This is a genomic window from Deltaproteobacteria bacterium (assembly GCA_016180855.1).
Taxonomy (GTDB): Bacteria; UBA10199; UBA10199; order JACPAL01; family JACPAL01; genus JACPAL01.
Genome location: JACPAL010000010.1, coordinates 1 through 207442, shown reverse-complemented (window position 1 = coordinate 207442; position 207442 = coordinate 1). Strand labels below are relative to the sequence as shown.

Sequence of the window (207442 nt, the reverse complement as noted above, 5' to 3'; positions counted from 1 at the left end):
GGACAGGGGGGCGATGTGACGTTTACGGGGACATTCACGCCACCGACGGCGGGTGCTGTGGGGGGAGAATGTACGACTGAGAGGCCGTGTGCCTCCGGGAGCGGATTGGTCTGTGTGCAGGGGAGATGTGTGACACCGGGGTCAGGTGCCGGGTCTGAGATCTGCGGGGATCTGCTCTGCAACGGCTCGGAGTCACCGACGAACTGTCCGTCGGATTGCGGGAGTGTTGCCGGGGGAGGTGGTTATTGTGGTGACGGGACCTGTCAGGCGGCCAGAGGGGAGACAACAACGACCTGTGCGAGTGATTGTTCTTCGCAACAGCAACAACAGCAATCTGTTAATCTTCCGTCGACCTTTACGGTGACGAGGGGTGCCATATCTGCCAGCACATGTAGTTTCTTAGATGTTAGTGATGCCGGCGGTACTGATTCAATGACTATTTCGAGTCAGTCAGGAAGTGGCTTTTCGGCTTCATTGCCAATTTCCGATCCCTTGTTTGAATCCTATAATGTAACAGTGCCTTTAATGGGGATCATTGATACCACCACCGGTGGTGGCACCAAGTCATCGATGACTTGGTCTGTCTCAACCAGCAGATCTTATACAAGCGGTGCCGGTTGTACCTTTACCTATGTACAAGGTCTTCAAGGGAATCTCTCCCCATTTAGTTGTACTGCCTTCGTGGAGACATTGACGGTTGCTGCGGAGGACGAGCTAAACGACTGTGACGGTGTGCCGGGGATTGGTATTGGTGATAACGAGCTCGGTACCTCCTGTACGGTGACCTATGGGAGCGCAACCTGCAGCCAGTAGTCTCTCACCCATTCTAGTGTTCGAGGAGACCTGTTAGCTTTTCATTTGACTCCCTTTAGGCTTAAGGGCTAATCACTGCGTCGATCAAAAGTGGCTTACCCAACAACAACTTACAAAGAATCCGGCGTTGATATCGACATCGCTGACCTTTTTATCCAGCGGATTAAACCGCTCGTCAAAAAGACCGAACGCCCCGGCGTCTTGGGGGGGATTGGCCACTTCGCCGGACTCTTCGTCCCTGATCTCAAAAAATATAACAACCCTGTCCTTTGTGCCTCAACCGATGGCGTCGGGACGAAGCTCAAGGTCGCTATTGAGATGAAGAGCCTGAAGGGATTAGGCCAGGACCTCGTCGCGATGAACGCCAACGATATCCTCTGTCTTGGGGCTGATCCGCTCTTCTTCCTTGACTACTATGCGACAGGTCATCTGGACCCCGACGAAGCAGTGCAAGTGGTTCAGGGGATGACTGAGGCCTGCCGCACGATCGGCTGTTCTGTTCTGGGCGGTGAGACCGCCGAGATGCCGTCCGTCTACCAAAAGGGGGACTTTGACCTCGCCGGATTTATCGTCGGTATTGTAAACAGGGGGAACATTATCGATGGAAGCCAAATCGCCCCCGGAGATGAACTGATCGGACTCGCCTCCTCCGGTCCCCATTCGAACGGTTTTTCGCTTATCCGTAAAATCATTGCCGATCGGAAATTGTCACTTAAAAAAACCTACCCTCCCCTCACACGACCGCTCGGTGACGTTCTGCTTGAACCGACACGACTCTACGGGCCGCTTCTGGAATCATTTAAAAACGAATTTGCCCTGAAAGGGATCGTCCATATTACGGGCGGCGGGCTCGAAAATATTGTCCGCATTCTCCCGCACGGGTGTCAGGTCATTGTTGAGAGAAAGGCCTGGCCAACTCCACCAATCTTCGACCTCCTCAAGGAATGGGGAAATCTCACCGATCAGGAGATGGAGCGCGTCTTAAATCTTGGCATCGGTCTCGTAATGATCGTCTCCCCTGCCGATGTTGATCCAATTCTTTTAAAACTCCGTGGACAAGGTGAAAAGGCCTGGAGGATCGGGCGTATCGCCTCTCGTCCGAGCAACGAATCGGCCCTGAAGGTCCATCGATGAACGTCGCCGTCCTGATCTCAGGCGAAGGGACCAACCTGCAGGCGATTCTTGATTATGAGAAAGAGTGGCATCAACACAGCCCCTGTCCCTTTCATGTAGCCCTCGTGCTGAGCAATCGAAAAGAGGCTCTCGGTTTGAGAAGGGCCTCCGATTACAAAGTGCCGACGGTCGTCGTTGATCCCAAGGAGTTTCAAAGTCGTGAATCGTTCGATGAGGCGCTCATCCATCATCTCGAACAACATCAAATCAAGCTGGTCGTACTGGCTGGTTTCATGAGAATCCTGACTCCGTTGTTTGTCCGAAAATATTATGGGCGTCTTTTGAATATCCACCCCGCCCTCCTCCCTCAATTTCCGGGGACCGATGCGATCCAGAACGCCCTCAAGGCGGGGGTCAAAAAGACCGGCGCGACCGTCCACTTTGTCGATGAGGGGGTCGACACGGGCCCCATCATCAAACAGGAAGTGGTCCCGGTTGAACAAAACGATTCCCTCGAAACGCTCTCACAAAAAATTCACTCGGTTGAACACCGGCTCTACCCCGAGGTGATTCGTCTTTTTGGAGAGGGAAAAATTCACTTGAGAGGACGAAACGTAAGGGTTGACGCTTGAGAACACACAAGCTACTAAAGCGGACGTAAAAGGAGTTTCTCTTATGAATCGGAAGTTTGCTTTTCTCGTAACCGTTGTCGTTTTTTCCCTTGCAGCAAGAATCACGGAGGCCCGACAAGGTTTTTCAATCGGTCTGGGACCGATTGGCAATATCTTCCTCGTTGACACCATCCCCGTCCTGGACCCAGGCATCGGTGGCCATATGTTCTTTCAATACCGGTTTCACGAGCAGGTCGCCTTCCAGACCTCTTTTCTCATGACAACGCAGGATGGTGACGAAGACCCGAACAGCGCTGGCAAAAATGATACCGGTATTCTCTTCCTCGGCATGCCCGTGATGGACATCAAATTTTATCTGCTCCAGGGAGAACCACGGTTTGACCCCTATTTGGGTACCGGACTTGGCATCTACTGGCTGACCGAAGGCCGTTTTCAGGCGAACAATACCGGAGGGGTCGGATTGGGGACACAGATTGATGTCGGCTTTGATTATTACCTGACCGAAATCATCTCGTTTGGTTTTGAAGGGGTATTCCGCTCGGTGGCCTTGATCACCGATCTCGGAACGCCCTCTGCCAGCGGGGCTGAATTCCCCTACAGCCTGACGGGAAATGTAGCTTTTCACTTTTAATAAGGAGGCACTATGTTGAAATTAACTTACTTCGGCCATTCCAACTTCCTTGTGGAAGGAAGCAAGGGGAAGATAATCATCGATCCGTTTTTCCGCGGCAACCCGCATGTTCGTGTCAGTCCTAATGAAATTATCTGCAACGCCGTGCTCGTCACCCACGCTCACCAGGATCATCTGGGAGATGCCGTAGAAATCTCCAAGAAGAACCACGCCCCCATTATAGGGGTCTATGAGCTTGTGCAAAACTGCCTGAAGCAGGAGGCGTCCGGCCATGGAATGAACATTGGCGGGAGCTTCCGATTCGAGTTTGGTGAGGTCACCTTGACACCGGCCCTTCACAGTTCCGGGTGCGCCGATGGCACTTACGGCGGCTCTCCCTGCGGTTTTGTCATCAAAATGGACCACCGTACCCTCTATCACGCAGGCGACACCGGTCTCTCCCTTGAGATGAATTTGATTGCCGAAATGCATAATATTGACGTCGCGATCCTCCCGATCGGCGATAACTACACCATGGGACCGGCTGATGCGGCAAAGGCGGTCGAACTTCTAAAACCAAAACTCGTGATTCCAATGCATTACAACACCTTTCCGGAGATCAAGCAGGATCCGGCCGACTTTGAGGACAAGGTGGGCGATTTGGCACGAGTCAAAGTTATGGGGTTTGGAGAAACGTTCGAGTTACAGTAATTCTTGGAACTTTATGTCCCTTAACTTCTGTGACCTGCTCGTCCTGGGTGGTGATCTCTCCGGGGTCATCGCCGCAACCCTGCTCGCCAAACGGGGAATGAATGTTCTCTTGATCGACGAGGAAGCGGACAATCCACACACCGCCAATCTGATCACGGCACTTGACTCAAGAGTCTTCAAAAGCCTCATCAGCAAGCTCATGATTCCAGAGTCCAGAATTCAGGTCGTGCAGGAGAACCGGGTGACCTGTCAATTAATTTATCCGCGACACCGTGTTGACCTTTCCTCTTCACGGGACCAACTCCTGAAGGAAATTGACCGCGAATTTTCAACAGAAAGGACCGTGTTCCTCGATTTTCTGACGGAGGTCGATTCTCTCCGGGAAAAGCATCTTGAGGCACTACTGGGCTTTCTTCCCATCGTAACCCACAAGGAGAAAAAGCAATTTTCCCAATGGGTACAGCAGATCCCGGATCAAACACTCAAAAACCTCTGGCAAAACATGTCTCCGGAACTTCAGTCTCTCTTGAAGCTCCAACTGCGTTTTCTTTCACGAGGCCCCCTGATCGAACCGCTCACCCTCCAACTGCTTCTTTATCTTTCTCCCGAAGGGTGCACCACCTTCTCAATTCGCGGCGGATTGAAAGAACTCAAAAAAATCTTCTTTGAACGGCTCGACTACTTCGGAGGAATGGTCCATCCACTGGCCGGCGATCAGTTTGAAATCCTGGCCAAGGGGCGGGAGATCCGCGCGGTCAAGATGGAGCGCCATGGTTTTCCGACCCGTTGCCGGTTCCTTCTGGGAAATATTGACTGTCAGAATTTTTACCGGCATCTCCCAACAAACCTCTGGTCCTTCCTTCCCAAACGAAGGGCCGAAAAGCTTGTTCCGGCCGAAGAGCAGTTCTTCATACAGTTTGAAGTAGAAAAAGAGGTTCTCCCTGAACCAATGAAGGAAAATCTGGTGATCATTGAGGACCCCGAAAAACCTTTGGAAGAACTGAATTACCTGGAATTGAACCTCTCACCTCGTTCACGAGTTGAGGGGGAGACCCTCCTCCTGACGGTCGGCTATCGGTTCTCCGGACAGAAAGAGAAGGGAAGGGATTTCTTTGAGTCCCTTCATCTCGAAATAGAGAAAAAACTTCGCGACCTCATTCCGTTTGCCGGTTCTTCGCTTCGTCGTATATTTCCGATGGCCGAATCAGAGGGCACACTCTTCCCCGACCAGGATAATTTCTCGCTCTTTCAGAGGCAGGCCTGCCAAAAGAGGATTTATCCTGCTTCGTCCGCCTCTCCCTTCCTGACACTTCCGTTCAAGAATGGAATTCTGCTCGGCCCTAACCTGCTCGATTGGATGGGAATGGAGGGGAAAATTCTGGGCGCGATGAAAGGGGTCGATCTGATCTGGGAGAAGGAATCAAAAATCAAGAAACATTGAACGTCTTGCGGTGGATCGGAGTGAGTCCGTAATTTCGGATCGCCTCCCGATGTTGGAGGGTCCCGTATCCTTTGTGTTTTTCAAAACCATATTGGGGATATTGTTTTGCAATCTCCCTCATCCACTGGTCTCGGCTTACCTTGGCAAGGATTGAGGCGGCGGCAATCACACGGCTTCTGGCATCCCCATGTACGAGTGATTCCTGGGGACAGCCAACAAGAAGTGGATGACGCCCATCAATTAAAAGATACTCGGGCTGACTTTTCAAGGTGACAACGGCCTTCTCCATGGCACGAAGAGAGGCCTGATGAATGTTGATCCGATCGATCTCGTCGGAGGAGAGAGAGGCAACCGACCAGGCGATCGCCTGTTCCATAATCTGCGGAGCTAAAAACTCCCTTTTGGCCGGTGTCAATTTTTTGGAATCATTCACTCCGGGGAGATCGGCCTCTTTTGGCAGAACGACAGCCGCGGCAAAGACAGGGCCGGCAAGACAACCGCGCCCCACCTCATCAACACCCGCAATCCGTAGCCAGCCGTGGGCGTAATACTCAAGATCCTTCTGAAGGAGAGCCTTCCACGACGCCTGATGCAATGGGACCCTCTTTTTCCTTAATTCTTGCCTTACGTCCTGAGCGGTCTCTTAAATAATAAAGTTTTGCTCGACGAACCTTTCCCTGGGTCATCACTTCAATCCTTTGAACAAGAGGAGAGTGGAGCGGGAAGATCCTCTCCACACCAACTCCATAAGAAACCTTTCTGACGGTAAATGTTGCCTCCCGGCCATGTCCCTTTCGCGCGAGAACAACACCCTCAAAGACCTGGATCCTCTCCTTCTCCCCCTCTTTGATCTTGCAGTGGACGCGAACCGTGTCTCCAGGTCGAAACTCCGGGAGCCCTTTTTTAAGCCCCTCCTGGCGAATTTTATCCATCAAATTCATAGGATGGCGCGTGTATCAAACGTCCCCACAAAAGACAAGGCTTAAAAAATGGGTAAGTCCACTATTTATTAACCTTTTTTAGCTAGCAATTATTTCTCTACAAAGACGAAAAGCGAATGAACAAGGTCAATCCATTAAGGAGGATACCATGACACCTAAATCTGTTTTTTCAGCAGTGGGATTTGCGATCACCCTAACTGGTTGCCTCATGAGGGATGTCAAAAAGGGGGAACAACGAGGGCTCAACTCCCCTCCAGTTGGGAAAAAAGCAACCGCTGGTTTTGAAGATTGTTCGGGACTCCCTACGGCAATCTGTGCCCAGACCCGTAATATAGAGAGCATGAGGGACCATGAATCTCGTGGTGTCAATTTAAGACTTACAGACAAAAAAACCTTTGAATTATGTGTTGAGTTGGAGCCCGAGGAAGGAGTCGCAGGGGGCACATACTGTGATCCAGTGACTCATGAGGATTTTGATGCCTATTTGTCACCTTTAAAAGATGTGATGGACCCTGATAAGACCGTGGAGGGTTACGGTTGCGTCATTGGTGAATGGCCGGTTCGTCAAAGAATTCAAATTAATATCAACGATTATGGAAGGGTTCAACTCTGTGGAAACTATCCGACGGGCGGCATTATCCCTGGGTGGGCGGAATATTGTGAGGATGTCAGCGAGCGAAATCCAGAAGCTGCCAAAGCAATGCACCAACAGATTTCAGGAATGATTGTTTATGCCGAGACTTGTCTTGAGAAGATGATAAGACACGACGCATGCCTCCAAGCAGAATCTCTATATAGAAAATCGGGCCCACCTCAATATTTGTTTTTCAGTAAATAGCACTTCGATTCCTAAATTCCACAAACGTCTACTCAACACGTTGCCTGATCAAGCATACACTTCTTTCCGATCTCCAATGGTGATCACCAGTACCGTTCTTTTTTCATGATAACATTCATAAAGGATGCGGTAGTCGCCATGACGAAGCGAATAAATTCCCTTCTTATCTCCATGCAGGGCCTTGCCTAGATAAGGGTCATGTGCCAACGCGTCTATTTTTAGCTCGATCTGTTTTATAATCTTTGGCTGAGACTTGGCAAGCTTCTTGAGATCCATGATCGCACCACGATCAAGAACAATCTCATAAGGAGAGGACACTCTGTTTTACCTTTTTCCATGAGATCGCCTTATTTTTTGCGAAATTTCGCCGGGCCTGTCTGATGCGGCGACTGAGCTGTGGCGTTTTAAGGTAACCGGCTTCTGCCAACAATTCTTGATATTCTTCCAAGGGGACAAGCACGACTGGTCGGTTAATAGTAATGGCACGATGTTGCATATGGATCAAATTAAACCAGATTCGTCAGTTTGATACAACCTTTTTCTCCTTGTGGGGGGTGGTACCCTAGGATCTCCCCGCGTATTCCTGCCGGTAGATCTGAATGAGTGAGAGAAACAGCGCCAACACGAGAGGCCCGAGAAAGACACCAATAAAACCGTAGTAGCTTAAGCCCCCCAGAATCGAGAAAAACAGGAAGACCGTGGGAAGCTTTGTCCTCTCACCAATGAAATACGGCTTGAGAAAATTATCGACCATGCTGATCACGAGAGTCCCCCAAAGAAAAAGGATCAATGCCTTGCCCCAGGAGCCTTCCATATAAAGGTAGAGGGAGGATGGAATCCAGATCATCGCCGCCCCCCCGAGGGGAACAAAGGCCAAAAAGGCAATAAGAAGCCCAAGGAAAAGAGGGTAAGGAACCCCCAAGATCCAAAAGGCAAGCCCGGAAAGGATCCCCTGCGTAATACCGGTCAAACCGACCCCCCGCACCACAGCGGAAAGGGTCTCTTCAATCCGACCCAGCACCGTCTCCTTGTGTTCGGAAGACATCGGGATCAGATCCTTGAAGACGTTCAGCATCGCCTCTCCATCCCTCAAAAAGAAAAAGAGGACAAAAACAGTAACGAGATAATCAAAAAGAAAAACGAGAAAATTCTTGGCCCCCTCCTGCATCTGTCTCACAATAATATTGGTCAAATTCTCAAAAAACCTAACCACGAGCGGAACAATCTCCACATTCAAAGCAGAAAGCTTTTCTTTGATCTGAAGAAAAAAACCGCCCACGGGCGATTCAAGAAGCTGCTGGATCTGTTCTTCATAACGGAGATCGCGAACCGAAGAGGCAATCCTCCCATAAAAATCGAGCGCCTCTCCAGCCAAGGTCCCGGAAAACAAAATCATCGGACCGGTGGTGATGCCGACCACCAGAAGGGTCATAATGAGGGAAGCCCAGTTTCGCCTCCCCCGAAAGAGCTTCAAAAAGAGACGATAGAGGGGATAAACCACAATGGCGAGAATGACCGCCCACAACATTGGAATGAGAACGAGATCAAAAATATGGACCAGATGGAGGGAGATCAGCGTCAGGAGTCCGAAGAAGACAACAATAGGGATCGTTTTTGGGTTCATGCCGGATTTTCCTTTTGCCTTACCAGAAAGAAGAACAAAAGAGAAGCAATAACCAGCGCAACGGCCGCCGTTCCAAATCCAAATCGATAGCCCCAACGGGCAATCAGAAAGCCGGAGAGTATCGGACCGGAAGCATGACCCGCATCCATGATCGTTCCAAAGACCCCGTGGGCCGCCCCATAATGTTCCTTCTGACAGACGTCCGTAATAAGAGCCGTTGTGGCAGAGGTCACAAAGGCAATCGTCATCCCAAAACAGACGACCAAAGCCGCCAGTGCCGCAAACGAGGTCTCCAGGGGAATCCTCCAGAGGACAAGCGCACCCGAGAAAAGCCCGATGATGATTTGCGGGTGACGCCCGAAACGATCAGAGATCCACCCCATCCCCGGCTTCATGAGAATAAGAGAGCCGGTCTGCAGACCGTAAAAAAGGCCTATTTGCCAATCCTCCAAATGAATCGACTTGGCGTAAATCGGGAGAAAGGCATCGACCGCTCCCAAGGCAAGGTACTGGATCGCCTCCGCAAGACTTGTCACCAACACGACACGATTTTGCCCCACCTCATAAAATCCGCGGAGCAGACGATTCCACAGTTCCTTCCAGTGAACGAAATCCTTTCGATCCGAAGGCCAACGAAGCGCAATGCCAAGTGCAAGGAGCCCCGCCAGAAGGCTTGCCGCAAAAGGGAACAGAAAACCTCCCCAAAAGAGGAGAAACCCGCCCAGCGAGCGACCCGCCATCGTCCCCAAATTGGTCATGGCGGTGTAGGATGAAAGTCGATTTCCACGTTGCTCCGGAGAGACAATATCCGAGACAAAGGCACGACCAACCGGACCCATCGTCGCAGTGCCCAAACCATGAAACAGGCGGAGGATGATAAGGGTCCCTGCCGAGTCGGCAAAAAAATAGAATCCCGGCAAACCGGCAGCAATCAGACAGGCAAAGACCATTAACGCCTTCCGGCCCAAGGCATCGGACAGTCCCCCCGCCAGAAATTTGCCGAACATCCCGGTGAGTGTCGAGGCGGCAACAACAAATCCGATTGCCTCCGGAGGTAACCCCAACTTCTGTGCATAGAGAGGAATGACCGGAAACCTGGAAAGATCGTAGGCGAGCCAGAAGAGAAAGCCTTGAAGGCAAATCTGAAAATAGCGATGCTTCACATCAAGTCCGTCTGATCCAATCCATGTCCTTCCGGATCGGCATGGATGGTGACATGCACATTCCCCATCTCGCGGCGAATCTCCCCAGCAATTCTCTCTTCCAGTTCATGAACCTGAAGAAAGGTGAGATCGCTCTTCATATCCAGATGAAACTGTAAAAATATCTTTGAGGAGGCCTGGCGCGATTTGAAATTATGTATCCCCACAATCTCCGGTTTGTATCTCATCACAATCTCCGTCACCTTTTGCCGAATCGAGGGATCAACCTCACGATCCATCAGTTCATCAACCGCCCGACGACCGAGGCAATGGGCCAGATAGCCGACGTAACAGGCCATGAGAAGACTGATCAGGGGATCCAGAAACCACCAGCCGGTCGTACGAATGAGAAGGAAAGAGACAAGAATTCCCCCGTAGGCATAAAGATCCATCGCGTAGTGAAGGGCATCTGTCTTGAGAACAACCGAACCGGTCTGGGCCGCCCGACGGTTCAAACGCCAGGTGAGCCAGAGACTGACCGCCGCCGAGACGAAAATAACAACCATTCCCCCTTCCAGATGGTCCGGCCTCACCCCCCTTAAGAGACGTTTTCCGGCCGAATAGACCAGAAAAATAACCGAACCTCCGATCAGGAGCGATTGAAACAGCGCCGCGATCGCCTCGGCCTTGCCATGACCAAATTTATGATCCTCATCCGCCGGACGCTCCGCCACCATCAGGGAAAAGAGATTGACGCTGGAGACAAAAAAATCGGCGAGCGAGTCGAGTGCCGAGGCAAAAAGCGCGAGGGCCCCGGTCCACCAGGCAGCAACCCCTTTGCCGATCGCAAGACTCAAAGCAGCAGCACAAGCGATTGACTTCGTCGGCGGCTCCTCGACGTACCACAGCAAGTACGCCTGCGTCGCGCCTCCTCGTCTGCCTCGGATCTTTCTCATTATTTTTGGAAGGCATCATCTTTCTATTACTTATGTGTAAGTCAGTAACTTACTCAAGGAAAAGTCTGACCGTTTCATAAAAAGCGGGGTCAACCTTCTTGACCCGACCGGCCATCTTTTTAATAGGAAGGGACGTTATCTTATCCCCCCGAATCACCGCCATCCGTCCAAATTCCCTTCGGTGAAGGGATTCAACCGCGTGAGCACCCAAGCGCGTCGCCAGAACGCGGTCAAAGGCGGTCGGTGTCCCACCCCGTTGAATGTGCCCGAGAACCGTAACCCTCACCTCGGAATCCATTCTCTTTCGGATCTCACTGGCCAGAAGTTCTCCAATGCCCCCCAGTTTCACATCACCATACTCGTCACGACTCAACGGGGTTCTGAGAATTTGTCCGTTTTCCAATTTGATCTGGGCATCCTCCGCCACAACAACAATCGAAAAATTGCATCCCCGCCGGGCCCGCTTCCCGATAATGGAACAAAGTGTCTTCATGGGGAAAACTTTCTCGGGGATCAAAACGGCATCCGCCCCTCCGGCAATGCCGGCGTAAGCGGCAATCCAGCCGGCATGACGCCCCATGACCTCGATAATCATAACCCGCTGATGGGACTCAGCGGTCGTGTGCAGACGATCGATCGCATTGGTGGCAATCTGAACGGCTGTATCAAAACCGATGGTGTAGTCAGTCCCCTGGGCATCATTGTCGATCGTCTTCGGAATTCCAAAGACAGGAATACCGGCCTTTGAAAGGGCCGCCGCGACATTGAGCGTCCCCTCCCCTCCTATAAAGACAAGCGCGTCAAACCGCCGTTGTTTGAAATTTTTAAGGCACCGCTTGAGACCGTTTTTGACCTTGAACGGGTTGACCCGTGATGAACCGAGGATCGTCCCGCCAAGCGGAAGGATGTTGGAGGTCCCATCAACCGTCAAGCGGATGACGTCGTTTTCGAGAAGCCCTTTCCAACCATGACGGATCCCGTAAACATCATCTCTTAAAGAAACCGCCCGGCGAACGACCGCACGAATGGCGGCGTTGAGCCCCGAACAGTCCCCCCCTCCAGTTAAAACCGCTATCTTCATAAGAGAGGGGGGTTTAGCAAAAATGTGGCACAAGTAAAAGAATATATGCTAGAGAGCCTTTCCTTAAAGGAGGATTTCAGAAACTCCCTTTAGACAAGGACGACGACGAATAAAGGAGTTTATGAAAGCCGACAATTATGGCCATGAAAATAAAGATTGGCGTCATGGGTTCCGCCACCGAAAAACTGACCCATAAACAGAAACAGAAGGCAATCGAGCTGGGACAGGCGATTGCCGACAAGGATTGCATTGTCATTACGGGGGCCTGCCCTGGTCTCCCCCATCTCGCTGCCAAGGGGGCCAAACAGAAGGGGGGGCTTGTGATCGGAATCTCCCCGGGTCTTTCTCTGGTCGAACATGTTCACAAATACGACGCCCCAACCAAGCACCACGATATCCTTATCTATACCGGCTCGGGTCTCATGGGACGGGAGGTCGTCAATATCCGCTCCTCCGACGTTGTCATCATTATTGGTGGAAGATCAGGAACCCTTGGGGAGTTTGCCATCGCCTATGATGAAGGGAAACTGATCGGCGTCCTTCAGGATACAGGTGGTATAGCGGATCAGATCGATGTCCTCCTCGACATTTGCCGTATCAAGGACACCGGTGCCAAGGTGATTACGGATACAGATCCCAAGAAGCTCGTTGCCCGATTGACAAAACTCTATCAAAAGGAGTTCAAGCGGCACGGGTCAATCTTCGATGATTATGAATCCAAGTCCTACCTGAGGGGCTGAACTTAAGGAATCGCTACAGGCGGGGAGAGTGAAGGGGGATTTGCGGGAGGAGGAGCTGGAGTCACGGCATCATCGGCCTCTTCTGGAGAGGGCAATTCTGGAGGGGAGACCTCCGGTGGTGTTACCTCCGATGGAACAGGGGGCAAAGCAGATGGCCGACTCTCAACCTCAGGGGCGGTTGAAAGAGCAGAAGGGATCTTTGTTTTTTCAAACCGACACCCCGTTACGGCCAAAATCAGAGAAAGAGAGGAAAGGAAAAGCAGGACCCTCATGGGCCCTCGCGGTATCCCGCGATTGACAAAGAATCAAGAGGAATTTTAAGCAGGAAGACCATGCCATCATTCACCGAAGGAATCGGTCGTTTTATCAAGATACTCGTAACCTTGTTCGGCCTCGCTGCATTTTGTCTCCTGACAGCAGCCGTTCTTATCTACCTCCACTATTCAAGGGATCTTCCTAAAATAGGCAACGTCACGGAATACCGCCCCCCTGTGGTCAGCGAGGTTTACGCCAAGGATGGGACAAAAATCGGGGAGTTCTGGAAAGAATGCCGATTTTTGGTCCCGTATGATCAGATTCCAAAACGGATTGTCGATGCCTTTGTCGCCAGCGAGGATGAAAGATTCTGGGAACACGGCGGTGTGGACCTTAAAAGTATCTTTCGGGCCTTTGTAGAAAATCTCCGGGCGGGCCATGTCGTTCAGGGGGGATCAACCATCACCCAGCAGGTCACACGCTCTCTCCTCCTGACGCGCGAGAAGTCGGTCGAAAGAAAAATCAAGGAGGCGCTTCTGGCAACCCAGCTTGAACAGAGTCTCAACAAGGAACAGATTCTCTACCTTTACTTAAACCAGATTTTCTTGGGAAACAGGGCCTACGGAGTCGTGGCGGCCGCCCGCAATTACTTTCATAAAACCCTGGCGGAACTGAACCTTGCAGAGATCGCTCTCATCGCCGGTCTGCCGTCGGCCCCTACAAATTTTTCGCCCCTCAACAACCAGGAACAGGCGAGAAAACGCCAAATTCATGTGCTCAGCCAGATGTATGAGAATGGTTACATCACCCGCACAGAGAGAGACGAGGCGCTCAGAGCAACACTCACGATCTATCGTCATGGAATAGACAAGGATTTTAACCTTCGGCAGGCCCCTTATTTCGTGGAGTTTATCCGCCAATGGATCATTGAAAAATATGGCGAAGAGTCCCTCTATCAGAGAGGCCTTCAGATCCAGACGTCGATTCGTCTGGAGTCGACACGTGCCGCTGAGCAAGCTCTGCGCCGTGGGTTAGAGCGAGTAGACCAGACAAAAGAGTTTCGGGGCCCACTGGACAGACTGAAAGAAAGTGAAATCGTCCCGTTTGCCGAAAAAGTCCAGGAAGAGATCCTGGCCGAAGGAGAGGACTTCTTTCTCTTCCCTGCCTCTGAAACGGAGGAGACTCAAAGGACTGTTCTTCAAGAGGGGCGTCTCTACCAAGGCGTTATCATCGGTCGGCAATCTGATGGTTCGATCGAAGTCTTGGTGGGACTTACGTCAGGGAAAATCTTCCCTCGTCAGGCAGGACGCGTCCAAAGCGTGAGAAAAGGGGAAGTCTACTGGCTTCGCAAGGAGGGGGATCATTTTCTCGTCGATCAGGAGCCGGAGATTGAAGGGGCCCTCTACTCTCTCAATCCTTTAACGGGCGAAATCGAGGCGATGGTTGGTGGCTACAGCTATAAAAGAAGTGAGTTTAACCGTGCCACACAGGCACTGAGGCAGCCGGGATCGGCCTTCAAGCCGATCGTCTACGCCGCCGCACTCGACAAGGGATACACCCCACAAACCGTGATCGTCGATGCCCCCGTCGTTTATCAGATCGGACAGGACGAATACTGGAACCCCAAAAATTATGGTGAGAAATACAGTGGTCCCATGTCGCTACGAACCGCCCTCACCCACTCAATTAACGTTATTGCCGTGAAAGTCTTGAACGAGATTGGTACCCATTATGCCGTCGCCTACGCACGTAAGCTCGGAATCACAACCCCGCTCGTCAAGTACCTCTCGTCGGCCCTCGGCTCCAATGACCTCACGCTCCAGGAACTGACGCTCGCGTATGGTACTTTTGTGGCAGGAGGGGTCAATCCTCAGGTGATCCCGATTCTGAAAATAACCGACGGGTCTGGAAACATCCTCCTGGAGAACAAGCCCCGCGAAGTGACACCTGAAATCCTGTTTAATCAAAAATCGGACGGCGATCCGGAACTGATTCGTGATGAACTGATCCGGCAAGCGGAGCCCTGGATTGAAAAAGATGAGATTGAACTCTCATCGGCAGAGAAAAAGATCCTGTACGGGGGTAGCATTCCGAGCGGCCACGTGCTGACCCCACAAACCGCCTTTATCATGCTCCATATGATGCAGGAGGTCGTTCAAAGAGGGACCGGGGCACGAGCCAGGGAGCTCGAACGCCCTGTCGCGGGAAAGACAGGAACGACCAACAACGAAACGGATGCCTGGTTTATCGCCGCAATCCCTGAATTAATTACCGGGGTCTGGATTGGCTACGACAGCAAGATAAAGATCGGCGAGAAGATGACGGGTGGGGTCATTGCCGCGCCGGTCTGGCTCGACTATATGAAGCAGGTCGCACCCCGATTTCCTATTCGGGAGTTTCATGTACCGTCTTTCGTGGATCTCTCACGCGCCGCGTTTGTCAAGAAAGCCCCCTCCCCCGAATCTCCTGTCTCACAAGAGAAGAAAAAGGGGGACCGAGCCGTCGATTTTCTGTTTGAGGATTTGTAAAGACGGCCTTAAGAGCGCTGGCTCTTTGGGGTGACATCAAAACCAAAGAAATCGTTACTGCCGCTATCAACAAATATCCAAGAAATCATGGTCAAGGGTAATCCAAGGACGAAAAAGAGCGTTTGCCAACCGTCATCTTCACCTCTTGCACGACGAACCCCATAGGCGAGATTCCAGAGAATGAACCACACACCAACCATAGCCGATGAAGTTCCTCTGTTAGATGATTGCCCTACTCGTAGGGTCGTTCTATATACCGGCCTACTTCTAAGGACTGCGGCAGCAACAAGACCGCTGCCCAAGGCTATAGAGGTACCGAAAAGGGCCCTGAAATCAAAATAAGTGTCTGAAGAGTACGACCCCCCTTCTACCGCTATGCCATTCCGCACTGTCTCTAAACCATTGGAATCTGAATTCCGATCCAAGGCCCAGATCCTTTGAGTAATTCCGTTAATAGCCATTTGAAACTCCTCTCTCTATTTGAAATTCAGAAAGATTATCGCCCCCCCCCCCGGAAATGTTTCTTCATTTTTTATGAAATTTTTATGGCTGTTTTGGGAGCTTTTTAGGTGAGGCTCCCTTCTGAAATACCTTTTTCGCCTGACTTACAAACTCTTCACAGTTTTGCTGCGCCAAGTCAGCCTCGTGGCGATCCGGCTCATCAGGAAATCCGTAGTCCCCTTCCAGCCTCACCTCAAAGAGATCGCTCAATACCTGATTGGTTTCCTGAGGAAAGATCCCTGTTTTAATATACTCTTCACGAAAGAGGTGGAGATTGCCCGAATGGGTACGCGCCTCCTTCCCTTTTTGCATAAGAAGGGCCTGAGTCGCATAAAAAGCCGAGTAATAAAAACGGTTAATAGCTCCCCGATAATCACTCATATCCAAAAGTGCCTTGGCAGAACGAAGTGCCTCTTCGGATTGGTTCATGCGGTAATGGGCCAACTTTTTTTCTTTTTCATCCATAGAGAGGAATCCCCTCCCTCTTGATTTTCTCGACTAAGAGAAAAGTTTTGAACGAAGGCTCTTCCCACTCTTGTTTAGACAAAATAAGAATCTGCAACAAAACCTCCTCTTCCAGACTGATCTGGCGAGCTTTTTCTAAAATTGCTTTCTTAAGAAAAGGCGGGCGAGAATGAAGAACCAGGAGCAGATCAATATCTGAATTCTCCCTAAAATCTCCACGAGCTTTGGACCCATACAAAATAACCTTCTCAACACCATTTTCTTTCCGAATCTCCTCAATAAACTTAAGCGTCGATTCTGCCTCACGGCCTGAGAGATGACGAAACAACGGGGAGGAGACAGGGGGCAAGCGATGAACAGGAGGTGGTTTCTTGATCCACTCTTCCAGTTGTTCCCGATGAAAACGCCAACTCCTCCCCAACTTGGAGGCTGGGACCTCCCCACGACGAACCTTCCGATAAAGCGTTATCGGTGCCACCCTTAGAAACCTGGCGGCCTCTTTGATCGTCATTATATTACTAGTCATACAAGTACTTTAATTGATCTTTATTGATCTTTCAAGATCTTTATAGCGCTATTTTTTCAAGACAAGCCTCGACGCTCTGGGCCAACCCCTCAAGGCTGTAACCACCCTCCAAGACCATCACGAGTCGGCCATTACAAGACTGCCTGGCAACCTCTAATATCTTGGAAGTCATCTCGGCAAATCCGGCAGCCGTGACATTCATACCACCGAGTGGATCGAGCCGATGGGCATCGTAGCCTGCAGAGATCAAAACAAGGTCTGGATGATAGTCCATGGAAGAAGGAATAATCTCTTTGTCAAAGGTGGTCAGATACTCCTCATCCCCCTCACTCCCACGAAAAGTGCAGTTGAGTGTGTACCCCTTCCCCTTTCCCTCCCCTTCCTCCTTCCGCGCACCGGTTCCCGGATAAAAAGGATATCGATGGGTTGAGATGTAGAAGACATCGTTCCGATTGTAAAAAGACCACTGCGTGCCATTGCCGTGATGCACATCGTAGTCGATGATCAACACCTTCTGGATTCCCGGTTTGCGAAGCGCATATTCGGCTGCAATGGCAACATTATTAAAAAGACAAAATCCCATTGCGCGTGCCCGTTCGGCGTGATGACCGGGAGGACGGACAAAGGCGAAGGCGTTTCGGGGAGGGAGTAAATGTGGGGATACCACCCAATCGACCGCCGTCAACATCCCCCCCACCGCCAGACAGGCTGCCTCCCAGGAGCTTGGGGAGACCAGCGTGTCGGGGTCAAGCTGCATCTCATGCCCAGCGGTTTTCTCTATTTTTTGGACGTACTCAAAGTCATGAACGAGTGAAATCTCTTCCCGAGTCGCCATCCGGGGTTCGAGGCGAGTCAGCAATTTTCCAACCGGCTTTTCATCCAGAACTTTTTTGATCGCCCTCAACCGCTCCGGTCGCTCCGGGTGCCAAAGGCCCGTATGGTGCAACAGGTAGCGTTCATCCCAAATGACAGCCGTTTCATTCACCCGGCCCATAATATACAGGCAAGGACGTATTGCAATACGCCCCTTCTTCCCTGTATAGAGCGGTTATGTTCGGTCTCGGAACAGGAGAACTGCTCGTCGTTTTGGCACTGGCTCTTATTTTTATCGGACCGGAGAAAATCCCGTCAATCGCTACACAGCTGGGACGGGCCATCCGTAAATTCAGACAATCGATCGACGAGATCAAATCGGATCTAAAAGATGTCTGAGAAGAAACTATCACTGACGGCGCATTTAATCGAGCTCCGAATCCGCCTGATCCGCTCTTTCATTGCCTTGGGAGCCGGCGTGGCCGGTTCCCTCTACTTCTCCAAAGAGATATTCAGCTGGCTGCAAAAACCGCTTCTTGATGTTCTGCCCTCCAACTCCTCTTTCATTACAACCAATCCGGTCGAGCCGATGATCATTTATCTCAAGGTCTCGCTCCTGGCGGGTCTTTTTTTAAGCTCCCCCTTTATTTTCTACCAGCTGTGGCGGTTTATCTCTCCGGGGCTTTTCCCGGGTGAAAAAAAAATCGCCTTCTCGTTCGTCCTTTTTTCAACCCTGTTTTTTGTCGGAGGAGCCCTCTTCGGCTACTTTGTGATCTTTCCAATCGGATTCCAGTTTTTTGTTGCACTTCTGGTGGGGACCGACATCCAGCTCCTCCCCCACATGAGGGAATACCTCGGATTCATCTCCAAAATGCTTTTGACCTTCGGACTCGTCTTTGAAATGCCGGTGCTTCTGACCCTTCTCGCCCGCATGGGACTCGTAACACGCGACCAACTGAAAAAGGCACGACGTTATGTCATCGTCTTGAGCTTCCTGATCGCCGGTCTCCTGACTCCCGGACCCGACGTCTTCTCCCAGCTCTTGCTCGCCCTGCCCCTGCTCGTCGGTGACGAATTTATTTACTCAGGACTAGTGCTGAGCGAGTAATTTTGTTGATTTTTTTGGCTTTGTATATACGTCATAGTCATTACGAGTCGAAGTATTTAGACTACAACATTTTCTTTATAGACTCCAAAAACCTTTCTCAATCGATCCGATATCTCACCAACGGTTGCCTTGGCCTTGACAGATTCGATCATCAAAGGGATCAAGTTATCATTCCCCTTGGCCGCCGTCTCGATCGCCTTTAAAGCTTGCTCTGCCTTTTTGGGATCTCGATCCGATCGAAACCGGGCAAGCTCCTTTTTCTTACGTTCTTCCAGTTGGGAGTCAATCCGCAGGATTTTAGGGGACTCCTCCTGTTCCAGACGAAACTGATTCACCCCCACCACAATCTGTTTCTTCTCTTCCACCTCCTTCTGGCAAAGATAGGCGGCATCCTGGATCTGCTTCTGGATAAAGCCGGTTTCAATCGCCCGAAGTGTTCCACCGATCGCATCGACCTTCCTCATCAACGCCAGTGCCTCTTTTTCAATCCGATCCGTCATCGCTTCAATCGCATAAGAACCGGCAACCGGATCTGCTGAATTTGCAATCCCCGATTCATGAGCCAGAATCTGCTGGGTCCGGAGGGCGATTCGCGCCGACTCTTCTGTGGGAAGTGCCAACGCCTCATCAAAAGAATTGGTATGGAGTGACTGGGTCCCTCCCAAAACGGCCGCCATCGCCTGAAGGGTCACACGAACGATATTATTGTGGGGCTGTTGAGCGGTAAGCGAACAACCAGCCGTTTGCGAATGAAACTTGAGCTTGCAGGATTCCTCCTTTTGCGCATTGAACTTCTCACGGACCAACCTGGCCCACAAGCGGCGGGCGGCCCGAAACTTTGCGATCTCTTCCAAAAAATCGTTATGAACCCCAAAAAAGAAGGAGATCTGCGGGGCAATATCATCCACAACCAGTCCCGCTTGCGTCGCTGCCCGAAGGTAAACGAGCCCATTCTGAAGCGTAAAGGCAACCTCCTGAACGGCAGTACAGCCAGCCTCCCGCATGTGGTAACCGGAAACACTGATCGCATTCCATTTGGGGGCCTGCTTCTGACAAAAGGTAAAAAGATCCGTAATAATACGGAGCGACGGGGAGGCGGGGTAGATGTAGGTCCCCCGCGCAATGTATTCCTTTAAAATATCATTTTGAACCGTCCCGCGCAGTTTGTCCCAGGAAATCCCGCGTCGATCCGCCACGGCCAGATAGAGGGCCAGAAGAATTGAGGCGGTTGCATTGATCGTCATAGAGGTGGAAACCTGGTCCAGAGGAATGCCGTCCAGGAGACGCCCCATGTCATCAACGGTATCAATTGCAACTCCGACTCGCCCAACCTCTCCACGTGCCATCAGATGATCCGAGTCATACCCCATCTGAGTTGGAAGATCGAAGGCGACCGAAAGTCCGGTCTGTCCATGGTCCAGAAGATACTTGAACCTCTGATTCGTCTCTTCCGCAGTCCCAAACCCGGCATACTGACGCATCGTCCAAAAACGCCCCCGGTACATCGTCTTGTGAATTCCACGGGTAAAGGGGAACTGTCCCGGATCATTCAGATCATTTTTGTAGTCCGTCATTCTCGGCTCCCAGGAGTTCATTCAATCCTCGCCAATACTTGCCCTGATTCAACACGGTCCCCAACAACCACATGAATTTTGACCACCCGACCGGATCGGGACGAAACAAGTTCGTTCTCCATCTTCATCGCTTCAACAACCAAGACCCCCTCCCCACTCCTGACCTCTTCCCCTTCCTTTTTTTTGATACCGATCACGCGTCCCGGCATCGGGGAAATAATCTCTGCAGACCCATTGGGCTCCTCACCATTTCCCTTTCCGGGAGAGTCACCCAAAAAGACAGGGATCGAGTGCCCCCCCACCTCGACGAGATACCCTTTTTTTCCGGATCTTACAAAAACTTCATAAGACAGGCCGTGAACCAGCAGAGAATAATGGCCAGGCCCCAACACCCGATAATCTTTCTCCTTCGTCATCGGAGCCCCTCACGCCGGCCTTCCCTCTTCCAGAAAGATTCCGGTTCAACCAAACCTGAACCAAGGGAGCGGGAGTGAGTTGCTTCATGCCGATGGATTTCAACAGAGAGCCGTGCAATCTCTTCGTAACCGGAATGGATCTCTTTTTTGAGCTCCCCCATCGATCTCTCCACAAATCCGGTATCGTAACGCCCCTTCTGAAAAACAGGATGAGACAAAAGCGCCTCATGAAAAAGGAGATTCGTCTTTACCCCAACGATCTGATATTCCCGGAGCGCCCTCTGCATCCGCAGAACGGCTTCATGACGATCGTTACCCCAGGTAATCAATTTGGCAATCATGGGGTCGTAATAAACGGAGATCTCGGATCCGGAATGAACGGCCGAGTCAACACGCACACCCGGTCCTTCCGGGTTTCTTAAATGGGTAATCTTGCCCGGAGACGGCATGAAATTGTTGTCGGGATCCTCGGCATAAATGCGACATTCCATGGAATGAATCCCCCTCGTCAGGGGGAGAGAGGTGAGGGCTTTTCCCGCAGCGACCTGTATTTGACTCCTCACGAGATCAATTCCCGTTACCTGTTCCGTCACGGGGTGTTCGACCTGAAGACGGGCATTCATCTCCAAAAAATAAAATTTCTGATTCTTATCGACTAAAAACTCGAGTGTTCCGGCATTTTCATACCTTGCCGCCCGGGCCAGTTTGACTGCCGCCTGGAAAAGCTTCTTTCGGGTCGCTGGTGTCACAAACGGTGAAGGAGACTCCTCAATGATCTTCTGGTGACGCCTCTGAATCGAGCATTCCCGCTCACCCAGAATAAAAACATTTCCCTTCCTGTCACCCAGGATCTGCACCTCAATATGGTGGGGCTCCTGAATATATTTTTCCAGATAGAGCGCCGGATCACCGAATGACTGTCTCGCCTCCGAAGAAGCAAGCTGAAAGGCCGATGTTATTTCGCCCGGCGCACTCACCTTTCTCATCCCCTTCCCCCCCCCACCCGCACGAGCCTTGAGCAACACGGGATATCCAAATTGTTCGGCAACCGTTTTTGCCTCTTCCGAATCCTTGAGTGGTTTCACCATCCCGGGAACCGTCGGAACCCGAACCTTGGCGGCCACCTGACGTGCTGCGATCTTGTCCCCGAGCATCCTCATGGAGCTGCCGGAGGGACCGATAAATTGTACGCCCGCCTTTTTACAGGCATCCGAGAAATCGGCATTCTCCGACAGAAAACCATAGCCGGGATGGATCGCCTCAGCTCCCGTTCTTCTCGCAACCTCCAGGATCTTCTCTTGTCTTAAATAGCTTTCAGAGGCCGGGGCCGGTCCCAAAAGATACGCCTCATCCGCCATCCGAACATGGAGTGCCTCGCGATCAATCTCGGAGAAAACCGCAACGGTTGATACTCCCAACTCACGACAGGCCCGGATAATTCGGACGGCAATCTCTCCCCGATTGGCAATGAGAATTTTTTTAAACACCGTTGGCTGTTCTAATCCGAGGCAGGTCGCTTTCGCAACCTGTTTGAAATGGGAATCTTTGATAACTCAAATTTTAGGGTGCCTCGAAAAACGGCCCAGATGCAAGGCGCCCGCAAGACCGCGACCGGAGCGTACTTTCAGGTACGTGAGGACGCGGATGAAGCGGGCAACACAGCAGATGGGTAGTTTTTAGAGGTGCCTAAATGACCTAAAACATGTTGCCATCCTGAGGCCACGGTAATAAGAGAGCCTCTCATGAAACGACCAAAAATCGCCTTGATTGGCGCCGGTCAGATCGGCGGTATCCTTGCACAATTAGCCGTTCAACGAGAATTGGGAGACGTTGTCCTCTTTGACGTCGTCGAGGGAGTTCCTCAAGGGAAGGCACTCGACCTCCAGGAGAGTGGTCCGGTCGACGGATTTGATGCCACCCTCCTTGGGACCAATGACTACAAGGACACCCAAGGGGCCGATGTCGTTATTGTGACGGCCGGACTTCCGAGAAAGCCGGGCATGAGCCGGGACGATCTCCTGACAAAAAATGTGGAGATCATGAAGAGCGTCGCCGCCAATATCAAGGAGTACTGTGGGAACGCCTTTGTCATTGTGATCTCCAATCCGCTCGATGCGATGGTCTACACAATGAAAAAGATCACCGGTTTTCCAAAGAATCGTGTCGTCGGGATGGCGGGTGTCCTGGATTCTTCACGTTTTCGAACTTTTGCGGCAATGGAGCTCGGAGTTTCCGTAGAGGATGTGACGGCCCTTGTCCTGGGGGGACACGGGGACGATATGGTTCCCCTTCCCCGCTATTGCACGGTCAACGGAATTCCGATTACCGAGATCCTTTCTCGAGAGAAGATAGAGGCGATCATCAAGAGAACCCAGATGGCGGGGGGAGAGATCGTCAATCTCTTAAAGACCGGTAGCGCCTTCTTTTCACCGGCCGCCTCGGCAATCAGCATGGCGGAATCCTACTTGAGAGATAAAAAAAGGGTACTCGCCTGTGCCGCCTTCCTGGAGGGTGAATACGGCGTGCAGGGTTATTACATGGGAGTCCCCGCCGTGATCGGCCGTGGTGGTGTCGAGCGGATCATCGAGATTAAACTGACCCCTGAAGAGAAGAAAATGTTTGACGCTAGTGTGGATCATGTGAAAAAGCTCGTCTCTCAGATTGTACTTTAACAAATGGTTCATCAACAATCTTTCCTGTTAAAGAGACTGATGTCGATTACCGGTATGTTGCCGGTCGGTGGTTTCCTGTTGCAACATCTCTTCTCAAACTCCTACGCCTTCATCTCTCCTGAGGCCTATAACGAGCATACCCGTTTTCTGGTCAGCCTGCCGATGGTTGTTCTTCTGGAGATCGGGATGATCTATCTACCGATTTTTTTGCATGCCGCCTTCGGGGTCGCCATCATTTACAGGGGACAGAATAATTTTGCGCAGTACAGCTATTTCCGCAACTGGATGTTCTTCCTGCAACGTTTGACCGGGATTCTCGCGTTAGTCTTCATTGCAACTCACTCCTATACGACCCGGATCAAGACAGGCCTTGCCGGAGAGGAGATGACTTTTGATACGATGACCCATATTCTGCAAAGGCCCGGCTGGTTCTGGTTTTATTGTGCTGGCGTTATTTCCGCCGTATTCCATTTTTCGAATGGCCTCTGGAGTTTTCTGGTCACCTGGGGCATTACAATCGGTCAAAAGGCACAACGAGTTAGTTCCGCGTTGACTATGGGGCTTTTTGTGCTGCTCACAATTTGGGGGATCAGCATTTTGTTACAATTTGTATGAGCAGACCTAAAATCATCATTGTTGGTGGCGGACTCGCAGGTCTCTCAGCCACCATTAAAGTGGCCGAGGCCGGATTTCCAGTTCAGCTCTTCTCCGTCGTCCCGGTTCGTCGCTCCCACTCGGTCTGCGCCCAGGGGGGAATCAATGCCGCTGTCAATACCAAGGGGGAGGGAGACTCTACCTGGCAGCATTTTGACGACTCAATTTATGGTGGCGATTTTCTCGCCAACCAGACCCCTGTCAAGAACATGTGCGAGGCGGCGCCTGGAATCATCTACATGCTCGATCGAATGGGGGTCATGTTCAACCGAACCCCGGAAGGTCTGATTGATTTCCGCCGTTTTGGCGGGACGCTTTTCAATCGGACCGCCTTCGCCGGGGCCACAACCGGCCAGCAACTTCTTTATGCCCTGGATGAACAGGTTCGCCGCTTTGAGGCCGAAGGGAAGGTGGAAAAATTTGAAGGATGGGAATTCCTGTCCCCTATTATGGACGACTCGCTCGTTTGTCGTGGCATGGTTGCAATCAACCTCAATACAATGGAGGTTCGTTCCTTTCGGGGCGATGCTGTTGTGATCTGCACAGGCGGGCCGGGGAGCCTCTTTGGCCGCTCCACCAATTCGACCATCTGTACGGGAAGTGCCGCCTCCATCTGCTATCAGAAGGGGGCGATCTATGCGAATGGCGAATTTGTGCAGGTCCATCCTACGGCGATCCCCGGAGAGGACAAGCTTCGCCTCATGTCAGAATCGATTCGGGGCGAGGGAGGCCGAATCTGGACCTACAAGGATGGAAAGCCGTGGTATTTTCTCGAAGAGTGGTATCCCAAGTACGGCAATCTGGTTCCACGCGATGTCGCCACACGTGCGATTTTCAAGGTCGTCTACGACCTGAAGCTCGGAGTCGATGGCAAACCCCAGGTCTATCTTGATGTCTCCCATCTCGATCCGGAGATGCTTCGCCGCAAGCTGGAGGGAGTTCTTGAAATTTACGAAAAATTTGTTGGTGACAACCCCAAGAAGGTGCCGATGCGGGTCTTTCCGGCCTATCACTATTCGATGGGAGGACTCTGGATTGATTTTGACCAGATGACGAATATCCCCGGCCTCTTCGCCGCCGGCGAGTCTGAATATCAGTATCATGGCGCCAATCGACTCGGCGCCAATTCCCTTATCTCCTGCATCTTTGGGGGGCTCATAACAGGTCCAAGTGTTGTCCGCTATATCAAGGGGCTTTCAAAATTCTCCGAGATCCTTGATGAAGACCTTTTCAAGAGAGCCACGCAAACAGAAAATGAAATGAATGAGTCCCTTTTAAAAAGGGAAAACGGCATCAACCCACACGCACTTCATGAAGAATTGGGTAACTGGATGACCGAAAACGTCACGGTTGTGCGGTACAATGACCGCCTGAGAAAGACGGACGAAAAGATCCAGGAGTTGCTGGAGAAATACCAGAAGATCTCCCTGCCAGACCGGGGTTCTTGGGCCAACAAGGAACTGCTCTTTGCAAGACAACTCTATAATATGCTACTTCTGGCCCGGGTTGTCACATTGGGGGCCTGGCGACGGAATGAGAGTCGTGGATCCCATTACAAACCGGACTTTCCGGACCGGGAGGATATGAATTGGCTCAAGACGACGAAGGCAAAGTTTGTCGGTGCCAATCAGGAGCCACAGTTTTCGTACGAAGAGGTTGACACCCAGTATATCAAACCGCGCCCGCGGCGGTACGACGCCTCTTCTTAAACAGGAATCGACGATGCCATCAACTATTTCACTCAGAATCAAAAGACGTGACGAGCCAGATTCAGAACCTTATTGGGAGGAGTTTGAGCTCCCGTACCGTGCCGGCATGAACATCATCTCTTGCCTCATGGAGATCCAAAAAAAGCCAATCAATACGAAGGGGGAAAAGACGACGCCGATCGTATGGGATGACTCCTGCCTGGAAGAGGTCTGCGGTTCCTGCACCATGGTGATCAATGGCCGCGCCCGTCAGGCCTGCTCCACACTGATCGACCGCCTTTCACAACCGATCACGATCGAACCGATGACCAAATTCCCCTCCATAAGAGACCTGCGTGTGGATCGTCAAAAGATGTTTGAAAACCTGAAGAGGGTAAAGGCCTGGATCCCGATCGACGGGACCCACAACATTGGCCCGGGTCCCCGAATGAATCCGGCCGATCAACAGATCGCCTATGAGCTTTCCCGCTGCATGACCTGCGGCTGCTGTCTGGAGGTCTGCCCCCAATTCAACGATAAATCGGATTTCATCGGTGCCGCCCCGATCTCCCAGGTCCGCCTCTTCAATATGCACCCGACCGGCAAGATGTACGCCGATGAACGACTCGATGCGATCATGGGAGGGGGAGGCCTGGAGGACTGCGGCAACGCCCAGATGTGCGTGGAGGCCTGTCCCAAAAACATCTCTTTGACCACTTCCATTGGTGAGATGGAGAAAGAGGCCACCAAGAGGATGTTTAAGAAATTATTGGGGAGTTAACTGCAAGAATTCTGAAGGAGTACTGATCTTCCTGTAAAATATTCGCCCCCTTGCAATGAGTTTCTCATCAAAAGTGATCAGGGGTATATTTCTCTTCTGAGCTAGTGCAAGATAGCAGCAATCGGCAATTCCCCGATAAGACAAACGGAGCGATAGGCGGACGGCGTTTCGAACAATCTCGGACTGCCATTCAAAAATCATCGGGTATTGAAAAAATAGATCAAGGGCATCCGCCATTTCTTCGTCACTGACAGCCCCCTCGGCCCTCTTCCGATAAAATGCGGTCCCTACTTCAAAAAGGACAACTTCCGGTTCAAACAACGGAATTTCATTTTCAAGAAGAACATTGATTAATTGCACAGCAATCTGATGATGCCTTTCCCTTTTGATAAGGGCGGCAACAAAAACATTGGCGTCGACACAAAGTTCATGAGAGGCGTTCATTCATACTCCTCACGAATGGATTGCATCAAATCAACCGCGGAAAACGGTTTGGAATCCGGATGGTTTTTATCAATACGATCGGCCAATTCCCGACATTTTCGAATCCACGGATGTTCTCGCTCCACTCTCTTTGCTTCCAACCCCTTCCAGTCATCAAACCTGACAATGACGGCGACTGGCTTTCCATGCTTTTCAACCAGAACGGGCTCTCTCTTGCGAACAACATGGTTCAGATAATCCCCAAATCTGTTTTTCATCTCTGTCGCTGTCACTGTTTTCCTGGGCGAGTGCATAAAGGGATACTCCTACAATTTAGCTAAAACTTCAATATTAAAATTAATTTTAGCTAATTTTTTACAAAAACCAACACCAAAAACCAACACAAGGAAATTTTATAGAAACCTTTGCTCCGCCCTCTCCGACAATCGTCCTACATGAGTTCTAGCCCCAACCTTCCTCTTCCGTTAACCGGATCCTATCACTATGAACCGGGTGCGGGGGAGTATGCCATTACGAACGGGCTTCTCTTAGCCAATCCCGCCGCAACAGGACGTCAGTACCTAAGTTCATACGAGGCGTGGCAAGATCAATACGCCCAACGGTTCACCACCTTTTCAGGAGGTGGCGAACTCCTTGCCACAACCGTCGTGCTCAATCTCTTCACACGGTCTCTTGCACCGATCCAGTCCAGACTCTTTGGAAAGAATTGTTCTGTCAAAAATGCCGGTGGGTTTTTAGGCAGTTTATTTCTTGCAGGAGCCACGTCAATGGCGATGGCTGGTTATCGTAGGATCAAGGATCAATCAGAACGCCCCCTGGCAAAAGATTGGGTAACAAGCTTTCTTTACTCCTGTCCCTCAACGATTTTGGGAATGGGGCTTCTGCGCCGTTACAGTTTCGGCGCCACTTTTCTGCAGGACATCTGTCTCCAACCTTTTCAGGCAATCCTGTCGATTGGAACGGGGATCAGCCTCGAAATGACCGGGATGGAAGAAACAGCCGACCTGACCGTATTCGAACGACTCAAGATGGAGCTGGGGGAGGGACTCCTCTATATGATGGTCGGCCGACAGACCGGTGTGCTGACACAACGATTCCTTCCCGTGACAAATCAACAGGCAGTGCCAGAAGTCCCCGAAGGTCTTGTTAAAGTCCTACCGCATGGGGGTATTACCGTTCAGACAAGTGGCGGCCTATGGCAGTTCGGCCTCCAGATGTGGAGCAACAAAGACGTCCTCGATCTTTATCTTAAGAATGGGGGTAGGGATATTCCGAAGGAGAGAATCCCCCACCTTGTTCCATTGAATTGTGTCGTGGATCTCGATTTTGTGCCCAAGACAGTCGGGCTCCTGGCGGCCGATTTTCCCCAATACAACTTTTATGTGACGAACGGGACCACATTCAACTTTGTCGCCCCTGATGCGGGGACAGCCAAGCGTCTCGAAACCCTTCTTGATCTGGCCCACGATGGGCCGGCAGACCCCGCGCTTACCCAAAAAATCCGGAATGAGTATCCCCCGGATGCCGTGGGGATCCCTGATTCCCTCCGTGAGATGAAAGAAGGTTTTCGGGCCGCTCCCGCCGCGGCACGGAGAAGCATTAGATCCTTTAATGCCGAGGGTCTCTTCTCAAAAGATGGAGTCATCATAAAAAAAGTAGCCCCGCTCATTTATGACATTACCGATCAGGGGGAATTTCTCGGACGACTTGATCTTCGGAAGTTCCTCCCTCCTACCGCCCAACCTTCACCTCAGGCAAGATGGCGCGACGAAGCGCTGCAAGCGGCAAGACAGAAGGTTCTTCTGGAGGGACGACCAGTTCTGTGGCCGCTCGGAACCGGACATGGTTTTGCATTAGGAGAGAACACGAGCGGTTTTATGATCTGGAATCGCGGCCGTGTCATTCTCGTTGATCCCCCCTCAAATACGATGGAGTACTTCGCACAGAACGGCCTGCCCCTGGAGGCAATCGAAGGGGTTATCCTGACCCATGGACATACAGACCACTATGGCCCGGCAGTCCCGGAGTTGTTACGTTCCCTTCCCAAAATCAAGGTCTACACAACACCAACGATCTTTGAGATGCTCCAGGAACAATATCAACTCGCCCTGGGAGGACGTCAGGAGGGACTTACTCAATGGAACTTTGTCCCGCTCCTGCCGCAGAGATTTACGGAGATCAATGGACTTCATTTCCGAGCCGATTATGCCTTCCATGTCATCCCAACGATCGGTTTTGACATCTACACCAAACCAGATTTGAAAGCAGGAAGACCGATCGTCTGTTTTTCAGGAGATACCTACGCCGATCCAGAAGGGATCTGGCAGCATACTCAACCAAAAGACAACAAGCCTCCTGTCATGAACCGGGAAAGGGCCGAACAGATCATCCGACATATAAAGGCATTGCGCGATAGTATCAGAACCTCCCCACCGCTCGTTGTTCTTCTGGAAGGAGGAATTGCACCGATCCACACCCCACCGGAGGGGACCCGAAAACTTCTGGATCAGCTTGGGAGCGAGGGAATAGATACTTCCAATGTCTTTGTCTACCACATCGGGCAGAAAGCGGCCGACGATGCCAAAGTGCCCAAATGGCAGGAAGGGCACAAGGGTCTCATTGATCTTTCAGGTCATCTGCCGGACTTTGAACCTCTGTCTCCAAATCGAGTGGTACGTCAGACCATCGACCGACTCCCAATCCTTGATTTTCTTCCCCCTTCTCTCAAAGAGGAGCTCCTTCAGGCCGGAAAATTACGTCAGATTGGGCTAGGAGAACCTCTCATGAGGGAAGGAGAAGAGGGAAGGAAGTTCTATATCCTTCTGGATGGTGAAGTGGAGGTCAGCCAGGGTCTCAAGGTGATTGCCGTGAGGCCAAACGGCTTCTTCGGCGAAGGAGCGATTGTTGGTGAAAGAAGGAATGCCGACGTCTACCCCAGTATGCAGTCGCTTTTCCTGGAGGTCGATTGTCAGGACCTCACTCCCTACACCTTGGATTTCTTGCGAAGGAAGTTTCTCCAAAAGTGGCAGACCCAGAAGGAGGCATTCACCGCCCTTCAGAAATCTCCCCTTGGGACTCTCTCCCCTCCCCTTCAGGATCTTTTCTTCTCCGTCGGTGAACTCCTCACGGTTCCAAAGGGGAAAAACCTGATCCGCCGTGGGGCGGTCGATCGGGATGTTTATGTCGTCCTCTCAGGGGAGTTCGACGTTCGCCATGGCTGGGGTTTTTCAATCAATCGTCATCGTCAGGGTGGGATGTTTGGAGAAATGGCACTTGTCAACAACACCCCTCGATCCGCCACCGTGACGGCCCTAACGGAGGCGAGGGTTCTGCGCCTGCCAGCATCTGAACTTGAACCACTAATGGAACGGTACCCTGGCGTTGCAATCGCCCTGCGGCGCATTGCTGATTCGCGGTCCTAAAAAATACCAAAACAAATCCCGAAAATAGCCGAAAAGGTTAGTGACGACCCATGGCGGACTTTTCTATTCATCCAACCTACCTCCGGAGACGGGGGCTTGAGCTCTCCTCGGGTTCCCTCTTCTCCCGTGGGAGCGATCCCAATACAATCAACGCAGAGGATTCCATCACCCTTTATGATGAGTTTGGGCACAGCCTGGTTGCAGACAAACCAGAACTCCTCCAACAATTGCAGGCATTCCTGGTCACCGGCGAACTCTCAAAGGAAAGGCTCGTGACAGATTCCATTGCCGGCCAGGACCTGCTAAGCGTTGATGCTGGAACCATATTGATCCTTCCAACCGAGGGTCTTTACCACTCCCGCCATGGTTACCGTCAATATCGAGTCGAAAGAGAGGACGGCCTCGTAGAATTTTTTGATCTTGTGAGGGGACCGAAGGATGAGGGGTATCACTGGTCTGTCACTTTGCGTGTCACCTCTCCAAACGGAAAGACGGTCCGCCAGAAAGATTTCTATTTGACGGCGGCGGATCAATCCCATTCGATGGGAAGACTGGAGACAGAATGGCAGATCGGTAACACCCCCTACCTCCGTGTTATCGACAGCTGGATCGTGCCACCCGGTCAGGACCCATTATCCCATAGTCTCAGAATCAGCGATTCGAACCAACTCCGTACTGCTCCAACAGAAAAGACATTTTCGTACCAGCATCCGGAACAGCGCCACGCGTTTTACAGGAGTATCGATCAGTTTCTGGCACGCCATAAAATTGTCATAGGGAACAGATTCGTCATGATCGATGGAAAAACGATCACCCTTCAGACGGCTCAGGGGACCGTTTCGATCCGTGAGGCCGAGGTCCTTGACAACCTGCTCGGAGCCGCCTCCATTGCACCATTCGTCCATCTTGCCCCTTATGAATCGATCCGGTTCTACCTTGGTAGTGCCCAGGAGCTTGAAATGCTCGCCGAGTCCAATGGAATTGGCGACTTGTGTAAAGATGTCATCGAAGAGCGTTTTGTCGAAGATGAAAATGCTGATGGCTTGCATTGCACAGATGACAGAGCGATTTTCCTTCTGAGCCATCCGGCAAAGTACGATGCTGGCACGAAGAGCACACACAGTACAACGATTTCGCATGAGCTCGCCCATGCCCTTTATTACAGCAATCCTCTACTGCCCGATGCAATGCCACACCTTTTTCTTCGCTATGCAGAGAAGGCGCTCGATGAGGCGGGCGTCACAGATAATCAAAAAGACCTCACGTTTTTGAGGAAAATTATCATAAATCCGGATCTCCGGACGAACGAGCTCTCCAAGGACGACTCAAAGGAGCTTGACCGGCTCTGGAATCACTATCGGCTGGCCGACTACTTTCCGTCAGAATACAGCCTCTCGGATGAAATAGAATTTTTTGCCGAGCTCGTTGGAAAACAGACGCCATGGCATGGCCTGGGCGTCGATCCGCCTTATTATGACGGATGGCTCCGATCGATCGACGCGATGTCAGACGGAGGGGCTGCCGCTTTTCTGGAGGAAATAGAAATTCAGTATCCAGATCCCCCCACGCTTCATTGGAAAATGGAGAGGGATCCGTTCTATCCGTTTTCGAAAACCGGTATCGCCCTGTTCTGCCTCTCAGGAATTCTGACTCTACTGGGCTGTGCGATTCGAGTCCATTACCGCATTTTTTTCGTCCGCGGAAGGCCACACCTCTTTCCGATCTCTGCACTGCGATGGACGGGTGGTATCGGGATGGTCGCCGGACTTGCTCTCATGATTTCTACGGCGATCTTAAATCGTTAAAAAAACTTGTCGGGGTTCTCGATGATTCCTCGAAGATAATTGGCCATTCGCGAACCGGTCAGTCCATCAATAAAGCGATGATCGAAGGTGAAGCTCAGATCAAGCACGGGACGAACGACGAGCTGACCCTCTATAACCCACGGTTGATCCTTCACCTCACCGGCACAGACAATGATCGGAACACGAGATAACGGAACGAGAGGCGCAAAACCGGACGGAACCCGGAGCATCCCGACGCTTGTCACCATCGCCGAACCGAATGGATCGCGTGGAAGTCCAAGACGCGGAAAGGCGAGCCCCAGATCAAAGGTCAAAAAGACCATGAGCTTGACGGCCCAGGTAAGGAGGAGCGGTGGGAGCAGATCAAGCATCCTCAAGGTCGAGCGAAATTGGGGATCGTTCCCCGTACGGATGCTCTCACTCTTCTTCTTAAGCTCCCGTGCGATCTGCTGGAGGCTCTTTTCATCACAATTCTCCACCTTGGCGGCTGAAAGATCCGGTTTCTCTGCCCTCCCTTTCTGTTCAATAGCGACCTGCAGACTGATATCGACGGTCTTTCGGATATAAATCCTTCTCCATCGGATGATCCCGTTTAAATCCGGAAAACTGCGCAGGGCAAGCGCCACCGCCTTGGCAACGAGATGTGTTACCGTAATCTTGATATCGGAGTCCTTGTTGATCTTCTCCAGATAGGCACGACAGGCGGTGAAATCGATTGGTAGCTGCCCATAGACGGTTGGATCGTTGGGGGCACGCCAAGTAGCAATCGAGAGTTTTCTCCAACTGCTTAGGTTTTTTAGTCTCTCAAAGTTTTTGAGCCCCATGGAATCGCTCCTCATACTGCATTTCCGGAAATCGATGCAACCGGATAAACATTTCCGAATCCGGAAAACAGGTTCTGATCGGAAGAGAGACAACCGGGCATCGGGTTTTAAAGATAGCCCTTTATTTCAAAGAGGTTGGTGGGGAAAGAGACCACTGGCATCCTGTTTGCTACAGAGTCAGGCAGGAGGGTTTCAAGATGAGTAGTATTATCATTGCCGATGACAACAAGATACTGGTCTACGGGCTCCAGCGTTTCCTCGAGAAAATAGGGTATGAGGTCAAATGCGCCTTTGACGGAGAGGAATTTCTGTTTATGTGCAAGGGGAAGAGTTTCGATGCGGCCATCGTTGATTACAAGATGCCCCGTCTCGATGGTCTCAAGGCAATCAAACATCTTAAGGATTTTTCACCTGACACAAAAGTGATATTGATTACCGGTTTTGTCGACTCCCTCGATCTGGAGGAGGCAATGCGGCTCGGCATCTACGACTGTCTCATCAAGCCGTTCGGTCTGGACGAGCTCCATCGCTCGATCGACAAGGCGCTTCATGATGAGGTCTCCCTTGACGAGTGGAGGAAGAGGTCCCTCGTCGGAGAAGATATGATCCCGGCTTGACTTGGACACCACCTACCTACCTAGGAATGTTTGCTAAAGTCCTGGTTGTTTTGTATAATTTTCAAATGTTTAAGTTTTCGATTCTGTTTTTTGTAACGCTCCACTTGTTTCTTGCTACACCATTGATTGCCCAAGAAAGAACCCAATATAACCACCGCGTTCTCTTTCGTTATCGTCCACACTTTTCACCAAGGCCCGTTTGGATTTCGCCCACCGAAAAAGATGAAACACAAATCATCACTTTCGATGCCCCCGGTTCCCTTCCAAAATATTATTTTACCTTGTTTGATGGCGATGGCTATATCCAGGGAAGGGAAGCAATCAACACGAACGATTCGAATGAACGCTCTTCCTATACCATTGAAGCCTTCCTTTCTCCCAGACGCGTCGACAACCTACGACCCATTTTTACAAACATTTCTGGCGAAACGGGATTTGCATTGATGATTAAAAATGGATCTTTGGTTGGACAAACGTGGTTACGATCAGTCTATTTTGGAGGCCGCCAACTCTTCACAATAACAGGCGATCTCATCAAGTTAGATCAGTGGCAGCGGGTTGCTTTGCGATGTAAAGAAACAAATGATCAATTTTCTTGCCAGCTTTTTATCAATGGGGAACAGGTCGCCGAGGAAAACAAGGGCGGATTTTGGAAAGTACGACAGAGCAAGAACAAACCTCTTGTGGGCAAAAATTGGCAGGGAGACTATTATGAGGGTTATCTCTATTCCCTCACCGTTCGCAACTATGCGGCAGGAATCGACAACTATTTAAAACTCAACCTGATGCCTCAAGACAATTCCCCCCATCAAGGAATGCCCTCTTATCACGACTATCTTTCAAACACGGAACTCCTCGATCACCGCCTCAGCAAAACAATCAGCAAATATGGCAACGAAGAAAAAGTCAGAAAAAGATTACCACTCCCACTCTTAAATTATCATTATATTCCCCAAGGAATCGACAAAGTGGGGGATTCTTTTTATCTCTCCTTTTATTATAAAAATGTCGCCGATGAAGAAGAGCGTCAACCCTCTCTCATTGCAAAAATGGATCAGGAAGGAAAATTAAATCATGTTTATGCCCTCTATGAAACACCCGATGTCGGTTACTTTGGGCATGTTGGGGGAGTGGCTTGGCATGAGGAGGCCTTTTACATCCCCGACAGAGGAGAGATACACCGCTTTCCCATAACCCGGGGCAAAATAAACAAAAACGGATGGGGATTTACGGAGCTTTACAAAGATGCCGATTCCTTCAGCACAGACAATTTTTTTTCATTCTTATCGATCAGCGAAGATCACTTGCATCAACCGATTCTCTGGACAGGGAAGTTTGATGAAGAAAACCCAGTGCAAATATTTGGCTACCGTTTTGAATCGGGCGGAGGATTAAATCCAAACCCCCTTTATATTTTTAAAGGACCACGACAAACATTTAAAATTCAGGGGGTCGCTCTCAAAAACGCAGATGGAGATAAATATGAGTTTTATGTTACCACAAGTTATGGGGATAATCCGAGCCACATCGTTCGATTAACCTATAATGGTCCCAACGACAGAGGTTTTCCACAAAGCGAAATAATTTATGAAGGCCCTGCTGGACTTGAAAATCTGGATTACGACGCCAACTCCGATTGGGTTTGGACCTTATCCGAGTCGGGGGCAAAATATTATCAAAAAAGAACAAGCCCGGCCCCTTGGTACGATCTTTATCCTTTTTTCTTTGCCATTAGAGACTAAATACATGTAGCTGACCTAATTCTGGTTGCACCACGGCTCCCTTATTTGCTAGAAGCCTGCCTTAATGAAAATTCACGAATATCAGGGGAAGGAGCTTCTCAAAAAGTTCGGCGTCCCGGTTCCTGAAGGCCAAGCCGCCTTTTCAATCGATGAGGCGCTCCGGATTGCCAAGCGTCTCCCGCTTCCTCTCGTCGTCAAGGCCCAGATTCACGCCGGCGGACGAGGCAAGGGAGGTGGAGTCAAGGTAGCAAAAACCGAGGAAGAGGCCGTATCACACATAAGAAATATTTTTGGGATGAAGCTCGTCACGCACCAGACAGGACCGGAGGGGAAAATTGTCAAACGCCTCCTCATTGAGAGAGGCTGTCAGATCAAAAGGGAATTGTATCTAGGGGCCGTCTTGGATCGCGTGACGTCGCGGGTCACCCTCATGGCGAGCTCGGACGGGGGCGTTGAAATCGAAGAGGTCGCCGAGAAGAGTCCTGAAAAGATCCTCAAGATCGCCGTCGACCCCCTGACGGGAGTCGACGAAAAAGAGGCGGAAAGGATCGCCCAAAAACTGGGGTTTGATAGGACACTGACCAGACAATTTCTCCCATTTGTTAAATCATTGTATCAGGCCTATTTGCAGTCTGACTGTTCTCTCCTGGAAATTAATCCGCTGGTTGTGACGGAAGAGGGTGAACTGCTGGCACTGGACGCAAAAATTAATTTTGATGACAACGCCCTTTTCCGCCACCCTGAATTTGAATCGTGGCGTGATCTGGAGGAAGAGGATCCGAAGGAGGTCGAGGCCAAAAAGCATGGGCTTTCCTACATCAGCTTGAACGGTACGATCGGTTGCATGGTCAACGGGGCCGGACTTGCGATGGCCACAATGGATATCATCAAGCTCGCAGGGGGAGAGCCGGCCAATTTTCTTGATGTCGGAGGCGGAGCGACTGCCGAGCAAGTCACGAACGCCTTCAAGATTATTTTGGCCGACCCAAAGGTGAAGGCGATTCTTGTCAATATCTTCGGCGGCATTATGAAATGCGATACGATCGCCCAAGGGATTGTAGCGGCCGCCAAAGAGGTCCACTTGAAGGTTCCGGTCGTTGTAAGACTCCAGGGGACTAATGTCGATCTCGGGAAGAAAATTCTCGCGGATTCCGGTCTGGCCCTCATTGCGGAGGACCATCTTGGAAAAGCTGCGGAAAAAGTGGTCAAGATGGTGCATTAAAAACGATGTCCATTCTCATTAATAAAAATACGAAGGCCCTCACCCAGGGAATCACGGGTACTACGGCACAGTTTCACACGCGGCAGTGTATCGCTTACGGAACAAGGGTCGTTGCCGGCGTGGTCCCCGGCAAAGGGGGACAGGAGTTTGAGGGGATACCGATCTTCAATTCGGTCCGGGAGGCGAAGGAAAAGACGGGGGCAACCACTTCCGTTGTGTATGTCCCCCCAAAGTTCGCCGCCACAGCAATTCAGGAGGCCGTGGAGGCCGAACTCGATCTCGTCGTCTGTATTACAGAAGGAATCCCGGTGCTCGACATGGTGCGGATCAAGAGAAACATGATGGGGGGAAAAACTCGACTCATTGGCCCCAATTGCCCTGGTATCATTACACCGGGCGAATGCAAGATCGGGATCATGCCAGGCCACATTCATAAACCGGGAAAGGTGGGGGTTGTTTCACGTTCAGGAACCCTCACCTATGAAGCAGTCGACCAGGTTACGAGAATGGGGCTCGGGCAGTCGACTTGTATCGGAATCGGGGGAGATCCTGTCCCCGGGACCAGTTTTGTCGACTGCCTGAAACTCTTCAATGAAGATCCGATGACCGAGGCGATCGTGATGATCGGTGAGATTGGAGGGAACGCTGAAGAAGAGGCGGCCGATTACATCAAAAGAGCTGTCAAAAAGCCGGTCGTCTCTTTTATCGCCGGAATGACGGCCCCTCCGGGAAAGCGAATGGGTCACGCCGGAGCGATCATTGCCGGCGGTAAGGGAACCGCAAAGGAAAAGGTAAAAGCACTTGAGTTAGCGGGGGTTCGTGTGGCAAGAAGTCTCGTAGAGATCGCACCCTGTCTTAAGGAGATTTATCGTGCCTAAAGAAAGAACGCTGTCGATTATCAAGCCGGATGGCGTTGGCAAAAACCTCATCGGGGAATGCTTGAAACGTTTTGAAAAGGTGGAGTTAAAGATTGTCGCCGCCCGAATGATCCATCTCACAAAAAATCAGGCCCAGGAGTTCTATGCCGTTCATCGGGGAAGGCCGTTTTACGAATCTCTTGTAAAATATATGACCTCAGGACCTGTCTTTGTTTCAGTCCTTGAGGGGGACAACGCCATTACCAAAAACCGGGAGGTCATGGGGGCAACCGATCCGCAGAAGGCGGCCCCGGGGACGATTCGGCGCGATTTTGCAACAAGCATCGACGCAAATGTCGTTCACGGGTCGGATGGACCGGAAACGGCAAAGGTTGAAATCAGATTTTTCTTTCCAGATCTCTAACCAACAAAGGGGGAATAACTATATGGTACACTGTCCTTGGAAGGCCCGTCTCGAAGCACTCGGGTTGCTCACCTTAAGAGTTCTCATTGGCTATGGTATTGCCCTGCACGGTTGGGGCAAGATCAACGGGGATATGCAGGGATTTGCCGATGGCGTGGTGACGGCAAAGCTGGGGCTCCCCTTCCCCCTCGTTTTCGCCTGGGCCGCCGCGTTGAGCGAAGGGGTCGGAGGTGTTCTTCTCGCCTTGGGCCTTTTCACACGCCTTGCTTCCTTCCTGATCCTTTTCACGATGGGGACCGCCTTCTTTGTCTTTCATGCGACCGATCCATGGGACCACAAAGAGATGGCATTCCTCTACGGCGGAACCGCCCTCTCGCTGTTGCTCACAGGCGCCGGTTGCTATTCCATTGATGCACTGATTTTTTGCCGCAAGAAAGATAAAGAGGCCTGCTGCTCCTGATCTAAACTACTTCGGCCTGCCAGTCAGAAATGAAGCTCCCCGCAAGACGGCGGGGTTTTCTGGCGGAGGCGGATAAAAATTAATTTGTTAAATATACAAATTTATTGTATATATATAATATGTTTGATTTATTGGTTAAATCAGCCGTCCGGCGGAAGATAATAGCCTTATTTACGATAAATTCGTCCTATGAATTTTACCCCCAACAGGTTGCAACTGAGATCAAAGAATCCCCGTATGCAGTCGGGCTTGAGCTGAAATATCTCACAAAGGGTGGTCTTCTCGAAAAGGTCGAGAGGACAGGGACCGCCTTCTATCGCTGGAATCAAAAATATCCTTTCACCGTAGAAATAAAATCAATCATCGAAAAGATGCGAGAGGATAAAAATCCCGAAGTTCTGATGATATCGGATCTTAAAAGACGGGAGGAGATTGAAAGAAATGTGAAACAGGTCCTCGACGATCTGAAGAAATATTACGATCCGGAAAAGGTAATTCTCTTCGGTTCTGCAGCAACCGACCATGTGGGGCCTAATTCGGATATCGATATGGTGGTCATCAAGGAGACCTCTCTTAGCTACTTTAAGAGAGTTGATCAATTGGTCGATCTTCTCAATTATGATATCGACATCGATTTCCTTGTTTATACACCCGACGAGTTTGCCAAGGCAGTCAAAGAAAGACCATTTTTTCGTGATGAAATTGTAAAGAGAGGGAAAATACTCTATGAAAAAGCTGCATGAGGAATGGTTTGACTATGCGAGAGACGATCTGGCGTTTGCAAAAGCAGGTCTCCGAGATGGTTTCTTCTCTCATGTTTGTGTTCTATCGCAGCAGGCCGTTGAGAAGGCGATGAAAGGATATCTTGTCTATCAAGACAAAAGCTATCCTAAGGATCATGGGTTAATCCGTCTCTTGAAACTCATGCAGGTGGACTGGCTGGATGAGCATATCGGTACTCTAAAAAAACTTTCGGAATATTATGTCCCATTAAAATATCCGGATGCCGCAGGGGCCTTACGGGGTGTCTCTCCTGATAAAAAATTGGCGGAAAGTTCACTGAACTCGGCGGAAGGGATTGTTGGATTGATCGAATCAAAAACCGCTTAATTCCACTAACCCATCCTATTCCTGGGATGTTCGTTGCGAGGTCGAGCGAAAGGCCAGGGGGCAAGGCCGCAGGGTCAAAAAGCCCGGAGGCATAGCCGTGCGCTATGTCGAGGACTTTTTGACCCGAGAACGCAGTCCCATGGCCTTGTAGCCAGCCGCAGTAGAAGATCTCAGGAATAGGATGGGCTAAAGCCAGCCCTGCTTGCGATACCACGCCGCGGTCTCCTGAAGTCCTTCGGCCAGTGGATGGGTCGGCCTATAACCAAGAATTCGCCGGGCCTTGCCGATATCCAAAATCCAGTTTCCTTTGAAAAAATTTTTTATGTTGGTGAGGTTGATCGGGATTATCTGACCGGTCAGCCGCATGAAAATTTCACCACACCCCCCCAGAAGATAGCCCATCGACTTGGGAAGCCTCAGTTTGAAAACGCCTCGGGGCCGGACGGCCGCCGAAACCTGATCCACAATCTCTTCCCAACTGTAATTCTCACCGTCTCCAATAAAAAAAGTCTCGCCGGTTGATTGTGGGCTTTCAGCGGCCAACAGAATCCCTTGAACGACATCGTCCGAGTGCACAAGGTTCAGCCTTCGCTCGCCTCCTCGCGGGAGAATAATAAAACCTCGCGTTGCCATCTTAAAATAGTGGTAAATCTGGGTGTCACGCGGACCATAAATGCCAGGAGGGCGGATAATCGTGACCGGTAGCCTGTCACAATAGCTCATCGCTATTTTTTCGGCCTTGAGCTTGCTCTTCCCATAATCGGTGACCGGACGACAGTCATCTGTCTCGTTGAGTGGCCTCCCATTCTGTGCGGGACCGGAGGCGGCCAAACTCGTCACCACAACAACCTTCCCCACCTTGGGGTTGACTTGAAGCAACGACTCGAGGACGTTCCGGGTCCCCTCGGCATTAACCTTGTCATAGTCAGAGGGCCTTGCTGCCCGGATGACACCGGCCAAATGAAAGCAGAGATCGACCTCTTTAAGACCTTCCCGGAGGGCCGCAAGATCGCCAACAACATCACCGTAATAAAGATTGATCTTTTTCCCCGAAAGCCAGCGGAGATTGGACGACTTGCGGACCAAGGCATGAACCTCCCATCCCTTCTCGAGGAGCCGGTCAATGAGATGACTCCCCAAGAAACCGGTCGCGCCGGTGACAAATGCCTTCTTTGGTATCATTTAAAGACCTTGGTCGGACCGTACTGACGCCGGAATAGCTTGCTTTGGGCATGGGAGCTCTGCATCGTCTGGCGATAGGTGTCCAGAATGTTGTGGGTATCGGCACACTGCACACAGAGCCATTTCCTGGCGAGGCTTTTGTTTTGATGTTCGTAATACTCAACATCGGGCGAGTTCTTTCCGCACGCCTCACAGTCGGTCCGGATATGATGGAGATGTTTGCGCTCAATAAATCCGACGGACTTGGGCTTGGCCGATGAATGGACTCTCGCAGGGACCTTGGCCTTCTGAATCCTGTCGGCCTGTTCCTTTTTGACCAAACCAGCTTTAATAAGGGCTTGTTGAAGGGTTGTTGTCATAACGTTTTCTCGTAGATGCGATAGGTTTTATATCGTTCTCCTCCCATAAATTCGATACCCGTGTTGATCTTTTCGTTATCTTCCAATGTCCAAGAGAGCTCACACTCTTTAAGCCCCAGTTTTTTGCCACGCCGGTGCATCTCAACATAGAGGAGGACAGAAAGACCACCGAGGACGGAACCACGAAACTCCTTCTTAACTCCAAGCGCGATGAGCCGATAGCCGCTGATTTTTTTCCGCTTCACCCGGTAGAGGAGTTTCAATAGACCCAACGGGAAGAGCTTCCCATCGAGATCCCGAATCGCTTGATTAATGTTAGGAAGAGATAATGAGATTGCGGCCGGTTTCCCATCGACCTCGGCAATCAACGCCATCGTCGGCTCAAGAATCAATTTAAAATCCTGCGCCGCCTTTTTGAGCTCCGCCTCGGTCATCGGAACAAACCCCCAGTTTTGAGACCAGGCGGAGTTAAAAACATCCATGATAATCCGAACATCCCGTTCGAGGTGTCCTGGATCGACCTCTCGCACGACAAGCCCCGGATGTTTCCGTACCTCTTCGGCAATCGCGAGCGGCATTTCGGGAATCGGATTCCTCCCGTCGTATTTCCAACAGTAGAGATCCTTCACCTTCCCCAAGCCGGCCTGTTCCGCCAGGGCAGGATAATAGGGGGTACTGTGGGCTGTAAGGATAAAAGGTGCATATTGAAAACCGTCGACCAAAAAACCGCACTCATCCATTGAGGAAAAACTAAAAGGGCCACGAACCTTTGTCATCCCCTTCTCTTTGAGCCAGCCTTCGCATTTTTTGATCAAGGCGACCGCAATTTCGGGATCATTTTCGGACTCAAAGAATCCAAAAAAACCGGTTTTCTCCTTATGAATCTGGTTGAAGAGGTGATCAATCTGCACAGAAGTCCTGCCAACTAGCTCGCCGTTTTTGTAGGCCAAAAAAAGCTGGACATCCGCATGTTCAAAAAAGGGATTCTTTTTTGGATTTAAAAAATCGAGCCTCTCTTGAATCAAAGGAGGAATCCACGCGGGGTCCGACTCATAAATCCGCCACGGTAGCTTAATAAACTCCTTGAGCTGTCTCTTGCTGACGACAGGCTCAACGTGAACCGATTTCATAATTCTGGGCGACCTTTCTGAAAATATCGAGCGCCTGATGGAGATGGTCCCGTGTATGAGTGGCAAGACAGCTGACCCGTAACAGCTCCCGCCCCTTGGCAACCGCGGGATAGAGGACCGGATTGGTATAAACACCCAGGTCCATCAATTCCTTCCAGATCATGAACGTCTTGATGCTATCTCCTATGATAACAGGAACAACCGCTGACGCCGCCTGACCAGTTTCGTAGCCGATCTCATCCAGGCCTCTCTTCAAGAAGGAGCTATTTTTCCGGACCTGATCGGCCCGCTCCGGTTCATTTTCCAAGATCTCAAGCGCCACCAACGCCGCAGCGGTGCAAGAAGGGGCGAGTGATGCGGAAAAAATCATGGGACGACCGAAATGCTTTATGAAGTCGATCGTCTTTTTGTCCGAGGCGACAAAACCGCCGATCGAGGCCAGTGATTTACTGAAGGTCCCGACCAAAAGATCGACCTCATCCTGAACACCATAATAATGTGTCGTCCCTTTTCCCCCCGGTCCCATCACACCAAGACCGTGGGCATCATCGACGGCGATCCTGATCTTGTATTTTCTGGCTAAACGGACCAGATCCGGCAGTGGAGCCAGATCCCCCTCCATACTGTAAACACCATCGACGACGAGCAAGGCACCACGATCGGGAGGGATGTCGGATAAAACCCGCTCGGCATCGATACAATCGTTATGTTTAAAAAGAATGCTTTCACCCTGCATCAAACGACACCCGTCGTGAACCGAGGCGTGGGCATACTTATCGACAACGGCGACCGACTCCCTGTTAATCAAGGCGGTCAGCATCCCGAGGTTCGCCTGATAGCCGGTGGCAAAGACAAGCGCCGATTCCTTGCCAAAAAACTCGGCCAGTCGTCCCTCGAGTTCCTCGTGGAGTTTAAGGGTCCCGTTCAAAAAGCGTGAACCGGTCATGCTCGTCCCGTACTGTCGAACCGCCTGGACCGCCGCCTCACGCACCTTGGGATGGGTCGTGAGTCCCAGATAATTATTGGAGCCGAACATGAGGATCTGTCGCCCTTCATAGCGCGCAATCGGGCCCTGATTCTCATCCAATGCCTGAAAATAGGGATAGAAACCGGTCGCTACGGTCTGCTCGTACAGTTCCCAGGAATGTGCCTTTTCGAGCACATCCCGTCCCCCCTTTTCAAGCTGGGAGGTCCAGGAGGATACCGCTGATTCAAAATCGTCTGACATGAACGGGAGGCGTCTACATGGAATTTATATGGATTTCAAGGGGTGATCCTCCTCCTCGATCCTGCCTAACAATCTCAGAAGTCCATCCAGGATCGTAAGGGGATGTGGCGGACAACCTGGGATATAGAGATCAACCGGCACTGTCCCGTCCGCCCCATTTAAGACCTCAGGACTCCCCTCAAACGGTCCACCGCTGATCGCGCAGGCCCCGACCGCAATCACAATCTTCGGATCCGGCACCGCCTCGTAGCTCTTCATCAAGGCAAGCGTCATGTTTTTCGTAACAGGTCCCGTAATCACAAGTCCGTCGGCATGACGGGGCGAGGCGACAAACTGGATCCCGAATCGGGAGAGATCGAAAACGACATTATTCAAGGCCTGGAGCTCCAGATCGCAGCCGTTGCAGCTTCCGGCGCAGACCTCCCGGAGCTTGAGAGATCGCCCAAAGAGTTTTCGCATCTTTTGATCCAAGGCCTGGGCAAGCTTTATCTCCTCTCCGGTCAAGAGAAGATCCGTTTTGTTTCCGATCGCCATCCGATGGTCCTGAGAGTAAGTGATCGCCCCTTCAGGACAGGCCAACACACACTCCTGACAAAAGAGGCATCGGCCAAGATCGAGCCGGAGCGGAGAGGCCAAAATGGCACTTGTGGGACAGACCTCGGCACACCGCCGGCAGCCGTCCTCACATCTCTTCGGATCAATAACCGGTCTCCCGCGAAACGGCTCCGGCAGCAACTCTCTTGGAGGAAAGGGTTGCGTCCTGTACCTTTGTTTCCACCGATTTTTAAGAAGGTCCCACACTTTTTTCTTCTCTCCTACAAATCGTGCCCGGCGTACGAAAGATTGAAGCTCTTGTTACAAAGTGGAAAGTCGGAGATCTGTCCGTCACGCATTGCAAGAGAGAGCCCCATCCAGTTGTGAAACGATGGATCGACAATCTTGTAACGATCAATCTCCCCTCGGGCATCGGTCATCGCAATATGGGCAATTTCGCCACGCCACCCCTCGATCAAACTGACAACCAGGGAAGAGGCTTGCAACCCCTCACAGAGATGAAAAATCTTGTCAGGGGGAAGCGCTTTGAGCGCCTCCTCAAGAAACTCCAACGACCGCTTGCCCTCCAGAGACCGGATCCTTGCCCGTGCATAGACATCCCCTGAGGTAAGCCGGACGGGAGGGATGTAGTGGAAACGATACGCCCCGGTTGGATAGTCGTGCCTAATGTCACGTATGAGATTGCTTGCCCGTGCGGCAGGACCGACCAGACCGAGAGACTGAGCGATCTCGCGGGTCACCACGCCGGTATGCTCGAGACGCGCGAGGACCGATGAGGTCGAAAAAAAGAGATCGGCCACCTCGCGAATTTCGCGCGATGTCACGGCGAGTCGTCGTTGAAAATCCACCCGTTTTTTTTCAGAAAGATCCGTGAGGACCCCACCCGGTCGAATAAACGAGCGGCCGTATCGGTTTCCGGTGAGTTCCATGAGGAGATTTAAGAATTCTCCGCGAAGCCTTCCAAAATAGGCCGAGGCAGGGAGAAAACCGATATCCGCCCCCAAGGCTCCCAGATCGCCAATGTGATTAGAGAGTCTTTCCAATTCGAGCACCACAACGCGAAGCCACTTGGCCCTTTGAGGAACCGACCTGCCGGCAAGCGCCTCAATGGCGTGGGCGTAGGTCAAGGCATGACCAACTACCGTGTCTCCCGCAACCGATTCGGCGAGGACAGCACGCCGAGTCGGTTTTGATTTCGGAAGAAGCTTTTCAACACCGCGATGCTGGTATCCAAGCCGAATTTCAAGGTGCAGGACCTTTTCCCCGTGGCATTGAAAACGAAAGTGTCCCGGTTCGATGATCCCGGCATGCACCGGCCCAACGGCCACCTCATGGATCTCCTCTCCCGCAATTTCGTAAAAAGGATACGCCCCTTCGGGGCCGGTTTCATGTTTTCGGACCGGCTTCCGCCAAGGGTGACCCTCTGGCAGGATCCCCTCTTCCTCAAAGAGCTCCCTTTCAAAGAGATGCGCCTCGGGGAGCTCCGGGGTAAGCGAAGCATAACTCCTGTTAGGACCAAGGTCCGTCGCACCGACTCGGAGCTCTCCATGCTGATCAATTCCCACGACCCCAAAGAGCCGCGAGACCTTTCCTGCCGGGGCAGAGAAGAGGGCGATGAGTCTCCCTTTGGACTCACGACAGATTTTAAGGATTTCATTCCGCCAGGAATCAAGGTCCATCACGGGGATCTCTTGAATAGAGAGTGGGAGGGCATTCTGAAGGCTTGAAAACCGGTTCATGAGACACCCCGAATAAGACGGGCCGCTTCCCTGAGAATCACGACGACCGGTTGCGGAAGATAGAGACCAAAAAGGAGCACGAAGGCGGCGAGAAACGCCGGCGAAAAGAGCATCGACCAAGGAACGGTTTTAACAGGCAGTTCCCGTCGATCCCCTTGAACCATGGCGAAGAGAATCCTCGAGAAGGAGACAAAGATAATTCCCAAAAAGAGAAGGTAGAGGCCCATAGCGACAAAATGCCCTCGGGCAAGGCCGGCCTTGAGGATCAAGAATTCACTCACGAAGAGACTGAACGGGGGTGTTCCGATAATCGCCAACCCGCCGAAGACCCAAAGGAAGCCGGTAGGCGGGATTGTTTTCAGAAGACCATGAACATCGGAGGCAATCTTTGTCCGATAGAGAATGAGGATCTGTCCCGCAACCAGAAACAAAAGCGCCTTTGTCAGAGAATGATTGACCGCATGGAGGAGACCCGCAAAATCGGCCCCGATCCCAACCGCAAGGGCGAGGATCCCCATATGCTCGATGCTGGAGTAGGCGAGCATCCGCTTGTAATCACGCTGACCGCTGATGAAGAGGGCGGCAACAAAAAGTGAAATGAGACCCAGGAGGATAAGGAGTTTTTGGGCAAACTCCGCGAGCCCTGCGGCTATCAAGATTTGATAAAAGCGCAGGATCCCCAGGAAGGCACAATTCAAGAGGGCCCCCGAGAGAAGGGCCGAGACGGGTGACGGCGCCTCACTATGGGCGTCCGGGAGCCAGTTGTGCAAGGGGGCAAGCCCCACCTTCGTCCCGAATCCGACGAGAACCAGGAGAAAACCGATCCGGAGCCAACGAGGGTCCATGGATCCTGCCTGGGCAGAGAGTGAAGAGACGAAGAGATGGATCCCCGTCCCCTTCGCTGCGACGGCCGTAAAGAAGATCCCCAAGAACGCCAGGGCAATACCAACGGAACAGATGAGGAGATACTTCCAGGCTGCCTCCAGGGCCTGGTGGTGACGATGGTAATAGATAAGCGGTGCCGAGGCGAGTGTTGTCGCCTCGATCGCAACCCACAAGAGGCCTATGTGTGAGGTCACAGTCACAAGCGTCATCGCTGCCAGAAAGAAGAACATGCACGGAACAAAGAGATGACTTACACCCTCTCGTGGCACTTCATGCTCATGATGAAAATAGCCTTGGGCATAAAGGGCAACGAGAAAAAAAAGAAGACTCGTGATCGACAGGAAAAGGAGACCGAGTGAATCGACGGTGATAAACAGCTCCCCCAACGCTTGAGGTTCTGAAAGATGAAGGGCGGCGGTGCCGACGAGATGAAAGACCGCCCCTCCCAGAAGTATTCGACGGCGAAGCCTCCTCTGTTCCTCTTTTCTAAAAAAGAGGATCCCAAACCCCAAAAATACCGGAATGCTGACCAATGAAATGGCAATCATTCGGTATCCCTCAGGGTCGCCAAGGCCCCCGTATCAATATGGTCGAACGTCCGGTTGATGTGATAAATCATAATCCCCATCACGAAGACCCCCACCAGGAGATCCAGGAGAACCCCCAGCTCGACGGTCATCGGAAACTCGGCAACGAGCGTCATCCCGAAGAGAAAAATCCCGTTGTCCAGCACGAGGAACCCGATCACCTGGCTGATCGCCTTGGTTCGCGAGATGAGGAGGAAGAGACCGATCAGGACAATCGAGAGCGCTGCAGGAATAAAAAGGGGCGAAAAAGGGGGGGCAAGATGCGGGAGGGCGTTCAGGCTTGAAAAGGCGGCCACCATGATTCCCCCTCCCCCCAAAAGAGAAAGGTGGAGACTGACGATCGGCTCCGCCTCCTCACGGATGGTCGCCTCGCGGATGGAACGGAAGAGAAGGGATGGAATCACCATCGCCTTGATGATGAGGGTTCCACCGAAGAGAAAAAGGGCATGAGGGTCGTTCCACCCCTTCACAAAGATCGGAAGAACCGAAAGCAAGGCCCCTTGAAACGCAACGGCGCGGATGCAGGCCGAAAGTCGGGAGATGCCGAGAATAAAAAAGGCGGAGAGGAGAACCCCAATCAAGATCCAGTTCATCCGATCCCCTTTCCAAAAAGCATCACGAGCAGGGCCAGAGCAGTAACGACAAAATTGGCGATGAGAAGTTGTGGAATCTTTATCAATCGAAGACGCGCAACCGCTGCCTCGACAACACCGATTCCAATCGCCACACCCGTCACCTTAAGAAGGAGCGCGCCGATCGCTAAAGGGCCAAGATAGCCGACAGGAGGCCAAAGGATCTGGGATACAAAAACCATAAAGAGGAAGAGCTTCACCGAAGCGCCGTAGAGAATCAGCCCCAGGTCTGGTCCCGAGTAATCCAAAATCATGACCTCGTGAATCATTGTGAGTTCCAGATGGGTCGTCGGATCATCGATCGGCATCCTGGAATTTTCCGTCAAGAGGGTGAAAAAAAAAGTCCCGAAAAGGAGAAAGATCACCGGGGCCACCAGGAGGCGGGAGGAGGTTGCCTCAAAGAGGCCATTTAAGGAAACCGTCCCGTGCAAGATCGACAAGACGAGGAGTCCCAAAAAGAAGGAGAGTTCCGACAACGCCCCAAAGGCCGCCTCGCGACTGGCCCCCATCCCTTCAAAGCTTGAACCAACATCCTGCGCCGCCAGGATCGTAAAGAAACGACCAACCGCAAGCAGATAGGCAAAAAGAATCAGATCTCCTTCGAAGTGAAGAGGTGCCTCTCCCACGATCGGGAGAAGAAGTCCCGCAACCAGAAGGGAGGCAAGGATTGCCACGGGGGCGATACGGAGGAGCCAAGAGGCACTCCGGCTCACAACGGCCCCCTTCCGAAGGAGTTTTGCAAGATCATAATACGCCTGCAAGAGAGGGGGTCCTTTCCGTCCTGCAAAAAACGCCTTCGTCTTCGCAATCACCCCCAGGAAGAATGGAGGGGTCCCCGTTAAGATCAGAAGAGGGGTGATGAGAGAGAAAAATTCAGATTCCAAACCAGACCTCCCACAGGATCAAAAAAATCAGGGCGCCAAAAATCAGGACAAGATAATTTTGAACATGACTGCCCTGAAGTGCCCTCAAGGCCGAAAAGAGATCGGAAATCTTTTGAAACAACGGACGAAAGATCCCATGCTCCGCAAGGTCCTCAACCTGTTGTTCAAAACAGGTCTCTTTTGGAAAAAGTCCTCTCGGCCTCTCACAACGTGTCTCAACTCTCAAAATCGGTTTGAAAAAGTTCATCAGCGGCTCAACCAGGGAGGCACCGGTGTACTGCATTCGAGCAGAGGGAAGGGCAAAACCGCAATCCCACGTGACCGATTTGCGAACAGCCCTCGTCCGGAAAATCAAGGCACGAATCACCCAAAGAATCAGGAAAAGACCAAGAAGGAGGATAAAAATTCTGCTGAGGGAGAGGAGAGGCACGACAACCTCATGGGCTGGGTCGAGAATCAGGGGATCAAGGGTTGCCGTGGTCTGCTCAATAAGCGGCCAGATGAGGTTGGAAAAGAGCCCCAAAATGCCACAGAGGAGGGCCAACATCCCCATGGCGATTCTTTCAGAGAGGGTCGCTTCTTGAACCTCATTAATTTTTGTCCCCCTCGGTTCCCCCAAAAAAACAACACCAAAGGCCTTCGAAAAACAGACGATGGCCAATCCTCCCGCAAAGGCGATCCCAATAACGGCGGCAACCGATAAAAAGAATGGCAGGTGAGAGAGCGTTGAAAGCCCATGAAAGCCCCCCCAATAAATCAACCATTCACTCACAAAACCATTGAGGGGTGGAAGACCGCAGAGAGCCACAGCCCCCATGAAAAAAGTGGTGCCCGTCACCGGCATTTTTTTCAAGAGTCCGCCCAACCGTTCAAGGATTCGTGAGTGGGTAGCGTGGATAACACTTCCTGCCCCAAAAAAAAGGAGTCCCTTGAAAAGGGCATGATTCCAGACGTGGAACAGGGCCCCACCGAAACCGAGAAGCATGATCAGTGAATTCTTTTCGGCCATACCGATGACTCCGAGTCCCATCCCGACCATGATGATCCCAATGTTCTCAATGCTGGAGTAGGCTAGCAAGCGCTTCAGATCCTTTTGCACCAAGGCATGGAGGATACCGAGAAAAGCGGAGAAGAGTCCGAGCAGGATCAAGACACTTCCCCACCAGACCGGCGGAGTCCCAAGGAAAGTCAAGACTCTTAAGAGCCCATAGATCCCCGTCTTGATCATGACACCGGACATCAGAGCGGAGATGTAACTGGGTGCCGCCGAATGAGCATGCGGGAGCCAGACGTGAAAGGGAAAAATTCCCGCCTTCGTACCAAAACCGATCAAGGCAAAGAAAAAAAGGAGGCTGGTGAAGAAGGGGGAAGGAAAAGCACGATCGACAAAACTGTCGAAGGCAAACGATCCCGTCTTTTTACAGAGAAGGATGAAAAACGCCATCAGAAAGGCGGTCGCCAGGTGAGTGGCAATCAAATAGATCCATCCCGCATGGCGGGCCCCACGCAGACCATGCTCGGCCGTGACAAGAAAGAAAGAGGCAAGAGACATCACTTCCCAAACAATGAGGAAAAAAAATCCATCGCGGACCGCCACGACGGTTGCCATTGAGGCAACCAGAAGCGGAAAAAACGGGAGACTCGGCAGTAAAGATTCCTGGTCCTCGAGATACCCCCAGGCATAAAGTGCAGCGAGAAGCGAAAGCCCAAAAACAGCAACGAGAAAATAGGCGCTTAAGGGATCAATGCCTAAAGCGAGCGTCAGCGCCGGAAGAGGTGACCCCAGGCTGATCGTTTCCGATTCTCCCCGGACGAGGGCCCGCAGGGAGAAGATCAGGCCGATCATCGATCCAGCAAAGACACCCGCACACCCAAAGAACTTCCGCACCGTTTTTCCCCCCGCAGCAAAGGAGAAAACCGAGGCACAGAGCAGAAGACCGACGGCGACCAGAAATAAAGTCATCGTTTCGGCTCCTTCGGAAGATTCGCCTCCACCGCGTTGATTTTTGTGAGAAGCCTCTCCTGTGACTCTCGCTGAATCATCATTCCCAGAACAACCGGATCGTGGATAATAAAGGCTATCTTGGATAAAAGTCTTAGGTGATCCCGGATCGTTGGGGAGAGGAGGAGAAAAAAGGTATGGACAGGCGCCCCATCAATCGCCTCAAAATTGATCGGTTTCTCCAAAAAACAGACGGAGACCGACGGCACTTTGATCGGCAAGACAATCGGGTCTTTCACATGAGGGATTGCAATGCCTTGGCCGATCCCGGTCGACGAGAGACTCTCCCGAGCAAGCAGAAGCGATGCCAAATCCTCCGCGGTCAATCCCAAGGGGAGTTTGGGGAGACGGGCGATCGAACAAATCACCTCTTCCCGGGTCTTGCCCGACACCTGATAGTGGATTCCACCCTGGACGATTGCTTGAGAAAGCGACACCTCACCCCGCTCGAATTCCTCCTGAAACGCCTCCGGTGGAATCGCGATCCGTTGGCTTCGCGCCCATTCCAAAAGTGTGGAACGACTAAAGCGATACTGATCGTGGACCTTGTAGGTCGGAAGCTCCTTCTCCTTGATCCAGCGGTAAATTGTCTTTTCGGAGACCTGAAAGAGTCGCACCAGATCTCGCACACTCAGATCCATAAATAGTTCCCTTTGAATCTTCGAAAACGGGCCTGGAGGATATACATTTCTTGCTTGATTTATCAATCTAATAATGAGCATATGAGAATATATCCTCTTGTGCTTATAGTTATAGGGTTATTGATAGTTCAAGGGAGGTAGCCCGTGAGAACGCTTTCGAATGAGACCCTCGATCAAGTCGCCACTTTTTTAAGGAGCCTGGGGGAACCGACACGACTGAAAATCTTGCGGTTTCTCCACGACGGCGAAAAGACCGTCTCCGAGATCATCCAGGAGACCGGGGCGAGTCAGTCGAATGTCTCAAAACATTTGGGAATCCTGACCACCGCGCACATCTTGGCTTCCAGGAAGGAAGGGACATCCATCTATTACAAGATCGCAGATTTCAACATTACCGCCATTTGCGACACTGTCTGCCGAAGCATTGCCGAAAGAATCAGGCAGGCAAGAACCACACTGAAGAACATTGAAAAGGGAGTCGCTTAAACGCAAGAAGATCTGCACTAGCCCATCGCCTCTGCAACTAATTCAATCACATCCCTGGTCTGAACCTGCTCTTCAAGATGCTTGTCTCTCGTCGCATCCCGAAGCATCGTGATACAGAAAGGACAGGCGCTCGCAATAACATGGGGACTCGCCTCTTGAAGATCCTCTAAGCGCTGGTGATTGACACGCTTGCCGACCCTCTCTTCCATCCACATCCGACCACCTCCGGCACCACAACATCGGCCATTGGAGCGGGAGAGAGGCGCCTCGACAACTTCAGCGCCGGGAATTGATTTCAAAATCTCACGAGGGGCGTCGTAAACCCCATTGTAACGCCCCAGATAGCAGGAGTCGTGGTAGGTGACTCGTTGAGGAAGCGGTGAGACCGGCCGGACCCTCCCCTCACGAATCAACTGATAGACAAAATCGGTGTGATGGATCACTTCATAATTTCCACCGAACTGCGGGTATTCATTTCCAAGGGTGTTGAAACAGTGGGGACAGGCCGTCAGGATCTTCTTCACCTTGTATCGGTTCATCATCTCAATGTTTTGTTTGGCCAGCGTCTGAAAGAGGTACTCATTGCCGATCCGGCGGGCCGGATCCCCGGTACAACACTCCTCCTTTCCTAAAATTGCGAAGTCAACATGTGCCTTCTGCAAAATTTTAACAAAGGCGGTGGCAATCCGTTTGTTCCGATCATCAAAAGAGCCGGCACAGCCGACAAAATAGAGATACTCGGCATCCGGCTTCTCGGCAAATATTTTGACACCAAGACCCTTGCACCATTCCGCACGATCATCGGCCGCCAAGCCCCAGGGGTTCGAATGAGTCTCCATATTTCTGAACGTATTCTGAACCTCGGTCGGCATGACTCCCTGAGTGAGAACCATGTGCCGACGCGTCCCAACAATTCGATCAACAAACTCAATCCCGACCGGACAGGCCTCTTCACAGGCCCGGCAGGTGGTGCAGGACCAGAAAACCTCAGGATCAATAAGATGGGGCGAGAGAAATTTTTCTCCTTCCGGCCCCTCAGGTCCCTTCCTTAATTCCCTCCTCTCATCAATATTAAGCTGCTTGGGACTGAGAATCTTTCCCGTGTTGGTCGCAGGACAAACTGAGGAACACCGTCCACACTCCGTACAGGTCGCGACATCCAACATATCTTTCCAGGTGAGATCCTCAAGCTTGCCCATCCCAAAAGAGGTCGCATTCGGATCCTCGAGATTAAGATTTCTAAGCTGACCCAGAGGCGTTGTCCTCATGAAAAAGACATTCGGGAGGAAGGTCAGGATATGAAAATGCTTGCCATACGGGAGATAGTTCAAGAAGGCGAGGACCAGGATAATATGAAAAAAATAGGCCGCCGTCTGCAGGGCACCCGTTGTCCCATCAATGGCAAAATCACTGACCATGAGTAACGCAATCGCGACGAGGATAATGAGCCCCTCCGCAGAAAGAGTCAGACGCCCCGGTTTAACAAACCATCTCCGATAGGCCGCATAACCGACCGCCAGCAACACAAGCCCTTCAACAACAGGGAGAGAGAGAATATAAAACCGCCCGGCCACTGATTCCAGAAACGATCGCCCGAAGTCGGCCTCAAACCCGATTCCAAAAAGCAGGATTGTCCGAAGCGCTATGACTAAAAATCCCCAAAAGATAATGGCATGCATGAGCCCTGCCCTGAAATCCCCACGGATCATCTTGGTTTGGGCAAAGGCAATCGTCAGGAGATTCCAGAAACGTCTCCTGAAATCGTTCCATCGAGAATCCGGTTTCGCTTTGCGAAAAATCGTACCCCACCGATAGAGGGTCGTGCCGAAAAGGCCCAGCGCAACGATTAAGAGGAGACCGGTCGTCAGAGGAAACATGAGAAAGGCGATATAAAAAAACCCCTTGAAAAATCAATTAATTTTATCTAGGTTCCGACCCCCTATGCAAAAGACCACCTTGACTAAAAAGGAAGAGGTTACAAGAAATTGGGTTCTGATCGATCTGGCCAACAAAGAGCTCGGCCGTGCCGCAACGAGGATCGCCAACCTCCTCCGTGGCAAACACAAGGTGACCTATACACCGCATCAGGACACAGGTGACTTTGTAATCGCGATCAATGCCGCCTCTGTCAAACTGACCGGGAACAAGGAAAAGGACAAGGTTTATTACCACCATACGGGCTATATTGGGGGTATCAAGGGGATCACGGCAGGGGAGCTTCGCAGAAAGAATCCTGCCAAGATGATTGAGAAAGCCGTTTCGGGGATGCTTCCCCATAATAAAACCAGAAAACATCTACTTAAAAAATTGCATGTCTACGCCGGTTCGGAACATCCTCACCTGGCACAACAACCAAAACCTCTGGAGATTTAAGCTATGGTCACGGCAAGGGCCCCGAAACATTTCAGCGCTGTCGGAAAAAGAAAAACCTCTATTGCAAGAATATTCCTAAAACCTGGTGAGGGGAAGATCGCCGTGAATGATCGCGAGCTCCCGAACTATTTCGGGCGAGAAACACTGCGCATGATTGTCAACCAGCCCTTTGAAGTGACGGGGACGGCCGGAAAATTCGACGTACAGGCAAACCTGAACGGTGGCGGACCCTCCGGTCAGGCCGAGGCACTCCGGCATGCGATCTCTCGCGCCCTGCTGTTCGTCAACGCAGACTATCGTAAACCGCTCCGTCGAGCCGGGCTTCTCACGCGGGATGCCCGTGAGGTTGAGCGGAAGAAGTATGGCCATCGGGGTGCCCGTCGCAGACCACAGTATTCCAAGAGATAAAAGTGAAAAAAATCCGTGTCGGAATCGTCGGAGCGACCGGATATACCGGGGAGGAGCTCCTGCGGATCCTCTCCCATCATCCGGATGTTGAGATTATCAAGGCGACCTCGCAGAGTCTTGCGGGGAAAAAGATCTCTGCTATTTTCCCCGACCTAAAAATCGACCTTGCCTTCGAACCGCTTCAGGATGACCCGATCAGCCGCAATGGTCTTTTCGTTTTTAGTTGCCTCCCCCACAAAGAGGCGATGAGCCACATCCCACTCTGGATTAAAAACGGTCTCAAGGTTGTCGACCTCTCCGCCGACTTTCGATTTAACGATGTTTCCATTTATGAAAAATGGTACCAAAAACATTCCACTCCCGACTTGCTTAAGAAATCTGTGTACGGACTCCCGGAGTTCCATCGGGAGGAGATTCGCAACGCCTCCCTTGTTGGCAATCCCGGTTGCTATCCAACGGGAGCCCTTTTGGGCATTCTTCCCCTCCTGAAGGAAGGGATCGTCAGCCCGGATGGCATTGTGATCGACTCTAAATCGGGGATGAGTGGCGCGGGCAGAAAAACGGTTGAGGAAAAACTAAAATTTGAGGCGAATGAGTCGGTCCATGCCTATAACATTGGAAAACATCGCCACACACCAGAAATCGAGCAGGAACTCTCTCTCGCCGCCAAAAAACCTGTTTCAGTTGTTTTTACCCCGCATCTCATCCCGATGCATCGGGGAATTCTTTCCACCATTTATCTCAAACCAACGAGCAAAACGGATACCCAAAAGATCCTGAAGGCCTTCCAATCCTATTATCAAAACGAGCCGTTTGTGAAGGTTCTCCCGGAAGGTTATTTTCCAAAAACCAAAGAGGTGACCGGAACGAATGCCTGCCACATCGGCGCCCTTCATCATTCCCCAACGGGCCAGATCATTGTGGTCACCGCCATCGATAACCTTATCAAAGGGGCGTCGGGTCAGGCGGTGCAAAATATGAATTTGATGTGCGGGCTTGAGGAGACAATCGGGTTAACTTAATGAATCACGACTATCGGTTTGTGACCCATTGGCGAATTCGAGGTAATTGCCATGAGGTTTTTTCCATCCTGAGGGATGGGGCCCATTACGCCCGATGGTGGCGACCCGCGTATCAGGAGTCAAAACAACTTTCAGATAAAAAAGTGAGCTCAAAAGTTCGAGCGAAACTTCCCTATACATTGCAGTTTATAACCGAACTGGTTCGGGAAAATGCCCCTTGGGAGTTGGAAATACACGCCTCTGGCGAACTGGTCGGCACAGGTCGATGGACCCTTTCTCAACACGGTCCGCATGCGGAGATTGAATTTCACTGGAATGTTCGGGCTGAAAAACCGTTGGTGAGGTGGCTTTCCCCTTTTTTAAAATCCCTCTTTCGCTGGAATCATAACTGGGTCATGAGTACCGGAGAACAAGCCCTCCAGGCCGAGGTTGACAAACGGAATCTTTCATTTTTTTAGTCTCTTTTGATCACGAACTGCCTGCAATAGCGCTTTTGTCTCGGGAGAGAGCGGTTTACGCTTTTCATAATCAAGAAGTAATTGAATCAGTTTTTTTTGAAGACCAACAATCTGCTGATAAGCCGTACGGACATTGGCTTTTGAGTTGTCCAGAAGGAAATGACACGCCTCTTCCCGTAGCGTCGCTCCCTGCAGACTGACTAGCATGCCTTCGACGTTCATCCCTCCATCGACACGAAGACCCATTTTGACTATTTCCCCCACATCAATCTCACCCTGTCGATCAAAGCACCAGACCAAATCATATAAATCTTTCTCGGAGCAGCGGGTCAAAAGACAGGCAACCTTCATCGAAAAAAGGGTCGGTAGATCGACAACAAAAACACCATCCTCCGTTCTGATCGCCCTGCCTACTCGATGAAGATTCTCATCAAGAACAATATCCACCGTAAAGAAATAGGCCTCCAATTCCAAATGAGCCTTGTAAAAATTGGGGGTCGATGTCTCCTTTTTGAAAACAACCCCTCGCCTTTTCAAATTTTTCACGGCCAAGACAGCCGATCGGTGTGCATCGGTATCCATGGCAAATAAATCCAAATCGTCCGATCTTCTATGTTCGGCATAATAACCGGCGAGGGCGGTTCCTCCCACAAGCCAAAGTCCTTCTCCTGACTCTGAAAAAATCGTCTTTAAGGCGATCTGAAGTGGTTGAGGCGTTGTCTTCTTAGAAATAGTTCGACGAGGAATAATCTCTTCTAGAGATAAAGAGGCCACAACACCTCCAACTGTTTTCTACGAACAGGATGAATAAACCGCCTATATCGATCAAAGAGAGAAATCGCCTTCTTCCCAATAATTTTCGAGGCCTCATAAAATCCAACTTGTTGAACCAAACGAGCAATAGCTGAAGGACGATCCTGGATAAGTGCAAAAATAAAATCCTCCATAGAGGGATAGAGACGGTCCCATAAAAATTCAGTTTGATAAGGAGCGAGATTTGCGGTCGGCTTCAAGAGGTTTTCAGCAGGAATCCCCAGACTGGAGGCAAGTCGAAAAAGAGTTCGGCTCTCGACATTGACCCGCCCCTCTGGATTGACCTCCCTAAACCACTTCGTCACCGCCGCCGGGGAGAGACCCGCCAGACGCGCCACATCCGCCCTGGAGAGATTTTTTGACTTCATTATATTATTAAGTACTTGTAAATACATAATATTTATATAAATTTGTTAACTATAGTAAACAAATTTAACATAAACGTCAAGTGAATGCGGGGGTGTTCCAAGTCATACGGAACAGATAGTTGAGCATTTGTGGCAAGCTCTCCATCCCCTTCATATGAACATAAAGGCTTCTTAAGTTTATTCCTCGTTAAAAAGTTGAAAACCGGTCAACCGGCTAGTACCTGTCACAGAGCAGGTCAGTGCATTATTATTTGTGAGATCGACCTGACAGAGCACGTAACGGTTATCCGAAAAGCGGAGTCCGTCGAACATGACGATTTGATGATTATTCGAATTGAGGTAGTTTAAATTGTAGACCTCAATATCCTCATCACCCAGAAGATCCGTCTCCATTTCCGTAGTCGTCTCAAAAAGAACCAGTCGGTTGGTTGATTCACTATCCACCCCTGCCAAGAGAAGACTTGTCAGGACACTCTGGGAAGCCGTCACCTGAGTCACCGACGTGACCGGTTCTACAACCTCCGGATAATATTGCACGAGGACTCCCTGGGCCGCTGTGCCTCCGGCAATAGCGTAAACACGATCATTGATCGTTCGATGAATCGCCTTCACATAACTGCCACACCACCCCCCAAAACCATACCGGGACGAAACTTCGTTGCAGTCGTAGTATCTCGGTTCTTGTAATCCATTGATGTCGAGCGTCATCCAATTCGTATTGTCCAGGAGGCTATCGGCGGTTAGATACCTGGCAACACCATAAATCGGAGCCGCCCAAATCCCCATATAGACGTTCCCATCAGGGAAGAGACTCATGAAATTAGCGGTTGCCGAGGTAAAAATATTTTCCAAGGAATTGGCTGGAGAAATTTTTCTGATCCACAGAGCCGCGGTCGATGTCGTTTTGCCGGTAATAAAAACGGTTCCATCCGATAAGACGAGAAAGTCTTCGACTGAAATATTGTCATTGATCAGATCCGTAATCGTTCCAGCCAGATTTTTCCTGAGAACAAGTCTCCCGTCCGCTGACCCGAACATGTAATAAACGGCCCCTTCACCATCAAACTGAATCGGGTCATGTTTGTAGAAAAGCCCCGTATTCCAAATAAAATTCGAAATAGAAGAATCAACGCAAGTTGCCTCGTTGGTTTCACCATCGACCCGAATCAGAATACAGGAATCAACAGGGGTCGACAGAAGGAGATAAACTTGATTGTTGGCTGCCACCATGAAGTTCTTGACGTTCACAGAACCCGAGCTCACCGCATCACTCAAGGAATTATCCTGGTTGACTCGTTTCAGATTGGAAGAGGTGCCTTGGTTATCCGTCAGTCGCAGGGAACTGCTATTGGACGAATCAACAACAACTAACCCGATCGCTCCAGCCAAATTAAAAGAGAGAGGATTCCCCGCTGAAGTACTCCCCTCGACATCACCACCTCCAGGATTGCCGGCCGAGGTACTTCCCCCTGGACTATTCTCCCCCTCTGCTCCATCAGAGGAGGCACCACCGGAACTTGATGAGCCACTGCCGGAACTCGATGAGCCACCTGAATTACCAGAGGACTCGCTCGAATCAGTATCAGTACAGCCTGTTATGAGTGTCATCGACAGGACCGATACGACCAACAATAAGCTAAATCTCTTCATGGCTCTCTCCTTCTGCTCGTGGCAAAATTAAACAGTTGAAAGTTAAGCTGATAGATGCCCTCGACCGTTTCTGTCCCATTCTCGGCAATCAGCTTTTGAACATCCCGGTGAAACTGGCGCGCCATCTCCTTCACCTGAAAAAACTGCTTTTTTGAAAGGGACATCGTCAGCGCGGAAATTTCACGATTCTCTGCAGGTTGCTGAAGACTTTTCATTCCATGCTCCATCATCGACTGGTGAAACTTCAGGAGGGCCGCCGAAGTGACATCCTCATCCGTCTTCAAGTTGGGATCTGCCTGACAAAGCCGCCCATTCGATTCCCGAACCAGCATCTTCATCCGTTGAAGTTTTTCGAGCGCCTCCCGAGCCTCATCAACGGTCAAAAGTGAGGAAAGTTTTTTTGAAATCCAGATCGGGTTTTCCTGAAAGTCAGGGAGCAGAACCAGTTCACGAATGACCGGATAGTACCATTTAGAGAAATAATCATACTGGTCCGGGTCGAGCTTTTTCGATGAACGATATTCGCGAAACGAAACCATCTTCTCAAACGCCCCTATTTTCTCTTGGGGGTCACGAACCTGATCAAAATGTACTAATGCCTCAAAAAAATGTGTCTCACGACGATTAAGACCCAATGCCCGCGCGACGCGTTGTGTACTGGAATAGCTAAGATTCTTTCTGCTAGTAATCACTTGGTACAAGAAGTTAGACGTAGCCAGGCCAACCCTTTTGGCAAAACTCCGATACGAAAAACGGCCTGGGTTATTCTTCTTTTCTGACTCGTAGTAATCCTTTAATAATTTCCGGTAGTTAGTATAAGAATAAACTTCAATACGTCCGTTAGAATTTTGGCCTGTGTCTTTCATTGCCTAGATTATCGTAGGAGGTGGATCCCAAAGTTGCTTGTTTCGAAGGGTATTTTTTAAGTTTTCGTGTACCTAGGGTATACAGTACAGATTAAAACCATCAAATAGCAGACTCTGACGGGTTAGTGCGTCGCCCGATAGTACGGATTCTTTCCACCTGCATGATCAGTCTCGTCACGAACCGCAATAATCTCCGGCATGACCTGTTTGATGCGGGCCTCAATCCCCTGCTTGACGGTCGTATCGACCATCCCGCACCCCTGACAACCGCCACCGAATTTTAAATAAACAACGTTCTCTTTCACATCGAGCAGCTGGGCACGACCCCCGTGGGAGGCCAAGGCAGGATTGATCTCGTTATTAAGGATCTCGTAGACCTTCTTGGCCTGCGGGTTGGAGAGATCAGGGCCACCTGTCCCCGGCATTGAAGAGGGACCTTGCTTTATTTCAACGGTAAAACCGGCGGCCGCACCAGTATCGAGGAAATCAACCGTCGCCCCCTCAAGGAGCATGGCCGTCCGACCATCGGCAATAATCTTGATCCCATCCGTATCGATGACCTGATCACCAGGAGACGATTTGTTGAACGGCTCCAGGGCAAATCCAAACTGCCCCCCCTGTGACCGAACCCGAACTCCCCATTCATAGAGGCTCTTGTCTTTCATGAAGAATTTGATCTTATCGCGGGCCCTTTCGGTCATGTTAATCATCGGTGTCTCCTGTTTTGTCCTAAATGTAGCGATTCTTGCCTGGCATTGTCAATCGAGCTGAAAAATGCCGAGCAATCGCCTCCATCAATGCCGGTATATGCGAACGCCTCGGCTCTATCTTCACATTTAATTGATGTTCCCGTGCCGTTGTCGCCGTCACAGGACCGATCACAGCGACCGGAATCTTGCAGACTTCCTTGCGAAGCCTCTTTCCAGCCATTTTCATGAAGTTATCAATGGTCGATGAACTCGCGAACGTCATCAGATCGATCTTCCGCTCTTCGATCAATTGATGAAGAGGAATATCGCCCCAGCTTCTTCGAGAAGGGACACCTGTACGATACGCCTCCACCCAATCAACTTTAGCTCCCAACCGCGTGAGCTCTTGGATCAATATCTCACGCCCCTGCCTGGCACGCGGGATCAGGATCCTTTTGCCCCAAATTTTCTTCTTGCCAAAGATTTTGATGACCCCTTCCGCTTGATACTCTCCAGCAATCGAATCAACGAGTACTCCCTTCCCCTCAATTTCACGCGCCGTCGCAGGACCAATCGCCGCTATCTTGATCCCTACAAGATCACGAATATCTCTTCCCTTCTCTTTAAGCCTTTGGAAGAAGGATCGAACTGCATTGGCACTCGTAAAAATCAGCCAATCGTAATCGGAAAGCCGAGAGATCGCCCGATCAATCCCCCTCCAGCTTGAGGGAGGTCTGATCTCGATGGTAGGAATCTCATAAACGAGCGCCCCTAACGCCTCCAATCCCACCGCCAGCTCGTTCGCCTGCTCACGGGCCCGTGTAACGAGGATCCGTTTCCCCAAAAGGGGTCTCTTGTCAAACCACCGGAGTTTATTTCGTAAGGCCACAATGCTTCCTATAATGATAATCGCCGGAGGATCAATATTCTCCCTTTTGACCTTTTCGGCAATCGTCTTCAAAATCCCTACAACAACCCTCTGGTAGGGCAATGTTCCCCACTGAACAACCGCTACCGGCATTGAGGGGGAGAGGCCGGCCTCCACCAGTTTTTGGGTTATTACGGGCAATGTCTTGACACCCATCAAAAAAACAATCGTTTCTATTTTACAAAGAGAGTCCCAATCCAGATTCAGGATCTCTTTCTCATCAGACTCATGCCCGGTAACAAACACAACCGTTGAGGCATAATCACGATGGGTCATCGGAATACCGGCATAGGCAGGGGCTGCAATCGGTGAAGTGATTCCTGGAACAATTTCAAACGATATCTGATGGTCAGCCAGGGCGAGAGCCTCCTCCCCTCCACGACCAAAGACAAACGGGTCCCCCCCTTTCAGACGAACCACCACCTTCCCCGATAGCGCCTTGCGGATCATGAGTCGGTTGATCGACTCCTGTTTAAGTCTCCCCTCCTTTTTTCCCTTGCCGACGAAGATCAGGCGAGCCTTTTTCGGAGCGAGGGTCAAAAGGCGCTCATTGGCAAGATAATCATAAAGGACAACGTCCGCCTTGCGGAGCACCTCGGCTCCTCTCAAGGTGATGAGCCCTGGATCGCCAGGTCCCGCCCCCACCAAGTAAACCAGTCCCGTCTGAAACTTCATTTTTTTAGATAATTGGCGGAGGAGCGGAGAATTTCCCTGCCGCCTTGTGAAAAGAGGGATTTGGCCAATGCCTCTCCTAGCGAGACCGCCTCACGAAAATTCCCCTCGACCCGATCACGGATCAGATCGCGTCCATCGGGCGTGGCAACCATTCCGGTCAACTTTAACGTCATCCCGTTGATCTCGGCATATCCCGCAATCGGGGCACGACAATCTCCCCCCAAGGCCTTGAGAAAGCTCCTCTCGGCTGTAAGACAGGTCACCGTTTCAGGGTCATTTAAGAAGTCAACCAACCTCATAATTTCAGGATCACCCGCCCTTGTCTCCACCCCGATTGCCCCCTGCCCCACTCCGGGGAGCATGAGTGTTGTTGGAAGATACTCGGTTATTCTCTTGGTCATTCCGAGACGTGTCAGACCGGCCGCCGCAAGGATGATGGCTGATAGGTTCTGGGTTCCGAGTTTTCGGAGCCTTGTCTCCAGATTCCCCCGAAGAGGAATCACCTCAAAATCTGGCCGAAAATTCTTGATTTGTGCCTGCCTGCGCAAAGAACTCGTACCGACCTTTGCCTTTTTAGGAAGATGGAGCAGCGAATCATACTTTTTCGATACAAAGGAATCCCTCGGATCCTCCCGTTTCAGAATCGCGGCAATCTGAAAGTCAGAGTGGAGGTCAGCGGGGACATCCTTCATACTGTGGACAGCGAGATCTATCTCTTTAGTCCTCAAGGCCTCTTCTAATTCCTTTAAAAACAATGACTTGCCACCAAACTCAAAAAGGGGCTTGTTTTGTATCCTGTCACCGGTTGTTTTGATAACTTTTATGGTTATTTTTAAGCTAACATCATGTTTTTCAATTATGTTTTTAACATGCGTTGCCTGCCAAAGCGCTAGTTGACTCCCCCGACTCCCAATCACAATATTTTTCTTGGCCGCCATTGACTTGGGTCCCTTGTTGAAGGTATCACATCAACGAGTCAAGTCAAGGAAAGTACTTGAAAGACGAATTTATTCACTCAGGACTAGTGCTGAGCGAGTAATTTGATTGATTTTTTTGGCTTTTCAGATACGTCATGGTAATTACGAGTCGAAGTACTAAGAAATCCTTAAACAAAAAATGTCACCCGAAACAGGCATTGATCTAACGAGCGAAGAGCGCAAAAAGGTTGTCACGCTCGAAAAAGGTTCCCTCCAGCGGCTTCTCGGAATCCCATCCCTTTTTGCCATTGGTTATGGAGATGTCGGCTCTTCAATCTACTATGCCTTAGGTGTCACGACCCTCTATGCCCTTGGGGCCGCGCCGTTAGCCCTCGCACTGGCAGGCATTGTCTTCTTCTGCACCGTATTAACCTATTCGGAAATGGCAGCCGCCATGCCGGAATCGGGTGGCTCCTGCAGTTACGCACGAAGGGCCTTCAATGACCTTGTCTCTTTTATCGCGGGATGGGCCCTCCTGCTCGACTACATCGTCACAATAGCGATTTCGGCTTACAGTATAGGCCCCTACCTCAGTCACTTCTTCCCCATCTTAAAGTCATCCATTGGCAACATCCCGTTCGCTTTGATTATGATCGGAATTCTCCTTTCCCTGAATCTTGTCGGAATCCGTGAATCAGCAAGGATCTCGCTGGGCCTTTGTCTCTTTGATATTCTAACCCAGCTTTCGGTTATCTTTATTGGGGCTATTACCATTCTGAACCTCCCTTATCTCTGGGAGCATATGCGAATTGGTGTTGCAGAGGTCGATTGGTCTCCGACCTTGCCCCAGTTCATGAAGGGTGTTGGAATGGCGATGGTCGCCTACATCGGCATTGAATCAATCGCTCAATTGGCAGGGGAGACAAAAAATCCTGGGAGAAATGTCCCCCGCTCCATGATGCTTACGATGATAACGTTGTTTGTGATGTATTTTGGTGTTTCGTTAGTCGCCCTCTCAGCGATCCATCCCAAAACACTTTCTACAACCTATCTTGAGGACCCTATTGCAGGAATCGCAGCGGCCCTGCCAATTGGAGGACAGATCCTGGGACCGTGGGTGGCGATTCTGGGTGCCACGATCCTTTTTGTTGCAGCCAATGCGGGGCTTGTGGGTGCCTCAAGACTCACATTTGCCATGGGGGAAACCTTCCAGCTCCCACGTATTTTTTACCGGCTTCATCATCGATTCAAAACCCCTTATGTCTCTCTCATCACTTTTGCTGTCCTCTCCTCTCTCATCATTCTTGTCGCACAAAAGCTGACCTTTATTGCAGAACTTTATAATTTTGGTGCCATGCTTGCTTTCTCTCTCGCCCATCTCTCCATGCTGAGCTTAAGAATCCGGGAACCTGAAATGAACCGCCCCTATAAGGTCAGAGGAAACATCCGGATCTCAAAATATGAGATCCCTGTAACCGCCGTCATCGGATTCCTGGGAACCCTTGCTGTCTGGATTGATGTGATTTTTACAAAACCAGCCGGCCGAGATTTGGGCTTTCTCTGGATGGCCCTGGGAATTACCGCCTACCTTTCTTACCGCCGTAAAAAACATCTCCCGGCCAGTGAGAGGCTGGAGTTTGAAAAAATTGTGATGCCGGAATACCAGCACGTCCCGATTAAAAAGATTATTGTTCCAACCCTGGGTGGAATCTCCACAGAAACAGTGCAACATGCAGCAAAAATTGCCCTTCAGCATGATGCCCATTTGACGGCCTTGTACGTCATCGAAATCCCGACGACACTCCCTCTCGACACCTTTTTCCCGGAAAAACTGGCCAGTGCAGACAACGCTCTCGAACGAGCCCAGGCGATCGCCAGCGAATTTGGTCTCGTCAACGTGGAGACCCATGTCCTTCAGTCCCGGGAAGCTGGTGCTGCGATTGTAGAGGCCGCCCGTGAAGGTCAATATGACCTGATTGTCATGGGGATCCGATCTCAAAAGGGAAAGACAACAACCACTCTGGGAAGAACCGTTGATCATGTTGTGAAGAATGCCCCTTGCCGTGTCTGGCTCTGCATGAACTAATGTCGCGTCCCCAAATCACCATCAACCGTCATGGCCAGGATAGAATCGAGCAAGGCCATCCGTGGGTCTTCAAGTCAGACATCACACATGTTCAGAACACCTCAACGGGGGCCATCGTTGACATCACCACTCCAAAAGGACGTTTCCTGGGAAGAGGCTACTTCAACCCCGCCTCGCAAATCACGGTCCGACTTCTGACGCGCAGAAAAGAAGAGGTTGACCGTGATTTTTTTCGAACCAGACTCTGCAAAGCAATTGCACGCCGAAACCCGGCTGCCCCTTCAACACGCCTGGTTTTTGGTGAAGCCGATTTTCTACCGGGCTTAATTATTGATCGATATGGGGATGCCATTGTCCTTCAAACATTAACCCTGGGGATGGATCGTTTGAAGGAAACCTGGATTGAGCTAATCGAGGAACAGCTCCACCCGAAAGCGATCATTGAGCGAAACGATGTTGCTGTGCGCGAAAAAGAGGGCTTGTTGTTACAAAAAGGCATCCTGAAGGGAAATCTTCCAGACAACCTTGTCGTTAACCAAAACGGGTATTCCTTCAGGGTCGACCCGCTGGAAGGTCAGAAAACGGGATTGTACCTCGATCAAGAAGAAAATCACCTGGCCGCAAATCGGTATGCCCGTGGAAGAGTTCTGGATCTCTTTTGTTACCAGGGAGGTTTTTCGATCCACTCTGCCTCTCAAGCTGATGAGATTATTGCTGTCGACTCTTCAGAATCTTCTCTAAAAATACTCGGAGAGAACTTGGCCCTCAATCAGATTCAAAATGTTCACACATTGGGGGCGAATGTCTTCGACTATCTTCGCTCCTGCCAAAATCAGGGTGAGCCGTTCGATATGATTCTCCTCGACCCTCCCCCCTTCGTTTCAAGCAGGAAGGCAATCCAGAGTGCCACTCGGGGCTATAAGGAGATTAATCTCCGTGCGATGAAGCTTCTTAAACCGGGTGGCATCCTCGTCACCTGTTCCTGTTCTCAAAATTTCACTCAAGATATGTTTTATGAGATGCTTCTCTCGGCCTCAAAGGACACTTACCGCGAAATACAACTGTTGGAGAAAAGGGGGGCTGCCTCAGACCACCCCGTACTTTTTAGTTTTCCGGAATCGGCCTATCTACAGTGCTGGATTGTCAGGGTTATTTAGTTCTTCCAATGCCATTAAAATTATAGTAAGATCAGTGGGTTAGGATATAATAGTTATGCCGGATAAATTATCGGACCAGGAAACTACTCATAGAATCAATGAGTCCCTCCTCACGGAGGCAACAAAAATCAAGCAAGAGAGGTCTCTCCTTGAAGAGAGGATTAGAAAGCTCGAGGCGACAAAAAGTGGGGTGAGTGAGTCGGTCTACCGGCGCGTCCAGAGCGACTATCTGAAGAAAATCGACCAGTACAGTCAGAAGTTTCAAGAGCTCCGAAAAGATCTCGATGCTGAAATTATCGTTTTGGCGGAGAAGAAACTCAAACTTACCGAAAACCTGAACCTTCATAAGGAGAAAATTGAAGAGGCGAAACTTCGTCATGAATTGGGAGAATTTACAAAAGAAGAGTACCAAAAGGTTGCAAATGAAGGAGGTCAGGAGGTCAAGCGGCTTGAAGGGGCCTTGGATCTCCTGAATAAGAGCCTGACGAGATTTGAAGGCGTGCTCAAGGGAGAAGAGTGGACCGAAAAGGCCTCTCGACCAGTCGTAGCTCAAAAGCCGGCTCCCCCGCCTCCACCACCTCCTGCTGCCTCACCTCCTCCAGCCTCCAAGGCCACAACCGCTCCCTCCCGTCCCCAACCCGTTCCCATCGTAGAAGCCGTAACCGGCTCCACGCATGACGAGACCGTCAAGCAATCACCGATGGAGACAACCTCAAAGATTCCGATCGACGCCACCCCACCTAGCGTTCCAAAACTGGTTATTGTCGACAATGGACACTCAGGACAGGCAATCAATGTCGATCACCAGATTACGATCGGTCGCTCCCCCGCTAATGATATCGTCCTGAAGGAAGCGAAGGTCTCGCGCCAGCATGCGCAGGTTCAGATTTTGGGGAATAAATACGTCTTGCTCGACCTCGAGTCCTCCAACGGTACATTCGTCGGCGGCAAAAAGATCACCGAGCATGTCTTGCAACCAAACGACGAGATCCGAATCGGGAAGACGACACTCGTGTTTAAGGTTTGAAGGCATTTTCTACGCAACCACCCTTTGTACCAACCGAAGATAACCTCGCTCTTAAAAAGTAAAAAGAAGGAGGTCATCCCATGATTTCAGAACCGATGCTTCAGGCACTCCACGAGGTGAGGTCTAAAGGGGTCACGCTTGAGGAGATTGATGAGGTCGCAAGATCATACCAGCAGGATCGCAACACCTTTAGTGTGGGTGATAGGGCCTATATCTATAGGGTATTAAAACATTACAGTTGCCCGGAGCAAGGGATGACAGCCTCCTGTCACGCGCTGTTGCAAGAGACCCACAAACCGGGAGGACGGCTGCAGGAGTTAAGGGTCGCCTCTGAACAGGTTGAAAGACAGGCCTCACTGAAGAGATCGGAGGCAGTGGAAAAGGCGGGCAATCTTCTAAAGGGTGGCCTCTGGTTTCTCTCAGGAATTTCAACAGTCGCTGGTGGGCTCTTTTTCCCTCGTGGAAAGATTCAAGGGGGAATTATCATCGGAGGCGGATTGATGATGGCCTACAGCCTGATTGCCTCGATACACTATTCAATTTCCAGTCATTAACCCTATCCCCCCAGAAAACATGACTGTCATTCCACAGTACGCTTAAGGTCGCTCGCTCATGGGCGCCTTGCCTAAAGAAACTTCTGACTCAGAAAATCAATTTAGTTGCCAGGCACCTGAATTTTGGTTCCTAAGAGCAATGCTTCATAGGAAGAGGCGGAAAGACGGTTGCCCGATCTTTGTAGGCCAGGTATGTTATTGCACCAGCTAAGGCGGCAGGCCCTAGAAGTATAGCGATAGGTCTAATGAGACCAGGCCAGGAGGAGACCGCAAATCGTTCATTCAATCCCAAAACTCTCCGCACTAATTGGTGAAATCGGCCGGTATTGGGAAAACTGCCAAGCAGTAGCGTAACAAGTGAGGCCATTAGTGGGATCTCAAAAGCAAGGAAATGCTGGTTTGTGAAAATTCGGTCGGTTGCACTGCCGACCTCGTTCAAAGTGGTCCAGATATTTCTATGGTGCTCATAAAAAGAAACGTCCATTAATCCTCTTTGAAAAGGAGGGATCCTGATTTCTCCGTTTTTTGAATTAGTTTCTGAACTGACGGAGAGTTTGATGTCAGGAAATTCTCTCTTATATTCATCCAGAAAAGCAGCGTGCATATTTTCTAAACGTTCTTTCTTCCTGGAATCAGGCAACTGAGGGTCTACGAGTACCTTGTTGGCAGATTCTCTAAGGGAACAAGTTGTCTGTGACATGGATGGCTTCTCCTTGCTTGGCTCTTCGCCCCCCCTAATGTAGGTTGCGAGTTAATTTTTAAAAATGTTGATAAGTTATATTATCATATGATAAATATTATTATCATATGAGCCCCACCACCCCCTTTGATGAAGTTCTGGGAAACTTAAGCAAGGTACGTATTTTGAGGCACTTGGCCGCCGGTTACCGGGAAGAGACCGGTCGTAGGCTCGCCAAGGTTGCTCAAGTTTCCCAGCCTGCCATCCTGCGCCCCCTTCAAGAACTAGTCGAACAAGGTATCCTGGAGAAGAAGGTTCGAGGGAGAAGCCATGTCTTCACCTTAAATCGCAGGAACCTCCTGGTTGAAAAAGGAGTTCTTCCGTTATTTGACCTGGAAGGAAATCTCTTTCAGGAACTGGGGAAGCTTCTTCGGACTACGTTTGGGGAGACGAACATTGATTCTGCCCTGATCTATGGCAGTGTCGCCAGGGGAGAGGCGACGCAAGGAAGCGATTGGGATATTCTCCTGCTCTGCTCCAACCCCAAAAAGGTTCAAGAGATTGACAAGACTCTTCCGAAATATCTCATAGAGTGGTCCCTCTTGTTTTCGACGCCGCTGGATATCAAGACAATGACAACCGCCGAATACAAAAAAAAATTCAAGTCGGATGACAAACTGGCAAAAAAAATCTATGACGACTTTCTGGTGAGCCGGATACCGAATCCGTTGTTCGGCAAATCTCTGACGGAGATTCTTGGAAGCAGATGACACGCATAAATGTGACTGACACTATTTCCCCGATAGCATGACTGTCACATATTCAAGTGGCCTGAGGGCTAATGCGCCTCTGCCCAGTTCTTTCCGGCCCCCACATCTACCTTGAGTGGAACTTGGAGCAAGACCACGCCTTCCATCTTCTCTCTCACCATCGCTGAAAAAGAGTTGATCTCCTTCTCCGGCACTTCAAAGACGAGCTCGTCATGAACCTGGATCAACATCTTTGCCTTGGGAAAATTCATTTCGATCTCTTCCTGAACCAGGATCATCGCCTTTTTGATAATGTCAGCCGCCGTCCCCTGAAAAACAGTGTTAAAGGCGGTCCGTTCGGCAAATGAGCGAACATTCTGATTAGAGCTGTCAATATCCGGGATCGGGCGAAGTCGCCCAAAGAGGGTCCTGACCCTTTTGCTCTTTCTTACCTCCGACAAGACCTCTTCCTTATAGGAGGTAACCCGTGCGTAACGGGCGAAGTAGTTATCGATATATCTCTTCGCCTCCTCCGGTGAAATCTCCAGCTGTTGGGAGAGTCCGTAAGCGGACTGCCCGTAGAGGACCGCAAAGTTGACTGTCTTCCCAACCGACCGCATTTCTTCCGAAACCTCTTTTTCGCTTACCCCATAAATCTGCGCCGCTGTCGCCCGATGGATATCCTGATTCTTCCGGAACGCCTCAAGCAGAATCGGATCTTGAGAGATATGCGCCAAAATCCTTAATTCAATTTGAGAGTAATCAGCGGAAAGGATCCGGTAACCGTCCTCCGCAATAAACGCCTCCCGAATGCGCCGACCTTCCTCCGTCCGAATCGGGATATTTTGGAGGTTCGGTTCAGAAGAGGAAAGCCGTCCCGTCGCCGCCACCGTCTGATTAAATGAGGCATGGATCCGTCCGGTTTCAGGATTGACCATCTCGGGCAAGGCATCAAGGTAGGTCGACTTCAGCTTCGACATCGCCCGGTAATCCAGTAGAAGCCTTGGAACCTCATGCCGCTGTGCAAGTTCCGTAAGAACATCAATGTCGGTCGAGTAACCTGTTTTCGTCTTTCGAATGACAGGCAGTTTCAGTTTTTGAAAGAGCACTTCCTGCAGTTGCTTGGTTGAATTAAGATTAAACTCCATCTGGGCCTGTTGATGAATCTCCTTTTCCAAAGAGGCCATTTTTTTTTCATAGTCCGAAGATATTTTCTTCAAATGGACCGAATCAATTTTGACCCCGCTCATCTCCATCTTGGTCAGAACCGTAACCAGAGGCATCTCAACAGTCCTAAAAAGCTCTTCAACCTTCTCCTCCTTTAATTTCGGCTGAAAAAGTTTAGTGAGCCGGTAACAGAGATCGGCATCCTCACAGGAGTAATCACAGGCGGCCCCGAGCGAAACCTCCGAAAAGCTCTTCTGCTTCTTGCCCGTCCCCACGACCTCTTCAAAACGGATTGTTTTGTGCCCAAGATAAGCTTGGGAGAGGGCATCGAGATTATGACTCCCATCCGGCACAAGGAGATAAGAGGCGACCATCGTATCAAACTGCAGGCCTTGAATCTCCACGCCATGGCGCTTCAGAATCGTGTAATCATATTTGGCATTCTGCGCATATTTGGGGATCGATCGGTTCTCAAGCAACGGCTTGAGATACGGTTTTACAATCTCCCAATGGAGTTGGTGAGTTGCCTCAATATGCCCTACGGGGAGGTAGTAGGCCTCTCCCTGATGTGGTGAAAACGAGAGGCCGACCAGAAACGCCTTCATCGGATCAAGTTCGGAGGTCTCCGTATCCAGGGCAAAACCGCCACTCTTTTCCAGAACCAAAACCATTTTCTTTAAGTCCTCCTCCCGAATAATCAAATGATAATCATCTCGGGAGAGGGTCTTCTGCGGCGCCAGTTCAGAGAGAAAACGTTGAAATTCGAGCTCCGTAAACAGTTCCTTCAACGCCTCCGAATCCGGCGCCTTGAGTTCAAAATCCTTAAAATCATATTCAACAGGGGCATCCGTCACGATCGTTGCGAGCTCTTTAAACAGTCGCGCCTCTTTCTCATTCTCCCTGATTTTTTCACCCAACTTGCCCGAGATCTTCGAGCTGTTTTTAAGGAGATTTTCCAGCGAACCGTATTCTTGAAGGAGCTTGATCGCCGTCTTCTCCCCCACCCCCGGAACACCAGGGATATTGTCCGAGGAATCACCAGCGAGCCCCAAAACATCGGGCACCCTTTCCGGTTGCACCCCAAACCGTTCCTTCACCTCCGGAATACCGATCCGCTTCTCTTTCATGCTGTCAAAAATGGAGATCTTCTCATCAACCAGTTGCATCATGTCCTTGTCACCCGTCACAATGACCGTCTGTAATTTCCTGCGACCCATCTTTTTGGCGATCGTACCAATCAGATCATCCGCCTCATAATTGGGAAGCTCGAGGGCCGGGAGATTCAACGCCTTCACAATTTTTCTAAAATAGGGAAACTGCGGAATCAGGTCCGGGGGTGGTTCCGCGCGGTTTGCCTTGTAGGCTGCATATTTTTCATTCCGCCAAGTCTTTCTGGCGACATCAAAGACGCAGGCGATATGATCCGGCTTCTCCTCTCGAATCAGCTTGAGGAGCATCGATGTAAAACCGTACAGCGCGTTAGTCGGAAGTCCTTTCGAAGTCGATAGTGACCGAATCGCATAATAGGCACGAAAGATGTAGCCGGAGGCATCAATCAGATAAAGGCGGTCCATTGGCAGCTCCCTGCTACTTCTTTCTCACCGCATAGGCAAAGAGGGAAAGCGCCAGGAGGACTGCAAATCCACCAACCCATACGGGAGGACCGGATTCGTCCCAGACAGAAACAGGAATATTGAGCCCGCTAAAGATCAAGGCCGCCACAATGATTCCCATGAGCGATTCTCCTGCAATCAGCCCTGAGGCGATGAGGATCCCACGACTCCCCTCGTTCGAAGAGCTATTTTTGAGCAAGGCGTGAAGAAGCCCTCCTACAAAGATCGTCGTCGAAAGCTGTAGTGGGAGATAAATCCCGATCGCCACGGCCATCACATAAGTCCTAAAAGAGCAGTTCCTTTTCTTTAGGTTATTGTCGAGCAGGATGAAGAAGACTGCAAGCCCCATCCCGATATAAACAAACGTCATCGGAAGGTTTCCACCGTCCAGAAAAAGCGCCTCCGACAGTTTCGCAAAAAGGGTTGCTTGAGGAGCAACAAGAGGCTTGATCCCTTCCCTTGCCGCTACTCCGATCCCATAAGAGGAATGCAAGACGGTCAGAACGGGTGCAATGACAAAGGCGGGGACAATCGCGCCGACGACCTCTCCAATCTGTAGCTTCCACGGTGTTGAACCAACGATCTGCCCCGTCTTCAGATCCTGGCTGATGTCCCCGGCAGAAGAGCAGGCACCGCAGGCGACACCGGCAATCCCTAAGGCAGCGAGGACCCCCAGAGAGCCCTTGATCCCAACCAGATGGAGAAAAAAGGCGGCAAAGAGCAGTGAACAGATTGTCATTCCGGAGATCGGGAGATTGGAGCTACCGACCAAACCGACCAGATAACTCGCCACCGCCACAAAGAAGAAGGTTACTATCACAATCAGGACCGTCGCAAAAAGACCAACCCCCAGACTCCCCGTCAGATAGTGATAAAGACCGAAGATCAGCAGGATTGTGATGAGCAGCAGGGGAAGCATGATGCGTCGACTCAAATCCTGATCCGTTCGGGCCACGACTTCTCCAAGGATCTTCTTTCCAAAAATCCGTTTCATCCCTTTGCGAAGCCCTCCACGAACAGACCAAATCGTCCAGAGGCCGCCAACGGCCATCGCTCCAACCCCCATATACCGAATCTGGTTCTTCCAGAGACTCCATGAAGAAGAAAGCAGGTCCCCATCGGGGATACCAACAATCATTGAATAGAGAGGAATTGCAATAACCCAACTGATGACGCCTCCCAAAAACTGGAGGGTCGCCACATTGGGACCGATGATATATCCAACCGAAAGGAGCGCCAGAGAACTCTCTCCTCCAAAATAGAAAAGAGACCGACCGATCCTGAAGGCGGTTTCAAATCCACCTTGAAGAAGCGCTACGCCGGAGGAGAAAAATTTGTAAAGGGCGGATGCGAGGATCGCAATCGTGATAATTCGACCTCCTTTCCCTCCTTCACCAGCTTTTAGTATTTCGGCACAAGCCGTTCCTTCCGGAAAGGTGAGTTCGGGCTCTTCAACGATAATCGCCCGACGGAGCGGAATCATAAAAAGGATTCCCAGAAGTCCGCCGGTCATCGCAATCAATGTCGTCGGCCAAAAATGAAACTCGTGCCACGACTGGGTCAAGACGAGTGCCGGAACGGTGAAGATCACACCGCCCGCTATTGTCTCGCCGCTTGCTGCAATCGTCTGAACAAGATTATTTTCAAGGGCCGTCCCCGTCTTGAAGAGCCCTCGCAGGATCGCCATCGAGATGACTGCGGCGGGAATCGATGCCGAGACTGTCAGACCGGCATACAACCCCAGGTAAGCGTTGGCCGCCGCCAGAATCACTCCGAGAACGGCCCCCAGGAGAACAGCACGGAAGGTAAACTCGCGCGGTGAAGAATTGGTCATAGAATTTTCCCCCTTTGTCAGATCGACAGAGGAGCTTTTAGCGGTTGGGGCTGATTTGTCAAAAAAGATTTTTAAGATCTACTCGGAAAATTTATGCCACTGGTAAGCGCCAAACAGGATCGCGCCCCCCAACAGGGCGAGGGATAAGTGGGCACGCCCTCTCCGAACCTCTCTTAGGACATCAAGTCGATAAGCAATCTCGTCGATCGTAACTCCGCTAAAAATCCGATACGCGCGACGAGATAGCGGTGAACTAAACCTCCTAAAGGCCCTGCTGTCAGCATCAGGGGTCTTGCCGATGAATCTCGCACACCCTCTCAAGAAAAATTGGTCGAAATCGGGTCGACAGACCCTCGCCTGTATCTTCGCAAAGAGAGGGAGATGCTGATATTGTCTCAGGTCCAATAGCATCTGCTCGGCCCGTGTAAATCTGCCTGAAAGGCGATTGCAGGCATCGGAAAGCCACCAGGCGTATCTCCAACTTCTCCCCTCTGCCTTAGGCAACGCTGAAGAAAGCAGCTCCCCGCCATCATAAAGGAATCGGGACCTTGTTTCTGCCGCCTCACCGAACGCGTCGTTAAAATTTTCCAGTCTTTCCGCCAGTCGACGAATCTCCAGCTCTGTCTCTTCCAGGTGCTCAATAAGCGGACCTAACTCCCCTGCCCCGGAGATCCGGTCAATAAAGGAGGAACAAATAGAGCCGATGCTCATGTGATGGTTATCGGCTGTAATTCCAGATTGTTGCTATTCCCACTCCAGCGCCCGGCGGCCATAGATATAGAGGAGGCCAGCGACGAGGATTCCCAGAAAAAGGGCCATTTCGACAAAAACGAACATCCCCAAACCGGAGCGGATGAACTCCTTGTAGAGCACCGCCCACGGATAAAGAAAAACAACCTCAACATCAAAAACGATGAAGAGCATCGCCACGAGATAAAATTTTACGGAGAAACGACGGCGCGGCTCATCAATCGGGTCAACACCGCATTCATAAGGGAGTTCCTTGGTCGCCTTCCTCTTTCGAGGCCCAAGCGCCTGGGAGAGGAGGATAAAACCGCCTCCAATGAGTAACGCAAAGGCAAAGAGGAGGAGGAGTGAAAAATAGGGATTCATTTAAAATAGCAGAGTGGCCGATCGGGCCGAGAGGTTGGCTAACCCATTCCAAAAAAGCCCAAGGTAAAGTGTCAAAAAGGCAAGTCCGGCAAGGGCCACACCGTGGCGAAGAACAGGCATCGGAAAGGGGCGGGAGTCCAACGCCTCATCAAAAAACATGAGCTTCACGACCCTGACATAATAGTAGAGTGAGACAACACTATTCAAGACACCGATGATCGCCAATCCATAAAGTCCGGAACGAATCACGGCACCAAAGAGATAAAACTTGCCGATAAAACCGGCAAAAGGGGGAATGCCGGTTAGCGAAAAGAGAAAAATCGCCATGGCGATTGAAAGAGCGGCTCCCAATCCTCCACGACGGCTTAAACCCGCATACCCCTGCAAGTCCTCCACCCGGAGCTGGTTGGCAACAACAATCACCACCAAAAAGGCACCCAAATTCATGAGAAGATAAACAACAAGGTAAAAAAGTATCGCACGCACCGCATCATCATTAAGGGCCGCAAACCCCATAAGCATATAACCGGCATGGGCAATGGACGAGTAGGCAAGAAGTCGCTTCATATTCGTCTGGACCAAGGCCGCCAGGTTTCCAAGCGTCATCGTTGCAACCGAGAGAATGATCATTAACTCCGGCCATCCTGAAAATTTGGGGTCAATAAAACCGGCCTCTCCTCTTGTCCCCATCGCTGTTAAGAAGAAACGGATAAGAATTGCGAACCCGGCCGCCTTGGGGCCAACGGAGAGGAAGGCCGTAAAAGGGGTCGGTGCCCCTTCATAGACATCGGGACACCACATCTGGAACGGAAAGGCGGCAATCTTGTATCCAAATCCCGCCATCATGAGCAACACCGACAAAAAAAGGACCGAACGGTTCACCGCATGGGTCTGAAGGTAATCGGCAATAACGGGCAACTCCATGGAACCGGTCAATCCATAAAGAAGCGACATCCCATAAGCCATGATCCCAGACGCCACCCCACCATAAATCACATACTTAAGGGCGGCCTCCGAGGAGCGACGCGATCCCCGGACATAGCCCGTCAGGACATACGAGAGGACACTCACGAGTTCCAGCGACAGGTAGATCATGAGGAGGTGGTTGGAAACGGCAAGAAGCATCATCCCAAGTGTTAGGGCAACCAGCAGCGTGTAGTAGCTCGGCTCATCGGTCCACTCCACCTCTTCCGATTTCGTTGAAAAAAGGATCGCGAGTAGCAAGGCACCGGCGAACAGGTAATTGAAAAAATGCCCCATGCCATCAAAGACGATCATATTGGAGAAGAAACGGACACTTGGGAGATTCGTCATATGGGCGTTGGCCATCGCCATCCCGACGGCACCAGACGCCGCAACAAAAGGATAAAGCGACTTTCTTCTCTCTCCCAAAAAGAAGTCAATCAAGAAGAGGAGGACGATCGTCCCGATCAGGATAGAAACAGGCCAAAAATAGGTCAAATCGGCTCGCATCGGATTAGAGTCCCGCCACATGTAAGCTGCTTAAGGCTGAAAGCGACATGTTTTGTAAATCAAGAATGAAGCGGGGGTAAATCCCCACAACGACAACGATCACCGCCAGCGGAACGAGTGTAAGCATCTCCCGCCCGTTAATCTCCGGCATCTTGGCGTATTTTTCATTCAAGTTCCCCAGAAAAACTCTCTGGTAGGTCCAGAGCATGTAGCCCGCGGTCAACACGATACCGGTTGCCGAGATAATCGTATAGAGACGGAATGTCTTGAAGCCACCCAGAAAACAGAGGATCTCGCTCACAAAACCGGAGAGCCCTGGCAGGCCCAACGCAGCAAAAAAGGCGAGGGCCGTCATCACAGAATAACGAGGCATCGACTTGGCCAGTCCACCGAAGCCGGCCAGCTCACGATGATGCGCACGGTCATAAACAACCCCGACAATCAAGAAGAGCATCGCCGTAATCGTCCCATGGTTAAACATCTGGAGAACCGCCCCATTGATCCCTTCGGGCGTAAAGGAGGCCATCCCCAACAGACAGAAACCCATGTGACTCACCGAAGAGTAGGCAATCAACTTCTTGAAGTCAGTCTGCGCCATCGCACACAACGCCCCATAAACAATATTGATCATGCCGATCACCGCCATCATCTCTCCAAAATAGGCGGTTGCATCAGGCAAAATCGGATAGCAAATACGAAGGATGCCGTATGTCCCCATTTTGAGGAGGATACCGGCCAGGATAACGGAGATCGCCGTTGGGGCCTCCACATGGGCATCCGGCAACCAGGTGTGGAATGGGACAATCGGCACCTTGATCGCAAAACAGATGAAAAGCGCCATCCAGCAGAGATGCCGGAAGTTGATCGACGTCAGCGGACCCAGATGGACCTGCTGGTTTGCGAGTGTCACGAGATTGAAGGTGTTTCCATCACTAAAGAAGTAGAACGCGAGCATCACAAGAAGCATGAGGACGGAACCGAGTAACGTGTAGAGGAAGAACTTGATCGCGGCATACTCGCGACGCGGCCCTCCCCAGATCCCGATCAGGAAATACATCGGGAGCAGCATTACTTCCCAGAAGACGTAGAAGAGGAAAAAGTCGAGTGCACAAAAGACCCCCATCATGCCCGCATCAAGCAACAGGAAGAGAGAGAAATACCCCTTGAGATGCTTGTCGATTCCCCAGGAGGCGAGGATACAGATAAAGGAGATCAGGGCGGTGAGGAGGACCATCGAGACCGAGACCCCGTCAATCCCCATATAGTACTGGATATGAAATGCCGGTATCCAGTCAAACGGCCCCTCAATGAGCTGAAATCCGGCCTGGCTACGATCAAAAATCAGAAAGAGTTTAAAGGCGGCAACGAGTGGAGGGATCGTGGTGAGCAAGGCAAGCCATTTAATCCAGGAATCTTTACCTCGGGGAAGGAATGGAATGATAACCGCCCCGACAAGGGGGAAGAAGGTCATAAAAGACAAATAAGGGAACATAATCTCTCCTTGTTTTACAAAATTCGGTACAACAGCATCACGACAACGCCACCCAACGCATAGTATAAATAACTTTGAATCCTCCCTGTCTGGATCCGATGGATGGCGGAGCTCCAGAGTGTGCTATTCGCCACGAGATTCACGAGGCCGTCGACAAAAATCTTGTCGAAGAATCCGGAAATGCGCGAGGTGATCCGGGTCAACAGGGCCGAGAGATTTACGAGGCCGTCGATCACCTTGAGATCAAAGCTTGCCAAGGCGCTGTTAAGCCTGAGCAACCCCTTCACAAAAACAACCTCATAAACCTCGTCAACATAAAACTTGTTCAAAACCGTTCGATAAAGAACAGGAAATCGGCCGACCACTTTTTGCGGGATATCCTGTCTCCGGGTATATAAAGTATACCCGACATAGCAACCAACCGCTGCAATCAGAAATGAGAAGATCATTAAACCGTACTCCACCGAGTGAGGGAGCAGTGATTCTTCCGTCTGATGCACCGCCAGGACCGGGGCAAGCCACCGGCCAAAGTGGTTGGTCTCATGAAAACCAAAGAGATGCCCCAAGACATTCGGAAATCCCAAAAAACCTCCAACCACGGAGAGGAGCGCAAGCAGGATCAACGGAACCGTCATCGAATAAGGAGACTCATGAAGGTGGTGGCGCGCATCCCCCTCGAGTCGCAGTTTGCCGTAAAAGGTCATGGCAACAAGGCGGAACATATAAATGGCGGTACCAATCGCGGCCAGGACCCCGACCACCCAGAGAAGTGGCTTCTGATTGAAGGTGTGCCAGAGGATCTCATCCTTGGAAAAAAATCCGGCGAGTGGAAAGATGCCGGCAATCGCAAGCGTTGCCGTAAAAAACGTAGCAAAGGTGATCGGCATCCACTTTTTGAGATCCCCCATTTTGCGCATATCCTGTTCACCACTGCAGGCATGGATGACTGACCCTGACCCCAGGAAGAGACAGGCCTTGAAGAAGGCATGGGTCACGAGGTGAAAGATGCCTGCAACATAGGCCCCAACGCCCATCGCCCCAAACATGAAACCGAGCTGGCTGATTGTTGAATAGGCCAAGACCTTCTTGATATCATTCTGGGCAAAGGCAATCACAGCAGCAAACGCAGCCGTAAGAAAACCGATAACCGCCACGATAGTCAATGCCTCGGGTGACATCGAGTAGAGAAAATTGAGCCGCCCAATCATGTAAACACCAGCCGTCACCATCGTAGCAGCATGAATAAGGGCCGAGACCGGCGTTGGGCCCGCCATCGCGTCAGGCAACCAGACATAAAGAGGAATCTGGGCCGATTTGCCCGTCGCCCCGACAAAGAAAAAGAGGCAGACGAGTGTCACCACCGGTAAGCCCCACAACGTTTGATCCTTAAGCAGCGGGGCAGCCTCCTTAAGTTCCGAAAAAGAGACCGTCGGATATCCGACGGCATGCAGGGCCCAAAAGAGAATGAGCAGACCGATCAGAAAACCAAAATCACCAATGCGGTTCACAATAAACGCCTTCATGCCAGCGACCGCCTTCTCCTTGTCCGTAAACCAGAAGCCAATCAGGAGGTAGGAGCAGAGGCCAACCCCTTCCCAACCGACAAAGAGCATGAAAAAGTTGGCCCCCATCACAAGCAACAGCATCGCAAAGCAGAAAAGGTTTAGATAGCTGAAGTAGCGGGCATAGCTGTGATCATGCGCCATGTAGCCAACCGAATAGACATGAATAATCGTCCCAACGCCCGACACAACGAGCATCATGACCAGGGTCAGGGGGTCAATGAGAAGGGCGACATCGGCCCACAGATTATCAAAAAGGATCCAGTTGAAGAGGGTCACGGTCACCTCGCGTGACTCAACCGGCAAGGTGCTAAAATGAAGAAAGGTTCCGGCCGAAATCAGAAAAGAGAGCCCGATCGATCCACAGGCGATCCAATGAACGATCGGACGAACCAATTTGGCCCCCGAAAAACTATAAGCCCCGTTGATCATCGCCCCGATCAGCGGGAGAAAAGGGACCCACACCACCCATTGACTAACTTGTGCAAACATAAAAGGAATTTTAGGAACGGCACGCTACAAAAACAGATCCCCCAGGTCAAGGAGATTGCTTTTTCCAATAATTAACGAGGTTCTCTGAGAATCGCCTGACCCAGTGCCAAGGCATTTACATTGATCATGATAAAACCGCGTCCGGCCTTCATATCTTCACGACCGCTGTAGGCCAACACCCCTCCTTCAAGATTCACCTTGTCCCTATGAAAACCGATGCGGCCAAAAGGGGTCAAACCAACGGCAGTTTGCCCCTCTCCAATCAGATTATCAACCTTGAGACCAAGGTCGAGGCTCATCGTCCCCAGGTATTTTGCCTTGCCCAAATAGATCCTTCCGGAGAGGTCCCCTCCCAATCCCCAAATACCACCCCCGATTCCACCTGTGCCAAGTCGGAGACGATCCGCATGGATATTCACCGGAATCGCCAACCGATCTTCCAGCAAAGTAAACGAAACCCCCGCCCCCATGGAGGGACGATGGGCGACATCCCCATCGCGCCTAAAACCGAGCCCTGTAGAGGTATAGAGTTGGACAGAATCAATGGCACTCATTGAAGGCTAACCTTTCAGTGTTGTCGCCTCTTCCGCATCAATCGTATGGAACTGGCGATAGATCGAAACGACAATGGCGAGCGCAACGGCCGCCTCGGCCGCAGCAAGAACGATGATAAAGAGCGAAAAGATATTCCCGGCGACATCGTTGCCGTTGAAATGGGAGAAGGCAACCATATTGAGGGAGGCGGCGTTCAAAATCAGCTCTACCCCCATGAGGATTCCAACCGCATTTTTTCGCGTGATGACATTGTAGAGACCTAAGCAGAAGAGAATCGATGTGACTATCAGGTAAGATTGTAATGTAACCATCAATTTTCTCCACCCTCTCTCGTAACGACACTATCGAATCCAACTCCTCTCTCCCGTCGAAGGGAGAGAGCTATTGGGGTGAGGGGACTCATTTCACCGCCCTCTTCACAATCACCACGGCCCCTACCAACGCCCCCAACAACGCAATCGAAACGACCTCAAACGGCAATAGATACTTGGTGAGCAACGCCTCGCCGATCGGCTTGACCATCGATTGATAACTTTCCTGACTCATCAGAACCCACTCCCCTTTCTTTAGAAGCGAAAGCAGCATCACGAGAAAGAGTCCAACCAGAGGGACCGCCACCTTGTAATTGGCGGAGACATTGGTGAGCCTGATGACGCCAACCTTTTCTGTCAGCATGATCGCAAACAGGACAAGGACGAGGATACCGCCGACGTAGATCAGAACCTGGGTTACCGCCACAAAATCGGAGGAGAGCAGAACAAAGAGACCCGCCGCTCCTGCAAAGGTCCCCAATAAAGAGAAGCCGGAGTAAACGATATTTCGTGAAAAAGTGACGACACAGGCAGAGACAAGCGTAAAAGAAGCGAGCCCCAGAAAGAGAAGGCTCTTTATTTCAGGCAGCGGTGGCATCTTCCTTCTCCTTCGTCGGGGCCTTGTACGGGACAATCCTCTGCCCCTCAGGCACAAATTTAAAAACAAGATCCGACAAATTTTCGGTTGCTCTTTCAAACTGACGCGTGAAATGAATCGCCCCTGTAGGACAAGGCTCCGTACAAAGACCGCAATACATGCACTTGCCCAGATCGATATCAAACTGTGTGAGCAATCTCTCTTTTGATCCGGCCTCCTTCTCCGTCACAATCTTGATACAGTCGATCGGACAATCCGTCATGCAGGCCAGACAGGCCGTACAGATCTCCATATCGACCTTGAGGAAGCCCCTCGACCTCTCCGGCAGTGTTTCAACCAGCGGACGAGGAATTTTGTCCGGATATTGAATCGTCACGGGTCTCCGAAAAAGATGCGAGAAGGTAATCGCCATCCCCTCAAAGATGGTGGAGGTGGAATCGGTAATATTTTTAAAGTAGCCGATCATTGCTTCCATCTATTTCCTCATAACTCCCCCAAAACTTACATCACTGTTACCACTCCCCCCTCTTACATTAAGAGGGGGGTCGGGGGGGCGCTATACAAACGGATTAAGGTGGATCTCCACCCTTGCCGCCTTTAACTGATACCAAACCCTATAAAAGAAATAACCAAATGTCACCGCAGCCCCACCGACAAGGAGATAGCGAACAACCGGCAGACCGGTCGGGAACAACAACATCCAGAGGCCCGTCCCCAACACGCAGGCAAACCCGAGAGGGACAAGATACTTCCAGCAAAGAATCATCAGCTGGTCTACGCGAACACGGGGCAGCGTCCACCGGACCCAGATCACCACAAAAATCAGGACCGCCGCCTTGAGGAAGAAGGTTACGAATTCCAACAGATCGGGGAGGAGTGCATGAATCGCCGTTGCCCACTCCCTCACCGCCGGTGGAATTTGCCATCCACCAAGAAAGAGCGTCGTGCTGACAGCGGCAATGAGATAGATGTTGGCCCACTCTTCAAAATAGAAGAAAACAAAACGCATACCGCTGTATTCAGTCGAATAACCGGAGATGAGTTCGCTCTCGGCCTCCGGCATGTCAAACGGGGCCCGGTTCCCCTCGGCCAAGGCCGCAATAAAAAGGAGAAAGAAGGTTACGAGTGTAAAAGGATTGTCAAAGAGAAACCATTGCCATGGATAGGCCCCTTGGGCCGCAATAATTCCCTGCATGGAAAGACTGCCTGAGAGAAAGACAATCACAAGGATCGCCAACCCGGCAGGAATCTCATAGGCAACAATCTGGGCCGCAGAACGCATCCCTCCAAGCAATGAATACTTGTTGTTGGAACCCCAACCGCTCATGAGGATGCCAACGGTCACAAGCGAGGTGACTGCAACGAGGTAAAAAATCCCGACATTGAGATCAGCAATAACCAACTTGCTTGAGAACGGAACCACAACAAACGCAATAAACATCCCGACAAAGACCAGATACGGTCCTAAACGAAACAGAATCGGATCGGCGGCGGTCGGCACAATATCCTCTTTCAAGATCGATTTGATCCCATCCGCGAGCCATTGGAGAAACCCCTGCGGGCCAACACGGTTGGGACCGACTCGATCCATCATGCGCGCGGCAATGCGGCGCTCCACCCAGGAGACAATTCCGGCGAACGGGGCGACAAAGAGCATTAGAACAAGAAGGGCAAAGGCCAATTGAATCCCGACATAGAGATACTCATCCGGAATAAATCCGGGATGGGGGATAATTTGAATCAATTTATCAGCCAGTTGTTGCATAAAAACATATCCCCACCCCCTCTCCCTCCCCTTAATCTTAAGGGGAGGGATGGGAAGGGGATACTACCTATCAATCTCCGGTGCGACAATATCGAGACTTGCAATAAACGCAATTAAATCAGCCACCATCATCCCACGACTGACCTTCTCCACAATGCTCATCGCATTAAAGGAGCCCGCTCTGAATTTGAGGCGATACGGCTTGTCCCCCCCGTCGCTCACAAGATAACAACCCAAATCACCCCGCGTACTCTCCGTCCTGACGTAAATCTCCCCGGCCGGCGGACGAATCTTTTTGGGCACCTTCACCTGCGGCTCCCCCTCGGACGGAATCTTTTCAAAACATTGCCGCAGGATCTTGACCGATTCACCCATCTCCCGAATGCGAACCATGTAGCGGTCAAAACAATCCCCCAACGTTCCCGCCTCACCGGTACCAACCGGGACATCAAATTCAAACTCCGGATAAACAGAATACGGCAAATCCTTTCGAAGATCCCATTTCAGGCCAGAGCCCCTCAAATTGGGGCCGACCAGGTTGTAGGCGATCGCATCTTCCTTGGAGATAACACCAATCCCACCCAATCGGTTTTTCAGAATTTTGTTATCGGTGAGGAGACGGTTGAACTCGTCCACCATCGGTGCAAACTGGTCAAGAAAGGCCAATACCTTTTCAGCCCATCCGGACGGCATGTCATAGATCACCCCACCGACCCGTGCATAGTTATAGGTCAAGCGCTGCCCGCAAAGTTCTTCAATAAGATCATTGACCTTCTCCCTTTCACGCAGACCGTGGATAAACGGCGTATAGGCCCCAACATCCATACCGAGCGCCCCAACCGCCAGGAGATGGGAAATGATACGATTTAACTCCATCGAGATAACACGAAGATATTCTGCCCGACGACTCGTCTCGATACCCGAAAGTTTTTCAACCGCCAGGGCATAGGTATAGTTGCAGTTCATCGCAGCGAGATAATCAACCCGGTCGGTCCAGGGCATAAAACCATGATAGGTTGCCTTTTCAGCGATCTTTTCAATGGAGCGGTGCAAATAACCAACATCCGGAATGGCCGTGCTCATCACCTCACCATCTGTCTTGACCACAAATCGAATCACTCCATGGGTGGAGGGGTGCTGCGGGCCCATGTTTAACAGCATTTCCTGTGTATGAAGTTCACTCATAAAATAAGGGGTGGCCTCGTTGTGCTGATCCCATGGTAATCTTCCTGTTCCTTATAGTCTTTTCTTAATGGATGCCCTACCCAGTCGTCCGGCAGCATAATTCTTCGAAGGTCGGTGTGAGAGTCAAAACGGATTCCGAAAAGATCAAAGACCTCCCTTTCCAACCAGTTGGCACAAGACCAGAGCCCCTCCACCGTCGGAAGATGGGCATCCTCCTGACGTGGCAGATAGACCTTGAGCGTAACCCGATGTCGATGCTGATAGGAAAATAGATGATAAACGACCTCGAAGCGGCCCTCCTTGAGCCGATCAACCGCGGTCAAGCTGGAGAGACAATCAAATGAAAACAATTTCTCGTTTTTCAAACTCTGCATGAGATCGAGAAGCCTGTTAACCGGTATGACGATGAAAGGGTCTCCTGTCTGAACGCCCGTGACCGGCAGTTTCGCACCAGCCGTGAGCTCCATTTTCTCATCGGGGTACTTTGGGGCGAGCCTTTGATAAATCTCTTCGGTGTTCATGATAAAATCCTATGCGGCGGATGAGATCCTTTTGTCCCGTAACAGAAACTTCTCACGCATCATCTTCTCCTGAATCTTTAAGAGTCCCTCTGCCAGCGCCTCGGGGCGTGGAGGACAACCGGGAATATAGACATCAACCGGAATAATCTTGTCGACCCCTTTGACCACAGAATAAGCCGGCTGAAAGAGGCCACCACAGTTGGCACAACTCCCCATGGAGATTACATACTTCGGTTCTGGCATCTGGTCGTAGAGAATCTTGGTCCGAAGCGCCATTTTGTAGGTAAGCGTTCCGGCGACGATCATGAGGTCGGACTGTCGCGGAGATCCGCGTGGAACCGCCCCAAAACGATCGAGATCCGTGCGAGGTCCTCCCGTCTGCATCATTTCAATCGCACAACAGGCAAGGCCAAAGAGCATGTACCAAAGAGACGACTTTCGGCCCCAATTAAGAAGATTATCAACCTGCGCGGTGACGACATTCTCCGGAATCTTGTTTTTTAAAGTAAACATAACCTTACACCCACCTCACCCTAAGGCACGCGACTCGCCTTGGGAACAATCTCCATCCCTTGCGATCGATCTTCAGTGACAACCTGTTTCATCCACTCAAAGTCCCCCTTCCGCCAGACATACACCAACCCGAGAAGGAGGATCAAAATGAAGAGGGCAATCTCAACAAAGGCAACCAACCCACGTCCCTGCTGTACCCACTCCCTGAAGATGGTTCCGACCGGAAACATAAACGCAATCTCAACATCAAAGACAATAAAAACCAGCGCAATAATATAAAAACGGATGTTGAAATTGATCCTCCCCCCCTCGGTCGGGATCTCTCCACATTCGTACGTCGCAAGCTTCTCCCTGAAAGGAACACGGGGGCTTAAAAAACGACTGAGAAGCAACGAAACAAAGACAAATCCCAAGCCAATAGCGAAAAAAGCCAATATATTTGCAAAGTTAAACAGCATACAGCACCTCTCCTTGGGTAAGTGGCTATATTAATTATCGAAGCCGCCTGTCAATCCCAAGATTGCTTTGGAGAGGCCTTAAAGAAGATTCTTTGTCAAAGAAACATAATTCTAGTAGAATGGCCCCTCAAGTATGAGGGGGAGAAACACGTCCGTTACGTTTTGGGGAACGCGCGGATCAATCCCGTCACCAGGACCCGCCACCGTTCTCTATGGGGGAAATACCTCCTGCGTTGAGGTTCGTCATGGGGAAGATTCTCTCATCTTAGACGGCGGGTCGGGCATCCGTTTGCTGGGGCTGACCTATTCTGATAACCATTTTGGACGCTTAAGCGAAATTCCGGTTCTTGTCAGTCACAATCACATGGATCATATTATCGGACTCCCCTTTTTTGGGCCTATCCTCCAGATCAACCGGAAGATCCGAATCTATGGACCACCCGGACTGCGACACTCCCTCAAGAATCTTTTCCCCTTTCATATCCTGCCCGCCCAAAAGAGGGTCATTGAGATTGAGGAGAAAAAACTCAGAATTGGCCCCTACCAGATTGAGAGCCGCTGGCTTAACCATCCGGGCCTTGCCTTGGGATACCGCATTGTCACACCGGATCATAAAATAATCATTTATGTCAGCGATCATGAATCTCCCTCGCGCTCCTGTCACAATCGTTGTGGAATCAGCGACAAAGAGCTTTCACGTTGGGCCCACAACGCCGACCTCCTGATCATGGATGCCCAGTACTTCGAAAAGGAATATCGGGTAAAGCAAGGTTGGGGACACAGCCCATCCTCCTATACCGTCCATACCGCCCTGAAGGCCGACGTGAAACAGCTGGCCCTGTATCATCATGACCCCCTCCATTCAGATCACCTTCTCAAGAAAAAGGAGAGGGAGGCTATCCAGTTGATCCGAAGATCCAAACAAAAGCTCACCTGTTTCGCCGCTTCGGAAGGTACCACCTTAACCTTATGAAAAAAGGATTGCTTCTCGCCGCTGGACTGACCCTGATCAGCCTCCTCCTTTCCTACCTCCGTCCGACCTTCTTCGAGGTTCTTGAAGGAAAATTGTACGATATCCATTTTGAACTGCGAAAGGCGATCCAAAGTTCGGGAAAAGTTGTACTCGTCACGATCGATGAAAAGAGCATCCAGAAGATTGGACGCTGGCCCTGGCCAAGGGCGATCTTTGGTGAGGCGTTCAAAAAAATAGCCCAAAAAGGTGCGAGAGTCATTGCGGCCGATCTCTTTTTTGCCTCACCCTCTCAGGGGCTTCAGGGAAGAGAGAACGATGAAGCACTCGCACGAGTCTTCCATCAATATCCGAATATCCACTTGGGTTTTTATCTCTTTCTCGAGAAAGAAAAGCTTGAAGAGAGTGCGCTTCACGAAGAGAAGCTGGAGGAAAACTTCAGGAATACGGAAAATTCTGCCATATCGCTGCTCAAAAGACCCTCCAAACTGCGCTTGGCAAGCGGTGTTCTTGATACTCTTCCGATGTTTTCAAATCTACCGGGCGGGCACCGCCAAGGCTTTTTCAACCTTGTAGGTGACTCTGACGGAACGCTGCGTAAGACACCGATGGTCATCTCCTATCGGGAACGTATTTTCCCATCCCTTCCACTTCAGGTGGCACTCGCTGCAGGCAAATCAAACCAGGAACCTCTCTCGGATCAGTTTTTCTTGGATGAGCAGGGGGATTTCTTGACTCACTTCAGGGGACCTCTCGCCGTTTTCCCAAGGGAGAGTTTTTCGGATGTTATTGCAGGAACGGAATCAACCGATTTTCAAGGAAAAATCGTCTTGATCGGTGCCACAGCCGATGGACTCGAAGATGCCAGACCAACACCGATCGATCAAGCAATGCCCTCGGTGGTTGTAGCGGCTAATATTATTGATAACCTGCTGATGCGGGATCTCCTGCGAAGAGACTCGTGGACCACCCTCTTGTCCCGCCTTATAATCCTCCTGGTTGGTCTTATTCTTGGATTTGGCGGTATCCGCCTCAGGGCAATGCCGGGATTTGCCCTCTTCCTCGCCGTCACGCTGGCCCAAGCCATTCTGCTCCATTACTTTTTCTTAAAACAGCTGTGGGTTCTCCAGAATATCTACCCTTTCTTTACGGGGTTTCTCGTTTACGGAGGAACCACACTCTATCGTTATTTGACTGAGGAAAAAGAAAAGAAATTTATCAGTGAAACATTCCAGCACTATCTTTCTCCTGACGTTATCCAGGAACTCACAAAAAATCCCGACAAGATCCGCCTGGGTGGCGAGAAAAAGGAAGTAACTATCTTTTTTAGCGACATCCGTGACTTCACCAGCATTGTCGAGGCTACCCCACCGGAGGTACTATCAAAATTCCTCAACAACTACCTCACTCCGGTCACGGATATCATCCTGGATCAGAAAGGTCTCCTGGACAAGTATATCGGTGATGCCGTGATGGCTGTTTTTGGGGTGCCGCTGCCGGAACCGAGGCATCCCGAACTCGCCTGCCGATCGGCCGTTGATATTTGCCGCTTTGTCAAAAAATACTCCGAGACATGGCAGAAGGAATTCCATATCCCGCCTCTCCAAATCGGTATTGGGCTCAACACCTGCCTCGGAACGGTAGGCAACATGGGATCCGAGAGACGTTTTGACTACACCGTCATCGGAGACGGCGTGAATCTCGCCTCACGCCTGGAAGGTCTGAATAAATACTACGGGACCACTATTCTTGTTTCACAGGCAACCTACGAGAAAACCAAAGACTCCTTTCCATTCCGTGAGGTTGACGACGTTCAGGTAAAGGGCAAGAAGGAGGTTGTAAAAATTTATGAGATTCTTGTTGATCCAAATCATGCCCAGGAAGAACTTCTGCCCCATTTTGCCGAAGGACTGGAGAGATATCGCGAAGGAGAGTTCGCTCCTGCGAAGCACTTGTTCGAAAAATGCCTTGTCTTGAACCCGAAGGATGGTCCCTCCAAAATTTTCCTGGAGCGGTGCCAAGCCTATATCAAGACCCCCCCCGAGGACTGGGAGGGATTCACTACTTTTCTAAAAAAGTAGTGAGGATTGACAGAAAAAATGACATCCACTACGGAAGACAGACCAATGGGAGAAGCCGTTTTAGAAGTAACCCCTCGTATTTTGAAAAAAGCCCTGGGGCATCGGGTGGAGGTGATCGCCTTTGGCATTGCCTACCAGGGAAGGCTCCAGAAAATCGATAACAGCTCCGGTACAATCCGGATCACCGACAGAAAAAATGCCGCGATTATTGAAATTGAAAGAATTGCCTCCTTCAGGACTCTGCGTGACTAAAAGATCTATCCTCTTCCTCTTCAGCCTTCTCCTGGCAGCCGTCACGCCTCTCCAGGCCCAATCGATCCCTGTCACATCAACCGGCCTCCAGGTCGTTCTGATCAAAATAAAATCCTACCCCGAATACTCGGAAATTCGCGATCTGCTCAATCAAACACCCGGTGTCTATCGTGTCTCGCCACGCTCCCTGACACCCGAACTTCTGACGCTGGGAGTTGATACTTCAGAGGATCCCCAAAACCTGACCTCTTCCCTCCAGAAGGCCCTTCAGGGGCGATATCGCGTCACCCAAAAACCGCTTCCCTCGGGGGTGACAGAGATTAATGTTGAAAAGTGAAGTTCCGAGGTTAACGACCTGGCCGCACAATTAAATCTTTTTCAATATCTTCTTGAGGCGTTCAATGTCCGCCTTGTCCTGTAGTCGTCCCGTCTGCTTCGTCTTTACAAGAGTTTTTAGATCAACATAGGGGATCCGAACACCATCAACGCGGGTTTCCAATGCCCCCCCTTTTGCCTCCTGATATTTGACACGGCTCGCAACTGTCAACAGATCAACCCTCGGAGTGTCCCCTATAATGGTAATAGGTTTGTGGGTCACCTCCTCAGCATCCATCTCTGCAGCAATACCAAACACTAACCCTTCCTTGAGGGCCTCCAAAATAGTTTGGGTATTCGTGACATCCTGAGGGATCAGAAGATCAATATCTTTTGTTGCCCTAATGAAACCATGAAGACTTAAGGCAAAGCCACCGATGATCAAATATTTTGCGCCTCTTTTATTCAATAAACGACAAACCCGAATCAAATCCGTTTCCTTAGAAAAGGCGTGGATTTTTTTGTTTTTCTTTCCAGATTTCATAATTTTTAAACGACCCAAAACTTTTAGCAAAAGGGCTCGCCGGAGGATGCCTGTTAAGAAAAGCGGCTTGACGACTGAGATCCTGAGTCAATTGGAGACGCTCTTTGTACGAAAGATCAGTTCCATCAGCAGGATCTTTATCCGGAAACCAGGCTCGATAAGAAACACCTTTTTTCAGGATTCTCTTGAGCTCTGGATAAAATGGATATTTCTGATTCAAACGGAACAATTTGGACCTTCCTCTATAGAGAGCAATCAGAACACCACCCCGTTCAAAACGAGAGAGCTGCTTTTGAACCATGTTGAGAGGAATGTTGCAATGGCGCGATATCTGATTAGCATACCCCTCGCCGTTCTCTTCCAAATAGAGGAGAATAGACACCGCCGCCTTATTCCCAAAAAGAACCTCAAGCATGGAGAAAAGATATCAAAGGAGGATAGAAATATCAACCTATTAAATAGGTTTTACAGAATTCAGCTTGACGGACCCCTTTTTATCCGCCCCCACCGGAAAACCCTGCCATCTGGATTCAGTTACGAACAAACCCTCACAGAAGGTTTGAAATTAGCCGAGATCGTTGAGAAGATGGCCGCATGAGGCTCACCTCAGGCTGATCTCGACCCGCCGTCCGACGACCGACGCGAACTTAATCAGGGTGTCCAGCCCGATATTGGCCTCGGGATCGCTGATGATCCTCTCCACCTGTGACTTGCTGGTCCCCATGAGGAACGCCACCTTCCTAACGGACAGATGGGAACGAGTCATGGCACCCCGCAACCGTTCAGCCAGTCTTAGTCGTTCCTTCTCCTTTTTGAAGTGAACCGCAAACTTCGGACTCTTGAGGTCCTTCTCCAAATCTCTGTGAAAGTTGCCGCTGGTTCTCATAGTTCAAACCTCCTTTATTCGTTCAAGCGATTATAAGCCGTCTCAATCTCCCTCTGAGGCGTCTTGTTCGATTTTTTCCGAAAGGCATGGAGCAAGACTACCTTGCCTTCATGGTAACAATAGAAAACACGATGAGCACCCGGCCTCAGTTCAAAAAGGCCCGGATAACCTCCCATCTTCCGGGCATGAGGCTCGTTTAAAACCACCCTTTCCGAGAGATGGTCAATCAACGCCTTCACCTTTGCCCTCTCCTTGTCAGAAAGGGCTTCAATATAATCCCTCACCGGCTGATCGCCACGAGCCGTCTCATAATAAATGACGGGGATGCTCACTGGGAAATAGCGTACCCTTATATAGGGACAAAGTCAAATCTCCATTTTGGACGATTCAAAAGAAGGGGGATGTTTACGAAAATGGATTTTTTCTAAATTCAAACTCATTGGTTGAGGAGCTTGCCAACCCTCTTTAATTTATTAGCGCTTGAAAAATCTGCCCACAGGCATCCTGAAATTCTGTTCCGATGTGATCCATGCTGACTAATCACCCGTCCCCACGGTGGTGTAACGATCTCTGTGTAAAAGTTGATGAAAGACCGAACTGCAAGCCCAAAAAACTATAACAGCAAGCATCCCTGTTGGGGTGCGTGCTGTTATGCTGAGGGGCATGGATTCTCCCTCCGTCCTTCGACTCTGCTCAGGACTACGGGATTTCCTTCGGTCAGAACCAAGAGCCTTGCGGCTCTGGGTTCTCATCCCCGCAACCCGTAGAAACGACACGGCCCCCAAAAGGGGGCCGATCGTTTTTCTGAGGGGCATGGATTCGAACCATGATTCCCTGGGTCAGAGCCAGGTGTCCTGCCGTTGGACGACCCCTCAATTAAAGAGTCACCACTTTAATTTACGCGCCCGACAGGATTCGAACCTGTGACCTTCGGTTTCGTAGACCGACGTTCTAATCCACTGAACTACGGGCGCAGCGGGACTATATCTTCCCTTGAAGCAGGAAGGCGATAACCAGCGCGTAGATGACCAACGACTCGATAAGAGCGAGTGCGATGATCATCGGGGTTTGCACCTTACCGGCAGCACCCGGATTGCGGGCAATCCCTTCCAGCGCGGCAACGGCCGCACGGCTCTGTCCCAAAGCGCCACCAAAGGCAGCGAGGGCAATTGCGAAACCGGCACCAATAGCCAGCATCGGCTTGAGCCAAGGGCTGTCGACACCACCCGAGGAGGCAACCGCCTCAACGCCATGCTCCTCTGCAAAAGTGACCGCAGAAACCAAAAGGGAAGAGACAAGTCCTCCCAGTCGAATCATCCATTTTTCCATTTGTATTCACCTCCTCCCCTTTTGAAGTCCCTGCAGTCTCATCAGATGGCTAGACAGTCTGCTTTAAATGGCAGACAAAATCACCTTTACCTAGTGTCCTTCTTCATGTTCGTGGACCGTCGCCAATGCGATGTAGATCGTCGACAGCAACGAAAAGACGAACGCCTGGATAAAAGCAACAAAGAGACCCAAGGCCAGAAAAATAATCGGGACTAAAATCGGCGTTAAATCGGAAAAAATCCCCAAAACCAGATGGTCCCCGGTAATGTTGCCGAAGAGCCGGAGTGCTAGAGAAACGGGACGGACCAGATGACCGATCATCTCAATCACGAACATAAGGGGTCCCAACCAGAGGATAGGCCCCATGAAATGCTTTAAATAGGCCTTCAATCCGTGGGCACGAATCCCCATGATGTTGTAGTAGACAAAAACAGTCAGTGAACAGGCAAGGTTGGTGTTGATGTTATCGGTCGGCGGCAGAAAACCGGGGATGAGCGAGACCAGATTACAGAGAAAGATGTAAATAAAAAGGGCCCCGATGAGCGGAAAATATTTGGGGGCATCGGCTCCCATCACACCCTTCATCAGCCCCAAGATGTTCTCCACAGCGACTTCAAAAATATTGGCAATCGTCGTCTTGTCCTCAGGAACAAGACAGGCTTTTGTATACTTAAGCCTCCGATGGGCCAAAAAGGAAAGGAGGAGAATAAAAAAGACCACGAGGGCGGAGGTAAAGACATGGATATTGCTGTGATCAATCTTATCGGAAATCAGGCCGAGCCACGTAAAGTCATGCATAGATTAAGCCGGCAAACTTCTGCCAGTGGCAGAAGGCAAACGGCGCGATAGTATAAAGTCACTTGTGGGTCAACGACATCCCTAGATAACCTATCAAGGGTATTGTGAACCCTCCCAAAAACGCGAGCGGCGTAACATGCCCCCTCCAGAGAATCAAGGCAATAATCCCAAAGAAAACAAGGAACTTCGCCACGATCAGAAGAACCAGTTTTTTCTTTTGAAGCGACCCACTCAAGTATTTGATAATTTGCGAGAGGAGATAGAGATTAATTCCGGAGAGGATACCTCCTAAAAGAAGGCTTGAGAAGAATTTCATGGAGATTGCTTCCTCCTTTCATTCCAGCGGGTCATCCGGATCAGATTGTAAAAACCTCCTGTGGAACCGATGAGTAACCCAACGAGCGTCAGCCATGGGGTCATCCCCCACCGCTTGTCGAGCCAGCCTCCGAGGAGCAGGCCACCAACAACAGTCGCTGCGAGCTGGAAGCCAATCGCCCCATAGATGCCCCAGGCGATCAAAAAACTGTCCCCCTTTTTACCCGGCTCTTTCACCCTATTTTCTCCATAACTCCACGTCTTTTTCTCCCCTCTCTTAATGTAAGACAGCCAATACATTTTTTGCCGCCCCTATCGTCCTCTCCACATCTCTCTCTGAATGCTCGACCGACAGAAACGCGGCTTCGAACTGTGCCGGCGGCCAATAAATACCCTCTCTCAACATCCCCTGAAAAAAATTGGCAAACCGCTTCGTATCACAGGAACGTGCCGAATCGGCATCGATGATTTCCTTGTCGGCAAAGAAAAGTGTAAACATCGACCCCGCCCTTCCGAGCTTCACAGAAACAGCTGACGTTCGTGCCGCTTCCTCGATTCCTTGGGTCAATTTTTGTGTTCGCTTGTTCAGTTCGGGATAAGGATTCTTTTTTTTCAAAATCTGGAGTGTGACAAGGCCCGCAACCATCGCCACCGGATTTCCCGAAAGTGTGCCGGCCTGATAAACCGGCCCCTCGGGCGCTATAACCGACATAATCTCTTTTTTACCCCCGTAGGCACCAACCGGAAAGCCACCTCCAATAATTTTTCCAAGGCAGGTGAGGTCCGGTTGAATACCGTAAAGCTCCTGAACCCCGCCATAGGCGACACGAAAACCGGTCATCACCTCGTCAAAAATGAGTAGTGCCTTCTGCCGATGACAGAGATCCCGCAAGCGAGACAGAAAATTCCCGCGCGGGAGGATGACGCCCATATTACCGACAATCGGTTCAATCAAAACGGCAGCGATCTGACCGGGAATTTTTTGAAAAAGAGCCTCCACACTCGCAAGATCGTTATAGCGAGCTATGAGCGTATGAGAGACAAACTCCTCCGGTACACCGGCGGAATCCGGCTGGCCCAAGGTCGCCGCCCCCGACCCCGCCTTCACGAGGAGATGGTCGGCATGGCCGTGATAACACCCATCAAATTTAATGATCTTTTTACGGCCGGTATAACCGCGAGCCGCCCGGACCGCCCCCATCACCGCCTCGGTCCCCGAACTGACAAAACGAACCTTTTCAATAGAAGGAAAGGCACGACAGACCTCTTCGGCCAGTTGGACCTCCAGTTCGGTTGGGGCCCCATAACTGGAGCCTTTCTCCAGCTGTCTTTTAACCGCCTTAACAACGGAGGTGTCGGCATGCCCCAGGATTATCGGTCCCCAGGAGCCGATGTAGTCAATATACCTGTTGCCATCGACATCCCAAAGATAAGCCCCCTTTGCCTTTTGAATAAAAAGCGGCGAACCCCCTACCGCCTTGAACGCCCGAACGGGGGAATTGACGCCACCGGGGATCAACAACTTGGCTTTTTCGAAAAGAGATTCTGATGCCGCGGTTTTCACGGACCGGCAGTGAAGCACATCGAATGACAGTTGTCTATGAGATCAGGCCGCCTTCTCTGCAGATGAAGTTGTTGAAAGCGCCTCTTTAAATGTAACACCAAAAAATATTGCGAGGGAGGCCAGTACAACCGGAGTTATATATCTAAAATTTGGAAGGGCACCCGGAACAGGCGGTCTTGCAACCTGAGGGTAACGCATAGGACTTGTGTCCCCCAACCTAAAGGCCTGAGAGGCAACCCTTCGTACATACTCCATCACAGAAGAGCCTGGGCCTTGATAAGTGAACAGATAGGCCACGACACCGCCCGATCGTGGTTGTGTTGGTCTTCTGGGTAGTTTTGGCCCTGCAATCGCATTGAGTGCAAGAAGCAGGTCATTTCCGCTCGTATCACCTACACTGCTCACAAGAAGCATTCTTTCTTGTCCACCAGAGACACCCACGAGATGTTCGATCGCTGCAGCAGCATCCCCACCTATCCGAGAAGTAACTCCACTCATTTTGACCTCCCATGTTAAATTGCATTTGTTTACATTTTGCTCAAGTTGCCACCTTGCTCGTCCGACTTGTAGAAGTGGTTGCTAAAAAAACAGGGGACTGATATCGGGCGGCTTCAATGCCGATCCCCGTTTCACAGGCGCTCAAGGTCGCCAGTTATGTTTTGACCCAAAAGTATCTCTATCGAAGGAAACGTTACCCCCTCGTCCTGATGCTGGAACCTCTTTTTCGATGCAATCTGGAGTGCGCCGGTTGCGGCAAGATACAATTCCCCGACGAGATCTTGAAAAAAAGCTTAAGCCCTGAACAATGTTTCAAGGCGGTCGATGAGTGTGGCGCCCCCGTTGTGAGTATCCCCGGTGGAGAACCGCTTATCCATCCCCAGATTGGAGAGATTGTTGAGGGACTCATCAAGAGGAAGAAGTACGTCTACCTCTGTACAAATGCGATTCTGCTCGAACGAAAATTTGATCTCTTCAAGCCGTCCAAATATCTCACGTTCAGCATCCATATGGATGGACTCAAAGAGGAACACGACCATGCCGTCTGTCGTGAAGGCATCTTTGAGGTGGCCGTACGGGCCATTAAAGAGGCCAAGCGTCGCGGTTTTCGCGTAACAACCAACTCCACTCTTTTTGAAGGGACCGATCCCAAACGTATCCGGGCAATGTTTGATTATCTGACGGAGTTGGGGGTGGAGGGGATGATGATCTCTCCCGGCTACTCCTATGAAAAGGCACCGGATCAGGAACATTTTCTGAAGAGAGAAAGGACCTACCAGCTCTTCTCCCAAATTTTGAACAGACCCAGGAAAGGCTGGCAGTTCAACCAATCTCCCCTTTTCCTTAGATTTCTGCAGGGGAAGGAGAAGTATCAGTGCACGCCGTGGGGGAACCCAACCTACAACGTCTTTGGCTGGCAAAAACCGTGTTATTTAATCAGTGACGGCGGCACTGCGCAAACATTTAAAGAGTTGATGGAGGAAACCGAGTGGGAGAGGTACGGGACCGGTCACTATGAAAAATGCGCCGATTGCATGGTCCACTGTGGTTATGAAGCAAGCGCCGTCGATGACACCTTCGGTTCCTGGGAGGGGTTCCTCAAAACGGTAAAAATCACACTCTCTGGCGACAAGGAAGAGTCACTTTATCTGGGAAAAGAAATTCCACAGCAGGAGAAATTGAAGAAGATTGCCTAATGCTCGCCCTCATCTTTGCCCTCAAGCAAGAGCAAAACGCGATTCTAAAAGAGTCTGTTATCCAGTCCTCTGTTCGTTCCAACCAGACTGAAATCAAAAAAGTCCTCTTTCATGGGAAACCCCTCCTTCTCTGCAAAACCGGAATCGGAATGGGAAACGCCCATGAGGGGACGAAACAACTCCTGGGACTTTTTCAGCCAAGTCTTCTTTTCTCTGTTGGCTACGCGGGGGGGGTACAACAGGGGTTACAGAGCGGTGATTTGATCCTGCCAACGGAGATCAGAAGCGAGGCCGGAGACCGGTTCCCGCTCGATCAGGTCGGTGTGAAGGAGATATCCCAAATTATTGAAAAAGAGAAAATCACCTCCCATCGCGGCCCCTTACTGACGGTTTTTGACCCTCTCACGACAAAGGAGCAGAAAAAACGGGCCGGTGAGAGCGGCGCGATCGCCGTCGATATGGAGACCGCGGCAATCGCCTCAATCTGTCACAAGGTGAATGTCCCGTTTGCCTCGTTGAGGATTGTTTTTGACCCAGTGGAGATGGAGCTGCCGATTGATGCAAAGGGGAAGTTGACCTGGAAAGTCATTTTAAAAATTCCGCAAATGGCGAAGGCCCACTGGAAGTGTCAAAAAAATTTGGCGTCGGTTCTTAAGGAATTTATTGCCCTTAAAGGACGCTAAAATACTGACAATCCGGGTGGTGAAAGACAATGGCTGAGACCGACGCCTCCGGGTCCATCATGTACCCTTCCGTCAGATGAATGCCGATCTCATCCGGTTTGAGAAGTTTCCAAAGCCCCGCCTGGTCCTCCAGATCCGGACAGGCGGGATATCCAAAGCTATACCGTTTTCCGCGATATTTGCAGACAAATCGATCCTGCATCGTCATTTCGGCCGGATCAGGGAAGCCCCAATCTTCACGAATTCGCCGGTGGAGCCACTCGGCACACCCTTCCGCCGTTTCGATCGCCAGCGCCTGAACGGCATGGGACTTGAGGTATTCTCCTCGCTGCTTGAACTGCTCCGCCTTTTCACGAACCCCCTCACCCGCGCCCACAACAAAAAGGGCCATCTGATCTCGCAATCCGCCCACCCGCTGCAACACATAATCCGCCAGGCAAATCCCATTCTCTTTTCGCTGACGTTTGAATCGAAACGTATGCAGTGGCCGTTTTCCGCCAGGGCCGAAGAGATGAATCAAATTACCGGCCGACTCCACCTCAAAAAACTGCCAGACCGCCCGGATCTTCATGAATCTCTTCGCCTCTTCCTTCGCCTCTTCAACCCTGTCAAACAGCTCCAGCGCCTTTGGATCCCGCTCGACAAGGGCCTTCTCAAAATTCTTCTTAAATCCCAAATGGCGCACGTAGAGCATTTGTGGATTGATGTAGCTCCAGATCTCCGGCAGTTGAGGGACGTCCCGAATTTTTCGCTCGAGATAAGGGACTGGAGGAATCGAATGATCAACGGAAACCTTTTGGCTTCTTTCCGACGATTCTGAGGGCAGGGGTGCTACGGGGTGCGCCCCATCGGTAGATACAAACCGGGCATCGCCTTTGCAAATCTCTTCTTCAACCTTGACCCTCTCTTTCGGATCCATGAGCCGATTCGCCAGATCGAGCCCGGTCATCGCATCGCGGGCATAAAGCACAAGCTGTGTGTAACTCGGTGCAATCTTGGTTCGGGTAAATTTGTCGGACAGGGCAGCCCCACCGACCAAAAGAGGGATCTGAATACCCGCCGTCTTCAAGTCCTCCGCCGTTACAACCATCTGCTGTGCCGATTTTACAAGGAGACCGGAGAGTCCGATCATATCCGGCCGGTACTGATGGTAGGCACGGATCAGCTCTTCGGGAGGAACCTTGATGCCTAAGTTAATCACCTCATAACCGTTGTTCTTGAGGATGATCTCCACCAGATTTTTCCCGATGTCATGAACATCCCCCTTCACGGTAGCCAGCAGGATCTTGCCACGCGTCGTCACATCAGCCTTCTCCATAAACTGCTCAAGATGAGAAACGGCTGCCTTCATCGCCTCGGCCGACTGAAGTACCTCCGCAACAATCAGCTCATTCTTATTGAAGAGGCGCCCGACCTCCTCCATCCCCTTCATAAGGGGTCCATTCACAACTCCGAGTGGCTTGGCTCCCTCCTTGAGTTTGAGGTTTAAGTCATCAATGAGACCATCTTTTGAACCCTCAATAATGTAGCGCGCAAGCCGCTCATCAAGCGGGAGTTCACCCTTTGGCTTTTTGATCTCCTTTTTTTTAGAACGATAAAAGTCGGTAACTAATTCGATGTTGGCTTTGTTAATGGCGATTTTTCGTTCACGGTTCTGGGCTCGCCAATCCCTCACCCCCGACCCCTCTCCCGCCAAGGGGAGAGGGGGGGGCCAATTAAACAACAAACGCTCCGCCAGTCCCCTCTCGTCGGCCCCAATCGACGCATACCTCTCCAACTTCTCCGCATTCACAATCGCGAGATCAAGACCCGCCTGGGTCGCATGGTAGAGAAAAACGGCATTGATCACCTCCCGCGCTGCCGGAGGGAGGCCAAAAGAGACATTTGAGACACCCAGAATCGTTTTGCAATTTGGAAATTTCTGTTTGATCAGCCGAACCCCCTCGATCGTCTCCACCGCTCCGCCAATATAATTTTCATCTCCCGTAGCGCACGGAAAGACGAGCGGGTCAAAGATGATATCCTCTTCCCGAACCCCGTATTTTTCGGTGAGTAATTGACGGGAGCGTTCGGCAACAGCCAGTTTTCGCTCACGCGTAAACGCCTGCGATTGAACCGGATCTTCATCGATGCATCCAACGACAACCGCCGCCCCATACTTTTTGATAATGGGGCAGATCTTTTTGAACTTCTCCTCCCCGTCCTCGAGGTTAATCGAATTGATGATCGACTTCCCCTGACAATAAGTCAGTGCTTTCTCCACCGAGGCCGGATCGGTCGTATCAACCATGATCGGGCTTTTGATCTTCCGGATCAGTTTGGCATAAAAAGGATCAATATCCGGGAGTTCATCCCGCTCGGTACTTTGCAAACAGACATCAATGATCTGCGCCCCGTTTTTGACCTGTCGCCGGGCGATGTCGGTCGCCTCCTCCCATTTTTCACCGTAGACAAGCTCCTTGAAGGCGCGAGAACCTATCAGATTGGTCCGTTCACCAACAAGCAGAGGGCGATTATCGGAAGTTGCCTCGACCATCTCAATGCCGGAATAAAAACTGCGCCCCTTGAGTCGTCTTGGAAAATAGCGTGGTTTTTTCCCTTCCACCATCTGGGCGATCGCCTCGATATGTTTCTCCGTCGTTCCGCAACAACCGCCAACGATATTGAGCCACCCTTTGTCAATAAACCGCTCAATTTGTGCCGCCAGCGATGTGGGGGTTTCGAGATATTTCCCCTCTTCATTCGGAAGACCGGCATTCGGGTAGCAGGAGACTGCCGTTTCCGAGAGTTCGTGAATCGTCCGGATGTGGTCCGTCATGAACTCAGGACCGGTTGCGCAATTCAAACCGATCGCAAGGAGATCCAGATGTTGCAGGGAAACGACCAACGCCTCGGCTGCCTGCCCGGCCAGCATTGTCCCCATCGGTTCAACCGTTCCGGAAACGATGAGTGGTCGCGTCATCCCTAGTTTGTCAAACGCCTGACGGATTCCGATCGTCGCCGCCTTGATATTACGGGTATCCTGGCAGGTCTCAATCAGGAAAAGGTCGACTCCCCCCTCCAGCAAGCCGACCGCCTGCTGGAAAAAATGTTGAACGAGTTCGGAAAAGGTTACGCCGCCGGTGACAGAGATCGCCTTCGTCGTCGGTCCAACGGACCCTGCGACAAATCGCGGTTTCTTGGGGGTTGAAAATTCCTTTGCCGCCTGGCGGGCAATCTCCGCCGCCTTCTTGTTGATTTCAAATGTCTGATCCTGGAGGCGATACTCGGCCAGGACCAACGGAGTTCCGCCAAAGGTGTTCGTTTCAACAATATCCGAACCGGCCTGAAAATATTTTCTATGGATCTCGAGGACGACATCCGGTCGTGTCAGTACGAGATTCTCATTGCACCCCTCGAGAGCTGACCCACCAAAATCGGCGGCTGTAAGATTCTTTTGTTGCAGCATCGTCCCCATGGCACCATCCAAAACAAGGAGACGCTCCTGCATCACGGCCTCAATCTCTTTTGTTCGGTCAGACAGCACCATTAGGCCACCTCCGCCTTATCTTTTTGTCTTGCTCGCCATAGAACCTGATGACAGATCCCCCGAATCATCCTCACCTCGCGCACCGTCAGTGCGGTCCGCGCAAAAATCCGACGAAGCTTTCTCATGACGGCCGACGGATTCTGATGGGGAAAAAATCCGATCTCTTGTAACATTGTCTCAAAATGATCGTACATCTGCTCAATAAAGTTGACCGAAGCGAGGATCTCCGGTCGTTTGCCGAAAAACTCCGGGACCTCCGCTTTGGACTTGCCTGGAGAGCGCTGAATTTCGTAGGCGACCAGCATCACCGCCTGCGCCAGATTGAGAGACCTGAATCTTGGCCTTGTCGGGATCATCATCGTCCGATGACAACGCATTAATTCATCATTGGAAAGACCTTTGTCTTCGGGCCCGAAGAGAATCCCGATTTTTTTCCCCGTCGGCAGGAATTCACCTATGTCAGGGAGCAAAAAAGGGACTCCCCGCTTCCGACCGACACGACAGGTTGTCCCGATCAAAAATTGGCGGTCCTTCGCAGCCTCTTCGATAGAAGAATAGATCCTCACCTTTTTCAGAAGATCGGCTGCACCCACCGCCATCCATTTGGCCTCATCGTGCTTGAGTGACGCTTCCGGTTGAACCAATCGGAGTGTTGTAAAACCAACATTTTTTAATGCCCTGGCTACCGAGCCCAGATTGCCATGGTACTTGGGTCGAACAAGAATAAAAGCGATATCCGACTTCACTGCTCACCTCTTTCAGGGGACTGTTGAAAAATGCCATCTGCTACGGGCTTCGACTGAGCTCAGCCGAAGTCTTGCCCGCTCACTCGCAATCCTCACGTACCACCAAGTACGCCCCGGTTGCTTATTCGCGGGCGCCTTGCATTCCTTCGACTTCGCTCAGGACGGTGAGCTTGTCGAACCGCTGGACATTTTTGAACAGTCCCCAAAAGTCTATTTTTCAACACACCCTTCAGGTGAGTCAAAATGCATTAACGTTGAAACCATTAGCAAGCGAAAAAACTGGACTTTTCTATAATTAAGTGAGTTCTAATAAAGAGACAGCCGCTCTTAAAAGAGGGGGTACAAACATGAACAAACGGTTCTTGTTGTTGCTAATTTTTATGGGTGTGGGAGTTCTCTTGGGTCCTGCCCCCGTTTATCCCTATGAAAGCAGATCTGACGGACAGCCCGTGGTGGTTCCCAGATCAGCTCAGAAGCTGCTCCCCGATATCAGCCTGATTGGGACGGTTGCCGCAGCTTATTTCTCCGATGAACCGGCCGGGGAAACGGGGCATGATCCGGCAAGATCCGGCTTTACGCTGCAGGAGATCGAGATCGCCTTCCAATCTGTTATCGATCCTTATCTTAGGGGGGATCTGTTTCTCTCCTTTCAGGAAGTCGGCGTGGAGCTTGAAGAGGGGTATGTCACGACACTCGGGCTTATCAAAGGGTTACAAATCCGGGGAGGAAAATTTCTCCTCCCGTTTGGCCGACAGAACCAGAAACATCTGGAGACATGGGATTTCGCCAATCTGCCACTCGTGAATAAATATCTTCTGGGGCCTGAGAATTTGAGCGAGCTGGGGGCGGAGATTTCCTATCTCCTGCCAACCCCCTTCTTTCTGCAATTGCAAGGAACCTTTAGTAATGGAGAGAATGAGACAAGCTTTGGTGGCGGGAGGCCTGGAGATTTTGTCTACCAAGGGAGGGTCTCAACCGGGTTTGACACCTCGAAAAATACAACAATCCTTCTAGGAACCTCTGCAGCCTCGGGATTTAACGATACGGACCTGGGGAACCAGACGCGACTTTTTGGAGGGGATTTTCTCTTTAAATGGAAACCGGCCTCTTACCGAAGCGTCACGTGGCAGTCGGAATATATTTATCGTTGGAGGCAAGGGGCAGGGAGACTGACCGAGGAGGGTGGGCTTTACAGCTACGTCGATTATCAATTCCTGAAAAGATGGCATCTCGGAATGCGTTATGACCAAATGGGACTCCCTCAGGATACGATCGTCAAAGAATGGCGAGCCACACCAACCGTGACGTTCAATCCAACCGAGTTCTCCCGAATCCGTCTCGAATATGAATATGATAAAACGAGCAACGCTCGCAGAGTTCATGCCGCCTTCCTGCAGTTGGAGTTCAGCATGGGGTCTCATGGAGCGCATGCATTTTAGGAGAAATTATGAAAAAAATATTTTTAACAGCTTTAATTTTACTCCTCCCTCTGACCACCTCCGCTAAACTCAAGATCGTGACAACAATCCCGGACCTGGCCGAATTGGTACGAAAAGTGGGAGGGGATGCGGTTGAGGTAAAGAGCCTGGCCCGTGGAGATCAAGATCCACACTATCTGGAGCCAAAACCGAGTTACACCGTCCTTTTGAACCAGGCTGATCTTCTTATTGAGGTTGGATTGGAGTTGGAGATTGGCTGGTTACCGGTGCTCCTCACCCAATCCCGAAATCCCAAAATGCAATTGGGACAACCAGGCCACCTGATTGCCTCCGACCACTTAAGGATTCTGGAAATCCCAACCGGACCGATCGACCGATCGATGGGAGATGTCCATCCCATGGGGAACCCGCACTATTGGATGAACCCGAAAAACGGTCTGATCATTGCTAAAAATATCGCCGACCGACTGGGTCGGCTTGATCCGACCCATGCCACCACCTATGCTGAAAACTTCAAAACGTGGGAATCTTCCTTCTCCAAACGGATCACTCAATGGGAAAAGGAGCTGGCATCCGTCCGCGGACGAACCGTCATCACCCATCATAAGAGTTTTTCCTATTTTGTCGATTGGGCGGATCTGAAAGTGGAGGGCTTGATCGAACCGAAGCCGGGGATTCCCCCAACACCGTCCCATATTCTTTATCTCATTGATCTCATTAAAACGGAGAGGATCCCCCTCATCATCACCGAAAATTATTATGATCCAAAACCGGCACGCGAACTTTCGGAAAAGACCGGTTCCAAATTCCTGGTTCTTCCTACCTCGGTCGGTGGCGATTCGGGGGTGGACTCTTATGAAGGGCTTTTTCAATTCTTGATTGAAAAGATGAAGGGAGCGCTATGAACGCCCTCCTATTTCTCCTCCCTGCCTTTGCCGCCTGTCTCGTCCTGACGGGTATCCATACCTATCTTGGAATCCACGTCATCAGCCGTGGGGTTATCTTTGTCGATATTGCGCTCGCCCAGATTGCCGCTCTGGGGATGACAGTCGCCTTTTTGATCGGACTACCGCCTGATAGTCAAACGGCCTATTTCTTCACGTTGGGCTTTACCTTTCTGGGGGCTCTTTTCTTCGCCTATTTCCGTGACAAGAAGATACCACAGGAGGCGATTATCGGCGTCTCTTTTGCCATGAGCTCCGCACTCGCCATCCTCTTGTCGGATAAAATCCCTCATGGGTCGGAACATCTGAAATATATCCTGGCAGGAAATATTCTCTGGGTGAGCTGGGCACAGATCCTCAAGACGGCGGTCATTTATCTGATCCTCGGTATCTTCCATTTTTTGGTGAGGGGAAAATTGATTTTGATTTCGACCAAACCGGAAGAGGCCGAACAAAGAGGATTAAAGGTGTGGTTCTGGGATCTGGTTTTTTATCTCTCCTTTGGATTGGTCATCACGAGTTCCGTACAAATCGGCGGGATCTTGCTGGTCTTCTCCTTCCTGATTGTACCGGCCCTCTGCAGCTTTCTCTTTTTTGATAGCCTGAGGATGAGAATCTTCCTTGGCTGGATTCTGGGAACGATCACAAGCTTAGCCGGTATTACCGCTTCTTATTTATGGGATCTTCCAACTGGACCGACGATTGTTGTTGGTTTCGGACTGACCCTTCTTTTGTCGTTCCTTCTTAAGGCATGCCGCTCTAGGAGCCTGTCGGAGTAATCGACGAAAGTGACAAGGAAGATAAGCAAAAAGCCCGCAGGCGTAGCCGGTGCGCTACGTCGAGGACTTTTTGCGAAATCTGACGAAGGCAGACGGCGACCAGTGAAATCTGCAGCCGGAGCATTATTCCGACAGGCTCCTAGGCCTGACAAGCCATTCTGAGATAGCCTCGTAACATTCTTTGGGCTTTTCAATCATCGGCCAATGACCACATTTCTTGAAACAACGATGATCAATGTCTTTGTCCCTTAAGAATTCACGGGACCTATGAGCCATGCTCTCCTCTCCCCAGAAATAGATCTTTCGACACGTAAGTCCTGCGAACTCCTCCCCCGATCTATCCAGCCCGGTGGCCTCAACTCCGGAACGCCCCCAGGCAATAAGGGCTCGCGGATCGGCAAAACGGAGACTCGCAAAATAACGCTCGAGTTCCTCGTGTCCCTTGGCCTTGGCAAGGATCTGCCCCTTGAAGAAATGATAAAATTTCCCCGCTGATTTCGCCTTGGCGGCCAGACCACTGAAAAACGTGTCGGACCGGGTGAGGTTCCCTTCAATGCTGATATAGGCCCGAACCTGTTTGGGGCGTTCTTGGACGGTCCAGGTTCCAACAATCCCCCCCAAGGAATGGGCCACGAGGAGGATCGGACGACCCTTCGAAAACTGATCGATCAACTCCCCCAGAAGCCTTGTTGAACCTCTCAAGCTCCCTCGCCGCGACTGAAAAGGGCTCACGCCGAAGCCGGGAAAGTCTGGGGCAAAAAGGCGGAAGTTTTTGGCGAGTGGCGAGTCAAACGCCTCCCTGAACGAAAGACCCGATTCCCCAAATCCGTGGATGAACCAGATATCCGCTTCGGCCCGTGACGGCCTCAGGCTTCGGATAAAGATGTTTTCGTGAGCGATGATTTTCATTCACTGTGGAGCTGGCCGGGATCGAACCGGCGGCCTCTACCTTGCGAAGGTAGCGCTCTCCCAACTGAGCTACAGCCCCATGCTTCGGCTCGTCCTCCGGACTCGCTCAGCATTCCGTGGACCACGAAGTCTCGCTCCGAAAAGTTCTGAGCGAGCAACGCGAGTCAAAGGACTGAGCTACAGCCCCATGCTTCGGCTCGTCCTCCGGACTCGCTCAGCATTCCGTGGACCACGAAGTCTCGCTCCGAAAAGTCCTGAGCGAGCAACGCAAGTCGAAGGACTGAGCCCTGCCCTGCACGAAACTTTTCACATGTTTAGTGAATAGTGCCTGGTGATGCAAGAGACTATTGGGGGATATCAAACAGAAAACGAGGTGCCACACCCGCAGGTCCCGGTCGCATTGGGATTTCTAACAACGAAGCCCGAACCACGAAAATCCTCGACCCAATCAACCGTGGAGCCTTTCAAATAATTAAGACTGGCCGGGTCAAGCAGGACCTTGATTCCATGAAATTCGAGCGTCAAATCATCATCGCGCTGATCATCAAACTTGAAGCCATACTCAAAGCCGGAGCAACCACCCCCCTGGATATAGACACGAAACTGCTTCCCGGCCGCCTCCTTATTCTGCTCGGCGAACGTCCTGACCCGCTTTGCGGCACTTTCGGTGACGTCCAAAATCGGCCTCTGGGAACCAACCGATGGTAAATCAAATGACTCTGTCTGTGGATTCATAATATCTCCTTTAGTACGTACGACCTAACTATAGGGATAGCCTCAAGGGCTGTCAACCCGCCTCAAGCCATTTGCCAAGCCCCCAACAAAAAAGGCCGACCGGAAACCCGGTCGGCCTTTTGACATCTCATCTTTATAATTAAGGACTACGGAAGTCCAAGACTCACACCGGCAAAGAAGCTATTCCCCTGCCGTGTCTCACCTCCCGTAACCGCCGGAAAGACCCAACGGAAATCGAGGAAGAAGACGCTCAAACCGGCCTCCGGATTCAAACCCCAACCAGCCGCTGCCTCCCTCTCTTCAGTTCCCGATGCAGCAATGCCCCTTGCCTTAAAAGCCCCCCATCCACGAACAATAGCAGGGAGCCCAATACTAAAGGCTGGCCCGACCCCACCATTCGCCTCGATCCCATCACCAAAGCCCAGATTTCCATCAACCGAGAGGGTCAGGTTGGCAATACCCCAGATAAAAGGGCTTGCTGAGAAGGCGGCATTGGCACCAATCCCGCTCCACCTCCGCAACGTTTCACCATCAACAACCTGGTCGGCCCCGTAATAACCAACGCCAAAACCGACAGGACCACTGGAGAACTCACCTTCTTTCCAGCCTCTAATGGTACTTCCGGCCTGACTTCCACTTCCCCCACCTTGTGCTTTGGCGTTCAAAATCTTGGTGCAAGTTTCTTCTCCATTACTCTCAGGACAAACATCGGCCCCCATTCTTGGGCCGTTGAAGAAATTATCGTGATCCTCGGGCCAGTAATAACACTTCTCGTTAAAATCACCCACCGTCGGCGGGCACTCACCTTTAATTAGATTCCCCATAGGATTTAGACCTCCTTAGAATTTTGCAAATAAAAACGACAGAACAATTATCGATCACCAGCCCCTCTAAGTTTCGACCTTATTTCCGATCCGTTGAACTCTGATTCTTTAGGATTGCTCTCAAGTTTCTAACCCATTGTTTCCATTTGATTCTTTTCATGGCGCTCCCATGGCGTATTTTTTGAAATTCTTCTTCCCGGATCGACTCTATCTCTTTTAAGTGAGGGGCAACAAACTCTTTTCTAGGGTAAAACTCGGGGACGGAGCTCTTCGAATTTCTCTCATTATAGGGACAGACTTCCTGACAGATATCGCAGCCATAGAGATGATTGCCAACCCTCTGCCCCTGCTCTTCTGAGAACTCCCCTTTGTGTTCGATCGTAAGGTATGAGATACATTTTGTGGCATCCATCACATAAGGCTCCGTAAGCGCCTTGGTAGGGCAGACCTCGAGACACTTGGTGCAACTCCCACATTGATCCAAGGCCGGCTGATCATAGCGGAGAGGAATGGTCGTGAGGACCTCTCCAAGAAAGAGAAAAGAGCCGACACCGTTATTGATGAGGCAGGTATTCTTGCCGATCCATCCAAGCCCGGCGCGAGCGGCATAACTCCGCTCCAGAATCGGTCCCGTATCAACATACGATTTTGTTTTTGCCGACGAATCAATCTCTTGCTGGATGAAGATCTCCAACTGCTCAAGTTTTTCTCCGATCACTTCATGGTAATCCTCTCCCCAGGCGTAGGAGGAGATCCAGGCCATTGAATCTCCTGTCGCCGGAGCGGGTCCTATCTCGCCGTCATCCCCCAGCGGTTCTCCCCCCGCCATAGGCAGGGGTGCGGTCCGGTGGGGGTCCCCCTTCCGGCGAACCACCCCCTCCGGCGAAATTGATCGAATTTGCCCCGAATCATAATTCAGCCCACAACAGATGATTGACCGGGCTCCCGGCAGGATCTTTTCAGGATCTCCCCTCTTCTCCAATCCACGATGCAGATAATTCATCATCCCCGCAAAACCTTGGCCCAACCACCAGCGGAAGAAGTCAAAATCAGGAACCGGTTTGACCGGCGTAATGCCAACTAGATCAAACCCCAGCTCGTGGGCTTTCTGTTTGATTTTTTCGGAGAGATTCATAACTCACCCCTTCTTGATATCCATAGTTGCACCTGCCCCTCTCTTACATTAATAGAGGGGCATAAAGGGTGAATTATGCCTCTCGAACCGATCACAACAACACTGGAACAGATCATCAATCTCACCCCGACGGTCAAGCACTTCCGACTCCGCTTCCCAAAGGGGCAACAAGTCCTTTTTCAACCGGGACAATTTTGCAGTATCCATATACCGGAGATTTGCGGGCTTGACCCCAAGTCGGGGAAGCCCCTCCGGCGGGCGTATTCCATCGCCTCCGGTCCTCATGAGGGGGGGACACTAGATCTCTGTATCAAGCGGGTGGAGGGAGGCCCCGGCTCCAACTGGCTCTGGCAACAGAAGGAGGGGGACAAGGTTTTGGTCAGCCTTCCGTACGGGAAGTTTCTGATGAAGGAGCCGGTCGACTATTCACCAGTTTTTGTGGCAACCGGCACCGGGATCGCCCCGTTTCGGAGTATGATTTTCTCACTCTACCATCACAAAAAGGTCTTGGAGGCGCGGAAGGTCTGGCTTATCTTCGGGGTCCGTCATGAGGAGGAGATCCTCTACGAAAAGGAATGGCGCGAGCTGGAAAAGAGAGAAAAGGGATTTCACTTTGTACCGACCGTCTCGCGTCCCAAGGATTGGAACGGGGAGGTCGGTTATGTTCAGGAGAAATTAAAAAAGTTTCTGACCGATCCACGAGAGAGCCAGATCTACATCTGCGGTCTTGGCAGCATGGTCAAAGAGGTTCAGAAAACAGCACTCGAGATCGGATTTAAGGAATCTCAAATCCATTTCGAGCGTTACGACTGACTCGTTGAGATCAAACCACCGAACAGAAGAGCGACGGTTGCGAGTGTGACGATTGCCTGTTTCGGACTCACACAACGATCATACAGCTCCCTAAACGACGCAATATAGGAAGAGACAGCCCCCCACTCACCTCGTCCACACGCCTGGGTCGCCTCGTAACGCCTGACACCTAAATGGAGCGCGACGCGACCCAACGCCTGTTGAAGCTCCTCAACCGTCCTCCTTCTTATATTGGCCGCGTGCCATGGCGAGATAAAACCTGAGTCGGTCAGTTGGGTATATTGATGGTACGCCTCGGCAGCCCTCTCATAACTGAGATAGATAGAGCGAAACTCGTGATCAACAAATGGCATGAAACGACCAAACAGGCCTGGTTGAATCGGTTGTCTCATGCGCTCAACAACCGGACCGGCCTCCCTGAAAAATCTCTCCAGCTCTTCTCCCCTACCCTCCAGGTCTCTCATGAAGAGGTCTGTCGCAGTACGAAAATGGGAGAGATAATGACAACTCGGGAGACCGTTTTCGAGAAGCAGTGGACGGAGCGACCTTGAGAGATCGGGATTTGAGATCGGATCAACAAGCGGAGGGGGCGGGAGTGAGGCGATTGTCTGAACGAAACTCGCCCGTTCAGACCCTAATTCCAATACCCTTCCTGGTTTTTCCCAAGGCAGCATAAATTAAATTTGAGGGGCCTGATTAATTTCCGCACAGATCAACACACCAAGCAGAAGACAACTTGCCGCCCCTGCAGCAAAAGGAACGATTCCCAACAGCCTGCGGCAGACCGGGTCAAAATAGCGCTGTACCGCTGCTACATCACCCGCCTTAGCCGCACCAAGCATCTTGGATCTTGCCAACTGACCTCTCAGGTCAAGTTGTTCGAGAAGAGCACCAACGCCGTTGCCTGTTGCAAATAAGGAACCCTCTGGAACAACTAAAAGGCCTCCTCCTGCCCGGCTCGCCGGCGAGAACGGGGTCACAAAATCATCAACATGGAGTGCACAACGCCCAACCGCCTCCCGGGCCGTTTCAACCGCCCTCGCCTCACTCTCAATAAGATCGAGAAGCTCCTTGGGAATGATCCCTTCCCGAAGCAACCCTAAAGCGCTTGCCATCCTCCCATAAATGCGGCGCAATCTTTGTGAAGAGGCATACGGGCCTTCTGTAAGAAGTTCACGAGGAGAGGGCATCAAAGAGATCGCCTCGACATGCCCGGCAACAACAGGAACTACCGTTTTTGATATGTAAACGTCATCCGACATTGTTTTTATCTCCTTCGGACAAGAGGGAACCCGACATAAAAAATGCAAAAACCCCAAGCCCGGCGGCGAGTGAGGCCAACTGGACAAAAACAGCTATTCTCGCACCTTGGTTCGCTGGGAAGAGTGAATGTGCAAGATGTGCTGCTCCTCGATTTCGGTCAGCCCTCCCGAGAAGTTTATTCAGTTCATCCTTTAATGTTGCAACGACCTTTGGCGATGGACCTTGGGGGTCATCCAGCGTGAGGAGGTAGGCCTGAAGGGCCTGGAGTGTCCTCTCCGACCTTTTGCCATAAAGGGTATTGTCGTGTTGCATCAGGGCAAGACAGTGCGTGAGGTCGGCCTCCGTTAATTCCATCGCCGTCCCCCGAAGGGCCATCATACCGGCGATAAATCGGTCGGGGGATGCGAGCAGGAGCCTGACCTGAAGAGTCGGTGGATTCAGTATTCGTTCCAATGCCCTTGAGATCTCCCCCTGTCTCTCAATCCAGTGCCTCAGGCTCTCCGTTGAAAGGATTCTAGGCAGTTCTTCTCCAGGCTGAAGAAGGTCTCGTGTTGGAGAGGGGAGTTTTATAAAGCAGGGCCGCAACGGACTTCCCTCGAGATCGACTGAAGAGACGGCCGGCAGCGGGGCTTCCGGGAGACTATACCAGACGTCCACCAGCCCACTCAGTGCCTCTCTCACCTCTATTGTAGGGAAGGGACCGCTCACGCCTTGGTCTTCGCAGAAACAACTCAAATGTTTCCAGGAAAATGGGTTTTAATTTAATTGCGCCGGGAGGGCATAAAGGATCTTCGGATCATGCCCCGGGATGATCAATACCTCTGGATGTTCCTCATGAAACTTTCTGATCTGGAGTGTGGTCCGCCAGGCCTCCTGATCCTCCTCTTCGATGAGGCGTGCCTTCCAGCCCTTCGGAGACGGTCGCGTGTAATTCTCCTCCACCCAGACGGCATCACCGGTCAACAAGACCTGTTGTCCCGATCCAAGTTTAACCAGGACAGATTGATGCCCCGGGGTGTGGCCTGGTGTTGAGAGCAGAAGAACAGAACCATCCCCCATGAGGTCATAACTCACCTCAAAAGGGCCGTAACGGGTCCCCGGTTGGTAATCGAGGGGCCAGAGATTAACCCCCTCCAGATGCTCTTTCATGATTCCTTGGAGACGCCCGCCCCATCGCCCCACCTGGGCCCTCTCCCACTCAGCCCGGGGGAGGATCACCTGGGCCTTCGGAAAATCTCGGAGCCCGCCCGTATGGTCATAATGAAGATGGGAAAGGATAATCGTTTTGATCGACGTGGGCGGAATCCCGTTTTTCCTCAGCTCCTCGACCGCCGTCTCCTCCGTGGTAAATCGATACGGCATGATCAGTTGAAGAAGACGATTCAACCACCATCCACGAATCTCTTGCTCAATCCGCGTACCGAATCCGGTATCAAACAGGATCAGATTCTGGGGGTGCTGTATCAGATAGGAGGCCACTGGGATCCAAACGGGCCTCTCCTCCCCTCCCTGGACAAGATCCGAATAGTCTGCCTTGAACTCGGCCGTGATCATCGGGCGAAGGGTGACCCCCTCGGCTGCAACAACCGCAGGAACCAAGAGGGAAAGAAAGAGGAGAGCGTAGGAGGTCATTCCACCTTCTTATACCGGTAACCATACTGCTCTACCAAAACGTCAGCGATTCCGGAATGGAGCCTTCCCACCACAATCATGTTATTTTGAAAGCCGTTTTTAAGAACCATCTCATTGGTGGCACGCGCCATCTTCTGATTGCGCGAGGTTATGATCTGATTCCACACCCCGTAGTAGAAGAGCCCGGTCTCCAGGTAATCAAAGGTGGATCGCACCATGGGAGAGAAGGAGTGACCCGCACGCTCCCAAAAATAACGGGGCCAGGCAAACGGGTTGAAGGCAGTGGCACAAGGATCGCCGACCTTATGCTTCGCAAAAGTCCAAAAACGGGGCCATTGAACCGGCGTCACAACGGTTGGAGGACGTCGAAGCAGCCAACAGATCTTTTGCCTCACCGTCTGTGCAAAAAAAGTGATAACCTGCCTTGGGCGTAAAACAAAAAGGGCAACGGCCGCCAGATCGACAAAAAAGAGGGGTAAAAATCTCATCTCAAGAAATACGAGCGCCGAATGTTCCAGGGGGCTTAATTCAGATTCCAACCCCTCAATTCTTTTGAGGGATGGAAGATCAGGCGGATTAGAGCCAAAAAGCGGGCTACAGACCTCCCGTCGGAATTTCTCAACGTCCCTGGGCTGCTCTGCACTTTTTTTGATCGCGGAGCAGACGGCGGTCTGAATCAGTGTCGGATTTTCAGAGCCATGCCAACTTCGTGCAAAGAGCGAAAAAAACGGCAGCGATACATAATACATCGCCTTGAGTCCCAGTTTTTCAAGGGTACTAAGGCCGATAACCCCCTCAACGCCGATCACCTCCTTGTCCTTCAACACCTCCAACACCCTTGCCGAATCTTCTCTCGAATAAACGTGCGTCTCCAGCTGGATCTCGAGTTCTCGTCCGGAGGGGTCAATGAGCTGGCGGGGTGAAAATAGCATTGCCTGATCAATCGTCACACTTTAAAGAAGGTTGTTATCTTCAAACATGAACCACCTTAATGAACTGGATCCCTATTGGACACCCGAAAGGCTGCCTCGGCCGCTTTGGGAGGAGCCTTATTTCTTCTTTCTGGACTCATCGCTACCTGGGAAGAATGCCCGATGGTCGATCGCCGCCTCGTCACCTAGAAAAATCCTGCGATCAGATCAAACGGAAGACCTTTGGTCTGTTTTTCGGCGTCAAGCAAAGGTCGATTCGCAGTCGGACTCTCCCTTTCCGTTCACGGGCGGCTGGATCGGTTATCTAGGCTATGAATTCTACCGCTTCTTTACAAAGAAAGTGCCCGAAAGAAAGGCCGATCTGATTCCCGAGGCGGTCTTCTGTTTTTATGACGAGTTTTATCTGTATGATCACCTGAAAAAGAGGGCGTATGGGACGTCGGAATTAAGCAGACAATGGTTTAACAAAATCCCCCCTCTCCCCCCTTTGCAAAAGGGGGGCGGTGGGGATTTGAAAAAAGGACCTGTCTCCAGCAACTTCACACCGGAGACTTATTGCGAAACGATCCAGAAGATCAAAAACTACATCACGGCCGGTGATTGCTATCAGGTCAACCTCTCACAGCGGTTTTCCTCTCCAACAACTTCATCCGCCTTTACTCTCTATCATCAATTAAGGAAGATAAGCCCCGCCCCGTACTCCGCCTATCTCAATTTGGGGGAGGTCCAAATTCTATCCGCCTCTCCGGAATCTTTCCTCAACGTTCGTGACCATCATGTCATGACACGACCGATCAAGGGGACTCGTCCCCGTGGAAAGAGCCCTGAAGAGGACGCGTGTCTCAAGGAAGAGCTTTGGTGCAGTAAAAAAGATCGGGCCGAGCTTTTGATGATCACCGATCTCTTGCGAAATGATTTGGGTCGGGTCTGCGAAAGGGGGAGCGTGAAGGTCCCCTCCCTTCTTGAGGTGGAGAGCTATGCCCAGGTCCATCACCTGATTTCAACTATCGAGGGGAAACTGGCAGGTGACAAAAATATTTTTGATCTGCTGGAGGCGACTTTTCCCGGTGGTTCCATTACCGGTGCACCCAAGATCCGGGCGATGCAGATCATCCATGAACTGGAAACCGTGCCACGCAACCTCTACACCGGTACAATCGGTTTTCTGAGTGAGGCCCAAGCCCACTTCAATATTGCCATCCGGACAATGATCTACAAACAGTTCCCCTCCTCTTTGTCCTCCCCCCCCGTGGAAGAGGGTAAGCCTGCCGTCAGGCAGGCAGGTGAGGGAGGGGGGATGATCTATTTCTGGGGAGGGGGTGGGATTGTCGCCGATTCGGATCCGGTCTCAGAGTACCAGGAGACGCTCCACAAAACGGCCGGTTTTCTGAAAATAGTCGGTTTTTAATCTTAAAATAATTTCTCCCGTACCGGATACCATATAACCTATTGATATTATTTGTCTAATAATTAAGTCTGTCAACTCGTCTGTTTTCTAAAGAAAACAAAAATACTGCCCTAGGCCGCAACACCGCTTGATCGGTAACCGATAACTAACCATAAGAGCGGACCTATGAGCGATATTTTTGATTACCTGGACTACAGAAAATTCTTGAGGGATCAGATCGAGAATCTCCGCAAGGATGGCAGGTTCTCATACCGACAATTCAACCGAAAGGCCGGTTTTAAATCTTCCTCCACGCTGAAGTTGGTCATCGATGGCAAGAGAAACCTTGCCCAGGACGGCATCTATAAAGTGGCCAAGGGGTTGAAGCTCTCGGGAGTCGAACTCAAGTTCTTTAATACCCTTGTCCTGATGAACCAATCCGTATCCCATGATCAGAAGGACCACCATTTCCGTGAGCTCTCCCAGTTTCGCCCCTTCCGGAAGGCACGTGAACTGACAGCGCTTCAATACGATTGTCTCTCTCACTGGTATTACGCCGCCATCATGGAGCTGGTTCGCTTAAAAGATTTTGACGGGACAGCGGAATGGATCTCAAAGAAACTCTCCCCTTCTCTCAGTCTAACTGAGATCCGTCGTGCCCTGCTCGATCTGGAACAGTTAAAGATTCTGGCGCGGGATGAAAATGGGACAATCATACGCAACTCATCCACCTTTACAACCCCCGATGAGGTCACAAGTTTAAGCCTTATCAATTTTCACCAGCAGATGTGTGACCTCGCCAAGAAAGCGGTTACAGAAGTCCCATCACTCAAGAGAGAGTTTTCGTCCCTCACGATCGCCGTCTCCAAAGACGGTTTTCAGAAGATTAAATCACGAGTCCAACAATTCAAAAGGGAACTGGACAGCTATCTGGAGGAAGAGACCGTCCCTCGTGCTGAGGTGGTTCAAATCAACTTCCATATCTTTCCACTCACCAAGGAGGAGAGTTAAATGTGGTTCAAAAAAACGCCGATTTTTCTCGCCATGCTGATGCTGGTCACCGCCTGCGCCTCCAAGAGAATCGACCCGACAACCAAACCGTCAGGCGCTGAAAGCGAATCGAGCGAGCCAGATGATCCTGCGGGGACTATTATTGGAAATCCGGCTCCCCAACCCGGAAAGTTGAAGATCACCGCACCGGACGGCAGAACGCGGTACCTCATTGAGATCCTCGCCAACGGAGAGGCCGAGGCGACCCTTGTGAATGCAAGCGGTGACAACGTGGAAAAAGTGAAAGGGAACTTCTCGCGGATCTCATCGGCTGCTTCACTCTCTTCTTTAAGCCTGGAGGCCGAGGTAACCGTCGCTGACGCCCAACGTTTTGAGATGACGATTCTCTTCTCTGACGGAAGCGAGCTCCACATTGTTTTAACAACGGACGAAAACAGCTCCATCACCGGTATTGCAGTGGAAGTAAATGACGTTGAAGTGATGGCCCAGGTTGAATTCACGGAGGAAGATGGAGAGGTCCGGCAGATCACGCTGCTCATTGAGGATCGCCCACGCGTCTGCCTCTCCCTCTTCGACACCATTTCGACGGCAGCGGAAGAGGCCTACGAACAGGGCATGGAGAACCTCTCACAAGGCCTTATTCGTGATGCCAAGGAGAGCTTCGAGCAAGCCATTACAGAAAGTCCGCGTCTTGCGGAGGCCCATTTTGGGTTGGCCTTGACTCAACTGATGCTACTTCCCGAGACACCGGCCGGTCTTGGGATCCAGGATGGATTCGGACAGGAACGTTTTACAATCGATGACTTTTTTGGACCGGGAAGCTGGCTGGAGGACATGAACGAGTGGCGTCGGAACGGCAGCGTTGGGGAGCGACCCGGCCGGGAACGTTTCCCCTGGTCTGACACGTCGGAGGAGTTTAATCTCGGTCAGCTCTTTGCCCTTGCACAAAACGGTTACACCACGGAAGAGTTTCAGGAAGGACTCCGCGGAATCCGCAGTGAACTGGATACCGTTATCGATCACCTCGAGGCAGCCCGTTTGTGCAACGATTTCGAATTCACAGTCCCCGGCCAGCTCTTCTACTCTTCTCGGAGTATTCCGGTGAACTGGACCGATCTGACCCTGCTCACGGCGGGCCAATACAGCACGCAGTTCGGCCTCTCCCTGTTCAACGGTTGGCGGTTTGATGTCGATCTGGGTTCCCTCTTTGACGAAGAGGGAGATCAAGAGATCTCCAACATGGCCCTCGTGGATCAGATGAATAACTTCTTCCGCCTCCGGGATTCCTCCGAATTTACGACGGCACGACAGCAACTTCTGACAAGTCTCCAGTTGATCCTTGAGGCGCTCGAGGCGATGCCAACAGCACCCGCCTTTGGGGTCATTGAAGATTCTCCCGCTGTGGAGGCAGGGTTGGACCAGATCCTTCGCATAGCCCAGGCGGCGCAGGACTCCTTTGGGGGCGTTGTGACACTGCCGGGAACGCTCCCGGTCATCACAGTGGATCTCTCCAGCCTGTTCAGTTCACCACCAACCCTGGAAAGCATCGGTATCGAGCCTTTCGTACTGGAGGATGGTGAGATTCATCTGGTCGAGGCATTTTTCACAACAATGATCGACCGATTCTCAACCGGAATTTCTGATGGCGAAATCGGCTCTTTCCGGCTTCTCAACCTCATGACCCCGGAATTTATCCGGAATCTGTTTGACGAGGTCAACGGGATGAGACTTTCTGAAGGGATCTAGGTGAGTCCTATCAAAAAATATGGGGGCCGGGTCCTTTGCCTGGCCCTCCTTTTTTCCGCTTCGCTTGAGGCAGCCACCCCCCCTCTTCAAGTCGCCAAACAGTTCTTCAATGAGCTCGTCGCCGTTTCTCAGATAACGAACCCCACAGAGAAACAGCAGCGCGTTGCCGGGCTGATCGGTAACCACTTCTATTATGAGCCGTTCTATCAAAAGGCGTTGGTTGATTATTGGAGTCAGTGGACACCACGCCAGAAGGAACAGTTCCATCACGTTTTTCAGAAACGGTTTGTTGAAAATATAACAAATAAGTCAAAGCGCTTGGGCAGTTTCCAGGACGCGAAGGTAAAATACATCCTTGAAACAAACAGCAAGGATCTGGCTGTCGTTGTCGCCGACGGAAAATTGAAAAAAGATCGGATGAAAGTCAGGCTCTTTTTGGTGCGTCAGGGAAAAGAATGGAAGGTCTTTGACCTGGAGATCGCAGGGGCCCTGCTTTCCCGAAACTATCGGGGACGATTTAATTTCATCCTTAAAAACGAAGGATTTGAGATTCTGCTGGCAAAACTCAAGAGCCCCTAAATCCAGTGGGTTTGGACGACGGAGGCAGCATTCGTCGTTTCAAAAAAGCTGGGGAAGATCATTCCGGCAATAACCCTTGTAATCAAAAAACAATGATAGATCCAAATCGGGTGAAAGAGACTCAAGGTCAAAACAGTCCCTATCAGGACAAAGAACAGACCGGTCGCCCGATGTGCCTTGAAAAGGCGCCTCTGTAACTTCTGAGTCTGCCTTGTATACGCCTTTTCCATTCGTACCATCAGTTTGGGTTTAAAGATGAATCCAATCCCCAAAAGGACCGGGAAAAATCCACACGACAAGAACAGAATTGATGTTGCCACTCAATGGAATTATCGACCCCGGAAATCAAATGTTGTGGATAAACTCTCCCAAACTGGGTAATGGATCGGCTCAACCAAGAGGCAAAATGGGTTATCTTGCTTATATCAATGGCCAAATAGTCCCGGCGAAGGAGGCAAAAATATCGGTCTTCGATGCCGCCTATCTCTACGGCGAGGGGCTTTTTGAGGTCCTCTTGGCCCATCGCGGGAAGGTCCTGTTTTTTGATCGACACCTCCACCGGCTCTTCAGAGGGACCCGATTGTTGGGTATAAAATCTCCTCTGTCTCGAGATCGCCTCAAAAAAGCGGTCTATCGTACTCTAAAGGCTAATCACCTGAACGAGGCTTTCATACGGATTGGCCTTTCGACCGTCGAAACGGATGTGGGGGTCCGAAAGCGTTCCCGAGGGGGAACCAATCTGGTGATTTTTGTAAAGTCATTTGTACCGTATCCATCGATACTCTATCGGCGAGGGGCCCGTCTCATTCTGGTCACCTCCTCACGCAACGATCCACGGTCGATCTCCGGAATCAAGTCGACCAACTTTTTGTCTAAAATCATGGGGCGACGTGAAATACAGAGACGTAGGGCCGATGAGGGAGTTCTGCTAAATGCCGAGGGCCGTGTGACCGAATGTGCCGGAAGCAATATTTTCATTGTACTCAAAGGAAAGTTGCTGACCCCCCCGCTCGAAGAGGGCCTCTTGCCGGGTGTTACTCGAGAGGTTCTTCTCGAGCTGGCCAAAAAACTGAAAATCCCTGTGCAGCAAAAATCGCTCATGATTAAAAATCTCAAACAGGCGGAGGAGATATTCATCACCAGCACACTCAAAAAAATTCTTCCGGTCCACAAATTTGAGGGATGCCGGAAAAAGGTACCGGGCACGATTACCACTCTTCTGGCCCGTTCCTTTCAGGAATATGTGGAGAGGCAGGTTTAACCCGCTACGTTCCATCCGGTTCATTATGTTTTCGAATCCAGGCCGTAACGTACTGTTTGGCCTGTCGCGTTGCTTCCGGAATCGTCTCGCCGCGAGCCAAATAAGAGGCCAACGCCGCTGAGTAGACACAGCCCGTTCCATGGACCCTTTTGGCAAACCGGGTTCGCGAGACAAAAAGGTGGAAATCAGAGCCATCGTAGAGGACATCCGTCGCCTCATTCTCTAAATGTCCTCCCTTCACGAGGACCGTCTTGACCCCGCGACAGGCACGGTGCAGGCGAAGTGCGGCCTCTTTCATTTCATCCACGTTAGAAGCAGGCAGGCCGGTCAGCACCTCAACCTCGGGGATATTCGGAGTCACCACCGTTGCCCTTGGAATCAGAAATTCCCTTAAAATGGCGATCCCCTTCGGGACTAAAAGAACGGCCCCCGTCGTCGATTTTAAAACAGGATCCAGCACCACCTGAGTGATCCCTTCAGAATCCAGAAAGCGACAGACCCCCATTACGTTCTCCTCCGTCCCTAGCATCCCGATCTTCACAACGGACGGACGGTACCGTGTCACGACCGAACGAAGCTGTTCGCGAAGCAGCGTCGATGGGATCGGGTTCATCGAATAGAATCGCTCATCATTCTGGGCGGTAATCGCCGTTACCGCTGACACGCCCCGCACCTTGAGGGAGTGAAAGACCTGCAAATCGACCTGAATGCCGGCCTCAGCCGATGGATCTGAGCCGCCGATGGTAAGAACTGTTTCTATATTAAGACACCTTCCTTATAACCCCAAAAAACGCCGCAACGAATCTGTTAAAGAGCCGAAAATAACCTCATGACGAGGTCCTCAAACTTCAACTGGGTTTTCACCGCGGAATGTCTGGATCCCTCCTTTGACCCAAACACCATCCTTTCAGGAAAAGAGACCCGCGTAAAACTTCGTCTCGTTCACAACGTCAGTGGCCCCCGTCAGGGCCTGAATCATCGCGATCGAGGAAACCCCCGTTTCCAGAACCTCCTTCACATTGTCCCGGTTGATTCCGCCGATCGCCACAACCGGAACCTGTAATCGACCGACAACCTTTCTCAACTTTTCAATCCCCTGAACCGGGTGACAATGCCCCTTGGAGGGAGAGGGAAAAATTGCCCCAAACGCAACATAATCAGCCCCTGCCTTTTCTGCCGCACACGCCTCCTCGATCGAATGCGAAGAGGTGCCGATGATTTTTTCATCTCGGAGCAGACAACGTGATTCCGGAGGCTGCGGATCATCAGCCCCTCCATGAAACCCATCAAGATTCATTTCAAGGGCGAGATCCAGATAATCGTTTAAAATAAAGCAAAATGAATACTCTTTCTTGAGAGGCAGGATTTCACGAATCACCTGGATCACCCGATCGGGGTAGTCCCTCTTCTCTTTCATTCTAAGTTGCAGGAATTGGGCACCTCCTTCCAGATAAAGACGGGCCAGATCCCGATGAGACCAGGAAGGGATGGAGGTGTTATCGATGATGGCGTAAAGCCCCCTGACACGCGGTTTCACGGGTGAACCTCGCTTCCCATCGGATGGATCAAGCTCCCAAGCAGAAACATTAGCGCAAGACCGGCAAAAAAACTGGCGAGCAAGGCATACCGACGGTCTGAAAATTTGTGAACCTCGGGCAGAAGGTCGGAAATCGCGATATGCAGGAACGTCCCTGCGGAAAAAGCCAGTGCGGCACCTGTCGATTGCGCCTGCGGCGTCCTCATAAAATAATAAAGCAGAAACCCTCCCAAAGGAACCATGAGGATGAGAACAAGGTTCATCAGAAGTATATGAAAACGCCTTTTTGTCTCATGAAGAAGGATGGAAGTGAGGGCAAATGCCTCTGGAAGTTTATGAAAGAAAATAGTGATCAGGACCACCCATCCCACCTTCGAGAGGAGCAATCCCGCACCTAACGCCACACCATCCGTTAAGGCATGGGCGGAGATACCGACAACAGCGGCAATCCCCATCGTGTGAACTTCGCAGTCCAAGGCCTCACAAATATGGACCGTGACAAAACGTTCGAAGAGATACAAAAAAAGAAATCCCAGAAGGAGCCACCAGGAGGCCCGGGGGCCGATCAGGTGAACCGCCTCGGGAAGCAGATGCAACAGGGTAGCCCCCAGCATGATACCGGCCGAACAGGAAAGAAAAAGCGGAAGATGCTTGCGAATTCCATGAAAAAAGATCGGGAGGATGCCGCCCAGGGCCACCGCCACCGAAAGAACAGCCGAGGAAAAAAGAAGGTTTGCGAGAAATGAGCCAGTCATGCCTCGTTCCTAATTCCTAGATCCTTCATTTTTTTAAAAAGTGTGTTGCGGTTGATCCCGAGCATCCGGGCCGCACGCACCTGATTTCCAGATGCTCTGGAAAGAATCAGCTCGATGAGCGGCTTTTCCACCCTCTTGATAATTGCGTCGTACAGATCTGTTACCTCATACCCTTCCCACTTGCTTAAGAATGTCTGGAGCTTCCGGCGGATAATATCATCCATGGCAATCTCCTCCAAATCGGCCTGAGGCCTCTGGACCGGCAGCTCCGGGAGAGCAATCCGGGAAATAATCGTCGCGCCCGGAGAAAGGACAATCGCCCTTTTAATAACATTTTCAAGTTCCCGAATGTTCCCGGGCCAAGGATACTCCTGAAGACTCTTCATCACATCGGGCAGGATTCTCTTGGAAGGGCAGGCGAGCTCCTGACAGAATTTGGAGACAAAATAGTTGGCCAGAAGCGGAACATCCTCCGCTCTTGCCCGCAACGGAGACACATAAAGAGGAACGACATTCAAACGATAAAAGAGATCCTCCCGGAATTTTTTTTCCTTAATGAGTTGCTCCAGATTCTGATTAGTCGCCGCAATGATCCTGGCCCGCAGCGGAACGGTATCGCTCCGACCAAGCCTCTGAATTTCCCGCTCCTGAAGGACACGCAGAAGTTTCACCTGAAGTGAGGGCGGCATCTCACCAATCTCATCTAAAAAGAGGACCCCCTCTCCCGCCTTTTCGAAGTAGCCAACCCGCTCCTCCGTCGCGCCGGTGAACGCCCCCTTGACATGACCGAACAATTCACTCTCCAAAAGTTCCTTGGGAATCGCCGCCACGTTCACTGCGAGAAAAGGATGTCGACTCCGCGGACTCTCCTTGTGAATAGCACGAGCAATCAGTTCTTTACCGGTCCCTGACTCCCCCTGAATCAACACGGTCACATCACTCAAGGCGAGTTTTCCAATCATCTTGTAGATGTCTCTCAGAGAGCGACTGGAACCAACAAGAGAATCCTGTGCCGGGAAGGTAATCTCCGCCTCATCACTCCTTCCCTCTCCCTCATCGAAGGAAGACTCTTTCAGGGCACGGGTGACGAGTTCATCAAGCTCATCGATGTTAAACGGCTTTGTGAGATAGTCAAACGCCCCCTGTTTCATCGCCTCGAGCGCCTGTTGCATCGTGTCTTGAGCGGTAATCAAAATAACGGGAAATGAATGGGAGTCTCCGCGAATCTTTCTGAGCAGCTCGAAACCATCCATCCCAGGCATCCGGATATCGACAATGCCCAGATGATAATCGTTCTGCCCCACCCAGAAGAGCGCCTCCTTGCCATCCTTGGCGGTATCAACCTCAAATCCGCGCTGCGACAGGGCGTTTTTGAGGATGATACGAAGACTCTCCTCATCATCGACCACAAGGATCCGTATCTTTTTCATAAACAGCTCCTTAAATAAATCTGAACACGTGTCCCCTTGCCTCTCTCACTGTTAATCCGGATCTGTCCCCCATGCTCCTGAATGATCCTTTGAGCGATCGGAAGACCGAGACCGTACCCCTTCTCCTTGGTTGTAAAAAGGGGAGTAAAAATCTTGTCTAGATTCTCTTTTTGAATTCCCTCACCGTTATCCTGAATCTCCGCAACCACCACGTGAGTCGGCCTGTTCTCCTCCTCGCCTCGGATCTTGAAATTGGTTTCTATCCGGGAGCGAAGCCAAATATGACCCTCCTCGTTAGGGATCGCCTCCACCGCATTTTTCATGAAATTCAAAAAGACCTTGAAGAGCTCACCCTCATCCCCAAGAACCGGAGGCATACTCGGATCAAACTCCCTGGAGACCTGAATCGAGCGTGCCCCCAATGATTCCCGTTCCAGGAGGACTACGGAATCAATCAGCTGGTTCAAGTTAACCGGTTGAAGGGTCATTGACCTTGGCTTGGTGAGACTCAACAGGTCATTGACGAGACGATCAACCCGCTCCGTCTCCTTGATGATAATCTCCAGAAATTCCACAGAACCGGATCCGGCATTTTCACGCTTCAGAAGTTGTGCTGCCCCCTTAATCCCGCTCAATGGATTTTTGATCTCATGAGCAAGTCCGGCCGCCAATGTCCCGAGCATCGCGAGCCGATCATTTTTCCGGATCTCCTCCTGAAGCTGGTGCAATCGTGTCATATCACGAAATGCGATAATCCATCCCTCCTGTGACTCGTCCTCATTCAATCTTGGCGAGATCGAGAGATCAAAAACAGTTTTTTTTCCATCCTTTCTGAGCCAATGCAGTTCACGAACTGTTGTCGTCCGGAGCTCTTGCAGGGCATGGCGAATCATTCGGGTATATTCCGAGTCTTGACCAAAAAAATCTGCTAATCCCTTGCCTGTAAAGGAGTCTGAAGAGAGCCCCGTCAGACGTTCCAAGGCCGGATTGATAGCCGTAATCCGTTCCTTAAGATCAAGAATCAGAAGACCTTCACCCAGCGAGGCGAAGATCCCTTCCCAATGAAGCTTCATCATAGTTGCCTATTTTTTAGGCAACTATCACCTGGCTATCTTTCTGACAAGGGGCGATTTTGAAATGAGTTCTACAAACCTGAAGGTAGATCAAACCCAAAATGACCAAGGTAAACCAGGCAAACCCGGTCAGTACCGCATTCAATTGGCCATGGGCCGCGTAAGAGCCTGCAATCGAAACAAGCCCGGCGCTGCCCAGTCGGTCAAAGACAGATTCTATGGAAAGGATCGTCGCCCGAAAACGGGAGTCCGGAATCGCCTCATTGATCACCTGCTTCTGGATAGGAAAGACGATACCAATAAAAAAACAGAACAGGCAAAACCCAACAATGCTTAAATACTTTCCAGGAGCAGCAATCAAAAACCAGCTGAACGTCACCGCAATCGACAAGATAAAAAGAGAATTCAAATCAGAAATTCTGAACCTCCGGAGCCAGGAAGGAGTCCAGGAGCCAAGCGCTTCGAAAAGGGTCATCACCGCCATAATACCACCAAGACTCGCCACACTCATCGATCTTTCGAGGAGGATCGGTTGATAAAAAGTGACCTGCAGTCTTCCCATTACAAAGATCGATATGCCCTGAATCATCAAAAGCAGGAGCATCGGTGAGCGGCTGAGGAGGACAAGACAGGCCTTAAACTGCCTATTCGAGGGGTTACCCTCTGAGGAAGAGACGGTAGCCGCTTTGTTCTGATTGGGCAACAGGATGACGCAAAGAAATGAGAGGGCTGAGAAAAAGGAGGTAATAAGATAGGGTAAACTTAAGTGCCAAGACATCAGGAGGCCGACAAGAGGCCAGCAGATAACCTTGCCAACGAGTCCCCAGGCGCGGGCTTCTCCTTCAATGATCTTATATCGTTCCGGAACACCGTACCTCTGACACGCCTCAAAAAGATAGGCGCTTGCCGCACCTGAGATCAATGAGCGAGAGGTAGCAATTAAAATAAAATGGGCCAGCATCCCCAAAAAGTTTTGACTCACGGCAGGAATCAGGTTGGAAAAAACCATGATCAACGTGCCCCAAAGGATGCTTCGTCGGTAACCCCAGTGGTCGGCGACCCAACCGGTCGGTATTTCCAGAAAACAGAAGGCAAGATAATAAAAACTCTGGATACTAAAAATTTGGCGGTCGTTTAATCCGATGGTCTTTTGAAACTGGTAGAAGATCGGTAACCACAGGAAGAGAGAAAAAAACGCTTCAAAGGCAATATAAAGACGGGGGATTCTTTTGGGCATACCGTTTCAACACCCGCACTAGCGATAGGGCCTGAGCTGCAGGATAAAAAGCTGATTCTTTCTTTCAACCCACTCCACATCGAGGGGGAGGCTGAAGGTGTAGTCAGGTGAAAAATGGGACTGCAACAACCGTCCCGCAACCGCCAATTTTTGCAGGAGGGCCTTCTTCTTGGGAGGCAGGTCCTCGTTGGCACATCCGAGAGAGATCGTTCTCCCCCCTCCTTCAACCGTGTTAAAAAGGTATTGATACGGAAGCTCGGCCCCTTGAACAACATTATTCACAGACCGACAAGAGACATTAAAATAAACATCCCGGAAATGGTCTTCACGCCGTATCGGATTGGTCGTGACCATGACCCCTCCCATATCCGACTGAATCTCCTCCTGAATAATAACCCCCATATAGCTGTCATCCAGAGAGATGCCAACCTCATCGCGAAATCGAACACTGCGGGGCGCAAGCAACGAAGCCCACACCTTTTTAATGCTTTCAAAAATATGATCGGCCGTTGTTACATGGTTAATCGACTCATAGATACCTGCCGCCGAAAAATTTTGTAAATCTTCGGCGTTCGAAGAACTCCGAACAACAAAACTTTTCACTCCGCCCAGATATCTGGCGATCAGATCATCGATTTGATAACGTAATCGGTCGGGCAGGCGGGTGTGAATGATCAACTGCTGTACACGAACGCAGAGGGCATCGACCTGACGAGCTTTCAGTTCGAGGGCCATTTTCAATTTTCCCAAGGTTTGCTGAAGGGCCGGGGAGGACTGCAAAAACTCCTGCTGAATCGCAAAAGGAATGGCGATTCCCTTGGGAATTTTTATGAAAGAACGTAAAAATTCTTCGGAGACCTGGTTCAAATCAGCCGAAAGTGATGTTTTGAGAAAATCGGCGAGATACGCCAACAGATTTTCACGAGGAGGGCGTGAAATGCGATAAAATCCCAGAAGCCGTTCCGATCCATTTTTCAAAATATAGTGAAGCTCTCCCAAATTAGCCGCTTTTGTTCCATACCGAAAGCGATCACTCATGCGAAGTTTTTCGAGTGGAGCAATGAGCGTATCTTCGGTTTCAGGCTCTTCCAGCTTGATGCGATGGACACTCCAAGACGGCTTGGGGACCTCCACCGGTTTATCAATTTTTCTTAAGTCAATCTCTGTCGCATTCGGAGAAACAGCATAACAGACCCAATGGCCATTGAGATTCTCTTTTTCAATTCGTTCAGAGACCCCTATTTGAACGGCGTTGGGAATCTGCCAGCCGCTCGCCAGGACATTGGTATGTGAAAGCGGCGTCGTAAAATCACCATTAATAATCCCTGAAACGCGATGGATATCGTCGGGGACACGTGGCATGGCAATAATGTCGTACCACTCAACCGTCTGTTTTTCGTGCCGGAACTCTTCCAGCGTATGAAAGAGTCTCAGACGTCCCGTCACCTCTCCGGGGTTGAGACAGATAAACCGGGCATTTCGAAAGAGCTCATGGTTGTAGACCGCCGGCAACTCCGCCGCATTCATGGTGGCAAGAATCATCTCCTGACCATGATTAGCCGGCTTGAACAAGAAGGGAAGTGAGACATCGAGAGATTCTTTAACGCGGGTATAAAAAGAGAGGAGCATCTCTTTATTCATATTGTCAATTTCCACCGTTTCGAGGGTAAAGAACTTCCCCTCATCACTCTTGTGAAGCGAGAGAATGCCAACATAAAAACGTCGATCGGGATCGAGATACAAACTTTTATTGAAATCATCGAGTGAGGCAAAGAGCTTTTCCAGTGAAACGTCAAATATCTCCTGAGCGATGTAATCGGCATGATATGGATAGACGGAATGATTCATGAAGTGAATTTTGTTTGTCTCCCGGTCGACGACAACCTTGACGAAGGGGTATCCCCCCAAAGTGCCGGAGAGATGAAGGAACGCCTGCAGGCTTAGCTTTTCATCGATAATGGCCGGAAATGGAACATTCTCCGTCGGACGAAGCTTCTGCTGAAGTTGTGGCATAAATCCCCCCGGCTTTAGGCCCTATCGTACTATTTAAGTCGGCGCCTGCCCCTAGCATACCTCTAAAGAAAAAGTCGAGGGTTTATAAAAAGCCCCCGAAGGGGCGCTGTTTTGCGGAAGGGGAGGGATTCCTCCTCCACTCGCTCTACAGCTCGTTTCGGAGCCGCGGCCTACGAAACGATTCACTGGATCGTTTCGTTACGGCCGTTCGAATCCCTCCGAAAGATTTCCATAACTTTTCTATATGAAAGCCCTTCCGAATCGCAACCGTGATAAACACCGTGGCGATTCGGAAGGGGAGGGATTCGAACCCTCGGTACAGGTTTTCACCCGTACAACGGTTTAGCAAACCGCCGCCTTCGGCCACTCGGCCACCCTTCCGTTCTATCCAAACCCCTCGGCGTCACATCGGGGTAAACCCGATGCTCGGCCTTTATAGCATTTCAACTTTTAGCGGATACGACTGTACCCGCTAAAAGTTAGAAATACTTATGGTTTATCAACAAAAATATACTAACCAAAAGCTGATCAACCATAATCCTCATCGGCAAAGAAAGGCATAGTCCAATGAGTTTTAAGGGTCTAGGATTTCTTTTGATCCGCGAGTGACAACGACAGTGACAAATCACCCGGCATAACAACCTGATCCCGTGAAGGAGTCACGAGGTGAGCAAGATAAATCTCGGGGAAAAGCTTTTGGACATGTTTCTGAAGGGTTTGGATCGTCGGACCATAACCTCCATGGTACAGGAGATATTCCAAATCATACCCCAACTCACCGGCCGTGACATAACGCTCTTCCTGCTTTATCTTCAAACACCTTAAAATAATATTTTCCAAATCCTTGGGAACGTCACCATTAAGACCGCGGACCGTTGTGATCGGTTTGTGGAGGACATTTTCCAGAATCTCTTCCCGATTTTTCCCCTTGAACGCCCGTTGTCCCGTGAGCATCTCGTAAAGAACGGCCCCCAATGAAAAAATATCGGACCGCCCATCCACCACCCCTCCTTCAATCTGCTCCGGCGAGACATAGGAGGCCTTCCCCAATCCTTCCAGAAGATCCCCACGGATGATCCCTTTCGCCTTCGCAATCCCAAAATCGGTAATCTTCACCTCCCCCTCCGCGGAGATCATCAGATTCTTCGGGCTGATGTCGCAATGAACTGCATTCAGGGGCCTACCTTGCCCATCGGTTTTGCGGTGGGCATATTCAAGCCCTCGTGCCACACGACTCGCGATGAAGGCAGCCAATTCAATCGGAATCTTTTCCTCCCTCTCAAAATGGCGCCAGATAAAATCCCTGAGGTCGACGCCCCGTACATACTCCATCGCCACGTAATAGATGTTATCAACCATACCGAGGCGGTAGATCTGGACGATGTTTTGATGGACCAGACAGGCGGCCAATTTCGCCTCACCAATAAAGAGCTGCACAAAGTCCTTCATCTCAGCAATCTCTTGCCGGATCGTTTTGATGGCAACCTGCTTTTCAAAGCCCTCCGCACCAAAAAGCTTCGCCTCGTAGACAACCCCCATCCCTCCCTCGGCGATCTTTCGTGTCAGCTGGAAATGGTAAGAATCCTGAAATTCACGGAGCGGCGTCTCGGAAATCTCACTGGAATGGTGAAAAACCTTCAAGAGTCCCCCCTAAATAAAAACGGGGATAGAATACCGCCAAGAGGAGAAAAAGGGAAGGTACAAATGCAACAGAGGGGGACCTTTTTCAGAGGTTATTTCTGATGGATCTCTTCCAATTCTGCAGAGCAATGACTCCAGGTCATAAGAAAGAGAACAACCCCGATCGCCGCAGAGGCAATAAAAAAGAGAAAGCCACCATCCCATCCCCAGTGGTCAACAATCATCCCGGTTCCAACACCGCAAAGGGCACTCCCCAGATAGCCAAAGGTTCCCGTCATTCCGGTGGCGGTTGCGGCCGCCTTCTTGGAGGCAAAATCAGCGGCAGCCACACTCACAAGCATTTGGGGTCCATAAACGACAAATCCAACGGCAAAAAGGGCCACGGCATCTAACCAGGGGTATCCCGCAGGAATCATCCACAGAGCGACCATGAAGAAGATCAACAACGCCATGCAAAGGACATTCACCGGTCCCCTCTTTCCTTTGAAGATCCTGTCAGAAATCAGACCGGCACTGATTGCCCCAACAATCCCGGCAACTTCAAAGGCGGCAACCTTAAAACCGGCCATTGTTACGGAACTCCCCTTCACCTCCACCAAAAAGGTTGGGGCCCAATCAAGCACCCCAATCCGGACGATATAGACGAAAAAATTGGCGAAACTCACAATCCAGACGAGCCTGTTTTTCAACACATGATCCCACAAAATCTCTTTGAACGAATCAGCGGAGTCTTCATGCTCATCAACTTTTCGGAGCTCTCCATGAAAGACCTCAATCGGCGGGAGACCGAGAGATTGCGGGGTATCCCGAAGCCGGTTGATCAGAAAAAAAGCGACCCCAATAGCCAAAATTGCCGGGATAATAAAAGCAGAACGCCAGCTATAATGTTCAACCAAATATCCCGCCAAAATGAGGATACCGGCCCCACCAACCTGGTGGGAGGCATTCCAAATTCCCCAGGCGGTCCCTCGCTCTGTCGGACCGTACCAATGGACAAGACTTCGAGCACAGGGGGGCCACCCCATCCCCTGAAACCATCCGTTCAAAAGCCAACAGATGCCGAAGGCGGTCAATCCGGAGCTCAGTCCAAAGATGATATTGACTATTGCAGAGAGGATGAGACCGACCGCCATAAAATAGCGTGGATTCGCCCGATCTGCCAAAATCCCATTACCAAACTTTGCAAAACCATAGATCACGGAGAAGACGGTCAAGATCCAGCCTAGATCGGTCTTGGTGTAGCCCAAGTCGGAGAGGAAAACCGGCATCGCCATCGAGAAGTTTTTTCGGACAAAATAGAAGAGCGCGTAACCGATCATCATGGAGTACATTTGCCGAACGCGCCAATGATGATAGGTTGACTTGATCTGTGCCGAGTCGGTTAAAGGCTCTGCATGGGGCTGCGCCAGTAGCGCCGCCAGGATCTTATTTTTCAAAAGGCACCCAATTCACCCTTCTCCCGTAGCATCCCTGAATGCAAGTTTATTTCCTCTGCAATGGCGGCAACATCTTCCGAATTGCGAACCCTCTCGAACATCTGGAACCAGTCATGGTTTTCACGAACTAGTCGTCCGAAATACTCGTCTTGTTGCAGATGAGCATAGTAGGTAGCGGCTGAGACAACAATCGCCTGTTTGATGACGGTGTCATCGTCATACTGAGAGGAACGAACCGTGGTCTCTGTAGTAAGGCGATTGTGTGCCTCATCAATCAAGTTTCTAATGTGGCACTCGATCGCCTCCCTCTCCTCTGGTTTAAGTCCCTTTTTGCCCTGACCCGCCTCCGTTGCATAGAATTCAGCCAATTGTTTGTAGGCCACTGTAAGCGGGGTGTAGGGGGAAACTCCCTCTTTATCAGTGCCCCAATTCCCAGGGATAGCCGCCTCACGAAAATTTCTGAGATTGAAGATGTTCCCGTTATATCGCGTCAGCCCACCCCTTCCCCATATCTTTGGCCCCACATGAATCGCGAGAAAATCATCCAGTGATTTACTCTTGGAGGCGACCCGCCCATAGCTATCCCGCCAGAGCCCGGCATTGGCGTAAATCGGGAAGAATTTGTTGACCATCGGCTCCAAACCAAACTTGAGCGAACGATCCAGAAACATCGCCCATTTGGTGTCAAAACCAAAGCGGAGCTTAGCCCCATGCCGAAACGGCATGATCAGAACCCCCTTCCAGAAGGTCTGCTTCGCTACCTCCTCAAAACTCTCTCCGCGGAAGGCGGCTCCCGTACTCGCATCAATGAAGACGGCCGTCCCTTCGAGCAGAATAACAAAGACACCAATCCCCAGATTGGTGATATCATAACCGCGATTCTTTGTGAGGCCGATCCCCACGACAAACTCCAGAGCCTCTACGGTCTTTCCGCCACGCGCAGCAAATTGACGAATCACCCCCCCGTGGGTTGCAAATAAATCGGCGAGTCGCTCCTTGCCAAACAGGCCAGCTAGTGCGATCTGCTCTCCTTCGGTCAAGGCCTTCCCGGTCTTTTTGAAAATTGGGCTGAAGAAACACCCTTCTCGCGTCACAAAACTCTTTTCGGTGTGGAGGTTAGAGGAGGCAATCAGTTTCTGGATCACCGAATCTCTTTCTGGAGAGAATCTCCATCCGATCCTTTGAAGTTTCGAGGCACCGCAACTCACATTCGCCGACCTCATGATCCACTGACCGTGTCCCGCACGGCTGCTCAAGGCAAAGAGGAGATTCTTTCCCCATTTCTGCCGAATGGTCCCAAAGAGAGAAAGGGTTCCATAGCGCATCGCCAGCTTGGTGAAATCGACCTCATGCCATCTCTTGCCATTCTGGACCTGAATCAAGGCATCCATGGCACGATCCATGAAGAACATCACATTCATCCCCGAGGCATTCAGGCCGGCGTATTGAACCGCCACCCTTTGGAAGAGGAGCATGAGGGCAAGACTTCCCATCGGAGAGACCCTGTCTTCGTAACCAAAAAAACGGCGGAGTCCCCATTCGCTCACAAAAGTGATGAGGGCAACCTCTTCTCCAAAATGAAACCACCGGTTGATCGTTCTCTCCGCCCCCTCAACCCCCTTGGCCTTGAACGCCTTTCCAATGATGTTTCTTGTGAACCAATGGGCTTCCGAGGGAAGTCGCTTGACCAGGAGCTGACGCAGACCTATCCCTAAGGCGAGTGAACCCAACGCAATGGCGACCGCCTTGTAATCGGTCTCTCTCTCACGCTTGATCGGAATATTCAGACTGGAAGGACACCGGTAAGAAACAGACCCAACAGAATGCCCGGAAGAATAGTATCCATCAGAAGCTCCCACCGCTTTTGGAACAGTCACTTGAACCCTCCAAAAAGTTACTTCTGACCCTTAAAAACAATAACCGCTAAGTACCTCGACTCGTAATTACTATAGCATTTCAACTTTTGGCGGGTACGCATGTGCCCGCTAAAAGTTAGAAATACTTATGGTTTATCAATAAAAAAGTACTAACCAAAAATTGATCAACCATATGACGTATATACAAAGCCAAAAAATCAACAAAATTACTCGCTCAGCACTAGTCCTGAGTAAATAAATTCGTCACCGAATTTATGAATCGAAGGACTAAGTGACAGCCTTAAATCGAACTGCCCAACTATTTAGTTTCGGAAATTGTTTAGACCAAAAGAGGAAAGTTTTATTGGTGATTGTTCATTAATTGGACACTACCCTCTCAACCCCCAGATACGGAACGAGCGCCTTCGGAATCCTAAATCCTTTCCCATCCTGAAAATTTTCCAGAATGGCCGCAATCGTTCGGCCAACCGCCAAACCAGAGCCATTCAAGGTATGAACGTAACGCAGTTTCTTTCCCTCGGAGCGAAACCGGGTATTGACCCTCCTGGCCTGAAAATCCTCAAAGTTGGTGCAAGAGGAGATCTCCCGATAAGCTCCTTTTCCCCCATTTTGGCCCGGCAACCAAACCTCAATATCGTAGGTCTTGGCGGAAGCAAAACTCATGTCGCCGGTACAAAGCGTCACAACACGATAAGGCAACTCCAAAAGTTGCAAAACCTCTTCAGCATTTGACAAAAGTTTTTCGAGTTCCTCGTATGACTTCTCCGGATGGGCGAACTTCATGAGCTCCACCTTATCAAATTGGTGCTGCCGAATCAGGCCTTGTGTATCTTTGCCTGCTGCGCCTGCCTCACTCCGAAAACAGGGGGTGTAGGCAGTGACCAAAACCGGAAGATCCTTCTCTTCAAGAATCTCATCCTGATAAAGGTTTGTAAGAGGCACCTCACCCGTGGGAATCAGATAAAGCCCCTCGGTCGTCTTATAAAGATCCCCCTCAAACTTGGGGAGATTGGCTGTCCCGGTGAGCGAACGGGCATTTGCCATCGCCGGTGGCCAGATCTCCTGATAGCCATGATCACGGGTATGGAGATCGAGCATAAAATTGATCAACGCCCGCTCCAGTTTTGCCCCCCAACCCCGATAGACAACAAACCTCGATCCAGCAATCTTGGCGGCACCCTTGAAATCAAAGATTCCAATCTGTTCCCCAATCTCCCAATGCTCCCTTGGCCTAAACGAGAATTCGGGAATCTTTCCCCACTGGCGTAACTCTTTATTATGAGAGCTGTCGGTACCGACAGGAACAGAGGGATGAGGAGTATTAGGAATATACAAAAGGAGAGTGTTGAGTTCTCCCTCGACCTCCGAGAGCTGCCCTGAAAGATCACTAACACGACCTGCAACCTCTTTCATTTGCTCCAGGAGGTCATCAACCGCTTTCCCCTCTTTTTTCCTCTTTGGGATCTCCTGAGAAACCTGATTTTGACGAAAGCGGAGCTGGTCAAATTCAACCTGAACACTCTTTCTTTTTTGATTGAGCTTCTCCAGAGAGGCAAGGTCGAATGAGACCCTCTTCTTCTGAAGCGCCTCCTGAACGAACGGAAGATTTTCTAAGACGAACTTAAGATCTAGCACCGTTTCAAGTTGCTAATTGGCTGTCAGCTCGTCGTCAATGATTTCTTTGAAATCCGGGAAGGGGCGAGCACCGGAGATCATCCGACCATTGATAAAAAAGGCCGGTGTCCCAGAGACACCAACCTTCTGGCCATCCTCCAACCCCTGACGTACCCTCTCCGCAAACTTGTTGGAATTCAGACATTCTTCAAACTTTGATTTGTTCAGACTGATCTCAGAGGCATATTTTTTCAGATCTTCAACCTTCAAGTCTTTCTGACTCGCAAACAGTTTTTTATTCATCTCCCAGTATTTCCCTTGATCGCCCGCACAGTGAGCTGCCTCATGTGCCTTGAAGGAATCCCGATGGAAAGAAAGGGGAAAATCGCGAATGACATATTTTACCTTACCCTTGTAGTCACTCAAGACCTGGTTGACCGTCTCACGAGCCTTTCCACAAAAAGGACACTGATAATCGGTAAACTCCACCATATGAACCGGGGCCTTGTCCGGACCGATCGCAGGGCTGTCCCCTTCCGGAACCTCGAGCTTGGTCGCCTGAATCAAGACCTGGATATCCAGCCCCTTCCTGAGCTTGGCAACATACTGGTCCAAAACCTCACCCCTTTTCTGACGGGAGAGCATGAACTGGATATTCCCTTTCAGCTCATCAAACTTCTTCTCTCCAAACCGCCCTTTGTTGTCGTTGTAAAATTTCTCCACTTCCTTGTCAGTGACCTTGATCTGACTGTCGACGTTTTTTTGCAAAAGCTCTTCCTGGCTGATCCCCTGTTTTTTGGATTCTTCTTGAAGCACCTGATCCTGAATGATCTGGTCCAGCCCTGCCTTCTTGACATCGTACAGTTCCATTTCGGCCCGAACAAATTCAGGCCCCATCACCTTACGGATATCCTCATCGGTGATCTCCTTGCCGTTGATTTTAGCAACAATCCCCGGCTGAACCTGAATCACCGGAGCCGATTTCTTGGAACAACCGATGCCTAAAAGAACCGGCAGACAGAACAGGAGAAGTAAATTTTTCATGATCCCCCCTTTAAATTTGGTTAAGGAGATCGACTCTAGCAGAGCAGGCCACAGGATAAAAGAAAAAAATAGGGGCAGGTATAAACCTGCCCCTACAGACCAGGCAATTTAGCAGGATGTTGATAAAGGCCCATCTACTTCGTTGGCTGTTTCGGTCGCTCCTCGACGTACCGACAAGTACGCCTGCGTCGCGCCTCAGCAGCCTGCCTCATATCTGGGACCTTTCTCAACATCCTTTCAAACCCCTCTGTCAACAGACTGTTAGATATCGAAATAGAGGGAAAATTCGTACGGTACCGGACGGAGCCGAACCGGGTTCAGCTCGTGATCCGTCTTGTACTCAATCCATGTCTCAATGACATCCTTGGTGAAGACATCCCCCTTCAGCAAGAAGGCATGGTCCTCTTTCAAGGCCCGCAGGGAGTCCTCAAGGGAGCCCGGCATCTGGGGAACCCGGGAAAGTTCTTCGGGACTTAAGGAATAGATATCCTTCTCCAGAGGATCACCGGGAAGAATGCGGTTTTGAATCCCGTCAATACCGGCCATGCACATCACGGCAAAGGCGAGATAGGCATTGCAGGAGGGATCGGGAAACCGGACCTCAAGCCTTTTAGCTGCGGGGGAGGAGGAATACATCGGGATTCTGACCGCCGCAGAACGGTTTCGGCATGAGTAGGCCAGGTTCACGGGGGCCTCAAAACCGGGAACCAGCCGACGATAAGAATTCGTTGTAGGGTTGGTAAAGGCAGCAATGGCACGTGCATGTTTCAAAATACCACCGGCATAATGGAGCCCCATCTCGGAGAGACCACCATACTTGTCACCGGCAAAAAGCGGCTTGTCACCCTTCCAGATCGACTGATGACAGTGCATCCCGGAGCCGTTATCACCGAAAAGTGGCTTTGGCATGAAGGTAACGGTCTTCCCATGACGACGGGCAACGTTCTTCAGGATATACTTGAACCACATTAGCTTGTCCGCCATTTTGGTCAATGTATCAAACCGCATGTCGATCTCACACTGACCGGCGGTCGCCACCTCATGATGCTGACATTCGACATGAATCCCGATCTTTTCCATCTCCAGAACGGCCTCACTACGTAAATCTTGAAGGGTGTCCGTTGGGGGAACCGGGAAATAACCCTCTTTATAGCGGGGCTGATAACCGAGGTTTGTCTGACCATCAGCCAACTTCTGGGATCCGCTGTCCCACTGCCCCTCAACCGAATCAATATAGTAGTAGCCACAATTGGAGTCCTGCTTGAAGCGGATGCCGTCAAAAACAAAAAACTCCGCTTCGGGACCAAAAAAGACGGAATCGCCAATACCGGTTGACTTGACGTACGCCTCTGCCTTCCGCGCAATATAGCGGGGATCACGGCTGTACGGTTCCTTGGTGATTGGATCGACAATGTTACAAATCATTGTGAGTGTCGGAATCTGGCAGAACGAGTCCATGCAGGCACTGTTGGAATCCGGCAAAACAAGCATATCCGACTCGTTGATCGCCTGCCATCCACGAATCGAGGAGCCGTCAAATCCAAGCCCCTCTTCAAAAATCTTTTCTGAAAGCTCTGAAACGGGAACTGAAAAATGTTGCCAGACCCCCGGAAAATCGACGAACTTGAAATCAACAATCCTTGTCTTGTTCTCCTTGGCAAAAGCCAATACCTCTTTTGGTGTCATAATGTTCTCTCCTTTTTTGTTTCGAAATCAGTTAAAAAAAGACGGGTAGCCCCTAGCATGGCAACTTATAAAATGTAAAGTGGGGGTTGATCAGATCGCCGCTTTGCCGGTCTCACCCGTCCGAATCCTGACAACCTCATCGAGCGAGGAGATAAATATCTTTCCGTCTCCAATTTTACCGGTTTTTGCCGTCTTCTCGATCGCCTCAACCACCGCCTGGGCCTGCCCATCCTCTACCACGACAACGACCTGAACCTTGGGCAAAAAGTCAACGATGTATTCGGCACCACGGTAGAGTTCCGTGTGCCCCTTCTGACGCCCGAACCCCTTCACCTCAGCAACGGTCATCCCTTTGACACCCAGTTTCTGGAGGGCATCCTTGACTTCATCGAGCTTGAACGGCTTGATGATCGCTTCAATTTTTTTCATAATTCAAACCTCCCTGTTTATGAATGTCTCTCAATCGAAGAAGCTGTCTGAAAATCAGGATAAGCCCTGTTTCCATGTTCTCCAAAATCGAGTCCCTCTAGCTCTTCCTCTTCTGACACTCGAAGCCCTACTGTCAACTTGATTAGCAGCCAGGCAACGGCCGAAGCAACGACCGTAAAAAGAGCAACTCCAAGAACGCCTGTCAGTTGAGCGATCAACTGATCCGTTCCTCCGCCGAAGAAAAGACCATCCTTAACCGTGTTAGCGGTAATCTCCTTCTCCGCAAACAATCCGACAGCGATAGTCCCCCAAACACCATTAACCAGATGGACAGAGAGGGCCCCGACGGGATCATCCACCCTGATTTTATCAAAGAAGATAACCGCCAGAACAACCAGAATACCCGCGATCAAACCAATGACGACCGAACTGCCAACACTGACAAAGGCACAGGGGGCTGTAACAGCCACGAGGCCGGCCAACGTCCCATTAAGGATCATACCGAGATCCGGCTTGCCCAGAATAATCCAGGCGGTCACCGTTGCGGAAAGGGTTGCCATCGCCCCAGCCATGTTCGTCGTAACTGCTATATGCCCGATGTGCGCCCAGTCGGCAGCCATTGTAGAGCCTGGATTGAATCCAAACCAGCCAAGCCACAAGATGAGGCAACCGAGTGTCGCCGTCGACATATTGTGGCCCGGAACGGGATAAACCTTGCCATTACGATATTTCCCGATACGCGGCCCGAGGAAAAGGACCCCCATCAAGGCAGCCCAACCACCCACGGAATGGACAACGGTTGAACCGGCAAAATCAAAAAAACCTTTCTTGACCAACCAGCCACCGCCCCAGATCCAGTGACCCGTTATCGGATACAGAATTGCGACAATAATAAATGAAAAGAGGATGAAGGAAACGAATTTGATTCTTTCAGCAACCGCTCCGGAGACAATCGTTGCAGCCGTTCCGGCGAATACGAGCTGGAAGAAGAACTTCACAAGGAGAGGGACGCCGGTCCAATTAAGAGACCCGTAAACCCCCTGATACGCCTCTCCGGTGGCAGGACTATTATCAGCCCCCCCTAAAAACCAGAGACCCTGCTGTCCCAAAAATCCATTTCCATCACCAAACATGAGACCGTACCCCAGAATCCAGTAGGCGACTGATGAAACAGCGAACACAATGAAATTCTTGGCCAGAATATTGACACAGTTTTTTTGCTGACAGAAGCCCGATTCCACCAGCGCAAAACCGGCATTCATCCAGAAGACCAGAAACGCTGTAATGAGTGTCCAGACAGTATCAGCAGCTATCTTGAGATCTCCTGCCTCCTGGGCTCTGGCCAGGCTTGGATAAGAACCAACCGCCAGGATTATCACCGCGAGTGTCAAAAACAGGTTTTTACGTCGTTCCATAGTTTCCTCCTAGGCTAGAATGAGTAGACCAACTGTGCACCCAAGGTATCCTGGAATCTTCGTGAGGTTCCATTCCCACGTAGAAAAGAACCAAAATTACCATGGTCATGACGATATTCAAATCGAAGATCCATCCCGTCAGCTAAATAAAGATGAGAGGTGAGCGTCCCTTCCTGGAGGTTTGTTGATGCCGTAGCGCCCGTCGCCGCCCCCGCCATGATACCGGCAGCTCCCGTATCATCGTTCAAATATTCTCCACGAACGGTCAGCCCCAAGAGGTCACCGGACTTCCAATCAGCATATGCAGCAACTCCTTGCCAATCAGCAACCCCGTTCGTTCCACCAAAACCACCGTCACGCCCAAGATCATAATTGACGGCAAACGTCCAGTGGTCGGTCGGGGCATAAATCAGAGAGGTGTCAATAAGGGTGCGAAGCGTTCGGTCGTTTCCGTTCTGCTCCGGACCAACCGTGCCTCCCAGGAGAAATGTAACCGTCTCTACAGGCTTGACCGTGAGCATGGCGTGAACCGATTTGCCATTATTGTTGTCCGTCACGTTGTTCCATCCGTTGACAACACCAAGATCCAGACTGACCTGATCGGAAAATGAGTAGCTCCCTAAAATGCCGGTGTGGGTCAACGGAATCGCATAATTAAATAGCAGCCCACGGGAAACATTGTAGTTCGCGGCCGCCTCAATCACCTCCCCACCATGCATCGTCACAAACTTTCCCGCCTTGATCTTGAGCCCATTACCGACCTGGTCGACATTAAAGACCAAAAATGCCTGCTGGAGATCAAAGAGATCAGTGCCAACCCCAAAACCTCTCGCATGATAAAACTGGGCATCGCGGCCAAAATCAAGATCCGTCCTAAAAGTAATCCAATCAGCAGGTGAATTCTCAAGCGCCAACTCCACCAACCCAACATTAAAGGTGTTCGGAGAGACATCAAATACCCGGTAGGCATTCGCCGCCTGTGCCCCCGCCGCTGCAAGGACCGGAGTTGTTGTCGGCCTGTTCAGGTTGTAGTTGTAATTCAGGTCAGCCGATCCGGTCACCTTCGTTTTGTCCCAAAAAGAGTCCTCCTTTTTTTCCGCAGCAAAAAGTTCTGCTGAGGTGACAACGAACAGAAATCCGAGTATTCCCACCGTTAGAGCACTAGCCTTTTTTCTCATAGTTTCTCCTTTTTAAAGGTTTGAGGCTTCACATAAGCAACTTGCGTGCCAACCATCTCATCAAATAATCCCCTCTTTATTTCGAGATGAGATCACTTTTCCTATTTTGCCTGCCAAAGTTTTGAGCAATGCACAAAAGTCGGGCAAATGGAGGATAATTATTTGTAAAGATGCCTCGATCGAAATTCTGTAACAGCCGGCGTCACTTTGGCCGGGTCGTCAATCAACTCCCCCAAGTCGCCAATCATGCACTTGACCGCGCCACCCCCTTTTTTCAAAAACTCGGAGACATCAATCGGGATCGGTGTCACACCCCGTCCTTGAATCTCCTTCATCAGCTCTTCACTCGCCCCCTGCGGGATAATCAGTTTCAAACCACCCGGCGTCCGGATCTGGTAGGAATTGGCCGCATAAAAGAAGGCATCCCTTGTCGAGAGTGGAACAACCCTATCCCCAAAAACCTTTTGGAAACGCTCCCTTGATTCCGGGGCAAGCCCTTCCAGATAGGCGAGTAGATTCTCCCTCCTCTCCCCAAAGGAACAGAAGACCGTGTCCCCATGATAGTGCGATTCGAGCTGGAGCTCAAAATCATGAACGGCGCCGGTCCCCAGAAACGGCCGGAGTTCTTGCAAGGAGGTCCGCTCTGTCCTGAACCCATAAACCCTCTTCCAGGGGGGGACTGCCACTTTGGGAACAAACCGTTGCTTAACAACCCCTCCATACGTGAAAACATATTCCCCGTTGGTAGGAAAAAGCTCCGCCTCTCCTTCAAAGCGCGGCCTGATCGTGACAACGTTAAAACCAAGGCCATTCAGGAACTCCCGATAAACCGGCATCTCACCGGCGCGTGAAGGGAGAAGGTTGGAGAGGACAAACTTTTTTTGCTGGATCGGCATCTTCTCTTCGAGCTGGCTTAGGAAACCGGCATTGGCAGGATAAACGAGGCCAGGATTTTGGGGATGAGGGGGAACGACAAACACCGTCACTCCATTGTCGGTCAAGTACCGCGCAAGACCGTGCCATTGCTCGATCGCCTTCTGTTTGTTGACCGATTTCCTCTTCCCCCACCAGTTACGAGTAAACGGATTCCCCCCCCCGACGATGTGAAAGTGACTGGGGTCTCCCATTAAGACCGCGCGAGCCATCTTATCCTCCCCACTCCACTTCAACCGACGCCTGTTTCAAAAAGTCCTGAACCAGGTTGATCTTCACCTCTTTCTGGAGCGCCCCATAATGGGGGCCACCATCAAACGGGTCGATCTGTCCTAAATAGTGAAAACCAACCTCAGAAAGCATTCTTGCAACCGGTTTTGTATCAGAACCGACCTCCCCAATGAGGAAGCGGGCCTCTTCAGGAAGAAAGAGGGTATAAAAATCACCGTCGGGGAAAAGGGAGGTTATAAATTCCTTGTCGTTTCGCGAAAGACGATCCGCCTCCAGATAGTCCAGACCTGTAAACTTTCTCCCCAATGATTCCCACAGGAGCGATTTTCCTTCGGGTGTTAAAGGGGGCAGGAGCTCCACCAACAATCTCTCCTGAAAACGCCTTGGATTCCGATCGATATACAAAAGCCTCGCAAAGGAGAGGGTCTTTCCGAGCTTCTGGGGATGACCTCGATACCCCGGATCAAGAATCAGCCCCCCCAACTCGGTTCTCCCCTCCGCATCAAGACGAAGCCTCAAGATCTGATGCTTGAAAACTTTTTTCAATTTTCGGGACGCCTTCTGAACCTCCGTCACTTCAAAATAGTTATGGGGTGTCTCAGGCGTCCCGTGCCGGGCAATAATGAGAGAACAGCCGGCCACCTTTTTTTGATCCCCATCAAAAAGCACAAAAAGATACTCCCCCTCATCTTTGTCCTCGAGCTTTCCAGTAAACGATCTTTGGGAAAGAGCAATAAGCTCCTTCATCTCTTTCGATTCGGAAGGAAGGGTTAAAAACCCGCGCGCCGAAGGGAGGGTGGTTAGCCGTAAAAGCCCTTCCAAATCCTCTGATCGTGCTGGTCTTAAATGAAACGTCATACGAGGAAACAAGCCTTAGCAAAACTGACGCAAAAAAGCGGTATAAAAATCGACGGCCCTTTGTAACTGCGAAATCTCATTATGTTCATTCGGTTTGTGAATATTGCCGACCGCCTTGCCGGGGCCAATCACAACCGCCTCCGCCCCCATCATCGCAAGAATCGCCCCCTCTGTGTTTCCCGATTTCACCGGAAAGCTGATCTCTGAACCCACGGAGCGAAGCGCCGTTGTGACCCGTTCAACAATTTCCGATTGAAGCGAAGTATCAAGCGGCGGGTTCGATGAAAGGACCTTCAGTTCGGCTCCAGGAATCTGCACAAGCTCCTTCAAGAGGGCAAAAAGGGTGTTGCCATCGGTCGATGGGATCAGGCGGTAATCAAATTCAATGAGGAGACGGTCCCCTTCCTGCCTGATGACCCCTATATTTCGTGTCGTCACGGGCGGGTCAAACGCCTCGTCCCGATCTTTTTCAAGAAATTGATCGACGCGTTCTACAATCTGCCAAAATTTCTTCAGAAAATCGATCTGAGGAGAGAAGTTCGACCCTTTCGCCACCTTGAGGAGACATTTTTCCGGCACAATATTATGAACCGTTCCCCCTTCAACGCTGATCAACTGAAGGTTCGGCTCTTTCGCCTGTTCCTCAAAGAGCCACTGAAATGCCTTTTCAATCGCGTTGTCACCCAAATGCGGTGTGGAGCCGTGGGCGGCTTTGCCGTGAAAGGTTAACTCCCTCACCCCTAACCCCTCTCCCGCTTGCGGGAGGGGGGAATTAAAAAACAACTTCATGTACAAAATCCCTTTGTGTTTCAAAACCGGCCTTAGATCTGACGCCTCGCTCACCAACGCAAAACGGGGATGCATCACCTCCGATTCGCGAAGCCGTTTGATCCCGGCGAGTCCCCGCTCCTCCCCATAAGAGCCGACAAGCGCAAACGGAATCTTCACATTTTTTAGACCAACCGTTTCAATCGCCTTGAGCTTGCAAAGAATATCAACCTTGGTATCGGCCGATCCAAGTCCGTAAAGCTTCTCCCCCTTGATCGTGGCACAATACGGATCCCCTCCCGTCTCCGTCCAAAGGGAGAGATCCCCGGGAGGAACCGTATCAAGATGAGTCACCCAAAGGAGCCCCTTGGGACAAAGATCACCGGAGTTTGGTGGAACGGTATGGGCAATCAGATTCAGGTCCTCACCGGTCGAACCACCCGCGGGGGCCTGAAAGGTCAGGTTGAAGCCGAGCTTTTCACAAAACGGCGCGACAAACTGCACCGCCGCCCGGTTCCCCTCCTGCGAGATCGACCGGATCGCAATCAATTTTTTAGCCTCTTCGAGAAGGTCCCAGGTCATCGGATCACCCCACTCAGATCTCGTTCAGAATTTCCTCGGCATGTTCGGCAGGACTGACCTTGCGATAGATCTTTTTAATCCGCCCCTTGCCATCAATAACAAAGGTATGCCGCGAGGGGAACAGAAGCCCACCCGACCCATACGCCTTCGCGATCTTTTTGTCGGCATCGACAAGCAGACGGAACGGGAGCTCATGTTTCTCCTTGAATTTCTCATGGGAAGACTGGTCATCAAAGCTCACGCCGAGGATTACCGCATTCTTTGATTCAAACTCTTTGCTGTAATCCCGAAATTTTTTTGCCTCGATCGTACAGCCGGGCGTATCGTCCTTTGGATAGAAATAGAGAATGACGGTCTTCCCGCGGAACTCCTTGAGCGAGACCGGGTGTCCCGTATCATCAATTGTCGAAAAATCAGGGGCCAGGTCCCCCACTTGAAGTTCTTTGTCGGCCATAGCTCCTCCTGAAAAGGTTAACATCAAAAGGGCGAGGGAGAGTTTTTTGCACATGATCAAGGATTAATCCAGTACGAACTTAAAGATCAAGTCGCCAGAAAATCGGCGAGTGCATAAGTGGGATGTGGCGAAGATCTGTAGACCGGATGGTCTCTCATAAACCGGTCAGGGTCCACTTTTGCCCCCCCCGGAGAAGATAAGCGACGGGTACTTCACGAACAAAGATTGTCTCTTTTGGTGAGCGGGATGAAAATCCGAACATCTCTTTAAAATATTCCCTGAGGGAGGGCACGCGAGGGGTATTCGTAAAATCAAAATCAAAGATCCCCGAGGGATGTTTTAAGACGGCATGCCACCCTCCACTCCATATAATCGACTCCTCCCAGAGAAATGTGCCACCTCTGGCACACCGAGGTATCAGGCCATACCTCTCTTGGTTGTAGACCAACAGGACCGAGGCTTGAGACAGGGAGATCCCCCTTGCACGAGCCTCATCAATGAACTCGATGATGTTTCTTCCACATTCGCCCTGACGATACATTTTGGAATAAAACAGCTCTTCAAAGAGAAACCGGAGTCGCGCGGCATGATCGACGGGAGGCCCGGCCGTCCAGAGACGAGAGGCGATCACTCGTGCCTGACCAAGTCGCTGGGCGAGCCAGGCATCGGCAAAGACAATACCGAAGGCCGACACGGCCGAGAGGGCGATAAGAGGGGCGGGGATCCCAACGCCCTCTTCTGAAGCAACTGGGCTGTTCCCGCGATTTGAAACGGATTGAATCATGAGCATTTTTATTATCGGCATCCGGGATAAGTTGTTGTCACCCGTGCTTTCCTTGACAAGAAGCGGAGCGCTTGAGCATATTGGCCACCTATGTCCCCCAAGAAATGGAGTAACCGTTTTGAGAAGGGTTTAAGTCCACTCGCGCTCGACTTCACCCAGTCGGTCTCGTTCGATAAAAAGCTCTATTATTACGATGTGTTGGGAAGTATCGCCCATGTCAATGGTTTGGCACGCGCCGGCCTCCTCTCGACACGAGAGAAGAGTCGTCTCATGGCAGCCTTAAAAAAAATCCTCAAGGATGTCGATTCCGGGAGAGTGGAATTCAGAGAGGATCTGGAGGATGTCCATCTCAATATTGAAGCCCTCCTGATCAAACACCTCGGCCCCCTCGGAGGAAAGATCCATACCGGCCGAAGCCGGAATGATCAGGTGACACTCGATCTCCGGCTCTATTGTCGGGACCGCCTCGAAGAGCTTCATAGTTCACTCCTTCATCTGGAAAAATCTGCCCTGACACTGGCCAAAAAAAATCTCGATATCATGATGCCCGGCTACACCCACCTGCAACCAGCACAACCGATCCTCTTTTCCCATTACCTCCTCGCTTACGTAGAGATGTGGGAGAGGGATCGATCTCGAACCCTGGAATGCCATCGGCGAATGAACGTCTGCCCGTTGGGATCTGGGGCACTTGCCGGCACCAGTTATCCGATCGATCGGGAGAAAGTGGCCGGGGAGCTTGGGTTCATCGATGTAACGCATAACAGCCTTGATGCGGTCTCGGATCGTGATTTCGTAATCGAGAGTGGTTCGGTCGCTTCCCTCTTGATGATGCATCTCTCACGGCTTGCGGAAGAACTGATTCTTTGGAGCTCAAAGGAGTATTCATTTATTGATCTGCCGGAAGAGTTCTGCACCGGCTCCTCCATGATGCCACAGAAGATAAATCCGGATGTCCTCGAACTGATCCGCGGAAAAACGGGTCGTGTGTATGGGCACCTCTTCTCGCTTTTGACACTCATGAAGTCACTGCCACTCGCCTACAACAAAGATATGCAGGAGGATAAGGAGGCGGTTTTTGATCTCCTGGATACCGTGATCGATTGTGTCGACATGATGGCCGAGCTGTTTCCAAAAATGAAACCAAACAGAGAGCGAATGCGAGAGGCGTTGCAGGACAGTTTTCTGCTCGCAACCGATATCGCCGACTGGCTCGTTCGCCGGGGAGTTGATTTTCGGTCGTCTCATGGGATTGTCTCCCAACTGGTTCGGTATGCGGAAGAACACGGGAAAGAACTGACGGAGCTCTCCCTGGTAGAATTTCGAAAATTCTCAAAAAAATTCGATCTGGGGGTTCTAAAGATCCTGAAGCCCGAGGCCTCCATCGCGCTCCGAAACAAGACCGGTGGCACCGCCCCGGAGGCAGTCAAAAAAGAGATCAAGAGACTGGAGAAGCGGCTTGCATCATTTTCATTACGTTAAAAATGAACTCCATTGCGAATCGGTGCCACTTCGCAAAATCGCCGAGGCGGTTGGTTCCCCGGCTTACATTTACAGCTATGCGACGTTCGAGCGTCACTTCAAGGTATTCGACGGTGCGTTTTCAGAAATCCCCCATCTCACCTGTTTTGCGGTAAAGGCAAATTCAAACATCGCCATCCTCCGGGCGATCTCCCAGTGGGGGGGGGGTGTTGATATCGTCTCCGGCGGTGAGCTCTTCCGTTCGCGGACCGCCGGTGTGCCGGCCAATCGGATCGTTTTTTCAGGCGTCGGCAAGACGGAACAGGAGATGCGACACGGATTACGGGAACGAATCCTTCTCTTCAACATCGAATCGGAAGAGGAGCTCATCAAGCTGTCAAACGTCGCCAAAGATTGTGGAAGAGCAGCCCCGATTGCCATTCGGGTGAACCCGGATATCAATCCCAAGACCCATCCTTATATCTCCACAGGTCTCAAGAAGAGCAAATTTGGCGTCCAGATCCGTGAGAGTGTTCGACTCTACAGGATCGCCAGGGAGTTGCCCGGAATTGAGGTCCAGGGAGTCAGTTGTCATATCGGTTCCCAAATCACCCGGGTCAAACCGTTTGTTGAGACCGTTAAAAAACTGGGGGCGTTGGTGAGCACGTTGAAAAAACTGGGGCTCACGATTCGCTTTCTCGATTTAGGTGGAGGGCTCGGCATTCCGTATGACAAGGAATCCCCTCCTTCACCGGCGGAGTACGCCAAGGCGATCGCCCCGGAGTTGAAAAAGCGGAATGTCACGCTCCTTTTGGAACCGGGGCGCGTCATTTCCGGCAATGCCGGAATCCTGCTCACCAAGGTCCTCTATCGAAAGAGGCAGGGGAATAAAATCTTTGTGGTTGTCGATGGGGGGATGAACGACCTGATCCGTCCTTCCCTCTACGGTTCCCATCATGAGATCTGGCCCGTTGAAAAGAGAAAGGTCAAAAAAGAAAAAGTGGACGTGGTCGGACCTGTCTGTGAATCGGGCGATTTTTTAGCGAAAGATCGCCGCCTGCCTGCTGCACGTCCCTCGGACCTTCTGGCCGTCATGAGTGCCGGGGCGTACGGTTTTGTGATGGCCTCCAATTATAACTCCAGACCGCGAATACCGGAGGTGTTAGTGCAGGGTGAGCAATTTTTTGTGATCAGACAGAGAGAGGAGTATAAAGATCTGCTCAAAGGGGAGCATGTCCCGAAGTTTTTAATATGAACATCTCTTTCACCAAAATGCACGGTCTCGGTAACGACTTTATTGTCATCGATGGAAGGAAGAGGAAACTTCCCGAGATGGCCAAGGCGGCGAAGCTTCTTTGTGATCGACGCCTCGGTGTCGGCGCCGACCAGCTCCTCCTCCTCGAGCCATCCAAAAAGGCGGATGTCCAGATGCAGATCTACAATGCCGACGGAAGCCAGGTGGAGATGTGTGGAAACGGGATCCGCTGTGTCGCCCAGTACGTCTCAAATCATGGGAGCGGGGAACAGGAGGTCCGTGTCGAGACAATCGCCGGCGTTCAAACGGTCAGGATTCTGGGAGACGGTCAGATCCAGGTCAATATGGGGAGGGCGATCCTCAAAGGGGAAGAGATCCCGGTCAAACTGAAAGGACGCATCATCAATCATCCCCTCCGAATCCACGGGATCGAATACCGGATGACCTGTGTCTCGATGGGGAATCCGCACTGCGTCCTGTTTATCGACAATCTCAAAGAGTACCCAGTCCATGAAAAGGGGCCACTCATTGAAAACTACTACCTCTTCCCCAACCGGACAAATGTCGAATTTGTGAAGGTGATTTCCAAAAAGAAAATCGAGATGAGGGTCTGGGAGCGTGGCGCCGGTGAGACACTTGCCTGCGGAAGCGGTGCCTGTGCCGCCGCGGTCGCCTCCCATTTAAACGGCAAAACCGAGAGAAAGGTGGAGGTTAAGCTGCCAGGCGGCACTCTCGAGATCGAATGGAACCGGGCCGAAGACAGCGTTTATATGACCGGTCCGGCCACAACCGTTTTTGAAGGGAAGATTGAGTTATAGTTGCTACTATTGATATCGACGTTCAAACCCTAGAAAATACGAATAGAACCGCCCTGCAGGACCATAGGCATCTGAACCGAGTAGATAGCTCCCTCCGCTAGTCGCAAGGCTCACATTCCATTTTGGAATTCCATAATAATCATTAAATCCTAAAATCAATCTGGCAATACCCCCATAACGTTTCTCTGGCATCGCTTCATCATCCACCCTATCGCCAAAATTAACCCCCCACTCAGCCAACATCCCGCCAAAAACAGATAGGGACACCCGACGACTATCTAAAAGCCTCAACCTTCCACCCAATTCCAGATCACCACCCACCTCATTGATCTTTGCTTGCCGATGCAAGGCTCCCCCATCTGTGGTACGAACAAGTAAATGAAGTGCTCCCTCACCAGAAAGAAACTGATCGGGATCGGCTATCCCGCTCACCCCCCATCTGAGGGTGTTGTTCAACGATGCCTTGGGATTAATATTATTTCCACTACGCCCCCTTGGCAAAAAAGTTTCTCCGACCCCAATGTCAAGACCTGCAAAAAAATGCGGTTGCTGACGATCCGCTAATCGCGTCTCTTCCTCAATACTCCTATCATCCCGAGCTGAAATCTTTTCAGACCCCATAAAATACCTCCTCCTATAGGTTAAAATATCGTCCGATCTGCCGCTGCAAGAGAGATCGAGCTTAGATCTTCAAAGATGCCTTGAAATGTTGTTTGACAGATAAAAACGTACTCTGGGGGAGTACGAGTCTAACAGCCTCAATAAAATCTGAGCCCGAAGGTTCCCATCACAGACCAGAAGCCTCCTAGAAAGGTTACTCCATCAGAATTAATAACGGAGCCTCCTCCAAGCGCCCCCAATCCGAAATACGCCACAGGAATTCTCGAATGGTCCTTGAGATCGATCACACCTCGAACAACCCCTCCAGTCCGCGACATAAACTGAGGGGCACTATAATCATATCCAAACTCAGCCCCTGCCGCCGCAAGCCCACCCCCAAAGAGCGAAAGGTCAAGTCGACGTCCCTGATAAAACCTCACCCTCCCACCCAGTTCAACATCGGCGATTATCTCATAGGTATCGGTATCACCACGTCCCCTAACATTGATAAGGTGGGTCGCGGCCTCAAGGGAGAGCCTCTCATAGGGACGATCAATCCACCGAACACCGGCCAAAATACCACTGTCAGAATAAAGCTGCGATTCTCCACGGTGGTCCCGACCATTCCCTTGCGGAAGTGCCAGTTGACCATAGTCTAAACCGACCTCCGCATACAAATGATGCCGCTGTCTGTCCGGAAGAGCCGGTTGACTATCATCTAAACCGACCTTCCTGTGAGAATGATGTCGTTGTCCGTGACGAACAGGTCTTGGCATAAAGCCTCCCTTCTCTCGTACTATGTGTCTCGTCTCCGTCCCAAAAACAGTTGCGCGGTTTCTCCACCGCTGGTAGCCCCTTCTCCAATATGGACCATCCCTTTCAAGGCTCTCTCGTTGCACTCATTACCCCGTTCAAAAAAGGAAAGGTCGATGAAGAGGCACTAAAAAAACTCGTCGAGTGGCATATTGCGGAGGGGACCGACGGGATCGTTCCCTGCGGAACGACCGGCGAGTCAGCCACCCTTGATTACGAAGAGCATGACCGGGTCATTGAGATCGTTGTAAAACAGGTCAAGGGGCGTGTGAGGGTCCTGGCCGGAACCGGTTCCAATGCAACCGCCGAGGCGATCCAAATCACACGTCATGCGGAGAGGGTCGGGGCGGACGGCGCCCTGCTTGTCTCACCCTACTATAACAAACCGACCCAGGAGGGGCTTTATCGTCATTATAAGGCGATTGCCGAATCGGTCGGCCTTCCACTCATCCTTTACAATGTCCCGGGTCGTACCTCCGTCAACATCCTGCCGGAAACCGTGGTACGACTCGCCGGTATCAAGAACATTGTCGGGATCAAAGAGGCGTGTGGTAACCTCACGCAGATCAAAAAGGTGATTGAACTCTGCGGCCGTGACTTTACGGTCCTCTCCGGCGAGGATGCACAAAATTTCGAGATTATTGCATTGGGAGGACGCGGAATGATCTCTGTAACGGCCAATGTCGTTCCACAAAGACTGGCCAGGATGTGGGATCGCTATGCCTCCGGTAAAAAAGAAGAGGCAAGAGGGATCCATGAGGCGCTGCTCCCCCTTCATGAGGCGATGTTTTTCGAGACAAACCCGATCCCCGTCAAGACCGCTGTCGCCCTCATGGGAAGGTGCGAAGAGGAGTGGCGACTCCCGCTTTGCGAAATGGGGAAACAGAATCGGGAAAAGCTGCTTCATGTTTTAAAAGAGTATCAACTGATCTGAAGAGCGATCATCTCAGTAAAGCGATCATACGGTAAAAATCGATCACAGTTCCTCCCTGAAATCCCTCTTGCTCATAGCCATCTCCCTTCGTCCAATCTGCCTGGAGGTAGAGCCCCACGATTCGATACAAAAAAGAGACCTCGCCTCTTATAGCACCGAAAAGACCGACAGGATCACCCTCCGATCGGGAGAGATAAAGTTTTCTTGCACCGATCGCGGGACCCACTACGAAGGAGACGATCTCCGAACCGAAGTTGCGATCCCACCAAAGTGCCCCGGTATAGCTTCTTCCCCTCTCAGACCTCCTACCGTCGTTAGATAAAGAGTCGCCGTAAAGAAAGGCGAGACCAAACGCATTTCTCCCATAGCTCTTCCCGAGACGGAGTCCGGATGAAAGTCCCTGAAAGGATCTTTCCCTCCCCCCCTCATCAATACTCTCTGTCAAAAGCCCCAGTTGAAGCTGGAAGAGAGGCGCCTCCCGTTTTAAAACCCAGCGGAGCGCCCTGTCATCAATGGGGACCCCTTGAACCACTTTCTCCGGATCAACGGGCTTGAGCGTAACACCCAGAACTTTTTGGAACGATTCCCGTAAAAAGAGATCCTCCCTGGAGATATCTCCTAACGAGGGAACACCATATTCTTCAAACAGGTAAAGAAGCCCCACCAGAGAAAGGAGCTTGTCTCGTCTGCGAACGGCATGAAAGGTCAGATCCGGTTTCTCCCGCAAGAGGAGCGAATAGAACGCCTCGCGTACCTCCGCGAAATCTTCATGAGGTTCATTCAGCTCCTCACGTATCCCGTCCGATCCCTCAATCGCATAGCCTGAGACAAAGCATTCTTCTCCTTTCGTGCGATAGGCCTGGAAAATCCTCCTTATTTCTGATCAGGCGACTGAGCTCCATATAGTTCGCCAACTCCTGGGGGGTAAGACAACTCTGGAGGCTCAAGGCATAGTAATCACGGAGACCACTACGATCCGGCTCCGTAATCCGATTTTCATTTGAGGGAACAAAAAAGTCCGAGGTGCCATGGCCCGTTACCTCGTGTAGGAAGGTCGAACGGATCATTGAGCCCTCCGGATCTAGATCGATCCAGACCCTATTTATCGAATAGTTGTAGTTGCCGCCCGCCGGATTGCCGTCCTTGACCTTCAAGGACTCCGCCGTCTTCTGGGGGGCAAGCACAAAGAGAAGGGGAAGTTTTCCATCCTCTCCCTGAAAAAACGGCAATACCATCCTGGAGGGAAGCGCCTGTAGGAGCAGTGCCAATTCGGAGACGGTCTGAAACCTTTTCTCTTCCGAAACCGAGGCTGGGAAATAGGTCTCAACGAGGATCTCATCTTTATCAAAATGAATCTTGTAGATTTGAGACTGAGTGGTCTCTTTCGTCGCATCCGCAGGGACAGGGGCCGGTTTACTGATCAGAACCTCTCTCTCTTCCGGTTTCAGCACCGTTTTTGCGCCGAGCCTTTGCCCCGACCGACCGATAAATAAGAAAGAGACGTTCTCAGGGGTTTCCGTCACCTTGAGAAAATCTCTCCCTTTAAATGAATAGACGACAATGAGGCTATTTCCTTCTTTTCTCGCCTGACGCCCTGCCCCCGCGTCGATCAGGACCGACTCCCACTCCATCAAGAGGTATGGATCGGACCAGGGGACGATGAGATCAGCGTGACCTTTGAGATTGACCTTATGAAAGGGAGTAACCATCTGCGAAAATTGGGGATTGGACTGAACCTCAAAACCATACGCCTGCTCATGAAAGCGATCGACCGATACCTTCAGGCCACGCCGGTTCCAGTCCCGAAAAACAGCTGAGGCATCAATCGAGGGAACAGAATCGGAGAGAACGGCTGGCACCGATACGGTCGCAGAGGAGCGAGGTGCCGCAGCAACAACGGAAAACGTAGAGGGGGAGTGAACACCCGGTTTATCATCGATGACAGGCACCAAAGGCTCGTACGACGGCCCCTTGGCACCAACCCGGATTCGACCCTCCATGGATTGCTCCATTCCCATAAGTGTTTATCGGGGGGAACAAGATATTAGTTGCGAACCGGCAAACCTCTCATTTAAGACCCAGATCGTGATCAAGATTGTTATCAAAGGGGCCTCCGGAAAGATGGGGAGCAGGATCTCCGCCTTGGCAGAGAGGGATCCTGTTTTTCGAATCGTCCCGACAATCGAAGAGGCGGATGTGATGATCGACTTCTCACATCCCGATGCGACTGTTCCTAATCTCCAAACGGTAAAGGCCGCAAAAAAAGCGGCCGTGGTCGGTACAACGGGTCATTCCCCAAAACAGAGAGAAGAGATCGAAAAAATGGGAAGGCAGATCCCGCTCGTTTTTTCCCCCAATACAAGCGTCGGTGTGAACCTGTTCTGGAAGCTCCTGGAGCAGTCGGCTCATCTCTTGGGAGCTGAATTTCAGGTTAAGGTTCGTGAAGCGCACCACATCCATAAAAAGGACGCCCCGTCCGGGACCGCCCTGCAGATAGCAAAGATCCTCGCGGCCGTTCGCCAAACAACACCGGACAAGATACCGATCGAATCGATCCGTGAGGGAGAGGTGGTAGGGGATCATACCGTGATCTTTGAAACGGCCGGCGATATCCTGGAACTGACCCACCGCGCAAAATCCCGCGACACCTTTGCCTTGGGGGCCCTCAGGGCCACCCAATGGATTACCGGCAAACCCAATGGGCTTTACAGCATGGCCGATGTGTTGGGAATGAACAACCCCGCGGCAAGACCGCGGGGTTTCTTGGCGGAATCCCCGTAGCCACCGACCCTCCTCTGCCAATGCTTCGGATCTCCGGACCATTCATCCCCTGCCGCAAGACGGCAGGGTTTTCTGGCCGAGGCGGATAAAGGCCTCGCTCCTAACGGCATCCCATCAACGGGCTTCTCGTTTTCAAGCGCTTGGAAAGTTCTTCGTAGATGACACGCCGAGGGCCAATCGCCACGACATGAACCGCCTTCTTGGAAGAATCAATGGCATAGATAATTCTGAGCTTTCCGACTCGGTAAGTAAAATACCCTTTTAAATCCTCCTCCAAAGGCTTCCCTTCATGTGGGTTTTTGGCAATTTGCCGAAGCGACTCTTTCACATGCCTTTTTAAAACAGGCATCATGTGGCTTAAGGCGACACGGGTCTCCTCATCGAAATCGATCCGGTAGATCATTTAATCTTTTCACCGAAGACATCTTCAAAAGAATAACGCCGCCTCCCTTTTTTAAGTTTGGCTATGCCCTTTTTCACCTCATCATAAAATTCGCGATCCGCTTTGATCTCTTCCGTTTCCTTCCATCCCTCATAAGTCTCGGCCGAAAGCAACACGGCGGCCGGACTGCCGTTTTTGGTAATAATATATTCGTCATCCTGATCGATTACTTTATCAACCAGATGGTTAAGCCTCATCTTCGCTTCCGACAGAGAAAGGATCTTTTTCATTGAAGCCTCCTGTGTAGTTAGATGGACCTGAATATAGGTCTTTTTTGAAGGTACGTCAATTCCTTCTTCTGGGCGGGACTGGCAACAGTTAGCTGTGAAATCGTGGCAACCTTTTTTGCCCCTCCTTCGATAGTGAGGCCATGCAGAGACCGGCTGTCGGACCAATCATCACAACGACTCTCTACTTCCCAGGTTCGGGCGGGATCTTCGAGGCGGCCAAGGAGACGATCCATCTCGCCCAGACAACCCCCGGTGACAAACAACTCTGGTACTCCCTCGCCTTCTCAGCAGCCGCGGCGTTGGCGGGCGGACGAACGATCGCCATCGCGACAGCAATTGCGGGAGGCTCTCTCTTTGCAACATTCCGAACCCATCGGGAACAGATCCGAAGGGCGTATGAGTCCGGTGCAAGCGTCACGACAGGCGCGGTTCTTATGGAAGGCGGGGGCCTCCTCTTTCAAAACTCCGTGATGGTCTTTGCCGGGCTCTGTGGAGGACCGGCCAGCCTCTTTGTCTCGAGCCGGGTTGCCTCAAGACTTGCCCTTTCACCCCTCACCGGGAAACTGACCAGTTGGATCACAACACAAACTCCGCTCGTCGGAACCGCCGCATCCCATGCCGCACAAACAGTGACCCGAATCGTCGTGAGTGGTCTCGGTATCGAGGCGTTCGCGTTGACGACACACACCGTCTCCTGTTTGGGACAGCGTTTTCTCCTGGGACAGGAAGAGGCTTTCAATGATTTCTTCGGCCAGGCCCACCACCTTGCCCTCTTCATGGTGACACAAAAAATGGTCGGCCTGACGGGGCTCGGTCGATCAATCGCCTCCCGTTCTATTTTTCAAAACAGCCCCAGGGCCGATTTCAGTCATGCCTTGCAGATCAAAACCAACACGGCAGGACGATTTTATGCCTGGTCCGCCGAAACCATCGCCGCCTCCAGCATCATGCAGCTGTTTTCTCAAGACGACTTCTGGTCGGATGAAGCTCTAAACTCTTATTTTACGCGTGTCGGAAATGAGACCTGGGAGTTTGGCAAACTGCACCTGGGTGGCAAGATCCTCCCTCACCATTTACCGGGCTTAAAGACGAGAATGGAATCGATGCAGTTTGAAGAACAGCAGGCACTCCAGACCTTTGATGAGCAAATGGTCGAGGCCCGCTTTCTCTCTCAGGGATGGCCGGATGCGGGACTCCTCTCCCAAGCAAAGCAGTTTTACGAACAATTCCAATCGATCTGGCCCTCTCCTAATCGTCAAGAGAACGCCCCTTCGATCCCGGAATTCTCAAAACGGTTCGACGCACTCGATGGATGGAAGAGGTTTCAGAAGGAATTGGGGCTTGTTACAACCAACACCCTAACCGGCGTTCTTTGGTTTGGCACCGATGTCGTTCCCCATTACTCGGAGTTTGTTGAGGCTCTCCGTTCAAAGCCACGCCTTGCAAAGATCGGGATGAGAGGGATGTTTGACGAACTCCCAGGCTGGAGGGCAACGGGATTGAATATCTTAAAAACCTTGAATCGCTCTCTTGAGGTGGAGGCCGAGCCTCAATTTGGGTCCAATCAATTACCAACCCTCTATAACCGAACAACACTGCTGCTCTATTCAGAGAGGCATGTACGAGAGCAATTAAAATCTAATGAGGCCGTTGCAGAATCGGCCGAGGCGTTCATGAAGATGCGACTTGATGGTTCATTGAACCAATTACTCTACACCTCTCTCTCCTTCTCACCCTTAAAATATTGGGGGTCAGCCAGTTATGCCGAGTGGTTTGTCAATCCGGAGATCGGCAAGGCCTCAAGATCGCTCCAACAGGCCCTGCTGGACTATCTCGTTCGTGAAGAGGCGACCTTAGAGATCGAAAAACTCTATCTCTCAGAGATTGAGCAACTGGAGATGGTGAGGCGGCAATGGGGTGAAGCGGGACCGGAGGCGCAAGGCATTGAATCATTCCAGCGAGATCTCACCTATGATCACCCCCTCTCGACCCATGAAGTATCACGAGTATTACTCCGGTTTCTCGCGGGAGATAATAAAGGTCTCGTGGATGACATCGCCAAAAGCCATCAGAAAAGAAAACTAGGTGAACTCATTGGTCTCCATATTCAACAGAAATTGAATGCGAACCCTCACCGAATACCGGTCAGGGTCGCTCAGGCCGATGGGGTCGACCAGGTACAACCTCCCCCCTCACCGGACCGGCTCCTGTATGACGTCCTGATAACAACCGGCTTTGCCGCTCACTCCATCGATTCACTGTCCGGCAGGATTATAACCAAGGAAAGGTGGGGCCCGCTTGAACGTCATTTTGCCGATACCCTGTTTGCCCAAATTGATTTTCTCACAAGACGACTCAATATCCTTCGTCAAACTGCATTAAAGGAAGGGAGCTTGGACCAGTGGCAGGCGCGCTTCAAGGCAACGGTTGACCGTACCACCTTTATTAATGAGGTCTATCCCTCGATTGAACGAATGGTTGAGTTCTGCCAGCAAAGGGAAACCGAACTCAAAGGCAGAGATAATCTTTATGACCGAATGAGAATCCGCAGGATCTCTGACCGGTTGAATCAGCTCAGAAGGATTGCCCGAGAGTTTATCGGCTTTGCACCAACCTGGAATTGATCCGGTTTGACTTGAATCCTATCCCCCTGCTAGATCGCCATCACGATGAAAATCCTCACTTCCAAACGAATAATCCAGCTCCCGCCCTATCTCTTCGCTGAACTCGATCGGTTAAAGGCCGAACGGATCCGGAAAGGGGTTGATGTGATCGATTTGGGGGTCGCCGATCCCGATCTCCCAACACCTCCCCACATTATTGCCGCGCTCCAGAGAGCGGCCGAGGATCCGGCCAATCACCGATATCCGAGTTACAGCGGACTCAACCGGTTCCGCGAGGCGGCCGCTGGATGGATGAAGAGGCGATTTGGCGTGAAAGTCGATCCGTTGCAGGAGGTTGTTTCCTTGATTGGTTCCAAGGAAGGGATCTCCAATTTCCCGCTGGCGTTTGTCGATCCAGGCGATGTCGTGCTCATTCCCTCGCCCGGTTATCCCCCCACAACGAGCGGTACCCTCTTTGCCGGTGGAACGCCCTATTTTATGCCACTTCATCGGGAGAACAAGTTCTTGCCTGATCTCAATGCAGTCCCCGAATCGGTCGCCCGCCAGGCGAAGGTGATGCATCTTAATTATCCGAATAATCCAACGGCAGCCACTGCCCCACGTGACTATTATGAGAAGGTCGTGGCATTTGCCAAAAAACACGAGATCATTGTTTGCCATGATGCCGCCTACTGCGAACAGTACGACAAAGAGCCTCCCCCCTCTTTCCTGGAATTTCCCGGCGCAATGGAGATCGGCATCGAATTTCATTCACTCTCCAAGACCTACAACATGACCGGTTGGCGGATCGGTTTTGCCTGCGGTAATCTGGAGCTCGTCGCCGGACTGGGAAAGATCAAGACCAATATCGATTCCGGCATTTTTCAGGCGGTTCAATGGGCCGGGATTGCAGCGTTGGAGGGAGACCAGAAATGCGTGGAGGGGATGCGACAGGTTTACCGTCAACGCCGAAACCTGATGAAGGAAGGCCTAAAAAAATTAGGGTGGGATGTTGCTTCTTGCTCAGGTGGAATCACCCTCTGGGTTGCCACTCCAAAATGTTTTAAGTCAAAAGAATTCTCCAAAAAGGTCCTGGAGGAATGTGGTGTCGTGCTCACCCCTGGCAACGGTTTTGGTGAGGCAGGAGAAGGATATGTCCGGATCTCTCTCACCTGTGCGGATGAGAGATTGGCGGAGGCGTTGGAGCGCTTGAAAAGGGTTCAAGTTTGACGATCACCTACATCGCCGTCGGTTCTAATTTGGGGAACCGAGAGAAAAACATCCAGGCCGCCTGCCGCTTGATGGAACAATCAGGAATCTCGATACGTCACCAATCTCCTCTCTATAAAACAGAATCTCTCACACGAAACCAGGAGACCGCCCCGCCCTATCTCAATGGTGTCCTTGAGATTGAGACCCAACTGGCCCCACCTGAACTCTTGGCAACACTCGAAACAATTGAAAGAGAGCTCGGCCGCACAGCAAAGAGAAACTGGCAACCACGAACAATCGATCTCGACATTCTTTTTTACGGAAACGAAGTCATTGTGACACCCAATCTCAAAATCCCCCACCCCGAGATCCCTAAGCGGTGGTTTGTTCTGAGGCCGATGGCGGATTTAAATCAGGAGTGGCTGCATCCGGTCTTGAAAAAATCAATAAAAGAACTGTTGCAAAACATCCCGTCTCCTTTGTAAACCCCCTCTCCATGCAATTCTTTATCGACAGTGCCGACGTGAAGGAGATCCGTGACTGCTGGGAGATGGGGGTTATCGACGGCGTCACGACCAATCCGTCACTCGCCGCCAAGACCGGCCGAAACTACAATGAGACGATCAAGGAGATCGCCGGTATCGTCGACGGCCCGATTAGTGCCGAGACGATTTCCCTCGATTTTGAGGGGATGATGAGGGAGGCGTATCACTTTGCAAAAATACACAAAAATATCGTCGTAAAGATCCCGATGACCCCGACAGGATTAAAGGCGGTCAAACAGTGCTCCAAGGATGGCATCAAGACCAACGTCACCGTCACGTTTACGGCTAATCAGGCCCTGCTGATCGCCAAGGCAGGGGCAACGTACGTGAGCCCGTTTGTCGGTCGCCTCGACGACATCTCGGAGGAAGGGATGGAAGTGATCCGTCACATCCGACAGATCTACGACAACTACGATTTCAAGACAAAGATCCTTGTTGCCTCGGTAAGACATCCGATCCACGTGCGGGATGCCGCACTGATCGGTGCCGACGTCGCCACGATCCCTTACAACGTCCTGTTGCAACTCTCAAAACACCCGTTGACCGATGCCGGCATTGAAAAGTTTTTAAAAGATTGGGAGAAGGTACCGAAGTAGGAATCTTACTCTTTCTTGAGCCCTTTCAAGACCTTCCTGGCTACAACCTGTAACGTCTCCATCACACCGGTCCCCTCCTTGGCGATCCCCTCGGTCAATTCGATCCCCTGAAAGAGCTGTTTGAATTCAGAGACAGGAATGACCGCCTTCAGATCCCGTTTATTGAGCTGAACAACGGCCGGCAGCATTTTGATATCCAGATCAAACTCGGCCAGATGGGCCACCAAATTTCTCCAGCTTTCAATATTCCGGTCGAGTTGGTCGACGCGGGAGTCGGCAACAAAAATGACCCCATCAACCCCTTTGAGAATAATCTTCCGGCTCGCCTCAAGATGGGGCTGGTCCGGGAGGGTATAGAGATGAAACCGGACCTTGTACCCCTTAATGCTCCCCAAGATCAGCGGGAGGAAATCAAAATGGAGCGATTCATCCCCCTCCTCCTTGAGCGAGGGGATCTCGCCACGTCCATCGGAGGAGACCTTTTTCAAGATTTGTCGGAGATTAGTCGACTTCCCGGCAAGCCGTGGACCGTAATAAACGATCTTGCAGTTGATCTCCTTGGTATGAGGATTGATGAAGGACATGGGGGTACTTTGAAATATCCCCCCATCGATGTCAACCGCGATATCCCCCTTCCATGACGATCGAGAAGGCTAGACGTCCCCCTTAATTTAAGGGGGACGAAAAGGAAATCACGACAGTCTTGAAAGGGGGATATCCAAGGACTCAAGAATCTTTTCCAAGACTCCTTCCGGATTTGTTAAAAATTCGCTGTTCCAAAATCTCAGAACACGAATCGATCTAGATTTCAAAAAATCTGTTCTTTCCTGGTCATATTCAATAATGAACTGTTCTGCATGCTGACCTCCATCCAATTCAACTGCTAGTCTCTGCGAAGGACAATAAAAGTCCAGAATGTAAGGTCCCACACTATACTGTCTCCAAAATTTGAGACCTTTTAAATTCTTGTTCCTGATCAAGCGCCAAAGAAGACGTTCTGCATCCGTTTGATCCTGACGTAGTTGCCTTCTCCGGTCTTTTAAGATGGGGTTGTTGAATACAATCCTATCTCGCATAATACCTCCGACGGAGAGTAAATATCCCCCTTCCATGACGATCGAGAACACCAGATGTCCCCCTTAATTTAAGGGGGACATCGACATCGTGATCTAATGACTTCCGAGGGAGGGGGATACTAAAACTCCCGCCTCGTCAGCAGTGACTGGGCCATCGTCTGGGCATCGGTATACTCGAGCGTCCCGCCAATCGGTACCCCGGAGGCAATACGGGTCATCTTGACCTTGAGCGGTGTGAGAAGTTTTTTGAGGTAGAGCGCCGTCGCCTCCCCCTCGACATTGGGATTGGTCGCAAGAATAACCTCTGAAAACTTCCCCTCTCTGATTCTCTTGACCAGGCGATCAAGTTTAAGCTCCTCCGGCCCTACTCCATCCAGCGGCGAAATAGTCCCATGCAACAGATAATAAAGCCCCCGGTATTGACCGGTCTTCTCGACCGTTATCAAATCAGAAGGTCCCTCGACAACGCAAAGCTGATTCCGGTGGCGTCGGTCATCGCGGCAGAGATGACAAACCTCCTCCTCGGTTAAATTTTGACAGAGGCGACAAAACCGCACCTTCTCCTTCATCCGAAGGAGGGCCTGGCCAAGTTCCTGGGTAATCCCTTTCTCTTCCTTAACGAGAAACAGGGCGAGTCGCATCGCCGACTTTTTTCCCAAACCCGGGAGCTTGGTGAGAACCGTTGCAAGATGTTCCAGGGGATTCATGGTGACGGAACCGTTCTCGTTGATCGGGGGTTAAAAATAGAGACTGCCTCGTCAATCAAATCGGAAGAGCGCATCCCTGGTTCTTCCTTCGCCTCCCCCTCCTGAAGTTGAAATTTCATCGGCTGACCCCAAAAATCGACGATCAGCCCTTCTAACTGTGCTACCCGATCACGATCCTTGAGCATTTCAAGATGGATCGAAGACCTGGGAAAGGTCACAAGAATAGATTCTTTCCCGATAACGGCGGAGAGGGAATGCTCCAGAATCGATGAGAGCTGGGGTTTTTTGACCGAAAGATGTTTGATAAAATCATTCCAACTCTTTCCGTGTTGAGGTTGTTTCTCTTTTTTTGGTTCGACTCCACTCACGGGAGGTCGAGGGGCGGGAAGGGTCGTCGGCCCTTTACCACTGATCTCTTCCAAGCGCTGAAGAAGGGTCTCAATCGACTCCATCTCTGCGGAATGAGCCAATCGCAATAACAATACATCCAGAAGAATCCGGGGAGAGGGCGACCTCAGTAGATCGGGGATTCCCTTCTGCAACATCTGAAAAATCTGGTCCAATCTTCTTTCGGAAGCCATCGCGGCGATCTCCTGAAGAGAGCGGATTTCATCGGCGGGGAGATCGAAAAGAGAAGGCTCCTGACTCACACGAACCACAAGAAGATGACGAACCGTCTCCAGGAGCTCCACAACAAAACGTTTTGGATCGATCCCCGACTGCGACATACGATCAAGCGTCTTGAGGAGAGTAGGGGCATCACCCGAAAGAATGGCAGAGAGGATCTCTCTTAAAAAACGTCTTGGCGATCCCCCAAGCACCTGTTCTACCCCCTGCAGGGTCACTTCGCCTTCGCAAAAAGAGGCAATCTGGTCCAGAAGCCCCAAGGCATCTCGCAGTCCCCCAAGCGCCTGCCGGGCTATCTCGTAGAGGGCCCCCTCCTCCACCTGAATCGATTCCTGCCCGGCAATCTTCCGAAGACGATCTACAATCAGGCCGATCGTAATCGGCCTCAAATCAAAACGGAGACAGCGGGAGATGACGGTCACCGGGACCTTTTGTGGTTCCGTTGTCGCAAAGATAAAGAGGGCATGGGCCGGAGGTTCCTCCAACGTTTTTAGAAGGGCATTGAAGGCGGCGTTGGACAGCATATGCACTTCATCGATAATATAGATCTTGTATCGTCCGCCCGGTGGCAGATAGCGGACCTTCTCACGCAGATCCCGGACATCATCAACCGAGGTGTTGGAAGCCCCATCAATCTCAATGACAGAAAGGGAGCGTCCCTCGGTTATTTCCATGCAGGAATTACATGTGCCGCACGGCGTTGGGGTCGGCCCGTTGGCACAATTCAGTGCCTTCGCAAAGATACGGGCGAGCGACGTCTTGCCAATCCCCCGGGAACCGGTGAAAAGGGAGGCGGGGTGATGATGATCACCGGTTAAAAGATTTTTCAAAATACGAACCGTGGTTTCCTGGCCGACCACATCCTCAAATGTTTGTGGCCGATATTTGAGTGCGAGTACCTTATTGGACATGAGAGAACAGGGTTAAACTCCGCCTTGACTGAGACTGTCAAGGCGCTTCGCTATTATCATGCTTATCATAATGATAACTTGTACCCCGTCGGCATAAACAAATACTTTTTAAAATTAGCAAGATAGTTTAATATATCCCCAGAGAGACGGGCAAGCTCTTTCGGAGCTATTCGGCAGGCAGACAAGTTACTATGGGCAAGCACGTTTTGCTTTTAGTTTTTCTCTTTTTGGGGACAATCATTCTACCCCGAACTTTGCCTGCACCTCCTCCCAGTACAGCATTTCTCAAGATGGATGACCGTGATAAAATCCCATACGGGCGAGATAACTGTCCTCGAACTTATAATCCAGACCAACGAGATGGAGACAGGGATCGCGTTGGCGATGTTTGTGACAATTGCCCAAAAAGGCACAATCCAAGCCAATCGGACACCGACTCGGACGGAAAGGGAGACCTCTGCGACAACTGCCCAACGACAGCGAACGCCAAGCAGCTTGATACAGATAGGGATGGGACGGGCAACGCCTGTGATACGGACGATGATAACGACGGGGATCTGGACTTATCCGACAACTGTCCATTAATCGCCAACCCCGATCAGCTGGATGCCGATCGGGATGGCTTGGGCGATGCCTGTGATTCAACATCTGTCTGCATTCCCAGAATAACATCGGCAGAGGTTCTTGGCTGTTCCGCCGTTCATCTTGTTTGGGAACAAGGCTGGACTGTTTGTGGAACTTCCCAAATTCGAATCTCTCGGGATGGAAACCCGCTCTTTACAAGAACCGAGGCCTCCAACAATCTTTATGATTATGCCGTGCCACACAACGCCTCACATATTTATCGGGTAGAGGCTTTTAATGCGACTGGTGGGAGCCTGGGGAGTGATGAAGAGTCGGCAACCATTCCGGATTGCTGGCCTCCTCGCCCGACCTTCAATGTAAAAGTGATCTACGCCAAATTCGCTGATTTTACCGATGACCTCACTGATTCAGCAGGAAGGAGACTCGAGACAACTCGTTTTAATAACCTTATTTTTACCGATTCTCACTCCCTAAACGCTCACCTGCAGGAGAATTCCTACGGTCAATCAAATCTTACAGGGGCATCCTACGGCCCGTACGTTCTTCCTGGAACAATGAGTAGCTACTGTGGGAGCGGAGCCCCTAACGCCTCTTCTTGCAGCAGCGGCTTTGGTCGGGCCATGAGTGATTTGAGGACCCTTGCTGATCCGGCAATCGATTTTTCAGATACCGATATTGTGATCCTGGTCCTCAATGGGTGGGGAGAAGACAGCGCGGGAGGAAGTTTTGCCAATAGCGAAGACCCGAACAATCGCCTCATCATCATGCAGACCAGCTCATTTCAAAATCAGGAAGGTGGCTACTTGCCGGGGAATCTCGTTCATGAACTGGGACATGCCCTAGGGGCCCATTTTCATGCCGGCTCCTGGTCTTGCCCTGGCGATGGACCAGGACCTGATTTCAATAATCTATCCGCTGGTGGATGCTTAGTCTCTGATTATGGTGACACCTTCTCTCCCATGGGGGCAGCTAACAGTTTTCACTTTGATACCTACCACAAATGGAAGATGGGATTTTTAAGAGACTCCCAAATCGCCACAGCTCCTGAGGCGCCTGGAGAATATGAATATCTCCTGGATGCAACCGAGGTGGTATCTGAAGGTATTAAGCAAGTCCGAATTCCGGTGGGAAACGGATATTACTATTTTCTGGAGTATCGAAAACCGGTTGGATTTGACGATTGGGCCTATTCCAGTGGATGGCGTCCTATCCGCGACGCCGCCCAGATTCGGCTCAGAATAGACTGGTTTTATGCGCTTGATACACTTCGTACGGGTAATGCCGTCATCCAATCTGGCTTTCCATTTATCGATACGTACCACAACATCCGTGTGGAACTTTTGGAGCAATCGATTGGTCCCTCCGGCAATCAGGCACGAATCAAAATCACACGAGATGTAACAGCTCCTGCACCCTAGCCGCACCCTATCTTAAGGTTGCCAGACGCCAAATAGACGCCTCTTGATAAGCGGGTTCTTCAACATAGTGCCTTTTGATAAACTCCATCACTTCAGGATAATTCCGGATTGGAAACCGGGAGTAACCATGGAGACCTGTCGGTGCCGTATCCATAATATAGGCGGGTGGATGTTTATGTAAATCAGCCATCAACATCTCCCATGCCTCCGGCATCACAAACCTCTCCGACCGTTCAATCTGCGTAGGGCCCTCCAAGGCCCCGGGGACCCTCCCCACCAGATAATCACTCAAGACAAACCGGGTGGCCGGCAGACGATCGGCATACCAATAGACCGCGGGGGTAAAGCCCCAGACAAGAATTTTATCATCAGGTTCTGTCCGTTCTCGAAGATAGTCGCCATAAATCTTATAGGAGATCATGTCTTCCTGTTTGAAATAGGAGAAAAGGGGATGGATAAAATAACGGGCGAGTGAAAATCCCAAAAAGGGGGCAAGGATCGCAATCATAATAACCTTTTTAAATCGCTGCTTCCGTTCTGGTGACCAGCTGTCGAGGGCTATCGCTGCCAAAAGCGAGAGGGGAGGAAAAAGAAGGACAAAATAATGTTCATAGAATTTTTTGCCGGCTGCTACGGCAAAAAAAGTCAAGAAAAGCCAGATCCGGAGAAGCGTTTCCTGAGGAGTTGCATGAAGTTTTCTTGAAATCCGTTGATAGAACCTCTCCCCAACCAGAAACCAAAGAAGGGCCGTCGAAAGCAGAAAGGGAAAGATGCGCGTCAAAAACTTGTGTCCCAAGGAAATCGTCTCCTGACCTCCGCGGATCAAGTTCCAGCTCCCTTGAAAATTCCAGAAAAGAAATCCGTCAAGCGATGCGGGATAGAGCTGTCCCATCATGAGACAAGGCAGAGGAAAAGAGGCCAGCAGAAAGGTCAGGGAATGTTGGATCGCCCTTTTCCAGCACCATTCCGGTTCAACCCAGGGGAGGTAAACGGCTAAATAGAACAAAGCCACAGGAATCAGTATCCCGCCTTGCTGTTTCACTAACAGGGCCGAGGAGGAAAGGAGACCCGCTGCAACGGTGTGCCATAAAGATAAACGGGAAATCGGAGGGCTTAAAAAAAAGATCGCCAGCGTTGCCGGCAAGATCAGAACAACCTCCAGGCTCGTCGAGACAATCTTTGGCGAAAAGCTCCCTGAAAAAACCACAAAGAAAAGGGCGGCAATAAAACCAGCCTGCGAGGAACGGAGGCGCGTGGCGATCATTCCCAAGGTAGCCGCCGTGAGTAAGGTCCAGACGATCGTCAAGGCATGAACAGAGATCATATTGATTTTGGGGAGGCTGCCCGAAAGCCATGAGGCGAGAACATAGAAGTAGTAGATCCCCATCGGTTTCGTTTCAATAATGTCGACATAAGGAATACCGCCTCTCTGCCAAATCTCGGCAAAGATCGAAAAAATCGCCTCATCGACATGAATGAGTGGCTCCCATAGGAGGGGAAGTCGGGTTACGAGCAGAGAAAGAACAACAAGGAGAAAACACGTCCACCGAGACCGTGTCATGTTAGAAGCTCTCTAAATGAGACTGGACGAAAACCGGATTGTGCAAGAAGCCGCTTCCAGGACGGATCCAAAAGCAACTGGAGCTCTTTTTGACGATCACCCGGAAAGTCATCTCCTAACAATTCCTCCTGCCGGGAAGAGTAACCAGCATGAACCATCACCTCCGCCTCATGCCACCGGTTTTTTTTGAGCAGAGATTCCCAAGAGGCCAAGCCGCCTTCCCCTTGCAGAGAGAAACCGAAGAAAGGGAGTGACCTTACGGGAATGCCAGACCAGAACCTTGGTCGGGCCCCCTTTTGTAAAAAAAGAAAGGTACGGACTGGCAGACGGCGCCATGGCGCGATTTTTTCAATAGGGATTCTGAGGAACGGTATTTGAAACCGTTTGATACAATCTCTAACCCGCTCACAAATGACGGGCAGGACATGAACATGCTGATGCCCATCCAGGTGGGTTGGTTTTCCTCCATAGGAACAGAAAAAATCCCATTGGGCCTGGAGTTCAAGATCAATCTCTTGAGGACGTATCCGGTGTAAAACGGTTTTTTGAATAAGCTGATTTAAGGGGAGAAAGGAACCGTTTCTGTCAACGAGGGTGGTGAGTTTTTCGGGAGGTGAAAGAGGTCTCCCCAGTGTCAGGTTGAAATGCCATCCCAGATCGTAACCCTGTCCTTTCGCCCATTGTAACGCCTGCCGAGCAAACGGAAGATTCACCAAGGCACTAGCGGCTGTAATGCTTCCTGCTTCAAACCCTGCCAGAATCCCGCGAGTAATCGGTTCACTCAGTCCAAAATCATCCGCATTGATCACCAACTTCTTTTCCATAGGAAAGAGCGGTTTTAACGTATTTCCTGCGGTGGGTCCAGTATCTTATCCGGAAGAGATCGATGAACATTTGAAACCCATCGACAAGATAATTCAATGTGGAGCCATCCCGAAAAGAAAAATGGACCGGTATCTCGGCAATTTTGAGGCCGGCCCATTGTGCCAAATAAAGGAGCTCCACATCAAAACTGAAACCGTTCAACCGGAGATTAGAAAAAAGAAATTCCGCTGCGGGACCACTGAAACCCTTCAACCCGGCTTGGGTATCTTCAAAACCAATCGGAACGATCTGACGGGTCAACCGGTTGAAGGTCCGACCGTAAAAGTGCCGTATCCTCAAAGAGGTCAGTTTTTGTACTTCGGTCGAATAACTCGATTCCTTTTTGACCCTCGAGGCAATGGCGAGATCGCTTCCCTGTTTCAAGGCCAACAGGATTTTTTTGACCTCTGTGATTGTAAATGAAAGATCACAATCGGTAAAAATACGAAACTGGCCTCTTGCCGCCAGCATCCCGTGGCGAATCGCAGCCCCCTTCCCCTTATTCCTTTCATGTTCCAAAATGCGAACCTTATAAGGACGCTCTTTTGAGACAAATTCGCGGCAAATCTCCAGGGAATGATCGGGACTACCATCGACAACAAGGATTAATTCCCATGAATCCAGCTCCTGCGAGAGAGAACTGTGAAGCAACTTAAGGCTCTCTGAAAGAAAGGAGGCCGCACGATAGATCGGAAGAATGAGGGAGATTTGAGGAGGCATAAACCGTTCTGTGCATGATCCATAGTGAATGGTGTGCGGGCAGACAAGGGAATAAATGAAACAAGGGAGAGGGTGGAGATAATACTTGAGACGCGAACCCGATCAACGATAGACGTGAACGTGGAACGAAGTTTGGAGGTGAGCGAAGATCGGATTTCGGAGAGGTGGCCGAGTGGCCGAAGGCGTCGGTCTCGAAAACCGATATGCCCGCAAGGGCATCGTGGGTTCGAATCCCACCCTCTCCGCACCAACGAAAATGCCCCTTCGGGGGCTTTTTGGGTCGATTCAAAATTAGGAGGAAAATCTATTTCTCCGACAGGCTCCTAGTAGAGCGGCTCGAGACCAATAACGGAGTCGCGGGATTCGTCGAGCTCTGTCACCTCTCCGCTCTCCTCATCAATTTGACCCAGGATCTGAGAGCCATCGGCGGCGTGTTGACCATGGAAATAGACAATGCCTTGGACAACCATAAAATCTCTTATTTCAATATCCGCTTCACCGAGCAGATCGACAGTTGAAGCTGGATTGCCCGGAATTCTTTTGATGAAGAAGGGGGCGCCATTCGGAGCCGTTCCGGCAATGTAAACCATGTTTCCGGAGAACTTGAAGAAGTTTACCCGGGGGACATTTTTCCAAAGTCTTGAGTCATGAAATCCGAATATTTCCTGTTGGACGATCAATGGAATGTTGTCGGGAAAGATAAAATAACGAAGATTGCGATCTGTCAGGTTAACAATCACGCGGTTCATCTCGATTCCCCGGCTCCCACCGATCAAGGCAAATGCCTCTCCATTTTCGTTTCTTTGAAGGTCATACAAAAAATTGGGGTAGAAACGAGTTGACTCGATTTCTATGTCATCCAGTGAGATCAGGTCGAGACGGGTGATCGGCTTGCCCGAGGGGCGAAAGGAAAAGAGGCCGAGTCGATCAAAGCCGACGAGATCAAAGTGAGAAATGTCCCACGCCACTTCGATCTCCCGGATTCCTCCATCGGAATGAAGGCACTGAAAGAACTTTTCTGATCCATTTTGACGAGTTCCCCTGACAAAGAGTCCGGATCCCCCAACAAAGAGATAATCTTCAACAACCTGATTCTGGTCGGTCACGGTTTCAATGAGACCTGTGATCATCTCCCAGCGATAAAGTGACTGCGAACTAGCATAGTAGATATTTCCTGCGGCATCGAATTGAACCGCCCTGTGTCCCCCCGGAATTCCAAAAATGAAATGCGGGGTCAGAAGATCAGAAAGCTCAGTCACCCGGGGATCGATACAGGTCTGCCTGTTTCCCCCTTCAGAGAGCCGGATCAGTTGACAGGCTGTCTCGCCGATATTGATCGGTTCCTGGAGAAGGAGAACGACGATTCCTTCCGGGCCTGTAAACATTTTGTTGACCAGTGGAAGACGGGAGGGGTCTTCCGCATCGACACCTTCTCTCTCAGGAATAATCACCTCCTCGATCTGGTTGTCGACGAGCTGGACAAGATTGCTTCCGTCGGGACCGGTTCGCTCCTGGAGGAGAGCGAGTACCCCGCCTCCCTTGAGACGGAAGGCGGGGGGATTCCCGGCATGCGTACTGCTGGCTCCACCGTCTTTGGACGTTTCTCCATCGTCAGACGTTTCTCCATCATCCTCTCCCGAAGCGGCATGATCTGTCTCAACAAGGATCGATTCAGGAGCCGAATCTTGTTCCTCAACAGGCGCCCGATTGTAGCAAGCGGGAAAGAGAAGCCCGGATGAGATGAGTAGAAGTCCGAAAAAGGGGACTATTCTTCTTGTCATCTTTTCTCGCCCCCATCCGTTGAAAAATTGAAGAGCTGAAAATTAAGCTGACAGACGGCTGCGGGTCTCCCATTTTTGTTGTTGGCCAGAAATTTTTGGATATCGGACTGGAAATCCCGAACCCGTTTTCGGATCTCCTGAAACTGTTCCGGAGAGAGGGACATCGTGAGTGCCGATATTTCCCTCTGCCGCGGCGAGGCCCGGAGCTGCCGCTGGCCATATTCCATCATTTTGTAGTGGTACTGTGCGAGTGTCGATGATTTCGGTTCGTGATCGGTGGTGAGGTGAGAATCAGACAGCTCCAGTTTTCCGGCATCGTTCTTCTTCAGGAGTCCGATACGTTGCAGGGTATCGAGCGCCTCTCGCGCCTGATCAGCTGAAATGAGACCGGCCAGCTTTTGGGAAATCCAGGCAGGTCTTTCCGAAAAACCTTCGACACGAACCAGCTCCCGGACGACGGGAAAATACCATTGGGAAAAATAAATATCGAGCTCACCATCAAGTTTTCTCGCCTCGCGAAACTCCCGAAATTCGGCTAACCGGTTCAGTGCCTCTTCGATTTCAAGAGGGGTATTGGCCTGATTGAGATGGACCAGTGACCCAAAAAAGAGTTTTTCTCGTGGCGCCAACCCCATGACCCGCGCGAACCGTTGGACACTGGACATTCCCAGATTTCGCTTTCCATTAATGACGAGGGAGAGAAAGTTGGTTGCCCGGAACCCGGCACATCGGAGAAACAGACGGTAAGAAAAACGCCCCGTTTTTGCCCGTTTGCGCTCGTAATAATCCTTCAGAAGCTTCCGGTAGTCCGTGTAATCGTAGATGTCGATACCGGTGTCCATAGGCAAGACACGTATCGACTACGATGAAGGTTTGGTTGCGTACAAAACCGCGTACAACAGAACGTGGATTTTGATCTGTAATTGAGGCGTGACGGTCCCAAGGGAGCCACGATGACCGACAATCCTTATTTAACACCATTGCAGCAAGGTCAGTATCCTGTTGCCTGCAATCTGGCACTTACAAGGTTTCGAGAAGCCCTGAGGGCCAAGATTAAGATAATTCCCTAATCGTCGTTCCCGGCACAATCTTCAGGATCATTGGCAGCTTGCCCCCATATCGCTCATGAGTAGTACGCTAGTGAAAGATGAGAAGAGCCCGACATAGAGAAGGGGTGTTCTTTGAAAAGTGGGTCGATCAAAGAAGTACATCAATCCGTAACTCAAGACTGAGCCGGCAGTTGTTACCCCCGCCATCTCTTCAAACATTCCTCGGCTGCTTTTCGGCCGATCCGCTAGAGCGTTAATGGCAACGGCAGCCACTGCCACACTGGCAAAAGTCCACAGAAAGGACCGAACTTGAATCGGCACCAATCCCACGGCAGAAACACTGGACTCCAAAGATCGTACCACCTTCCTAATATCAATAGGATACCTAGTGTTCGGGAATAGCGTTGCGCCGGCAACTACTGTCGCTTGAACTCTCATTTTTTTCTCCTTATTTCAAAAGTTTTTCAAAACAACCTGGCAAGTTACGGGATCAAGCTGCTGCCACCCCGACATCAGGCGTTCCTTGCAACATAAAGAGAGTTGCCACTCCAATCAGGAGGCTGGCAGCCCCGATAGAACCAATGGAATTAACATAAAGCAATCTACGCAAACCAAGGTTCTTGAAATAATCATGAACAAGTGTGTCCAGAGTGACAACACGGGGGAAACTTCCAATAGGTATTGGAACCCCTTTCAATAACAGGTCGGCCCGTTCCAATGCCTTTTTTGCCAATGCGGCCCTTGATTCGACAAAGTGAGCCACGTCAAATCTGCCTGAAGCACAATTCCGACCGAGCAGCCTTTTGTATTCTGCCATCTCTTGCCCGACGGCTGTCCTGATTGCTCGATACTTCCCCCATCGACCGATCGTCCTTTCAAGCTGTTTTACCAACGGCCCAAAGTCGTCAAGGTGCCTCTTGTAGTTCCCCACATAATAAGCCTTCCCTTTGGGCGGCTCCATGCTGGCCCATTGTTCGAAATACCGAATCAAAGCGGATGCGATGTTATCATTGGACTGTTGTCCCACACAGCGGTTACCCATATTTTTTCCCTCCTTATTTTAAAAGTTTTTTTCAAAACATATCGAGATGACCCTTGCCGGGCTGGGTGGGGGGGGCGACCACCTTGAGCCCCCCGCCCTCGAGAAACCCGGCAACCCTAGCACCCACACCGGCACCCATCAGGGTTCCCCAGTGATTCAAACTGCGATACAACAATTTTATCCCGACAATTCCTCCAATCGCAGCCCCAACGGCCCCTGCAGCGGCAGAGACTGGTGTCTCTGCCAGGAGATGAACGAAGGCCTCAGCGTTTGACATCTTTGAATCGCTAACAGCCTCCCAATACGCCGTTGCACCAAAAACAAACCGGAAAAATCCGCCGAAAACGGCTCCCCAGAGAGCGAATTTAAGTGTCGTCCTTCCAACGGACCATCCCAAGACAGTACGCATCGCAGAAGGACAAGTTTTTTCCACAGAACTACAAGTCAATTTCAATCGCTCTGCTGATTTCACCTGGATCATGCCTGTAGCTGCCATACCAACCAGGCTTCCCAATGGGCTATAATGGTCTGTTGTCGGGTTATCCGTAATTCTGTCCGCCATTCTCTCCTCCTTGCTTTTCTTCTTCCAAGATTCTGCAGTTGCGGAATCTTGAAACTTTTTCAAAAACGATCGAGATGACTCTCGCCAACTGTCGATGAGAGTTGTGAAACCCCGTGCGTGTGGGGTCAAAAACCGCGTACAACAGAACGCGGTTTCTGAGGAGAAAAATAGAGAATCGAGGCAACACCGGTCTCCCCTTGGCGATTTCCCAGTTAACATAAGTGAGGGTCTTCCAAGACCATATAGGCAATTATGTCAGATCTCATCGGTACAATGGAAGTTGGCATCTCCGCTCCTTTTCCTGGTGTGGTGGGAGCAGTGGAAGGGTATGACAGGGTCTCCGGAGAACATTTGGTTCAAGGAGCCGCGTGGCCGCTAGAAAAACTTCCCCTCATGATCGGTTATCGTATGAGCGTCAGTCAATATGGTGTTTCGAGGGTTTATTCTGAAAACGACAAGGGGGCTCGAGTAGAAAGAGGCATTTCCGGACTCCGGGGATTTTTGGGACCCGATTTGCGTTTTGTCCCTTTTGCTAAAACAATGCACTTAAGGGTGGCCCCGGTGGGACTCATGGCCGATTACGTCTATGCCGAAAAGGGTCCAGACAGAAGTCGGCTCGAGGATGTGGTCCGCTTTCTCTACGCCGCTTCTGCCTCAATCACTTATAATCCGGACAATACATCACTCTATCTCGATTTTTTGCATTTCACAATCGCCTCTGACGGTGATTTTGCGATTGCCCCTCTGAATGTGGGCTTCCGTTGGTAATTGTACAAAAAAGGTGTCAAGGCGTGACACCTTTTTATGGGAGTGTCGTGGAAAGGTTTGTCAGGGTACTGCCGGTACTATTTGTTACCGATCCCACCGTCAGAATGTATGAATCGGAAGAGGACATCTGTCGACCGAGTCGGAGTCGTACCATTCGCCCCCGGTCAAAATTCAGTCGTTCCACGGAGGAGATCGGGAGACAGCCGCCGTTTCCTGAACCGGGACAGAGGGAGTAGTCTTGCGCATTGAGAGTTCCCACGATGGCATGGGAGAAGCGTATATAAATCTCATCAAAAACCTCGTCCCGCGAGATGCGTTGTGTCACTCGAGAGGCGGAAACAATCCGAAACGGATGGTTTTCTTGCTCCGCGGTTGTCTGAACGGGCGATGCGGAGGCACCGTAGTCCACCGGAAGGTTGCAGCCGTTTGTCTTGACATGGAGCCTTTCATGGACGTCAAAGCAGGATTGACCGGGCATGTCGTTGACGCCGGAGACGATTGCTCCGCAGGGGAACTGGCCTGTTACCGGGTTCCAAAGCGGCTCATCGGTGAGCTGACCATTTTCGTAGCGATAGAGAATTTCCGCCCCGATTTTTTCACCTCCTCCAAGCTGCATGGGGGAGTCGTCCGGGATGTAAACGAGACAACCGCCGAGTTGAGGATCGACGGAAGAGTGGTTACTCCAGGCACCCGTTTCGGCCGAATCAATCGGACGGTAGTTTATGTAGTTATTGTGGGCGTTTAAATTTTCTCCCCCCCACGGTCCAGTCACTGCTAAGGGTTCCCGTCGGGGATCGCCGGTCTGGACAAAGAAGCCGAAATTATTGGGACGTGTCCCGTTGAGGATGAGGATATTTTGGAGAGTGAGGCTCGTATCGTAACCATTCATGGCAATACTGTCCTTGGCCAGAAAACCCCAAGCGCCTACGGCGCCGACAACGGTCGCATTTTTCCAGACACAATCACCCGCTGTCACACAGCTCAGGCCCGAATAGCCCGGGCGTAACGCGAGCAGATTCTCACCGTGGTTATGCCGTGCGTAGAGGCTCAGGTCGGATGGGCACCGTTGTTGGTTGCCGGTCGCCTGGCAGTTTGACTGGAAGTTAAAGGCAATCTGCCCGTCGATTGTCATGTTTCCATAAAGGTGGTTCCATGAGCCGGTCGCCTGGATCCCCTCGCTCTGTTCCGCGATGGAATTTTCGATCAAGGAGTTGTCGGAAAAGTAGAGGGTGATTCCTTCATCCCCTTCGTGTTGGCTGATATCATGGGATCCGTATCCACTCTCAATATCATCCCTTCCGCGGGAATGAACATAGGCGCGTCGAACGGTGACGTTTGATGAATTGCTAACACTGATGCCGTGGCGGTGAAAGTTGTATGCCTCGATCTCTTCGATCAAGGTGTGAGATGAATTGACGACATTGACGATATGTGTGTTGAAATAGCGGTTGTTTGTTTTTCCGAGAAGGCGACGAAGCTCAATATAATCGGAGTGGTGGACTTCGAAGAGCGATTTTCCGAAAGGACCTCCACACTCCCCCTCGCTGGCATCTCTTGATTCAGCCCTCAGCCCCTCAACCCTCCAGTAGGAACAGTTTTTGAGTGTGAAGGCTTCCTCACAGCCGGACGACTTGAGAAGCACCCTGCGCTCATTTTCGGCACGGATGGTGATCGGGAGCTCTTCTGTGCCGTTTCGGTAATAGGGATAGAAAGTGGCACACTCGACATAGGGCATCGGTGTGGGAGGAGATCCTCCCAGACAGGGTATTGGATCGTCTTCGTCACAACCGGTTCGGGACCACGTACCGTTCATCACGATCAATGTGTCGCCTGGCTGGAGTTGCTGGAGAGCAAAGTCCCATGTCTTCCACGGTTCTTCACGTGAGTTGCGGTTGGCAAGATTGGAACCGCCCGGCGAGATATACAGCGTTGTGGGTCGCCGAACACAGCTCCAACAGGTCGGACCGCCATCGCATTCCTCTGTTTCATCGATAATTCCATCGCCACACCGGGCAAGGCGGCAGTTATTGCGGCAGGTCTCCCCATGAATACCGGAGTTATTGCTGTTGGAGGCTCCGTCATCACACTGTTCGCTTCCTTCAACAATACCATCCCCACAAATCGTTTGTGTACAATCAGTCCGGCAAGCAGGCGTTCCGTCACACTCCTCACCGGACTCCCGATCGACAATTCCGTCGCCACATCGGGCAAAGCGGCAGTTATTGCGGCAGGTCTCCCCATGGCGACCGGCACGCCCGTTGTTGGCTTCCCCCTGGTCACACGCCTCCCCTGTCTCCAAAATGCCGTTCCCGCAGGTTGCAGAGCAGGGAGGATTTTTACACTCAATCTCGCAATCGGGACTGCAGCCATCTCCGGACCGGCGGTTGCCGTCATCACACAGTTCATCCCCATCCAGGGTGCCGTTTCCGCAACTCAAAGGAAGAGAGGAGGACTCATTCGTTTTTGTCATGGCCGGGCGCTTCCGCCTGGGACTCTCGAGAGCTTTCTTCAACCAATCCCGTGTCCGCCCGAGAAAGTCTCCGGCGAGAAGGACAGTTTTTTTTCGAACGTCTCCCCTAGCTGACGTTTGACCTGAAAGATCACCCGGAAAACCCAGGAACAAAATGAAGACGAAAAACGAAAGGCTCTTGAATAGGGCACTCACCGACCTCGTATTTTACCCTCCCCCAAGTGATAATGGAAGAGGGAATACCATTCGAAAAAATTATTTCCCATTTTCCCGCGCAGGATTTAAATTTTCACTAAAGAAATTGTCGCGATAAAATATGTTCGAATTTTGTCCCCCAGGTTCTGCAATATTTATCAATAGATGTGTACCCGGTCCGGTCAAAACGAATAATTGATATCAAACAGCAGGCCGTAATCGGCGTCCGTGAGCAGGATGTAGGAGGTTTCAGAATTCCAAAAACAGCTGGGCGCGAATCACCTGGTCATTGAGATTCCGGATGCCGTTCACATTGATGATCTGTTTGTACTCCCCCTGGAGTTTCAGCTTGTCTCCCTTGAAGTAGTAGTTCAGACCACCGGCGAATTCATGAACGGGGTTCGGACTCCCTTCATTCTCCGAGGTAATCCCTGTGAGGGCGAGGGCCGGTGTTGGAAAATCGGGAACGACAACGGCGTATCGTCCGGCCGCTTCAAGTCGGTGCGGAACGACGTAGAAACCGGATTGTACCAGATAACCATGATCGACGGCCCGAAAGCGGTTATTGTAGATAAACTGCCACTGACCTAACAGATTGAATCCCATCCAGGTAAATGCCCCGTCGATATCTCCGCGAACAAGCCGGTTCTCATTCGGTCGGATCCCTGCGGCAATATCATCATCGAAACCGTCTGTCTCTCCGGCGCTTCCAAAATCATAAAGAATCGTCCCGCCAAATCCCAGATTCGGCTTGTCGGAATAATCAGGGTCCCCCTGATAACCGGTGATCTCCCCCATGAGGGCGTATTCTAGACGGCTCCCGACCAGGACCTCCTTGTTTTTGTTGGCGGCATTTTCCCCGTCGCCGTTTGTGAAGAAGAAATAATAGGTCAGCGGAACGGGGGGACTCCCATAAAACGAAATGCCTCGATCACGACCGAGCCCGAAATGCTCCGAGACAATCGAGACGGTGATCATCTGGTGACCGAAATCGACGTAATAATCCTCCCGGTTGATCGGCAGATAGAATTGACCCACCTGCATACTGAAGGGGTCGGAGAGCTTTAGATCAACATAGGCGTCTTTGAGTGATGCCCCCCCATCGGCATATTCGAGCGATATCGTGTATTGAACCTTAGGAGAGAAGCTATGCCCCCTGAAAAATGTTTGAACCGACTCAAATTGGAAGGTGCTTCCGTCCAAACGGGCCTCCTTGTGCTCAAATTGGTACTGGGGGATGACCCGAAGATTGATCTGAAACTTGAATTTTTCATCATCGGAGAGAAGGTAAAATCCCTTATCATATCCGGCGTTTAATGCCTGAGCGATCTTTGGTGCGACCTGGAGGATGAGGAACAACCCGAGGACCACTGGCCATACAATCTTTCTCTCGGTTTTTTGGGCGCCGCGGCTCACGAACGTATTATCGTGGCTTCATGATATAAGGTACGTACTTTTTAATCCCTCAGGTAATGACAGGTATATCCGCCAGGATTTTTTTGGAGATACTCCTGGTGATAATCTTCAGCGGGATAAAATTCAGCGGCCGGGACAATCTCGGTCACGAGAGCTCTTTTCCATTTCCCTGAGCGATCGACTTCACCAAAGACTTTTAAAGCGATCTTTCTTTGTTCTTCACTGTGATAGAAAATCGCCGAACGATACTGAGTCCCCCTGTCATGTCCTTGTTGGTTTAAGGTTGTCGGGTCGTGCAATCTGAAAAAATATCTCAGGAGCTCCTCGTAACTGATTTTGGAAGGATCATAAATAACCTGAACCGCTTCGGCATGGCCGGTTTCACCCGTCGTCACATCACGATAGGTCGGATTTTTAAAAACACCTCCTGTATAGCCGACAGACGTCTCCACCACACCGGGAAGATTGCGGACAATCTCTTCAACACCCCAAAAACAGCCGCCCGCCAATGTGGCGGTCTCACGACCCAGTTTTTTAAAGAGAAGCAGGTACTGGCCGTACCCCTCCGCCTCCAGCTTGCTTGCCGGAATGAAGCGAAGAGAGGCTGAATTGATACAATAGCGAAGTCCTGTCGGACCGGGACCGTCGGAGAAAACATGGCCCAGGTGGGAGTTTCCCACTTTGGACCTTACCTCCGTCCGGCTCATCATGAACTGGTTGTCTTCATGCGTTTTAAGTGTCGATGCCTCAATCGGCTTTGTGAAACTGGGCCATCCTGTCCCCGAATCAAACTTGTCCTCTGAACTAAACAGCGGCTCACCCGTGACCACATCGACATAGATCCCGTCCTCCTTGTTGTTCCAATACTCATTTTGAAACGGGGGCTCCGTCCCTTCCTTCTGGGTGACATAGTATTGGAGGGGAGAGAGCTGTTTCTTTAAAGTTGCCTCATCAGGCCTTGAAATTCTTCTCGTCTCCGACATGTTGTGACATCCTCCTATAAAACTGATGAACAAAACAAGAGCCAGTATCCTGATGATATTCATAAACGACAATTTAACGGCAATCTCTCTACTCTTTCAAGGGGGGAGAGAGATAATACTTGAGGCGGCAGCCAAATTCGTGCAAGCGAAGGAAGGTAGCCCCGCTTAATGGAGAAGGGTCAGAGAGAGGAGCAAGTCGGTAAGGATTGCGGCGGAGCATCGGGGTTGCCCCGTGCGACGCCGAGGGGTATTGGGGGGATGGGGCCAACACCGAACGTGAGTGAGGTGGGGCAGCGATCCCCCCAACAAAAATGGAGAGGTGGCCGAGCGGTTTAAGGCACCAGTCTTGAAAACTGGCGTACCCGCAAGGGTACCGTGAGTTCGAATCTCACCCTCTCCGCCTTCGCCCGCCATAGCGGGCTACGGCGGACAAGGTCCGCTGTAGCTCGCGAAGGCGGGATACACTATGATGCACTACGTCTACATTCTCGAATGTTGTGACTCTAAATCATACGTCGGTTGCACCTCTGACCTTAAGTCACGATTACAGCTCTCTCTGCCAATTTTGTAATTACATGGATTCTATCAATTCTATTGAAAAAACCTTCAGACAGCTCCAGACTGAGGGGCACGAGATCCTCCGTCTCTTCTCAGGAAATCCGAATGAACAGGGAATCCGGTTCCCACCAGAGATACTGCAGGAGATCTATCAGGATTATTTCAGATGCCAGGAGTATTCTCCTCATCCCAAAGGATTGCTCATAGCGCGGGAGGCGATCGCAGCCTACTATGCCGAACAGGGAGTTTCGGTCGACCCCGAAAATATCATCCTCACCTCGGGGACAAGTGAATCTTTCTTCTATCTCTTCTCCCTTTTGGCAAAACCGGGAGAAAATTTTTTAACCCCCAACCCCTCCTATCCCCTCTTTGACTGGATTGCCCATCTGACACACGTTGAACTCCGGCACTATCACCTGCAGGAGGAGAATCATTGGTCGGTTGATCTGGAATCGATCAAAAGAGCGGCTAATCCTAAAACAAAGGGTCTTATTCTCATTTCACCACACAACCCGACCGGCTCCGTTATCTCTTCTCATCAACTTGGTGATCTCATCGAATGGGCCAATGAAAGGGGACTTCCGATTATAACTGACGAGGTCTTCTCCGAATTCTATTTTGGAGAAGGAAAGTTTCCGCGGTTGATCTCTGCGGGGAAACCTCATCTTGCCTTCACCCTGAACGGCATTTCCAAGATGTTTGCGCTCCCTGCCCTCAAATTGGGCTGGATCGTTGTAACGGGAGAAAGACGACTCGCGGCAGAAAAAGTTGATTGGCTAGAGACGACGGCAGACACCTTTCTCTCCTCCCACATTCCAATTCAAAAAGGGCTCCCCCAACTTTTTAAACAGGGGAACGATTTCTTGCGGATCTACCGGCAGATGGTCTCCGATCGTCGGGAAGCGGCGGTACAGATGTTGCGATCGATCGAATCAGTCCGTTTTGTCCCCCCTCAGGGTGGTTTTTATCTCATGGCCGAGGTGAAGAAAGGGATTGGGCTTTCCGAAGAGGAATTCGTCATCCGGCTCATGAAGGAGGAGGGAATCTTTGTCCATCCGGGCTACTTCTACGACTATGATCATGGGATCCATTTTGTGATCTCCTGCCTCACAGAGGAAGAGAGACTCCAAACCGGGCTTGAAAAGGTCGGTCGGTTCCTGGGAAACCATTAACAACATTCCCCACTTAATTCCCGATAATAACCCCATGACAGGCAAGGTTCGAGAAAGAACGCTCCCGATCCCCTCTTTCCCATTTGAAAACAATCGATTCAGATTACCCAAACAGCCCAATTCTTGCGGACAGACCGATCTTTACTGTCAGGCAATCAACAAGGCCCATCAACTCGATACAAATAAAGACGCCCGACTCACCTTACGGGAGTTCATTCATGATCCTGCCGTCTGGACACCCGCCTTAAGAGACATCCTCAGAAAGAGCCTTGCCAAGGCCTATCAACAGCAAAAACTGAGTCCCCTCTTGAAACAGCCGGATCTCTCAATTTTTGAGTCAATCGATCCGACCAACGAGGAACAGCTCTTCAAGATTGAATCTCTCCTCGGTCTCATGCCACCCGTCTTTCTGCCAAAAATCTACAAGGCAACATCGGATGAATATCTCAAGGCAGAGCTTCTGGTACGAATCGGTTCATTTTATGACCCCTCCTTCATCCCGTTCTTGAGGAAGGTTGCCAAAGAGGCCTCTGAAGAGAGAAGGGATGTGGCGATTATCACGCTCGGGGATCTTGGGGATGTCTGGCTGATCCAACAGTTTAGCAAAGAGGTACGGGAGGGGGTCGCGGACAACCCGACTCTGATCGCTATTTCGGCGCTCGCCTACAAAAATGACAAGGCGTTGAGTCTTCTCATTGAGGCCCACAAGAAACTTGAACAGCAGAAAGAGGCTCTCCTGCTTAACGGACCTGAACCCGATGACAAAAGGCACGCCTACGCCAATGCCCTTGATGAGAATCGGCATAAGAGAGAGGTCCTTCTGGTGGGATTAGCCAATTCCCGACGACGTGAGGCACTCCCGATCCTGCTTGATGCCGCCTTCCGGCAGACCGGCCAACACGAGGAAAAACTCGACCTCTTTTTACAGATCGGTTTTGTCTCTCCCGATGAGATGTCTCAAAAAATCACCCGGTATCTGGAACCGGCAGAGCCGTTCCACACGCGCCTGAAGGCGGCCAAGTACCTTCTTAAGAATGAAATCGCGACCGAGGTCGATCGACAAAAGATCCGGGAGATTGTCCTCGAAGGGATTCGCCAGGAGGACCCCGGCGTCCTGAATATTGTAGAAGAGTACCACCTTGAGGACCGAGAGATGATATCCCTTATCTTGCAGCGGGCCCAAGGTACTTTCCTCACCTATAAAACCCTCTTGTTTGGAGTAAAACCACTTTTTACCATCCTGGCCCGCCACATCCATGAAGAGCCGGCAATCGCTCCCTTCTTTGAAACCGTTTACCGGCAGGAGAAATACAGCCGACACCTCTACGACCTCCTCATCGCCTGGAAACCTCATCTGCCACCAAAAGAGTGGACCCAAAAAGTCTTGGGACTCCTGACACGCCCTCCGGGGACCAATTTGGACGTGGGATCCCGAAGAGGCGGTTTCTCAGACACCGCCATGGAGTTTGTCGGGCTGGCCAACAGATTTCCCCAGGTCGAATTCGTCGCCCCTGCGTTGTCATTGGTCGCCCGTACCATTGAGGCGAATCCAACCCGATTCACCTATCTTTTGGGTTCATTTGATAAAATCTTCACACCAGCCCCCGAACAAATCGGAACAGAATGGTTTGAGCGTTTAGATCGATTTGTCGCCTCTCCCCTTCCCGATGCAGCGATGCAGGATGAAAGGCTCGTGACGACCCTTTATCTGCTCTCTTTTGCCTCCAATCCCCAGGCGGCCGCCAAAATGATCGCCCATCTCCCGATGATCCAAAAACTAGCGAATGGCCCCCATAAGGAGATAATAGATGATCTATTGTTACGATCTCTCAAAAGACACCCGAAACCGTTCTACCAACTTCTGGTTAAAATAGCCGACCCAGGACAGGCCAAATTGCTGCTGTCGAATATCGTTTATACAGAGGACCCTGCCTGGATCCCGAGACTCAGAACTATTGAGAAAAGCCATCCACAGCGGGGAATGAGACGAGCGGTACAAGCTACGAGAATCCTCCTCGGTGACCTTGAAGGCATGGAAGAGGCGATCGCTGAGCTCAGGCCCCTTTTCAGTGAAGAGAGCCTCAAAGAGATCTCTGCAATGGCTCAAACAAGCCACTACAACAGACTCTTCCAATCTGGGGGGAACAAGGCGGTTGATGAGGCGCACACCCTCCCGCTCGGACTGGAAGAGATTCATGAGCGGGTTGATCCAAGAACAGGTTTGAAGCTAACGGGCCAAGGTCAATCCTCGATCATCATCGATCCCGACTTTCCAGGACTCCATGGAGGGGGTGGGCTGTCAGGTCGTATGAGGGTCGAAGAGGCGTCAGACCTTGTCCCGATTCAAAAGAGGTTGAGACCGGTCCCAGGACGCGAACCTCAGACCACGCATGGGGTCAATATCGCATCTGTCCTGGCAGGGGAAACAACCGGTGTCGCCCCGGGATCCCGCGTAATTGGCATTAATCTCCCCTTTGAGAGGATGACCTTCCATGACTGGGTTGATTCCCTGAGCTCTCTCTATGAATGGGCCGCGAGACAAAAGGAAAAAGATCCATCACTTCGGGTCATTAATATCTCCGTCTGGAGCAATCAATTCCTTGGGGGACAGGATGTCGCCGTCTTTCAACAATCCCCGCAGTATCAACGGCTACAAGCAAATCTTGATCGGTTGGAAAAGGTTGGGATTCTCCTCGTCGTTGGAGCGGGGAACAGAAATATAGACGAGTGGGGCCCGCTCGGAAATTTGAATTTTTGGGGTCTTTTTGAGGAAAAAGTTCTTGTGGTCGGTGCCTCGGATACACGGGAAACGGCTGAGGCCTACGACGACGAGGTCGCCTCTTTCTCCTCAAGGGCGGGGCATTTGGGTCAGCAAAGCCTCCTGATCGCCCCAGGATCTGACCTGCTCGTAGCGACTCCCGACAATAAATATGAAATCACGTCTGGGACCTCATTTGCGGCGCCATTCGTCGCAGGGTTGATCCAAATCATGTATCAGGTAAACCCCTCTTTGAGACCTGAGGAGGTCCGGAGGATCCTGAGACTCTCTGCTCACCACCTGACCGGATTCTCGGAGAAAGAGGAGGGGGCCGGCCAGATTGATCCAAGGCGGGCAATCGCGTTGGCCGCCTTTGCCGAATCGAGAACGAGGGGTCAGGAGATTTCAGAGGCGCTTGGCCTTTCTCAATCCTTTAACAAGCCTTAAGAAAAGTGGCATACAAGAGAGAGCAACAATCCCCAGGATGACAAATTCGAAGTTTCTCTTCACCGCAGGGATATTCCCAAAATAATAGCCACCGAGCAGAAAGGCGAAGACCCAAAGGAGGGCCCCTGCCACATTAAAAACCGCAAACCGACGATACGTCATCGTACCAACGCCGGCCACGAAAGGGGCGAAGGTCCGGATGATCGGCATGAACCGGGCGATCACGATCGTCTTGCCTCCATGACGTTCATAAAACGCCTCCGTTGCCAAAAGATGTTTTTTGCTCAGCCACCAACGGGCCCCTTCTCGAAAGACCTTCGGACCAATGCGTCTCCCTATCGAATAGTTGACGGCATCACCCAAGACGGCGGCAGCCATAAGCAGGATCATCAATAACGGGAGCCTCAAGACCGCCTGATCAGTCGCCGCGAGCGCCCCCAAGGCAAATAGCAGAGAATCTCCGGGTAGGAAGGGAGTTATCACTAACCCCGTCTCGCAGAAGATGATGAGAAACAATAAAAGATAGATCCAGGGGCCTAACAATCCAATCCATTCATTTAAATGAACATCGAGATGGAGAAATATCTCAATCAAACCGGCAAAACTCATGCCAGCATGTTTGAAACAAATGGTTTAATGATTCAATGAAATTGTATGACCACAAATATGTTTTTTTCTGAGGAGGATGTGAGTTGACCGCTGTAAAGCCTACCGCGGATTATCAGCAAACTCCCTTGAGTCCATAGCCGGCCCAATAAACTTCTCGAAGTTGATGAGAAAAAGGGGAAGCGGAATCGCCTGAACACCTGAAAGGATACCTGGGGAAGAAATCTTGGTGAGTATAAAGGATGGTTTTTTCTTTTGGAGCTCTTCTAAATCCCAGGATCGAATCTGTCCGGTCCACTTGACCTCGAGACAGACCGGCTTTTTGTAGACCAGCGTCACAACATCGATCTCTCCTTTCCCTTTATGGTAGAAAGTGGGAAATCGCCTCTTAAAGGTTGACGCCGTCACCGATTCCACCTTTACCGATGTGAGATCAATCTCCTGTTTCAGATGGAGATCCCGCCGGAGCCATCGGGATACGGTTTCGAGGATGAACGGATCCCAAAAATGGAATTTCCTGGCCTTGCGCGGAAATCCGATCCTCTTGTTTTGATCATAGGCCTGCAAGTCAAACAGGATATCGAGCCGTTCCAGCATCTGACAGTAATCGATGACGGTCGGTTTGCTGATCTCTCCGATCCTCTGGGCGAGCGTTGAGAAAGTCACTTGAGAGCCAAGGGTTTCGAGGAGTGCCTTGAGGATCTGACAAAGCTGCTCCGAACTCTTCCCCCTTTTTTCAAAGTCACCGCGAATCCATTGTTCGAAGGTCGCAAACGTGGCCGGAGAAACGGTTCCTTGCTGATGGAGGTTATTGATAGCCCGGAGGTAGCCCCCGCACTGGAGATAAGCGTCAAAGGGTTCGAATAATTTTTCCGCATTACCTGATGCAAGGAGTGGTGGATCGGTGAGCTCAAGGTATTCGCGGAAATCGAGGGGGGTCAGGTGGAAGTCCGTCTTTTCCGCCTCGCCCCTTCGGCCCGGAAATCTTGACATCGCCTCTTTCAGAATAATGCTGTCGGAACCGGTGACAATGCAGAATCCCCTCCGAAACTGACCCTCGTCGGCAAGGGCCTTGATCGCCCGGTCCCATTCCCGAACGTAGGTCACTTCATCAACGATGATCAAGAAGGGTCCGCTGATTTGTTCCAAGAAAAGCCGGATCATCCGTCCCAAGTCGAGATGGCTTTCCAGTTGGTCGCATGGGAGGTAAAAAATATTTTGAGGAAAAAATCGGCTGGCTTTCAATGAATCGTCAATCAGGAGCTTCGTCGAAGTCGTCTTGCCCAGCTGACGCCCCCCTGTTAGGAGGTAGATCCCCGGCTGGGACCAGTCGATCTCCCGCCACCAGTCGAGGGGATGGACAAATTTTAGCCCCTTGAGAAAAGAAAGATGCGGGTCCTGCCTTTTGAAGAGTTCTAGATCCTTCCAAAAGAGGTTGTGATTCATAAATTCTTCAATCATATTAATATATTAAATTTATTTAACATATTTGTAAAGTATTTGTTTTCCAAACTTGTTTTTTGTCTTTTGTCACCGACTTGACGGACAAGATATCAGCGGGAGCCGTCAAGTTTCGCCTGTAAACATTACCGCAGCTTTTGAGGTCGGCGCTTCGGGTCGGCTTCGAATCCCTGCTAAACAAAACAACCAAGCCTCCGTGGGGGGTTGGTTGTTTTGCGGAGAGGGTGGGATTCGCCCTTCGCTAAAAGCAGGTTAATTACGCTCAGGGCGTCGGCGTCTTGCTGCCGCTCGCCGGAGTTGGCTCGCTTTTCCTCCCTGATCGGTCGGCGCAAAACGCCGTTCTCACCCGCCCACCCCAAAAATCGGCTTGCCCCAAAAAGGGCTTGCCGATTTTTGCGGAGAGGGTGGGATTCGAACCCACGATACGCGATTAACGTATACACGCTTTCCAAGCGTGCGCCTTCGGCCGCTCGGCCACCTCTCCGAAATCCGATCCTCGCTCACTCACCTCGAGCGTGAACGAAGACGGAATAACTTACACCTATTAGACCTGCAACTATTTTAAAGCCCGAGCACGACGCCTTTGAACAAAGAACGCCTTGAGGATTTTCAAGCAATCTGCTGCCAACACCCCCTTCGTAGTTTGAAAACGATGATTCAACCTTAAATCCCTGGAAAGATCGTAGAGCGAGCCACACGCCCCCGCCTTTGGGTCCATAACACCAAAAACCAGACGATGAATTCGCGCCTGCAGAAGTGCCCCCATACACATAAGACAAGGTTCTAAGGTGACGTAGATTGTCAGGTTAGGCAATCGCCATGACCCAAGTTTTCGAGATAGCTTCTTGAGTAGTAAAATTTCGGCGTGACCCAATGGATCTTGTGTTAATTCACGAATATTGTGGGCTCGCGCCACGATCTTGCCTTCTGTGACCGCCACCGCTCCAATCGGCACCTCATCCTTGGCATACGCCTTTTCGGCCTCCCGGAGGGCCGCCTTCATGAATTTCTCATCGAGAGGAGTCATTTTTTCTTATTTCACATTCTTGTCATATCGATGTAACACAAGAGCCTCATCTTTTTGAGCGTTTTTATCGAGTCGACAAGGTGAGGAATGCTTTTCATGAGGAGGAGAAGATCTGAATAAATTAAAAAAATGTCTCATAACCATAATGAGGATTGTTCCGATCCTGGGAATAGTTTCTACCGCTTATACTGCTGAAGAGGTGAAATTACCCCTTCAATACAAAGTCGGGGAAGGACTCTATATCGGAGATGACAATAATCTCGTCCACATTCAAGGGCGGTTTCAGAGTCGCTTCACCTTCAATGGACTCGAACAGGCCTTTGATACAAACAGCTTTGCCGTAACACGAGGAGAGATTCGCCTCGACGGCTTTACTTTGGAGAAAAAACTCTACTACGGCTTTGAAATGAATCTAGCCACGCGTAACCAGGCAACGACAACTGCCAACGCGATCACTACAGAAAGTACCAGCGGCCTTGCCTCACTCAACGATTACTATGTCGATTGGATCCCCACACCGACCTTTGGACTACAAGCAGGACAGTTCAAGGTTCCCTTTCTCATGCAGCAGCTGGTCGGAGCTATCAAACAGCAATTTATTGATCGCTCCATGGCAACAGACATTTTTAACTTCGGTCGTGATATCGGCCTATCGATCCATGGAAAGATTTTGGAGAATAGAATGAACTATGAAATCTTTGTCATGAATGGTGAGGGGGCAAATAGTTTCAATCGAAACAATAAGGCTTTATTGACGGGAACAAGAATCGAGGTCTCCCTCGTTGGAGAATACAATCCATCGGAATCAGATGTCGCTCACTCAGAGCAGCCAAACTTAGGTTTTGGTCTTGCTTATGCCTTCAATGAAAGTGGTGTTACCTCACAAAATAGCACTATTGCTGCAGGAACAAAGGCTCATCATGGGACTATCGATGTCGGTTATAAACATCGAGGATTATCATTTCAGGGTGCCGGAATGCTCACGCGAACGGTGGAGGGAGTAAGACTCACCAATTGGGGCTACAACGGGCAAATCGGTTATTTTTTCCTCCCCAAAGTGATTGAGGTTGCCAGCCGTACCTCTGGAGCAATCTTTTCCAACGGGGCCGTCAATCAGTATGAATACGCCCTTGTTTTAAATTACTTTATCAAGGGACACGGTATCAAACTACAAACAGATTATGCCTTTCTGCCCAACAACCGGGGTCAGAACTTAAATGACCACCGAGTCCGATCGGCCCTGAACTTCATTTTCTAACAGTGAGGATAACCGGCGTGTCTCATCCAACCGATAAAATTGCAAAGAATCCGATAGGCAAAGTTAAACTCCCTTACCGCTTTGGCATTGTCGATCTGGGGAGCAACTCCGTTCGCTTTGATATCTATGAAGTTCGAGGAAGGAATAAAACAGAGCGGATTCATCGCGAGAGACAGATGATCCGCCTGGGAGATGATATTTTTGTCACGGGCCGGTTCCAGGCTGCCGCTGTCGATCGCACCCTCCACGCATTTGACGCGATCCATGCCGTTGCGGACAAGTTTAATGTTAAAAAAATAGTGGCATTCGGGACAAGCGCCCTTCGGGAATCAAAAGACGGCCCCGATCTTGTTGCCAAAATTTCAGAACGAACAGAAATCACCATCCAAACAATCTCAGGGCAGGAAGAGGCCCATCTCATCGCAAAGGGAATCCTGGCCAATGAAAAGACACCCGATGGCCTTTTTGGTCTTGTTGATATTGGAGGAGGCAGCACGGAGATCTGTATCTGCCGGGATAAAAAGATGTTGGATGGGTACAGCTTTAATCTGGGAGCGAACCGTTTGAATCAACTCTTTCCGTGTCGGGAGGTAACGGGCAACAAGACACCCAAACCTGAGGTCCTCTCTCAACTCAAGAACCATATCCGGGATATTATCAAAGGGATATCGCGGGTACGTGATTGGCCTCAGGTACCAACTATTATAGGCTCTAGCGGAACGATCCGGGCGTTTCGTAAAATCATGAAAAACAACGGAAGCCGTGTCGACCCATTCCAGAAGAAGGCTTTGAGCAAACTCGTCTCTCGCATAAGCGAGATGGGTCCTGAGCAGATTTTGGAGATTCCGGGCACGGATCCGAAACGTTCTGACCTCATCCTCCCCGGTGGAATCCTGCTCGAAGAGATTGTCGATCTCCTGGGTGCTGACCTTGTCTACACCACCAACTGCACGCTGCGCGATGGCATCCTTCAAGGCGAACTGGAAGCGATTTTTTGCTAAATTGCCTCTTGATTTCAAGGCAAGGAAGTATTACTATTATTTAAAAAGGTATTACCATGTCTCACGTATTTACAATGAAACTTCCAGAATCACTCCTCGATCGTTTAGAGCAAGCCTCCTCTGAAAAAGGTTGTTCCAAGGGATCTCTCATAAGGCAAGCCCTTGAAAAGATATTAACCGAAGAGACCTCACACCTGGAAAGAATTGCCGAGGCAACTGAAAGCATGAAGAAAAACAAAAAACCAAGAAGAAAGATTGATTGGTCCCTGCTTCGACAAAAACTGTCTGGAAAAACGAGGATGAGTCCTGAAGAAGAGGTTATTCGTCATCGTCGGCGCTCCTTATGAAGAGACTATTTATCGATTCGGATATTTTTGTACGTGATCTTCGTTATCCAAGGGATTCTCTAACCGAAAACAACAGAAGGTTTTTGGACAAGGTTCGTGCAAAAAAGATCCACGGCTGTACCTCTATTTTTAATCTTTTGGAGGTCTGTGGCATTCTCTCTTACAATCTTTCCCCCACAGACTTATTCGATCTCTACGCCGGCTTTACCCAGGAATATCCCGTCCAAATCCTCTTCCCGGCCGATTCTACGGGAAATCTTCAATACGATATCCCAACTATTTTCTCACAGGTTCAAAGAAAAAATTCATTAGGGGATGCCCAAATCGCTTATGTAGTAGAAAGGTTTACGGATCATCTCTCAGGTTTTATTACATGGAATGTTAAACATTTTGAGGGTAAATTGCCGATTCCGGTCAAGTGTCCCAATGAGTTATGAACAACCCCGCGGCAAGATGGCAGGGTTTTCTGGCGGAGACAAACTGCGGGCCCGGCGCGATTCGAACGCGCGACCCTCGCCTTAGAAGGGCGATGCTCTAATCCACTGAGCTACGGGCCCCCTGCCTCACGAGAACTCCTCCTTCTTAATTGTAAAAAAAAGCTGAATCAACCTCATTTCTGGTGTAAGGTGATCGCTCCTTACTTTATGAAACAAATAGTTCTTTTCTCATTAGGGCTTGTTTTGATGGTACTCCCGCTGCGTGGTGAGGATATCTCTTTTCCTTCTCGTGAACAATGGGCCTCCACCTCAAAGGAGATCAAGTCCCTGGCTGGGGGAGACAGCCCGGAAGGAACGACTCTCCTCTCTCATCTCAAGAAAAAAATCTTTTGAAAAACAGTACCGAATGGTTCTGCAACAGATCTCCCACGAAGAGATGGAGGATCAGGAGTTTCATCTCAAAAAACAGGCGTATGACGTTTTTTTGAAGAGGTATGCAACACTCGATGAAAAAGATTATCTCGAGGTGGAGTTAAGACTCGAAGAGTCCAGGCTACGTGAAAAGAGGGCCCAGGCGAAATATCGACACCTCACACCCCCTCTCTCACCGTCCAATTCGTTCAAAAAAGAATTATGGGGGATTGAATGGGGATTAAGTCGGGTCGAACGTCTTTTCGGCGAGGGGGAGATGCTCGCAGCCACCTCTCTTTGGTCTCAAAAGAGAAACGAGCAGGCAATCAAAACGCTTCAAGAAACGGTACCCGGCCTGAAATTAGAACGTCAGAAGTTTGAAGGGGAGTTGTTGTCGCTCCCCCAGGAAGGGGGAGATCCGCAATTGAGAGCCGTCAAAAAGACCCTTCTTCAGGAACAGATCAATCAAAGCGACCTGCTTCTCCAGGCGATGCAAAGAACCATTGAGCGCCTTGAAGTTGAAAAAGAGATCGCCTCTCTCCAACCAGAGCAAAAACAGCTCTATCATCGTAACCGGCAGATCAAATCCGAAATCAAATTACTCGTCCAGCAAAGGGATCTCATCATGAAAAAGAGGGGGATCCTGGAGGAGGATTATGAACGACTTAAAGAGGAGATAACCCTTTCGACAGAGATCACTCCCGATGCCTTTGGGGGTGAACCAGCGGTCCAGATCCCCGAGGAAGTGACGCAAAGGATACAAGTAACCGAAAACCTGCTTTCGCTTCTCACCGGGGAGGAAGCCGCCCTTCAGAAACAGATTACGGAACAAGAGGAGTTGTTGAAAAAGGTCGAACAAAGGATTGAGGAGGAACTCTCTAAAACAAAGCCGGGGTATTGGATTAAAAAAGTTCTGCTAAGAATAAAAAAACTCTTGTAATTTTTTAGGCAATCCAGACCGTCTTGATATTCGTAAACTCCCGAATCCCGAAAACCGAGAGTTCCCGCCCGTAACCGGAGCGCTTTGATCCACCAAACGGCAGGCGGGGATCCGATTTGGTCATTCCGTTGATGAAGACATTCCCGGCATCAATGCCCTTGGCAATCTCTTCCGCACGATGGGTGTTGCGGGTCCAAATACTCGCCCCCAAACCATAAGGGGTTCGATTCGCGAGATCGATCGCCTCTTCTTCATTTTTAACAACGATCATTGAGGCAACCGGACCAAAGGTCTCTTCCTTACAAACCACCATCTCCGATTGAACCTCCTTCAGAAAAGTTGGTTGATAAAAATAACCTTTTCCGGGGCGACGCGTCCCACCCGTCAGACAAACCGCACCTTTCTTTTTTGATTCCTCAACCTGCCGTGAGAGATTCTCAACCAGATCCTCCCGTGCCATGGGACCAATCTTGGTCTCCCGTTCCATCGGATTCCCCACCTTCTGGGCGACAATCGCCTGGAGAAACTTCTCTTCAAAGGCAGGCGCAATCTCCTGGGTGATGATAAAGCGTTTCGCCGCAATACAACTCTGTCCCGCATTCAAGAAACGGGAGCGAAGCGCCATCGGGATGCATTTTTCAAGATCGGCATCGGGAAAAACAATGAACGGATCCGACCCCCCGAGTTCCAAAACCGTTTTCTTGATTGATTTTCCCGCCACCGAGGCAACCTGACTCCCCGCCCGCGTACTGCCGGTCAGTGAGACACCCTCGATATAAGGCGACTCGATCAACTGGGCCGCGACCTCATTCGAGCAGAAGAGGTTCTGAAACAGTCCTTCAGGAAAACCGGCCTCCCGATACAAACTTTCTATATGAAGGGCTGTATCCGGAACATTCGGGGCATGCTTCAGAAGAACGGCATTTCCCGCCATGATCGCCGGGATGGAACAACGAAAAGCCTGCCAATAGGGAAAATTCCAGGGCATGATGATGAGGATCGTTCCCAGCGGATCAAAACGGACATAGCTCTTGCTGGCGTCACTCTGAAGCCTCTCTTCTTTCAAAAAATTTTCTGAATTTTCAGCGTAGAATTCACAACCCAAGGCGCATTTCTCAATCTCTGTCTCCGCTTCGACAATCGGCTTCCCCATCTCCATCGTCATGATTGTCGCATGCCTTGACTTTTCCTCACGGAGTCTCTTCGCCAGTTTTATAAAAAGTTCGCGACGATGAGGAAGCGAGCTCTTCCGCCATTGCCGAAACGCCTCCTGGCTCTTTTCAGCACGCCTCTTGACCTCATCCCATCCAATCTCGGGATAGGTTTTGATAAGTTCTTCCGTGGCCGGATTTAAGGTTCTATAGACCATGGAGAGCCCTTATCTTTCCACGACTTCGGTTGTCAAATAGGACGCTTAATGGGACTGTTGAAAAATGCCATCTGCTGCGTTCCCCTCGTCGCCGGCTCCTCGACGTACCCTCAAGTACGCCTGCGTCGCGGCTCCTTGGGGTGCCTTGCAGCTGGGCATTTTTGAACAGTCCCCAAAAGCCATTTTTCAACACACCCTTAATCAGAAACATAAGGATCATATCGGTCATTTTCAGGTCGAAGTGCAATCAGCCTTTCTAACCCCTTATAGAGCCATCTCATGAAGGAGGAACCAAGAGCGCCGGGATAGGAATGGTATCTTTTTAAGGCGAGCCCCTCGGGAACTCCTTCAAGCCAAAAATCAAATTCCCTATTTCTTGTATAGCAGGTGAGTCCCCCACTCAGAGAGCGCTCGGTTAGGTAAAGCCCCTCTTCGCGATCGAAACACTCTATATCGGTGTCTCTCCGTTGGCCGTAAGGTAATCCGCGTCCAATCGTAAAATCTGGAACCCCTAGCCTTGGTGATTTACAAACCAGTTTATCGAAATCGTACTCATAACGTCCCTGGTAGTTGATCTTGGTGTAATTGCCGTCTTCTGGCCGACACTCCACCTCAAACCGATCTCTCATAAATGGGATGAGCGAACTCAAACGGTTGGGCAAAAAGATCCCCTTGGCAGGCCCCTTGGAGATACTGTCCTGCTCCAATACAACCGCCCCGCCGTAGATTCGTCTTAATTGCGCCACAAATCCCCTGAAATTTTCTGTGTTCCGAACCTTTTCTTTGAAATCGATCTCTCCTGTCCCTTTATCAGTCCCTCGGTTGATGTTGACGACCAATAGGTTTTCCGGCACCAAGACCCTTGCCAGCCCTTGATCATTACCGGCTGAGACAGGATTGTCCCCCAACATATCGCTAAACGGCGCCGTGTTATCACCAAAATAACCAACCAACCTCATCTGGTCGAGAGTCAGCGGCATCTCCCCATGACCTCTTTTGTGTTTGTTCCAATAGTCAATGCCCCTCCAGGCGATCGCGACACCACTGGCCCCCTTCCCCTTTTGTCCCGGTTGAACCGCGTGAACCGCCCTCATCGCAACAAGGTCACCATATTCCTTAATCACATCCTCAATGGTGGCATTTGGATTTCTGGCCAAGAGTTCCGTATTGACCAGATTAGATAATAAGACAGCTTGTCCACTCTTTGGGTGTTTGACATAAAAATCAGTCCCTTCAACGGCCCAGAGAGGAACCTTGACCCCATTATCTTTCAAGGTCAATGCAACCGCAAGGTAGGGGCTGGCCGAGATCACACCCACAATCTTTCCTTTGTTGATTAAATGATTAAAAAGGTCTTTCAATTCAGGAAAGGCCTTCGGATATTCTGGGTCGTATTTTGCGGCCATGATGCACTCTGCAATCTGTTTAACGGTCATGCCAGCAAATCCCATGGCCAGCGCGTTGGCATCAAATTGGGGATTGTCTTTTGTCCATCGTTTCCACCAGGTATAGGGATTCTCCTTGGCGGGGTCGAATTGATAATCGGGATGGAGCTCCTTATAATGCTCCAGCATGTACGGCTGTTCCCCCTCACGGAATTTTGCATAACCACGTTCAACCGCTATCTTCATCACGACCGGCCCGGTATCCCCCACAATCAAGGTGCTGTCATAATCAGAGAGGATCAGCTGTGACTCATCACGAGTCATCTCGAGTCGGCTTAACCACTGTCTGATTCTTTGATAGTTGTAAGGATTCCAATTGGCCATGGGGAGGATCTTTGAATAATCCTTGCTGACCGTGATTGAAAAACAACTTTCATTTGGAAAGTAGGGTCGACATTGTTGATGTTTTTGATAACATTTTGCCCCCGAACCAGACTCTAATGATCGACAAATCGAGACATGATCAAAATCAACAAAGGCCGTTCCAGCCTCTGCCTCTTTCTTTAAAGACGGGCTGTTTAATGTGGCAATAACAGCCTCTGCCTCTTCTCTGGTACAACCAAACACCTCTTGAATTTTTGAGGTCTTAAGATCCCATGATTGGGCGACCTCGTTGGCTGGGATCCCATTGACGATGGGGATATTGGCCCAGGGAAGCCTTGTGGCTGCGGTTTTATCGGTCATAAAACACCTCCTTAGTAACCGGGTTCCCCCAACGCCTGGTACAGTTCTAAATCGTTTTAATTTTGTTAATAAATATCTAAAACGATTTAGAATGTCAAGCTAAAACGATTTAGTCTTTTTCAATTTCTTATCTATAAATAACATACTGATATTATTTATATTTTTTATTGTTAAGCTGGTTTTCAAAAAACCTCCCTGCCAAATTCTTCTTGCCTTGAGAGGTTGACTTAGAAAAGAAAAATATATAAAACAAATTAATAATTTTTATTAATAAATAAATATAATTTATATGATGGACCGACTCAAGTCATTAGTAAAAATAGTAGATCTCGGGGGAGTGAGCCGTGCCGCAAAGAGCCTTCACTTAACACAACCTGCCCTGACACAACACATTCGCTTTCTGGAAAAACGGTTTGGCAAAACACTTCTACGACGCAAGGGGAATAACATGGAGTTGTCACCGGAGGGCGAGCATCTCTATGGGCTAGCCAAAAATCTACTCGTCCAATACGAGAAACTGGAGAAAGCATTCAGTTTCGAGAACATCACCCAAGGAAAATTGAAATTTTCATCTGTGGATTCAACAATGGAATCGATTGTACCAAAGGCATTAAAGAAACTTCTGGCAAAACGAAGAAATATCAAGGTGCATCCCTCTATTTATGCAACCTCCGTAGCAGTGCAACACCTTCTTGCCGAAAAGATAGACTTTGCGATCTGTACCATCGATCATTTGCCGCCTGAGTTGAGTGCGGAAACCCTCTTTAAAGAATCCCTGGTTTTCATTGGCTCGAAAGAGCACGCAGCTATTCAGAGAAAGGCCGAGTTGAAAAAAGAAAAATTCATCCTCTTCCCCCGTAGTTCCTTAACACGTTTTCAAATTGACAATGTTTTTCGTCATTTGGGATTTACACCAAAAATTGTATTTGAAAATATCAAGGTATCCGCCATTGTCTCATTGGTTGAGGCCGGATTGGGCCTTTCGATTGTACCGTATCATTCGGTTCAGGCCGATTTGCAAAATGGTCGTGTCTACCCAATCCCGGTGGCAACGAAAGCCGGGCGAACTGTCGGTATCGCCTACAAAAAAGGAAAGCCTCTGTCTCCCCTTGCGTTAGAGTTTATTCATTGTCTCCGTGAGGAAAGCCAAAAGTTTATCTCAAACTAATCAGTATTTTTCGTTAAGTCCTTCAGTAGCCCCCCCTTCAGAAAATTCCATTCCTTGAAAGAGAGACGAGGCATCCCCCCACGCGAGGCACAGACAAGCGAGGCAACCTGATTGGCAAATCGATTGAGACGACCCAAAGTCATCCCCCCACTCAACATCCCGACTGCCAAGGCGGCGGCAAATGAATCCCCTGTGCCGACCGTGTCAATTATTTTTGAGGGGAAAGGTCGGTGTTCCGAAATCTCTCCTTGTGCATAAAGGACACTTCCTGATCTTCCTTTCGTCAAGGCCAGAAGTTTTAAATTAAATCGCTCCGAAAGTTCTTTTAAAACATCCCGATCTTCGCCCTTCAGTAAAAGAAGATAAGCAACAATTCTCAACTCGGCCTCGCTCACCTTCACGACATTGGCAAGCGCCAGTGATTCCAGGATAACCTCTCTTGAATAGAAAAACCCCCTCAGGTTCAGGTCAAATATTTTGAGGGCTGTTGAATGACATCGTTTCACAAATGACTGGATCGTCTTTCTTGAGACGACACTTCTCTGGGCTAGGGTTCCAAAACAAACGGCATCGGCGCGATGAGCCAGTTCGTCTAATGGATCCGATTCTCGAATATTGTCCCAAGCAACATCATTTTCTATCTCATATTCGGCATCCCGGTCTTGAGAGAGTTTGATTCTCACCAAGCCAGTAGGATACAAAGGATCTTTTTCAAGGTAATCTGTGGTCAAAGAATCCTTTTTAAGCTTCTTTAAAATTTCCCTTCCAGCCGTATCATTACCTATTTTTGAGACAACAACACCTTTGGCACCAAGCCGATCCGCATGGTAGGCAAAATTGGTCGGCGCACCACCGACCTTTTTGCCATCCGGAAAATAATCCCAGAGTATTTCCCCTATTCCCACAATTGTATGCTTCATAAGCTACCTTATAATAAGTTTTGGCTTCACTAAAACAGGCTTAACGTCTTTCACCCCCTGTTGTACTTGTTCAATGATCGAGACGGCAGCCTCGGCCATTGCCTCGGTATCTTGCTGCACAGAGGGAATTTTGACTGACAAAAAATCAAGCAATGGCTCATTATCAAATGTTCCGACCAGAAATTTTGGCGGAATTTTGGCGTCGTTGGTCTCTTTGAAAAAACGCAGAATCCCGGTCATATAATCACAGGAGGCCAAAAACATCGCCTCCGGAAATCCGCGACACTTTTTGTAGACGATTTTCATCAATTCATAGGCATCGTCAGGGGTGGAGCCCTTTTCGAAAACATATTCACTCCTATAAGGGATCTTGTGGTCCTCTAGCGCCTTTTTGTATCCGTTCACGCGGTTCATGAGGGTTGAAACAGTTCTTTCTCCTCCCAGATAATAAACCTCCTTAACCCCTTTTGAGCAAAGGTAACTCACAAGATCATAGGCACCCTGAAAATTGTCACTGGAGATCCAGGATATCTTTTCACTCTCGATAATTCTGTCCACATAAACGACCGGAATTTTTAAAGAGGAAAACTCCTTTGTAATCTTGTCTTGCCTCATCACACTCGCCACAATGAGCCCGTCCACATGCCAAGAGATCAGATCATTGATATTCTTGTATTCCGCTTCTTCGTCATAATGCGAAGAGGTCACATAAAGCCTAAAGCCCTTTTTTCGTAGAACATTTTCGAGCGAATGGGCGAGTTGCGAAAAAAACCAGTTGTTTAAATCAGGAACAATGAGGCCAAAGGCATCGATCCGTTGGAGTCTTAATCCTCGTGCCATATTGTTGGGAACATAATGAAACTTTTGGGCGATCTTTTTTATTTTTTCTGCCGTTTCCTGATTAATGCCATATTGTGCGGCCTTACCGTTCATCACCATACTAACAGTTGTTTTAGAGACGCCGGCCATTTTGGCTATTTCTTCAATATTACTTGCCATAACGAGCCCCCATTCTCAGCTTGTCGACTAACACAGCACCTAAGATGACCAAGCCCAGCACGACCTTTTGCGTGTAACTCTCAACGCCCGTCAGATTCATCCCATTCTGGATAACAGCGATGATAAGAGCTCCAATCAAAGTGCCCAGGATCTTTCCCTGCCCCCCCGAAAGACTTGCTCCTCCAACAACAACAGCTGCGATGACATAAAGCTCATAAGTAGAACCATAGGTAGGGGCTCCGCTCTTTAGTTGGGAGACCTGTATAATACCACCCAGCCCTCCCAACATCGCACAGACCGTATAAACAAAAAGAAGGACCTTATTGACAGGGACACCGGAAAGTCTTGAAGCCTCTCTATTGCCACCGGTTGCATAAATGTAGCGTCCAAGAACGGTATACGACATCATGATATAACCCAAGAGATATAAAACAGCCATCAACCAAACAGTGTTCGGTAAACCCCAGGCAATGCTTTCCCTCCCCAACCAGGTAATCGAGTCCGGCACTTCATAGATCGACTGCCCCCTCGAAAGGATAAAGGCAAGCCCGCTTGCGACCATCATCATTGCAAGTGTCACAATAAAGGGTGGTATAGAAAATCTTGTTATCATGACCCCCGAGAAAAGGCCTATCAGAGCGCAAGCCCCAAGGGCTGCGAACAAACCTAACCAGACCGCCCCGGAGCTAGCCAAGACACCCCCTGCATAACGTATCGAAGAAGTAAATAGAACGGCCGACAATGCAATGAGGCTCCCCACCGAGAGATCGATTCCACCCGTCAGAACCACAAGGGTCATACCAATGGCTATGATCGCAATAACGACGATCCGATCAGCAATGGCAATCAGGTTTCCTTGCTTTAAGAAGCTGGGGAAGTCTCTTGACCGAGGAGAAATGATCTTTGTCCTGTCTTGAATCTCTTCAATAAAAGGGAGTTTTAATGTTTTGACAGTAGCGGCAATAACCCCGTAACGATCCGCAGTCTTTTCGAACAGCTTCAACGCCTCCCTCATTTCAAAAGGAGTCCCTCGGAAAATATTAACTTTTGAAAAATTCGCTTCCTTGAGGAGATGCTCCGTGAACTCTGAAAACTCTGCCTCTTCTTGACCTTCGCTGGCAAGAATCAGGATCTTTGTGTCTATAGGATATGAGGCGATTTGAGCAAAAACTTCCGTGGCCGCCTCGGTTCCGACCGAATGCTGTTCGGTTCGAGTGGTAAAACTGTAGTACACGCCAAGCAATAATAAAACAAAAAGCATCCCATAGTTTGAAAGAAAAAAATTGCCTTTCATACTGTTCAATCCATAGCAAGGTGAAGCACTTCTTCTTGCGTCACTCCTTGCAGATTTTTTATTTCCCCTGTCATTCTTCCTTCGTGCATAACGATAATTCTATCACTTAGATTTAAAAGCTCGGGAAGTTCCGAACTGATCAATATCACCGCTTTCCCTCGATCCGCCAACTGCTGGATCAGTTGATAGATCTCATATTTTGCACCAACATCAATACCGCGTGTCGGTTCATCCAGGATAATCACTTCAAAATGGCGTTCCAGCCATTTTGCCAAAACAATTTTTTGCTGATTCCCTCCGGAAAGATTGAGCACGGGATCGTCTGGGCTTGAAACCTTAATCTTGAGCCGGTCCCAATGTTTCTTAAATGACCTTTTTTCTCCTCTTTTTGACAGAAGGCCATGCTTGGCCAAGGCGCCTAAATTGGGAAGTGCAAAATTTTCACGCGTTGACAAGGAAAGGACAAGCCCTTCTTCTTTTCTATTTTCCGGCACAAGACAGATGCCGTTTTTTAGCGACCCCTTCGGAGTTTTAATATTCAAGGCCTTGCCATTAAGCTCTACCGATCCGGAGTCAGCCCGATCAGCCCCAAACAGGATTCTGGCAATATCGGTTCTCCCGGCCCCAACAAGCCCGGCCAATCCCAGGATCTCTCCTGAAAAAACATCAAAAGAAACATTTTTGAGGCGTCCTTTTTTGCTTAAATTTCTCACGGATAATTTCAAGGCCCCCTTTTGAGAAACCCGCTTGGGAAATTCATCTTTTATCTCCCGACCAACCATCCATTCGATCAACTCTCGACGATTAATCTCTGAAACCATGGCACTCTTAACGTGATTTCCATCACGCAACACCATGATACGATCGGCTATCGTATAGATCTCATCGAGGCGATGACTGACATAAATGATGCCGACCCCGTTTCTCTTGAGTTCCAGAATAATTTTGAAGAGTCTCTTCGTTTCTCTTTCAGTCAGCATTGCTGTTGGTTCATCCATGATGATAATTTTAGCCTTCCGAGAAAGTGATTTTGCAATTTCAACAATCTGTTGTTCCGAAACAGAAAGATCCTTGCATAATGTTTGGGGATCCCTATGAGAACCAAGCTCTCGAAGAAGAGCGGCGGCCTCCGCTCCTTCCTTTTTCTTAGACAGAAAACCTAAGCTACTTTTTTCACGACCAAGATGAATATTTTCTGATGCCGATAAATGGGGAATAATATTTAACTCTTGGTAAATCACCGCAACGCCACTCTGAGCAGAATCGACAGGTGTTCTGAAAATGACTTTTTCTCCCTCTAATTCGATCGTCCCGTTGTCTGGAAGATAATGGCCCGCAATAATTTTAATTAATGTGCTCTTTCCTGCCCCGTTTTCCCCTACAAGGGCCAAGACTTCTCCAGCATAGAGATCAAGATCAACTTTCCCCAGTGCCTGGACGCCAGGAAAGCTTTTGCTAATTCCCCGAAGCCGTAACAAGGGCTGCTTGTTCATTTTAATTCTTTTTCGGCATCCGCCTTTAAATAAAGTTTTGTCGGAATCAACAGTTGTGGAGGAACTTTCTCGCCATAGAAATATTTGACTATATTTTGAACGCTCTGGCGACCGATCTCGTCGGGAAATTGAATGGGATCGGCAAATATCTTGCCTTCTTTAATTGCCTTTTTTCCTTCTGGTTGACCATCAAAGCCAACCACAATAATCTGGCCTGTCTTTTTGGCAATCTCAATGGCCGCAGTGGCCCCTAAAGCAGTTGGGTCGTTAATACAAAAGAATCCTGCCAGGTCAGGATGGGACTGAAGAATCTCCTGGGTCACTGTAAAACTTTTCGCCTTGTCTCCGCCACCGGGCCAACTTCCGATAATTCTGATATTTGATTTGGCATCACGAATTTCATCTCGAAATCCTTTCTCACGAAGGATCACGGATTCAACTTCGGGATGCCCAATTACAACGACCTTAGGATCCACCTTTCCCTGCAAGGCGATCATCATGGCCTTGGCGGCCTGACGACCTCCTTCATAATTGTTTGTGGCAATGTGAGAGACAACTTTGGCCTCTTTGTCCATGCTGGCAATGTCAGCAGTGAAAACAGGAATGCCGGCCTGATTGGCATCTTTGATCGGTGAACCAATCGCCTTCGAATCGCAGGGAGTCAAAAGAATCGCATCCACCTTTCTGGCAATAAAATCTTTGATCTGTTCTCTTTGTCTGGCCGGATCCAGATCACCACTCACAATAATGACTTCGTAACCATTCTTCTTCGCTTCGCCCTTGATGGCATCACCCATTTCCTTGAAAAAAGGGTTTGCCAGTGTCAGGAGCGAGACACCAATCGTTTTTCCTCTCCCTGCCTCTGCCATCGAGATAAAAAACAGATTGAAGATAAACAAGGCAAGGCAACAAAGAATTAATTGTCGGTTTTTCATAACTCACCTCCCAACACTGTATAAACGTATCTGAATCGATTTAGATATGTCAACCTGTTTTAAAAACCGTTCTCTCTTCGCCTTGCGTAGTTTCAATTCATTTGGCAAAAAAGACCCTCTTATGAATCACCAGGAAAAGGTGCAAAGGATTGTTGAGCAGCTGAAGAATCATGCCCCAACAAAAGGTCCCCTCTCTCTTCAAAAAGATGCCGTCTCTCATGTCGTTCCGAACCCTCACGATCCCAAACATCGCGACCAAAAGGTTAATCTCCGGGGGTTGAATGAAATTCTCCGGATCGACCTGCAGGAAAAAATCTGCGAGGCAGAACCCGGCGTCACCTTTTTTGATCTCGTCCAAAAAACCATTCCCTTGAATTTAGTCCCCCTCCTTGTTCCGGAGCTTAAAACAATCACGATCGGCGGCGCCGTTTCCGGCTGTTCCGTGGAGTCAATGTCATACAAGTATGGTGGTTTTCACGACAGCTGTCTGGAGTATGAGATTATTACAGGAACCGGCGAGGTGTTGACCTGTTCCTCGGACCAAAACGCCGATCTCTTTCATATGATCCATGGCTCTTATGGGACCCTGGGCATCATCTCCAAATTAAAATTCAAACTGATTGCAGCAAAACCGTTTGTGAAAATCGAATACCTTCGTTACCGGACTTTTGACCAGTTTGCGACGACCCTGCGTCAACAAATACAGTTGGGTCAGGCCGATTTTCTGGATGGGATCATTCACGCACCGGATAACTATACTCTTTGCCTGGGAGAGTTCGTCAATCAGGCTCCATACACAAGCGACTACACCTGGCTCCATATCTACTACAAAAGTACTCGTGAAAAATCCCATGACTACCTGACCACCACGAACTATCTCTTTCGGTACGACACAGAATGTCACTGGTTGTCCCGCTCGATTCCGGGGATGGAAACCAAACTGCTTCGTCTCCTTTTGGGGAAACAGATCCTCTCCTCCACCAATCTTCTCGGTTGGTCCAAACGGCTCGCCCCACTCCTCCGGTTCGACAAGCGTCCCGATGTGGTAGTGGATGTTTTTATCCCCTGGAATCGGTTCGAAAAATTCTATCGTCGTTACCAGGCCGAGATAAACTATTACCCGTTGTGGATCGTCCCATACCGTCGTGTCCAGAAGTATCCATGGATCAACGAAGAATACGACAAACGGATCGGAGATCCTCTCTTTATTGACCTGGCGGTCTATGGCCTCAAGAACCGCCGTCGTGACCTCAATTACTACCAGATCCTTGAAGAGATGGTTTATGACTGTAACGGAATCAAGACGCTCATCTCCCACAACTCCTATTCAAAAGAGCGGTTTTGGGAGATTTACAATCGGCCAAATTACGAAAAGATCAAGCAACGAACCGATCCCCAAAATCGCTTCCGGGAGCTTTATGAAAAATTTCACTTCGAACAATAGGATGTGGGCCCTCCTCTTCATCTTGCTCTCCTTCCCGATAAGCACCGATGCCCATGAAAAACATCACGCCAAGCCTCTCCCGATGGAAAACAAAGGCGAAGCAATATCACCTCACGAAGGGAATCAAGTTTGGACCACGATCAACAATCGTTATCAAAAAGAGATTCGGCCAATTTTCCAGAGGGCCTGTTTCAATTGCCATAGCTCCGAAACAGAGTACCCCTGGTACTATCATGTGCCGGGGATAAAGCAGTTCATCGATCATGATATACGTGAAGCCAAAGAGCACATCGACATGTCAGACAATTTCCCATTCAAGGGACATGGCAATCCTGAGGAAGATCTTGAAGGCATCAAACAAACGATCTTGAAGAACACGATGCCCCCCTCTTACTACATGATCCTGCACTGGGAATCAAAACTCACCGAGGAAGAGAAACAGAAGATCATCCGGTGGATCGAGGAGAGTACAAAATTGCGATAGACGCCTAGATGGCTACCAAGCGGTCCAAAATGGTAAGCATAACTTTATTGATGCCGGTATAGTCTTGCTCTAAGAGCTCTGCCTTACTTTGTGTAAAACGGCTCGGTTTGAGGTCGCCTGGACAGGCCTCCACCATTGTTTTGATACCTTCTTGAGTGATTTCCAAATGACACTGAAAACCATAAACCCTATTCCGATATCGAACAACCTGCCGTGGACATCCTTTGCTCGAAGCCAAGAGAATCGAGTCTTTAGTTAGGCCCGGCATGTCATTATGCCAGTGAATGACGGGTAATTTGGAAGGAAGACCTACGAATAGGGGATCATTTGCCGCCTCTGCTGTAAGTTCAACGGGAAAAATGCCCACTTCTTTTTCCGGGCTTCGCTCTGTGTTAGTACCCAACGCCTCACCAATCAACTGTGCACCAAGACAGAAACCAAGGATGGTTTTATTTTGCTCCAACGCTTGCTGGATCAGTCCAATCTCGTTTTTAAGGTAGGGGTACTTCTTAATCTCTAAGGGACTTTGAGGACCACCCATCACAATGAGGAAGTCATATCCCTGAATATTCGGACAATCTTCACCCGTATACGGTCTTATAACTGAAAAAGAATGGTCACGCTTTCTTGCCCAATCGGCAATAACACCTGATGTTTCAAAATTGGCATGTATGATGCAGAGGATTTTCATAGTCAATCTCCCAAAGCGCGTGGTCGAATAACGTAAAAACGAAATTTGGCGCCAGTATTCCCCGTTCACGTTCTTTGTTCTTCGGGGAAAATTTGGCTGGCGCCAAATTTTCTGGGTCCCCTTTGGACCGAAGTTCGAACCTTTTTTCAGTCAAATGCGCTGAAAAGTCTATAGCGAAAATTTAAATCTTGCGCGGGAAGTTGGAAAATAATTTTCCCGAATGGGATGGGAAAAACCCGATGTGGGACACGATCACCGGCAACCAATTGGATGACCCGGTGCTCGATGGCGCAAACCGCCCGCCGTCGCCTTCGGCTCCGTCATGCGGTTTGCAACGCCGTGGTTGCCATTGGACGTCGCAAAAGCCGCGCCGGCAAAAAACCGCCGTCACGCCTTTTGCTGTGCCGAGTGTCGCCGATGGTCGACGCAAAAGCCACGCCTTCCTCCTCCGTCGTCAGTCATGGCTTTTGCAGTCTCCGCTGTTTCCCTTGGCCTTCCCTGTCCGCCTCTGGCGGACCCAGCGACTCGCCCCAAGGGGAAAAACCAAAGTGACGCCGGGGCCACGGATCGGGTTCTCCCCCCGCACCCTCCGAACCCGATCCGTGGTAGCAAATCAAAAGCCGCTACGCCCAGTCTTGTTCTCGTCCCATCTTTCGTGAAGTGCGTTGCTTGGGTGGCACGTCGCGCCCTCCGTTTCACTCCGGTCGCGTTGGCTGGCCGGTACTACTTAAAGGAACCGGCCGCACCTGACTTTGGAATTGATTAAGGAGAGGTGCCTTCGCCATCCCGCCCCGCCGGCGTCGTTCGCCCCCGGCTCCCACCCCGGCCGTTTGGGAGGGGCGAAAAGCGAAGACTAACTGCGCTTACGCGCAGTTAGCGAAAACAGATTGACCAAGTAAAATCAAATGGTTAAATTCAATCAATGGCTACCGAACTCGCAGAAACCGAGTCTTACGGAAAGCTCCTCGATGACCTGAAAAAATTAATCGAGAGCGGTCAACAGGCCGCCCTCAACGCCGTAAATGAAATCCGCGTTTCCACTTACTGGAAAATGGGAAAGAGAATGTCCGAGATGAAGGAACTTGCCGATCCCGATCAAGCGACCGGACTCACCGCCAAACTTTCCGAAGACCTCAATCTGGACCAGACCCTCCTCTACCGGATCATTCAGTTTTACCGAAATTGGCCCGATGAGGTACCCAAGCCGGAAGAGGCAGGGCAACTCAGTTGGGCCCACTACACGGAACTCCTTTCCGTGAAAGATGAGAAGGAAAGAGACTTTTATTTCCAGCAAGCAGCAACAGAAGAATGGAGCCGGGATACCTTGCGCAAGGCGATCCAGAAAGATTTTTATACGCTTGAAAAATCCCCAAAGAAATTGAAGTCAGGCTCGGCAACCTTGGAACGAGGCGACGATCCCCTCCACATCTACAAGGCGGTGGTCGAAAGGGTCGTGGATGGTGATACGCTCCTCGTTCGGATCGACTTGGGCTTTGAGGTTTGGGTCAACCAGCGGATTCGTTTTCGGGGAATCAACACCGCCGAGATCGTCAAGAACGGAATCAAGACCGGCAAGGACCCCGACCGTGCAGACCAGGCCAAGAGCTTCGTGGAGGGGAGGCTCAAAGATATTGAGTTCATTGTGATCAAAACCTACAAGACCGATATGTACGGCCGCTATGTCGCCGATGTCTTTTACCATCCGACGATCAAGAGGAAGGAGGATGTTTACGAGAAGGGATTCTTTCTCAATGCCGAACTGCTCGCTGAAGGACTAGCCGATCTTTTGACCTAATTTTTCTCCGGTTCCATTGACATTCATTAACTCGTGCTTATTTTACCTCACAAGGAGGTGTTGAATGAAAGTCCGCGATTTCTTTGTACAGCATGCAGATGGTAGTTACGAACCCAAGCAGCAGCTCACACTCCAAGGCCCAAATGGTAAAGTCACCTTGGGGCCTGGAGTCCGGCTCAGGGCTGGTGTTCGCTTTATGGGCATCGATATTCTCGAAATTTTGGATCAGGATATTCAAGTCAATTAACGGGATATCCTTCCGAATCAGAGATTCTTGACCCCGTGGCTTTCGAGCGTGGCGTAAACTGTTTGCCCTGCTCGTTTGGAAGCTACTAACCTCTGTCGCCGTGGTTTTGGACTCCAAGAGAGATGAATCCACCGCCCAAACTCAAAGATCGCCTGATCGAACGGGACTTTTGAATCGACCAGCTTCAGATAAGCCGCTTTCAATTCGGTTTTGATCGGCAAAATATCGGCCGCTTGTCCCAGCCGGTGCTGTGACGTGGGAACCCCTCCCGTAATCCGGTTCAGGGCCTCGGACCGGAAACCGGAAGAGATATGAAGCGGTCCCACCAAATTACGAAACGGTTCCAGAATATCTCGGCAGAGTTTTTTCAGATTTTTTAGCTCGGCACTGTTCGGTTCGTTCTTGATGTTCCGTTGAATCGCCGTCTGAGAAGCGGTCAGTTCATCGAGCGTGAAATGGCCCGAGAGCTTAGTTATTTTGATCTTCTTTGGAGCCATCTTTTACCTCCCTTGGCGGTTTTTTTGTGCTGGGCCATAGCTGGGCTATAAAATACAAAGCAAAATCAATATATTACAATCTTGGGTCATAGACGGGTTATAGCTGGGTCATTCAGGTCTCATTGTTTTGAGCTGTTTAACCCAGCTTTGACCCATTTTCGGCCTGTTATGACCCTTTTGACCCGGCCATGACGTAATAGCTCCACTTGAGCTTTCCCACTTGGGTAATCGACCCCTTCTTTTCCATCTGTTCCAAAAGCCGCCCCAAACTGCTTCTAGACATCCCCGTCACTGGCAACAACTCCTCCCGCTTCGCCCGGCCACTCTTTCGGATCAGATCCAGGACAACCTCTTCTGGATTTTTTGTCGGCTCCGTCGGTTTTTCAGTCTCTTTAGGAGTTTCTGTTTTTGGAATCGCTCCCTCTTCTCCTTTCAGGATCGAAAAAACCGATTTGACCGTTCCCTTCTTGACCTGAAAAATTTTCTTCGACAGCTTGGATCCAAAAAAAATTCCCAACACCTGTAATGTTACCTTGGTCAGATCATTTGGCAGAGCGTACTCCGGCTTGAGACTTCGAATGATGAAGACAACCAGATAAAAGACGAGCCAGAGATAAACAAACAACGTCCCTTTCCGCAACGGCAACTCTTTCCCGATCCACCGGCGGATCTCCCGATCTGCGGAGTAGGCAAGAACCAAGGTGATGTAAACGGCCATCAATCCGGACGGGATTTCAAAGACTTCCTTGGCCGCAAAGTCGTAGCCCATGAGCGCCAGATACGCGAGGGTGTAGAGGGTTAGCAGAGGAAACAGGACGGACATTTCATTGAAGGGTTTTATAAGTTTCATCTTCTGGCTCAGGGTAGCAGATAATCATTAATCGGATCGAGATTCAAGAACTAGACATTGTTCAGATGTTTTCGTAGGTTGGGGACATGTCTGACAAAAAGAGATCACGTGCGGTTGTGGTCACTTCTAGGCTGTCAACTCTGTTTGTAGAAGTACGGCAGATAATCTTGCGGGCTCGCGAAGGGGTTGCAAGGGCCGTGGATTCTGGGATGACCACTCTTTACTGGCACGTGGGCCGCCGCGTGCAGCAGGATATTCTCAGGGAAAAGCGGGCAGAGTATGGGGAGAAAATTATCGCCACTCTGGGGCGACAATTAGAGAGGGAATTCGGGCGGGGCTTTGGTGAAAAGAACATTCGTCGCATGGTGCAATTTGCCGAAGTCTTCCCCGATGAACGAATTGTCGCCGCACTGCAGCGACAATTAGGGTGGTCTCATTTTAAATCCTTGATTCCAATTCGGGAACCGCTCAAACGCGATTTTTACGCGGAGATGTGCCGCATCGAGAATTGGAACACCCGCACCCTGGCAAAGAAAATAGGCGGGATGCTTTTTGAGCGGACAGCACTCTCGAAAAAACCGGCGAAGCTTGCGGCGCTGGAACTCAAAAAGTTACGTGATGAAGACAAGCTGACACCCGATCTCATCTTCCGTGATCCTTACTTCCTCGATTTTCTTGGGCTCAAAGACACCTATGCCGAAAAGGATTTGGAGGCTGCCATCCTGCGCGAAATGGAATCGTTTATCTTGGAACTCGGTGTCGGTTTTTGCTTTGTTGCGCGTCAGAAGCGAATGCAGATTGACGATAAGGACTATTATCTCGATTTGCTCTTCTACCACCGTAAACTGCACCGGTTGGTGGCTATTGAACTCAAAATCGGTAATTTCGAGGCGGCTGATAAAGGGCAGATGGAACTCTACCTCAACTGGCTAAAGCGTTACGAGTGCGATTCCAAGGATCAAGAACCATTAGGCATCATTTTGTGTGCAGGCAAAAGTCAGCAGCACGTCGAGTTGCTTGAACTAGCCAAGAGCGGCATCCATGTCGCCAGTTACTGGACGAAGGTATTACCCAAGAAGGAACTTGAAAAGAAACTCCACGATACGGTCCGCTTGGCGCGTGCACGGTTGCAACAGACGAGTCCCCCGTCCACAAACTAAAATTTTTAATCGTTCTTGGCGCAAAGGATCTTTCGGATGATATCGTAGGCGATTTTGATTTCCTTGGTTTTTCGCCCTTTCAGCAAAGAACGGAACTTCAAAAGCCACTTATCCAAGGCCTCCATCGGTTTTCCTTCCCTTTTGAAATCGGCGTCGAAAAGATCCTTGATCTCCACCTTCAGCACCCTGGCAATGCGGACCAAGAGTTCGTAGGAGGGCGATGTCATCCCTCTTTCGATTTTGGAGATGTAGGATGGGCTCTCCACCCCTATGGCCTCGGCCAATTCCTGCTGGGTCAGTCCCGATTGCTCGCGTAATGCCCTGGTCCTCTCTCCCAATGCGATTCGCACAGACATAGATAACCCCTCGATATGACGGAAGAAATCTATGTCCTATTGGGAAGGTTATTGTAATAGACTTACATGCTTATCCGAAAAGTGTACCAAGAGTCCTCGGAGAGGCAAAAACACAGGCGGTAAGAGCTCGATGGAACCATGAGTCTGGATCATGTCGGCGGT

The 207442-nt window shown here is 50.6% G+C and carries 208 protein-coding genes and 8 tRNA genes; 81 read left to right on the top strand and 135 right to left on the bottom strand.

Annotation, left to right across the window (positions count from 1 at the left end; all coding sequences use genetic code 11):
- Positions 1-15: 15 nt before the first annotated feature.
- From HYT77_06395 to HYT77_06370, 6 genes are all read left to right on the top strand, one after another.
- A complete protein-coding gene (locus HYT77_06395) occupies positions 16-813 on the top strand; it encodes a hypothetical protein (protein MBI2067621.1) in 798 nt (265 codons plus the stop codon).
- Positions 814-903: 90 nt separating this feature from the next.
- On the top strand, positions 904-1947 hold the full coding sequence (locus HYT77_06390) for a phosphoribosylformylglycinamidine cyclo-ligase (GenBank protein ID MBI2067620.1): 1044 nt from the start codon (positions 904-906) through the stop codon (positions 1945-1947).
- Complete coding sequence (purN, locus tag HYT77_06385; protein MBI2067619.1) at positions 1944-2558, top strand: phosphoribosylglycinamide formyltransferase; 615 nt, start codon at positions 1944-1946, stop codon at positions 2556-2558. The genes HYT77_06390 and purN overlap by 4 nt, the downstream gene beginning before the upstream one ends.
- A 43-nt stretch (positions 2559-2601) precedes the next feature.
- Entirely contained in the window at positions 2602-3189 is a 588-nt protein-coding gene (locus HYT77_06380; protein MBI2067618.1) for a hypothetical protein, read from the top strand.
- Between the two features lie 12 nt (positions 3190-3201).
- The gene (locus HYT77_06375) at positions 3202-3879 is read left to right on the top strand and encodes a metal-dependent hydrolase (protein ID MBI2067617.1); all 678 of its coding nucleotides are present in this window, start codon (positions 3202-3204) and stop codon (positions 3877-3879) included.
- A gap of 13 nt (positions 3880-3892) precedes the next feature.
- Complete coding sequence (locus tag HYT77_06370) at positions 3893-5320, top strand: hypothetical protein (protein MBI2067616.1); 1428 nt, start codon at positions 3893-3895, stop codon at positions 5318-5320.
- On the opposite strand, the gene HYT77_06365 is transcribed toward HYT77_06370, so the two are convergent.
- Positions 5307-5915: a ribonuclease HII gene (locus tag HYT77_06365; GenBank protein ID MBI2067615.1), complete on the bottom strand. Its 609-nt coding sequence runs from the start codon at positions 5913-5915 to the stop codon at positions 5307-5309. The two genes, HYT77_06370 and HYT77_06365, sit on opposite strands and share 14 nt — an antisense overlap.
- Complete coding sequence (gene rplS / locus HYT77_06360) at positions 5872-6261, bottom strand: 50S ribosomal protein L19 (protein ID MBI2067614.1); 390 nt, start codon at positions 6259-6261, stop codon at positions 5872-5874. Before rplS ends, HYT77_06365 begins: the two co-directional genes overlap by 44 nt.
- Before the next feature lie 148 nt (positions 6262-6409).
- On the opposite strand from rplS, the gene HYT77_06355 reads away from it, so the two are divergent.
- Positions 6410-7099: a hypothetical protein gene (locus tag HYT77_06355; protein MBI2067613.1), complete on the top strand. Its 690-nt coding sequence runs from the start codon at positions 6410-6412 to the stop codon at positions 7097-7099.
- A 48-nt stretch (positions 7100-7147) separates the two neighbouring features.
- Here the strand turns inward: HYT77_06355 and HYT77_06350 are convergent, their stop codons facing one another.
- From HYT77_06350 to HYT77_06330, 5 genes are all read right to left on the bottom strand, one after another.
- Positions 7148-7417 carry a type II toxin-antitoxin system RelE/ParE family toxin gene (locus HYT77_06350; GenBank protein ID MBI2067612.1) on the bottom strand — a complete coding sequence of 90 codons (270 nt, stop codon included), beginning with the start codon at positions 7415-7417 and terminating at the stop codon, positions 7148-7150.
- Between the two features lie 244 nt (positions 7418-7661).
- A complete protein-coding gene (locus HYT77_06345; GenBank protein MBI2067611.1) occupies positions 7662-8723 on the bottom strand; it encodes an AI-2E family transporter in 1062 nt (353 codons plus the stop codon).
- A complete protein-coding gene (locus HYT77_06340) occupies positions 8720-9886 on the bottom strand; it encodes an MFS transporter (protein ID MBI2067610.1) in 1167 nt (388 codons plus the stop codon). The genes HYT77_06345 and HYT77_06340 overlap by 4 nt, the downstream gene beginning before the upstream one ends.
- Positions 9883-10821 carry a cation transporter gene (locus tag HYT77_06335; protein ID MBI2067609.1) on the bottom strand — a complete coding sequence of 313 codons (939 nt, stop codon included), beginning with the start codon at positions 10819-10821 and terminating at the stop codon, positions 9883-9885. Before HYT77_06335 ends, HYT77_06340 begins: the two co-directional genes overlap by 4 nt.
- A gap of 49 nt (positions 10822-10870) precedes the next feature.
- Positions 10871-11902 (bottom strand): 6-phosphofructokinase, encoded by a 1032-nt coding sequence (locus HYT77_06330; GenBank protein ID MBI2067608.1) that lies wholly within the window; start codon positions 11900-11902, stop codon positions 10871-10873.
- Positions 11903-12045: 143 nt separating this feature from the next.
- Here HYT77_06330 and HYT77_06325 point away from each other — a divergent pair, with 143 nt between their 5' ends.
- Genes HYT77_06325 through HYT77_06315 form a run of 3 tightly spaced genes read left to right on the top strand, consistent with a single transcriptional unit; the run spans position 12046 to position 15425 of the window.
- Positions 12046-12642 carry an LOG family protein gene (locus HYT77_06325; protein ID MBI2067607.1) on the top strand — a complete coding sequence of 199 codons (597 nt, stop codon included), beginning with the start codon at positions 12046-12048 and terminating at the stop codon, positions 12640-12642.
- Positions 12643-12670: 28 nt separating this feature from the next.
- Positions 12671-12940 carry a hypothetical protein gene (locus tag HYT77_06320; protein ID MBI2067606.1) on the top strand — a complete coding sequence of 90 codons (270 nt, stop codon included), beginning with the start codon at positions 12671-12673 and terminating at the stop codon, positions 12938-12940.
- Between the two features lie 34 nt (positions 12941-12974).
- On the top strand, positions 12975-15425 hold the full coding sequence (locus HYT77_06315; protein MBI2067605.1) for a PBP1A family penicillin-binding protein: 2451 nt from the start codon (positions 12975-12977) through the stop codon (positions 15423-15425).
- Between the two features lie 8 nt (positions 15426-15433).
- Here the strand turns inward: HYT77_06315 and HYT77_06310 are convergent, their stop codons facing one another.
- The 4 genes from HYT77_06310 to HYT77_06295 form a co-directional block, all read right to left on the bottom strand.
- Positions 15434-15625: a hypothetical protein gene (locus HYT77_06310; GenBank protein MBI2067604.1), complete on the bottom strand. Its 192-nt coding sequence runs from the start codon at positions 15623-15625 to the stop codon at positions 15434-15436.
- A gap of 343 nt (positions 15626-15968) precedes the next feature.
- The gene (locus tag HYT77_06305) at positions 15969-16391 is read right to left on the bottom strand and encodes a HEPN domain-containing protein (GenBank protein MBI2067603.1); all 423 of its coding nucleotides are present in this window, start codon (positions 16389-16391) and stop codon (positions 15969-15971) included.
- On the bottom strand, positions 16384-16917 hold the full coding sequence (locus tag HYT77_06300; protein MBI2067602.1) for a helix-turn-helix domain-containing protein: 534 nt from the start codon (positions 16915-16917) through the stop codon (positions 16384-16386). The genes HYT77_06305 and HYT77_06300 overlap by 8 nt, the downstream gene beginning before the upstream one ends.
- 40 nt (positions 16918-16957) lie before the next feature.
- Positions 16958-17911 carry a histone deacetylase gene (locus HYT77_06295; protein MBI2067601.1) on the bottom strand — a complete coding sequence of 318 codons (954 nt, stop codon included), beginning with the start codon at positions 17909-17911 and terminating at the stop codon, positions 16958-16960.
- A 56-nt stretch (positions 17912-17967) separates the two neighbouring features.
- On the opposite strand from HYT77_06295, the gene HYT77_06290 reads away from it, so the two are divergent.
- Together HYT77_06290 and tatC are read left to right on the top strand one after the other, a co-directional pair.
- Positions 17968-18129 (top strand): twin-arginine translocase TatA/TatE family subunit, encoded by a 162-nt coding sequence (locus HYT77_06290; protein ID MBI2067600.1) that lies wholly within the window; start codon positions 17968-17970, stop codon positions 18127-18129.
- Entirely contained in the window at positions 18122-18838 is a 717-nt protein-coding gene (tatC, locus tag HYT77_06285; protein MBI2067599.1) for a twin-arginine translocase subunit TatC, read from the top strand. The genes HYT77_06290 and tatC overlap by 8 nt, the downstream gene beginning before the upstream one ends.
- A gap of 56 nt (positions 18839-18894) precedes the next feature.
- On the opposite strand, the gene HYT77_06280 is transcribed toward tatC, so the two are convergent.
- Genes HYT77_06280 through HYT77_06270 form a run of 3 tightly spaced genes read right to left on the bottom strand, consistent with a single transcriptional unit; the run spans position 18895 to position 22315 of the window.
- On the bottom strand, positions 18895-20433 hold the full coding sequence (locus HYT77_06280; GenBank protein MBI2067598.1) for a methylmalonyl-CoA mutase: 1539 nt from the start codon (positions 20431-20433) through the stop codon (positions 18895-18897).
- On the bottom strand, positions 20430-20828 hold the full coding sequence (locus HYT77_06275) for a biotin/lipoyl-binding protein (GenBank protein ID MBI2067597.1): 399 nt from the start codon (positions 20826-20828) through the stop codon (positions 20430-20432). The genes HYT77_06280 and HYT77_06275 overlap by 4 nt, the downstream gene beginning before the upstream one ends.
- Entirely contained in the window at positions 20825-22315 is a 1491-nt protein-coding gene (locus HYT77_06270) for an acetyl-CoA carboxylase biotin carboxylase subunit (GenBank protein MBI2067596.1), read from the bottom strand. The genes HYT77_06275 and HYT77_06270 overlap by 4 nt, the downstream gene beginning before the upstream one ends.
- Positions 22316-22570: 255 nt before the next feature.
- Between HYT77_06270 and mdh the strand changes: the two genes are divergently transcribed.
- From mdh to sdhB, 4 genes are read left to right on the top strand one after another with little or no spacing between them, the layout of a single operon-like run.
- The gene (mdh, locus tag HYT77_06265) at positions 22571-23500 is read left to right on the top strand and encodes a malate dehydrogenase (protein MBI2067595.1); all 930 of its coding nucleotides are present in this window, start codon (positions 22571-22573) and stop codon (positions 23498-23500) included.
- 3 nt (positions 23501-23503) lie between these two features.
- On the top strand, positions 23504-24115 hold the full coding sequence (locus HYT77_06260; GenBank protein MBI2067594.1) for a succinate dehydrogenase: 612 nt from the start codon (positions 23504-23506) through the stop codon (positions 24113-24115).
- Complete coding sequence (sdhA, locus tag HYT77_06255) at positions 24112-25863, top strand: succinate dehydrogenase flavoprotein subunit (protein MBI2067593.1); 1752 nt, start codon at positions 24112-24114, stop codon at positions 25861-25863. The genes HYT77_06260 and sdhA overlap by 4 nt, the downstream gene beginning before the upstream one ends.
- Before the next feature lie 13 nt (positions 25864-25876).
- Positions 25877-26623: a succinate dehydrogenase iron-sulfur subunit gene (sdhB, locus tag HYT77_06250; protein ID MBI2067592.1), complete on the top strand. Its 747-nt coding sequence runs from the start codon at positions 25877-25879 to the stop codon at positions 26621-26623.
- Here the strand turns inward: sdhB and HYT77_06245 are convergent.
- Together HYT77_06245 and HYT77_06240 are read right to left on the bottom strand one after the other, a co-directional pair.
- On the bottom strand, positions 26609-27067 hold the full coding sequence (locus tag HYT77_06245; GenBank protein ID MBI2067591.1) for a type II toxin-antitoxin system VapC family toxin: 459 nt from the start codon (positions 27065-27067) through the stop codon (positions 26609-26611). The two genes, sdhB and HYT77_06245, sit on opposite strands and share 15 nt — an antisense overlap.
- Entirely contained in the window at positions 27064-27360 is a 297-nt protein-coding gene (locus HYT77_06240; GenBank protein ID MBI2067590.1) for a type II toxin-antitoxin system Phd/YefM family antitoxin, read from the bottom strand. Before HYT77_06240 ends, HYT77_06245 begins: the two co-directional genes overlap by 4 nt.
- A 141-nt stretch (positions 27361-27501) precedes the next feature.
- Between HYT77_06240 and HYT77_06235 the strand changes: the two genes are divergently transcribed.
- Together HYT77_06235 and HYT77_06230 are read left to right on the top strand one after the other, a co-directional pair.
- Positions 27502-30489, top strand: a complete 2988-nt coding sequence (locus HYT77_06235; protein ID MBI2067589.1) for a cyclic nucleotide-binding domain-containing protein — start codon at positions 27502-27504, stop codon at positions 30487-30489.
- A gap of 50 nt (positions 30490-30539) precedes the next feature.
- On the top strand, positions 30540-32294 hold the full coding sequence (locus HYT77_06230) for a hypothetical protein (protein ID MBI2067588.1): 1755 nt from the start codon (positions 30540-30542) through the stop codon (positions 32292-32294).
- Here HYT77_06230 and HYT77_06225 read toward each other — a convergent pair.
- On the bottom strand, positions 32291-33118 hold the full coding sequence (locus HYT77_06225; protein MBI2067587.1) for a 2-oxo acid dehydrogenase subunit E2: 828 nt from the start codon (positions 33116-33118) through the stop codon (positions 32291-32293). The two genes, HYT77_06230 and HYT77_06225, sit on opposite strands and share 4 nt — an antisense overlap.
- A 197-nt stretch (positions 33119-33315) precedes the next feature.
- On the opposite strand from HYT77_06225, the gene HYT77_06220 reads away from it, so the two are divergent.
- The 8 genes from HYT77_06220 to HYT77_06185 all read left to right on the top strand — a co-directional run bounded on the left by HYT77_06220 (position 33316) and on the right by HYT77_06185 (position 39550).
- Positions 33316-33735: a response regulator gene (locus HYT77_06220; GenBank protein MBI2067586.1), complete on the top strand. Its 420-nt coding sequence runs from the start codon at positions 33316-33318 to the stop codon at positions 33733-33735.
- 65 nt (positions 33736-33800) lie between these two features.
- Positions 33801-35477 carry a hypothetical protein gene (locus HYT77_06215; protein ID MBI2067585.1) on the top strand — a complete coding sequence of 559 codons (1677 nt, stop codon included), beginning with the start codon at positions 33801-33803 and terminating at the stop codon, positions 35475-35477.
- 64 nt (positions 35478-35541) lie between these two features.
- Positions 35542-36699 (top strand): ADP-forming succinate--CoA ligase subunit beta, encoded by a 1158-nt coding sequence (sucC, locus tag HYT77_06210; GenBank protein MBI2067584.1) that lies wholly within the window; start codon positions 35542-35544, stop codon positions 36697-36699.
- A 5-nt stretch (positions 36700-36704) separates the two neighbouring features.
- Positions 36705-37577, top strand: coding sequence for a succinate--CoA ligase subunit alpha (gene sucD / locus HYT77_06205; protein MBI2067583.1), 873 nt, complete (start codon positions 36705-36707; stop codon positions 37575-37577).
- Positions 37570-37980, top strand: coding sequence for a nucleoside-diphosphate kinase (gene ndk / locus HYT77_06200; GenBank protein ID MBI2067582.1), 411 nt, complete (start codon positions 37570-37572; stop codon positions 37978-37980). The genes sucD and ndk overlap by 8 nt, the downstream gene beginning before the upstream one ends.
- Before the next feature lie 22 nt (positions 37981-38002).
- Positions 38003-38440: a DoxX family protein gene (locus HYT77_06195; GenBank protein ID MBI2067581.1), complete on the top strand. Its 438-nt coding sequence runs from the start codon at positions 38003-38005 to the stop codon at positions 38438-38440.
- 119 nt (positions 38441-38559) lie between these two features.
- The gene (locus HYT77_06190; GenBank protein MBI2067580.1) at positions 38560-39183 is read left to right on the top strand and encodes a nucleotidyltransferase domain-containing protein; all 624 of its coding nucleotides are present in this window, start codon (positions 38560-38562) and stop codon (positions 39181-39183) included.
- Positions 39167-39550: a HEPN domain-containing protein gene (locus tag HYT77_06185; protein MBI2067579.1), complete on the top strand. Its 384-nt coding sequence runs from the start codon at positions 39167-39169 to the stop codon at positions 39548-39550. The genes HYT77_06190 and HYT77_06185 overlap by 17 nt, the downstream gene beginning before the upstream one ends.
- A 186-nt stretch (positions 39551-39736) precedes the next feature.
- On the opposite strand, the gene HYT77_06180 is transcribed toward HYT77_06185, so the two are convergent.
- The 11 genes from HYT77_06180 to HYT77_06130 are packed head-to-tail and all read right to left on the bottom strand — an operon-like array spanning position 39737 to position 51374.
- Positions 39737-40732, bottom strand: coding sequence for an NAD-dependent epimerase/dehydratase family protein (locus tag HYT77_06180; protein ID MBI2067578.1), 996 nt, complete (start codon positions 40730-40732; stop codon positions 39737-39739).
- Positions 40729-41091 (bottom strand): hypothetical protein, encoded by a 363-nt coding sequence (locus tag HYT77_06175; GenBank protein ID MBI2067577.1) that lies wholly within the window; start codon positions 41089-41091, stop codon positions 40729-40731. The genes HYT77_06180 and HYT77_06175 overlap by 4 nt, the downstream gene beginning before the upstream one ends.
- Positions 41088-42221 (bottom strand): N-acetyltransferase, encoded by a 1134-nt coding sequence (locus HYT77_06170; protein ID MBI2067576.1) that lies wholly within the window; start codon positions 42219-42221, stop codon positions 41088-41090. The genes HYT77_06175 and HYT77_06170 overlap by 4 nt, the downstream gene beginning before the upstream one ends.
- Positions 42202-43449 (bottom strand): pyridoxal phosphate-dependent aminotransferase family protein, encoded by a 1248-nt coding sequence (locus tag HYT77_06165; GenBank protein MBI2067575.1) that lies wholly within the window; start codon positions 43447-43449, stop codon positions 42202-42204. The genes HYT77_06170 and HYT77_06165 overlap by 20 nt, the downstream gene beginning before the upstream one ends.
- A gap of 24 nt (positions 43450-43473) precedes the next feature.
- The gene (nuoB, locus tag HYT77_06160; protein ID MBI2067574.1) at positions 43474-44250 is read right to left on the bottom strand and encodes an NADH-quinone oxidoreductase subunit NuoB; all 777 of its coding nucleotides are present in this window, start codon (positions 44248-44250) and stop codon (positions 43474-43476) included.
- 14 nt (positions 44251-44264) lie between these two features.
- Positions 44265-45743, bottom strand: a complete 1479-nt coding sequence (locus HYT77_06155) for a hydrogenase (GenBank protein ID MBI2067573.1) — start codon at positions 45741-45743, stop codon at positions 44265-44267.
- Entirely contained in the window at positions 45740-47176 is a 1437-nt protein-coding gene (locus tag HYT77_06150; GenBank protein ID MBI2067572.1) for an NADH dehydrogenase FAD-containing subunit, read from the bottom strand. The genes HYT77_06155 and HYT77_06150 overlap by 4 nt, the downstream gene beginning before the upstream one ends.
- On the bottom strand, positions 47173-47808 hold the full coding sequence (locus HYT77_06145; protein ID MBI2067571.1) for a hydrogenase: 636 nt from the start codon (positions 47806-47808) through the stop codon (positions 47173-47175). The genes HYT77_06150 and HYT77_06145 overlap by 4 nt, the downstream gene beginning before the upstream one ends.
- Positions 47805-48707, bottom strand: coding sequence for an NADH-quinone oxidoreductase subunit H (locus HYT77_06140; protein MBI2067570.1), 903 nt, complete (start codon positions 48705-48707; stop codon positions 47805-47807). Before HYT77_06140 ends, HYT77_06145 begins: the two co-directional genes overlap by 4 nt.
- A 13-nt stretch (positions 48708-48720) precedes the next feature.
- Positions 48721-50694, bottom strand: a complete 1974-nt coding sequence (locus HYT77_06135; protein ID MBI2067569.1) for a hydrogenase — start codon at positions 50692-50694, stop codon at positions 48721-48723.
- Positions 50691-51374 (bottom strand): PTS sugar transporter subunit IIA, encoded by a 684-nt coding sequence (locus HYT77_06130; protein MBI2067568.1) that lies wholly within the window; start codon positions 51372-51374, stop codon positions 50691-50693. The genes HYT77_06135 and HYT77_06130 overlap by 4 nt, the downstream gene beginning before the upstream one ends.
- A gap of 144 nt (positions 51375-51518) precedes the next feature.
- Between HYT77_06130 and HYT77_06125 the strand changes: the two genes are divergently transcribed.
- Positions 51519-51860 (top strand): winged helix-turn-helix transcriptional regulator, encoded by a 342-nt coding sequence (locus HYT77_06125; protein ID MBI2067567.1) that lies wholly within the window; start codon positions 51519-51521, stop codon positions 51858-51860.
- 17 nt (positions 51861-51877) lie between these two features.
- Here HYT77_06125 and HYT77_06120 read toward each other — a convergent pair whose 3' ends face one another.
- Complete coding sequence (locus HYT77_06120; protein MBI2067566.1) at positions 51878-53737, bottom strand: (Fe-S)-binding protein; 1860 nt, start codon at positions 53735-53737, stop codon at positions 51878-51880.
- Positions 53738-53801: 64 nt separating this feature from the next.
- Here HYT77_06120 and rplM point away from each other — a divergent pair, with 64 nt between their 5' ends.
- From rplM to HYT77_06100, 4 genes are read left to right on the top strand one after another with little or no spacing between them, the layout of a single operon-like run.
- Complete coding sequence (gene rplM / locus HYT77_06115) at positions 53802-54233, top strand: 50S ribosomal protein L13 (protein ID MBI2067565.1); 432 nt, start codon at positions 53802-53804, stop codon at positions 54231-54233.
- 3 nt (positions 54234-54236) lie between these two features.
- Complete coding sequence (gene rpsI / locus HYT77_06110; protein MBI2067564.1) at positions 54237-54641, top strand: 30S ribosomal protein S9; 405 nt, start codon at positions 54237-54239, stop codon at positions 54639-54641.
- A gap of 11 nt (positions 54642-54652) precedes the next feature.
- Positions 54653-55663 (top strand): N-acetyl-gamma-glutamyl-phosphate reductase, encoded by a 1011-nt coding sequence (locus HYT77_06105; GenBank protein MBI2067563.1) that lies wholly within the window; start codon positions 54653-54655, stop codon positions 55661-55663.
- A complete protein-coding gene (locus HYT77_06100; GenBank protein MBI2067562.1) occupies positions 55663-56121 on the top strand; it encodes a hypothetical protein in 459 nt (152 codons plus the stop codon). Before HYT77_06105 ends, HYT77_06100 begins: the two co-directional genes overlap by 1 nt.
- Here the strand turns inward: HYT77_06100 and HYT77_06095 are convergent.
- The 7 genes from HYT77_06095 to hemC all read right to left on the bottom strand — a co-directional run bounded on the left by HYT77_06095 (position 56110) and on the right by hemC (position 63048).
- Positions 56110-56895 carry a nucleotidyl transferase AbiEii/AbiGii toxin family protein gene (locus HYT77_06095; protein MBI2067561.1) on the bottom strand — a complete coding sequence of 262 codons (786 nt, stop codon included), beginning with the start codon at positions 56893-56895 and terminating at the stop codon, positions 56110-56112. The genes HYT77_06100 and HYT77_06095 overlap by 12 nt on opposite strands.
- The gene (locus HYT77_06090; protein ID MBI2067560.1) at positions 56877-57302 is read right to left on the bottom strand and encodes a helix-turn-helix transcriptional regulator; all 426 of its coding nucleotides are present in this window, start codon (positions 57300-57302) and stop codon (positions 56877-56879) included. Before HYT77_06090 ends, HYT77_06095 begins: the two co-directional genes overlap by 19 nt.
- Before the next feature lie 177 nt (positions 57303-57479).
- Positions 57480-58952: a hypothetical protein gene (locus HYT77_06085; protein MBI2067559.1), complete on the bottom strand. Its 1473-nt coding sequence runs from the start codon at positions 58950-58952 to the stop codon at positions 57480-57482.
- Positions 58949-59818 carry a TIGR02147 family protein gene (locus tag HYT77_06080; protein ID MBI2067558.1) on the bottom strand — a complete coding sequence of 290 codons (870 nt, stop codon included), beginning with the start codon at positions 59816-59818 and terminating at the stop codon, positions 58949-58951. The genes HYT77_06085 and HYT77_06080 overlap by 4 nt, the downstream gene beginning before the upstream one ends.
- Before the next feature lie 122 nt (positions 59819-59940).
- Complete coding sequence (locus tag HYT77_06075) at positions 59941-60528, bottom strand: NifU family protein (GenBank protein MBI2067557.1); 588 nt, start codon at positions 60526-60528, stop codon at positions 59941-59943.
- A gap of 19 nt (positions 60529-60547) precedes the next feature.
- On the bottom strand, positions 60548-62110 hold the full coding sequence (gene cobA, locus HYT77_06070; GenBank protein MBI2067556.1) for a uroporphyrinogen-III C-methyltransferase: 1563 nt from the start codon (positions 62108-62110) through the stop codon (positions 60548-60550).
- Positions 62107-63048 carry a hydroxymethylbilane synthase gene (gene hemC, locus HYT77_06065; protein MBI2067555.1) on the bottom strand — a complete coding sequence of 314 codons (942 nt, stop codon included), beginning with the start codon at positions 63046-63048 and terminating at the stop codon, positions 62107-62109. The genes cobA and hemC overlap by 4 nt, the downstream gene beginning before the upstream one ends.
- Positions 63049-63226: 178 nt before the next feature.
- On the opposite strand from hemC, the gene HYT77_06060 reads away from it, so the two are divergent.
- The 4 genes from HYT77_06060 to HYT77_06045 all read left to right on the top strand — a co-directional run bounded on the left by HYT77_06060 (position 63227) and on the right by HYT77_06045 (position 67851).
- The gene (locus tag HYT77_06060; GenBank protein ID MBI2067554.1) at positions 63227-65113 is read left to right on the top strand and encodes a universal stress protein; all 1887 of its coding nucleotides are present in this window, start codon (positions 63227-63229) and stop codon (positions 65111-65113) included.
- A complete protein-coding gene (locus HYT77_06055) occupies positions 65113-66270 on the top strand; it encodes a class I SAM-dependent rRNA methyltransferase (GenBank protein MBI2067553.1) in 1158 nt (385 codons plus the stop codon). The genes HYT77_06060 and HYT77_06055 overlap by 1 nt, the downstream gene beginning before the upstream one ends.
- A gap of 55 nt (positions 66271-66325) precedes the next feature.
- Positions 66326-67297: an FHA domain-containing protein gene (locus HYT77_06050; GenBank protein MBI2067552.1), complete on the top strand. Its 972-nt coding sequence runs from the start codon at positions 66326-66328 to the stop codon at positions 67295-67297.
- Between the two features lie 80 nt (positions 67298-67377).
- Positions 67378-67851 carry a hypothetical protein gene (locus HYT77_06045; GenBank protein ID MBI2067551.1) on the top strand — a complete coding sequence of 158 codons (474 nt, stop codon included), beginning with the start codon at positions 67378-67380 and terminating at the stop codon, positions 67849-67851.
- 130 nt (positions 67852-67981) lie between these two features.
- Here the strand turns inward: HYT77_06045 and HYT77_06040 are convergent, their stop codons facing one another.
- On the bottom strand, positions 67982-68551 hold the full coding sequence (locus HYT77_06040; GenBank protein ID MBI2067550.1) for a hypothetical protein: 570 nt from the start codon (positions 68549-68551) through the stop codon (positions 67982-67984).
- 107 nt (positions 68552-68658) lie between these two features.
- Here HYT77_06040 and HYT77_06035 point away from each other — a divergent pair, with 107 nt between their 5' ends.
- The gene (locus tag HYT77_06035; protein MBI2067549.1) at positions 68659-69300 is read left to right on the top strand and encodes a nucleotidyltransferase domain-containing protein; all 642 of its coding nucleotides are present in this window, start codon (positions 68659-68661) and stop codon (positions 69298-69300) included.
- Between the two features lie 68 nt (positions 69301-69368).
- Here the strand turns inward: HYT77_06035 and polA are convergent, their stop codons facing one another.
- The 16 genes from polA to ndhC all read right to left on the bottom strand — a co-directional run bounded on the left by polA (position 69369) and on the right by ndhC (position 85931).
- A complete protein-coding gene (polA, locus tag HYT77_06030; protein ID MBI2067548.1) occupies positions 69369-72020 on the bottom strand; it encodes a DNA polymerase I in 2652 nt (883 codons plus the stop codon).
- Between the two features lie 13 nt (positions 72021-72033).
- Positions 72034-73893, bottom strand: a complete 1860-nt coding sequence (locus HYT77_06025) for an oligopeptide transporter, OPT family (GenBank protein MBI2067547.1) — start codon at positions 73891-73893, stop codon at positions 72034-72036.
- 78 nt (positions 73894-73971) lie between these two features.
- Positions 73972-74604 carry a hypothetical protein gene (locus HYT77_06020; protein ID MBI2067546.1) on the bottom strand — a complete coding sequence of 211 codons (633 nt, stop codon included), beginning with the start codon at positions 74602-74604 and terminating at the stop codon, positions 73972-73974.
- A gap of 33 nt (positions 74605-74637) precedes the next feature.
- Positions 74638-75006 (bottom strand): NADH-quinone oxidoreductase subunit A, encoded by a 369-nt coding sequence (locus tag HYT77_06015; protein ID MBI2067545.1) that lies wholly within the window; start codon positions 75004-75006, stop codon positions 74638-74640.
- Complete coding sequence (locus tag HYT77_06010; protein MBI2067544.1) at positions 75007-76500, bottom strand: NADH-quinone oxidoreductase subunit N; 1494 nt, start codon at positions 76498-76500, stop codon at positions 75007-75009.
- Positions 76484-77971 (bottom strand): NADH-quinone oxidoreductase subunit M, encoded by a 1488-nt coding sequence (locus HYT77_06005; protein ID MBI2067543.1) that lies wholly within the window; start codon positions 77969-77971, stop codon positions 76484-76486. The genes HYT77_06010 and HYT77_06005 overlap by 17 nt, the downstream gene beginning before the upstream one ends.
- A gap of 14 nt (positions 77972-77985) precedes the next feature.
- Positions 77986-80025, bottom strand: a complete 2040-nt coding sequence (nuoL, locus tag HYT77_06000) for an NADH-quinone oxidoreductase subunit L (GenBank protein MBI2067542.1) — start codon at positions 80023-80025, stop codon at positions 77986-77988.
- A 71-nt stretch (positions 80026-80096) separates the two neighbouring features.
- Positions 80097-80579 (bottom strand): hypothetical protein, encoded by a 483-nt coding sequence (locus HYT77_05995; protein MBI2067541.1) that lies wholly within the window; start codon positions 80577-80579, stop codon positions 80097-80099.
- Positions 80580-80585: 6 nt separating this feature from the next.
- Positions 80586-80891: an NADH-quinone oxidoreductase subunit NuoK gene (gene nuoK, locus HYT77_05990; GenBank protein MBI2067540.1), complete on the bottom strand. Its 306-nt coding sequence runs from the start codon at positions 80889-80891 to the stop codon at positions 80586-80588.
- A gap of 88 nt (positions 80892-80979) precedes the next feature.
- Entirely contained in the window at positions 80980-81489 is a 510-nt protein-coding gene (locus tag HYT77_05985; protein ID MBI2067539.1) for an NADH-quinone oxidoreductase subunit J, read from the bottom strand.
- Positions 81473-81964, bottom strand: coding sequence for an NADH-quinone oxidoreductase subunit I (locus HYT77_05980; GenBank protein MBI2067538.1), 492 nt, complete (start codon positions 81962-81964; stop codon positions 81473-81475). The genes HYT77_05985 and HYT77_05980 overlap by 17 nt, the downstream gene beginning before the upstream one ends.
- Before the next feature lie 81 nt (positions 81965-82045).
- A complete protein-coding gene (gene nuoH, locus HYT77_05975; protein MBI2067537.1) occupies positions 82046-83254 on the bottom strand; it encodes an NADH-quinone oxidoreductase subunit NuoH in 1209 nt (402 codons plus the stop codon).
- A gap of 63 nt (positions 83255-83317) precedes the next feature.
- Positions 83318-84439 carry an NADH-quinone oxidoreductase subunit D gene (locus tag HYT77_05970; GenBank protein MBI2067536.1) on the bottom strand — a complete coding sequence of 374 codons (1122 nt, stop codon included), beginning with the start codon at positions 84437-84439 and terminating at the stop codon, positions 83318-83320.
- A complete protein-coding gene (locus HYT77_05965) occupies positions 84436-84906 on the bottom strand; it encodes an NADH-quinone oxidoreductase subunit C (GenBank protein ID MBI2067535.1) in 471 nt (156 codons plus the stop codon). The genes HYT77_05970 and HYT77_05965 overlap by 4 nt, the downstream gene beginning before the upstream one ends.
- Positions 84907-84969: 63 nt before the next feature.
- Positions 84970-85473 (bottom strand): NADH-quinone oxidoreductase subunit B, encoded by a 504-nt coding sequence (locus HYT77_05960; protein MBI2067534.1) that lies wholly within the window; start codon positions 85471-85473, stop codon positions 84970-84972.
- A gap of 20 nt (positions 85474-85493) precedes the next feature.
- A complete protein-coding gene (gene ndhC, locus HYT77_05955; protein MBI2067533.1) occupies positions 85494-85931 on the bottom strand; it encodes an NADH-quinone oxidoreductase subunit A in 438 nt (145 codons plus the stop codon).
- A 133-nt stretch (positions 85932-86064) separates the two neighbouring features.
- On the opposite strand from ndhC, the gene HYT77_05950 reads away from it, so the two are divergent.
- The 4 genes from HYT77_05950 to HYT77_05935 are packed head-to-tail and all read left to right on the top strand — an operon-like array spanning position 86065 to position 89571.
- Positions 86065-86904, top strand: coding sequence for an MBL fold metallo-hydrolase (locus tag HYT77_05950; protein MBI2067532.1), 840 nt, complete (start codon positions 86065-86067; stop codon positions 86902-86904).
- Positions 86901-88982, top strand: a complete 2082-nt coding sequence (locus HYT77_05945; GenBank protein MBI2067531.1) for an adenylate/guanylate cyclase domain-containing protein — start codon at positions 86901-86903, stop codon at positions 88980-88982. Before HYT77_05950 ends, HYT77_05945 begins: the two co-directional genes overlap by 4 nt.
- Positions 88983-89027: 45 nt before the next feature.
- Entirely contained in the window at positions 89028-89234 is a 207-nt protein-coding gene (locus HYT77_05940; protein MBI2067530.1) for a hypothetical protein, read from the top strand.
- A complete protein-coding gene (locus HYT77_05935; protein ID MBI2067529.1) occupies positions 89227-89571 on the top strand; it encodes a hypothetical protein in 345 nt (114 codons plus the stop codon). The genes HYT77_05940 and HYT77_05935 overlap by 8 nt, the downstream gene beginning before the upstream one ends.
- A 30-nt stretch (positions 89572-89601) precedes the next feature.
- On the opposite strand, the gene HYT77_05930 is transcribed toward HYT77_05935, so the two are convergent.
- Positions 89602-89994, bottom strand: coding sequence for a nucleotidyl transferase AbiEii/AbiGii toxin family protein (locus HYT77_05930; protein MBI2067528.1), 393 nt, complete (start codon positions 89992-89994; stop codon positions 89602-89604).
- A 190-nt stretch (positions 89995-90184) separates the two neighbouring features.
- On the opposite strand from HYT77_05930, the gene HYT77_05925 reads away from it, so the two are divergent.
- Positions 90185-90691, top strand: a complete 507-nt coding sequence (locus tag HYT77_05925; protein ID MBI2067527.1) for a hypothetical protein — start codon at positions 90185-90187, stop codon at positions 90689-90691.
- Positions 90692-90694: 3 nt separating this feature from the next.
- Here HYT77_05925 and HYT77_05920 read toward each other — a convergent pair whose 3' ends face one another.
- From HYT77_05920 to HYT77_05875, 10 genes are all read right to left on the bottom strand, one after another.
- Positions 90695-90979: a helix-turn-helix transcriptional regulator gene (locus HYT77_05920; protein MBI2067526.1), complete on the bottom strand. Its 285-nt coding sequence runs from the start codon at positions 90977-90979 to the stop codon at positions 90695-90697.
- 14 nt (positions 90980-90993) lie between these two features.
- A complete protein-coding gene (locus HYT77_05915; GenBank protein ID MBI2067525.1) occupies positions 90994-91305 on the bottom strand; it encodes a type II toxin-antitoxin system RelE/ParE family toxin in 312 nt (103 codons plus the stop codon).
- Positions 91306-91783: 478 nt separating this feature from the next.
- Positions 91784-91854: transfer RNA gene (locus HYT77_05910), tRNA-Gln, on the bottom strand.
- 25 nt (positions 91855-91879) lie between these two features.
- Positions 91880-91953: transfer RNA gene (locus HYT77_05905), tRNA-Arg, on the bottom strand.
- Positions 91954-91960: 7 nt separating this feature from the next.
- Complete coding sequence (locus tag HYT77_05900; GenBank protein MBI2067524.1) at positions 91961-92296, bottom strand: ATP synthase F0 subunit C; 336 nt, start codon at positions 92294-92296, stop codon at positions 91961-91963.
- Positions 92297-92398: 102 nt separating this feature from the next.
- The gene (atpB, locus tag HYT77_05895; protein ID MBI2067523.1) at positions 92399-93106 is read right to left on the bottom strand and encodes a F0F1 ATP synthase subunit A; all 708 of its coding nucleotides are present in this window, start codon (positions 93104-93106) and stop codon (positions 92399-92401) included.
- A gap of 58 nt (positions 93107-93164) precedes the next feature.
- Positions 93165-93422, bottom strand: a complete 258-nt coding sequence (locus HYT77_05890; protein ID MBI2067522.1) for a hypothetical protein — start codon at positions 93420-93422, stop codon at positions 93165-93167.
- Positions 93419-93721 carry an AtpZ/AtpI family protein gene (locus HYT77_05885; protein ID MBI2067521.1) on the bottom strand — a complete coding sequence of 101 codons (303 nt, stop codon included), beginning with the start codon at positions 93719-93721 and terminating at the stop codon, positions 93419-93421. The genes HYT77_05890 and HYT77_05885 overlap by 4 nt, the downstream gene beginning before the upstream one ends.
- Entirely contained in the window at positions 93699-94985 is a 1287-nt protein-coding gene (hemL, locus tag HYT77_05880) for a glutamate-1-semialdehyde 2,1-aminomutase (protein MBI2067520.1), read from the bottom strand. Before hemL ends, HYT77_05885 begins: the two co-directional genes overlap by 23 nt.
- A gap of 42 nt (positions 94986-95027) precedes the next feature.
- Complete coding sequence (locus HYT77_05875; GenBank protein MBI2067519.1) at positions 95028-95483, bottom strand: hypothetical protein; 456 nt, start codon at positions 95481-95483, stop codon at positions 95028-95030.
- A 116-nt stretch (positions 95484-95599) separates the two neighbouring features.
- On the opposite strand from HYT77_05875, the gene hpnH reads away from it, so the two are divergent.
- Positions 95600-96679 carry an adenosyl-hopene transferase HpnH gene (hpnH, locus tag HYT77_05870; protein MBI2067518.1) on the top strand — a complete coding sequence of 360 codons (1080 nt, stop codon included), beginning with the start codon at positions 95600-95602 and terminating at the stop codon, positions 96677-96679.
- On the top strand, positions 96679-97362 hold the full coding sequence (locus HYT77_05865; protein ID MBI2067517.1) for a hypothetical protein: 684 nt from the start codon (positions 96679-96681) through the stop codon (positions 97360-97362). The genes hpnH and HYT77_05865 overlap by 1 nt, the downstream gene beginning before the upstream one ends.
- Here HYT77_05865 and metH read toward each other — a convergent pair.
- The gene (gene metH, locus HYT77_05860; GenBank protein MBI2067516.1) at positions 97349-100891 is read right to left on the bottom strand and encodes a methionine synthase; all 3543 of its coding nucleotides are present in this window, start codon (positions 100889-100891) and stop codon (positions 97349-97351) included. The two genes, HYT77_05865 and metH, sit on opposite strands and share 14 nt — an antisense overlap.
- Positions 100891-101637 (bottom strand): RNA methyltransferase, encoded by a 747-nt coding sequence (locus HYT77_05855; GenBank protein MBI2067515.1) that lies wholly within the window; start codon positions 101635-101637, stop codon positions 100891-100893. The genes metH and HYT77_05855 overlap by 1 nt, the downstream gene beginning before the upstream one ends.
- Positions 101638-101984: 347 nt before the next feature.
- Between HYT77_05855 and HYT77_05850 the strand changes: the two genes are divergently transcribed.
- From HYT77_05850 to HYT77_05840, 3 genes are read left to right on the top strand one after another with little or no spacing between them, the layout of a single operon-like run.
- A complete protein-coding gene (locus tag HYT77_05850) occupies positions 101985-103076 on the top strand; it encodes a hypothetical protein (GenBank protein MBI2067514.1) in 1092 nt (363 codons plus the stop codon).
- An 8-nt stretch (positions 103077-103084) separates the two neighbouring features.
- Positions 103085-103981, top strand: coding sequence for a zinc ABC transporter substrate-binding protein (locus tag HYT77_05845; protein ID MBI2067513.1), 897 nt, complete (start codon positions 103085-103087; stop codon positions 103979-103981).
- Positions 103978-104799, top strand: coding sequence for a metal ABC transporter permease (locus HYT77_05840; GenBank protein MBI2067512.1), 822 nt, complete (start codon positions 103978-103980; stop codon positions 104797-104799). The genes HYT77_05845 and HYT77_05840 overlap by 4 nt, the downstream gene beginning before the upstream one ends.
- A 123-nt stretch (positions 104800-104922) precedes the next feature.
- On the opposite strand, the gene HYT77_05835 is transcribed toward HYT77_05840, so the two are convergent.
- The 5 genes from HYT77_05835 to queG all read right to left on the bottom strand — a co-directional run bounded on the left by HYT77_05835 (position 104923) and on the right by queG (position 108402).
- Entirely contained in the window at positions 104923-105708 is a 786-nt protein-coding gene (locus tag HYT77_05835; protein MBI2067511.1) for an alpha/beta hydrolase, read from the bottom strand.
- A gap of 6 nt (positions 105709-105714) precedes the next feature.
- Positions 105715-105787: transfer RNA gene (locus HYT77_05830), tRNA-Ala, on the bottom strand.
- 278 nt (positions 105788-106065) lie between these two features.
- Positions 106066-106443: an iron-sulfur cluster insertion protein ErpA gene (erpA, locus tag HYT77_05825; GenBank protein MBI2067510.1), complete on the bottom strand. Its 378-nt coding sequence runs from the start codon at positions 106441-106443 to the stop codon at positions 106066-106068.
- Between the two features lie 146 nt (positions 106444-106589).
- On the bottom strand, positions 106590-107267 hold the full coding sequence (locus tag HYT77_05820; protein ID MBI2067509.1) for a hypothetical protein: 678 nt from the start codon (positions 107265-107267) through the stop codon (positions 106590-106592).
- A 79-nt stretch (positions 107268-107346) separates the two neighbouring features.
- A complete protein-coding gene (gene queG, locus HYT77_05815; protein ID MBI2067508.1) occupies positions 107347-108402 on the bottom strand; it encodes a tRNA epoxyqueuosine(34) reductase QueG in 1056 nt (351 codons plus the stop codon).
- A 75-nt stretch (positions 108403-108477) separates the two neighbouring features.
- Here queG and HYT77_05810 point away from each other — a divergent pair, with 75 nt between their 5' ends.
- Positions 108478-109215, top strand: coding sequence for an FAD-dependent oxidoreductase (locus tag HYT77_05810; GenBank protein ID MBI2067507.1), 738 nt, complete (start codon positions 108478-108480; stop codon positions 109213-109215).
- On the opposite strand, the gene HYT77_05805 is transcribed toward HYT77_05810, so the two are convergent.
- Genes HYT77_05805 through HYT77_05785 form a run of 5 tightly spaced genes read right to left on the bottom strand, consistent with a single transcriptional unit; the run spans position 109206 to position 113060 of the window.
- Entirely contained in the window at positions 109206-109859 is a 654-nt protein-coding gene (locus HYT77_05805; GenBank protein MBI2067506.1) for a hypothetical protein, read from the bottom strand. The two genes, HYT77_05810 and HYT77_05805, sit on opposite strands and share 10 nt — an antisense overlap.
- A gap of 33 nt (positions 109860-109892) precedes the next feature.
- Positions 109893-110477: a hypothetical protein gene (locus HYT77_05800; GenBank protein MBI2067505.1), complete on the bottom strand. Its 585-nt coding sequence runs from the start codon at positions 110475-110477 to the stop codon at positions 109893-109895.
- A complete protein-coding gene (locus HYT77_05795) occupies positions 110467-111186 on the bottom strand; it encodes a hypothetical protein (protein ID MBI2067504.1) in 720 nt (239 codons plus the stop codon). Before HYT77_05795 ends, HYT77_05800 begins: the two co-directional genes overlap by 11 nt.
- A gap of 48 nt (positions 111187-111234) precedes the next feature.
- Complete coding sequence (locus HYT77_05790; protein MBI2067503.1) at positions 111235-112110, bottom strand: MBL fold metallo-hydrolase; 876 nt, start codon at positions 112108-112110, stop codon at positions 111235-111237.
- On the bottom strand, positions 112107-113060 hold the full coding sequence (locus HYT77_05785; GenBank protein MBI2067502.1) for a hypothetical protein: 954 nt from the start codon (positions 113058-113060) through the stop codon (positions 112107-112109). The genes HYT77_05790 and HYT77_05785 overlap by 4 nt, the downstream gene beginning before the upstream one ends.
- A 28-nt stretch (positions 113061-113088) precedes the next feature.
- Here HYT77_05785 and pabB point away from each other — a divergent pair, with 28 nt between their 5' ends.
- The 4 genes from pabB to HYT77_05765 all read left to right on the top strand — a co-directional run bounded on the left by pabB (position 113089) and on the right by HYT77_05765 (position 117765).
- The gene (gene pabB, locus HYT77_05780; GenBank protein ID MBI2067501.1) at positions 113089-114450 is read left to right on the top strand and encodes an aminodeoxychorismate synthase component I; all 1362 of its coding nucleotides are present in this window, start codon (positions 113089-113091) and stop codon (positions 114448-114450) included.
- A gap of 165 nt (positions 114451-114615) precedes the next feature.
- Positions 114616-115440, top strand: coding sequence for a TIGR02147 family protein (locus tag HYT77_05775; GenBank protein ID MBI2067500.1), 825 nt, complete (start codon positions 114616-114618; stop codon positions 115438-115440).
- Positions 115441-117186, top strand: a complete 1746-nt coding sequence (locus HYT77_05770; GenBank protein ID MBI2067499.1) for a hypothetical protein — start codon at positions 115441-115443, stop codon at positions 117184-117186.
- Positions 117187-117765, top strand: a complete 579-nt coding sequence (locus tag HYT77_05765; GenBank protein ID MBI2067498.1) for an ABC transporter substrate-binding protein — start codon at positions 117187-117189, stop codon at positions 117763-117765.
- Here HYT77_05765 and HYT77_05760 read toward each other — a convergent pair.
- A complete protein-coding gene (locus tag HYT77_05760; GenBank protein ID MBI2067497.1) occupies positions 117762-118085 on the bottom strand; it encodes a hypothetical protein in 324 nt (107 codons plus the stop codon). The genes HYT77_05765 and HYT77_05760 overlap by 4 nt on opposite strands.
- Positions 118086-118171: 86 nt before the next feature.
- Between HYT77_05760 and HYT77_05755 the strand changes: the two genes are divergently transcribed.
- Positions 118172-119026, top strand: a complete 855-nt coding sequence (locus HYT77_05755; protein MBI2067496.1) for an aminotransferase class IV — start codon at positions 118172-118174, stop codon at positions 119024-119026.
- Between the two features lie 4 nt (positions 119027-119030).
- Here HYT77_05755 and thiD read toward each other — a convergent pair whose 3' ends face one another.
- The 22 genes from thiD to HYT77_05645 all read right to left on the bottom strand — a co-directional run bounded on the left by thiD (position 119031) and on the right by HYT77_05645 (position 144022).
- Complete coding sequence (gene thiD / locus HYT77_05750) at positions 119031-119786, bottom strand: bifunctional hydroxymethylpyrimidine kinase/phosphomethylpyrimidine kinase (protein ID MBI2067495.1); 756 nt, start codon at positions 119784-119786, stop codon at positions 119031-119033.
- A gap of 147 nt (positions 119787-119933) precedes the next feature.
- Positions 119934-120563, bottom strand: coding sequence for a thiamine phosphate synthase (gene thiE, locus HYT77_05745; protein MBI2067494.1), 630 nt, complete (start codon positions 120561-120563; stop codon positions 119934-119936).
- Positions 120560-121318, bottom strand: a complete 759-nt coding sequence (locus HYT77_05740) for a ZIP family metal transporter (protein ID MBI2067493.1) — start codon at positions 121316-121318, stop codon at positions 120560-120562. The genes thiE and HYT77_05740 overlap by 4 nt, the downstream gene beginning before the upstream one ends.
- Positions 121315-122748 carry a sigma-54-dependent Fis family transcriptional regulator gene (locus tag HYT77_05735; protein ID MBI2067492.1) on the bottom strand — a complete coding sequence of 478 codons (1434 nt, stop codon included), beginning with the start codon at positions 122746-122748 and terminating at the stop codon, positions 121315-121317. Before HYT77_05735 ends, HYT77_05740 begins: the two co-directional genes overlap by 4 nt.
- Positions 122745-123824 carry a PAS domain S-box protein gene (locus HYT77_05730; GenBank protein MBI2067491.1) on the bottom strand — a complete coding sequence of 360 codons (1080 nt, stop codon included), beginning with the start codon at positions 123822-123824 and terminating at the stop codon, positions 122745-122747. Before HYT77_05730 ends, HYT77_05735 begins: the two co-directional genes overlap by 4 nt.
- 13 nt (positions 123825-123837) lie before the next feature.
- Positions 123838-125058: an MFS transporter gene (locus HYT77_05725; GenBank protein ID MBI2067490.1), complete on the bottom strand. Its 1221-nt coding sequence runs from the start codon at positions 125056-125058 to the stop codon at positions 123838-123840.
- An 18-nt stretch (positions 125059-125076) separates the two neighbouring features.
- Entirely contained in the window at positions 125077-127071 is a 1995-nt protein-coding gene (locus HYT77_05720; protein ID MBI2067489.1) for a phosphoenolpyruvate synthase, read from the bottom strand.
- Between the two features lie 290 nt (positions 127072-127361).
- Positions 127362-127452 (bottom strand) — tRNA-Ser (locus HYT77_05715).
- A 201-nt stretch (positions 127453-127653) separates the two neighbouring features.
- Positions 127654-128712, bottom strand: coding sequence for a serine/threonine protein kinase (locus HYT77_05710; protein MBI2067488.1), 1059 nt, complete (start codon positions 128710-128712; stop codon positions 127654-127656).
- 92 nt (positions 128713-128804) lie between these two features.
- Positions 128805-130148 (bottom strand): MFS transporter, encoded by a 1344-nt coding sequence (locus HYT77_05705; protein MBI2067487.1) that lies wholly within the window; start codon positions 130146-130148, stop codon positions 128805-128807.
- Entirely contained in the window at positions 130145-132025 is a 1881-nt protein-coding gene (locus HYT77_05700; protein ID MBI2067486.1) for a hypothetical protein, read from the bottom strand. The genes HYT77_05705 and HYT77_05700 overlap by 4 nt, the downstream gene beginning before the upstream one ends.
- A gap of 357 nt (positions 132026-132382) precedes the next feature.
- Positions 132383-133660: a serine--tRNA ligase gene (serS, locus tag HYT77_05695; GenBank protein MBI2067485.1), complete on the bottom strand. Its 1278-nt coding sequence runs from the start codon at positions 133658-133660 to the stop codon at positions 132383-132385.
- Between the two features lie 12 nt (positions 133661-133672).
- A complete protein-coding gene (locus tag HYT77_05690; GenBank protein MBI2067484.1) occupies positions 133673-134683 on the bottom strand; it encodes a thioredoxin domain-containing protein in 1011 nt (336 codons plus the stop codon).
- A 261-nt stretch (positions 134684-134944) separates the two neighbouring features.
- Complete coding sequence (gene glnA, locus HYT77_05685) at positions 134945-136369, bottom strand: type I glutamate--ammonia ligase (protein ID MBI2067483.1); 1425 nt, start codon at positions 136367-136369, stop codon at positions 134945-134947.
- Positions 136370-136459: 90 nt separating this feature from the next.
- Positions 136460-136798 carry a P-II family nitrogen regulator gene (locus tag HYT77_05680; protein ID MBI2067482.1) on the bottom strand — a complete coding sequence of 113 codons (339 nt, stop codon included), beginning with the start codon at positions 136796-136798 and terminating at the stop codon, positions 136460-136462.
- A 17-nt stretch (positions 136799-136815) separates the two neighbouring features.
- A complete protein-coding gene (locus HYT77_05675; protein MBI2067481.1) occupies positions 136816-138213 on the bottom strand; it encodes an ammonium transporter in 1398 nt (465 codons plus the stop codon).
- Positions 138214-138227: 14 nt separating this feature from the next.
- Complete coding sequence (locus HYT77_05670; protein MBI2067480.1) at positions 138228-139391, bottom strand: porin; 1164 nt, start codon at positions 139389-139391, stop codon at positions 138228-138230.
- Positions 139392-139549: 158 nt separating this feature from the next.
- Entirely contained in the window at positions 139550-140536 is a 987-nt protein-coding gene (locus tag HYT77_05665) for a hypothetical protein (GenBank protein MBI2067479.1), read from the bottom strand.
- 1 nt (position 140537) lies between these two features.
- Positions 140538-141413: an arginine N-succinyltransferase gene (locus tag HYT77_05660; GenBank protein MBI2067478.1), complete on the bottom strand. Its 876-nt coding sequence runs from the start codon at positions 141411-141413 to the stop codon at positions 140538-140540.
- 15 nt (positions 141414-141428) lie between these two features.
- Entirely contained in the window at positions 141429-142763 is a 1335-nt protein-coding gene (locus tag HYT77_05655) for a M20/M25/M40 family metallo-hydrolase (GenBank protein MBI2067477.1), read from the bottom strand.
- 13 nt (positions 142764-142776) lie between these two features.
- A complete protein-coding gene (locus HYT77_05650) occupies positions 142777-143217 on the bottom strand; it encodes a peroxiredoxin (GenBank protein MBI2067476.1) in 441 nt (146 codons plus the stop codon).
- 154 nt (positions 143218-143371) lie between these two features.
- Positions 143372-144022 carry a hypothetical protein gene (locus HYT77_05645; GenBank protein ID MBI2067475.1) on the bottom strand — a complete coding sequence of 217 codons (651 nt, stop codon included), beginning with the start codon at positions 144020-144022 and terminating at the stop codon, positions 143372-143374.
- 69 nt (positions 144023-144091) lie between these two features.
- Here HYT77_05645 and argH point away from each other — a divergent pair, with 69 nt between their 5' ends.
- From argH to HYT77_05630, 3 genes are read left to right on the top strand one after another with little or no spacing between them, the layout of a single operon-like run.
- Entirely contained in the window at positions 144092-145483 is a 1392-nt protein-coding gene (argH, locus tag HYT77_05640; protein ID MBI2067474.1) for an argininosuccinate lyase, read from the top strand.
- Positions 145461-146717, top strand: a complete 1257-nt coding sequence (gene lysA / locus HYT77_05635) for a diaminopimelate decarboxylase (protein ID MBI2067473.1) — start codon at positions 145461-145463, stop codon at positions 146715-146717. Before argH ends, lysA begins: the two co-directional genes overlap by 23 nt.
- Positions 146714-147535, top strand: a complete 822-nt coding sequence (locus HYT77_05630) for a diaminopimelate epimerase (GenBank protein ID MBI2067472.1) — start codon at positions 146714-146716, stop codon at positions 147533-147535. The genes lysA and HYT77_05630 overlap by 4 nt, the downstream gene beginning before the upstream one ends.
- Before the next feature lie 6 nt (positions 147536-147541).
- On the opposite strand, the gene HYT77_05625 is transcribed toward HYT77_05630, so the two are convergent.
- Positions 147542-148156: a hypothetical protein gene (locus HYT77_05625; GenBank protein MBI2067471.1), complete on the bottom strand. Its 615-nt coding sequence runs from the start codon at positions 148154-148156 to the stop codon at positions 147542-147544.
- A 137-nt stretch (positions 148157-148293) separates the two neighbouring features.
- Positions 148294-148911 (bottom strand): hypothetical protein, encoded by a 618-nt coding sequence (locus tag HYT77_05620; protein ID MBI2067470.1) that lies wholly within the window; start codon positions 148909-148911, stop codon positions 148294-148296.
- An 89-nt stretch (positions 148912-149000) separates the two neighbouring features.
- Between HYT77_05620 and HYT77_05615 the strand changes: the two genes are divergently transcribed.
- On the top strand, positions 149001-149882 hold the full coding sequence (locus HYT77_05615) for a 4-hydroxy-tetrahydrodipicolinate synthase (GenBank protein MBI2067469.1): 882 nt from the start codon (positions 149001-149003) through the stop codon (positions 149880-149882).
- A gap of 7 nt (positions 149883-149889) precedes the next feature.
- On the opposite strand, the gene HYT77_05610 is transcribed toward HYT77_05615, so the two are convergent.
- On the bottom strand, positions 149890-150609 hold the full coding sequence (locus tag HYT77_05610) for a hypothetical protein (GenBank protein ID MBI2067468.1): 720 nt from the start codon (positions 150607-150609) through the stop codon (positions 149890-149892).
- An 82-nt stretch (positions 150610-150691) separates the two neighbouring features.
- Complete coding sequence (locus HYT77_05605) at positions 150692-151882, bottom strand: hypothetical protein (protein ID MBI2067467.1); 1191 nt, start codon at positions 151880-151882, stop codon at positions 150692-150694.
- Between the two features lie 85 nt (positions 151883-151967).
- Between HYT77_05605 and dapB the strand changes: the two genes are divergently transcribed.
- A complete protein-coding gene (gene dapB / locus HYT77_05600) occupies positions 151968-152663 on the top strand; it encodes a 4-hydroxy-tetrahydrodipicolinate reductase (protein MBI2067466.1) in 696 nt (231 codons plus the stop codon).
- A 100-nt stretch (positions 152664-152763) separates the two neighbouring features.
- On the opposite strand, the gene HYT77_05595 is transcribed toward dapB, so the two are convergent.
- Together HYT77_05595 and HYT77_05590 are read right to left on the bottom strand one after the other, a co-directional pair.
- The gene (locus HYT77_05595; protein MBI2067465.1) at positions 152764-153066 is read right to left on the bottom strand and encodes a type II toxin-antitoxin system RelE/ParE family toxin; all 303 of its coding nucleotides are present in this window, start codon (positions 153064-153066) and stop codon (positions 152764-152766) included.
- Positions 153063-153335 carry a type II toxin-antitoxin system Phd/YefM family antitoxin gene (locus HYT77_05590; GenBank protein MBI2067464.1) on the bottom strand — a complete coding sequence of 91 codons (273 nt, stop codon included), beginning with the start codon at positions 153333-153335 and terminating at the stop codon, positions 153063-153065. The genes HYT77_05595 and HYT77_05590 overlap by 4 nt, the downstream gene beginning before the upstream one ends.
- 140 nt (positions 153336-153475) lie before the next feature.
- Between HYT77_05590 and HYT77_05585 the strand changes: the two genes are divergently transcribed.
- The 4 genes from HYT77_05585 to fsa are packed head-to-tail and all read left to right on the top strand — an operon-like array spanning position 153476 to position 158291.
- Complete coding sequence (locus HYT77_05585; GenBank protein ID MBI2067463.1) at positions 153476-155959, top strand: hypothetical protein; 2484 nt, start codon at positions 153476-153478, stop codon at positions 155957-155959.
- 45 nt (positions 155960-156004) lie between these two features.
- On the top strand, positions 156005-157168 hold the full coding sequence (locus HYT77_05580; GenBank protein ID MBI2067462.1) for an LL-diaminopimelate aminotransferase: 1164 nt from the start codon (positions 156005-156007) through the stop codon (positions 157166-157168).
- Complete coding sequence (gene folK / locus HYT77_05575; GenBank protein ID MBI2067461.1) at positions 157165-157635, top strand: 2-amino-4-hydroxy-6-hydroxymethyldihydropteridine diphosphokinase; 471 nt, start codon at positions 157165-157167, stop codon at positions 157633-157635. The genes HYT77_05580 and folK overlap by 4 nt, the downstream gene beginning before the upstream one ends.
- An 11-nt stretch (positions 157636-157646) precedes the next feature.
- The gene (gene fsa, locus HYT77_05570; protein MBI2067460.1) at positions 157647-158291 is read left to right on the top strand and encodes a fructose-6-phosphate aldolase; all 645 of its coding nucleotides are present in this window, start codon (positions 157647-157649) and stop codon (positions 158289-158291) included.
- A 5-nt stretch (positions 158292-158296) separates the two neighbouring features.
- On the opposite strand, the gene HYT77_05565 is transcribed toward fsa, so the two are convergent.
- The 4 genes from HYT77_05565 to dnaX form a co-directional block, all read right to left on the bottom strand.
- Entirely contained in the window at positions 158297-158875 is a 579-nt protein-coding gene (locus HYT77_05565; GenBank protein ID MBI2067459.1) for a gliding-motility protein MglA, read from the bottom strand.
- A 108-nt stretch (positions 158876-158983) separates the two neighbouring features.
- Positions 158984-159367 (bottom strand): endonuclease domain-containing protein, encoded by a 384-nt coding sequence (locus tag HYT77_05560; GenBank protein MBI2067458.1) that lies wholly within the window; start codon positions 159365-159367, stop codon positions 158984-158986.
- A gap of 119 nt (positions 159368-159486) precedes the next feature.
- Positions 159487-160074, bottom strand: a complete 588-nt coding sequence (gene recR, locus HYT77_05555; GenBank protein MBI2067457.1) for a recombination protein RecR — start codon at positions 160072-160074, stop codon at positions 159487-159489.
- The gene (gene dnaX, locus HYT77_05550) at positions 160071-161612 is read right to left on the bottom strand and encodes a DNA polymerase III subunit gamma/tau (protein ID MBI2067456.1); all 1542 of its coding nucleotides are present in this window, start codon (positions 161610-161612) and stop codon (positions 160071-160073) included. Before dnaX ends, recR begins: the two co-directional genes overlap by 4 nt.
- Positions 161613-161803: 191 nt before the next feature.
- Here dnaX and HYT77_05545 point away from each other — a divergent pair, with 191 nt between their 5' ends.
- Positions 161804-163615, top strand: a complete 1812-nt coding sequence (locus HYT77_05545; protein ID MBI2067455.1) for a thrombospondin type 3 repeat-containing protein — start codon at positions 161804-161806, stop codon at positions 163613-163615.
- A 7-nt stretch (positions 163616-163622) separates the two neighbouring features.
- On the opposite strand, the gene HYT77_05540 is transcribed toward HYT77_05545, so the two are convergent.
- From HYT77_05540 to HYT77_05530, 3 genes are read right to left on the bottom strand one after another with little or no spacing between them, the layout of a single operon-like run.
- Positions 163623-165176 (bottom strand): hypothetical protein, encoded by a 1554-nt coding sequence (locus tag HYT77_05540; GenBank protein ID MBI2067454.1) that lies wholly within the window; start codon positions 165174-165176, stop codon positions 163623-163625.
- Entirely contained in the window at positions 165173-166000 is an 828-nt protein-coding gene (locus tag HYT77_05535) for a ChbG/HpnK family deacetylase (protein MBI2067453.1), read from the bottom strand. The genes HYT77_05540 and HYT77_05535 overlap by 4 nt, the downstream gene beginning before the upstream one ends.
- On the bottom strand, positions 165969-166760 hold the full coding sequence (locus HYT77_05530; protein MBI2067452.1) for a glycosyltransferase: 792 nt from the start codon (positions 166758-166760) through the stop codon (positions 165969-165971). Before HYT77_05530 ends, HYT77_05535 begins: the two co-directional genes overlap by 32 nt.
- A 158-nt stretch (positions 166761-166918) precedes the next feature.
- Between HYT77_05530 and HYT77_05525 the strand changes: the two genes are divergently transcribed.
- A tRNA-Ser gene (locus tag HYT77_05525) sits at positions 166919-167005 on the top strand.
- A gap of 78 nt (positions 167006-167083) precedes the next feature.
- Here HYT77_05525 and HYT77_05520 read toward each other — a convergent pair.
- The 4 genes from HYT77_05520 to HYT77_05505 all read right to left on the bottom strand — a co-directional run bounded on the left by HYT77_05520 (position 167084) and on the right by HYT77_05505 (position 171194).
- The gene (locus HYT77_05520) at positions 167084-168541 is read right to left on the bottom strand and encodes a hypothetical protein (protein MBI2067451.1); all 1458 of its coding nucleotides are present in this window, start codon (positions 168539-168541) and stop codon (positions 167084-167086) included.
- Positions 168538-169383: a TIGR02147 family protein gene (locus HYT77_05515; protein MBI2067450.1), complete on the bottom strand. Its 846-nt coding sequence runs from the start codon at positions 169381-169383 to the stop codon at positions 168538-168540. Before HYT77_05515 ends, HYT77_05520 begins: the two co-directional genes overlap by 4 nt.
- A gap of 697 nt (positions 169384-170080) precedes the next feature.
- Entirely contained in the window at positions 170081-170632 is a 552-nt protein-coding gene (locus HYT77_05510; GenBank protein MBI2067449.1) for a hypothetical protein, read from the bottom strand.
- 31 nt (positions 170633-170663) lie between these two features.
- Entirely contained in the window at positions 170664-171194 is a 531-nt protein-coding gene (locus tag HYT77_05505) for a hypothetical protein (protein MBI2067448.1), read from the bottom strand.
- Positions 171195-171446: 252 nt separating this feature from the next.
- On the opposite strand from HYT77_05505, the gene HYT77_05500 reads away from it, so the two are divergent.
- Positions 171447-171962 (top strand): hypothetical protein, encoded by a 516-nt coding sequence (locus HYT77_05500; protein ID MBI2067447.1) that lies wholly within the window; start codon positions 171447-171449, stop codon positions 171960-171962.
- Between the two features lie 34 nt (positions 171963-171996).
- On the opposite strand, the gene HYT77_05495 is transcribed toward HYT77_05500, so the two are convergent.
- The 3 genes from HYT77_05495 to HYT77_05485 form a co-directional block, all read right to left on the bottom strand.
- On the bottom strand, positions 171997-174432 hold the full coding sequence (locus tag HYT77_05495; GenBank protein ID MBI2067446.1) for a hypothetical protein: 2436 nt from the start codon (positions 174430-174432) through the stop codon (positions 171997-171999).
- 444 nt (positions 174433-174876) lie between these two features.
- Positions 174877-175998, bottom strand: coding sequence for a hypothetical protein (locus tag HYT77_05490; protein MBI2067445.1), 1122 nt, complete (start codon positions 175996-175998; stop codon positions 174877-174879).
- Between the two features lie 86 nt (positions 175999-176084).
- Positions 176085-177089 (bottom strand): bifunctional methionine sulfoxide reductase B/A protein, encoded by a 1005-nt coding sequence (locus HYT77_05485; GenBank protein ID MBI2067444.1) that lies wholly within the window; start codon positions 177087-177089, stop codon positions 176085-176087.
- 250 nt (positions 177090-177339) lie between these two features.
- Between HYT77_05485 and HYT77_05480 the strand changes: the two genes are divergently transcribed.
- The 4 genes from HYT77_05480 (at position 177340) to HYT77_05465 (ending at position 181961) form a co-directional block, all read left to right on the top strand.
- Positions 177340-177426 (top strand) — tRNA-Ser (locus HYT77_05480).
- 66 nt (positions 177427-177492) lie between these two features.
- The gene (locus tag HYT77_05475; protein ID MBI2067443.1) at positions 177493-177597 is read left to right on the top strand and encodes a GIY-YIG nuclease family protein; all 105 of its coding nucleotides are present in this window, start codon (positions 177493-177495) and stop codon (positions 177595-177597) included.
- A gap of 4 nt (positions 177598-177601) precedes the next feature.
- A complete protein-coding gene (locus tag HYT77_05470) occupies positions 177602-178756 on the top strand; it encodes a pyridoxal phosphate-dependent aminotransferase (protein MBI2067442.1) in 1155 nt (384 codons plus the stop codon).
- A 34-nt stretch (positions 178757-178790) separates the two neighbouring features.
- The gene (locus HYT77_05465; protein MBI2067441.1) at positions 178791-181961 is read left to right on the top strand and encodes a S8 family serine peptidase; all 3171 of its coding nucleotides are present in this window, start codon (positions 178791-178793) and stop codon (positions 181959-181961) included.
- On the opposite strand, the gene HYT77_05460 is transcribed toward HYT77_05465, so the two are convergent.
- From HYT77_05460 to HYT77_05445, 4 genes are all read right to left on the bottom strand, one after another.
- Positions 181920-182570 carry a DedA family protein gene (locus tag HYT77_05460; protein ID MBI2067440.1) on the bottom strand — a complete coding sequence of 217 codons (651 nt, stop codon included), beginning with the start codon at positions 182568-182570 and terminating at the stop codon, positions 181920-181922. The two genes, HYT77_05465 and HYT77_05460, sit on opposite strands and share 42 nt — an antisense overlap.
- A 99-nt stretch (positions 182571-182669) precedes the next feature.
- Positions 182670-184028, bottom strand: coding sequence for an ATP-binding protein (locus tag HYT77_05455; GenBank protein ID MBI2067439.1), 1359 nt, complete (start codon positions 184026-184028; stop codon positions 182670-182672).
- 396 nt (positions 184029-184424) lie between these two features.
- Positions 184425-184512: transfer RNA gene (locus HYT77_05450), tRNA-Ser, on the bottom strand.
- A 72-nt stretch (positions 184513-184584) separates the two neighbouring features.
- Positions 184585-185055 (bottom strand): nucleoside deaminase, encoded by a 471-nt coding sequence (locus tag HYT77_05445; GenBank protein MBI2067438.1) that lies wholly within the window; start codon positions 185053-185055, stop codon positions 184585-184587.
- A 145-nt stretch (positions 185056-185200) separates the two neighbouring features.
- Between HYT77_05445 and HYT77_05440 the strand changes: the two genes are divergently transcribed.
- From HYT77_05440 to HYT77_05425, 4 genes are all read left to right on the top strand, one after another.
- A complete protein-coding gene (locus HYT77_05440; protein MBI2067437.1) occupies positions 185201-186313 on the top strand; it encodes a hypothetical protein in 1113 nt (370 codons plus the stop codon).
- A 17-nt stretch (positions 186314-186330) separates the two neighbouring features.
- A complete protein-coding gene (locus tag HYT77_05435; protein MBI2067436.1) occupies positions 186331-187314 on the top strand; it encodes a hypothetical protein in 984 nt (327 codons plus the stop codon).
- A gap of 74 nt (positions 187315-187388) precedes the next feature.
- Complete coding sequence (locus HYT77_05430) at positions 187389-187661, top strand: hypothetical protein (GenBank protein MBI2067435.1); 273 nt, start codon at positions 187389-187391, stop codon at positions 187659-187661.
- The gene (locus tag HYT77_05425; protein ID MBI2067434.1) at positions 187658-188098 is read left to right on the top strand and encodes a hypothetical protein; all 441 of its coding nucleotides are present in this window, start codon (positions 187658-187660) and stop codon (positions 188096-188098) included. The genes HYT77_05430 and HYT77_05425 overlap by 4 nt, the downstream gene beginning before the upstream one ends.
- Positions 188099-188144: 46 nt before the next feature.
- On the opposite strand, the gene HYT77_05420 is transcribed toward HYT77_05425, so the two are convergent.
- Positions 188145-188218: transfer RNA gene (locus HYT77_05420), tRNA-Arg, on the bottom strand.
- 87 nt (positions 188219-188305) lie between these two features.
- On the opposite strand from HYT77_05420, the gene HYT77_05415 reads away from it, so the two are divergent.
- Both HYT77_05415 and HYT77_05410 read left to right on the top strand, forming a co-directional pair.
- Positions 188306-188491: a hypothetical protein gene (locus tag HYT77_05415; protein ID MBI2067433.1), complete on the top strand. Its 186-nt coding sequence runs from the start codon at positions 188306-188308 to the stop codon at positions 188489-188491.
- Positions 188492-188504: 13 nt separating this feature from the next.
- A complete protein-coding gene (locus HYT77_05410; GenBank protein MBI2067432.1) occupies positions 188505-189449 on the top strand; it encodes a hypothetical protein in 945 nt (314 codons plus the stop codon).
- 4 nt (positions 189450-189453) lie between these two features.
- Here HYT77_05410 and HYT77_05405 read toward each other — a convergent pair whose 3' ends face one another.
- Positions 189454-190818: an NAD-dependent succinate-semialdehyde dehydrogenase gene (locus HYT77_05405; protein MBI2067431.1), complete on the bottom strand. Its 1365-nt coding sequence runs from the start codon at positions 190816-190818 to the stop codon at positions 189454-189456.
- A gap of 197 nt (positions 190819-191015) precedes the next feature.
- Positions 191016-192947 (bottom strand): haloacid dehalogenase-like hydrolase, encoded by a 1932-nt coding sequence (locus HYT77_05400; protein MBI2067430.1) that lies wholly within the window; start codon positions 192945-192947, stop codon positions 191016-191018.
- Positions 192948-193236: 289 nt separating this feature from the next.
- Between HYT77_05400 and HYT77_05395 the strand changes: the two genes are divergently transcribed.
- Positions 193237-194115, top strand: a complete 879-nt coding sequence (locus HYT77_05395; protein ID MBI2067429.1) for a LysR family transcriptional regulator — start codon at positions 193237-193239, stop codon at positions 194113-194115.
- Here HYT77_05395 and HYT77_05390 read toward each other — a convergent pair.
- The 5 genes from HYT77_05390 to HYT77_05370 are packed head-to-tail and all read right to left on the bottom strand — an operon-like array spanning position 194112 to position 199690.
- Positions 194112-195035, bottom strand: a complete 924-nt coding sequence (locus HYT77_05390; GenBank protein ID MBI2067428.1) for a carbohydrate kinase — start codon at positions 195033-195035, stop codon at positions 194112-194114. The genes HYT77_05395 and HYT77_05390 overlap by 4 nt on opposite strands.
- A 3-nt stretch (positions 195036-195038) precedes the next feature.
- Complete coding sequence (locus HYT77_05385; GenBank protein ID MBI2067427.1) at positions 195039-196034, bottom strand: LacI family DNA-binding transcriptional regulator; 996 nt, start codon at positions 196032-196034, stop codon at positions 195039-195041.
- Positions 196024-197328 (bottom strand): ABC transporter permease, encoded by a 1305-nt coding sequence (locus HYT77_05380; protein ID MBI2067426.1) that lies wholly within the window; start codon positions 197326-197328, stop codon positions 196024-196026. The genes HYT77_05385 and HYT77_05380 overlap by 11 nt, the downstream gene beginning before the upstream one ends.
- Before the next feature lie 5 nt (positions 197329-197333).
- Positions 197334-198821, bottom strand: a complete 1488-nt coding sequence (locus HYT77_05375; GenBank protein ID MBI2067425.1) for a sugar ABC transporter ATP-binding protein — start codon at positions 198819-198821, stop codon at positions 197334-197336.
- Complete coding sequence (locus HYT77_05370) at positions 198818-199690, bottom strand: substrate-binding domain-containing protein (GenBank protein MBI2067424.1); 873 nt, start codon at positions 199688-199690, stop codon at positions 198818-198820. Before HYT77_05370 ends, HYT77_05375 begins: the two co-directional genes overlap by 4 nt.
- A 187-nt stretch (positions 199691-199877) precedes the next feature.
- On the opposite strand from HYT77_05370, the gene HYT77_05365 reads away from it, so the two are divergent.
- Together HYT77_05365 and HYT77_05360 are read left to right on the top strand one after the other, a co-directional pair.
- A complete protein-coding gene (locus HYT77_05365) occupies positions 199878-201200 on the top strand; it encodes an FAD-binding oxidoreductase (GenBank protein MBI2067423.1) in 1323 nt (440 codons plus the stop codon).
- Positions 201175-201684 carry a heme-binding domain-containing protein gene (locus tag HYT77_05360; GenBank protein ID MBI2067422.1) on the top strand — a complete coding sequence of 170 codons (510 nt, stop codon included), beginning with the start codon at positions 201175-201177 and terminating at the stop codon, positions 201682-201684. Before HYT77_05365 ends, HYT77_05360 begins: the two co-directional genes overlap by 26 nt.
- Before the next feature lie 4 nt (positions 201685-201688).
- Here HYT77_05360 and HYT77_05355 read toward each other — a convergent pair whose 3' ends face one another.
- A complete protein-coding gene (locus HYT77_05355) occupies positions 201689-202375 on the bottom strand; it encodes a homoserine O-succinyltransferase (GenBank protein MBI2067421.1) in 687 nt (228 codons plus the stop codon).
- A gap of 460 nt (positions 202376-202835) precedes the next feature.
- Here HYT77_05355 and HYT77_05350 point away from each other — a divergent pair, with 460 nt between their 5' ends.
- From HYT77_05350 to HYT77_05340, 3 genes are all read left to right on the top strand, one after another.
- On the top strand, positions 202836-203141 hold the full coding sequence (locus HYT77_05350) for a hypothetical protein (protein MBI2067420.1): 306 nt from the start codon (positions 202836-202838) through the stop codon (positions 203139-203141).
- A 156-nt stretch (positions 203142-203297) separates the two neighbouring features.
- Positions 203298-204170, top strand: coding sequence for a thermonuclease family protein (locus tag HYT77_05345; GenBank protein MBI2067419.1), 873 nt, complete (start codon positions 203298-203300; stop codon positions 204168-204170).
- A gap of 64 nt (positions 204171-204234) precedes the next feature.
- Entirely contained in the window at positions 204235-204417 is a 183-nt protein-coding gene (locus tag HYT77_05340; GenBank protein MBI2067418.1) for a hypothetical protein, read from the top strand.
- Between the two features lie 17 nt (positions 204418-204434).
- On the opposite strand, the gene HYT77_05335 is transcribed toward HYT77_05340, so the two are convergent.
- Both HYT77_05335 and HYT77_05330 read right to left on the bottom strand, forming a co-directional pair.
- Complete coding sequence (locus tag HYT77_05335) at positions 204435-204914, bottom strand: peptidase M15 (protein MBI2067417.1); 480 nt, start codon at positions 204912-204914, stop codon at positions 204435-204437.
- Between the two features lie 166 nt (positions 204915-205080).
- Positions 205081-205764 (bottom strand): hypothetical protein, encoded by a 684-nt coding sequence (locus tag HYT77_05330; protein ID MBI2067416.1) that lies wholly within the window; start codon positions 205762-205764, stop codon positions 205081-205083.
- Positions 205765-205850: 86 nt separating this feature from the next.
- Here HYT77_05330 and HYT77_05325 point away from each other — a divergent pair, with 86 nt between their 5' ends.
- A complete protein-coding gene (locus HYT77_05325; protein MBI2067415.1) occupies positions 205851-206924 on the top strand; it encodes a DUF1016 domain-containing protein in 1074 nt (357 codons plus the stop codon).
- Positions 206925-206929: 5 nt separating this feature from the next.
- On the opposite strand, the gene HYT77_05320 is transcribed toward HYT77_05325, so the two are convergent.
- Positions 206930-207280, bottom strand: coding sequence for a helix-turn-helix transcriptional regulator (locus tag HYT77_05320; GenBank protein ID MBI2067414.1), 351 nt, complete (start codon positions 207278-207280; stop codon positions 206930-206932).
- Positions 207281-207442 lie beyond the last annotated feature (162 nt).

Coding starts and splice junctions, on each gene's coding strand:
- purN (MBI2067619.1), top strand. CDS start 1,944: ATGAACGTCGCCGTCCTGATCTCAGGCGAAGGGACCAACCTGCAGGCG.
- HYT77_06380 (MBI2067618.1), top strand. CDS start 2,602: ATGAATCGGAAGTTTGCTTTTCTCGTAACCGTTGTCGTTTTTTCCCTT.
- HYT77_06375 (MBI2067617.1), top strand. CDS start 3,202: ATGTTGAAATTAACTTACTTCGGCCATTCCAACTTCCTTGTGGAAGGA.
- HYT77_06370 (MBI2067616.1), top strand. CDS start 3,893: ATGTCCCTTAACTTCTGTGACCTGCTCGTCCTGGGTGGTGATCTCTCC.
- rplS (MBI2067614.1), bottom strand. CDS start 6,261: ATGAATTTGATGGATAAAATTCGCCAGGAGGGGCTTAAAAAAGGGCTC.
- HYT77_06355 (MBI2067613.1), top strand. CDS start 6,410: ATGACACCTAAATCTGTTTTTTCAGCAGTGGGATTTGCGATCACCCTA.
- HYT77_06345 (MBI2067611.1), bottom strand. CDS start 8,723: ATGAACCCAAAAACGATCCCTATTGTTGTCTTCTTCGGACTCCTGACG.
- HYT77_06335 (MBI2067609.1), bottom strand. CDS start 10,821: ATGAGAAAGATCCGAGGCAGACGAGGAGGCGCGACGCAGGCGTACTTG.
- HYT77_06330 (MBI2067608.1), bottom strand. CDS start 11,902: ATGAAGATAGCGGTTTTAACTGGAGGGGGGGACTGTTCGGGGCTCAAC.
- HYT77_06325 (MBI2067607.1), top strand. CDS start 12,046: ATGAAAATAAAGATTGGCGTCATGGGTTCCGCCACCGAAAAACTGACC.
- HYT77_06315 (MBI2067605.1), top strand. CDS start 12,975: ATGCCATCATTCACCGAAGGAATCGGTCGTTTTATCAAGATACTCGTA.
- HYT77_06310 (MBI2067604.1), bottom strand. CDS start 15,625: ATGGTTGGTGTGTGGTTCATTCTCTGGAATCTCGCCTATGGGGTTCGT.
- HYT77_06305 (MBI2067603.1), bottom strand. CDS start 16,391: ATGGATGAAAAAGAAAAAAAGTTGGCCCATTACCGCATGAACCAATCC.
- HYT77_06300 (MBI2067602.1), bottom strand. CDS start 16,917: ATGACTAGTAATATAATGACGATCAAAGAGGCCGCCAGGTTTCTAAGG.
- HYT77_06295 (MBI2067601.1), bottom strand. CDS start 17,911: ATGGGCCGGGTGAATGAAACGGCTGTCATTTGGGATGAACGCTACCTG.
- HYT77_06290 (MBI2067600.1), top strand. CDS start 17,968: ATGTTCGGTCTCGGAACAGGAGAACTGCTCGTCGTTTTGGCACTGGCT.
- tatC (MBI2067599.1), top strand. CDS start 18,122: ATGTCTGAGAAGAAACTATCACTGACGGCGCATTTAATCGAGCTCCGA.
- HYT77_06280 (MBI2067598.1), bottom strand. CDS start 20,433: ATGAACTCCTGGGAGCCGAGAATGACGGACTACAAAAATGATCTGAAT.
- HYT77_06275 (MBI2067597.1), bottom strand. CDS start 20,828: ATGACGAAGGAGAAAGATTATCGGGTGTTGGGGCCTGGCCATTATTCT.
- mdh (MBI2067595.1), top strand. CDS start 22,571: ATGAAACGACCAAAAATCGCCTTGATTGGCGCCGGTCAGATCGGCGGT.
- HYT77_06260 (MBI2067594.1), top strand. CDS start 23,504: ATGGTTCATCAACAATCTTTCCTGTTAAAGAGACTGATGTCGATTACC.
- sdhA (MBI2067593.1), top strand. CDS start 24,112: ATGAGCAGACCTAAAATCATCATTGTTGGTGGCGGACTCGCAGGTCTC.
- sdhB (MBI2067592.1), top strand. CDS start 25,877: ATGCCATCAACTATTTCACTCAGAATCAAAAGACGTGACGAGCCAGAT.
- HYT77_06245 (MBI2067591.1), bottom strand. CDS start 27,067: ATGAACGCCTCTCATGAACTTTGTGTCGACGCCAATGTTTTTGTTGCC.
- HYT77_06240 (MBI2067590.1), bottom strand. CDS start 27,360: ATGCACTCGCCCAGGAAAACAGTGACAGCGACAGAGATGAAAAACAGA.
- HYT77_06235 (MBI2067589.1), top strand. CDS start 27,502: ATGAGTTCTAGCCCCAACCTTCCTCTTCCGTTAACCGGATCCTATCAC.
- HYT77_06230 (MBI2067588.1), top strand. CDS start 30,540: ATGGCGGACTTTTCTATTCATCCAACCTACCTCCGGAGACGGGGGCTT.
- HYT77_06225 (MBI2067587.1), bottom strand. CDS start 33,118: ATGGGGCTCAAAAACTTTGAGAGACTAAAAAACCTAAGCAGTTGGAGA.
- HYT77_06220 (MBI2067586.1), top strand. CDS start 33,316: ATGAGTAGTATTATCATTGCCGATGACAACAAGATACTGGTCTACGGG.
- HYT77_06215 (MBI2067585.1), top strand. CDS start 33,801: ATGTTTAAGTTTTCGATTCTGTTTTTTGTAACGCTCCACTTGTTTCTT.
- sucC (MBI2067584.1), top strand. CDS start 35,542: ATGAAAATTCACGAATATCAGGGGAAGGAGCTTCTCAAAAAGTTCGGC.
- sucD (MBI2067583.1), top strand. CDS start 36,705: ATGTCCATTCTCATTAATAAAAATACGAAGGCCCTCACCCAGGGAATC.
- HYT77_06195 (MBI2067581.1), top strand. CDS start 38,003: ATGGTACACTGTCCTTGGAAGGCCCGTCTCGAAGCACTCGGGTTGCTC.
- HYT77_06190 (MBI2067580.1), top strand. CDS start 38,560: ATGTTTGATTTATTGGTTAAATCAGCCGTCCGGCGGAAGATAATAGCC.
- HYT77_06185 (MBI2067579.1), top strand. CDS start 39,167: ATGAAAAAGCTGCATGAGGAATGGTTTGACTATGCGAGAGACGATCTG.
- HYT77_06180 (MBI2067578.1), bottom strand. CDS start 40,732: ATGATACCAAAGAAGGCATTTGTCACCGGCGCGACCGGTTTCTTGGGG.
- HYT77_06175 (MBI2067577.1), bottom strand. CDS start 41,091: ATGACAACAACCCTTCAACAAGCCCTTATTAAAGCTGGTTTGGTCAAA.
- HYT77_06170 (MBI2067576.1), bottom strand. CDS start 42,221: ATGAAATCGGTTCACGTTGAGCCTGTCGTCAGCAAGAGACAGCTCAAG.
- HYT77_06165 (MBI2067575.1), bottom strand. CDS start 43,449: ATGTCAGACGATTTTGAATCAGCGGTATCCTCCTGGACCTCCCAGCTT.
- HYT77_06155 (MBI2067573.1), bottom strand. CDS start 45,743: ATGAACCGGTTTTCAAGCCTTCAGAATGCCCTCCCACTCTCTATTCAA.
- HYT77_06150 (MBI2067572.1), bottom strand. CDS start 47,176: ATGATTGCCATTTCATTGGTCAGCATTCCGGTATTTTTGGGGTTTGGG.
- HYT77_06145 (MBI2067571.1), bottom strand. CDS start 47,808: ATGAACTGGATCTTGATTGGGGTTCTCCTCTCCGCCTTTTTTATTCTC.
- HYT77_06135 (MBI2067569.1), bottom strand. CDS start 50,694: ATGACTTTATTTCTGGTCGCCGTCGGTCTTCTGCTCTGTGCCTCGGTT.
- HYT77_06130 (MBI2067568.1), bottom strand. CDS start 51,374: ATGGATCTGAGTGTGCGAGATCTGGTGCGACTCTTTCAGGTCTCCGAA.
- HYT77_06120 (MBI2067566.1), bottom strand. CDS start 53,737: ATGTTTCCTCTGACGACCGGTCTCCTCTTAATCGTTGCGCTGGGCCTT.
- rplM (MBI2067565.1), top strand. CDS start 53,802: ATGCAAAAGACCACCTTGACTAAAAAGGAAGAGGTTACAAGAAATTGG.
- rpsI (MBI2067564.1), top strand. CDS start 54,237: ATGGTCACGGCAAGGGCCCCGAAACATTTCAGCGCTGTCGGAAAAAGA.
- HYT77_06100 (MBI2067562.1), top strand. CDS start 55,663: ATGAATCACGACTATCGGTTTGTGACCCATTGGCGAATTCGAGGTAAT.
- HYT77_06090 (MBI2067560.1), bottom strand. CDS start 57,302: ATGAAGTCAAAAAATCTCTCCAGGGCGGATGTGGCGCGTCTGGCGGGT.
- HYT77_06085 (MBI2067559.1), bottom strand. CDS start 58,952: ATGAAGAGATTTAGCTTATTGTTGGTCGTATCGGTCCTGTCGATGACA.
- HYT77_06080 (MBI2067558.1), bottom strand. CDS start 59,818: ATGAAAGACACAGGCCAAAATTCTAACGGACGTATTGAAGTTTATTCT.
- HYT77_06075 (MBI2067557.1), bottom strand. CDS start 60,528: ATGATTAACATGACCGAAAGGGCCCGCGATAAGATCAAATTCTTCATG.
- cobA (MBI2067556.1), bottom strand. CDS start 62,110: ATGAAGTTTCAGACGGGACTGGTTTACTTGGTGGGGGCGGGACCTGGC.
- hemC (MBI2067555.1), bottom strand. CDS start 63,048: ATGGCGGCCAAGAAAAATATTGTGATTGGGAGTCGGGGGAGTCAACTA.
- HYT77_06060 (MBI2067554.1), top strand. CDS start 63,227: ATGTCACCCGAAACAGGCATTGATCTAACGAGCGAAGAGCGCAAAAAG.
- HYT77_06055 (MBI2067553.1), top strand. CDS start 65,113: ATGTCGCGTCCCCAAATCACCATCAACCGTCATGGCCAGGATAGAATC.
- HYT77_06050 (MBI2067552.1), top strand. CDS start 66,326: ATGCCGGATAAATTATCGGACCAGGAAACTACTCATAGAATCAATGAG.
- HYT77_06045 (MBI2067551.1), top strand. CDS start 67,378: ATGATTTCAGAACCGATGCTTCAGGCACTCCACGAGGTGAGGTCTAAA.
- HYT77_06040 (MBI2067550.1), bottom strand. CDS start 68,551: ATGTCACAGACAACTTGTTCCCTTAGAGAATCTGCCAACAAGGTACTC.
- HYT77_06035 (MBI2067549.1), top strand. CDS start 68,659: ATGAGCCCCACCACCCCCTTTGATGAAGTTCTGGGAAACTTAAGCAAG.
- polA (MBI2067548.1), bottom strand. CDS start 72,020: ATGGACCGCCTTTATCTGATTGATGCCTCCGGCTACATCTTTCGTGCC.
- HYT77_06025 (MBI2067547.1), bottom strand. CDS start 73,893: ATGACCAATTCTTCACCGCGCGAGTTTACCTTCCGTGCTGTTCTCCTG.
- HYT77_06020 (MBI2067546.1), bottom strand. CDS start 74,604: ATGAGCATCGGCTCTATTTGTTCCTCCTTTATTGACCGGATCTCCGGG.
- HYT77_06015 (MBI2067545.1), bottom strand. CDS start 75,006: ATGAATCCCTATTTTTCACTCCTCCTCCTCTTTGCCTTTGCGTTACTC.
- HYT77_06010 (MBI2067544.1), bottom strand. CDS start 76,500: ATGTGGCGGGACTCTAATCCGATGCGAGCCGATTTGACCTATTTTTGG.
- HYT77_06005 (MBI2067543.1), bottom strand. CDS start 77,971: ATGTTCCCTTATTTGTCTTTTATGACCTTCTTCCCCCTTGTCGGGGCG.
- nuoL (MBI2067542.1), bottom strand. CDS start 80,025: ATGTTTGCACAAGTTAGTCAATGGGTGGTGTGGGTCCCTTTTCTCCCG.
- HYT77_05995 (MBI2067541.1), bottom strand. CDS start 80,579: ATGAGTGCCATTGATTCTGTCCAACTCTATACCTCTACAGGGCTCGGT.
- nuoK (MBI2067540.1), bottom strand. CDS start 80,891: ATGGTTACATTACAATCTTACCTGATAGTCACATCGATTCTCTTCTGC.
- HYT77_05985 (MBI2067539.1), bottom strand. CDS start 81,489: ATGCCACCGCTGCCTGAAATAAAGAGCCTTCTCTTTCTGGGGCTCGCT.
- HYT77_05980 (MBI2067538.1), bottom strand. CDS start 81,964: ATGGAAGCAATGATCGGCTACTTTAAAAATATTACCGATTCCACCTCC.
- nuoH (MBI2067537.1), bottom strand. CDS start 83,254: ATGCAACAACTGGCTGATAAATTGATTCAAATTATCCCCCATCCCGGA.
- HYT77_05970 (MBI2067536.1), bottom strand. CDS start 84,439: ATGAGTGAACTTCATACACAGGAAATGCTGTTAAACATGGGCCCGCAG.
- HYT77_05965 (MBI2067535.1), bottom strand. CDS start 84,906: ATGGAGCTCACGGCTGGTGCGAAACTGCCGGTCACGGGCGTTCAGACA.
- HYT77_05960 (MBI2067534.1), bottom strand. CDS start 85,473: ATGTTTACTTTAAAAAACAAGATTCCGGAGAATGTCGTCACCGCGCAG.
- ndhC (MBI2067533.1), bottom strand. CDS start 85,931: ATGCTGTTTAACTTTGCAAATATATTGGCTTTTTTCGCTATTGGCTTG.
- HYT77_05950 (MBI2067532.1), top strand. CDS start 86,065: ATGAGGGGGAGAAACACGTCCGTTACGTTTTGGGGAACGCGCGGATCA.
- HYT77_05945 (MBI2067531.1), top strand. CDS start 86,901: ATGAAAAAAGGATTGCTTCTCGCCGCTGGACTGACCCTGATCAGCCTC.
- HYT77_05940 (MBI2067530.1), top strand. CDS start 89,028: ATGGGAGAAGCCGTTTTAGAAGTAACCCCTCGTATTTTGAAAAAAGCC.
- HYT77_05920 (MBI2067526.1), bottom strand. CDS start 90,979: ATGAGAACCAGCGGCAACTTTCACAGAGATTTGGAGAAGGACCTCAAG.
- HYT77_05900 (MBI2067524.1), bottom strand. CDS start 92,296: ATGATTCGACTGGGAGGACTTGTCTCTTCCCTTTTGGTTTCTGCGGTC.
- atpB (MBI2067523.1), bottom strand. CDS start 93,106: ATGCATGACTTTACGTGGCTCGGCCTGATTTCCGATAAGATTGATCAC.
- HYT77_05890 (MBI2067522.1), bottom strand. CDS start 93,422: ATGAAATTCTTCTCAAGCCTTCTTTTAGGAGGTATCCTCTCCGGAATT.
- HYT77_05885 (MBI2067521.1), bottom strand. CDS start 93,721: ATGTATTGGCTGTCTTACATTAAGAGAGGGGAGAAAAAGACGTGGAGT.
- HYT77_05875 (MBI2067519.1), bottom strand. CDS start 95,483: ATGAGTGGAGTTACTTCTCGGATAGGTGGGGATGCTGCTGCAGCGATC.
- hpnH (MBI2067518.1), top strand. CDS start 95,600: ATGCCGATCCCCGTTTCACAGGCGCTCAAGGTCGCCAGTTATGTTTTG.
- HYT77_05865 (MBI2067517.1), top strand. CDS start 96,679: ATGCTCGCCCTCATCTTTGCCCTCAAGCAAGAGCAAAACGCGATTCTA.
- metH (MBI2067516.1), bottom strand. CDS start 100,891: ATGGTGCTGTCTGACCGAACAAAAGAGATTGAGGCCGTGATGCAGGAG.
- HYT77_05850 (MBI2067514.1), top strand. CDS start 101,985: ATGAACAAACGGTTCTTGTTGTTGCTAATTTTTATGGGTGTGGGAGTT.
- HYT77_05845 (MBI2067513.1), top strand. CDS start 103,085: ATGAAAAAAATATTTTTAACAGCTTTAATTTTACTCCTCCCTCTGACC.
- HYT77_05840 (MBI2067512.1), top strand. CDS start 103,978: ATGAACGCCCTCCTATTTCTCCTCCCTGCCTTTGCCGCCTGTCTCGTC.
- HYT77_05835 (MBI2067511.1), bottom strand. CDS start 105,708: ATGAAAATCATCGCTCACGAAAACATCTTTATCCGAAGCCTGAGGCCG.
- erpA (MBI2067510.1), bottom strand. CDS start 106,443: ATGAATCCACAGACAGAGTCATTTGATTTACCATCGGTTGGTTCCCAG.
- HYT77_05820 (MBI2067509.1), bottom strand. CDS start 107,267: ATGGGGAATCTAATTAAAGGTGAGTGCCCGCCGACGGTGGGTGATTTT.
- queG (MBI2067508.1), bottom strand. CDS start 108,402: ATGAATCTCTCCGAAAAAATCAAACAGAAAGCCCACGAGCTGGGGTTT.
- HYT77_05810 (MBI2067507.1), top strand. CDS start 108,478: ATGCCTCTCGAACCGATCACAACAACACTGGAACAGATCATCAATCTC.
- HYT77_05800 (MBI2067505.1), bottom strand. CDS start 110,477: ATGTCGGATGACGTTTACATATCAAAAACGGTAGTTCCTGTTGTTGCC.
- HYT77_05790 (MBI2067503.1), bottom strand. CDS start 112,110: ATGACCTCCTACGCTCTCCTCTTTCTTTCCCTCTTGGTTCCTGCGGTT.
- pabB (MBI2067501.1), top strand. CDS start 113,089: ATGAACCACCTTAATGAACTGGATCCCTATTGGACACCCGAAAGGCTG.
- HYT77_05775 (MBI2067500.1), top strand. CDS start 114,616: ATGAGCGATATTTTTGATTACCTGGACTACAGAAAATTCTTGAGGGAT.
- HYT77_05770 (MBI2067499.1), top strand. CDS start 115,441: ATGTGGTTCAAAAAAACGCCGATTTTTCTCGCCATGCTGATGCTGGTC.
- HYT77_05755 (MBI2067496.1), top strand. CDS start 118,172: ATGGGTTATCTTGCTTATATCAATGGCCAAATAGTCCCGGCGAAGGAG.
- HYT77_05740 (MBI2067493.1), bottom strand. CDS start 121,318: ATGACTGGCTCATTTCTCGCAAACCTTCTTTTTTCCTCGGCTGTTCTT.
- HYT77_05735 (MBI2067492.1), bottom strand. CDS start 122,748: ATGAAAAAGATACGGATCCTTGTGGTCGATGATGAGGAGAGTCTTCGT.
- HYT77_05730 (MBI2067491.1), bottom strand. CDS start 123,824: ATGATGAAGCTTCATTGGGAAGGGATCTTCGCCTCGCTGGGTGAAGGT.
- HYT77_05725 (MBI2067490.1), bottom strand. CDS start 125,058: ATGCCCAAAAGAATCCCCCGTCTTTATATTGCCTTTGAAGCGTTTTTT.
- HYT77_05720 (MBI2067489.1), bottom strand. CDS start 127,071: ATGCCACAACTTCAGCAGAAGCTTCGTCCGACGGAGAATGTTCCATTT.
- HYT77_05690 (MBI2067484.1), bottom strand. CDS start 134,683: ATGAAAAATTTACTTCTCCTGTTCTGTCTGCCGGTTCTTTTAGGCATC.
- glnA (MBI2067483.1), bottom strand. CDS start 136,369: ATGACACCAAAAGAGGTATTGGCTTTTGCCAAGGAGAACAAGACAAGG.
- HYT77_05680 (MBI2067482.1), bottom strand. CDS start 136,798: ATGAAAAAAATTGAAGCGATCATCAAGCCGTTCAAGCTCGATGAAGTC.
- HYT77_05675 (MBI2067481.1), bottom strand. CDS start 138,213: ATGGAACGACGTAAAAACCTGTTTTTGACACTCGCGGTGATAATCCTG.
- HYT77_05670 (MBI2067480.1), bottom strand. CDS start 139,391: ATGAGAAAAAAGGCTAGTGCTCTAACGGTGGGAATACTCGGATTTCTG.
- HYT77_05665 (MBI2067479.1), bottom strand. CDS start 140,536: ATGGCTCGCGCGGTCTTAATGGGAGACCCCAGTCACTTTCACATCGTC.
- HYT77_05660 (MBI2067478.1), bottom strand. CDS start 141,413: ATGACGTTTCATTTAAGACCAGCACGATCAGAGGATTTGGAAGGGCTT.
- HYT77_05655 (MBI2067477.1), bottom strand. CDS start 142,763: ATGACCTGGGACCTTCTCGAAGAGGCTAAAAAATTGATTGCGATCCGG.
- HYT77_05650 (MBI2067476.1), bottom strand. CDS start 143,217: ATGGCCGACAAAGAACTTCAAGTGGGGGACCTGGCCCCTGATTTTTCG.
- HYT77_05645 (MBI2067475.1), bottom strand. CDS start 144,022: ATGCCGATAATAAAAATGCTCATGATTCAATCCGTTTCAAATCGCGGG.
- argH (MBI2067474.1), top strand. CDS start 144,092: ATGTCCCCCAAGAAATGGAGTAACCGTTTTGAGAAGGGTTTAAGTCCA.
- HYT77_05630 (MBI2067472.1), top strand. CDS start 146,714: ATGAACATCTCTTTCACCAAAATGCACGGTCTCGGTAACGACTTTATT.
- HYT77_05625 (MBI2067471.1), bottom strand. CDS start 148,156: ATGGGGTCTGAAAAGATTTCAGCTCGGGATGATAGGAGTATTGAGGAA.
- HYT77_05620 (MBI2067470.1), bottom strand. CDS start 148,911: ATGCCAAGACCTGTTCGTCACGGACAACGACATCATTCTCACAGGAAG.
- HYT77_05615 (MBI2067469.1), top strand. CDS start 149,001: ATGGACCATCCCTTTCAAGGCTCTCTCGTTGCACTCATTACCCCGTTC.
- HYT77_05605 (MBI2067467.1), bottom strand. CDS start 151,882: ATGGAGGGTCGAATCCGGGTTGGTGCCAAGGGGCCGTCGTACGAGCCT.
- HYT77_05595 (MBI2067465.1), bottom strand. CDS start 153,066: ATGATCTACCGGATCGATTTCGATGAGGAGACCCGTGTCGCCTTAAGC.
- HYT77_05590 (MBI2067464.1), bottom strand. CDS start 153,335: ATGAAAAAGATCCTTTCTCTGTCGGAAGCGAAGATGAGGCTTAACCAT.
- HYT77_05585 (MBI2067463.1), top strand. CDS start 153,476: ATGCAGAGACCGGCTGTCGGACCAATCATCACAACGACTCTCTACTTC.
- HYT77_05580 (MBI2067462.1), top strand. CDS start 156,005: ATGAAAATCCTCACTTCCAAACGAATAATCCAGCTCCCGCCCTATCTC.
- fsa (MBI2067460.1), top strand. CDS start 157,647: ATGCAATTCTTTATCGACAGTGCCGACGTGAAGGAGATCCGTGACTGC.
- HYT77_05565 (MBI2067459.1), bottom strand. CDS start 158,875: ATGTCCTTCATCAATCCTCATACCAAGGAGATCAACTGCAAGATCGTT.
- HYT77_05560 (MBI2067458.1), bottom strand. CDS start 159,367: ATGCGAGATAGGATTGTATTCAACAACCCCATCTTAAAAGACCGGAGA.
- recR (MBI2067457.1), bottom strand. CDS start 160,074: ATGAATCCCCTGGAACATCTTGCAACGGTTCTCACCAAGCTCCCGGGT.
- dnaX (MBI2067456.1), bottom strand. CDS start 161,612: ATGTCCAATAAGGTACTCGCACTCAAATATCGGCCACAAACATTTGAG.
- HYT77_05545 (MBI2067455.1), top strand. CDS start 161,804: ATGGGCAAGCACGTTTTGCTTTTAGTTTTTCTCTTTTTGGGGACAATC.
- HYT77_05540 (MBI2067454.1), bottom strand. CDS start 165,176: ATGACACGGTCTCGGTGGACGTGTTTTCTCCTTGTTGTTCTTTCTCTG.
- HYT77_05535 (MBI2067453.1), bottom strand. CDS start 166,000: ATGGAAAAGAAGTTGGTGATCAATGCGGATGATTTTGGACTGAGTGAA.
- HYT77_05530 (MBI2067452.1), bottom strand. CDS start 166,760: ATGCCTCCTCAAATCTCCCTCATTCTTCCGATCTATCGTGCGGCCTCC.
- HYT77_05520 (MBI2067451.1), bottom strand. CDS start 168,541: ATGACAAGAAGAATAGTCCCCTTTTTCGGACTTCTACTCATCTCATCC.
- HYT77_05515 (MBI2067450.1), bottom strand. CDS start 169,383: ATGGACACCGGTATCGACATCTACGATTACACGGACTACCGGAAGCTT.
- HYT77_05510 (MBI2067449.1), bottom strand. CDS start 170,632: ATGGGTAACCGCTGTGTGGGACAACAGTCCAATGATAACATCGCATCC.
- HYT77_05505 (MBI2067448.1), bottom strand. CDS start 171,194: ATGGCGGACAGAATTACGGATAACCCGACAACAGACCATTATAGCCCA.
- HYT77_05500 (MBI2067447.1), top strand. CDS start 171,447: ATGTCAGATCTCATCGGTACAATGGAAGTTGGCATCTCCGCTCCTTTT.
- HYT77_05495 (MBI2067446.1), bottom strand. CDS start 174,432: ATGACAAAAACGAATGAGTCCTCCTCTCTTCCTTTGAGTTGCGGAAAC.
- HYT77_05485 (MBI2067444.1), bottom strand. CDS start 177,089: ATGAATATCATCAGGATACTGGCTCTTGTTTTGTTCATCAGTTTTATA.
- HYT77_05475 (MBI2067443.1), top strand. CDS start 177,493: ATGATGCACTACGTCTACATTCTCGAATGTTGTGACTCTAAATCATAC.
- HYT77_05470 (MBI2067442.1), top strand. CDS start 177,602: ATGGATTCTATCAATTCTATTGAAAAAACCTTCAGACAGCTCCAGACT.
- HYT77_05465 (MBI2067441.1), top strand. CDS start 178,791: ATGACAGGCAAGGTTCGAGAAAGAACGCTCCCGATCCCCTCTTTCCCA.
- HYT77_05460 (MBI2067440.1), bottom strand. CDS start 182,570: ATGAGTTTTGCCGGTTTGATTGAGATATTTCTCCATCTCGATGTTCAT.
- HYT77_05455 (MBI2067439.1), bottom strand. CDS start 184,028: ATGATTGAAGAATTTATGAATCACAACCTCTTTTGGAAGGATCTAGAA.
- HYT77_05445 (MBI2067438.1), bottom strand. CDS start 185,055: ATGACTCCTCTCGATGAGAAATTCATGAAGGCGGCCCTCCGGGAGGCC.
- HYT77_05440 (MBI2067437.1), top strand. CDS start 185,201: ATGAGGATTGTTCCGATCCTGGGAATAGTTTCTACCGCTTATACTGCT.
- HYT77_05430 (MBI2067435.1), top strand. CDS start 187,389: ATGAAACTTCCAGAATCACTCCTCGATCGTTTAGAGCAAGCCTCCTCT.
- HYT77_05425 (MBI2067434.1), top strand. CDS start 187,658: ATGAAGAGACTATTTATCGATTCGGATATTTTTGTACGTGATCTTCGT.
- HYT77_05415 (MBI2067433.1), top strand. CDS start 188,306: ATGAAACAAATAGTTCTTTTCTCATTAGGGCTTGTTTTGATGGTACTC.
- HYT77_05410 (MBI2067432.1), top strand. CDS start 188,505: ATGGTTCTGCAACAGATCTCCCACGAAGAGATGGAGGATCAGGAGTTT.
- HYT77_05405 (MBI2067431.1), bottom strand. CDS start 190,818: ATGGTCTATAGAACCTTAAATCCGGCCACGGAAGAACTTATCAAAACC.
- HYT77_05400 (MBI2067430.1), bottom strand. CDS start 192,947: ATGACCGATAAAACCGCAGCCACAAGGCTTCCCTGGGCCAATATCCCC.
- HYT77_05395 (MBI2067429.1), top strand. CDS start 193,237: ATGATGGACCGACTCAAGTCATTAGTAAAAATAGTAGATCTCGGGGGA.
- HYT77_05390 (MBI2067428.1), bottom strand. CDS start 195,035: ATGAAGCATACAATTGTGGGAATAGGGGAAATACTCTGGGATTATTTT.
- HYT77_05385 (MBI2067427.1), bottom strand. CDS start 196,034: ATGGCAAGTAATATTGAAGAAATAGCCAAAATGGCCGGCGTCTCTAAA.
- HYT77_05380 (MBI2067426.1), bottom strand. CDS start 197,328: ATGAAAGGCAATTTTTTTCTTTCAAACTATGGGATGCTTTTTGTTTTA.
- HYT77_05375 (MBI2067425.1), bottom strand. CDS start 198,821: ATGAACAAGCAGCCCTTGTTACGGCTTCGGGGAATTAGCAAAAGCTTT.
- HYT77_05370 (MBI2067424.1), bottom strand. CDS start 199,690: ATGGCAGAGGCAGGGAGAGGAAAAACGATTGGTGTCTCGCTCCTGACA.
- HYT77_05365 (MBI2067423.1), top strand. CDS start 199,878: ATGAATCACCAGGAAAAGGTGCAAAGGATTGTTGAGCAGCTGAAGAAT.
- HYT77_05360 (MBI2067422.1), top strand. CDS start 201,175: ATGAAAAATTTCACTTCGAACAATAGGATGTGGGCCCTCCTCTTCATC.
- HYT77_05355 (MBI2067421.1), bottom strand. CDS start 202,375: ATGAAAATCCTCTGCATCATACATGCCAATTTTGAAACATCAGGTGTT.
- HYT77_05350 (MBI2067420.1), top strand. CDS start 202,836: ATGGCTTTTGCAGTCTCCGCTGTTTCCCTTGGCCTTCCCTGTCCGCCT.
- HYT77_05345 (MBI2067419.1), top strand. CDS start 203,298: ATGGCTACCGAACTCGCAGAAACCGAGTCTTACGGAAAGCTCCTCGAT.
- HYT77_05340 (MBI2067418.1), top strand. CDS start 204,235: ATGAAAGTCCGCGATTTCTTTGTACAGCATGCAGATGGTAGTTACGAA.
- HYT77_05335 (MBI2067417.1), bottom strand. CDS start 204,914: ATGGCTCCAAAGAAGATCAAAATAACTAAGCTCTCGGGCCATTTCACG.
- HYT77_05330 (MBI2067416.1), bottom strand. CDS start 205,764: ATGAAACTTATAAAACCCTTCAATGAAATGTCCGTCCTGTTTCCTCTG.
- HYT77_05325 (MBI2067415.1), top strand. CDS start 205,851: ATGTCTGACAAAAAGAGATCACGTGCGGTTGTGGTCACTTCTAGGCTG.
- HYT77_05320 (MBI2067414.1), bottom strand. CDS start 207,280: ATGTCTGTGCGAATCGCATTGGGAGAGAGGACCAGGGCATTACGCGAG.